The following is a 230,686-nucleotide window of genomic DNA, read 5'->3' as shown; positions in this document are numbered from 1 at the left end:
GGCCGCCAGGGGCGCGCGCCCGGGCGGCCGTCCGCACCCGCGCCCGGTGGAGCGCACCCACCCCGACCCCGTGCCGCCCGCGCCGGACGCCCCGCCGCCGGTCACCGGGTCCACCGCGGGCGGACTGCCCAAGCGCCGCCGCCGGCAGCCCCCGGCCGACCACGGGCGCACGGGCTCGGTGCCCCTGCCCGCCGAGGCCCCCCAGGAGCGCACCGCGGAGGAGACCGCCCGGCGCATGGGCGCCTTCGCCCGCGGCACCCGCAACGGCCGCGCCGCCCGGCACCAAGGAATCGACCGGTACGAAGGCCCCACCCGGCACCCCGACCGGGCCCCCGGAGAAGACGAAGGGAACCCCTACGCGTGAACGACCACATGAACAAAGAGCTGGGCTGGATGCTCGACGAGGTCGTCAAGATGCCGGAAGCGCGCCACGCGATCCTGCTCTCCGCCGACGGCATGCTGCGCGCCCACTCCCAGGGCATCGGCCGGGACGAGGCCGAGCGCCAGGCCGCCGCCCTCTCCGGGCTGCAGTCCATCAGCCGTTCCACCAGCGACTTCTGCACCCACCCGGAGCACCGGGAGAGCGCCTGGCAGCAGACGCTGGTGGAGTTCGCCCACGGCTACGTCTTCCTCATCGCCGCCGGCCCCGGCGCGTACCTCGCCGTCTCCGCGGGCGAGAACGTCGACATGGAGGCCGTCACCTACCGCATGCAGAAGACGGTCGACCGGCTCGGCAAGGAACTCGTCAGCCCGCCGCGGCTGGACAGCTGGCAGGGCAACCGGGCATGACCCCTCCCGCGCCGAGGCACGAGAGGGGGCTGGTGCGCCCGTACGTCGTCACCGACGGGCGCTCCCACCCGACCCGCAACACCTTCGACCTGGTCACCCTGGTCATGGCGCACGAGGACCGGCCGCTCGGCGGCCTCAGCCCGGAGAAGCGCAGGCTCATGGAACTCTGCCTCGGCGGCGCGCTGTCGGTCGCCGAGATCGCCGGCCACCTGATGCTGCCCGTCAGCGTCACCAAGGTGCTGCTCGGCGATCTCGTCGACAGCGGCCACCTGTCCACCAGGGCTCCCATTCCCTCGGCGCAGCTGCCCGAGGCCCAGATCTTGCAGGAGGTGCTCGATGGACTCCGTGCTCGCCTCTGACGGAGACCTCTATCTGCGACGGACCGTGCAGACCGCCGTGAAGATCCTCGTCGTCGGGCACTTCGCGGTGGGCAAGACCACCTTCGTGGGCTCGCTGTCGGAGATCCGGCCGCTGCGCACCGAGGAGACGATGACGCAGGCCGGCGCGCTCGTCGACGACCTGGCCGGCATCGACGGCAAGACCACCACCACGGTCGCCATGGACTTCGGCCGGCTCACCCTCAGCGACAGCCTGGTCCTCTATCTCTTCGGCGCCCCCGGCCAGCAGCGCTTCACCCGGCTCTGGCAGGACATGACCCAGGGGGCGCTGGGCGCGCTCGTCCTCGCCGACACCCGGCGCCTGGAGCAGTCCTTCGACGTCATGGGCCTGCTGGAGGAGCAGGGTCTGCCGTACGCCGTGGCCGTCAACCACTTCGACGGCGCCCCGGCGCACCCGGAGGAGGAGATCCGCGAGGCCCTCGACCTGCTCCCGGAGACCCCGCTGATCACCTGTGACGCCCGGGACCGGATCTCCTCCACGCACGCGCTGATCACCCTCGTGGAATACCTGCAGAACCGCACCGTCCAGGAGCACGTGTGACCCACCGTCCGCCGCCCGGCTGCCCCGCGCACCAGGGGGACCGACCGGGCCCGCCCGTCACCCCGCTGTACGGGCCGGACTTCGCCGCCGACCCGCAGGCCGTCTACCGGCGGCTGCGCACGTACGGCCCCGTCGCCCCGGTGGAGCTGGCGCCCGGGGCGCACGCCAGCCTCGTCACCGACTACCGGGCCGCGCTCGAGGTGCTGCGCAGCCCCGAGCGGTTCGCCAAGGACGCCCGCCGCTGGCGCGCCCTGGCGGACGGGCGCGTGGCGCCGGACAATCCCGTCGTGCCGATGATGGCCTACCGGCCCAACTGCCTCTTCTCCGACGGGGACGCGCACCGCCGCTACCGCGAGGCCGTCAGCGACAGCCTCGGCCGGATCGACCCCAACGCCCTGCGCGGGTACGTCGAGCGCAGCGCCGACAGCCTCATCGACCGGTTCACCGCCGACGGCAAGGCCGACCTGCTCCGCTCGTACGCCAAGATGCTGCCGCTGCTGGTCTTCCAGCAGCTCTTCGGCTGCCCGCCCGAGCTCGGCGACCGGCTGGTGAAAGGTTTCTCCGGCATTTTCGACGGCGTCGACGCCGAGCGGGCCGACGCGCTCATCACCGGCAGCCTCGTCGAGCTCATCGCCCACAAGCGGGAGCAGCCCGGCGCCGACATGACGTCCTGGCTGATGGCGCATCACGCCGAGCTCACCGACGAGGAGATGATCCACCAGCTCGTCGTCCTCATCGGCGCCGGCACCGAGCCCCAGCAGAACCTCATCGCCAACGCGCTGCGGCTGCTGCTGGCCGACGACCGCTTCGCGGGCGACCTCCGCGGCGGCAGCATGCCCGTCGAGGACGCCCTGGACGAGGTCCTCTGGCTCGACCCGCCGATGGCCAACTACGCCGTCCACTATCCCGTCGACGACCTGGACTTCGGGGGAACGCGGCTGCGGGCGGGCGAGCCCGTCGTGGTGAGCTTCGCCGCCGCCAACACCGACCCGGCCCTGCACTCCGAGCACCGCTCGGGCAACCGCGCCCACCTCGCCTGGAGCGCCGGCCCGCACCACTGCCCCGCCAAGGAGTCCGCACGGCTGATCGCGGCCGTCGCCGTCGAACGCCTCCTGGACCGGCTGCCGGACCTGGAACTGGCCGTCCCCGTCGACCGGCTCGTGTGGCGCCCCGGCCCCTTCCACCGGGCCCTCACCGCCCTGCCCGTGCGCTTCCCCCCGGTGCCGGTCCCCGTACCGGCACCCGCACCGCAGCACGTACAGCCCGGCTACACCGCCGAACCGCAGTCCGATCCGTCCGCAGCAGCAGAGACCTCTGGAGACAGCCGATGGAACGCCACAACTGCCCCGTCGCATCCGTCGCCATCGATCCCTCGGGTCGCGACATTCACGGAGAGGCAGCCCGCATCCGCGCCCACGGCCCGGCGACCCCTGTGGAGCTCCCTGGCGGCGTGGTGGCGTGGGCAGTAACGTCCCAGCCCCTGATCAAGCAGCTGCTCACCGACCCGCGCGTCTCCAAGGACCCGCGGCAGCACTGGCCCGCGTGGATCAACGGGGAGGTCTCCCCGGAGTGGCCGCTCTACACCTGGGTGGCCGTGCAGAACATGTTCACCGCCTACGGGCGTGAGCACCGGCGCCTGCGCAGCCTCGTCGCCACCGCCTTCACCGCACGCCGTACGGCCGCACTGCGCCCCCGCATCGAGCGGATGACCGCCGACCTCCTCGACGGTCTCGCCGCCCGTCCGCACGGCGAGATCGTCGACCTGCGCGAGGAGTACGCGTACCCGATCCCCATCCAGGTGATCTGCGAGCTCTTCGGCGTCGACGACGAGGCGACCAGGGAGGGCCTGCGGCACTGCGTCGACTCGATCTTCCACACCTCCGCCGACCCGGCGGAGGTCACGGCCACCTACGCCCGGATCTACGAGCTGCTCGGCTCGATCGTCGCCGCCAAGCGCGTGACCCCCGGGGACGACATGACCAGCGTCCTGATCTCCGCGCGCGACGAGGAGGACGGCAGCCGGCTGAGCGAGCAGGAGCTCGTCGACACCCTGCTGCTGATGATCGGCGCCGGGCACGAGACCACCGTCAACCTCCTCGACAACGCCATCCACGCGCTGCTCACCCACCCGGAACAGCTCGCCCTCGTCCGCGAGGGCAGGGCCGGCTGGGACGACGTGGTCGAGGAGACCCTGCGCTGCCAGGCGCCCGTCGCCAACCTTCCGCTGCGCTACGCCGTGGAGGACATCGAGCTGGAGAACGGTGTGACCCTCCGCAAGGGCGACGCGATCGTCGCCGGTTACGCGGGGGCCGGGCGCGACCCCGATCTGTACGGCGACGACGGCGACCGCTTCGACATCACCCGGCCCGGCAAGGAGCACCTCTCCTTCGGCCACGGCGTCCACTTCTGCCTCGGCGCACCGCTCGCCCGGCTGGAGGCGGCTGTCGCCCTGCCCGCCCTCTTCGAGCGCTTCCCGGACCTGACCCTCGCGGCGGAGCCGGCGGAGCTGGTGCCGGTGGACTCCTTCATCTCGAACGGCCACCGGACGCTGCCGGTTCGGCTGCGCGGGTGAACGAACTCGTGACTGACCTCGGTATTTGACGACCCCTTTACCCGCCGGACCGGAGGCGCGCGGAATGCTCGCTTCCGGTCCCGGCGGGTGGCGGGTGGGCGCACGCCATTTCGAACGCTTACGATCCTCTGCGTGTCCAAACTGACCGACCTGCCGAAACGGATCCTCATCGGCCGGGCGCTGCGCAGCGACAGGCTGGGAGAAACACTCCTGCCGAAACGTATCGCGCTCCCCGTCTTCGCCTCCGACCCCCTCTCCTCCGTGGCGTACGCGCCGGGCGAAGTGCTGCTCGTCCTGTCCGTGGCGGGTGCGTCGGCCTACCACTACAGTCCGTGGATCACCCTCGCCATCGTCGCCCTGATGGTCACGGTCGTCGCCTCCTACCGGCAGACCGTGCACGCCTACCCGGGCGGCGGCGGTGCCTACGAGGTGGCCACTACCAACCTCGGCCAGAAGGCCGGCCTCTCCGTGGCCAGCGCCCTGCTGGTCGACTACGTCCTGACCGTCGCCGTCTCCGTCGCCTCCGGCGTCGAGAACCTCGGCTCGGCCATGCCCTTCGCCGTCCAGCACAAGGTGCTGTTCTCGCTGGCGGTCATCGCGCTGCTGATGGTGATGAACCTGCGCGGCGTGAAGGAGTCCGGAACGCTCTTCGCGATCCCCACCTACGCCTTCGTGGGCGGCGTGATCGTCATGGTGTTCTGGGGCGGCTTCCGCGGCCTGGTCATGGGCGACGTCATGCGCGCCCCGACGGCCGACTACCAGATCAAGGCGGAGCACGCCGGCCTGGCGGGCATCGCCCTGATCTTCCTGCTGCTGCGCGCCTTCTCCTCCGGCTGTGCCGCGCTCACCGGCGTCGAGGCGATCAGCAACGGCGTCCCCGCCTTCCGCAAGCCCAAGAGCAAGAACGCCGCCGCGACGCTGTCCCTGATGGGCGTCCTGGCCACCGTCATGTTCGTCGGCATCATGATCCTGGCCATGACCACCAAGGTCCGCATGGCCGAGAACCCGGCGACCGACCTGCTGGTCAACGGCAAGCCCGTGGGCGACGGCTACACCCAGAACCCCGTGATCGCCCAGGTCGCGGAGGCGGTCTTCGGCAACGGCTCGTTCGCGTTCGTCTTCCTGGCCGCGGCCACCGCCCTGGTGCTGTTCCTGGCCGCCAACACCGCCTACAACGGCTTCCCGGTGCTCGGCTCGATCCTCGCCCAGGACCGCTACCTGCCGCGCCAGCTGCACACCCGCGGCGACCGGCTCGCGTTCTCCAACGGCATCGTGCTGCTCGCCCTGCTGGCCGGCGCGCTCGTCTACGCCTTCGGCGCGGACTCCACCAAGCTGATCCAGCTGTACATCGTGGGCGTCTTCGTGTCGTTCACCTTCAGCCAGGGCGGCATGGTCAAGCACTGGAACCGCCACCTGGCCGCGGAGACCGACCCCGCCGCCCGCCGCCGGATGCACCGTGCCCGGGCGATCAACGCCTTCGGCATGGTCTTCTCCGCGCTCGTCCTCGTCGTCGTGCTGCTCACCAAGTTCACGCACGGCGCCTACGTCGCCGTCATCGGCATGGTCGGCTGGTACGCGATCATGACCGCCATCCGGCGCCACTACGACCGCGTGTCCGAGGAGATCGCCGCCGAGGAGGAGGGCGTCGGCGACGAGACGGTGCGCCCCTCGCGCGTCCACTCCATCGTCCTCGTCTCGAAGATCCACAAGCCCACGCTGCGCGCCCTGTCGTACGCCAAGCTGATGCGCTCGTCCGGCACGCTGGAGGCGCTGAGCGTCAACGTCGACCCGGCCGACACCAAGCTCCTCCAGGAGGAGTGGGAGCGGCGCGGCATCGACGTCCAGCTGAAGATCCTCGACTCGCCCTACCGCGAGGTGACCCGCCCGGTCATCGACTACGTCAAGAGCCTGCGCAAGGAGAGCCCGCGCGACGCGGTCAGCGTCTACATCCCGGAGTACGTGGTCGGCCACTGGTACGAGCATCTGCTGCACAACCAGAGCGCACTGCGCCTGAAGGGCCGGCTGCTGTTCACGCCGGGCGTGATGGTGACGTCGGTACCGTGGCAGCTCGACTCGTCGGAGGCGGCCCGCAAGCGGGCCCGCAAGCGGGCGGAGTGGAGCGCGCCGGGTGCGGTGCGGCGGGGGCCGGTGACGCCGCCGAAGAGGGAGAAGGCGGCGAAGAAGTAGCGACGCTGCCGAATCAGCAGGTGAATTAGCTGACGAGGTGCGGCGGGACGTAGACTGGACGGCTGTTGTCCAGGCGGATCCCGCCGCACCTTTTCTCGTCTTCTGGAGCTGACCACCATGCAGCAAGACCCCAACGCATCGCTGGTCGGCACGGAGTACGAGGTCGAGGTGGGCCCGGTGGCGCACGGCGGCCACTGCGTCGCCCGTACGGAGTCGGGCCGCGTCCTGTTCGTGCGGCACACGCTGCCGGGGGAGCGGGTGGTGGCCCGGGTGACGGAGGGCGAGGAGACGTCGCGCTTCCTGCGGGCGGACGCGGTGGAGATCCTCGAACCGTCCAAGGACCGGGTCGAAGCCCCCTGCCCCTTCTCCGGCCCCGGCAAGTGCGGCGGCTGCGACTGGCAGCACGCCAAGCCGGGCGCGCAGCGCCGCTTCAAGGGCGAGGTCGTCGCCGAGCAGCTGAAGCGGCTGGCGGGCCTGACCCCCGAGGAGGCCGGCTGGGACGGCACGGTCGTGCCGGCGGAGGGCGACAAGCTCCCGGCGGGCCAGGTCCCGGCGTGGCGCACGCGCGTGCAGTACGCGATCGACGCGGAGGGCCACGCGGGCCTGCGCAAGCACCGCTCGCACGAGGTCCAGGTGATCGACCGCTGCCTGATCGCGGCGCCCGAGGTCACGGAGCTGGGTGTGGAGAAGCGGGAGTGGCCGCAGATCGCCTCGGTCGAGGCGATCGCGTCGACCGGCTCGACCGACCGCCAGGTGGTCCTCACCCCGAAGCCGGGCGGCCGCCTGCCGATCGTGGAACTGGACAAGCCGGTCTCGGTCCTGCGCGTGGGCGAGAAGGACCAGCAGATCCACCGCGTCCACGGCCGCCCCTTCGTCCGCGAACGCGCGGCCGACCGCACCTGGCGCGTGTCGGAAGGCGGCTTCTGGCAGGTCCACCCGAAGGCGGCGGACACGCTGGTGCAGGCCGTGATGCAGGGCCTGATGCCGCGCAAGGGCGACATGGCTCTCGACCTGTACTGCGGTGTGGGTTTGTTCGCGGGGGCGCTGGGCGAGCGCGTGGGGGAGAAGGGCGCGGTGCTGGGCATCGAGTCCAGCAAGCGGGCGGTGGAGGACGCGCGGCACAACCTGCGCGACCTGGACCGGGTGCGGATCGAGCACGGCAAGGTGGAGTCGGTGCTGCCGCGGACGGGGATCGACAAGGCGGACGTTGTTGTGCTGGACCCGCCGCGGGCGGGGGCCGGGAAGCAGACGGTGCGGCACCTGGCGTCGCTGGGGGCGCGGCGGATTGCGTATGTGGCGTGCGACCCGGCTGCGTTGGCGCGGGACTTGGGGTACTTCGCGGAGGAGGGGTACCGGCCGGCGGTGCTGCGGGCGTTCGACCTGTTCCCGATGACGCATCATGTGGAGTGTGTGGCGGTTTTGAAGCGGGTGAGGGAGGACGGCTGAGTGCGGGTTCCGGGGCGAGCCGGTGACCCATCGCTGTGTGGCATGTGGACTGCCACACTGGCCTCATGGCTGAGGACACCGGTTCCGCCTCGGGCGATGGCCCACGAGCGGTATCTCCGTCATCTTGACCGAGGGAACGCTGCAGGCCATCCGTGAGTGGGTTGGCAGGCGCGGCGTTTCTGCGTACCTGGAGCGGGCCACGCAACGTCAGGTTGAGCGCGAAGCCCTGGTCGAGTTGATAGCCGCCTTCGACGAGGTACACGGTCCGGCCGCCCCGGAGACGGTGGCGGGCAAGCGGGCCAAGCTCACCGGTTAGGCGCCCGAGGCTGGGGCGGCCGCATCACCGGTGCCCTTGTCCTCGACAGCGGGGTGAACAGTGGGTTGCCGACCAGCTGTTGGTGCTCAAGGAGTGTAGATGGAGGCTGCTCATCGATCGAGGGTGGCCGGGGATCCGCCTCGCCAACGTAGAAATGCTGCTGGTGGACCTGTCTTGCAAGTCGCCAAGAGCGCGGTCGCGTCACTCGGCTTGTCCCCGGTAGGTTAGGCGGCCTCGGGGAGCTCGCTTTTGGATGCGCTGCAGATGCCGACGACTTCCACGGTCACGCCGCGGGCCATGAGCGCCTTCGCGGTCTGGGCGATAGTGATCTGAGAGAAGCCGAAGATCGCCTCAGGGGTGAGCTCTGCCCGGTTCTTGATGAGGATTGCGAGGACGACGCGCTTGGGCGTGAAGTCCTCGGGCAGGGTGCGCCGACCTCCGCTCTCCTTGAAGACCTTCGCGGCGAACTGAGCCCGCACGTCTGCCGATTCATACAGCAGCTCCACAGCGACCCTGGCCTGGCTGAACAGGTGGCTGAGAGGGCCAGAGCTGTCGGCGCGCTTGACCAGGACGAGGGTGTTGTCCTCGGTGAGCAGGTCACAGATCTCGACCTGGTCGGTGCGGCGCAGGGGGTTGGCGACGTTCTTGGTGTCGAGGCAGACCCAGCCAGGGCGGCTGTCGGCGACGGCGTTGTTGTAGCCGTTCTCGGAGGTGCCCTGTTCCCAGGCGGGCGCGTCGAAGTACGGGGTGGGCGGAAACAGCCCGGCTACGACGTTGGCGGTCTCTTCCAGATAGGCGGCCCCGATTTCGTACCACTCGCCGTCCATGAGACAGAACCGGCGGGATCCCAGTGAGATCTCAGTCTCAAGCCAGACCACGGCGCTAGTGACAGCAAGCACCTCGGTCGGGCCCATGTATCGGTCTCGCAGCAGCGTTACCGTTCCCTCGCGCAGGACGTCCAGGCGCTCGCCGGGGCGTGCGAGGCGGGCCCGGGTGAGCGCGTAGTCAAGGTCGAAGGCGTCGGAGTCAAAGGCGCCCGTGCTGTTGATCCTCGTGCGGTACGCGGTTGCCGCGGCGTAAGCATCGTGGTGGTCGGAGGGGACGGATACAGCGATCCGCCCGTCGGCAGGGCGTCCGAGCATCTTGTCCAGAGCCTGATCGAGCGCGCTCAAGGTGGGCTCGTCCTTGACCGGCACGATGTGGTCGACGAATTCCAGCTCGCGGTGCGGCGTGCGCTCGCCGCAGACCCGGGCGATTTCCCGGATGTCGGCGATCAGGTCCTGCGGCTCGATCCCGCGAGCCACTCGCAGGCCGCATCCACCGTGCGCGGTGAAGGCCTTGCCGCGCGTGTAGCGGGAGCGCCTCGACGACACCGAGCGCACCCGCATCGAGCGGGCCGTGGCCAATATGAACGCCATGTACGGAGCTCCGGCCCGGATACGCGACTTGACCCACGACCTGGTCGAGCACTGGGAGGCCCGGCGCGCACGGATGAAGCCGTTCGTCGGGGTGTCCGAGGAGCCGTGCGGGGCAGCCGGCAAGGCGATGATTGTGTGCGCCACTCGCGACATCTGTGTCCGGGTCTACGACGCATTGCGTGAGCTGCGGCCCGAGTGGCACGACGACGACATCGAGAAGGGCGCGATGAAGATCGTGTTCTCCTCGGACTCCCGCAAGGACCCGGACCACCTCAAGGCCCACGCCCTGCGGGACTCCCAGCGCAAGGCCGTCATCAACCGAGCCAAGGATCCCGACGACGAGCTCGAACTGCTCATCGTCAACAACATGCTGTTGACCGGCTTCGACGCCCCGCCGATTCACACCATGTACCTTGACCGCCCCCTTAAGGGCGCCAATCTCATGCAGGCCCTCGCCCGCGTCAACCGCCGATACCGCGGTAAGGAAGACGGCCTGCTCGTCGGGTATGCGCCTCTGACCGAAAACCTCCAGAAGGCCATCGCTGAATACTCGGCGGCCGACCAGCAGGACCGTACGCTCGGCCAGGACATCGAGCGTGCCCTGGACGAACTGCGCAACGGGTACGACATCCTGGCCGCCATGTTGCGTGGTTGGGATTGGAAGGCACTGCTCGCCCAGCCCTCCCAGCGGGCCTTCATCGACGCCGCCCTACGCACCGCCAACCACGTGCGCTCCCCGGGCACCCCCGGCAACAACCCAGAGCAACTCGACAACCCCAACGACACCCTTGCCCGCCGATTCCGCGAGCACGCCCACCGCCTGGAACGCTTCTACGCTCTCGCCGGCTCGTCCGCCGACATTGGCTCACGCTTCCGGGACGAGCCCCAGTACCGGCGCTACATCCAGTTCTTCGTTGAAGTACGGGCGTACATGGCAAAGCTTGACGCCATGGACCGCGAGGCACGGGGCCTGCCCATCGCCCGCGACGTTGAGATCTACCTGGCGCACCTCACCTCCACCGTGGTGGAGACCGACGGCGTGACTGACTTGTTCGCCGAGGCCGGTCTCGATATCGCCGAACTCACCCACCTCAACGATGCCGTGGTAGCTCAGCTACAGAGCGGAAAGACTCCGCACCTGGTTGCGGAAGCCCTGCGTCGCCTCGTCGAGAAGAAGATGCGAGAGGTCACCCGGCACAACATCGTCCGCCAGACGGCCTTCTCCGATCGGCTCCAGGACCTTATGGCCAAGTACATGCGGCAACAGCTGACCAGCGCGGAGATTATTGCGAAGCTGGTCGAAATGGCCAAAGAGATCTCCGAGGAGGCCAAGCGCGGTAAGAAGTTCGACCCCGAGCTCAGCAACGACGAACTCGCCTTCTATGACGCCGTCGCCGACCTCGGCACCGCCCGCGAACTTGTCACCCAGGTCCGCAGCCAGCTCAAGCCGGACTGGATCTCCCGCGAGCCGGTACGAGCCAAGCTCCGCACCACGATCAAGCGGCTCTTGGCCCGCCGCGGCTACCCGCCCAAGCAGGCTCCGAAGGCCATCGAGCTGGTGCTGAAGCAAATGGAGTACTTTGCCAATGAGTGGTCCCAGGAGGGCTCCACGAGCTGACTGGGTGATTCTGCTGGCCGAAGGCGGCACCCGGCAGACCAATGTGCTGTCGGGTGGCGCCTCCTCCAGGGACGGCGCAGGTCGGCTCAAAGAGTGCTGGTGCCGGAGTACTGTCTCTACGGGACCCGGCGGTTCCCTGGTGGTACGTCGCTTCGGTGCACTCCGACGACCACAGATCCGGCCCCGTTGACAAGGACTTCCTGGATCAGCTCGAGCAAGTAGTCGTAGTTGACTCCTCGGGCACCAAGCCAGCCGTCCTTAAGGAGCGTAGTGAATGTGGTGTTGTTGAGGTAGCGCGGTACCGCCTCCTCCAGGATGCGACGGCCGCTCCGCGGGCCAACGGAGTCGGGGTCCCATAGCACGATCTCGAAATGCTCTCTTGTCAAGTACATACCGGGGATCAAGCTTGTCGAACCCATCACGAAGGGGACGGTTCGGCAGAGCTTCACCATGCTGGGGGTGGTGAGCAGCCGTAGTTGGTCGCCACGGTCCTGGAACTCACACGCCTTGTCCACGCTGCGCATTCGCTCAAGCTCGCGTTCGGTGGTGACGTCGTGACGGTATACCCACGAGCGCCCTTCCTGCCGCATGCGTTTGTACTGGACCGTGGTGACACTCTGGGTGAACTCGTTGACGTAGATCATGTCCACCCCCATGACAGTCTCGACGTCGCTCCGGTTGGCGTTGTACACGAAGAGGCGGTGGGAGGATCCGCCGGGCCTGCGAAAGACTCGCCAGCCCACCTGGACAGCATCGAAGCCTTCCATTCCAGGGAATCGGTGGTAGTCGTGCGCGATCTGCTGATCCTCGATTTGCCGGAGATCGGGGAGACCTTCGAGGAAAGGTATGGAGAGGTCCTCTGCCCCGCTTGGTCTGCGGAGCGGCCGCCAGGCTTCAATGTGATCCCGGTCGATTCCAGAGGCGTCCAGCATTGTGCCGACGGCGTCTTTCTCGAAGCTGAGCCGCTCGGCAGCCGGGCCTGTGGGCGCAGCGATGTCGAGTGACGCTTCGAGATCTGCCAGGGCATCCGCAGTTTCGGGGCGCAACTGGCGTATGGATTCAACGAGGCGCTGCCCAGCAACGGGAGGCAGCCGCCCGTCGTCGTGCAGGTACTTGCGGCTCGATTCCATGGGGCGCTCAAGGTCAGTCAGACGCAGTGGTCTGTCTAGAGGCTTGAAGTCTCGGGCTATCACAGTTCGTTCGTACGTTCCGCTACGTCTGCCGGGAAACGCTGCCCCGATACCCATGATGTGCCGCTGCTCATAGTTGGGATCTGCATTGGTGAAGAAGGCCAAGCACCAACTGCGCGGCCTTCTCCACTCGTTGTGAGGATAGGCGAAGCTCCGCTCACCGCGTTCGCTCCATCGAGGTGGAGGCTCCGGGAGCCTCTTGGACATCAGATTGGTGTTGTGCATCAGTGCGACCGCCACCACGGTTGAGCTCCCTACCAGAATCGAACGGAGATCGACATTCTGGATCAGGAGCGTGGGCGCCTGCCAGACGTTCCCGAAACTTCTTCGGTCACGACACGAGGCATGCCCTCGCGGTGATGGCTGAGCGGTCTGCCGGGTCTTTGTTGCGTGATGACGGGGCTGGAATGACGGGCAACCCAGGCGGGTGCAGGGTGTGGCAGCCTGTGAAGTGGTGCGTTCTGCAGGTTGGGCCAACGCTCCGTGTCGGTCTCCGATTCCCAGTCGTATGCGTGTGGACAGTCGCTGACGTTTCGGCCTACGGCGCGTATGGACTCGCCCTCGGCGGGGCTGTGGGTACCAGGTTCCGCAGCGGGGTGAGCGGGAGGTCGCCAATGGGCAGCCAGGAGTACCGGTCTCGTGGCGATTCCGGGGAGTCGGGAGAGGCCTCGAAGAGGTACCAGAAGTGCAGTCGGTCTCGTTGCGGCCGGTTGTCGCGGAGGGCGGGCCGGCGCTGTTCGATCCACAGCGGCATGGCTGTTTCGGTCGGCTCAAGCAGAAGTCCGGTTGCCTCGACGGTGATTCTGAGTGCGGCGGCTTCCAGTGACTTGTCCTGTCGCTTCAGCGCCCCGTCGAGCAGGCGCACCCGGTCGCCGGAGTGTACGACCGAGCCAACGGTGACGGTGAGGCAGCGGCGGCCACAGCGTTCTCCGGTGGCCAAGTGGTCGCAGGCGAGAGGGGCGTAGTGGATGACCTCTGTCAGCCATTCGGGGTGAGCGATTCCGTAGCGGTGGATCTCGCTGATGACATGCGCTCGGCTGACCGTCTTGGTTGGCGGTGCCCCCTGCGAGATATCGAACAGGCAGTGGATCTCCTTGCCTCCGCCAGGCGACTGCGCCACCACGTTCCAGCATCCGTGAGTGAGTACGTCAACCAGCGCCAGGCCGCGTCCGGTTGTTCGGTCGGCCTGAGGCGTCTGCTTGATCGGCATTCCGCCGTAGTCGTCGCTGACGCGTACGTGGAGGAGGTGCGCCTTGTGCATCAGGATCAGCTTGCAGCTGGCGCCCGGTACGTGCTCTACGACGTTGGTCAGCAGCTCGTTGACCACTGTCACCACGTCGTCTGCCTGCGCTGCCAGGTTCCAGTCCTGAAGTTGGGAGTGCACGATTCGGCGCACTTTGGCCAGCTCTGTTGGTCTCAGTACGAGGTCCATCGTCAGCTGCCGGCCTGATCGTTGCGGGCGGATCGCCATGTCCTCTCCAAGTCCTAACAGATGGAAGCCTGGGCAGGGTTGATCAACTTGCTGTCACGTGTCGACTGCGGATCGTGATGCGTCTCGATGGTGGACCAGCGCCGCACGTGTGGGCAACTATTTCCAGCAAGGTGATACATGCCCGGAGGGATTGGCATATGACAGCGCTGATGTGTGGGCGAGTGGGCCATGATGCACGCATGGATCAGAGAAGCCTGCCGACCATGCGTAGCAAGCGCCTTGGCAGCGAACTGCGGCGTCTCCGTACGGAGCGGAACCTCACCGTCTCAGAGGTGGCGAAACGCCTGGGATGTGGCCAACCTAAGGTCTCGCAGATCGAGAACGGCAACCGCGGTATCAGGCTCGGGGATCTGACGGCGCTCCTCGACCTCTATGAAGTGGCGGATGACAGGTACCGTCGACGCTTGGGCAAGCTGGCTGCTGATGTGCGCAAGGTCGACTGGTGGACGTCACAGGGGCCGCTGGTCGATGCGCTGCGGGACTACTTGATGCTGGAGTCCGACTCGGGGCTTGTTCGGGTGTATGAGCCGACCCTCGTGCCGGGGATGCTGCAGACCGAGGCGTATATGCGTCAGTTGTTCGCCTCGCGACTCCCCGAAGATCAAGTGAATGCACTCGTGGAGACGCGACTCAAACGCAAGGAACTCTTGGACGATCACCTGGGCTTCAGGCTGCGTGCGGTGGTGGACGAACCGGCGCTGCATCGCATCGCGGGGCCCCGTGCCATGGTTGCCGAGCAGCTTCGGTATCTCGAGCAAGTGGGTCGCCGGCCGAACGTCACTGTGCAAGTCCTCCCGCTCAAGGCGCGGTTCGTGGTGGATCAGTTCGGGTCCTTCAGCCTCTTCACGTTCCGAGGCGAGTCGTCAATCGATGTTGCATGGCTGGAGTACCTGACTGGTGGTACGTTGCTTGAACAGGCGCGCGACGTGCAGGCGTACGCATGTGCATGGGAGGAGCTGACAGCCGTCGCACTGTCCCCTTCCGACTCGAGGCAGCTCATTCGCGCACTCATCGAGGAAAACGGGTCATGACTGGCAGAGTGCCCGCGTGGCGCAAGAGCAGCTACAGCGGTAGCAACAACAACTGCCTCGAGCACGCCGCCTTCTCTGATGGTCGTCATGCAGTTCGCGACACCAAGGATCCCAGACGTCGAATAACCATCTCCTTCAGTGCGAACGCCTGGCGGGCGTTCATAGACAGTCAAAAGAGATCGGACCGCTAACCCTGTCGGACTCGCGTGTCGGCGCGTTGAGTCTGTCAGTGCGCTGTACCTCCTCTGGGCGTCAAACCTGTTGCGGGGCTGGGATGGAGCAGGTTACGGCCGCCCAGCCCCCGGCTGGCTCCCCACCAACTCCACCCCGTGCAAGTGCTGCGACCTGCCTTCGCAGTTCTGTGTGCGCCCCTTACCGCCGGGTGGCTGCCCTGGGGCGCCCGCCTCTGGCAGGGGGACGCCCGGGCCGGCCTGCGTCTGGCGTTCTGCGGCCAGTACCGACATGAGTTGTGGTACCGAAGCCGAAGCCTGCGGAGTGGTCGTCCGGGCGGTGTTCGGCGCGGCGGTGCAGTGGAGGGCACGAATCCGCACGCCGACCGAACTACAGGAACCGTCAGTGGAGAGCAGTGCCCGGCGCCGTCAGCCGCCCGCCAGGCACCCTGTTCTCTCAACCACGGCTCTCACTAGGTCGCGTTCTGCCGGTACCAGGTCACCGTCTTGGCCAGGTCTCTCGCGCGACGCCCTACGGTCGTGCTCGAGGCGAGCAAGAGGCGGGGGCGGGGTCTCAGTGCCCCACCCGCTCCAGCGCCTGAACCGGGTACCGTTCGCCCGCCACCGCCTCCTCCGGCACGGCCTCGCGTAGCAGGGCGAGGTCGCTCGGGTCCAGGCGCAGGTCGACCGCACCGGCGTTCTCATCCAGGTACCGGCGGCGCTTGGTACCGGGAATGGGCACGATGTCGTCCCCCTGGGCCAGCAGCCATGCCAGTGCCGCCTGGGCCGGGGTGCAGCCGATCCGCGCGGCGACGTTCCCCACGGCCTGGACGAGTGCCAGGTTCCGGGCGATGTTGTCGTCGGCGAACCGCGGCCAGCGGCGCCGGTTGTCGTTCGGGTCCAGGTCATCGCGGGAGGAGAGCACCCCGGTGAGCATGCCGCGTCCCAGGGGGGAGTACGCCACGACCGCGATGCCCAGTTCCCGGCAGGTGTCGAGGAGTTCGCCCTCCACCACGTTCCGGGTGAAGAGCGAGTACTCGACCTGCACCGCGCTGACGGGATGAATGGCGTGCGCCCTGCGGAGCGTGTCGGCGCTGACCTCGCTCAGGCCGACGTGACGCACCAGCCCTTCGTCCACGAGACGGGACAGCGCGCCCATCGTCTCCTCGACGGGAGTGTCCGGGTTCCTGCGGTGCGCGTAGTAGACGTCGATGTGGTCGGTGCCCAGGCGGCGCAGGGAGGCGCGGCAGGCGACCGGGACGTAGACGGCGGAGGTGTCGACGTCGCCCACCCGGCCGGTGGCTGCGTCGTGGCGCAGGCCGAACTTCGTCGCGACCACCACCCGGTCCCGGTCTCCCGTGTGCCGGCGCAGCCAGCGGCCCACCAACTCCTCGTTCAGGCCCTGTCCGTAGGCATCCGCGGTGTCGAGCAGGGTGACGCCCGTCTCCAGGGCGCGGTCCAGGGTGCGCTGGGACTCCTCCTCGTCGGGGACGCCGTAAGCGATCGACATGCCCATGCAGCCCAGGCCTATCGCCGACACCTCGGGCCCGTCGGCCCCGAGCTTGCGGTACTTCATCGAGTGGTCCTCTCAGTGGTCTCGGCGGATGTCTCGGTGGAAGTCTCAGCGGATGGAAGGACGGTGTACGCCTGGGCGACCTTCAGCAGCCACGCCACCTCGTCGGCGTAGCCACCGCCCCTCGTCGCGTCCGGGCCGAGAGGCGCGGGCTCCTCTCCCGGCTGCTGCCGGTGGTCGCGCTTCGCGCGCAGGGCTGCTGCCAGCGACACGGCCTGTGCCTGGGCCTGCAGCGCGTCGCCCGACAGCCCCGCCTCGTCTGCCGACCGCCGGGCGGCGGCGATGATGTCCGAATCCATGTAGGGACGCAGGGCGAGCAGGCCGTCTTGTATCTCGATGACCCTGCGGTAGAGACGGAAGTTGATGTCGCCCGGCAGCAGACGGGCGAGGCGGCCGGCCGGCTGCGGATCGAGCGCGATGCCGGGGACCGCCGTGGACAGCGCATGCCACAGCGGGTGCAGCCGCTGGTACGTGATGAAGTTACGGGCCATGCGCCGCCCGTCGGACACCCGGGGACCCCACGACGGCATGGTGAGCCCCGCCACCAGGAAGAAGATGCCCACGCCGTTGGCGACCGGCGTCAGCAGCTCCCACTCCAGCGGGTCGAGCCCGCACTGCGAAGTGATCAGGGCGAGCAGGCGGTTGAGGCAGTAGACGAGGCACGCGCCCGCGCCGACCGCCGTGGTGTGCAGCCCTCTGCGCAGCCACTGTCGCCCCGCCACCCGCCCGTACCTCAGGCACAGGCGGATGATCTCGATCATCCCGGAGCCGAAGGCGCTGACGTACAGGAGCAGATATGCGGCCACGACCGGGCGGTGCACGTTCTGCACGAGGTAGTGCGCACTGCGCTGCTGGCCCCCGTGCTTCGCCGCGACCCACAGACCGATCATGACGACCGCCACTGCGGCCGCGGCCAGGAGCCGTACGAGCGCGCGTCGTTGGGCCTCCTCGCGCGGGTACACCCAGTAGACGATCGCGGTGAGGAATGCGGCACTGGAGGCCACGCCGCCGAACAGATGGATGCCCAACGCCCCCAGGTCGTCCACTCCCAGGGCGACGTCCACCTTTCGCGCGACGAGCGGCGTGGAGAGCGTGAAGGAGACACCCTTGCAGGAAAAGGCGACGAGCAGCGCCAGCAGCGCCGGGTCGTCCCGCCGGTGCCGTACGTCGCGCAGCTTGTAGAGGAAGGCCAGCGCGCACAGGGCCGCGCACGCCGGGAACACCACGGCCTTCACGTCGGCCATGACACCTCCTGGCATCGCCGCAGTCCGACGACGAGAGGGCGGCGGTGTGCGCGAGCTTCGGCAGGGACCGCGAGGTCAGCCGGGTCAGCCGGGTTTGCCGGGATTGAGGGAGTGATCGATGCGCGCGACGGTCTCGGCGTCGACGGGCGGGACGTCCCAACGGGGCTCCACCGGTGGGCGGGTGACCCGTTCGAGGATGAGGGAGGCGACGGTTTCCGCCTCCTGCTCCTCCGTACTGGAGTAGCTCGTACGCCCGAGTATCTCGCGGACGCGCCGAGGGTCCAGACTCGGCAACAGGTGCCCGAGCCCCGTCGGGTCCGGTCCGGTGGAGTCGCGATGCCCGCACAGCATGTGCGCGAGCTCGTGGGCGATGATGTGATCACGATGCAGCCGGCTGGTGTTCGATTCGACGACGATGATGTCGGCTTCGTCGGTCGCCAGCCACATGCCGCAGGGCGACTTTGCTCCCAGAGGGAGTTCCACGAGCTGGATGGGGCGGCCGCGATCCGCGCTGAGCCGCTCCATGAGCGTGGCGATGCTGCATCCGTCGGGCAGATCCAGACGGGCCAGGACCGCTTCCGAGGCCCTGCGCAGTCGTTTGAGGTCTCCTCTGCAGACCTGCTGTTGCGCCGGGGAGAGGGCGGCCGCGGCTGAAGTCTCCCGTGTGCCCGCCAACGGCGCGCCGAGCCTTTGCAAGAGAGCGTGTTTTCTGTGCACGCGCGAACCCCGCGACATGTCATTCTCCCTGACGCACCATTCCACTAACGCTGTCCGTGCAACTGCGCGGCTGTCGGCGATGGTAACTCGCGCGGCCGACGGCTCATGGGTGGCGGCCGAAACCATTCGGCAGCGGAACGCTGCGAGGCGAGCCTGGACGTCCGAACGTGGGTTGCCGGTTCCCGACTCGCTGGGCGCATTGGCTGTCCGGTGCGCCGCTGGTGTGTCTTCGGGCCAGCAGTCTGCGGCTGCCCTCGTATGAGGGCGGCGTGTCGGAGAGGAGCGCGGTCCCATGGCAACTGCCCTACGCTCCTGCCTGTTCTCCAGCCCCCCGCTCCCCGTACCCCCGCGCCAAATACCCCTGCAACCGCGCATGCCGGAACTGATACACCGCCCCCGCCTGCCGCAGCACCCCCCGCTCGTACGCGTCCTCCAGGAATGCCATCACCGACCACGGCAAACGCCCCGTCAACGGCAGCCAGATGCGGGAGAAGACCACCCACTGGCCCCACGCCGTCAGGCCGAGTGCGTAGCCGAGGCCGCCGCCCAGGGCGCTGGCCGTGCCCAGTTTGAAGGCTCCTGAGAGGTTCCAGTTGTACGGGCCCATGAAGGCCGGCATGTTGTGGATGACCACTCCGGAGCAGGAGCCGACGAGGAGGCCGAAGGCGGGGGCCCAGACGGTCAGTTGGGTGAGGACCGTGCGGCTGTTCTCCTGCAGCAGGCTCACCGGGTTGACAGCGGACCGGATGTCGCGCGGGGTTTCCAGGAGGGCCAGGATGCCGAACGCCGGGCCCGCTCCCAGGGCGAAGACGGTTCCGTAGAAGAGACCGTCGCCGAGGGCGGCGCGCAGGCAGGTCGTGAGGGCGGCGCCCTGGAAGAGGTGGGACAGTCCGTGCAGGGCGCCGAAGCCGGAGCCGAAGGCGAGGCCGAAGAGTACGCCGATCAGCAATCGGTGGACGGTTCTTCGTAGCGGTCTGCCCGCTCTGCCGAACAGTCTCAAGCGCACACTGGTCGGCGCCACCGCCGTGCCCTTGGCCGCCACCATGAACCAGTACGTGACGCCGAACACCAGCCCGGCGAAAGGCCCTGCCATCAGCCCGTCCACGATCTGGCCGACGACGGTGTCGGTGAGGAGGCCGACCAGGCAGTCCGTCAGGCCTATGACGACGCATATCACCACCGCCGTCGCCAGCGTGCGCGTCGAGCGCCGCGCCGCGCAGCCGAGGCGCCACCACTCCAAGTTGGGGGTGTCGAGCCGCGTCAGGTGGTCGGCGAGGTAGCCGAGCCAGTATCTGGCCCGTTCCGGATCGAATTCATGGCGCCGGTCCCCGGGGCGTGGGCGGTAGGCAGTCGTGGTGAAGTTGTCGAGGAGGTGGTCCTCCAGTTCCTCCGGGCTTCCGAAGCGCCCCGTGTCCAGGAGTGCAGCCGGGTCCTGCCCGGGGGTGTCGCTGTACACGGCGCGGGCGAGGGTGACCATGAGGGGAGTGGTCAGCACCGCAGCCAGGTTGGCGCCGGCCCGGTCCTCCGGTCGTTCGCGCAGTTCGGTCAGGACCGGGTCCCAGGCCGTCGCCGTGGGGTCCCCGCCGCGGGCCTTGCGCGTGGTGCGCGGCAGGTAGTCCGCCAGGTCGTCCAACGTCAGATCGGTCAGCTCCACCGCCGCGGCGGCGGTGAGCACGTCCGTCTCCGCCACTGCCGCCGCGTATTCGGACGGACGGCTCGTCAACACCAGGGGGAGCGTTGTCGCGTTGAGCGACTCCAGGGCCGGGCGGCGCAGGCCGTCGGCTATCTCGTCGAAGCCGTCCAGCACCGGGAGCACCCGGCCCGTCTCCACCAGGACGGCCGCCAGGGTCGAGCCGCCCGGCGCCGGTGCCGCGAGGCCCGGGTAGTCCCGCGTCAACTGTGCGGTCAGCCAGGCGCGGAACGTGATGACCGTGGGGTCCCACGAGCCGATGCTGAAGATCACCGGTACGGCGTCGGCGTGGGTGCGGGATTTGAGGCAGTCCAGGACGAAGCGGACGGTCAGTACTGTCTTCCCCGAGCCGGACCGGCCCAGCAGCACCAACCGGCCCGACGGGATCCTCCGGTACACCGCCACGATCTCGTCCAGCCGCCCGCTCAGGTCGAGCGGACTGTGCGCACTTCCCGCCGGCAGGCGGCGGATGTTGGCCCAGTGGTCCGTCAGCTCCTCGGGGACCGCCTGCCAACGCACCGGCAGCGGGTACGGATCGTGGACCTGGCGCTGTTCCTCCTCGCGCTGCCAGCGGGCCGCCACCGCCTGCGCCAGCTGATCGGCGACATCGGCCAGGCTTTCGTCCAATGCCGAACCGGGTGGCGCCGGGGCGGGTTCGACGGGCGGAGCCTCCGGTGGGATCTCCGGCGGAATCGGAGATTCCACCTCCCCTCCCTGCCGCACCACCGCCGCCAGCAACTCCTCGCGTTCCTCGGGCTCCAGCCCGAGCGCGTCCGCCAGCAGTCGCACCGTGGTCACCCTGGGGTCGGCGCGCTCGCCCGTCTCCAGCCCGCGGATCGTGCGCACCCCCACGTTGGCGCGCTCCGCCAAAGCCTCCTGAGTCATCCCCGCCCGGCGCCGGAACCGCCGCAACAGCGTGCTGAACTCACTGGTCACAAGTCCTGACCTTCCCGCCCCCGGACATGCCGATTTCCCCAGGTGAGGGACTCTATCGCGGCCACCGGCCGCATACGGCCGGTCCCTTGGCCTGTCCGTTTTCCGGCCCCGCGGCCAGCGTCGGCGGCATGCGTCAGACCGCCCAGCACACCGAGCCGTCCGGAGTCCCGGGAGCCACGATGCCGACGACCGCAACCATTTCCCAGCCCGCCCTTGCCCCCCTCACCCATCAGGAGCGCGAAGTGCTCTACGCAGTCGGCTGCGGCATGCGGGACGCCGAGATCGCCACCGCACTCTCCATCCCCCAGGACGCCGTGGCCGGACACCTCACGCGGATCCTCGCCGTCCTCGGGCTGCGCGACCGGGCCGCCGCCATCGTCCACGCCTTCGACTGCGGCCTCGTCACACCCGGCCGCGGCCCCCGCCGGCAGACGAAGGTCCCCGCGCCGCGTGCAGCCGTCCACCGGGCGACGGAACGTCGTGCTCCGGAACCGCCGTTGCGGATATCCGTCCTCGGACCGCTCCAGGCATGGCGCGGCGGACAGCCTGTCGACCTCGGACACCTCCGTCAGCAGGCCGTGCTCGCCGCGCTCGTGCTGTGCCCCGACCGGGCGGTCAGCCAGCAGGAACTGCTCGACGGGGTGTGGGGGATGGAGCCTCCCCTGACGAACGTGGTGCCGGTGTACATCTACCGGCTGCGCAAGATCCTGCGCAGCGGGGACGGCCCCGGCTCGGTGATCGAGCACAGCCGGTGCGGCTACCGGCTGCTCCCCGGCGCGGCCAAGGTGGACATGGCGCGCATGGAGGAACTCGTCACCGCCGCCGGAACGGCCGAGCGGGCCGGCGAGCTGACCGAGGCGGTCCGCTTCTGCTCCCAGGCGCTGGGCCTCTTCCGCGGGGAGCTCCTGGCCGGCCTGCCCGGACCGTTGGCCGAGCTGGAACGGCTGCGGCTCACCGAGCGCAGGACCGCCCTCGCTCAACGCAAGTTGAACTGGCAGCTCCGGTTGGGCCGGCACACCGAGGCGATCGAGGAGCTGTGGGCCCTGACCGTGGCGCAGCCCCTGAACGAGCCGGTCGCCGCGATGCTGATGCGCGCGCTCTACCTCGGCGGCCGGCAGGCGGACGCGCTGACCGTGTTCGAGCGCACCCGCCGTCGGCTGGCCGACGACCTGGGCGTGTCCCCGGGCCAGTTGCTCCGCCGGACGCACCAGATGATCCTGCGCGGGTACGACGCCGGTCTCGGCCTCGCCGGAGCCACGCCGTGACCGGGGCGACGCCGCCGAAGCGCGGCGAGGAACTGCTGCTGGCGAGGATCTCCGCAGCGGCCGGCCGCGCGCACCTCGGCAGACGACGTGCCACCTACGCGGCACACGTGGACGGTACATGGAAACGTCGGGGGATCCGTGGCCTGCTGGCCCTCGTCCGCAGCGGCCTGCCCTCCGCGGCGAGGGCGAATCCGGACGCGCGGCTGGATCTGTACGAGCGCGGAATGACGGTCGTCGTCATGGGGCGGATCCGCGTCCTCCGCTACGACACCACCTCTGTGTTCCGGCAGGACGGCACTTTCACGTTCACCGATGCCGAAGGAGAACGGATCACGCTGTCGCACGGCGAAGAGGAGGAATGGGTCCCGGAGATCCAACGGGCCGTCACCGATGCCCAACTGCCCCTGGCGCTCGCCCGCCTCGGCGAGGGTGAGCGGCTCGCCTTCGGGGACATCTGGCTGACCAGGGAAGGGATCGGGTTCGGAGAGACATCCGCGCGCTGGTCGCAGGTGCAGCGGATCGAGATCCGGGACGACGCCGTCGTGATCGGCACTGCGGAGACCGCCGCGTCCGCGACCCCGAATCTCTTCGTCCTCCGGGCCCTCGTCGAGCACCTCCGGACGGAGGGTGGACACCCGTAACCCCGGCACCTGCAGGTTCATCGCGATTTCAAAGCCGTCACTAACGTCGATGACGACTACAGCAGTTGAGTTTCTGCGTGGCCGCAACCGTGACCGTGACCGGACGTGACTGGAGGAGAGGAGAAGCAATGACTCTGGCCAGCAGATGGAAGAAGACGACGGGCGCTGCCGGCGCGGCGGCGGCCATGATGGTTGCCTCCGTTGTCGCCGCACCCGTCGCCCACGCGGATCCGGTGCACCACTACTACCTGGAGGTGGGCGGCACCGGCTCGGCGGCCTCCGCGCCCGACTGCACGAGCACCTATGCCTTCGCCAACAAGCACCTCGACGGCGGCATCCCGGTGCCGGTCTGCTATCCGGCGAGCGCCGGCCCCTGGCTCAACGGCCACAATGTCCCGGATGCGACCGCCCTCAGTTTCGACGCGAGCGTGCGCGAGGGGTACCGCAATCTGCTGACCGCCGCGGAGGACACCCACCGCCGCGACCCCGGCGCCCGCTTCACGATCGTCGGATACTCCCAAGGCGCACAGATAGCCGACCAGGTGCTCCAGAAGATAGCCGTCGGCGACACCGGCATACCGCGCTCGCAGGTGAACGGAATGCTGTACGCCGACCCCATGCAGCCCGGCACCGGCATCTGGGCCCATGTGCCGAACGGCTGGAGCGCCTTGGGATTCACGTCCCCCGGCGCCGGTCCTGCGACGTTCGAGGGCGTTCCGGTGCAGCGGTTCTGCATCCGCACCGACGGCGTGTGCGACGCCACGTCGGTCCAGTCCATCGGCGGCTTCCTGGCCCAGCACCCCAAGTACTGGCAGGACGGCAACGTCATGACGCAGACCATCGGGCACGACGGCGGTGACGGAGTCGTCTGGTACGACTCCTGATCACCCCCCAGAACTCCGCAATTCGGGGGATTGCGGGGGCAACGGTCCGGCCGGTGCAGCCCCGGCCGGACCGTTCGCATGAGGCCCTCTACGCGACCTTCCCCACCAACTCCCGCAGGATCCGCTCCCCGTGCGTCCACAGCACCAGGCCCCCCGCCTCCGCCACGACATGACGGCGAGCGGTCGGGATCGCCTCCGCCAACGCCGCGCCCGATTCCGGCGAGTGGAACATGCTGGTGTCCAGGCCCCCGTGCCACAGGTCCACGGGCCCCGTGATGCCTCCCACGTCGAACGGCCACCGCCCCATCGTGAGCACGGTGTCCCGTGCGTAGCCCGACGGGCCCTGGGCGAAGCCCTCGGCGAGGGCTTCGCGGTACGCGGCCGCAAACGACGGGGTGCCGAAGAGGGCACGGTCCGGCGCCGCACAACTCCCCGTCACCATCGCCCATATCGCTTCCGCATCCGCTCCGGCGGCGAACGCCGCCTCGGCCGCCGACGGGTCCGCCGCCACCGCCTCCACCATGGCGCGGATCTCCGGGGCCAGATATGCCGACATAAGGGTCATGTCGGGCCCGCCCGAGACGACGGCCGTGGCCGTCGCGATGCCGCGCGCCGCGCAGGCCAGCGCGAAGGGCACGCCCTGCGAACAGCCCACCACCCGCAGGCCGTCGAGACCCGGGCCGAGGTCCGCCGCCAGCGCGCAAACGTCGTCCGGCCAGTCCGCCAGCGTGCGGCCGGGTGCCGGGTCCGAGGCGCCCAGGCCCGGGCGGTCCGCGGAGACCAGGCGGACGCCGAGTGCTTGCACCGCCTCGGTACCGAAGCCCAGCCGGCGGCTCGTCGCGCCGCCCGGGCACAGCAGGACCGGGATGCCGTCGGCCGGGCCCCACTCCGCCCAGGCCAGCCGACGGCCGTCCGGCATCCGGGAGGTGCCCAGGCGTTCGGGAGGGGCGACGACGGGGGCGACGACGGTCACGCGAGCGCCACCAGGTCCGCGTAGTCCGCTCCCCAGAGGTCTTCGACGCCGTCCGGCAGGAGAATGATGCGCTCGGGCTGGAGGGCGTCGACGGCGCCCTCGTCGTGGGTGACCAGGATGACGGCGCCCTTGTAGGTGCGCAGGGCGCCGAGGATCTCCTCGCGGCTGGCGGGGTCGAGGTTGTTGGTGGGCTCGTCGAGCAGCAGCACGTTCGCCGAGGAGACCACCAGGGTGGCCAGGGCGAGACGAGTCTTCTCGCCGCCGGAGAGGACGCCCGCGGGCTTGTCCGCGTCGTCGCCGGAGAACAGGAACGAGCCCAGCACCTTGCGGATTTCGGCCAGGTCCATGCCCGGTGCCGCCGAGCGCATGTTCTCCAGGACGGTGCGGTCCGCGTCCAGGGTCTCGTGCTCCTGGGCGTAGTAGCCGCGCTTGAGGCCGTGGCCCTCCACCACCTGGCCGGTGTCGGGTTTGTCCACACCCGCCAGCAGGCGCAACAGGGTCGTCTTCCCCGCGCCGTTGAGGCCGAGGATGACGACGCGGGAACCTTTGTCGATCGCGAGGTCGACGTCGGTGAAGATCTCCAGCGAGCCGTACGACTTCGACAGGCCCTCCGCCGTCAGCGGCGTCCTGCCGCAGGGCGCGGGCTCGGGGAAGCGCAGCTTGGCGACCTTGTCGGCGCGGCGCTCCGGCTCCAGGTCGGCGAGCAGTTTCTCGGCGCGGCGGGCCATGTTCTGCGCGGCGACCGCCTTGGTGCCGGCGCGCAGCTTGTTGGCCTGGAAGCTGAGGGCGGCCGCCTTCTTCTCGGCGTTGGCCCGTTCGCGCTTGCGGCGGCGCTCGTCGGCAGTGCGCTGGGCCTGGTACTGCTTCCAGCTCATGTTGTAGACGTCGATGACCGCCCGGTTCGCGTCCAGATGGAACACCTTGTTGACGACGGTCTCGACGAGGTCGATGTCGTGGGAGATGACGACGAAGCCGCCCTGGTAGGTCTTGAGGAAGTCCCGGAGCCAGAAGACCGAGTCCGCGTCCAGGTGGTTGGTCGGCTCGTCCAGCAGCAGGATGTCGGCGCTGGAGAAGAGGATCCGGGCGAGCTCGACGCGGCGGCGCTGACCGCCGGAGAGGGTGTGCAGCGGCTGTTCCATGATCCGGTCCGGCAGGCCCAGGCTGGCGGCGATGGTGGCCGCCTCGGCCTCGGCCGCGTAGCCGCCCTTGGCCAGGAACTCGCTCTCCAGCCGCTCGTACCGCTTCATCGCCTTCTCGCGCGTCGCGCCCCGGCCGGAGGCGATGCGCTCCTGGCACTCGCGGATCGAGCGGATCACCGTGTCCAGTCCGCGGGCGGACAGCACGCGGTCGAGCGCCAGGACGTCCAGGTCGCCGGTGCGTGGATCCTGCGGCAGGTAGCCGATGTCTCCGGAGTGGGTGATGGTGCCGGCTGCCGGGATGCCCTCGCCCGCGAGGCACTTGGTGAGGGTGGTCTTGCCGGCGCCGTTGCGGCCGACGAGGCCGATGCGGTCGCCCTTGGCGATGCGGAAGGACGCCGACTCGATGAGGACGCGGGCGCCGGCGCGCAGTTCGAGACCGGTGGCAGTGATCATGGAAAGGGGGCTCCAGGGCCGTAGTTCGGGGGTGGTACGGGGCTCGGGGCATGCCGGTTCCCGCCCCGGAGCGGGAACCGGCATGCCCCGTCAGGCCGTTGCCTGGTGCGTCACTTGACGGCGGTGACGATGGGCAGGACGCCGCCGGCGTTGTAGCGGACCGCCTGCACGGTGAAGCCCGCGGCTTCGAGCTGGGCCCGGACCTCGTCCTCGGCGGAGAAGTTCAGGTACGTCACCTGGACGATGTCGCCCATGATGGACAGCTCGCGGCGCAGGTCGGCCTCCGGGATGTCGTACTTCTCCCAGGCGGCCGCGTGCTCGGGCGCCACCCACGGCGGCGGGGGCGGCGGGGTGAGGAAGCTGAGCAGCAGTCGGCCGCCGGGGCGCAGCGCCTGGTGGAAGCTGCGGTACAGGTCCGTCAGCCGCTGCGGGTCCGACTCGTACATGTTCAGGCCGTTGCTGACGATCAGGTCGAACTCGCCGTCCACGCCCAGCTTCCAGGCGTCGCGCACCTCGAACTCGGTGTGTGCGGAGAGCCCGCGCTGCTCCGCGTTCTCCCGGGCGTAGGCGACGGACTCCTCGTCGATGTCGATGCCGACGATCCGGAAGTCCTCGACGCCGCTGTAGTCCTGCTGCAGCAGGTCGTCCATCACACCGCAGGGTATGGACGCCAGGGCCGCGCCCTCGGTGATGCGGCCGGCGATCTCCTCCTTGAAGCGGTGGTAGCGCTCGCGGGCCTGGCACAGCAGGGAGTCGTTGAGCAGCCAGTGCTCGAGCGGGGTGACGGGACCCTCGGGGGCGTTGCGGAAGATGTACGAGGTCCAGTAGCCGTTGAGACCCCGGTTGTGCAGCAGGAAGCGGCCGAGCTCGAACTCCTGCAGCTGGTCCAGGATGTCCAGGGTCTCGTCGAGCGGCAGCACGAGCTGTTCCGCCTGACGGAGCCGGTCCGCGATCTGCGCCGCGAGTTCCTTGGTGGCGACGTCGTCGGAAATGCGGGTGGAGGTGCGGTGGGAAATGGTGGAGGCGGGGGAAGTCGTGGGTTCCATGGGTGCGTCCTCAGTGGTTCCTGGGCTGGGCGGAAAGGCGGTGTACCGGACCGGGGTTCAGACGGTCCAGCCGATCCGGGCGAAGCTCTCGCGGACGGAGGGGTGGGCGAGCATTCCGGCATTGCGCAGCGCGCGCAGGACGTTCTTGACGATCGGCACGTCCGGGGTGATCTCGAAGCCCGCGTAGAGCGCCTCGACGGATTTCTGTGCCTGCTGCCGGTCGTCGATGAAGGAGTCGAGCAGTTCGATGTTGAAGAGCTTCTCCGACTCCACGGAGAGGTAGAGCGTCGTGAACTCGGCGAGGTGCGTGCCGATCGCTTCCCGGTATTCCTCCGGGATTTCCGCCCACAGGTAGGTCATCAGGTCGTAGAAGAAGGCGTAGTGCCGCGACTCGTCGTTCATGTGGTCGTTGATGTAGTACTTGATCGACGGGTGCACGCCGGGGCTGTTGAAGAATTCGACGAGTTCACGCACGAGCGTGGTCTCGAAGCAGCAGTTGGCGAGGATCTCGAAGATGTCGTGGTACTTGGGGTCGAGCTTCTTCTTGATCTCGGCCACGGCGCGCTGCGAGTCCGATATCGGGTGCTCGAGCGTGCGCAGGTCCGGGTAGTGCTGCTGCAGCTGCAGGATCATGTCCTGGGCGATGTAGACGTGGTAGTACTCGTCGATGATGACCGAGTGGGTGTTGAGTTTCGTCTCGGCGGTGAACTCCACCGGAAGGTCCGTGTAGAGGATCTTCGAGCAGGCGGAGACGATCTCCTTGATCTCCAGGTTCACGATGTCGTGCAGGTACTTGTAGAAGGACTGGACGAGGATCTCCTCCTTGCCCGCCCGGCCCAGCGACGCGACTTCCTCTGCCAGTAGCAGCGGCTGCTTGTCCTCGGGGAAGAAGTAGCCCTCCTGCGTGAAGTCGATGGTCTTGCGCGGGCGGGTGCGGACGGAGGAACGGGATTCCCACCTGGCGACGTACTCCGCGGTCAGGCTGGGCAACGTCCGGTCGGCTGCGGGGTTCTCCTGGCCGATGGCGCTCATGACGGGCCTCTCTCCGGGCGCGGGGCATGACGGTGCAGCCCCGCGCCCTCGGTGCGTGTGCGTCCGTGCGGCGGCGGCGACCGGTGTCGCCGCCTCGCTGTCGGAAAAGGGAAGGAGCAGAAGGGGATCGGGGACGGCCGGGCCGTCGGCTCAGCCGGCCTCGGCCACCGCTTCGGCCTCGGCCGTCTCGGCACCGGCCGGTGCCGTCCTGGGCTTGAGGAAGGCCAGGGGTGCGGCGACGGCGATGGCGACGGCCATCACTCCGGCGGTCACGATGGAGTGGCCGGTGAACAGGCTGCTGGCGACGCCCGTGAGCAGGGTGACCAGCAGGGCCCGCCCGCTCATGGTCAGCGAGGAGGCCGCCCCCTGGAGCTCGGGGAAGACGTTCATCGAGCGGCCGAAGACGACCGGGTAGACCGCGGCGAAGCCGATACAGAAGACGGCGATCGGGCCGGTGGTCGCCCAGGCGCCCTCGCCGAAGACGAGGAACAGCACGATGCCGGCGACCGTGACGGCGATGCTCCAGGCCACCGTGCGCTCCGGGCCGCCCAGGAGCGCAACGATCTTCGAGGCCAGGAGGCTGGTCACCGCGAACGAGGCCACGATGATCAGCAGATGGCCGGCGAACTCCACAGTCGACAGGCCGAAGGTGTCGGTGTAGAGGAAGGAGCTGGACGCGATGAAGACCATGTAGGAGGCGAACAGCAGGCTGGGGACGAGCGAGGCGGCGACGAACTCCTTGCTCGCCAGCAGCCTCCGGTAGTCGGCGGCGACCTTCCGCGCGCTGACCTGCTCCAACTCGCCCTTGCTCTCGGGCAGGAGGAACGCCATCAGCAGCAGCGACACCAGCGTGATGCCGAAGACCGTCGCGTAGTTGCCGCGCCAGCCGATCGTACGGTTGATGAGGCCGCCCAGCGCGGGCGCCGCCGTCATGAAGGCGGACATCGCGGCGTTGGTGAGCCCGTACATCTTGAACAGCTGGTTGCCCTTGTAGACGTCGGCGATGATGACGAAGACGAGGACCACGGACGTGCTCGCGCCCACGCCCTGGACGAGCCGGGAGGCGAGGAGGGCGGTGATGTTCGGCGCAACGGCGCAGCCCAGCGCGCCGATCAGCATGACCGTGTTGCCGGCGAGCATCACCGTGCGCCGGCCGAAGCGGTCGGACAACGGCCCGTAGGCCAGGGCGCCCAGGCAGTAGCCGAAGAAGTTGTACGTGATCGTCAGCTGCACCGAGGAGCCGGACGTGCCGAGGCTGTCGGCGATGTCCGGGAAGCTCGGCACGGACATGTCGAGTTCCATGATCGTGCCGATGAGCGAGATGACGAGCAGGGCAGGCAGAAATCTGTGTCTGTTCATGGCCTCATGAGGGACGGACCGGAAGGGGAAGGGTGTGTGAGGGCACGCCGAACCGAGCCCTGCCGAGAGTCGGCAGAGCTCAGTGATGCGCCGGCACCGGTCTTCGGACCAAGGGCCACCAGGTGGCGTGGGCGTTGCGAGGCCTGCGGCTCGCCCTTGCACCACCCACGGCAGATAACGCCGGTCGCACCGTGTCCCCTTCTGGGAGTCGAGGCATTCGTCGCACCAACGTAAGCATGTGGCCGCTTGGTCCCACAAGTCATTTTTGACCTGCGATGTTGTGGCCGGAGTCGCCGAAGTGGCCGATGCGGGACAGGAGTTCCTCGGCGAAGAGCTCCGGCTGCTCCAGATAGGGCATGTGCGAGGCGCCCGGGATCACCACGGCCTCCGCTCCGGGGACCGCCCGTGCGTACGCCTGGCAGGCCCGCGGCGGCACGAAGTCGTGCTCCCCGCACACGAACAGGGTGCCCGGCCCCAGCCGTTCCAGCTGCCCGGTCCGGTCGTACGTGCGCAGGTTGCCCGTCACCCGGAACTCGGTGGGACCCCACATGGCGTCCCGCACGTCCGCCGCGCTGCCGACGGTGGCGTCCAGCAGTTCGTCCGGCCACTCGGTGCGGCACATGTGGCGCTCCGCGAAGTCGATCGAGGCTTCCGCGAACGCGGACGTGCCGTACCGGCCGGTGCGCATCGCGTCGGTGAACGCCTGGGCCGTCTCCGGCGGCAGCCGGAACAGTAGATTCCGCATGTCGTCCTCGTACTTGCGGACGTTCAGCACCGGCGAGACCAGAATCAGCCGGTCGGGGCGGCGCGGGCCGCCGCGCAGGGCGAAGTCGCACGCGATCATCGTGCCGAAGGAGTGCCCCAGCAGATGGAAGCGCTCCAGGCCCAGCGCCGCGACCAGCGTGTCGAGTTCGTCGACGAAGCGCCCCAGGTGCCACAGGCCGGGGTCCGCGGGCCGGGCGGAGCGGCCGCAGCCCAACTGGTCGTACACGACGACCGGATGGCCCGGCAGCAGGTCCGCCAGGGGGCGCAGATAGCCGTGCGGGGTGCCGGGGCCGCCGTGGACGGTCACCACCGGGGTGCCCGGGGCGTCGGCGTTGAGCACCTCGTACCAGATGCTGCCGCCGGGGACGTCGCACAGCGCGCCGGCCGTCTTCTCACTCACCGTGTTCTCCCTGGTTCGTTGCGAGGCGGGCGCCGATCGCCGCCACGTGCGGCATGCCGTTCATGCTCAGGTGGTTGCCGGACACCGGCACGTGCGCCCAGCCGCCGCGCGCCAGCCGCCGCCAGTGCGGGGCCTGGTCCGCCGGGAACTCCGGGATCTCCTCCTCGTGCGAGAAGAACACGATGTCGCCGGCGTACGGGCGCGGGACGTAGGCGTGCATGGCCCGGCTGTGCTGCTGCCAGGCGTGGATGTAGCGGGGCAGGAAGTCGGCGGAGAGCATGTCCTCGAACTCCGTGCCACGCGCCTTCTCCGCGATGTAGCCGATCTTCGCCTCGACGGTGTCCAGGGCCTCCAGCTCCGCCATCGGGAAGTCCAGCCGGGCCAGGCCGTAGCGGAGCAGGTAGTCGATGATGTCCTGGCCGGTCATGTCGGCGGGCAGGTTGCCCCGGGCCGGGCTGTCGATCAGCACCACCTCCGGCCGGTACCCGTCGCGGGCGTCCAGCAGTTGGGCCATCTCGTAGGCGACGATGCCGCCGAAGGAGGACCCGCCCAGCCGGTACGGGGCCGTGAGGCCGAACTCCGCCAGCTGCTCCAGGTAGTGGGCCGCCATGGCCTCGACCGTGGTCAGCTCCGCGGTGCCGTCGAGCATCGGCGAGCGGACCGCGTACACCGCCTGGTCGTCCGGCAGACAGGCCGCCAGCTCCCGGTAGAAGTACACGTCACCGCCGATCGGATGCACCAGGACCAGGGGCGGGCACGACTGCGGGTCGCCCTTCCTGATCACGACCACCGGCGACGCGTCCTCGGGTGCGTACCGGTTGCCGAGGTGCTCGGCCAGCCGGTCCGCGAGGGCCTGCGGCGTGTGCCGCTCCAGTGCCATGAACTCCATCCGGACGCCGGTGCGTTGCCGGATCCGCGCCACGAGCTGAACGGCGGCCAGCGAGTCGCCGCCCTGGGCGAAGAAGTCGTCGTGCGGCCGGACCTGCTCGACGCCCAGGACCGCGCGCCAGGCCTCCGCGACGACGGCGCCCACCTCGTCCTCCTCGACGGACCCCGCCACCGGCTGCGGCGTCCGCAGGGGCTGAACGGCCGTTCCGGAGCGGTCGATCCAGTGCTCCTGCCGGTCGAAGACGTAGCCGGGCAGCCGCACCCGGTCCGCGGCCGTCAGGCCGTGGAACGCCTCGGCATCGACATCGGCGCCCGCGGCCCACGCCGTGCCGAGGGCCGTCAGGACGACAGCGGGCTCCTCGCCGCTCCGGTCGGCCCGGGGCACGGCCGGCACGACGGGGCGTCCGGCGCGGTCCGGGTGCCGGCGGGCGGGCCGGCTCAGGATGCGGCCCGGGCCCAGTTCGAGCAGGACCGCGTCCCGGCCGGCCTCCGAGCAGTACAGCGTGGTCAGTCCGCGGTGGAACTGCACCGTGCTGCGCAGCTGCGCCGTCCAGTACTCCGGCGTGCGGACCTGCTCGGGGTCGGCCCAGTCGCCGGTCAGGTTGGAGACGAACGGGACGGTGGGCGCCCGCAGTTCGATCCGTGCCAGTACCGCGGCGAACTCGTCCAGCACCGGGTCGAGCAGCCGGGAGTGGAACGCGTGCGACACGGCGACCCGCCGGGCGGTCACGCCGTCGGCGGCGAGTTCCGCCGCCAGTGCCTCGATCGCCCCGGGCGGGCCCGAGACCACGCAGGTGCTCGCGTCGTCGACGACGGCCAGGTCGAGGCCGCGCTCCCGCGCCCGCGGCTGTACCTGTCCGGCGGGCAGCGGTACCGCGAGCATCGCCCCGGGGGCGGTGCCTGCGAGCAGCCGGCCGCGCTCCAGGACCAGTGTCAGCGCGTCCTCCAGCGAGAACACGCCGGCCAGGCAGGCTGCCACGTACTCGCCCAGGCTGTGCCCGAGCATCGCGGCCGGCCGGACGCCGAGGTCCATGAACCACCGGGCGAGCGCGTACTCGACGACGAACAACGCGGTCTGCGTATAACGGGTGTTGCCCACCTGATCGGTGCGGCCCAGCAGATCGGCCTCGTCGACGCCCTCCGGAAGGTGCGGCCGGAGGAGCTCCAGACAGCGGTCCACGTGGGCGCGGAAGCCGGGCTCGGCCGCGTGGAGGGCCTGCCCCATGCCCTGGTGCTGGGCGCCCTGTCCGGGGAACAGGAACACGGCCTGACGGCCCGCGCGCCGGGTGACCGGCTCGTGCTCCCCGGCCGTCAGCCGGTCGACGAGCTCCTGCCGGCCGCCGCCGACGACCACCCGGTGGTGCGGGAAGCGGTGCCGGGCCGTGTGCAGGGTGTACGCCACGCGCTCCAGCGGCACTTCAGGGCGCTCGGTCAGATGGCGGGCCAGGGCCTCGGCCTGCGGGCCGAGGGCGTCGGCAGTGTGCGCCGACACCATCAGCAGGTGCTGCTGCCCGTCCCGGACGGACGCGTTGCCGTCCTCCGGCACGGCGGCCTGCGGGGCCTCCTCCAGCACCACGTGGGCGTTGGTGCCGCCGATCCCGAAGGAGCTGACACCCGCGCGCAGTACCGGATGCTCGCTCGTCCACGGCGTGCAGGCCGTGTTGACGTAGAACGGGCCCTTCTCCAGTTCGAGCGCCGGGTTGGGGGCGGTGTGGTGGAGGGTGGGCACCAGCGTGCGGTGCTCCAGGCACAGCACCGCCTTGATCAGACCGGCGATGCCCGACGCGACGTCGAGGTGGCCGATGTTGGTCTTCACCGAGCCCAGGGCGATACGTTCGCCTGTTCCGCTGCCGGTGCCGAACGCCTGGTGCAGTGCCGCCACTTCGATGGGGTCCCCGAGTGCCGTGCCGGTGCCGTGCGCCTCCACGTAGCCGATCGTCGACGGTTCGACGCCGGCCTTCTCGTGGGCGCTGCGGATCACCGCGGCCTGCCGGTCCTGGCTGGGCGCGGTGTAACCGATCTTGTGCCGGCCGTCGTTGTTGACGGCCGTGGCCTTGATGACCGCGCGGACGGGGTCGTTGTCCGCGAGTGCCCGGTCGAGCGGCTTGAGCACCACGATGCCGACGCCCTGCCCCTCGACGGTGCCCTGCGCGGCCTCGTCGAAGGCGCGGCAGGTGCCGTCGGGGGAGAAGACCATGCCCTCCTGGTGGACGTAGCCCTCCGTGCCCAGCTTGCCGATCGACACACCGCCGGCCAGGGCGATGTCGCAGTCGCCTGCGAGCAGGGCCACGCACGCCTGGTGCACTGCGACCAGAGAGGTCGAACAGGCCGTCTGCACGGTCACCGCAGGGCCGGTCAGGTCGAGCTTGTAGGCGGCCTTGGTGGACAGGAAGTTCGCCTGGTTGTTGATCATCACCTGGTACCGGGTGGCCAGATCGGCGTCGCCCAGGCCGGGCAGGACGTGCCCGGCGGCGTAGTCGTTCTGCCCCGCACCCGCGTACAGCCCGATGTCGCCGGTGTAGGAGTACGGGTCGCACAGCGCGTCCTCCAGCGCGTGCCACGCGCACTCCAGGAACACCCGGTGCTGCGGATCCATCTGCTCGGCCTCGCGGCGGGAGTAGCCGAAGAACGCCGCGTCGAAGCCCCGGACGTCCTGCATGCGGCTCTGCGCGCGCACGTAACCGGGCTGGTCGAGCTCCTCCTCGGGCACTCCGGCCGCGAGCAGTTCCTCCCGGCCGTACCGGACGACGGACTCGTGTCCGGCGGTCAGATTCCGCCAGTACTCCTCCAGGGTGTCGGCGTCCGGGAAACGGCCCGCCATGCCGATGACCGCGATGTCCCTGCTGCCGGTCCCGGCCGTCCCGCGCACGGCCGGCTCGCGGCGCGGCCGGGTCTCCTCCTGCTGCTGCCCGCGGATGCGGGCGGCGAGGGAGGCGATGGTCGGGTGGGCGAACATCTCGGTCAGGCTCACCGACTGCCGGATCTCCTCCGGCAGCCGGGCGTGCAGCTTGGTCAGCAGGATGGAGTTGCCGCCCGCCTCGAAGAAGCGGTCGTGCACCCCCACCTCGTCCAGGCCGAGCACCTCCTGCCACAGCCGGGCCAGCATCAGCTCGGTCTCCCCGGCCGGGGCCACGGCCGCGGCGGCCCTCCTGCGGCGCGGCCGCGGCAGCGCCTTGGCGTCGAGCTTGCCGCTGTAGGACAGCGGCAGTCCGGCCAGGTGCACGAGGGCGGCGGGCCGCATGTACTCCGGCAGCAGGCCGGCCAGATGCTCCTGGAGCACCTCCTCGTCGAGGGCCGCGTCGGCCACGTAGTAGCCGATCAGGGCCTGGGCGGCGGCGGACGTGTCCGGGCCGCCGTCGAGCGTGCCGACGATCACCGCGCTCTGCCGCACGTCCGGGTGGGCCGAGAGCGCGCTCTCCACCTCGCCCAGTTCGATGCGGTGGCCGCGCAGCTTGACCTGCGTGTCGACGCGGCCGACGAACTCGATCTCGCCGCCCTCCAGCCAGCGGGCCAGGTCACCGGTGCGGTAGAGACGTCCGTACCCGCCGGACGGGCTCTCCACGAAGCGCGCGGCGGTCAGTTCCGCGTCGCCGAAGTAGCCGCGGGCCAGCGCCGCTCCGCTCAGGTACAGCTCGCCGACCGCCCCCACGGGCAGAGGGCGCAACTGCGCGTCCAGAACGTGCGCCTGCTCGTTCGGCAGCGCACGGCCGATCGTCACCGCAGGGCGATCCGCCGCGTCCGCGGCGTACTCCCGGGACGCCGACCAGATGGTGGTCTCCGTCGGGCCGTAGACGTTCACGACGCGCGGGCAGCGCTCCAACGCCGCGTGCAGCAGGTGTCGTTCGAGCCGCTCGCCGCCGACCAGCAGCCGGGTGCCGGGCAGGCCGCGCAGCGCGTCCAGCTTCATCTCCAGCAGGCTGGGAGTCATCTGCACGAAGTCGTATGCCGCGCAGTCCAGTTCCTCGAAGAAGTGGTCGCCCATGACCATGCTGCCGCCGTCGAGCAGCGTCAGACCGTACTCCAGCCCGAAGATGTCGAAGACGTAGTTGGTCAGGCTGTACGTGTGCAGCGCTCCCGGCTCCGGGAAGTGCCGCGCGCGCAGGGCCGACATGGTCGAGGTGAACGCCCGGTGCTCGACCATCACGCCCTTGGGCTGACCGGTGGTGCCGGAGGTGTAGAGGACGTACGCCAACGCGTCACCGCCGACCGGAAGGCCCAGGTCGTCGCCGCTCTCCGCAGCACACGCCTGAACGGTCTGCGGGTCGTCCACGGCCATCACGGTCAGCCCGGGCCAGCGCGCCTGCACCCGCTCGCGGTGCCGGGCATGGGTGAGCAGCAGCCGGGCGCCGCACCCTTCGACGATGCGCGCGGTGCGCTCGTCCGGGTAGCCGGGGTCGAGCGGCACGTAGGCCGCACCGCACTTCAGTACTGCGAGCAGACCGGTCACCGTGTCCGCACTTCGGTCGAGCAGCAGCAGAACGGGCTCCTCCGGCGCCACCGGCACCTGCTGGCGGACCACGCGGGCAAGCCGGTTGGCGGCGGCGTTGACTTCCGCGTAGGTCAGCGTCCGCCCGTCGTGGACGACGGCCGGGGCACCGGGAGTCCGGGCGGCCTGTGCCTCGAAGGCGCGGTGGATGACGGGCTCGGCAGGCTCGGCCATGCCCGTGTCGTTCCACTGCTCCGTGAGCTCGACATCCGCTGCGCCGGCCGGTACCAGGGCGTCCGGGGCGTCTTCCGGTGCACGGGCGATGTGCTCGAGCACCGACTCCACACCCGCCAGCAGGCGTCGGACCGCCTCGACCTCGAACAGCTCGCCTGCGTAGTCAAGTTTGAACACTACGTCGGTGCCCTGCTCCGTGACCGACACCACCAGCGGGTAGTCCCGCTTCTGGTACCGGGATCGGAACTCCGGTCGCAGCAGCCGCTCGTGCTCGTCGTCCACGACCGCCGGGTAGTTCTCGTAGATGAAGAGGCTGTCGAAGAGCCGCCGGCCGCCCGGCTGCAGCGCAGCCAGGTCGACACCGCTGCGCCGGCCGATCTCGTGGATGTCGTCCTGCAGCCGCTGGACCTCCTCGATCAGGCTGTCCGCTCCCGCACGGTGCCGGGCGATCAGCGGGACGGTGCTCAGGTACAGGCCGACCGAGGTGTCGATCCCGTCCACCGGCAGGTCACGTCCTGCCAGCACCGTGCCGACCACAGTGGAGTCGCAATGACCGTAGACGCTCAGCGTCTTGTGCCAGGCGTACTGCAACACCGCGTTGGAGGTGACGCCGTACTCCTGGGCGACGGACCGCAGCGCCGACAGCAGCTCCGGGTGCAACGGCAGCGACAGTTGCTCCTGGCGGCGTACGTGCTTGTAGGTGCCGAGGTCGACGTGGCGGGCTTCGGCGGCCAGCAGCCCGCCGAGATCACAGTCCGCCCCGGCGTCCGCCGCATAGGCCTGCCAGAAGGCCTCGTGGTCGCCTGCGTGCCGGTGCAGATGACGCTGGATGCCGGCATAGTCCTCCGCCGGCAGAACAGCACGCTCGCCGTCGCGCAGTGCGAGGTAGCAGGCGTGCACGGTCTGCAGCAGCAGCGGGCTGCTCCAGCCGTCGAGGATCGCGTGGTGGGTGTTGAGCACACAAGTGAAGTGCTCCGCATCCCGCTTGACCAGGTACACCCGGAACAGACCGCTCACACCGAGGTCGTACGGGATGCCGCGGTCGCGCTCCAGCAGCTCCTCGAAGGCCGCGGCGGGGTCCCGGTGACCGCTCAGGTCCACGAACTCCCATACCAGCCGGGACTCCCGGTCGACGACCTGCACCATCTCGTACTGCCAGTCGAAACGCAGTCGCAGAGCGCTGTGGGCCTGCTGCGCCTGCTCCCACGCCCGGCGGAGAAGACCGGGGCCGACGGGGGAGTGGTAGTCCCAGACGGCCTGGACGCGGTAGGCGTCGTCGACGTCGCCCTGGGTCAGGGCGTGGTGGATGAAGCCCTGCTGGAGACTGCCGGCGGCGAAGACCCCGTCCAGCTCGCCGGCCGCCTGCAGCCGGTCCAGGTGCTCCTGCGGCAGCAGACCGTCGACGTCACTGCTCGTGAGCCAGGTGCGCGAGCAGTGGGCCGTCATGTCGACCAGCGCCGTCAGCCGGTCCTCGAACGAGCGGGCCAGCTGCTCCGCGTCCTGCTGCGGCAGCCTGCCGAGCAGCGTGAAGCGCAGCTGTCCGCCGGTGACCATGCCGGTCATGCTGACCGTGTAGGGCAGCCGGTTGTCCTCGTGCATCCACACGCCGCTCGGCTCGTCGGCGAGCTGCCAGTCGCCGTCCCCTTCGGCGTCGAGCCTGCCGAGGTAGTTGAAGCACACTCGGGGCAGTTCGCGCTCGTAGCCGACGAGAGGCCCGAAACCGATGCCCTTGTCGGGGACCGCCCGCAGGCCGTCCTTGACGGACTTCAGGCTGTCGGCAGGGTCGTCACACACGTCAAGACGTACAGGATGCAGCGTGGTGAACCAGCCGACGGTGCGGCTGACGTCCGTCTGTGCGTCGAACTCCTCGCGCCCGTGCCCCTCGACCATCAGATGACTGACGGACCGGCCGGTCAGCCCGGTCAGCGCCTGCCCGAAGGCGGCCAGCAGGAACTCGTCGATGCGCGTGCCGAAGGCGCGCTGGCAGCTGTCCAGCAGCAGAGCGGTGCGCTCGGCGTCCAGGGAGATGCCGATTTCGGCGGAGGTGCCGGTGTCCTGTCGCAGGACCGGTGCTTCGTCCAGGTCGGCGAGCAGGTCGTCCCAGTAGGCGTGTTGTTCGGGGTGGTTGTGGGCGTAGGTGGTGACGGCGTGGGTCCATTGGCGGTAGCTGGTGCCCTTGTCGCCGAGCTGCCGGTCTTCGTAGAGGGTGTGGAGGTCTTCGGCGAGGATGCGCCAGCTGACGGTGTCGGTGAGGAGGTGGTGCAGGGCGAAGAAGACCCGGCTGCTGCCGTCCGCGTAACCGTGCAGGTAACCCACGGCGTACACCGGTCCGGCGGCCAGGTCGAAACCGCCCTGCCACTCGGTGAGTACGCGCTCCAGAGCCTCGTTGAACTCGGGAGTGCCTTCGGCCGCGGGCAGGCCGCGCACGTCGAGGACGTTGAGGCCAGGGAAGGGGGCAGCGGGGTCGTAGAACTGCTCCGTACCGCGGTACCGCAGTCGCAGCGCATCGTGGTGCTCGGCGAGCGCACGCAGGGCGGACTCCAGCCGCGGGACCGCCAGTTCGGGCGTACGGACCAGGAAGGCCTGGTTCCAGTGGGCGGGCCGGGGGAAGTCCTGGGCGAAGAACCACGACTGGACGGGCAGCAGGGGCACATCGCCTTCGAGCACGCCCTGCTCGGTCCGCACGGCCGTTGTCACGACCGCTTCGGAGCCGGCGACGACCCGGTCGTAGAACCGCTCGATGGTGCGGTGGGCGAAGACGTCGCGCACGCTCACCTGCAGGCCAAGCACCTTGCGGAGACGACTGACCAGCCGGATGGCCACGATGCTGTCCATGCCGAGGCGCATCAGGTCGGCGGTGATGCCCAGTTGCTCCTGCGGCAGACCCAGCACGTCGGCCCATGCGTCGCGCAGCTGCCGCTCGCGCTCGGTACGCGGTGCGACGTGCTCGGCGGCGACCGCCGTCCCCGGGTCGGGGAGCGCATTGCGGTCCAGCTTGCCGTTGGGGCTCAACGGCAGCTCGGGCAGGTGCACCAGCGCCTCGGGAACCATGTACGCCGGCAGGCTCGCGGACAGCCGCTCCAGCAGGGGAGCGGGATCGAGCTCGGTGTCGGACACGTAGTAACCGACCAGGAGTTGTCCACGGCGGCCGGCCGCCGTGTCGTACTCCTTGATCAGTACGACGCTCTGGGAGATGCGCGGGTCCTGGGAGAGCGCGCTCTCGATCTCACCCAGTTCGACGCGGTATCCGTTGAGTTTGACTTGGAAGTCGTTGCGGCCGATGAATTCGATGTGGCCGTGGGGGTGCCAGCGGCCGAGGTCGCCGGTGCGGTAGAGGCGGCCGAGGGTGGGGTGTTGGATGTAGCGTTCGGTGGTGAGGGTGGGGGCGTTCCAGTAGCCGAGTGCGACGCCGGTGCCGCCGATGTGGATTTCGCCGGTGACGCCGGTGGGGCAGTGTTCGTTCTCGGTGTTGAGGATGTACATGCGTTGGTTGGGCATGGCGGTGCCGTAGGGGATGCTGGTCCAGGCGGGGTCGACGTGCTGGATGTCGTACCAGATGGACCAGATGCTGCCTTCGGTGGCGCCGCCGAGGCTCATGATGGTGGCGTGGGGTGTGGTCTGGCGGATGCGGTCGGGGAGGCTGGTGGGGATCCAGTCGCCGCTGAGGAGGTAGAGGCGCAGGGAGTCGAGGTGTCCGCCTTCGTCGATGAGCAGGCCGGCGAGCTGCGGGACGCTGTTCCAGACGGTGACGCGGTGGTGTTCGACGAGGTGGGCCCAGTGGGCGGGGTTCTTGGTCTCGTCCTGTGCGGGGAAGACGATGGCCGCTCCTGCGGCGAGGGTGCCGAAGAGGTCGTAGACGGACAGGTCGAAGCTCAGCTCGGAGAGTGCGAGTATCCGGTCGTCGGGTGTGATGGTGAAGCGTTCGTTGATGGCGAGGAGGGTGTTGACGGCGCCGCGGTGGCTGATGGTCACGCCCTTGGGGCGGCCGGTGGAGCCGGAGGTGAAGATGACGTAGGCGACGTCATCCGCGTGCACAGCCGGCAGTTCGGCATCTTCAGATGTTTCGTCGAGCAGCTCGTCGATGACGAGCACCCGGCACGCCTCTGCGAGCGCCTGCACATCTGATCGCTCTGACTGCGCACGCGACACCAACAACGTTCGGACACCGGCCTGGTCGAGGATCTCCGCGATCCGGCCCGTCGGCCAGTCGACGTGCAGCGGCAGGTAGCCGAGCCCGGCCTTCATGACGCCAGCGGTGGCCAGTACCTGCCCGTAGCCCTTCTCCGCGAGGACGCCGACGAGCAGCTCGCCCGGCTCCTCGCCCAGTTCGCTGCGCAGCCGCAGGGCGAGGGTCCTGCTCTGCTCGATCAGTTCGCCGTAGGTGTGCGTCCGCCCGGTTGCGCTGTCGATGACGGCGGTTGCATCCTCCCAGCCCTCCGCACGGCATCGCTCCTCGTACAGGCCGAACATCGTCTGCTCGCAGCCGGCCATGTCGGAGGAGTTCGCGGCGGCGACCAGCGCGCGGTCCGGCTCGGGCAGGTAGCGGTCCCTGGGCAGCCCGGCCTCCCAGCCGCCGTCCGCCAGGCGCTCGATGAGCAGGCAGTAGAGCCGGTTGAGGTGTTCGACGGCCGACCGGTCGAAGAGCTGCTCCACATAAAGCCACTTGCTCATGAAGCCGTCCGCGACCTCGATCGCCTGGAGGTCGATCCAGGCCTGTGAGGTCTGTGCGCTCCAGTGGCGCTCCTCGACGAGTTCGCTGTCGTCCAGATATGCGGCTCGTTCGAAGTCACGGGTCTCGTTGCCCACGACACCCGTGAACACGATCGGCGAGACGGCCTTGGTCGTGTCCAGGCCGTGCAGCCTGCTCAGGTCGCGCTGGACCTCCACACCCGAGTAGAGGGCGTGGCTGATGTCCTCCCACAGCACGTCGTGGGTGCGCCGGGCCAGCGAGACGATGTCGGCGCCCCGGTCGGCGTAGTGGAACAGCACGGTCGAGGTGAAGTTGCCGAGGAGCTCCTCGGCGCCCTCCAGGACCGGATAGCGGTTGAACAACGTGAGTGTGAGGGGGAATTCACGGGATCCGGAGAAGTAGGAGATCACGTTGCCGAACAGGCTCAGCAGGACGGAGGACGTGGACACCCCGTGCTGCCGGGCCTGTTCCTTGAAGCGCTCCCAGACGTCCCGCCCGACGTAGAGGGTGTGCTCGTCGAAACGCGGGTGCTCGACGGCGTCCGGCGACTCCTTGAACGGCAGGGTGCACCGCAACGGCATGCCGGTCAGGCGCTCCTGCCAGTAGGAGCGGTCCTCCTCGTACCACTGCGAGTGCTTCAGCAGGCCGATGTAGTCCTGGTAGTCCTTGAAGCTCGCACGTGGCAGCTCCGGGCGCCGGTCCGTGCCCCGGTAGATGTCATCGAGGCGGCGCAGGACGGCGAGCCTGCTCTGCACGTCGAGGATGATCAGGTCCCAGCTGAAGTGCAGCACGCAGCGGTCGCGGAAGCGGCTCACCTCCAGGGTGAACAGCGGGAACCGCTCAGGGTCGTAGAGCTGGTGCGACAGCCGCTCCCGGATGCCGGCCAGGTGGGACGCGTCGTAGTAGTGAGTGCTGAAGTCGTGGACGATCAGTTCGCAGGGCGGGACGTCCGCGGGGTCGAGCACCCGCTGCTGGAGCCGGTCGTAGGAGAAGACGGTGCGCAGCACGTCGCACTCGGCGACGAGCCGGTCGACCGAAGCGGCCAGCCGGTCGGTATCCAGCTCCCGGTACAGGTACTCGTTGTAGACGTGGTTGGCGACGTTGCCGATCTCGTAGTTGCCGAGCCGGCCGACGAGGTAGGCCTTCTGGATCTCGGTCATGTCGAACCAGCCGTCCGGATCCGCGCCCGTTCCCGCGGGCAGGGCCGTCAGGTCGGCCTCGCTGCGGACCGCGCGGAAGTCGCTGGGCGTGTAGCGCACGCCTGTCCGTTCCGTGCAGTGGTCGATGCAGGCGGCCAGCGCGGTTTCGAGCTCCCGGGCCAGTGCACGGGTGGTCCCGGCGGCGAGTCGGCTGTCGACGCGCACCCGGAGGCGGCCCTCGGTCACGTAGGCGAAGACCGTCAGCAGTGTGCCGGAGGCGTTGCGCGGCGGCATGGCCTCGCCGCTGTCCTCCATCACGATCCGCCAGTCGCCGTCCTCTTCGGCGTCGAGCCTGCCGAGGTAGTTGAAGCACACTCGGGGCAGTTCGCGCTCGTAGCCGACGAGCGGGCCGTAGCCGATGCCCTTGTCGGGGACCGCCCGCAGACTCTCCTTGACGGCCCGGATGCTCTCGCCGAGTTCGGCGCCCAAGGGGAGCCGCACCGGGTACAGGGTGGTGAACCACCCCACCGTGCCGGAGACGTCGAGCGCGGGGTCGATGTCCTCGCGGCCGTGGCCCTCGACGAGGACGTGGTGGGTGCGCCCGCCGCCGACGGCCTCCAGGGCGCATCCGAGCGCGGTCAGCAGGAGGTCGTCGATGTGCGTGTGGTACGCGCGGTGCGCCGGCCCCAGCAGGTCCCGGGTGTGCTGCTCGCTCAGGACGAACTGTTCGGCGTGCGCCGCCCCGGTCTCGTCGGCGAACCGGTCGATGAACTGGTCGCCCGGCCGGAAGTCGGTGAGCAGGTTGTTCCAGTAGGCGTGTTGTTCGGGGTGGTGGTGTGCGTAGGCGGTGACGGCATGGGTCCATTGGCGGTAGCTGGTGCCCTTGGCGCCGAGTCGTTGTTCTGCGTAGAGGGTGTGCAGATCCTCGGCGAGGATGCGCCAGCTGACGGTGTCGGTGAGGAGGTGGTGCAGGGCGAAGAACACGCGGCTGCTGCCGTCCGCATAGCCGTGCAGGTAACCCACGGCGTACACCGGCCCGTGCTCGAGGTCGAAGCCGCGCTGCCATCCGGTCAGCGTCCGGTGCAGGGCCTCGGCGAACTCGGGGGTGCCCTCGGCCGCGGGCAGGCCGCGCACGTCGAGGACGTTGAGGCCGGGGAACGAGGCGACCGGGTCGTAGGACTGCGTGGTGTCGCGGTAGCGCAGCCGGAACGCGTCGTGGTGGTCGGTGAGTGCGCGCAGTGCGGACTCCAGCCGGGGCAGCGACAGTTCGGGCGTACGCAGCAGGAAAGCCTGGTTCCAGTGTTCGGGGCGGTCGAAGTCCTGCTCGAAGAACCAGGACTGGATGGGCAGCAGTTCCAGCTCGCCCGTCAGCGTGCCCTGTTCGGTGAGCACGTCGGTCCGCGGTTCGGACGCTGCGGCCCGGCGGCTCTCGATGTAGTCCGCGAACTGCTCGATGGTCGGCAGGGAGAACACGTCCCGGACGCCGACCGCCAGGCCGAGCTGCTGGCGCAGCCGGCTCGCCAGCCGGATGGCCACGATGCTGTCCATGCCCAGCCGGGTCGCGTCGTCGCGGATGCCCAGCTCGTCGGGGCGCAGCCCCAGGTGTTCGGCCCACAGTGCGTGCACCTGCTCCTGCAGGGCGGTGCGCGGGGCGATGCGCTCCCGGCCGGCGTCCGACGGGCCGGGTTCGGGCAGCGCCTTGCGGTCGAGCTTGCCGTTGACGGTCACGGGCACGGCCGTCAGATGCACCAGGGCGTGCGGGATCATGTAGGACGGCAGGGCGGCGTGCAGCGCGCCCGTCAGGGCGGTCTCGTCCAGCGGGTGGTCCGCGACGTAGTAGCCCACGAGGTGCTTGAGCTCGGGCCGCTGCGGATCGGGCTGCCGGACCAGGGCGATGCCCTGCCTGACGCCGGGGAACCGGGCCAGGGCGGCCTCGATCTCGCCCAGTTCGATGCGGTAGCCGCGGATCTTGACCTGGAAGTCGTTGCGGCCGAGGTACTCGATGCCGCCGTCGGGCAGGCGCCGTACGAGGTCGCCGGTGCGGTAGAGGCGCCCCGCGCCGAAAGGGTTGCCGACGAAGCGCTCGGCGGTGAGCTCGGGCCGGTTGAGGTAGCCGCGCGCCAGGCCGGCACCGCCCAGGTACAGCTCGCCGATCGCATGGACGGGCAGCGGCGTCCGCGCCGCGTTGAGCACGTGGGCCTGGGTGTTGTCGATCGGCGTGCCGATGCGGACTGCGTCGGCCGACGGGTCGGTGCAGGGGTGGTGCAGGACGTCGATGGACGCCTCGGTCGGGCCGTACAGGTTGTGCAGACGCGCGCCGGGCAGCAGCGCGTGTGCGGCGCGGACCTGGGCGAGCTTGAGCTCCTCGCCGCTGCAGAAGACGTACCGCAGGCTCGCGAGCCCCTGCGGGGCAGGTCCGGCGGACGCCTCCACCGCCTCCAGGAAGGCGCTGAACATCGACGGCACGAAGTGCACGACACTGATCTGTTCGCGCTCGATCAGCTCCATCAGCGCGTACGGGTCCTTGTGGTCCTCCGGTTCGGCGAACACGATCGTCGCGCCGAACCAGTTGGCCCACAGCAGTTCCCACACCGACACGTCGAAGACGTACGGCGTCTTCTGCAGCACCCTGTCGGCAGGGTCCAGCGGGAAGGCCCGGTTCATCCATTGGATGCGGTTGACCAGGCCGCCGTGCTCGCACAGCACGCCCTTGGGCTGCCCGGTGGTGCCGGAGGTGTAGATGACGTAGGCAAGGTCGGAACCGGTGAGCGGCAGGCCCGGGTTGCCGGCCGGCTGTGCGCCCAGCTCGTCGTCGGCTCCGTCGACGGACAGCACGGGCACCGGCAGTCCGGCATCGCGGCAGTCGGCGGCGTTGCGCTCGTCCGTGAGCAGCAGCGGGCTGCCGGTGTCGGAGAGGATGAACCGGATCCGCTCGTGCGGCGAGCCGGGGTCGACGGGAACGTACGCGCCGCCGGCCTTCATGACGCCCAGGACCGCGACGAGCATGTGCTCGCTGCGGTCCAGCAGCAGACCGACCAGGCTGCCGACACCGACGCCGTGCCGCTGGGCGAGCAGATGTGCCAGCCGGTTGGCGCGCTCGTTCAGTTCGGAGTAACTGAGCTGCCGGTCACGGAAGACGACGGCGGGAGCGTCCGGAGCCCGCTGCGCCTGCTGCTCGAACATCTCGACGGCCGTCTGCACGCTGCCGTGGTCCCACTCGGTGCGGTTCCAGTCGGCGAGCTGCCGCAGCCCCTCGGCGTCCACCAGCGCCAGCCGGTCGGTGACCTCGTCCTCCGGCGACGAGGCGACCGAAGCGAGCAGTGTCAGGTAGGCGTCGAAGAGCGCCTGGACATAGGCGTGTTCGTAGCGGGCCTCGGCATAGGTGACCGTGAAGGAGACCCGGTCGCCGTCCTCCTTGGCGATGACCGAGATGCCGAACTTCTCCGCAAGGTCGTCGTAGGGCAGCACCCGGTGCCCGGCCGCGGTGGCCGTCTTCTCCACCGGGGCGAAGTTGTGCATGGTGAACAGGACCGGCAGCACGTCGGCCAGGTCCGCCGCACCGCCCGGCAGGGCATCGGTCAGCATGTTCAGGTTGAGCTGGTGGTGCTGGTTGAGCTCGACGACCGCCTCGTTCACGCGGCGCGCGTTGTCCAGGAACCGGTCACTGCCGCGGAACTCCGGCAGCAGCGGAAGGGTGTTGATGAACGGGCCGACGGCCGTCTGGAAGGCGGGCGGGCGGTTCGCGACGGTGATGCCGACGGCGAAGTCGGTCTGACCGCCCGCGAAGCTGCTCAGCGTCTGGTACAGGCCGGTGAACAGCAGCGCGTACAGGCTCAGCCCGTGCCGGCCGGACAGCTCCGACAGCGCCCGGTGCTGCTGCGGTGCGAGCTCGTAGCGCAGTATCCCGGCCCGGTTGTCGGCCCCGTGCGCGGGAGTGTGCTGGAGCCGCAGCTTCTCGGCAGCGGCCAGCCGGGCGGCGAGAGCGTCGCGCGCGGCGGCGTACTCCGGCCGTGCCAGGTCGATCCGCTGCTGCTCCGCAAGGTCGAAGTAGTTCAGCGCACGTGCGGCGGCGTCCGCACCGGCCGGTGCGTCGTGCAACTCGGTCAGTCGGCCGGCGAGCAGCTCCATGGAGTACGCGTCGGACAGCATGTGGTGGTGCGTCAGGCCGACCACCACGCCCTGCCCGTCGCCCAGTTCGACGACCTCGGGCCGGATCAGCTGTCCGTCGGCGAGCGGGAAGACGGTGCGGGCCCGGTCGTCGCGCAGTGCGTCCAGCTCGCCGACGGCGATCCGGGTGCGGGCGATCTCCAAGGAACCGGCCGGCAACAGCTCGTACGACAGGTCCTCATGCACCCGCATCCGTAGGATCGGCTCGGCGGCGAGCAGCGCACGCACCGCGTGCTCGGCCGACTCCGCGTCGGCGTCGGGAAGTTCGACGAACAGCGGGATGGTGTAGGTGAACCCGAGCTCGTCGATCCGGCTCTGCAGATACATCCCCTTCTGGATGGACCTGAGCGTCCTGTCGTGGGCGGCGTCCGGCAGCTTGTAGTGCGTGGCCTGCCGGGCGCGGTCCTGGGAGTCGATGCCGGACAGCTCCAGCACGTGCAGCAGCTGTTCCTTGCGCTCCTTCACCCGGTCCTTGAGCTCCTGAGGGAAGCCGGTGTCCTGGGGGAAGGAGAAGCCGAGCCGGTCGTCGCCCTTGTTCCAGATGAGAACGTGAGCCGACCGGAGGTCGTTCAGCAGTTCCAGCTCGGGGTTCACAGCTCTCCCTCTTCGCGCACGGTGTCCGTCAGGGCCGTGCCGACGTGCTCGGCAAGCTTGAGAATCGTGTCGTTCCGGTACAGGTCCCGGAGTTTCAGCTCGAACCCGAGGTCCTGCTGGAGCAGGCGCACCAGCTTCATGGCGGCCAGCGAGTTGCCGCCGACCGAGAAGAAGCTGTCGTTCGTGCTGATGGCCTCGGTCGGCCGACCGAGAACGTCTGCCCATACGGCGGCCAGGGCGCGTTCGGTCTCCGTCGCGGGCGCGACGTGGACGCCGGCGAACTCGACCGGCGGGAGCCGGTCGGCGGCCAGCTTGCCGTTGGCGCTCAACGGCAGCGCGTCCAGGACGCCGTAGCCGCTGGGCAGCATGTACTCCGGCAGGGCTTTGGCGAGTTCTTCGGTGACCGCAGCGGTCAGCGTCGGCGGATCGGCCGGACTGTCGGAGGCCGCACGCGCCTGCTCGTCCACCGCACCGACGGCCATGGTGTAGACGCCGCGGTCGGTGAGCTGCAGACCCAGCGGGCAGGTGCCCAGGCCCTCGGCCCGCAGCCGCTTGCTCAGCCGCTGGAACAGGAAACCGGCCGACACCGTGTCCGCGGCCCCTTCACCACCTTCCAGGGTCAGCAGGCACCGGGCCCGGCGGAGGACCGCCCACACGTCGCTCGCGCGGTCGAAGACCGGAAGATCGCCGGCCGCGTAGCGGCGGCTGCCTTCGTGCTCGGTGTAGTCGGTGGCGTCCGCGTCCCTCAGGAAGCAGGCCAGGCCGAGCCGTGACGGCTCGAAGCCGCCGGTTGCGCCCAGGACGATGCGGCACACCGCGGTGTGCTCGCCGTCCAGGGGACGGTCCTCCAGCTCGACCGCATACGGAATGCGGCGCGCGTCCAGCACATCGGTCAGCAGAGCGAGCATGTGCCCGGCCTCAAGAAGCGCCAGACGCCGCGCCTGTTCCCCGTACAGCGGAGTGATGGCGGGCCAGTGGACGACAAGCTGCAGTTCGTCGCCTCCGGTGCCGGAAAGGGCGGCCACGGCGTCGAGGTCGTGCGGGCGCAGCTCGCCGGTCGGCGCGTGGTACGTGAAGTGTCCGCTGCCCAGGCCCTCGGTGCGGCCCGACAGCTTGACGAACGTGCGCACCGGATAGGTGCTTCCGGCAGACGGGTAGCGGTACTTCGGCAGGGCCCGGTCGGGCAGCGACACGGCGGACAGCTGCTCCAGCACCGCCGTCCAGTCCTCGATGCCGAGGCGGGTCTGACCGGTGGCGGACGAGGCCGCCGTGGCCGTTGCCAGCACCTCGGAGAAGTGCTTGCGCGGCAGGGAGGGATCGACGTCCTCGGGCAGGAAGTGCCGGTAGCTCTTGGCACGGGCGTACGCGGCCGTGTCGGCCGTGGGCGTCAGCGGGATCCCTGGAGCGGTGCCCTCCAGCACGCCGTGCCCGCTCATGAGGAACGTCTGCTTGTCGAGCCCCGGGTCACCGGCTCCGGTCAGCGGCGTGTAGTCGGCGGACGGGACCAAGTATCCGACCAGCCGGTCGTGCTTGTCGCCCCGCTGAATCCTGGCGACCGCACGGTCGACGCCCGGCAGCCGGTTCAGCTTGGCGGCGATCTCGTCCAGTTCGACGCGGTAGCCGTTGAGTTTGACTTGGAAGTCGTTGCGGCCGATGAATTCGATGTGGCCGTGGGGGTGCCAGCGGCCGAGGTCGCCGGTGCGGTAGAGGCGGCCGAGGGTGGGGTGTTGGATGTAGCGCTCGGCGGTGAGGGTGGGGGCGTTCCAGTAGCCGAGTGCGACGCCGGTGCCGCCGATGTGGATTTCGCCGGTGACGCCGGTGGGGCAGTGTTCGTTCTCGGTGTTGAGGATGTACATGCGTTGGTTGGGCATGGCGGTGCCGTAGGGGATGCTGGTCCAGGCGGGGTCGACGTGCTGGATGTCGTACCAGATGGACCAGATGCTGCCTTCGGTGGCGCCGCCGAGGCTCATGATGGTGGCGTGGGGTGTGGTCTGGCGGATGCGGTCGGGGAGGCTGGTGGGGATCCAGTCGCCGCTGAGGAGGAAGAGGCGCAGGGAGGCCAGGTTGCCGCCTTCGTCGATGAGGAGACCGGCGAGCTGCGGGACGCTGTTCCAGACGGTGACGCGGTGGTGTTCGACGAGGTGGGCCCAGTGGGCGGGGTTCTTGGTCTCGTCCTGTGCGGGGAAGACGATGGCCGCTCCTGCGGCGAGGGTGCCGAAGAGGTCGTAGACGGACAGGTCGAAGCTCAGCTCGGAGAGTGCGAGTATCCGGTCGTCGGGTGTGATGGTGAAGCGTTCGTTGACGGCGAGGAGGGTGTTGACGGCGCCGCGGTGGCTGATGGTCACGCCCTTGGGGCGGCCGGTGGAGCCGGAGGTGAAGATGACGTAGGCGACGTCATCCGCGTGCACAGCCGGCAGTTCGGCATCTTCAGATGTTCCGTTGAGCAATTCGTCGATGACGAGAACCCGGCATACATCCGTCAGGGCCTGCACGTCCGCTCGTTCCGCCTGCCCACGCGACACCAACAACGTCCGCGTGCCCGCCGATTCGAGCACCTCACCGATGCGTGCGCCCGGCCACGCCACGTTCATCGGCACATACGCCGCGCCCGCCTTCATCACGGCGAGCGTGGTGAGGACCTGGAAGTATCCCTTCTCCGCCAGGACTGCCACCGTCTCGCGCTCGGCGGGCAGCGTGCCGGGGGCCAGGAGCGCCCCGGCGAGGCGGACCGAGTCGTCGTGCAGGCGTCCGTACGTGAACGAGGCGCCCGTGGCCGCGTCGACGACCGCCGTGCTGTCGCGGCGGCCGGTCTCGGCCAGTCGGCTCTCGTAGAGGCCGAAGAGGGTGTGCTCGCTCACCGGCCGGTCATCCGCGTTGGCCGCTTCGATGAGCGCGAGGTCCTCTGCGGGCACCGGGAGCGAAGGGAACGCCGCGGTCTCCCAGTCCAGTTCGGCCAGCTGCTCGATGAGGCGGCAGTACCCGTCGTGCATGGCGTCGATGACTGCATCGTCGAAGAGCTGCTCGACGTAGTCCCATTCGGCGACGAAGCCCTCGTCGGTCTCGTACGCCTTGTTGTCGAGCCACACCTGGGGCGTCTGCGAGATCGAGTGGTCGACGCCCTGGTAGCTGTCGTCGAGAGGCAGCTCGAACATGCTCGCATTGCCCTTGGCGCCCAGCGTGCTGGTCAGCACGACCGGAGCGACAATCTTGCCGACCGGTATGGAGTGGCGCGTCTTCAGCAGGCGCTGGAAGTCGACGCCGTCGAAGAGGTTGTTGTCGACGTCCTGGAGGAGTTCGCCGTGCACCCGGCGCAGCTTGGCGGCGATGCCCAGCTCGCGTTCCGTCCGGTAGTCGAAGAGCTCCAGGACCGTGAAGTCACCGATGACGCCGTTGATGTCGGGGTGCAGGGGCAGCCGGTTGAAGAGCGTGAGGTTCATGCACAGCTGGTCCTGACCGCTCCACTGGCTGAGCACGCGGCTGAACAGTTCGACGATCAGTGCGGTCGGGCTGATGCCGTACTGGCTGCACCGGTCGGCCAGCCTGTCCCACACCGCCGCCGGGATCACCTTGCTCTTGCGCCGGAAGACGGGGGTGTCGACGGCGGAGGGTCGCTCCTTCAGCGGCAGCTTCAGGTCGAGATTGTAGTCGTCGGCCTTGTTCTCCCAGTACTCCTGGGCCTGGAGCAGCAGGGGGCTCTCGCGGATCCTCTCGTACTGCAGCACGTAGTCGCGGTAGCTGGTGCCGAGGGCGGGCAGGCAGCGCTGCGGGTCGGCGTAGAGCTGTGCCCACTCGTCGAAGAGGATGTCGAAGCTGCCCATGTCGATGATGAGCGCGTCGAAGCTGATGTGCAGGCGGAAGACGCCGTCGAGACGGCTGAGCACGACGTCGAACAGCGGGTACTGCTCGGGGTCGTAGAGCTTGTGGGAGTAGGCGCTCCGGAGGCGCTCCAGCTCCTCCGGGTCCTTCAGGTCGTGGAACGCGATGCGGTAGTGGGGAACCTCGGACAGGAAGCGCTGCTGTCCGTCGGTGAACACGGTGCGCAGGGCGAGGTGTCGTTCGAGCAGCCGGTTGTACGCGGCTTCCAGGCGGGCACGGTCGATGCTGCTGTAGCGGAACTCGCTGTAGACGTGGGTCGAGACGCTGCTGAGCTCGAAGCTGTTGAACCGGCCCAGGTAGTAGGTCTGTTGCACGTTGGTGAGCGGGAACGGCTCGTGCAGCTGCTCGATGTCGGTGCCGTCGAGCACGTAGTCGCGGTAGGCGAAGTCACCGAGGGTGGCCTCGACCAGGGGGGCCAGGTTCCGGATCGTCTTCTCGCGGAAGACGTCGCGGATCCTGATGTCGGACCCCAGCTCGCTGTTGATCTTGTTGACGAGCTTGATGCCCAGGATGCTGTTGCCGCCGAAGTTGAAGAAGTCGTCGGTGACGCCGATGCACCGGCCGCCCTTCGCAGTGCTGCCGAGCACCTGGTCCCAGATCTCGCACAGCTGGGTCTCCAGCTCGCCGGCCGGTGCGACGTAGCCCCGGGTCAGGAACTGCGCGGGGTCGGGCAGGGCGCTCCGGTCGGCCTTGCCGTTGACGTTCAGCGGCATGCTCTCCAGGTGGACGAGCACCGCCGGGACCATGTAATCGGGGACGAGCGAGGCCAGGTGCGTCTGCAGCTCCGTGCTGTCGACGGGCCCGTCGGAGACGTAGTAGCCGACCAGGAAGCGGGATTCGTCGCCCTGGTCCGCGGCCGGCCGGTGGACGACGACGAGGCTCTGCTCAACGGCCGGGTGGGCGTCGAGGGCGCTCTCGATCTCACCGAGCTCGATGCGGTGACCGCGCAGCTTGACCTGGAAGTCGTTGCGGCCGACGAACTCCAGCTCCCCGCCGGGCAGGGCGCGGACCAGGTCGCCGGTGCGGTAGACGCGCTCCTCCGGCACGGCCGGTCCGCTGCCGTCCGCCGCCTGCGGCGGTGTGACGAAGACTCGTGCCGTCAGCTCCGGTTCGCCCAGGTAGCCGCGGGCGAGCCCGCTGCCTCCGATGTACAGCTCGCCGGTGACGCCCGGGGGCAGCGGCTGCATCTGCTCGTCGAGGACGTAGCAGCGGGTGTTGGCAACGGGCTTCCCGATCAGCGGCTCGGGGTGCTCGGGCGACAGGAGGTGGCGGGTCGACCACACCGTGGTCTCCGTCGGCCCGTACACGTTCCAGCAGGTGTCGACGGATGCGGCCAGCACGGGGGCGAGCTGGGGCGAGAGGGCTTCGCCGCCGCACAGGGCCCGGACGGGGAGCCGCTTGCCGTCGAGGCTCTGGGTGATCAGGTGCCAAAGGGAGGGTGTCGCCTGGACGATGGCGACGCCCTGCTCGATGAGACCGATCAGCCTGCCGACGTCGAGCAGGTCGGAGCGGCCCGCCAGGACGACCGTGCCGCCGTGCAGCAGCGGCATGAAGATCTCCAGGGTGGAGATGTCGAAGGCGATGGTGGTCACGGCGAGCATTCGCTCGCCCGGCCGGAAGCCGATGCACCGGCCGATGTCGGTGGCGATGTTGACGTAGCTCCTGTGCTCCACCGCGACGCCCTTGGGCCTGCCGGTCGTGCCCGAGGTGTAGATGACGTAGGCGAGGTCGGTGCCAGCGACGGGCGTGTCGAGGTTGCCGCCCGGCTGTGCGGCCCATGCGGCGCGGACGTCCTCGGAGTCCATGGCGAGCACGGGGAGTTCGCCGGAGATGCCGTCGAGCCGTGCTGCGTGAGCGGTGTCGCTGACAGCCAGGGCGGCCCGGGCGCCGTCCAGGATCGCGGCGGTGCGGCGGTCGGGGGAGTTCAGGTCCAGCGGGACGTAGCCGCAGCCCAGTTTGAGCACGGCCACAGCGGCGACGAGCAGATTCTCGGTGCGGTCCAGGTACAGGGCGATCAGATCGCCGGGCCGGGGCGCGTACCGGTCGTTCAGGAGCCGGGCGAATCGGTTGGCAGCTTCGTTGAACTCGCGGTAGGTGAGGGCGGTTTCTCCGTGGACGACGGCCGTTCCGTCCGGGTGCAGCGCGGCCTGTTCCTCGATGAGGCGGTGAATGGGCAGGTCCCCGCGGAACGGCGCCTCGGTGCGGTGCAGCTCGTCGTGGAGGCGCTGCCGCAGCGGTGCGGGAAGGGCCAGGAGTTCGCCGAGTCCCGTGGCGCCGTCGGCGAATTCCGGCAGTCCCGCGAAGAAATGGTCCAAGTGCTCACGGAGCACGGCAGTGAAGGGGAACCGGCCGGTGGTGACGATGTCCAGGACATTGCTGTCGGGCCGGTAGCGCAGGGTCAGAACAGCGCTGCTGCGGTCGGCCGTGTCGTCAGCCGCATCGAATTCCACCACGACGCGGGGGTCGAGGGTGTCGCTGTACAGCGCGTCGAAATCGTGGAACAGGTTGGTGCGTACGTCGTGGGACGTGTCGTCGATGTCGTCGTCCAGACGGGACGAGTGGAAATACCGGTCGGCCTCGACGTGTTTGCGCGCCTTGCCGTGGCGGGTGATCAGGTCGTAGCCGTAGACGCCTGTCTTACGGGAGTTGAGCAGCATCTGCAGGGTGACGCAGAGCCATTCCAGGTGCTTCGCCGTGAGGGGCGTCGACTGCAGGTCCGGCCGGTACGTGGTGACGTCGGGTGAGTGGTCCGGGTGGCCCGTTCCGGCGACGTCGGTGATGTCGAAACGGTCCTCGCGGGCGTCGGCGGCGCGGGCGCGCCCGGTGAGCGCGGCAGCGGCGGTCTCCCAGCGCAGGAGTTCGGCGAGGTCGTGCGGGCGTTCCTGGCGGGGGTGGAATTCCAGGGAGTCGTGGCCCTCGCGGGTGAGGTGGATCAGGGCGTCGACGCAGACGTCCGCCAGGGTGGCCCGGAGGGCGTCGGCCGGCGGGACGGCGGCCCCGTCGGGCGGGCTGTCCCGGCAGACGGTGCTGCGGACGAGCGCCTCGCTGCCGGGCAGCTGCACGAGACAGCCTGCCGTCGAATGTCCCGCCGCCGCGCGGAGCTCGAGCCCCAGCACGGGTGCGGCGGAGCGGCTCGTGGTTCCCGCCGGGCGGATCTCGTAGTCGATCCGCCGGATGTCCGGTGCGTCTTTTTCGATGACGCGTGCATTGTGCGTGAAGCGCTGTTGCCATATGCCGCTGCGGACCGCCGGGTCGTCGTCCCATGCATAGACGAAGTGGCCGGCATCCACAAGGTAATCGGCGATCTCCTCGCCTAACAGGCCGAGTTCCGCGCCGACCAGCACATGGAGAACCTTCACTTTCGCCCCCTGTTTCCACGATACGGCGGCATGCAGGGGCCTTCACCGGATTGCATCCCCGCATGCACTGGCATCTCCTCGGCGACATGCGCCGGGCACTCTGACGGCCCGGGGGACTCCCGCATATTGCGCCCCGTCCTCCGGGAAGGTTGCATCAACCACGGGTGAGGCAATCACCGGGTCTCGTCGACTGTCAAGGAAAAAGCCTCAGTTGATCGCCGACGACTTCTCTAGCCCCTCTGCATAAGGGTGGCTTGGGGTTTCCAATGCAATTCCTTATGGGGGCTGCGGGTGGAAAGCGGGCCCGTTGCCGGAGGCCCGGGCGGCGGCACGGTGGGACGATGCAGAAAATCCGTGGTCACGGCCCGGGTTCAACTGCAGTCGGCTGTCTTGCCAGACCGCGTCGCGTCGTTGATGGTCTGCTGCGGAACCAGGCCCCTGCATGGCGCCCGGTCCAAGTCCCGCGGCCCGGCGGGGGACTTCTGCATTCGCGGGTTTTCCCGGGGCCGACAACACCATGGGAGGTATGCGTCATGACGACGATTGCAGTCGAGACGGAATTCGACCTGGACCTCGACCTGGAGGTCGTGCCGCAGGAGGGGACCGCCTTCGGTCCGCACACCAGCGTCACCATCACGGGCACCTGCATGTCGTGTCCGGTGACCGTCATGTACTGCCACTGAGCAACCGCTGCCGAGTGATCGGCCGTTTGTCAATGACCAGTTGACCCGTGTGCGGCGGGAGGCGCGGACCACCGCGCTTCCCGCCGCACCGGCGCCGTGGGAACGGGTGCGAATGACTGCCGAGGCCGAATTCGATTGTGCGGGCGTGGCATTGCTGCGTGCGGCCGTGCTGCCCCTGCCGGCCGCGGGAGTGCCCGGCGTCGGGCCCGCCGCGGGGGACGGCGGGGCCGTCGGGGACGAGCGGCACATCAGGAAGCGCATCGAGCAGTTGACGGCCGATGCGGCGTTCATGGCGGCGGTGGGCCTGGCGAGCCCGAGCCTCGCGGGGGAGGCCCGGCGGGCGGCGGACGGGGAACCACTCAAGCCCAGGAGACTGCGCCGGATCCTCGTCTCCCTGGTCAAGTACCGCCTGCGCATGACCTGTCGACCCACCCCCTTCGGATTCTTCGCGGGAGTGGCCCTCGCCGAATCCGAGTCAGAATCCGAGTCCGAATCCGGACCCGTGCAGGAACTCGGCAGCGAGCACCGCAGCATCAGCCGGCCGGACGCGGCATGGCTGAACGCGGTCGTGGACAAGCTGGCCAAGGTGCCAGGCGTCCTGGAGCGCACCCGGCTGGTCGCCAACGACCTGCACACGGTGCGGGACGGCAGGCTGGTCCTCCTCGACTTCTACGACGCCGACGGATCCAGCCAGTTGGCGCATTCCGTGCGGATGACGAGCGTGGTCCGGTGCGCCCTCGAGTGCGCGACTGCGCCCTTGCCCTGGCCCGAGCTCGTGAAGCAGCTCGCAGAACGCTTCCCCCACGCGCCCGATGGCGCTGTCGAGCGCGTGGTCGCCCAGCTCGTGCACGGCCGGTTCCTGCTCAGCGACCTGATGCCGCCGCCCGACGCCGTCGACCCCCTCGGACACGTGCTGGAACGCCTGCACGGCTGCGACCACTTCCTCGCGGGGGAACTGCGGGAGGTCCGTGCCGCACTGTCCGGCCTGGACGCGGCGCGGCCCGCCGACCGCGGCACCGCACTGACGGCCGCGAGCGAGCGGATGCGGGCCCTGCACCCTGCCGAGAACCTCGTCCAGACGGATCTCGCGCTCGACGCCCGTCTCGTGCTGCCCGTCGGCGTGGGCCGGGAGGTCGAGCGCGCGGTCACGGCGCTGTGGCGCACCTCCCAGGCCCGGCCGGGCAGTTCGGCACTGCGCGCCTACCACGGGCGCTTCCTGGAGCGGTACGGGACCGGTCGGCAGGTGCCGCTGCCGGAACTGCTCGACGAGGCCCGCGGACTGGGCCTCCCGGAGGAGTTCCGGCAACAGCCCGGCGGCCCGCCGGAGCCGCACCCCGACGCCGAGCACAGGGACCGCGTGCTGGGCGAGCTGTTCCTCGACGCCACCCGCCGCGCCGCAGCCGTTCCGGGAACCGTGCCCGAAGCCGTGCTCGACGAGGCGGCGCTGCGGTCCCTCGCCCCGCAGGACCCCCGACCGCGACCCGCCTCTCTGGAAGTGGGAGCCGAAGTGGTGGCGGACAGCTGGGACGCACTGTGCGCGGGGGACTTCCGGCTCGTCCTGGGGGCCAACCCGGGCTCACCCCTGGCCGGGGCGACCTTCAGCCGGTTCGCACCGGTCCTCGGCCAGAGCGCCGGACACATCCGCGATCTCGTCCGCACCGGCGCCGAGGCCACGGCGGACACCGTCCGCACGGCATGCGTCGCCTACCGGCCGCGCGTGATGCGCTCGGCGAACGTGGCCACCGTCCCCCAATGGCTCCCGCACCGCATCCCCCTCGGCGTCGGCCCCGCAGCCGCCGGCACGGTGACGGACCTGCGCGCACCCGGCCTGGCCGTGTACGCCGACCTCGACCGGCTGCACCTCGTCGACACGGCCACGGGGGAGAAGGTGCGGCCGGTGTCGTACTCCATGCTCAACCCGATGAGCGGGCATGTTCCTCCCACGGCACGCTTCCTCCTGGAACTCGGCCGGGAAGGACAGGAGTGGTGCCTGCCGTGGACCTGGGGCCCGTATTCCACCGCCCCCGCCCAGCCGCGGGTGACGTACGGCAGGACCGTGCTCTTCCCCGCGCGCTGGCTGCCCGACCGGCAGTTGACCGACGCAGTGGGCAGCAGTGACGCCGCCTGGTCCGAGCAGGTGCGGCGGTGGCGGGAACAGTGGGGCGTGCCGCGCCACGTCCTGCTCACGCGCGTGGACAACCGGATCGCCGTCGACCTCGACGACCCGCTGCACCGGCTGGTCCTGGAGGACGAGTTGAAACGCCCTGCCGGTCTCGTCGTCGTGGAACAGTACGGCGGACACGAAGGACGACAGTGGCTGTGCGGCCCGGACGGCGCGCACGCGAGCGAGTTCGTCTTCCCGGTCGCCGGGCGGCGGGCGCCCGGTGCGTCGGCCCCGTCCGCTGCGTCGCAGCACGTCCCGGCCCCGGTCCCAGAGCGCGCGGCCGGCGTGCACGTCCCCGGCGGGGAGTGGCTGTACGCGAAGATCTACGTGCCTGAGGCGCTGCAACCCCGCGTGCTCTCCCGGCACCTGCCGGAGCTGACGGATCCCGAACGGCTCGCAGCGGTCGGTTCCGACTCCTGGTTCTTCCTGCGCTACGCGGACCCCGACCCCCATCTGCGGCTGCGCTTCCACGGGAAACCGGCCGAGCTGTGGTCGCTGCTGCTGCCCGGACTCCGGGAGTGGGCGGAGCGACTGCGCGGTTCCGGGCTGGCCGGCCGGCTCGTCCTGGACACCTACGACCCCGAGATCGAGCGGTACGGCGGCGCAGCCGCGATCCACCACGCCGAGCAGGTCTTCCACACGGACAGCGCCGTCGTGCTCGGGCAGTTGACCGCGACGTCCGGCGAGCCGGACGCCCTTCCGTCCTCCGTCCTCGCCGCCTTGGGGGTGCTCGCCGTACTCACCCGGCTCGGCACCGAGGACGAGGCCCTGACCTGGCTCCGGAGCGGCTCTGCCGTGGCCCGGCGCGGCGACGTCCCGCGCGACCGGAAGACATACGTGGCCGACCTGCTCGACGACCACGGGCGCCCGCGGCCGCCTGCCGCGCTGGAGACCGTACCGGGGCTCGCCGCGAACTGGTCGCGCCGCTCCGCCGCCCTGGACGCCCTGCACGACGTCCTGGCAGGAACGGAGGACCACGGCAGGAGCCGGCCGACGGCCGCGCTGAGCCTCGCGCACATGCACTGCAACAGACTCCTGGGCCCGGCACGCGATCAGGAGACGCTCGCGCACGCGACCGCTCTCGAAGGGCTCGCCCTGCACCTGAACAGGAAGAGGCACGCCCGATGAGCCAGTTGCTCCCCTCCTGCGAACAGGCCCGGGAGACCGCAGCCGAGGTGGCCGGACTCCTGGCCGACCCCGCCCGGGTCGCAGCCGTGACGGCCGGGGCGTACGAGACCGCACCGGCCGCACTGCTGCTCCCCGGCTGGCGGCCGTCCTCTCTGCTGCTCGGTCACGCCGGCATCGCCATGCTGCACGCCCGCCTGGCCCAGGACGACCCGCGGTCGTCCGCCACAGCACACGCCCACCTGGCCGCTGCCGCAGCAGCGGCCGCGAAAGCCGGACCGGCGGGCGCAGGCGATCTGACGCTGCCCGCCCTGCTGCAGACCGCCGTATCAGGCGGATACACCCGACTCCTGACACGCAGCGCCGAAGTGCACGCCTCCTATGTGGCTGCGGTGACCTCACAACTGACGGACCGGCGCCGGTCGGACGGCCCCGGACTGTCGTACGCCGACTACGACGTGATCGCGGGCCTCGCAGGTCAAGGACGTGTCCTCCTGCTCAACGCAGAGCACGGCGATGGGCGCAGCGCCGACGTGCTCGCGGACGTACTCATCTGGCTGACCGGTCTCGCACGGCCCGTCCGCGTCGCAGGACACGAGGTCCCGGGCTGGTGGTGCGCACCTGACCGGTACGTCGTCGAGCGCGACCGCAAGACCTTCCCGGGCGGTGACTTCAACGTCGGTGTCGCACACGGCATCTGCGGTCCGCTCTCGCTGCTGGCGCTGGCGTACCTGGCGGGGTACCGGGTGCCCGGCATGCAGGACGCCCTGCGCACCATGGCCGACTGGGTGACGGGCAAGGAGCGCAGCGACGCGGAGGGCGCCCGGTGGCCGGGCCGTGTGTCGTTCGAGGACGAGACGGCGCCCGCGTCGGGAGAGCGGGTGCCGCGGTCCGGCACGGGCTGGTGCTACGGGACGGCGGGCATCGCCCGGGCCCTTCACCTCGCAGGCGAAGCGCTCGCGGACCCGGCCGTGCAGGAACGGGCACACAGCGCTGTGCGGGAGGCGTTCCACAGCCCGCCGGAGCCCGGCATGCGCGAGGACCTGACGCTCTGCCACGGCCGGTCGGGTCTGCTGCACGCGGGCGTGCGGACGGCCGCGGCAACCGGTGACGCGACGCTGTGGGAGGACGTGGACGCCATGGCCGCTGCGATCGCCGCCGGGTTCGATCCGCAGGCCGCCTTCGGCTACCGGCAGGTCCTGCCGCCCGGCGCCGGGGCCCGGGCGCTCGACGCCCCCGGCGTGCTGGACGGAGCCGCGGGCATCGCCCTCGCACTGCTCTCGTACGCCGACGCCCGCGCGGGTCGGCCCGCTGCACGGTCCGGCGGGAGCGTGTGGGATGCTGCCTTGCTGACGAGCTGACTGCGCGGCGATCCACCGGACCGTCAACAGCTGTTGCGACAGCGGAAGTGACGCGCCCCCGCGGCGGAGCACGCCCGCACGGCGCGTGTCATTGGGCCGAATGGGGCCGGTTGTCCCTAGAATCGCGGGATGTACATAGTCAGCACGTTCCCCGGAGGGGTGAGCCGGTGAACAGGTCCGAGGCCACCGATGAGCAGTGGGAAGGGCTTGCCGAAGTGGTCCCGCTGCGCGGGCACCACGCCTGGCCGTCCTGGCCAGACCACAGGGCCCTGCCCGAGGAGGAGACGGGGCGGGACCGGCGGCGTCTGGTCGTTCTGCGCGTGCAGTTCTTCGCAGACATACGAGAGGTCGCCGAGCATTTGATGGATGCGGTGCCGGTGGTGCTCGACCTCACCAGTGCCGACACCGAGGTCGCCCGGCGGATCCTCGACTTCGCCAGCGGCGTGGTCTTCGGCCTGGGCTGCGGGATGCACCGGATCGACACCAACGTCTTCCTTCTCGCACCCGAAGGAACCGAGGTGGGGTCCGGGTACCCCGATCGTAGGAAGAGTGATCAGCTGAAACGGTTTGGCTGAACGGTCGCCGCATACGGTCCGGGCATGGACACACACCGTGCCCGACCGGCCGCCGTCTTCGAGCGGCCCACCGTCACCGAACTCCGGCTCTCCGCCTTCAAATCCCACCGCAACGCCGTCTTCCGGCTTGCCCCGTTGACCCTCTTCCGGGGCGCGAGCGGCAGCGGCAAGTCCAGTGCCCTGCAGGCCTACGAGGCCCTCGCCCGGCTCGCCGGCGGCGACACCCTCGAAGAGGCCCTCGTCCCCGTGGCCGGCGGTGCCGGCGCGTGCGTGCCGCAGCACGCCAGGCCGGACGCCCAGGGGAGGCGCGGGTTCCGGATCGGCTGCACGGTCGAGGGGCCCGTGGGACCGGTGAAGCTGGACGTTGCGGTGCAGGCCGAGCCCGAACTGCGCGTGGTGGGCGAACGGTTGACCGGCTCGGGGCGGACACTGCTGTCCACGGCGCTGCGCGACCCGGAACAGCCCCGCGTCGAGGCCGCCTGGCACACGGCCGGGTCCGTGCCCGTCACCCGGGCACCCCTGCCCGACGACCGGCTCGGCACGGCGCTGCTGCCGCTGCGCGTCGCCGGCAAGACCGCGGGGCAGCGCATGGTGCTCGACGCGGCCGAACAGGTCCTGATCGCGCTGCGCTCGGTCTTCGCCTGCGACCCGCGCCCGGAGCTGATGCGCGCCCCCGTCGCCGCGCGCGACGGGCGGCTGCGCAGCGCCTGCGACAACGTTGCCGCGGTCCTGGGCCGTACCCGCAGCGAGTGCGTCACCCGGCACGCTGCGCTGGTGTCGGCGGCGGAGGCGGGGTGCCGCGGGCAGGTCGAGGGGCTGTCGGTGCAGGGGCTGGAGGGCGGCTTCGTGCGGGCCGTCCTGGCCCGCAGCGCGGGGGCGGCCACGCCGTTGGAGCGGCTGGGCGACGGGGAGTTGCGGTACCTGGCGCTGTGCCTGGTCCTGCTGACCGGCCCCGGGGTGCTGGCCGTGGAGCCGGTGACCGAGGTGCTGCCGGCCCGCCAGGTGCTGACGGTGCTGGCGGACGGGCTGGACCGATGCCTGGACCCGCACCAGGCGCGGGAACTGCTGGAACTGGCGGGGCGGATGTGTCACCGGGGGCACATCCGGCTGGTGGGGACGGTGCGCGGGGAGGCGGGTGCGATGGCGGAGGAGGTGGAGGGGGCGTCGATGGTAGACCTGGGGTGTGATGGATGAGCGTGAAGAAAAGGGACGCGACGGACGCGATGGGCGGCGGGGCGAGTGCGGCGACGACGCGAGCGGTGGCGCCGCGGACGTGAGGGCGTTGCAGCAGCGCCTCGCCGCGTTCGCCGCGGCGCGCGACTGGCAGCCGTTCCACACGCCCAAGAACCTCGCCGCGGCGCTGAGCGTCGAGGCGTCCGAACTGGTCGAGATCTTCCAGTGGTTGACGCCGGAGCAGTCGGCCCGGGTGATGGCGGATGCGGGGACGGCGGCGCGGGTCGAGGACGAGGTCGCGGACGTGCTGGCCTACCTGTTGCAGTTCTGCGAGGTGCTGGGGATCGATGCGCTGGCCGCGCTCTCCGCGAAGATCGACCGCAACGAGCGGCGGTTTCCGGTAGGAGGGCGGGGGCCCGGTGCGGGCGGCGATCATGGCGATCGTCACTCTCCGGAGTGATTGAGTTATCCACACCCGATTTGGTATCCACAGATTTCTGAATTCCCCTGGCTTTTCCGGCAGTTAGTCATCACTCTGGGTAGTGAGAGTGCGCAGTCGGAAAATGTGGGGGACGGGGCATGGACGCGGTGCGGCTGATCAAGACCACGCAGGCCGCCCTGGCGCAGGCCAGGACGGTGCGCGAGATCGTGGTCGAGGCATGGCAGACACAGGCGCTGGCCGAGGCGGTCGGCAGCCACCTGACGGTCCACGGGCCCTTCGAGGCCCGGGCCGCGGCCGGCGGCCTCAGCGAGGCGGGCGGCAGGGCCTCCGGCGCGCTGCGGCAGATCACGCTGCGCGCCGGAGTGTTACGGGCGTCGCAGCTCTCCGAAGTGCGAGACCCGTGGCAGGCGTTGAGGGAACTGGGCGATCTCCTCGGCGAGGTGGGCATAGCCCTGGTGGGCGTCGCCTGCGTCTGCGAGGAGGATGCCGTGTACTGGCAGTGCATCGAGGCCATCGATGCCGCGGACGAGACCAGCGACCGGGTGGGCGCCCTGCTGAGACGGCTCGCCCTGCGGGAGCACGGGGGTGCCGCATGAAGCCCGCACGGCCAAGCGGCCGGTCAGCCCTCGGTGCGGTCCCCGGCCGCGGTGTCCGGGCCGGCGCCGCCCGCGTCGTGCGCAGGCTCCGCCCCGGGCGGGAAGCGCTGGGCCGAGGACTGAAGGTCGGCGTCGAGCTGCGACAGGTTGGCGTTCAGCGCTGCCATCAGCTCCTCCATCTGCTGCAGCAGGCCCTTCGGTGCATCCTGCTGCGGGGAAGCGGCCTCGCTCGGCACTGCCTCGTCGGGCACGGCTCCCTGGGTCATGGTGGCCTCCTCGGCCCCGGCCCTCCCGGTGCGGGCGGGCGGTGTTGCGGTCGTCGTCTCCGGCAGCGGACACCGGCGCGGGTGCCGGGCGGTCCGGCTCCGCCCGAGCCAACGATCACCGGGCGCGCCGGATACTGGCGGGCGGTCCGACGGTCGGCGGAGGTGACGGAAATTCACCCGACCGAGGTGGGCGGGGCGGGTCGGGTGCTGATCGGTTGACGCACGTTCGAGCAGGCAGGATGGAGGGATGGACCTGCGCATTTTCACCGAGCCCCAGCAAGGGGCGAGCTACGACACTCTGCTCACCGTCGCCAAGGCCACCGAGGACCTGGGTTTCGACGCCTTCTTCCGCTCCGACCACTACCTCGCCATGGGTTCCGCGGACGGTCTGCCCGGGCCGACCGACGCCTGGATCACCCTGGCCGGGCTCGCCCGGGAGACCCGCCGCATCCGGCTGGGCACGCTGATGACCGCGGGGACGTTCCGGCTGCCCGGGGTCCTCGCGATCCAGGTGGCCCAGGTCGACCAGATGTCGGGCGGCCGGGTCGAGCTGGGCCTGGGGGCGGGCTGGTTCGAGGAGGAGCACACCGCGTACGGCATTCCCTTCCCAAGGGAGAAGTTCGGCCGCCTGGAGGAGCAGCTGGCCATCGTCAGGGGTCTGTGGGAGACGGAGGTGGGCAGCACCTTCAGCTTCGACGGGAAGCACTATCGGCTCGTCGACTCCCCTGCGCTGCCCAAGCCCGCGCAGGGCAGGGTGCCGGTGCTGATCGGTGGTCACGGTGCCTCGCGTACGCCGCGGCTGGCCGCGAAGTACGCCGACGAGTTCAACATCCCCTTCGCATCCCTGGAGGACACGGAGCGGCAGTTCGGCCGGGTCCGGGCGGCGGCCGAGGCTGCCGGGCGCAAGGCCGACGAGCTGGTGTACTCCAACGCCTTGGTGGTCTGTGTCGGCAAGGACGATGCCGAGGTGGCCCGGCGGGCCGCCGCCATCGGCCGCGAGGTGGACGAGCTCAAGGCGAACGGTCTGGCGGGCTCCCCGGCCGAGGTGGTCGAGAAGATCGGCCGCTATGCGGTGGTCGGCTCCTCCCGGATCTACCTCCAACTCCTCGACCTGGACGACCTGGACCACCTGGAGCTGATCTCCTCCCAGGTCATGTCCCAGCTGGGCTGAGACCACGGCACCCCGGGACCGAGGAGAACCGAGGAGAACCGAGGAGAACCGAGGAGAACCAAGGAGAGGAGCACCCGATGCCCGCGCCTTCCGTACCGCTCGCCGACGCCTTGGCGCGCGGACCGCTCGTCCTGGACGGCGGGCTGTCCAACCAGTTGGCGGCGCAGGGCTGTGATCTGTCCGACGAGCTGTGGTCGGCCCGGCTGCTCGCCGACGATCCGCAGCAGATCGAGCAGGCGCACCTGGCGTATGTGCGGGCCGGGGCGCGGGTGCTCATCACGGCCAGCTACCAGGCCACGTTCGAGGGGTTCGCCCGCCGGGGCAAGGGGCGGGAGGAGGCCGCGGCGCTGTTGCGGAGCAGTGTCGCCCTGGCCCGGCGGGCGGCGTCCCGGGCGGAGGACGAGGTGTGGGTGGCCGCGTCCGTCGGGCCGTACGGGGCGATGCTCGCGGACGGCAGCGAGTACCGCGGGCGGTACGGGCTGGGCGTGGCCGAGCTGGAGCGGTTCCACCGGCCGCGGGTCGCGGCGCTGGCCGCGGCCGGGCCGGACGTGCTCGCGCTGGAGACGGTGCCGGACGCCGCCGAGGCCGAGGCGCTGCTGCGGGCGGTGCAGGGGTGCGGGGTGCCGGTGTGGTTGACGTTCAGCGCCTCCGGGGAGCGCACCCGGGCCGGGCAGCCGCTGGCGGAGGCGTTCGCCCTGGCCGCGGGGAACGAGCAGGTGATCGCCGTCGGGGTCAACTGCTGCGATCCGTACGACGTGGGCCCCGCGGTGGAGACGGCGGCGCGCGTCACGGGCAAGCCGGTGGTGGTGTATCCGAACAGCGGGGAGGGGTGGGATGCCGCGGCGCGGGACTGGCAGGGGCGTCCCACCTTCGAGCCCGGGCTCGCCCGCGCGTGGGTGGCCGCCGGGGCGCGGCTCGTGGGCGGCTGCTGCCGTGTGGGGCCGGAGCGGATCGCGGCGCTGGCCGCCGTGATCGGCGGCGGACCGGCCCCCGGCGGGGCACGGCCCGTGTCATAGGGTGGGCAGGGCGTGAGGTGATCTTCGCCGTCCTGTGCACCGTCGGCGCGGCCCGCCGTGCCCGTCGGGGCGTCGCCGTCACACCCGGTGCGCGACGGCGGCGAGGCCGGACAGGCCAGGCAGGAAGGCGAGGCGGCATGAGCACGAACGAGGCGGGAGGCGTCCACACTCCCCGTGTGACGCCCCGTGTCACTCCCCGCGTCCTGTCCGTTCCCGAGTTGTGCCTGGTGGTGCTCGTCGGGGCCACCGGATCCGGTAAGTCCACTTTCGCCGCACGGCACTTCAGGCCCACCGAGGTCGTCTCCTCCGACTTCTGCCGTGCCCTGGTCGGTGACGACGCGGACGACCAGAGTGCGAGCGCCGCCGCCTTCGAGGTGCTGCACTGCATCGTCGACAAGCGGCTGGCCCGCGGTCGCCTCACCGTCGTCGATGCGACCAACGTCCGGCCGGAGAGCCGCAAGGAACTCCTCCGGCTGGCCCGCGAGCACGACGTGCCGCCCGTCGCCGTCGTCCTCGACGTCCCCGAGCACGTGTGCGCCGAGCGCAACGCCGCCCGCCCCGGCCGGGTCGCCCCGCCGCGTCAGGCCCTTCAGCGGCACCGGAGCGAACTGCAGCGCTCCCTGGGCAGGTTGGAGAGCGAGGGCTTCCGCCGTCGTGTGCACGTCCTGCGCGGCGCCGAAGAGGTCGAGGCGGCCGAGATCGTCCGCGAGCGCAACCCGCACGATCTGCGCCGTCTCACCGGTCCGTTCGACATCGTCGGCGACGTGCACGGCTGCCGCTCCGAGCTGGAGAGCCTGCTCACCGCGCTCGGTTACGCCCTCACCCGCGACGCGGCCGGCCGGCCCGTCGGTGCCGTCCACCCGGCAGGGCGCACCGCCGTGTTCGTCGGCGACCTCGTCGACCGCGGCCCGGACAGCCCCGGTGTGCTGCGCCTGGTGATGGGCATGGTCGCCGCCGGTCACGCCCTGTGCGTCGCCGGTAACCACGAGAACAAGCTCGGTCGCCGCCTCGACGGCCGCGGGAACACGGCCGCGAACGGCCTCGCGGAGACCCTCGCCCAGCTGGAGCGGGAGAGCCGGCGGGATCCGGAATTCCCCGGGCGGGTGCGGGAGTTCGTCGATTCGCTGGTCAGCCACTACCTCCTCGACGACGGCCGCCTCGTCGTCTGCCACGCCGGGCTGCCCGAGAAGTACCACGGCCGCACGTCGGGCCGGGTCCGCGCGCACGCCCTGTACGGCAGGACCACGGGCGAGACGGACGAGTACGGCCTGCCCGTGCGCCACCCGTGGGCCGAGGACTACCGCGGCCGCGCCGCCGTCGTCTACGGCCACACCCCGATGCGCACGGCGACGTGGCTGAACAACACCGTCTGCCTCGACACGGGAGCCGTCTTCGGTGGCCGCCTGACCGCGCTGCGCTGGCCCGAGCGCGAGCTGGTGGACGTTCCTGCGGAACAGGTCTGGTACGCGCCGGCGCGCCCGCTGCCCTGAGGCTGTGCCCCGTCAGGGTCGCGGGGAACTGCGCGACCAGCCACCGACGGCCCGCAGTCGACGCACCACCCTGGGGGTCCGGGGCGAAGCCCCGGGGCAGCACGCCATCTGCGGGTGCGTCGTGGCTGGTCGCGCAGTTCCCCGCGACCCTTCGGGGCGCGAAGATCCACCGGACTCGCCCCGGGGCGGCAGCCGCGCGGCACTCCGTGCCGTCCATGCCGAGTATTCACCCCGCTCCGGGGCGAGGATGGAGGCATGGGATTCCACGTCGATTCCGAGGCCGGGCGGCTGCGCCGCGTCATCCTGCACCGCCCGGACCTGGAGCTCAAGCGCCTCACCCCGTCGAACAAGGACGCCCTCCTCTTCGACGACGTGCTGTGGGTGCGCCGTGCCCGCGCCGAGCACGACGGCTTCGCCGACGTGCTGCGCGAGCGCGGCGTCGAGGTGCACCTCTTCCAGGACCTGCTGCAGGAGAGCCTGCAGGCGCCCCGGGCCCGCTCCCTGGTGCTGGACAGAGTCTTCGACGAGAAGGAGTTCGGCCCCCTGGCCACCGGGCATCTGCGGGCCGCCTTCGACGGGATGTCCGAGGCCGAGCTGACGTCGTGGCTCATCGGCGGCATGACCAAGCGGGAGTTCCTGGAGCGGCACGCCGAGCCCGTCTCCATCCGCTTCCACGCCATGGACCTGGACGACTTCCTCCTGAACCCGCTGCCCAACCACCTCTTCACCCGCGACACCTCGGCATGGATATACGACGGCGTGAGCATCAACGCGATGCGCTGGCCCGCCCGTTGGCACGAAACCGTGCACTACGAGGCGGTCTACCGGCACCACCCGCTCTTCGCCATGGGCGACTTCCGCGTCTGGTGCGAGGGGCAGTCGGCCTATCCGTCCACCATCGAGGGCGGCGACGTGCTCGTCATCGGCCGCGGTGCCGTGCTGATCGGCATGAGCGAGCGGACGACTCCGCAGGCGGTGGAGATGCTGGCCCGCGGGCTGTTCGCCGCGGGCTCGGCGAAGACGATCGTGGCGCTGGACATGCCCAAGCGGCGAGCGTTCATGCACCTGGACACCGTGATGACCATGGTGGACGGCGATACGTTCACGCAGTACGCGGGCCTCGGCATGCTCCGCTCGTACACCATCGAGCCCGGCGCCGGGGAGCGGGAGCTGAAGGTCACCGACCACCCGCCGGAGCACATGCACCGCGCCATCGCCGCCGCCCTGGGGCTGGACTCGATCCGCGTCCTGACCGCCCGGCAGGACGTGCACGCGGCCGAGCGCGAGCAGTGGGACGACGGCTGCAACGTGCTGGCCCTGGAGCCGGGCGTCGTGGTCGCCTACGAGCGCAACGCCACCACCAACACCTACCTGCGCAAGCACGGCATCGAGGTCATCACCATCCCGGGCAGCGAGCTGGGCCGGGGCAGGGGAGGGCCGAGGTGCATGAGCTGCCCGGTCGAACGGGACGCGGTATAGGGGCGGCAGGTGAGGGTGTGCATAATGATACGAAAACTTGTATGAGCTTCCATATCCCGTGCAGTTGTCAGACCTAGGAGCCACCCCATGGCGACAGACCTCAAGGGCCGCCACCTCCTCAAGGAAACGGACCTCACCGCCAAGGAGTTCCACAGCCTGATCGAGCTGGCCGCCGAGCTCAAGGCCTCCAAGCGCGCGGGCACTGAGGAGCGTCGGCTCCAGGGCCGGAACATCGCGCTGATCTTCGAGAAGACCTCCACCCGCACCCGCTGCGCCTTCGAGGTCGCCGCCGCCGACCAGGGCGCCTCCACCACCTACCTGGACCCCGCGGGCTCGCAGATCGGCCACAAGGAGTCCGTCAGGGACACCGCACGGGTGCTCGGCCGGATGTTCGACGCCATCGAGTACCGCGGCCACGGCCAGGAGACGGTCGAGGAGCTGGCCGCCCACGCGGGCGTCCCCGTCTTCAACGGCCTCACCGACGAGTGGCACCCCACCCAGATGCTGGCCGACGTGCTCACCATGACCGAGCACACCAGCAAGCCGCTGGAGCGCGTCGCCTACGCCTACCTCGGCGACGCCCGGTACAACATGGGCAACTCCTACCTCGTCACCGGTGCCCTGCTCGGCATGGACGTCCGCATCGTGGCGCCCGAGGAACTGTGGCCGTCCGCCGAGGTGGTGGCCCAGGCGCGCCGGATCGCCGAGACCAGCGGCGCGCGGATCACGCTCACCAAGGACGTCGGGGAGGGCGTGCGCGGCGCCGACTTCATCGCCACCGACGTGTGGGTGTCGATGGGCGAGCCCAAGGAGGTGTGGGACGCCCGGATCGCCCTGCTCGCCCCGTACGCCGTGACCATGGACGTCCTGCACGCGACGGGCAACCCGGCGGTGAAGTTCCTGCACTGCCTGCCGGCCTTCCACGACCTGGGCACCTCGGTGGCCCGCGAGATCCACGAGCGGCACGGGCTGACCGCGCTGGAGGTCACGGACGAGGTCTTCGAGTCCGTCCACTCGGTGGTCTGGGACGAGGCGGAGAATCGCATGCACACCATCAAGGCGCTGATGGTGGCATCGTTGGGGGACTGAGTGCCCCGAAGGGGCGCGGGGAACTGCGCGACCAGCCACCGACAACCCGCAGACGCTGGGCGGCAGTACGTCCCAATTCCTATCGCGCACTCGTGACGACAGTCACGGAGCGGTGATAACTTCGCCGGGCAGGCACTCCGCACCTCCCTTCGGTCGAAGGAGGACGCCCGATGAGTCCGTTCACCGGCTCCGCATCCCGCACCGGCGTCGAGGAGTGGCGGCACCTGCGCCTCGCCCTCGACGCCGGAGTCGCGACCGTCACCCTCACCCGGCCCGGCAGGCTCAATGCCCTCACCTTCGGCGCCTACGCCGACCTGCGCGACCTGCTGCCCGAACTCGCCCGGGACGGAGGCGTGCGCGCCCTCGTCCTCGGCGGCGAGGGAGGCGGCTTCTGTTCCGGCGGGGACGTCGACGAGATCATCGGCGCCACCCTCGCCATGGACACCCGGCAGCTCCTGGACTTCAACCGGATGACCGGCCAGGTCGTCCAGGCCCTGCGCAGCTGCCCGTTCCCCGTGATCGCCGCCGTGCACGGGGTGGCCGCCGGCGCGGGCGCCGTGCTCGCGCTCGCCGCGGACTTCCGCGTCGCCGACCCGACCGCGCGCTTCGTCTTCCTCTTCACCAAGGTCGGCCTCTCCGGGGGCGACATGGGCGCCGCCTACCTGCTGCCCCGCGTCGTCGGCCTCGGCCATGCCACGCGGCTGCTCATGCTCGGCGAACCGGTCCAGGCCGAGGAGGCCGAACGCATCGGGCTGGTGAGTCAGTTGACGGACACAGGGGGTGCCCCCGCCGCCGCCCGTGCCCTCGCCCGCCGTCTCGCCGACGGGCCCGCCCTCGCCCATGCACAGACCAAGGCCCTGCTCACCGCCGAACTCGACATGCCGCTCTCCGCCGCCGTCGAACTCGACGCCACCACACAGGCACTGCTGATGAACGGCGCCGACTACGCCGAGTTCCACGCCGCCTTCACCGAGAAGCGGCCGCCCAAGTGGCAGGGCCGATGAGCGCACCGGCCGCGCAGCGCGTCGCCGTCATCGGCGGCGGGCCCGGCGGCCTCTACGCCGCCGCCCTGCTCAAACAGCGCGCACCCGAACGCGAGATCACCCTCTGGGAACGCAACGCCCCCGACGACACCTTCGGCTTCGGCGTCGTCTTCTCCGACGAGACGCTCGACGGCATGGAGGGCGCCGACCCGGTCGTCTTCGCCGTGCTGCAACGGGAGTTCGTACGCTGGGACGACATCGACGTCGTCCGCCGCGGCACGGTGCTGCGCTCCGGCGGCCACGGCTTCGCCGCCCTCGGCCGGCACCGGCTCCTGGAGATCCTCCACGAGCGCTGCCGCACCCTCGGCGTCGGCCTCCGCTTCCGCACGGAGGCTCCGCCTGCGACGGAACTTGCGCGCTCGTACGACCTCGTGATCGCCGCCGACGGCGTCCACAGCCGGACGCGCGACACCCACCGTGACCACTTACGTCCCACGCTGACCACCCACCGCTGCCGCTACATATGGCTCTCCGTCGAACTCCCGCTGGACGCCTTCCATTTCGAGTTCGCCGAGACCGACTACGGCATCGTGCAGCTGCACGCGTACCCGTACGACGCCGGTTCCAGCACCGTCATCGTCGAGATGCGCGAGGAGGTGTGGAGGCGCGCGGGATTCGACCGGTGCGACGAGGCCGAGACCCTGAAACGGTGCGGCGCCCTTTTCGCGGACCTCCTCGACGGCCGACCGCTGCACTCCAACCGCTCGGCCTGGACGGCCTTCCGCACTGTCGTCAACGAGCGCTGGTGGCACGGCAACACGGTCCTGCTCGGCGACGCCGCCCACACCGCCCACTTCTCCATCGGCTCCGGCACCAAGCTGGCCGTCGAGGACGCCGTGGCCCTGGCCGACCGGCTGGACCGGCAGCCCGACGTCGCCACGGCCCTGGCCGCGTACGAGGCCGAGCGGCGCCCGGTGGTGGAGTCCACGCAGCGCGCCGCCCGCGCGAGCCTGGAGTGGTTCGAAGACCTCCCCGTCCACATCGGGGGCCCGCCGCGGCGGTTCGCGTTCGACCTGCTCACCCGGAGCCGCCGGGTCACCCATGACAACCTGCGCCTGCGCGACCCCGGCTTCGTCGCCTCGGTCGAGCGCGAGGCCGGCGTTCCGGCCGGGACACCGCCGATGTTCACTCCCTTCCGGCTGCGCGGACTGACCCTGCGCAACCGGGTGGTCGTCTCGCCTATGGACATGTACTCCGCCGTCGACGGCACTCCCGGCGACTTCCACCTCGTCCACCTCGGCGCGCGGGCGCTGGGCGGCGCCGGGCTGGTGATGACGGAGATGGTGTGCGTCAGTGCGGAGGGCAGGATCACGCCGGGGTGCGCGGGCCTGTACGCGCCCGCGCACGAGGAGGCCTGGAGCCGCATCACGGACTTCTTCCACGACCGGGCCCCGGGCACCGCCATCGGCGTCCAGCTCGGCCACTCCGGTCGCAAGGGCTCGACCCGGCTGATGTGGGAGGGCATCGACCAGCCGCTGCCCGACGGCAACTGGCCCGTCGTGGCGGCGTCGGCGATCCCGTACCGCGCGGGCGTCAACCAGACGCCGCATGCGCTGACCGCGCCCGAAATGACCGTGATCCGCGAACAGTTCGCGGCAGCGGCCGGGGCCGCGGCACGGGCCGGATTCGACCTGCTGGAACTCCACTGCGCCCACGGCTACCTGCTGTCGGGCTTCCTGTCACCGCTCACCAACCACCGCACGGACGCGTACGGCGGCAGCCTCGACGCCAGACTCCGCTACCCGCTGGAGGTCTTCGACGCGGTGCGGGCCGCGTGGCCCGCGGAACGGCCCATGACGGTACGCATCTCCGCGACCGACTGGGCGGAGGGCGGCACGACGGGCGACGACGCGGTCGCCATCGCCCGGGCGTTCGCGGCCCGCGGGGCCGACGCCGTCGACGTCTCCACGGGGCAGGTGGTCCCCGAGGAGCGTCCGGCGTTCGGGCGCTCGTACCAGACCCCGTTCGCGGACCGGATCCGGCACGAGGCCGGGGTGCCGGTGATCGCGGTGGGGGCGATCTCGTCGTGGGACGACGTCAACTCCCTGATCCTGGCGGGCCGCGCGGACCTGTGCGCGCTCGCGCGTCCGCACCTGTACGACCCGCACTGGACCCTCCACGCGGCGGCGGAGCAGGGGTATGAGGGGCCGGGTGCGGTGTGGCCGGTGCCGTACCGGGCGGGGAGCAGGCGTCCGCCCACGGGGCGGAGGGGGTAGGGGGCTGCGCCCCTCTGCCGTGTCCGGCGGATCTTCGTCACACGGCACCACGGCGCCCCGTCAGGGGCGCGGGGAACTGCGCGACCAGCCACCGACGGCCTGCAGCCGACGTACCACCCCAGGGGTCCGGGGCGAAGCCCCCTGGGGCACCCCCAGCGGTAGCTGGGGGACTCGGCTGCGGGCGCGTCGTGGCTGGTCGCGCAGTTCCCCGCGCCCCTGACGGGGCGCAGCCCCCGAACCGGGGGCTTGGGTCCCCTCACAGCACCGGCGTCACAAATTCCTCCCCCGCATCCCGCAACCGCCCGTGCAGCGCCGCGAAGACCCGTGACGCCCGCCCCCCGGGCCAGTCGGACGGCAACAGCCCCGCCGGCAGCCCGGGGTCGGCGTACGGCAGGCGCCGCCACGAGTCCAGCGCCAGCAGATAGTCCCGGTACGCCGCCTCCGCCGGTACCGGCCGCCTGCGGGACCAGCGCCGCAGCACCGGCTCGTGCGTCTCCAGGAACGTCCGGTGCTGCTTGGCGAGCGCCTCCAGGTCCCACCACCGCGCCACCGACTCCACGGTCGGCTCGAAGCCGAGGTGGCTGCCGCGGAACAGGTCCACGTACCCCGACAGGCCCAGCCGTTCCAGCGTGTGCCGCGTCTCGTCGTGCACATGGGCCGGTGCGATCCACACCCCGGGCGCGGCCGTCCCGAAGCCGAGCCGGGCGAGCCGGGAGCGCAGCAAGTGCCGCTTGTGGCGCTCCTCTTCGGGGACGGAGAAGACCGCCAGCAGCCAGCCCTGGCCCGAACGGGCCGACGGGCGGCCGTAGATGCGCCGGTCGCCGTCCTCCAGGAGCTGCCGGGCGGCGTTGGACAGCCCGTATCCGGCCGCACCGGACGCCGTGCGGCCGGATACGAGCAGCCCGCGCCGCTTGAGGCGGGAGACGGCGGACCGCACCGAGGGTGCGTCCACGCCCACCGAGCCCAGCAGCCGGATCAGTGCCGCGATCGGCACCGGTCCGGCCGGTGTTCCGGTGCTGCCGCGGCCGTAGGCGCCGTAGAAGGTGACGATGAGGGACCGTGGAGTGTGGGGCGGTTGCTGGTCAGTCACGGGGAAACTGTAAAGGGCCGGAGCGGAGCCGGAACCGCTGCAGTTTGCCGGTTGGCGTGCGGGGCAGGGTATCGAGGAACACGATCTCGCGAGGGCACTTGTAGGGAACGATCTCCTTTTTGGTGAACTCCCGTAGTCTCGCGACGGTTTCGGGACCGCGCGGCACTCCGTCCCGTAGCACCACATAAGCCACCACGATCGCACCCCGGTGTGCGTCCGGCCGTCCGACGACGGCCGCCTCCCGCACGTCGGGATGGCGCAGCAGGGCCTCCTCGACCTCGGGGCCGGCGATGTTGTTGCCGGCGGACACGATCATGTCGTCGGCGCGGGCGACGAAGGTGAAGTAGCCGTCCGTGTCGCGGATGTAGGTGTCGCCGGTGATGTTCCATCCGTTGCGCACGTAGTCGCGCTGCCTCGCATAGGCGTCCGCGCCGGCATCCGCGTCGACCAGGTAGCGGCACCCGGTCGGCCCGCGGACGGCCAGCAGTCCCGGCCGCCCGTCGGGGACCGGGCGCCCGTCGGGCCCGAGGACACAGGCCTCGTAACCCGGTACGGGCAGGCCGGTGGCGCCGGGGCGGGCGGCCTCGTCGGCGGCGGAGATGAAGATGTGCAGCATCTCGGTGGCGCCTATGCCGTTGATGAGGCGCAGCCCGGTCGCCCGGTGCCAGTCGTGCCAGAGGGCGGCGGGCAGGTGCTCGCCCGCGGAGACGCATCTGCGCAGCGACGAGACGTCGTAGGGGCGGTCGTGGCCGTGGAGTGCTCCGAGCATGCTGCGATAGGCGGTCGGGGCGGTGAACAGCACGGATATCCGGTGGCGTTGGACGTCGCCGAGCAGCCGCTCCGGTCCGCCCCAGTCGGCCAGCACGGTCGACGCGCCCGCGCGCAGCGGGAAGACGACGAGCCCGCCGAGCCCGAACGTGAACCCCAGGGGCGGGCTGCCGGCGAAGACGTCGTCGGGGCGCGGTCGCAGCACTTGGGCGGAGAAGGTGTCGGCGACGGCGAGCACGTCGCGGTGGAAGTGGGCGCAGGCCTTGGGCCGTCCGGTGGTTCCCGAGGTGAAGGCGATGAGGGCGACGTCGTCCGCGGAGGTCTCCACCGGAGCGTAGGACGGGGGTTTGTGCACGGCGCGCCACAGCAGGTCGTCCGCCGTGCCGCCCCCGTACGGCGTGATGCGCAAGTGTGGTATATGCGCGTTCGTCAGGCCGTCCGTCGACCGGGTGTCGCAGAGGGCGTGCCGGATGTCGGCGATGCCGCAGATCGTGGCGAGTTCGCGGGGCCGCTGTGCGGCGAGGACGGTCACGGCGACGGCCCCGGCCTTCATCACCGCCAGCCAACAGGCCGCCAGCCAGGGCGTGGTGGGCCCGCGGAGGAGGACGCGGTGTCCGGGCAGGACGCCCAGGTCGTCGGTGAGGGTGTGCGCGATCCGGTCGACGTTCTCCTTGAGTTCCCCGTACGTCCACACGCCGCCGGCGCCGTCAAGGACGGCGGGCCGGTCCGCTCCGAGCCGCGCGATCGTGCCGTCCAGCAGCTCCGCGCCGCAGTTGAGGCGCGCGGGGTGGGGGAGGGGCCGGAGCCCGGGCCACCGGTCGGGGGACGGGAGGTGGTCGCGGGCGAAGGTGTCGACGTGGGCGGACGGCATGAACTCCATGGCGGATGCGCCCCCTTGGGGGAGGTCGTCGGGGGTCTTGTGTCGCTACCGATCCGCTGTCAGCGTATCGAGTTGATGACGACAGTCAACAGAGCGCGATATGGGTCGGAGGGTGAGGGGGAACGATCGATGGCGATGCCGTTCGCACTGGACCGGGAGCAACAGGCGTGGTGCGCCGAGCTGCGTGCGCTGGCTGCGGAACGGCTGCGCCCGCTGACGCCGAAGAGCGAGCCGGGACGCGTCAACAGGCCCCTGGTGGCGGCCCTGGGTGAACTCGGCCTGCTGAGCCGGGTGTTCCCTCCGGACGGCACCCCCGTCCGGGCCATGGACCTCTGCCTCCTGCGGGAGTCCCTGGCACGGGAGTGCACGGAGGCGGAGACGGCCCTCGCCCTGCAGGGCCTGGGCGCGTACCCGGTCGCCCGCCACGGCACCGCGCGACAGCGCTCCCGCTGGCTCCCGGAGGTGGCGGCCGGCCGCACGGTCGCGGCCTTCGCACTGAGCGAGCCGGGCGCGGGCTCGGACGCGGCCGCACTGGAACTGCGGGCGGTTCCGGCGGCCGGTGGCGGCTGGCGGCTGACGGGCGAGAAGTGCTGGATCTCCAACGCCCCGGACGCGGACGTGTACACGGTCTTCGCGCGGACGGGGGAGGCGGGCGGGACGCGGAAGGGCCGCCGCTCCGGCATCACGGCCTTCCTCGTCCCCGCCGACCGCCCGGGCCTGCACGGCACACCGCTCGACATGCTCAGCCCGCACCCCATCGGCACCCTCGCCTTCGACGCGGTGCCGGTGGCACCGGACGACGTGATCGGCGAGGTGGGGGAGGGCTACCGGGTGGCCATGGCGACCCTCGACCTCTTCCGCCCGAGCGTCGGCGCGTTCGCGGTCGGCATGGCCCGCGCCGCGCTGGACGCGACGATCGCGCACGCCGCGGAACGCCGGGCCTTCGGCGGCCCGTTGAAGGACCTCCAGTCCGTCTCCCACCGCCTCGCCGAGATGGCGACCCGCACCGAGGCCGCGGCCCTGCTGGTCTACGCGGCGGCAGCGGCCCACGACGCCGGGGAACCCGGCATCGCCCGCCGCTCGGCGATGGCGAAGCTCTTCGCCACCGAGACCGCCCAGTACGTCGTCGACTCCGCCGTCCAGCTCCACGGTGCCCGCGCCCTCCGCCATGGCCACCTCCTGGAACACCTCTATCGCGAGGTACGGGCCCCGCGCATCTACGAGGGCGCGACGGAGGTCCAGCGCACGATCATCGCGAGGGAGCTGTACCGATGACACCGCACCTGCACCGCCTGAACCCGGAAGGCCTGCCGCCGCCCGTCGGCTTCACCCACGCGGTGACCGCTGCAGGCGGCCGGCTGGTCTTCCTCGCAGGACAGACGGCACTGGACGGGGAGGGCCGGCTGGTGCCGGGCGGCCTGCCGGAACAGTTCGAGCAGGCCCTGACGAACCTGCTGGCGGCCCTGCGGGCGGCGGGCGGAGAGCCGCGCGACCTGGCGCGCGTGACGGTCTACGCGACGGACGTCGCGGACTACCGCGCGTGCGCCCGCCAATTGGGCGCCGTCTGGGGCCGCTTGGCGGGCCGCGACTACCCGGCGATGGCGGTCGTCGGGGTGACCCGGCTGTGGGACGAGGCGGCGGTGGTGGAGTTGGACGGGGTGGCGGTGGTGCCTTGGGCCGTGTCCGGCGGATCTTCGTCACGCGGCACCGCAGCGCCCCGTCAGGGGCGCGGGGAACTGCGCGACCAGCCATGACGCGCCCGCAGATGCCGTGCTGCCCAGGGCTTCGCCCCGCACCTTCGGGTGGTGGGTCGACTGCGGGCCGTCGGTGGCTGGTCGCGCAGTTCCCCGCGCCCCTTCGGGCGCTAACCCTCGCCGGGGAGGTGCGTGACGAAGGCGGGCCGGCCCTGCACGGTGCCGGCCGGCCGGAGCTCGTGCGCTGCGGCGCTCACGGCGCGCTCGACGATGGTGTAGGCGAGGCCGACGTCCATGCCGTCGTCCCCCAGCCCGGCCAGAGGGACATGGATCGTCACCACGTCACCGCGACCGGTACGCCCGACGGCGACATCCGTGGTGCGGTGTCCGTCGGTGACGACCCGGAGCAGGTCGACTGGTTCGGCGAGGTACGCGTACCAGGCATCGCTGCGCCGCCCGAGCTCGTCGAGGAGCCAGGCGTGGCCGGTGAGCGGAGGGAACTCGTCGGCGGGGAGCCGAGCGGGGCCGGCCGCGGCGATCTCCCGCAGGAGCGCGTCGCGGCCGGCCTCGGGATCGGACAGGAGGAGCTCGATGCCGCCGGGGACGCCGGGCCATTGCACGGTCACCCGTGCCCGGCCGGAGGCGAGGTCGACGTCACGGACGCAGAGTCCGAGGTCGGTGCTCCCGCACTGCACGGCACCCAGGTCGACGAGCAGCGGCGCCCACCACTCCGCGGCCGGCAGGGTACGGGCCGGCCGGACGGGACGTCGGCTCATCGCAAGGTCCTTTCCCGGCAACTCGGATCAGATGTTGATGGCGTTCTTGACCCAGTCGGGACAACGCCCTTGCACGCCTTCGCAGTAGGCGGTGATGACGCCCTTGGGCAGCATCGGGATTTGGGCGCCGAAGTCTACTCCCGCCCGGACGGCCTGGACCTTGTCGACGCGGCAGGTCCTGAAGATCCACCATCCGCTGCACTTCACGTGCAGCACGTCGGTGAAGTAGTTGTAGGTGTTCGGACGCCCGTTCATCTGCTGCTTCCCGGCGGCGCCCGGACGCGGGTACTGCGTGGTGGCTTGGACGGCCTTCATGGTGAGGTTGTGCTTCTGCTCTATTTTCGTGAACCCGAAGCCCCTGTCCCTGGCAGGGTCGTAGTAGCCCCGCCGCATGTAGACGGTCCAGCCGTCACGGTCCTTCCACTGCCCGACCAGGTCGTCGGGGCCGCTCATCGTGTGACTCTCCGCATCGGCCCCGGCCGTGCGGGGCGCCTTTCCGGCGCCGAGCTGCTTCACCGCGGATTCCGGAACTCCGTGCTGACGGAGATCGGCGAGCCGGAACGAGCCGTTTCTCGGAATTCCGGATCCGTTGTCGAAGACGGAGAACTCCACGTCCCCGGACGAGCCCTGGGCGGAGGGCGCTGCTGTCGCTGCGGACGCCGGCGCCGCCGTGAACAGCCCGGCCGCGAGGCCGAGTGCCGCCGTGGCGACGGCGTACCGTCGTGCATTCACCTTACGCATGGTCCCCCTTGAGGTGACTGCCGTGCACTTCCGTTGCCGGACCCTCGCGACGCGATCCGGCCACCAGCAAGCTAGGGAGACCCCGCGCGGCGCGTCGACCCCGGCCGGGGTGAATCGGACAGGCTCAGTTGGTGTGCACGGCAATCACCATTTGCAACAAGGGTGTTGGGGGTCGCACAGTTCACGCGCCCGGGCTCGCGGAGCGGGGACCGGTTCCGTTTTCAGCAGGCTGGGGGCTGCAATGTGACCGAAAGGTTTCGGACACAGGGTTCAGGTGCTTGCTGCTTCCAGTGCGAGCTCCCACGGGTAGGAGTCCAGCCATTCGCTCCCCGCGCCGGGGGCGTGCGGCATCCACTGCCCTTCGCCGTAGAGCACACGAACTCCGGTGCTGCGCAGCACCTCCACCGCGCGGCGCGTCGCAGGGTGCACATCCAGCGCCGTCGACCAGCAGGGCAGGGCCACCACGGGAAGCCCGAGCCCGACGGTCTCGGTGAGGGCGCCGAGGGCGTACGTGTCCGCGATGCCGGCCGCCCACTTGTTGGCGGTGTTCATCGTCATCGGCGCCACGATGACGGCGTCGGCGGGAGGAATGCGCTTCTCCTCGCCGGAACGGCGCCAAGTGCTGTACACAGGGCGCCCGCTGAGGCTCTCAAGCTCCTGCGCGTCGATGAACTGACCGTCGACAGCGGCAGGGGTGGCGATGACGCACACGTCCCAGTCCTGTTCCTTCGCGGCTCGCACCAGACGCACGGCGTCCCGGGCCGGGCCGGCGGCACAGATGATGATGTACAGCACGCGGGTTCTGCTCATGCGGCCGGTTCTCCGATCGGTGAGGCGGGGCTCAGGTGATGTATGCCTCTACTCTTGCAGTGACGAGCTGTTCGGAGAGGGGCTGGCTATGCCATCCGATGCCGGGAACGAGCCGTACACCGACCCGTTGGCCTTCGGTCAGCGACTGCAACTGCTGCGTACACGCCGAGGAATGACGCGTACGGTCCTGGCCGGGCTGCTCGGCCGGTCGCCCTCGTGGGTGAAGGCCGTCGAGTGCGGGCGGCTCAAGACGCCGAAGCTCGACGTCATCCTGCAGATCGCCGAAGTCCTGCGCGTGCGGGAGCTCTCCGAACTCACGGGGGACCAGAGCACCCGCGTCGACCTCTTCATCGGCCCCGGTCATGCGCGGCTGCCGGCGGTACGGGACGCTGTGAACGCGTTCCCGTGCACGGCAAGAGGAGAGGCGCCGACGACGGCGGAACTGCGGATGCGTCTTGCCGGTGCGTGGCAGGCCCGTCACTCGTCGCCGAACCACCGTGAGGTGGTCGGGGCCCTGCTGCCCGGCCTGATCCGCGATGCCCAGCTCGCCGCGCGACAGGCGGACCGGGCGGTGGAGAGGCGGGCAGCGCAGTCCGTCCTCTCGGAGGTCTACAGCCTGAGCCAGTTCTTCCTGGCCTACCAGCCCGACGCCGCGCTCCTCTGGCGCGTGGCCGAACGGTCGATGCTCGCGGCCCAGGAGTCCGAGGACCCGCACGCCATCGGCGTTGCGGCCTGGCTCGCGGCGCAGGCGCACCGCGACTCCGGCCCCGCACACTTCGATGCCGCCGATGCCGTCACGTCGGAGACGCTGGCATTTCTGGAACCCCTGCTGCCCGACGCACCGGACGACGTTCTCGCGGTCACCGGAGCACTCCGCTTCGAAGCGGGGTACACCGCGGCGCGGCGGGGCGACAGCGGAACGGCCTGGTACCACTGGGACAGCGCCCGCGCCATGGCGGACCGTCTGCCCGTGGACTACTACCACCCGGTCACGTCGTTCTCCCGCGCTGTGATGGGCGCGCACGCCGTCACCGTCGCCGTCGAACTCCACGCAGGCGGCGAGTCCGTACGCCAGGCGGCTGCAGCGGACGCGCTCGCGATTCCGTCCCGCCCCCGCCGGGCACGCCACCGCATCGAGGAGGCGCGCGGGTACCAACTGGACGGACAGCACGAGGCCGCGCTCGCGACACTCGACAAGGCCTACGAGGCGGCGCCGGAGACCATCCGTTACAACGGCTACGCCCGGACGATCGTCCTCGGTGAGTCGGAGTCGAGGAGCCCGCACCGACGGCAGCGGGCGGCCCGGCTGGCGGTGAAGCTGGGGGTGTTGGGGGCTGCGTAGGGGGGGCACAAACTGTGCCTCTGCCGTCGTCTGCGCCGCCCTACCGTCTCCTTCGGATCCGCCCCACCGACGATCTGAAGGAGCAACGTGCGTACCTCCACCACCCGTTGGCTTTCCCAGGCAGCCATGGACCCCCGCACTGCCGTCCGCCTCTGGAAGTCGGGCCGGACGGCCCCGCTCCAGATCGGCTGCCGGTGGGAACTGGTGCGCACGGACTTCACCCTGGGCACGGCCGCTGTCAGTCGGCTCAAGGCCGGCGGGGCTCACATCGGCCCCTACCTGATGGGCGGCGCGGAACGCGTGATCTGGTGGCTGCTGCCGCTCGGTACAGGCAAGCGCCTTGCGGCAGTTACCGGCGTCGCTGTCCACCCCAGGGGCGCCGAAATCTTCGCCCCGCCCCCGGGCCGATATCTCGGCGACCGCGTCTGGGTCCTCCCCGACCAGGCCGGGGAACGGTGGAACACCCTCACCTCCGCCGACGATCTGCGCGCGGCCCTGGATGCCGCCGATCACCGTCGTCACAACCCCAGCAACTGAGCCGCGTTGCCCCCCAGCACCCGCTCCCGCACCTCGCCGCTCGGCGTCACCCGCTCCACCATCGCGCACGCCAGCACCGGATCCCCGTACGGTGCATCCGACCCGAACAGCGTCTGTTCCGGGATCTCACGGATCGCCAGCCGCAGAGCGAAGACGATGTTCGCCGTCGACAGCTCCAGGTACATGTTCGGCGTGTCCCGTACGAGTTCGATCGCCGTCATCCAGTGCTGGCCGCCGACCTGGCTGACGACCAGCGGGACCGACGGGTAGCGGGCCGAGAGGCGGGCCAGCGTGTGGAGGTCGGGCTCCGTCGTGGGGGCGGAGCCGTGGACGACGACCGGGAGGCCGCCGTGGTCGTGGGCCGCCTGCAGCACCGGTTCGACGGCGGCCGCGCCGCCCGGCGGCGGGGTCAGTTCGCCGATGCCGTGCAGGCCCCGGCCGACCACGTCCCGTGCCACCGCCTCGGCGATCCCCTCCGGTGTGCCGTCCAGCCGCACCGAGCCGAAGCCGATGAAGCGGTCCGGGTGCGCGGCCAGTGCCGCGTCCAGCTCCTGCCAGGCGCGGGCGAAGCCGTCGTCCCCGTTCTCGGAGCCTGCGAGTGCGCGGTGCAGCACCGCCATCTCCCGGCGCAGCCCGGCCAGATCGGTCGCCCGCTCCGGGTGCGGGCGGGTGGGGAACAGCACCGCGCGGTCCACACCGGCTTCGTCCAGCAGTGCGATGTGGTCCGCCACCGGGTCGTGGACGTGGCTGTGTGCGTCGATAATCATCGGGTCTCCTGAGCGGTTTGAACGGTCTGAACCGTCGGTGGCCAGGAGACCAACGTCGCACCTTGCCACGGTGGCAAGGTCAAGTCAGGGGGGACAGCACGTGCTCATCGGGGAACTGGCCGAACGCACCGGCACCAGCGAACGGCTGCTGCGCCACTACGAGCGCGGTGGACTGCTCACACCCGACCGCCTCCCCAACGGTTACCGCTGGTACAGCGAGCCCCACGTCGAGACCGTGCGACGGATCCGCGCCCTCCTCGCCGCCGGGCTGCCCGTCCGCACCATCCGTGCCGTGCTGCCCTGCACGGCCTCCGCGGGAGAGGCCGTGCGCCCGTGTCCGGGCGTGCTGGACGCCCTCCACTCCCGGCTGGCCGACCTCGACGCCCGGGCCGCGGAACTCGACGAGGCGCGTGCGGTGCTGCGCGCGACGATCGACGGGACGCAGCGTGCGGCGGCGCCGGTGTCATGACGTCTGCGCGGTGCGCCCGCGCCGTCGAAATTGGCGTCCAGCAGGTCGAGTTCGACGGGGAGTGCGCGCAGTCGGTGCACCACCTGCAGGCCCAGGGATACTGGCCCGGTGACGGAATCTGCGACAACACCCTTCACGGCGGCCTACGACGCCGTCCTCGGCAGCTGGCCCGTCCCCGTCGAGCGCATCGACCTGACGTCGGCCTACGGCACCACGAGGGTCGTCGCGTGCGGCCCCGCCGACGGGCCGCCGCTGGTGCTGCTGCACGGCGGCAACGCCACCTCGGCCGTGTGGTTCGCCAACGCGGCCGAGCTGAGCCGCACTCGGCGTGTCTACGCGGTCGACCGGATCGGCGAGGCCGGCCGCAGCGTGCCGGGGGAGCGCCCGGTCCGCTCCGTCGACGACCTCCTCGACTGGCTGGACGGCGTGCTCGACGGCCTCGGCCCAGGCCTCGGCCCAGGCCTCGGCCCAGGCCTCGGCCTGGACCGGGTCGACCTGTGCGGACACTCCTACGGCGGGTGGATCGCCCTCACCTACGCGCTGCACGCGCGGCAACGGGTCCGCAGGCTCGTCCTGCTGGACCCCACCCAGTGCTTCGCCGGATTCCGCGCCGGGTACCTGCTCCGTGCCCTGCCGCTGCTCGCCCGGCCCACCGCCCGACGGGCCCGGGCCTTCCTGGACTGGGAGACCGGTGGCGCCGACATCGACCCTGCGTGGTGCGAACTCCACGGTCTCGCCGCCGAGTTCCCGCGCCGGAAGATCGTCACCGGCAGGCGCCCGGCCGCCCGGCAGCTCGGTGAGCTGACCGCACCGACGCTGGTGCTGCTCGCGGGGGACAGCCGGGCGCACGACGTCCGGCGCGTCGAGGCGGCGGCGCGGCGCCGTCTGCCGCACGTGGAGACCGTCGTCCTGCCCGGACTCTCGCACCACGGCATTCCGTTCCGCCACGCCGCCGCACTCGACAGGACGGTCGAGGCCTTCCTCGACAAGCACTCTCAGGACTAGATGTCCCGGAAGATCTCGATCTGCGCCCCGATCGAGTTGAGCCGCTCCGCCAGGTCCTCGTAACCCCGGTTGATCACATAGACGTTGCGCAGCACCGACGTCCCCTCCGCCGCCATCATCGCCAGCAGCACCACCACGGCGGGCCGCAGGGCCGGCGGGCACATCATCTCCGCGGAGCGCCAGCGCGTCGGGCCCTCGACCAGGACGCGGTGGGGGTCGAGGAGCTTGACGTGGGCGCCGAGGCGGTTGAGGTCGGTGAGGTAGATGGCGCGGTTGTCGTAGACCCAGTCGTGGATGAGGGTCTGGCCCTGGGCGAAGGCGGCGATGGCCGCGAAGAACGGCACGTTGTCGATGTTGAGGCCGGGGAACGGCATCGGGTGCACCTTGTCCAGCGGGGCGCTGAGCTTGGACGGGCGCACGGTCAGGTCGACGAGCCGGGTGCGGCCGTTGTCCGCCGCGTACTCCGGGCCGCGTTCGTGGTCGAGGCCCATCTCCTCCAGGACGGCGAGCTCGATCTCCATGAACTCGACCGGCACCCGGCGGATCGTCAGCTCCGACTCCGTGATCACGGCGGCGGCGAGCAGGCTCATGGCCTCGACCGGGTCCTCGGAGGGCGCGTAGTCCACGTCGCGGTCGATGTGGGCCACGCCGTGGACGGTGAGGGTGGTGGTGCCGACGCCCTCGACCCGTACGCCCAGCTCCTCCAGGAAGAAACAGAGGTCCTGGACCATGTAGTTGGAGCTGGCGTTGCGGATGACGGTCACGCCGTCGTGCCGGGCGGCGGCGAGCAGCGCGTTCTCGGTGACGGTGTCGCCGCGCTCGGTCAGCACGATGGCGCGGGTCGGCGAGACCGAGCGGTCGACCTGGGCGTGGTACGTGCCGTCGGTGGCCGTGACCTCCAGGCCGAAGTGGCGCAGCGCCGTCATGTGGGGCTGGACCGTACGGGTGCCGAGGTCGCAGCCGCCGGCGTACGGGATCTTGAAGTGGTCCATGCGGTGCAGCAGCGGACCGAGGAACATGATGACGCTGCGGGTGCGGCGCGCCGCCTCGGTGTCCATCGAGGCCAGGTCGAGTTCGGCCGGGGGAACGATCTCGAGGTCGTTGCCGTCGTTGATCCAGCGGTGCCGGACGCCGATGCTGCTCAGCACCTCCAGGATCCGGTAGACCTCCTCGATCCGCGCGACGCGGCGGAGCGTGGTGCGGCCGGCGTTGAGCAGGGTGGCGCACAGCAGCGCAACGCATGCGTTCTTGCTGGTCTTGACGTCGATGGCGCCCGAGAGGCGCCGTCCGCCGACGACCCTCAGATGCATCGGCCCCGCGTAGCCGAGGGAGACGATCTCGCTGTCGAGGGCCTCACCGATGCGGGCGATCATATCAAGACTGATGTTCTGATTTCCCCGCTCAATGCGGTTGACCGCGCTCTGGCTGGTCCCCAGTGCGTCGGCGAGCTGCGTCTGGGTCCAGCCCCGGTGCTGACGTGCGTCACGGATGAGCTTGCCGATGCGGGCGAGGTAGGCGTCTGTCATGAGACAGACGGTATCTCAGATATGAGATTTCTTCGCCCCCTACAGCCTTCCCAGGTTTTTCTATTACTATGCGAACAACTTGGAGGTGTCATGAACGTGACCGCAAAACCCTCGGGCAGCCGTGGCCGCAGCCGTCTCCGGCCGCTGCTCGCCGGGGCTCCCTGGCTCCTCGCCTGTGCCGTCTTCCTGACGGTCTTCCAGACCAGCAGAACGCGCCTGCCCGACCCCATAGCCACCCACTTCGTCGGCTCGGGCCGCGCCGACGGCTTCACCTCCCCGGGGACCTTCCAGCTCCAGGGCCTGGGGCTGCTGCTCGGCCTGGCCGTCCTCTTCGTCGCCCTCGGCTATGTGACGGACACTCCGCGACCGCTGGTGGTGATCGCCTGGGCGACCGTCGGCCTGCTCTCCTTCGTCCTCGTCCAGGTCGTCCTGGGCAACGCCGGGGCGGAGTCGGCCCGTCAGGTCCGGCTGGCCCCCTGGCAGCTCCTGGCGGCCCTGGGTGTGGCCGCCGCCACCGGGGGCGTCGGCCTGCTGGTGACGCGCGGCTGGTACCGCGCCGAACCGGGGGCGGGCGCACGGAAGGGCGCGGGGCACCCTCCCGGCCTTGCCCTCCGCCCGGGTGAGACCGCGTTCTGGACGCACACCCAGGTGTCGCGCGGTTTCGGCATCGCCGGGCTGACAGTGCTCGCGCTGGGCTCGACGCTCATCCCGCTGACGGGCGCGGCCCCCGGCATCGTCCTGCTCGTAGCAGGCCTGACCCTCGCCCTGTTCTCGGGCATGCGGACCACCGTCGACCGGCACGGACTGACCGTCGCCATGCTCTGGCTGCCCTGGCCGCGGCTGCGCATCCCCCTGGAGCACATCGCCGAGGCGACCGCCCAGGACGTCGACGCCCTGCGCGACATGGGCGGTTGGGGCTACCGCGTCAGGAGGGGGCGCAGCGGAATCGTCCTGCGCTCCGGCGAGGCGCTGGTGGTGCGGCGGGCGCACGGCAGCGAGTTCGTGGTGACGACGGACGACGCGGCCAGGGCGGCCGCACTCCTCAACGGGCTCGTGGAGCGCGGTCGCGGCCATGCGGCCCCCACGGATCGCAGGGGCTGACGTGCTGATCCGGCTGGACCACGGATCCACCGTGCCGCTCGGCGACCAGATCGCCGCAGCGATAAGAGGCGCCATCGCCGGCGGCTCCGTCCGCCCCGGCGACCGCCTCCCCGCCGCCCGCACGCTGGCCGACTCCCTGGGCGTCAACATCCATACCGTGCTGCGCGGTTACCAGCGTCTGCGCACGGAGGGCCTCATCGAACTCCGGCGCGGCCGTGGAGCGGTGGTGACGAACGGCGGCGACGAGGCGTCGCGGGGCCGCGCCCGGCTCGTCGAGGGCGTGGGGCATCTGGTCGCGGATGCACGGGCGTTGGGGATGACGGACGACGAGGTGATCGACCTCGTGCGGGCGGGGCTGTCGCGGACGTAGGTGTGTTGCGTGTTGCGTGGTCGGCGGGGCCTCGGACGGGCGCGCCGGGCTGCGGCGCGCCGAGCCGATGACGTCAGAACTCGGATGTGTCCAGCCCGAGTTCGAACGGCTCGGGGACGTGCAGCGGCTTGCCGAAGGAGTGTGGCCCGTCCGCCTGCTGGTAGCCGATTTCTCCTGGCTCGCTGAACAGAGTGCATGTACGGCCCTGACGGTCCACCAAGAGGTAGAAAGATGCGCCGAATTCCGCATAGCGGCGACGCTTGACGATCCGGTCGGTGTCGCCGTTCGAGTCGGATGTCACTTCGACGATGAGGAGGGTCTGATCGGGGAGCAGGGCCCCGGCGCCCTTCGTCAGCTCTTGCGGGACGACCGCGACGTCCGGGACGTACCAATTCGTGGTGCCGGGAAGATCCAGGTCTCCTGACCCCGAGATGCAGCCCAGCTTGCGCACCACGGGTTCGAGCTGCCCACGGATGGAATCACCGACGGATTCGTGATGGATCTACAGCGTCGAACGCCTGCCCTGTGCCGGTTCGCTGCAGCAGCCACTCGTACAGGTGATGATACCCCCATGTCACGCACCTTCGAAGATCTCGTCGCCGAAGCCGAGTCCGTCTCCGTGGAGGGCTGGGACTTCTCCTGGCTGGACGGCCGGGCCACCGAGGAGCGGCCCTCGTGGGGGTACCAGCGGCTGCTGGCCGGGCGGCTGGCGGAGGCGTCCGCGGCGCTGGACGTCCAGACCGGCGGCGGCGAGGTGCTGGCGGGGGCGGGGCCGTTCCCGCCCGTCATGGCGGCCACGGAGTCGTGGCCGCCGAACCTCGCCAAGGCGACCGGGCTGCTGCACCCGCTGGGTGCCGTGGTCGTCGCCGACCCCGACGAGCCGCCGCTGCCGTTCGCCGACGAGGCGTTCGACCTGGTGGTCAGCCGCCATCCGGCGAGCGTGTGGTGGAGCGAGATCGCCCGGGTGCTGCGGCCGGGCGGCACCTATTTCGCCCAGCACGTCGGTCCGGGTTCCGTGTTCGAGCTGGTGGAGTACTTCCTCGGGTCACAGCCCGTGGCGCGCGGCAAGCGGCATCCGGACGCCGAGACGGCCGCGGCCCGGGCGGTCGGCCTGGAGATGGCGAATGTGCGCATGGAGCGGCTGCGGATGGAGTTCTTCGACGTCGGCGCGGTGATCTACTTCCTGCGGAAGGTGATCTGGACCGTGCCCGGTTTCACGGTCGATGCCTACCGCGACCGGCTGCGCGAGCTCCACGAGCGCATCACGGCCGAGGGGCCGTTCGTGGCCCACTCGTGCCGGGTACTCGTCGAGGCGCGGAAGCCGGCCTGAGCCGGCACCTACGTCGCAGACCCAGACCCAAAGCCCCGGCCGGGCGTGGACCGGCCCGTCGGGACATCATCAGGACATGACCATTCACCGGCCATGTACTACTGTTATCTCGACATCGAGATATCTGCCGAGAAGGCGTACCGCTGTCGCGCCAGTAAGGCGTACCTAACTTAGGCACACCTTAGCGGGTCCGCGCGGTGATGGGGCGGCAGGATTGCCGTAGTACGCGAATTCATGCACATGAAGGAGACTGTCGTGTCGGCGAACAGCTTCGACGCTCGCAGCACCCTGCGGGTGGGCGACGAGTCGTACGAGATCTTCCGGCTGGACAAGGTGGAGGGCTCCGCGCGCCTCCCCTACAGCCTCAAGGTCCTCCTGGAGAACCTGCTCCGCACCGAGGACGGCGCCAACATCACCGCCGACCACATCCGCGCGCTCGGCAGCTGGGACTCCCAGGCCCAGCCCAGCCAGGAGATCCAGTTCACGCCGGCCCGCGTGATCATGCAGGACTTCACCGGCGTGCCCTGCGTCGTCGACCTCGCCACCATGCGCGAGGCCGTCAAGGAGCTCGGCGGCGACCCGGCGAAGATCAACCCGCTGGCACCGGCCGAGCTGGTCATCGACCACTCCGTCATCGCCGACAAGTTCGGCACGAAGGACGCCTTCGGCCAGAACGTCGAGCTGGAGTACGGCCGCAACAAGGAGCGCTACCAGTTCCTGCGCTGGGGCCAGACCGCGTTCGACGAGTTCAAGGTCGTCCCGCCGGGCACCGGCATCGTGCACCAGGTGAACATCGAGCACCTGGCCCGTACGGTCATGGTCCGGGGTGGCCAGGCCTACCCCGACACCCTCGTCGGCACCGACTCGCACACCACCATGGTCAACGGCCTCGGCGTCCTCGGCTGGGGCGTCGGCGGCATCGAGGCCGAGGCCGCGATGCTCGGCCAGCCGGTCTCCATGCTCATCCCGCGCGTCGTCGGCTTCAAGCTGACCGGCGAGCTGCCCGCCGGCACCACCGCCACGGACCTCGTCCTCACGATCACCGAGATGCTGCGCAAGCACGGCGTCGTCGGCAAGTTCGTCGAGTTCTACGGCGAGGGCGTCGCCGCCACCTCGCTGGCCAACCGCGCCACCATCGGCAACATGTCGCCGGAGTTCGGCTCCACCGCCGCGATCTTCCCGATCGACGGCGAGACGCTCAAGTACCTGCGCCTGACCGGCCGCAGCGAGCAGCAGGTCGCGCTCGTCGAGGCCTACGCCAAGGAGCAGGGCCTGTGGCTGGACCCGGCCGCCGAGCCGGACTTCTCCGAGAAGCTGGAGCTGGACCTCTCCACGGTCGTCCCCTCCATCGCCGGCCCCAAGCGCCCGCAGGACCGCATCGTCCTCGCCGACGCCAAGGCCCAGTTCGAGCGTGACGTCCTCAACTACGTCTCCACCGCCGACGAGGCGGGCGAGGAGTCCTTCCCGGCCTCCGACGCCCCGGCCGCCGCCAACGGCGTCCCGTCGAACCCGGTCACCGTCACCGCCCCCGACGGCACGACCTACACGATCGACCACGGCGCCGTCACCGTCGCCGCGATCACCTCCTGCACCAACACCTCGAACCCGTACGTCATGGTCGCCGCCGCGCTGGTGGCCAAGAAGGCGGTCGAGAAGGGCCTGACCCGCAAGCCGTGGGTCAAGACCACCCTCGCCCCGGGCTCCAAGGTCGTCACCGACTACTTCGACAAGGCGGGCCTGACCCCCTACCTCGACAAGGTCGGCTTCAACCTCGTCGGCTACGGCTGCACCACCTGCATCGGCAACTCCGGCCCGCTGCCGGAGGAGGTCTCCAAGGCCGTCAACGACCACGACCTGGCCGTGACTTCGGTGCTCTCCGGCAACCGCAACTTCGAGGGCCGGATCAACCCCGACGTCAAGATGAACTACCTGGCCTCCCCGCCGCTGGTCGTCGCGTACGCCCTCGCGGGCTCCATGAAGGTGGACATCACGCGCGACGCCCTGGGCACGGACACCGAGGGCAACCCGGTCTTCCTGAAGGACATCTGGCCCTCCGAGGCCGAGGTCAACGACGTCGTGGCCAACGCCATCGGCGAGGACATGTTCAACAAGTCCTACCAGGACGTCTTCGCGGGCGACGCCCAGTGGCAGGCCCTGCCGATCCCGACCGGCAACACCTTCGAGTGGGACGCCGAGTCCACCTACGTCCGCAAGCCCCCGTACTTCGAGGGCATGCAGATGGAGCCGGCCCCGGTCGTCGACATCACCGGCGCCCGCGTCATGGCCAAGCTGGGCGACTCGGTCACCACCGACCACATCTCCCCGGCCGGTGCGATCAAGGCCGACACCCCGGCCGGCAAGTACCTCACGGAGCACGGCGTCGAGCGCCGCGACTTCAACAGCTACGGCTCCCGCCGCGGCAACCACGAGGTCATGATCCGCGGTACGTTCGCCAACATCCGCCTGCGCAACCAGATCGCGCCGGGCACCGAGGGCGGCTTCACCCGCGACTTCACGAAGGTGGACGGCCCCGTCTCCTTCATCTACGACGCCTCGCAGAACTACCAGGCCGCCGGCATCCCGCTGGTCGTCCTGGCCGGCAAGGAGTACGGCTCCGGCTCGTCCCGCGACTGGGCGGCCAAGGGCACCGCGCTCCTGGGCGTCAAGGCCGTCGTCGCCGAGTCCTACGAGCGCATCCACCGCTCGAACCTGATCGGCATGGGCGTCCTGCCCCTGCAGTTCCCGGAGGGCGCCTCGGCGGACTCCCTCGGCCTGACCGGCGAGGAGACCTTCTCCATCACCGGCGTGACCGAGCTCAACGAGGGCCGCACGCCGCGCACGGTCAAGGTCACGACCGACACGGGCGTGGAGTTCGACGCGGTCGTCCGCATCGACACCCCCGGTGAGGCGGACTACTACCGCAACGGCGGCATCATGCAGTACGTGCTGCGCTCGCTGATCCGCAAGTAGCAGCCAAACGCCGAGGGCCGCACCCCGATTGTCCGGGGTGCGGCCCTTTGCCATGCGCTTACGGCATCCGCCGGTCAGAACAGGTTGGTGTACTCGTCCCAGCCGCCGCCGATGCGGACCCGGTTGTCGAACGGATCGTTCTGGTTGCCGTTGCCCTTGTAGAGCCAGAGGACGCCGTCGTGGTCGCGTGCGAGCAGGTCGCTGCGCCCGTCGAGGTTCACGTCGCCGGACGAGACCAGCATGTCGTAGGCGTCCCAGCCGCCGCCGATGCGGACGCGGCTCTCGAACGGGTCGTTGATGTTGCCGGTGCCCTTGTAGAACCACAGTACGCCGTTGCGGTCCTTGGCGACGATGTCCGTGTGGCCGTCGCCGTTGAGGTCGCCGCGGCCGACGATGTCGGTGTAGACGTCCCAGCCGGGACCGACGCGGACACGATCGGTCAGGGTGCCGTCCGGGCGGGCCTGGTAGATCCAGAGGTCGCCGGTCTTGTCACGGGCGAGGAGCGACGGCGTACCGCTGCCGGTGAGGTCACCGGGGGAGAGTAGACGGTTGTAGATGTCCCAACCGCCGCCGATGCGCCGGACGTTGTCCTTGAGGTGCGCGAGGTAGAGCGAGCCGTCGGCCGTACGGAAGTAGTGGCTGTCGACGAGACCGTTCTGGTCGAGGTCGACCTGGACGGTGGCGGTGGCGCGCCAGCGGGGGGCGACCTGCTTGCGGTCGCCGAACCCGCCGTGCCCGTCGGGCAGGTACTCGAAGAGCGCGCCGGCCCCGTCGGTGGCCAGCAGGGGGAAACGGGGCGACTCCGCCCGCGATTCGTGGGACGGCGCCGGGTCGGCGTTCGCGATTCCGGCGGTGGTACCGACCAGTACGGCGGCTATCGCCGCGGTGGCGAGGCGGGACAGGGCGCGCCTGCGCGTGCGGCCGGGAAGTCGGGCCATGTAGTGCTCCTATGGCAGGGAGGAGGAAGAGGAAAAGGAGCGGCGCCCCGGGAAACGGAGCGCCGCGAAGTACCGGTGAATTGCCGGGCCTTGAGAAGAGGGCGTCTAGAAGAGGCTGTTGTACTGGCCCCAACCGCCGCCGATGCGGACACGGTTCTCGAAGGGGTCGGACTGGTTGCCGTTGCCCTTGTACAGCCAGAGCACGCCGTCGTGGTCGCGGGCGAGCATGTCGCTGCGGCCGTCGGCGTTCATGTCGCCGGTGGACAGCAGCATGTCGTACGTGTTCCACCCACCACCGACGCGGACGCGGCTCTCGAACGGGTCGTTGATGTTGCCCGTGCCCTTGTAGAACCAGAGCACGCCGTTGCGGTCCTTGGCGACGAGGTCGGTCTTGCCGTCGCCGTTGAGGTCGCCGCGGCCGACGATGTCGGTGTAGATGTCCCAGCCGCGGCCGATACGGACGCGGTCACCGAGGGTGCCGTCCTGGCGGGTCTGGTAGAGCCACAGGACACCGGACTTGTCCCGGGCGATGAGGTCGGCGTGACCGCTGCCGGTGAGGTCACCGGGGGAGAGGATGCGGTCGTAGATGTTCCAGCCGCCGCCGATCCGCCCGGTCTTCGGCTCCTCGTTCTCGTTCTCGGGAACGCTGGTGAAGACCAGCGAGCCGTCGGTGGCGCGGAGGTAGAGGCCGTCCATCAGACCGTGCTGGTTGAGGTCGACCTGCACCGATGCGGTGGCGTCCCGCGAGTCGCTGTCCTTGACGATCTCCCGGTCGCCGAAGCCGCCCTGGAGGTTCGGCTCGTACGTGTAGACCTCGCCGGACGCCTTGGTGGCGAACAGCGGGAAGAAGGGCGCGGCAGCGGTCGGGTGGACCGCGTCGCGCGGAACCGCCGGGGCGGCCTTCAGGGGTGCCGGGACGGGCGGCGCCGGGGTGGCGACGGCGGTTCCGGCAGTGGCACCGACCAGTGCGGCAGCGATTGCTGCGGTGGCGAGACGCGAGAGTGCGCGTCCGCGCTTGCGGCCGGAGAGTTGGGCCACGTGGTGCTCCTATAGCAGGTAAGGCAGGTAAGAAAGACGTGACGCCCCTGAACGGGGCGTCACAAGATCTCCTGGATCCTTCCACAGGATCTTCAAAAATCAACCAGCTCTGCTTCTCGGTTCAGAAAAGGCTGGTGTACTGGTCCCAACCACCCCCGATGCGGGTGCGGTTCTCGAAGGGGTCGCTCTGGTTGCCGTTGCCCCTGTAGAGCCACAGGACGCCGTTGCGGTCGCGGGCGAGCATGTCGCTGTGGCCGTCCTGGTCGACGTCACCAGTGGCGACAAGTGCGTCGTAGGCGTCCCAGCCGCCACCGATGCGGACGCGGCTTTCGAAGGGGTCGTTGATGTTGCCGGTGCCCTTGTAGAACCAGAGGACTCCGTCGCGGTCCTTGGCGACGACGTCGGTCTTGCCGTCGCCGTTGAGGTCGCCGCGGCCGACGATGTCGGTGTAGATGTCCCACCCGCGGCCGACGCGGACGCGGTCGCCGAGCGTGCCGTCGGGACGGGCCTTGTAGAGCCACAACACGCCGGACTTGTCGCGGGCGAGGAGGTCGGACTGGCCGCTGCCGGTGAGGTTGTCGGGGGAGAAGATCCGGTCGTAGATGTCCCAGCCGCCGCCGATGGTCAGGGACTTGCCGCTGGTGTTGAAGTGCAGCGTGCCGTCCTGCCAGCGGGTGTAGAGGCCGTCGGGGAGACCGTCCTGGTTGTGATCGGCGCGGGTGGCCGCGGTCATGTACTGGAAGTCCTCGGCGATGCGCTCACGGTCGGAGAAGCCGCCGTGCCCGTCGGAGCCGTAGAGGTAGACATTGCCGGAGCGGTCGGCTGCGGTGAGCGGGAACTGAGGCGCGCCGGGGGTCGGGGCGGTGGCGGCGACAGCGGTTCCGGCGGTGGTGCCGATGAGTGCGGCGGCTATCGCCGCGGTGGCGAGGCGCGCGAGCGCGCGCCCGTGCTTGCGGCCAGGGAGTTGAGCCACGTGGTTCTCCTGTGGATCGGGGCAAGGTGCGACATTCCGTGCGGGATGCCGCGATACGCCTTGATCATTCCACGGGGCACTGACAACGGCAGGGGTCGCACCGCGTGCCGGTGCGACCCCTGCCATTGTGTGGAAGGCTTAGTACATCAGGCGGTATTGGTCCCAACCGCCGCCGATGCGGGTGCGGTTGTCGAAGGGGTCGTTCTGGTTGCCGTTGCCCCTGTAGAGCCACATGACACCGTTGCGGTCGCGGGCGAGCAGGTCACTGCGGCCGTCCTGGTCGACGTCGCCCGTGGCCAGCAGCATGTTGTACTGGTCCCAGCCGCCGCCGATGCGGACGCGGCTGGCGAAGGGGTCGTTGATGTTGCCGGTGCCCTTGTAGAACCACAGGACGCCGTCGCGGTCCTTGGCGACGATGTCGGCCTTGCCGTCGCCGTTGAGGTCGCCCAAGCCGGCGATGTCGGTGTACTGGTCCCAGCCGCGGCCGATGCGGACGCGGTCGCCCAGGGTGTTGTCCGCGTGGGTCTGGTAGAGCCACAGGACACCGGACTTGTCCCGGGCCAGAAGGTCCGGCTTGCCGGAACCGGTGAGGTCACCGGGGGACAGGAGGCGGTCGTAGATGTTCCAGCCGGGGCCGATCTCCTGCTTGGGCTCGACGCCGTCCTTGTAGAAGAGCAACTCGCCGTCGAAGCCGCGGAGGTACTGCCCGTCGGGGTGGCCGTCCTGGTCCTTGTCGACCTGAACGGCGGCGGAGACACCTTCCCAGTTGGTGCCGGACCAGTCACGGTCCTTGAAGTTGCCGCTGCCGTTGGGAACGTAGTCCCAACGCCAGCCGATGTCGTCGACCGCGCGCAGCGGGAAGGACGGGGCGCTGGCGCTGGCGGAGTAGGCCGTCGCCTGCGGCGCGGCCTGCGGAATGCTGGCCTCCGCGGCCTTCGGGGCCGGGTCGGTGGCGGGGGCGGCGGCAGCGGTACCGGCGGTGGTGCCGATCAGTGCGGCGGCTATCGCCGCGGTGACGAAGCGGGACAAGGTGCGAGCGCCCTTACGGCCGGAGATGTTGGCCACGAAGTTCCCCCCAAAGAAACGAAAGTGACGCAGTGACCCTTCTGGGGTGGCTGCGATGTGTTCTGATCATTCCATAGGATCCCCGCATTTCCACCCGTTTTTCGGACAGTTGGTCTTCACCAACGCGCAGGGCCGCACCCCCGTGTCGGGGGCGCGGCCCTGCGCGTTGGTGGTCAGGCTCAGAACATCAGGCGGTACTGGTCCCAGCCGCCGCCGATGCGGGTGCGGTTCTCGAACGGGTCGCGCTGGTTGCCGTTGCCCTTGTAGAGCCACAGGACGCCGTCGCGGTCGCGGGCGAGCAGGTCGCTCTGGCCGTCGCGGTCGACGTCGCCGGTGGCGATCAGCGTGTTGTAGGTGTTCCAGCCCTGGCCGACCTTGACGCGGTTGTCGAAGGGGTCCTTGGTGCTGCTGTTGCCCTTGTAGAACCAGAGGACGCCCTGGCGGTCCTTGGCGACAATGTCGGGCTTGCCGTCACCGTTGAGGTCGCCCAAGCCGGCGATGTCGGTGAACTGGTCCCAGCCGCCGCCGACGCGGACACGGTCGGTCAGGGTGTTGTCCGAGCGGACCTTGTAGCGCCACAGCACACCGGACTTGTCCCGCGCCAGAACGTCCGCCCCGTCGGCGCCGCCGAGGTCGCCGGGGGAGAAGATGCGGTCGTAGGTGTTCCAGCCGGGGCCGATCTCCTGCTTGGCCTTGTTGCCGGCCGGGAAGAAGAGCAGCTTGCCGTCGTAGCCGCGGAGGTAATCGCCGTCAGGACGGCCGTCCTGGTCCTTGTCGACCGGGACGGCGGCGGAAACGCCGTCCCAGTCCCAGCCGTACCACTCCCGGTCCTTGAAGTTGCCGCGGCCGTTGGGCTCGTACTCCCAGACCCAGCCGATGTCATCGACCGCGCGCAGCGGGAAGGACGGGGCGCTGGCGCTGGGCGAAAAGGCGGTTGCCCGCGGAGCCGCCTGCGGAGCACCGGATTCCGCGACCTTCGCGGCGGTCGGATCGGTGGCAGGGGCAGCGGAAGCGGTCCCGGCTGCGGTGCCGATCAGTGTCGCGGCGATCGCTGCGGTGACGGCACGCGACAGGATGCGTCCGCGCTTGCGGCCAGGAAGGTGAGTCACGTAAGACTCCATCGAATCGAAGGCGGAGGTGTGATGCCCCTTGCCGAAGCGAAGGTTCATCACGCAATCATCAGGATCTTTTCACATTCCCTTTACCTGTCAAATGGGATCTCTTGGTGCGGGGGAGCGGTCAGGGGCGGCTTGCGGGTGTTGCGGCGGTTGGCCTCGCAAACCCTCCTGCGGGGGGATGAGCGTCTTCGTCCGGTCCTTCAGGTCGATTCGCCGACGGGGGGATCCGGTATCTCGCTCAGAAGCCTGGGGTTCCGGGCAGTCCATATGGGCAGGCGACATCGGGGACCGCAGCCTGGTCGTGGACCAGGTGCAAGTCACTGAGCGCGTTGTGCCCGAACGTGTGGCTGGAGTGCTGGCCTTGCCTGCAATCGCAGCGGTCTGTGTGCGAACTTGGCGCTTCGTCTTTGACGGTAAGCCGGTGCTGCTTTCCGCTTCGTGCCTCTCCGCGGAGCTCGTGACCGGGTGGGTCGTCACTCGACGGCTAGCGTGCCCATGCTCGACATCCTTCCGGGATCGGCTACGTGAGGATGGAACTGGGCGTGGTGCCCAAGAATCGACGTTGCCCCGCCGGGTACAACCCGGCGGGGCAACGTCGATCGGCGATCAGTTGTTTACTTCACGGTCCGGCTATTCCTCCAGGAGGTACTCGATCGTCGAGAGCATGAACTCCCCGTAACCGAACGCCTGGTTAACCTCTTCGAAGCGAGGCCAGAGGCTGGCCGGGACAGGGCTGTCGTAGGCCGAGTAGGCGCGCAAGAGGAATCGGAAGGCGAGGGATGGACTTACTTCCCTCGCGCACCGCTCCACTGCCGCTACCACCGACTTGGCCGGCAAGGGCTCCAATGGGAGCTCCGACCGCGGCGTCAGACTCTCGGCCAGTGCGATGACCGCTGACTGCACGGAATCGTTCACCGATTCCATTGCGAGCGCCTCGTGCGCCGAGTCCCCGAGGAAGGGGTGCAGCTCATGGTTGATCTCCGTTAGCCATACCCGGCCCCGTGCAGGTTCGTTCTCCTCCACCGGGAAGTCCGGATAATAGCGCGCTGCAGCTCTCCACAGTGCATGGACCTCCTCGTCCGAGAGCGGCGACGCGAGCAGCATCAGCACATCGCGGCGCAGAAGTCGCAGCTCCTCCAAGCCGTCCTCGTCAACCCCTACGAGGTCGGCCCAGCCGCGCACAACCTCCCGAGGGTTGGCGCCGCTGTGCACCCAGTCCATGTGGAACCGGCCGCCCAGCGCCGTCAGCCCGAAGTCGAAGTCCACTGACCATCCCCTATTTCTCGAGCGGGTACGCAGTGAAGACATAGTATCCGCCTGGGACCTTCTTGCCTGCCGGGTCATACTTGGCCTTCACGATGATTACTTGGACACGGCTACCGGTCGCTCCCGAACTTCCGTCCTTCTTGAGGAAGGTTCCCAGCGAATCGGAGCCGAAGGACTTGACCGGAAGTTCTACCTGCTCCCCATCGCGCCACTTGGCGATCCGCTTGCCGATAAAATCCTTGTTCTCTGCAAGAACATGGTCAACTGCCTTCTGAGCCGTCTCTGCATTCACCCACTTCGAGTTGATGCCCTTCTTTTCGGCGAGCTTCCGCATCAGATCCGCGTCCGCATTCACGTGTTCTTTGAGAGTGTGGGCCATGTCGGGGAAGCGGCGTTCTGCAGCTTCCAGGTCACCGCAGTTGTGGACCAGGGCGTCCGCCGTGCCCACCCCGACGTAGTAGCTGTGGAACCCTCCCACCGTGAGGTCGTGCGTCCGCTGCTGTTTGTGGTAGGTGACGACATCGGTAACGGCAAGGCTCGCGCCCGACGGGGTGCGCAGCTTGTTGCCGACGTGCACGTCCCCCGCGTCCACCCAATCCTTCCGGTCAGTCAGCCAGAAGGGGTGGTTGGCGGTTGCCGTGATGGTGGCAAGGCCCTGAGAGGTCGCGATGGTGAGCCGGGCGAAGTCCTTGTCGGTCTCCGTGGTGAAGAAGTTCACTACCGGTCGCGAGTCGGTGACCCCGCTCTCCGGGTCGGTGGCGACGACCCGGTCTCCGATCCGGATGTCCTCGATGGGCCGACGGGTTCCGTCGGCCAGCAGGACCGGGGTCCCGGGCGGGAAGCTGTGCTTCCTGGGGCAGTCGAGCTGCTTCCAGAGCTTCGCGAGAATGTCCTCGCTCTTTTCGAGCAGCTTGTTCGCGCTGGCCTTCTCCTTGAGGAACTTGCCGACTCCGGCAAGCCGCTCGACAGCCTTGGCGATCTTCGGGAACTCCTCGATGGCCTTAAGAGCCTTGCCCCAGGGCAGATTGTTCACCAGCGCCCAGAAGCAGGCTTCGGCGTTGCCCTTCGTAACGCACTGCACGATGTCATCGATGGAGAAGTACGCCTTGAGGATCTCGCCGCCGGCTTCCATCAGGAAGTCCAAGAGCTTCTTGCTCTTGATCTGCCGAGCCTTTTCGATTTCCTCAGGGGAGAGACCGGCTGCTGCCAGATCTTCCTTATCCTCGTCGGTCAGTTCAGGAGCGTCACCATCGTCCTTGGCAGCCTCCGCTTGGGCGTCGTCGTCGCGCTTGCGCTGCTCCTTCTCGGCCTCCTGCGCGTCCTTGTCGGCCTTTTGGGCGTACTCGAGGGCGTTGTCAGCGGCCTCCTTCGCCGACTTGGCGTGGCTTTCGGCGGAGTCGGCCAGCTTGCCGGCGGCTTCCGCGTCCTCATGGGCCTTCGTCGCTGCACCCTGCGCGACGGTCGCCTCGTGCTCGGCCAGGTCGGCAGCGCTGCTGGCCGCAGCGGCGTGCTGGTCGGCCTCGGCCGCGGCACCGCGGGCCTGGGCTGCTTCGGCCTCGGCGTCGTTGGCGGCCTGGCGGGCCGCAGCCGCGTCCGCGCAGGCCTGGTTGGCGGCCTGGCGGGCGAGCCTGGCGTCCTCCTGGGCCTGGGCGTCGGCCTGGTTGGCGCGTGCCGCGGCCGCGCGGGCCTTGGCGCCGTCCACTGCTGCCTGCGCGGCGGACTTCATCGCTGCGGCAGCCGAACGAGCAGCACTCGCCGAGGACTTCGCGGCATCGGCAGCGGCCTGGAAGGCCGGGGCGACCTGGGCGTTGGCGCGCTTGGCGGCAGCGTCGGCGTCATCCGCGGCCTTGACGGCCTCGGCGGCCTTGGTCTCGGCAGCCGCGACCTGCTCGTCACCCATCTGCTCTGCGGACTTGGCCACTTCGGCGGCGAAGTCGGCGTCGACGTCCGAGCCGGAGAACGGAGCGGTCAGCGCGATCGCGGTGTTGGCCGGGTCGGCGATGCCGGCTGCGGTCGTGCGGGCAGCACCGGCCGCCTGGACGGCGATGCGGGCCTGAAGGTTGGCCATGGCGGCCTCGCGCATCGCGCCGTCGGCCTCGTCCTTGGTGCGGTTGGCCGCCTGCAGGGCGTTGTTGGCCTCGATCGCGGCCTGACCGGCGAGGCGGGCAGCCTCGTGGGCAGCGATACCCGCGCGGGCCTCCTGTGCCGTGGCCTCCGCGGCCTTGGCGTTGGCGCGCAGTGCAGCAGCATGCGTGGCCTGGGCCTCGGCCTCGGCACGGTTCGCCGCAGCGTTTGCAGCGGCGGCAGCGGCCTCGGCCTTGTTCGCCGCCTCATTGGCACGGGCAGCGTGCGCGGTGGCCTCGGCCGCCGCAGCACGAGCGCGAGCAGCCGCCCCCGCAGCCTCGGTGGCCGCGGAACGAGCCCGCACTGCCGCACCACTTGCGGTGTCGGCGGCACCCTGGGCTTCATCGGACGCAGTGGAAGCGTTGTTGGCGTCCTCGCGGGCAGACGCCGCGGCAGCCTTGGCCTCCGTCGAATGAACGGTGCCGCGGGCCGCTGCCTCCATCGACTCGGTGGCCTTTGCCCGGGCCTCCTGAGCATCCTTGTGCTGCCTGGCCTCGAACGCCTTGTTACGGGCCTCGCTGGCCTTGGACTCCTCGCCGCGGGCGTTGTCGTCCGCCTTGGCCGCCGCGCCCTCCATCTCCTCGGCATGCGCCCGTGACGAAGCCGCCGTGGCCGCAGCCTCCTGCGCCTCCGCACGCGCAGCCGACGCCGTGCGGGCCTCGGCCTCTGCCTGCGCCCGCGCCGCCGCCGCGTTGTCGCGCTCGCGCTCGGCGCGCGCCCGCGCCTCGGCGGCCAGGTCGCGCTCCTGCTCGGCGATCTTGCGCTGCTCGGCGGCGATCTGCGCCTGGCGCTCGGCTTCGAGACGCGCCTCGCGCGTCTTCTTGGCGTGCTCCCACGCCTCCGCCTCGGCCTTCTCGGCCTCGATACGCGCCTTGCGGGTCCGCTCGGCCGCATCGGCGGCGATCTGGGCCTGCTTGTCGGCGGCCTCGGCCAGCTTGGCCGCAGCCTTCGCATGCTCCTCGGCGTTCGCACGCCACTGCTTGGCCTGCTGCTCGTGCAGCTCGGCCTCGTTCTTGGCGTTCAGGCCTTTCGCGTCCGCCTCGGTGGCGTCCACCGCGTGCTGCGCCGTCTCGCTCGCCTTAGCCGCCGCGTCCGCAGCCGCCGCGATGCCCTGCGCGACCTCGGACCACTGGGTGCCGTAGGTCAGGCCCGTCTCCACGAGTACATCGGCCTGGACCTTGGCCTGGGCGGCTGCGACCTGGGCCGACTTGGCGTAATCGGCGGCGTATCCGACCTGGCGGGCGACCTCGGCCTTGACGTTGTCGTAGGAGGACAACTGCTTGCCGGCGCGGTCGGCCGACAGCATCCGGTCGGCCTCACGCGATGCCGAAGCCGCCGAAGTCATCGCGTTGGAGGCAGCCTTGAGCGCCTTCACGGCATCGCCGTGCGCGGCGATCAGCTTCGTGCGGGCCTCAGCGGCACGAGCGGCCTTCTGGGCCAGGTCGCGCAGCTTGTCCGCCGCCTCCTGGGCCTCCTTCTGCGCCTTCTCGTACGCGGCCCGGTCGTCGGCGTCCTTCTGCGCGGCGGCCTGGTAGCCCTTCTCCAGGAACTCCGCAATCTTGGCGTCGTCGTTGGTGGCCAGTGCCGCCTGCGCGGCCTTCTTCACCTCGGGTCCGCCCGACGCCGCCAGCAACTCCACGCGCTTGCGGAGTTCCGCCGCGCGGTCCTTGGCGTTCTGCTCGTCCTTCTTGTCCAGCTGCCGCGCGATGTCGGCACCGAAGGCGAGGAAGTCGGCACGGTCCTTGGCGGAGCCCTTCAGGACACGGTCGACCTCGGCGTTGAACTTCGCGCCGCCCGTGCCGCGCATCGCCTCGATCTTCTGGCGATTGTCGGCGTCGGCGCCGTCCTTCTTGTCCTTGGCGCGCTTGCGGGCCTCGGCCTCACCGTGCGCCAGGAACTCCTTGATCGCGTTCGGGTCGCTGCTCTCCAGCGCCTTCTTCGCGGCCTCCTGGACCTCCGGCTCCTCATCGAACTCCGCGAAGTCCTGAACCAGTTGCCGGTCACGTTCCGCACTGAGCTTGTCCAGATCGGACGGCGGCGCGGCAGCGGTCGTGGCCGCAGACTTCGGCAACGCAGCAGCCAGCTTGTCCAGGGCGGCCATGCCCTGGGCGAACGTGGCCGCCTGAGCCGACTTCGTGGCGGTTGCGGCAGCGGCCTCCCCCGTCAGACCCATCACCAGCGCTGCAACGACCGCCGTGGAAACGGCCTTTCTCGCTACGCGGCCGGTATCGCCGCGTAGTCTTCCGGCTCTCGGCCGGAATCCACCCATCACGGGAAGAAACCCCCTGCTGAAAAGGAAAGAGAAACAGAAAAATGCCCCTGCCCTATACGCGAGCAGGGGCAGATCAGAAGCGATGAACTGCGTGACAGGGCCTGGTCGTCAGCCCTTTACGCGGTTCTCGCCGTCCTGGGCCCTGGTGAACATGTCCTTCCAGAACGCGGCCGCATCGCCCGCGCCCGACTGTTCCCGTGCCCAGGCGTCCTGGTTGGCCGCGGCCGGATCGCCGATGTTCTTCCAGATGCCGTCCGCGGACTCCTTGGCGGCCTTGGCGGCCTTGGCGGCGTTGGCGACGTTCTGCCAGTTCTCCGCCTGCGCCCTGGCGGCGGCCTGTTCGGCCAGCCAGGCCAGCTGCGCGGCAGCGGCGTGATCGGCCACCGCCTTCCACGCCCGTTCGGCCTCCGCCCTGGCCTTCGCGGCATCCGCCGAGCCCTGCAACGCCTTCTCGGCCGCGGCGGCTTCGTCGATCAGACGGTTCAGGGTGGAGTGCCGCACGGCCTCGGCGTCGGCGATCCGGGTGCGGTACTCCTCCAGGTCGAGAGCCCCGCCGGTCACCCAGCCGTAGCCGTAGAACTCCACCACGTCCGCATCGCCGGCACCCGCCCGCAGCGCCCACTGCGCCGCTGTCCGTACCTGCTCGCCCGGGTCGTGCTCCGCAAGCGAACTCACGAACTCCCGGTCCTTGGCGGCGACTTCCAGCTTGTGCTGCGTGTCGGCCTCCCGGGCAGCCCGGTCGCGCTGCTGAGCCTCGGCATAGCCGGACTTCACGAACGCGGCCTGCTCGGCGACGCTGCCCTTCAGCGCCCGCTCGGCAGCGGCCCGCACCTGGGGGGAGAACTCCGGGGTGTGGGTGCGCACGACCCGTTCGATGTAGGCCTTGTTACGGGCCCGCGTGTCCCGCGCCCGCTGCTTCGCATAGTCGAAGCCGCCACCGGGGGCCAGCCACTCCGTGATCGCCTCGTCGCCCCGGGAGTTGCGCAGTGCATTCCACGCCGACGTGCGTACCTCGGCGGCCGGGTGGTACAGCGCGTAGTAGTGCACCCGGTTGCGTGCGTCCTCGGCCGCCGCGGAACGCAGGGAAGCGAGCTGATCGGCCGGCTGCGCGGCGGGTACGGCGGCCGTCACCGTCGGGACGTCCGCCCAAGCCGGGGCCACACCCGCGACAGCGATTCCGCCGGCCAGCATGCCGGCCGCCAGCGCCTGTGCGACCCACCACTGACGACTCACTCTGGACCTCTCAAGTACATGGAATTTCCGGCACCGTTCCTCGTGCAGGTCACTTGGCCGGCTTGACCGGCAGGATCCGCCACAGCTGGGCGTCGGTCTGGTTGCAGTTCCACTGCTGGGCCGTGGCGCGGTTCTCCGTCGAGGCGTTGGTGATGTCCAGGCAGCGGTCCTCGGTGTGCGTGGGACGCAGCTGGTAGACCTTCTTGACGGGGTCGACGAGGACGGTCTGCCAGCGCGTGTTCTTGCCGCCGAAGCACGTCCACTGCTGAACGGCGGCGCCGGCTTCGGTGCCGCTGTTCTCCACCTCGAGGCACTTGCCGCTGGAGACGGAGCGCAGTTCGTAGGTGGAGCCGGGGGCGGGCACCATGCGCCACTGCTGGGCGGGGACGGAGCCGTAGCAGTCCCACTGCTGTGCCCGCTGGCCGTTGTCGGTGCTGCCGTTGTTGATCTCCAGGCACTTGCCGCTGCGGACGACCTGCAGCTGGACGATCGTTTCCGGCATCTTCGTGCGGGTGTCGGCCTCTTCGGCGGCCGCGGCCGCCTCTTCGGCCGCCCGTGCGGCGTCTTCCGCCGTCGACTGTGTGTTGGCTTCCCTGGCTGCCCGTGCGGCGTCCTCCGCGGCCCGCCTGGCCGCATCTGCGGGGCTGTCCGCGTATGCAGTGGTCGTGACGCCGGTCAGCGCGGCGATGCTGACGCCGATGGCCAGCGCGGCTCGGACGATCCGTGCCATGGTGTGGTCCGTTTCTCTTCGAAGTCTGTCGGTGGTGGTGGTGCTCAGGCCTTGGCCGGCTGTATCCGCCAGCGCTGGGCCTCGGTTCCGTTGCAGTACCACTGCTGTGCCTTGGCGCCGTCGTCCTTGCTTCCCCCGCTGATGTCCAGGCAGCGGTTCGGCGCGTGGCTCGGGTGCAGCTCGTACAGGTCCTGGGCGACATCGACCAGGACCAGCTTCCAGCGCTGCTGGGGAGCGTCCACGCACCACCACTGCTGGGCGTTCGCACCGGCCTTGGTGTCGCGGTCCTCGATCTCGAGGCACTTGCCGCTGTGCTTGGCCCGCAGCGTGAAGGTCGCCGAACCGGTGGGGGTCAGCTCGAAGAGCTGGTTGTCGAGGCCGTCGTCACACGTCGACTGCACCGCGTTGCCGCCGTTGCGCAGGCTGCCGTTGGCGATGGTGAGGCACTTGCCGCTGTGCTGCGCCTGCAGCTGGACGTAGGACGGAGCGGCGTCGGCGGCGTGCGCGGGGATCGCGACGCCGGTCAGTGCGGCGACACTGGCACCGACGGCGAGCGCGGCTCGGGTGATCCGAGACATGGGGGTGGTTCCGTTCTTCTCAGGAATGAACTCTGCGCGGAGCGGGTGGGGTCAGCGCGCGAGCGGAGCGGAGATCTTCCAGGTGGCGTCCTGGGCGAAGGCGTCGGCGGCGTCGAAGCGGTTCTTGCCGCTCTTGTCGGCCGCGTAGAGGTCGCCCCAGAACTGCCGCAGCCAACGGCCGGGCAGGCTCGCCGACTCGAAGGAGACGCCGGAGCCGAACGCGTTCTTGCGCGCGCACCAGGTGGCGTTCTTGCGGAAGGCGTCGCTGTCGTCGTCCGGGAGCATCTTCACCCGGAGGTCCTTCTGCGCCAGGTAGTAGCCGCGCTTGCGGGCCGACTCGAAGGAGTAGCACTGGCCGGCGGAGGAGCCCTTGGCGAGGGCGGGCACGATGACCCAGGTGGCGTCCTCGCGGTCCGTCTGCTTGCCCTTGGCGTCGACGGGGGCGAGGAAGGCCTCACCTGCGTCCGCATCGGACTGGCGGATGTACCAGCCGTTCATGTTGCTCGCCTGGAGCGACTGGCGCTTCAGCCGGTACTGGGTCTCCTCCTTGAGGAAGTTGGTGACGGCTTCCGCGTCGTCACCCTTCGTCGCCTTCAGTCCCGCGGCGACGTAGGCAGGGTTGACGGCCGGGTCCGCCGCAGCCGTGCGCTGCTGGGCGAGCAGCTTGTTGGCCAGCACGATCTTCTCGCGACGCTTCTTGTCGTCGAGCTTGTAGGCCTCTTCGGCCCCGGTGTGGATGAACTTCTTCCAGTCCGCCGGGTCGGAGCTCAGCACCGCGCGCTGCGCCGCGGCGTAGAGCTCGGGGCTCGGGCCTTCGTACCGGCCTTCCTGGGACAGGGGCATGCCGCGCAGCAGCTCGCGGATGAAGTTGTCGTCGCTCAGGCTGAGCTGGGCCTCGGAGGGCGTGGTGCCGAACAGCGCCGCGGCGTTCTTGCGGGCGGCCAGCTCCTTGCGGCGCTCGGCCTCCTCGCGGTTCTTCTGCTCCAGGTCCTTGAGCTCGTTGGCCACGTCGCGCTGGTGGGCCTCGCGTGCACCGTTGGTGATGAACTCGCGCCAGGCAGCGGCGTCGCCGGCCAGGGCCTTGGCAGCTGCGTCCTTGACCTCCGGCCCGGCGGCCTCGTGCTTCATGACGGCGCGGACGAAATTGTCGTCGCTGAGCCCGAGCAGGTCGGGGCTCGCGGGTATGCCCACGGCTATCAGGGCCTGGGACTTGGCGAGCCGGGCCGCGCGGTCGGCGTCGGACCGGTCCTTCTCCCGCTGCTTGTCGACCTCGTAGGCCTCGTGGATGCCGGTGGTGATGAACCGCACCTGGTCGTCGGCCGAGCCGCTGATCATGGCGGCCTCGGCGGCCAGGCGCACCGACTCCAGGTTCTCGCCTGCGTCCTTGGCCTTCTGCCAGAGCGCGTGGACGAAGTCACGGTCGCTGAGGAGGAGCACGTCGGGGCTCGGGTCGAGGTGGACCACGGCCGCCGCGTCGACCCGCTGCTTCTCGTCCGTCGAGACACCGGCGGCCGACGCCACCGCGTCCGAGGCCGTGGCGACGACGGCGACCGGTGCGACCACGCCGGCGACCGCGGCCAGCGCGGTGGTCGTCACGATCCCGCGCTTGATGACCCTCCGCATGCGTGCGGAGGTGATGTGGCTCTTGTGCATTCTGTTCTCGGTAACCCCTCTTGCGTCCCGCATGCCCGATACATGACAGGTGCCGTGGAGGCGCAGTTTCAGGGGTATGCCCGGCAGGAGTCAAACCGTCACCATGTACTGGTCAAGGCCCGGTTGGGTGGGATACGATCTTGGTCAACTCGTCCCGGACGTACGGGGTGGGGAGTGGTGTCGGCTTTGCGGGCAGTGTGTGCATGTCGGTGCTGCTTCGGTGCCGCTCCGGTACTGCTGACGAGGGGTCATCAGCGATCCCCCCGTCCCGCCAGCAGCTCCACCTCCGCCAATGTCCCCGTACCCCCCACCACCCGCAGTCGGTACCGCCCGTACGCCCCCGCCCGCGTCACCTGGAACACCCGGGTCTGCCGGTTCCAGGCAAAGGACTCCCCGTCCCGCCTGTCGACCTCCGCCCACGTCTCCCCGTCGTCCGCCGAGCCCTCCAGCACCCAGCTCCGCGGGGCCCGGCCCCGGTCCGTGCCCGACGTCAGCGTGTAGGACGTCACCGGCCCCGCACCGTCCAGCACCTCCAGATCAGCGGTCGCAAAAGTCGCCTCCGTCCGAGACGAGTTGTCCGTCAGCGGCGAGCTCCCCGGTACCGTCACATCCACCGCCGGCGACGGCACCCGGCCCTCGTCCCGTGTGATCGACGTCGGGCCCGCGTCCGCCCCCGCCCCCCACTTCGACGGCTTCAGGCCCATCGTGAACTCCAGCGTGCCGCCCGCCGCCACCACCGCATGCGGCAACGCCGTTGAATTCCACGGCTTTCCGTTCACCTTCACGCCTTGCACGTACACATTCCGTGCGCTGTTGCCCGGTGCGTGGATGACGAAGTCCTTCCCGTTCTCCAGGTGCACCGTCGCCTTCCTGAACAGCGGTGAGCCGATCGCGTACTCGCCCTCGCCCATCACCAGCGGATAGAAGCCCAGCGCGCTGAACACGTACCACGCCGACATCTCGCCGTTGTCCTCGTCGCCCGGGTATCCCTGGCCGATCTCGCTGCCCAGGTACAGACGTGACAAGACCTCCCGCACCTTCGCCTGCGTCTTCCACGGCTGGCCCGCCGCGTCGTACAGGTACGCAATGTGGTGCGACGGCTGGTTGCTGTGGCCGTACATGCCCATGCGGACGTCCCGCGCCTCCGTCATCTCGTGGATGACGCCCCCGTACGAGCCCGCGAATTCCGGGGCTCCCGTCTCCGGAGTGGCGAAGAACTCGTCCAATTTCTCGGCCAGTCCGGATCTCCCCCCGTACAGCGCCGCCAGGCCCCTCGTGTCCTGGACCGCCGTGAAGGCGAAGTTCCAGCCGTTCGTCTCCGTGTAGTCGTAGCCCCACACCCGCGGGTCGTACTCCTCCGGGGGCAGGCGCCATTCGCCCTGCTCGTCCTTGCCCTGGAAGAAGCCGATGCGGTGGTCGAAGAGGTGGACGTAGCCCAGCGCGCGGTTGAGGAAATACTCCGACTCCTCGCGATAGCGCTGCTGGTGCGTCTTCTTGTACAGCGCCTCACCCATCTTCGCCAGGCCGAAGTCGTTCAGGTAGCCCTCCACCGACCACGAAACGCCCTCCGGCGTCTTCGTGTTCGTGTAGCCCAGGAACGGGGACGTGTCCATTCCCTTGCGGCCCACCCCCGGGTTGTCCGGCGCCACCGTCGCGTTCTTCAACGCGGCCTCGTACGCCGCCTCCCCGTCCAGCGCCACGCCCTTCACGTACGCGTCCGCAAACGCGACGTCCGAGCTCGTGCCCGTCATCAGGTCCGCGTAGCCGGGGGAGGACCAGCGGGAGATCCAACCGCCGTCCTTGTACTGCTGGATGAAGCCGTTGGCCATCTTCGCCGCCTGTCTCGGCGCGAAGAGCGCATACGCCGGCCACGCCGTGCGATACGTGTCCCAGAAGCCGTTGTTGACGTACACCTCGCCGTCCACGATTTTCGCGCCCGTACGAGTGGGAGTGTTCTCGCCTGTCGGCGGGGAGAACGGGCTCGCGTAGCGCGCTACCGGCCGCGCCGCCGTGCCCGTGTTCTCGTAGCCCGAGTTGGGGTAGAGGTACAGGCGGTACAGGTTCGAATAGAGCGTCGTCAGCTGGTCCTCGGTCGCGCCCTCCACCTCGATCCGGCCCAGCAGCGCGTCCCACGCCGCCCGCGCGCGGTCCCGCACGCCCTCGAACGTCGCGCCCTCCGGGATCTCCTGGGCGAGGTTGGCCTTCGCCTGGTCGATGCCGATCAGGGACGTTGCGATGCGCAAGGTGACCGTACGGGCCCGGAAGCGCATGTAGCCCGCGACGCCTCTCGTGTCACCGCCCCCGCTCGCCGTCACCGGTGCGTCGAAGACCCCGTACACGAACATCCGCCCCGCACCCGTCGACAGGCCGCTCTTGACGTCCGTCCACGCGCTGAACGCCGAGTGCTCCGGGTCGAGCGTCAGGCCGCCCTCCCGCCGGACGTTGTCGAGGATGACGGACGCGTCCGCCCCCGGGAACGTGAAGCGCATCATCGCCGCGTGGTCGCTCGGGGCGATCTCCGCCCGCAGGCCGTTGTCGAACGTGACGCCGTAGTAGTGCGGGCGCGCGGTCTCGTGCTCGTGGCGGAAGGGGAGGGCGCGTGCCTTGCGCGCCGGATCCGGGACGCCGCCCGCCGTCGACGGCATCACCTGGAACGTCTGCCGGTCGCCCATCCACGGGCTCGGCTCGTGGCTCGCGCTGAACGCCTGGATCGTGGGGAGGTTGTCGTCGTTGTTCGCGGCCGCGTACTGGTACAGCCAGTCCGTCGAACCGGCGTTGGTCACCGGGGTCCAGAAGGTGAAGCCGTGCGGGACCGCGGTGGCGGGGAAGGTGTTGCCGCGGGAGAAGTTGGAGCTGGAGTTGGTGCCGCGGGTGGTGACCGCCCGGTCCGCGGGGTGGGCCGGAGGGTGCTCCTCCGGGGCCGGTGCGATCGAGACGTCGTCGATCCAGCCGCGGAACTTCGCCGGGCCGACGGGGGAGTCGTACGCCACCAGGATGCGGGCGACGGTCTTGCCGGCGGCGACCTGGCCGATCCGGGACTCCTTGTTGTTCCACTGGTTCACGTACAGCGTCTTCGACTCCGCCTGGCCCTGCGGGGTCAGCGGCGCGCCGTGCTGGTCGACGGCGCCCAGCCGGCTGAGGTAGGTGCCGTCCGTGAAGGCCAGGTCGAGCGCGACGTGGGTGGCCGGGTAGCGCGGGTCGCGCTCGGGCATGGCGGGGAAGACCTTGTACGCGAGCACGGTCTGCGGGGTGACCTCGGTGTGCACGGCGAAGACCTTGTTGTACGAGTACGCGTGGCCGGTGGCCAGGTGGGTGCCGCCGTAGCGCAGGGCGTGGGTGCCGGTGAAGCCCGCGTGGGCCTTGGCGGTGGGTGAGCCGGTGGGGCCGCGGTCGATGTAGCTGCGCATCTCGGGGGGCGGGGGCGGGCCGGCGTCGGCGGTGGCGATCTGGACCTCGGCGAGCTGGGTGATGGCGTCGCCGTTGTTGCGGGTTATCTCCAGGCGGTACTGGCGGTACGGGTGGTCCGGCTCGAAGGCGAACTCCCGGGTCTGCTGACGGCGTTCGAAGGTCTCGTCCTCGCGTGTGTCCAGGGCGGTCCAGGACTTTCCGTCGTCGGAGCCGAGGAAGGTCCAGTCCCGCGGGTCGCGGGCGGGGGCGTCGTTGGCGGAGGTCAGAGCGTAGCGGACGGCCGCTACGGGCTCGGACAGCTGGAACTCCAGCCAGGCCGTGCGCGCGAAGACCAGCCATTTGGTGGCGCTCTCGCCGTCGATCAGGTTCTCCTTGACCTCGCCGGCCTCGGTGTTCTCGCCGCTCGCGCGGACGGCGGTGACCTTGCCGGTCGCATTGCCGGGGATGCCGCTGGTGTCGCTGCCGTCGACGCCGGAGGCGAGCTTGTGGCCGCCGGGCCCCGTCTCGACCGTATTGAGCCAGTCGGGCTGCGGCTCGCCGGGCTCGAAGGAGGAGGCGAAGCGCTCCTGCCCGGCTCCGGCGGTGCGCCCGGCGGATGCCGCCATGGCGTTGCTCCCGGTCATCTGAGGGGTAGTCATCAGCAGAGCCGCCACGACGAGGACCGCGAGGGCGGTCCACCGCCGGTGCCCGGGACGGAGTCCGAGTCTGTGTCGCATCCCTCGCCTCTCCACGCAGCAGACAACGTTGTCACCCCGTATTGCGCAGTGATAAGTAGGGCGTGAGACGTCAGTGGTGTCAAGAGTCCCGAGGGCGGTGTCGTCAGGGCGGCCGGGGGTGCTGACGAGGTCTCAACTCGGGAAAGACTGACGGCCGAAGCTGTCCACGATCTTGCCCAGTTGATCGGAGTGGACTATACCTGTCCGCGCACCATCAGCACGTCCGGCACGTCATCATCATCACGTACTGAGCATGTACCCAGCACGCCACGCACCAACGCTTCAACTGACCCGCGGTGTCGGGCCCTTCGTACGGCGAGTCCTCGACGGCGAATCGGCAAGGGGAGACCGGTGCACCGCCTGAGTCCTGTGGGAGAGCGAGGACTTGCGCATGGGAACCACCCCGGAATTCAGCCGGCGTGATCTGATCAAACGGGCGGCCGCGGCCGGACTGTTCGCGGTTCCGGCGATGAGCGCGCTGAGCGCCTGCGCCAGCAGTGGCGGCGGCAGCGGTGAGAACCAGGTGGACAAGGGGAAGAAGAGCGCCAAGAATCCTCTGGCCGTCAATGAGACCGCGCCGCTCGACGTCGTCATCTTCAACGGTGGCTTCGGCGACCAGTACGCCAAGGACGCCGAGGCGGCGTACCTGTCCGCCTTTCCCAAGGCCCGGGTCAAGCACGCCGCCACGCAGGACATCCAGACCGAGCTGCAGCCCCGGTTCAACGGCGGCACCCCGCCGGACCTCATCGACAACTCCGGTGCCAAGCAGATGGACATGGGCACGCTCGTCGGAAAGCAGCAGCTGACCGATCTCAACGCCCTGCTGGACGCGCCGTCCTTCGACGACCCCGCCAAGAAGGTGCGCGACACCCTGCGCCCCGGCGTCGTGGAGATGGGGCAGTTCGAGGGGAGCGAGACCTGGATCCTCTACTACGCCTACACGGTGTACGGCGTCTGGTACTCGAAGACCAATCTGCAGAAGCTCGACGCCCAATACCCCGAGACCTGGGACGACATGCTCAAGGTCTGCGAGGCGGCGAAGAAGAAGGGCATCGCCGGCTGGACGTACGCCGGAAAGTACCCGTACTACCTGCCCTTCAGCCTCTACCCCTTCATCGCCAAGATCGGCGGTGTCGAGGTGCTGAACCGCATCGACAACCTGGAGCCGAACGCCTGGAAGGACCCGGCCGTCAAGGCCGCCTTCGACGCGTACTACGAGCTCTACAAGAAGGGCTACATCCTCCAGGGCACGCCCGGCCTCACCCATATCGAGTCCCAGACCGCGTGGAACGAGGGCAAGGCGCTGTTCATCCCCAATGGTTCGTGGGTGGAGAACGAGTCGAAGAAGACCACGCCCAAGGACTTCCGGATGGCCGTCGGGGCGCCGTCCAGCCTCGACAAGAACGACAAGATGGCGTTCGGCACCCTGTGGGCCGCGGGCGGCGAGCCGTTCATCGTGCCGAAGAACGCCAAGAACCCGCAGGGCGGAATGGAGTTGCTGCGGGTGATGCTCGGCAAGAAGTCCTCGCAGAACTTCGTCCAGAAGGTGTCCTCCCTCACCTCCTTCAACGGCGGCACCGAGGGGCTCGCGCTCCCGCCGGGGCTCGCCTCCTCCCAGGAGGCCCTGGCCAAGGCCGGGAAGAACGTCGTCAACCCCCGTATCCAGGACTGGTACGTGGCCCTGCAGAAGGAGAAGATCGGGGTGGGGGCGCTCGGCGAGATGATGGCGGGCCGGCTGACCCCGGACGAGGCGATCACGAAGATCCAGCGTTTCGCCGACGAGACGGCCAAGGACGACTCCGTCAAGAAGTACAAGCACAAGTAGGCGCTTGAGCACACACGCACGGATCGGGGTCGGAGGGCATGCAACACGGCAAGTACCGCTTCATCGTGGGGTTTCTGGCCCTGCCCCTGGCGATCTACGGGATCTTCGTGATCTCGCCCTTCGTCCAGGCCATCTACTACTCCTTCACGGACTGGACGGGCCTGAGCCCCGACTTCGCGGTGACGGGTTTCAAGAACTATCAACGGCTGTGGAACGACGAGGTGTTCTGGAAGGCCGTGGGACACAATGTCCTGCTGCTTCTGGTGCTGCCGGTGGTGACGCTCGGCCTCGGGCTGTTCTTCGCGTTCATGCTCAACGTCGGCGGCCGCCGCAGGAAGAACGCGGCGGTGGCCGGGGTGCGCGGCTCCGGTCTCTACAAGGTCGTGTACTTCTTTCCCCAGGTCCTCTCGATCGCCATCGTCGCCCTGCTCTTCCAGTTCGGCTACAACCCCAACAGCGGTGCCCTCAACTCCCTGCTCCGGGCGGTCGGTCTGGGGTCCGTCCACCCGGAGTGGCTGGGCGATCCGCGGCTCGCGCTGTGGTGCGTGATGGCGGTGATGGTCTGGAGCAACGTCGGCTTCTACGTCGTGCTGTTCTCGGCCGGCATGAGCTCCATTCCGAAGGATTTCTACGAGGCCGCACTGCTGGACGGCGCCAACCGCCTCCAGACCTTCTTCCGCATCACGCTGCCGCTGCTGTGGGACACGGTGCAGACCGGCTGGGTCTACATGGGCATCATGGCGCTCGACGGATTCGCGGTCGTGCAGATCATGACCGTGGGACCGGGCGGGCCGGACTACTCCACGGAAGTGCTGTCCTTCTACCTCTACACGAAGGCGTTCCGGGACGGGCAGGCCGGATACGCCACCACGCTCGGGGTGGCGCTGCTCATCGTCACCCTCCTCTTCGCGGGCATCGTGATGAAGCTCGGCCGGCGCGAACGACTGGAGTACTGATGCCCGTACGCGATTCCCGACGGACCGAGCAGCGGCGGACCGAGCAGCAACGGACCGAGCAGCGACGGGCGGGCGGCGAGGGGCGGGTGCTCAACGTCTTCTCGCACGGGGTCCTCGTGCTGTGGGGACTGATGGTGGCGCTGCCGCTGCTGTGGGCGGTGATGAGCGCCTTCAAGACCGACAAGGAAATCTTCACCTCGCCCTGGGCGCTGCCGGGCCGGCTGCACTTCGACGCCTGGGGGCGGGCGTGGTCCCAGGCGCACATGAGCCAGTACTTCCTCAATTCGCTGATCGTCGTGGCGGGTTCGCTGTTCGGAACGATGCTGCTGGGGTCGATGGCGGCCTATGTGCTGGCCCGTTTCGAGTTCCCCGGGAACCGCCTGGTCTATTTCCTCTTCGTGGGCGGGATGAGCTTTCCTATCATCCTGGCGCTGGTGCCGCTGTTCTTCGTGATGAAGAACATGCAGCTGCTGAACACCTATCCCGGGCTGATCCTGGTCTACATCGCCTACTCGCTGCCGTTCACGATCTTCTTCCTCAGCGGCTTCTTCCGGACGCTGCCGTCGTCGGTGGCGGAGGCGGCGCTGATCGACGGGGCGTCGCACACCCGGACCTTCTTCCAGGTGATGCTGCCGATGGCCAAGCCGGGGCTGATCAGCGTCGGCATCTTCAACTTCCTGGGCCAGTGGAACCAGTACCTGCTGCCCACGGTGCTCAACGTCGGCGACGAGAACCGCAAGCTGCTGCCGCAGGGCCTGGTGGCCCTCGCCGTGAACCAGGGCTACCGGGGCGACTGGTCGGGGCTGTTCGCGGGGCTGGTGATGGCGATGCTGCCGGTGCTCGCCGCGTACATCGTCTTCCAGCGGCAGGTGCAGGCGGGGCTGACGGCGGGTGCGCTGAAGTAGGCGGTGCCGGGGAACCACCCCCGACTGCATAAATTCGCCATGTCTCTACCCCTGTGGGTGACTGTGCGCTCCGCGTTCCTGCAGGCAGACTCCTTGTCCCATAGAGGGAGGGGCCCACAGGGGGAGGGGGAACGCCATGGGACGGAAACCGCCACCGACCATCCGGCAGAAGCGGCTGGGCGCCGAGCTGCGTCGGCTGCGCGAGGCGGCCGGCATGTCGGGGGAGCACGCCGCGGCGGCGCTGGAGTGCGGGCAGGCGAAGATCAGCCGGATCGAGACGGGTGCGAACGGCATCCGGCCGTTCGAGCTCCGCGGCCTGCTGAAGGCCTACGGGGTCACGGACCAGGAGCTGATCGAGTCGCTCGTGGAGATGGCGAAGGAGGGACGCCGCCAGGGCTGGTGGAACCAGTACGCGAAGGCCTTCCCCGGCATCGTGGACCTGGCGCACCTGGAGTCCACCGCCGTGTGCATCCGCACCTGGCAGACCGTGCTCGTCCCCGGCCTGCTCCAGGCGCCGGGCTATATGCGCGCACTGTTCCGGCGCGGCCGGCGCGCGTACACCGAGGCCGAGGTCGAGCAGTGCGTGCAGGCCCGGACGGCCCGGCAGCAGGTCTTCGAGAAGGCCGATCCGCCGGAGTACCGGGCCGTGCTCTACGAGGCGGTGCTGCACGCGTGCGTGGGCGGGGAGACGGTGATGCGCCGGCAGCTGGAGCACATCGCGGAGCTGGCGGAGAGCGGGCGGGTCTCGGTGCGGGTCGTGCCGTTCGGCAGCGGGGCGCACGGCGGGCTGGACGGTTCGTTCGTGCTCTACGGCACGGCGTGCCCGGGGATGGACGTCGTCCTCATGGACGGGCTGGCCGGGCCCACCCACCTCGATCAGGAGGAGGAGGTCCGGCGGTACCGGGGCGTCTTCGACGGCCTGACGTCCCTCGCGCTGGATCCTGCGCGGTCGCTGGAGATGATCAGGAAGCACACGGTGCGGCCGTAGGCCCCGCACCCCTTCGGGGCGCGGTTTCGGGGCGTGCCGCCCCCGTACGATGAGGGGTCGGTTGTTTCCGGACCTTGACGTGAGGCAACCCGGACGGCTGAGCTTAGAGTTCAGATGTTGTAGAAACGGCTTGGGAGTGGATGGGCGTGGAGACTCCGGGTTCGCAGTCGTCGCTGCACCGGGCCAACCTGGAGCGCGTCGTGCGCGCGGTGCGCATGGCGGGGTCGCTGACCCAGGCCGAGATCGCCCGCACCACGGGCCTGTCCGCCGCCACGGTCTCCAACATCGTCCGGGAACTGAAGGACGGCGGCACGGTCGAGGTGACGCCCACCTCCTCCGGCGGGCGGCGGGCCCGCAGCGTCTCGCTCTCCGGTGACTCCGGGATCGTCGTGGGCGTCGACTTCGGCCACACCCACCTGCGCGTCGCCGTCGGCAACCTCGCCCACCGGGTGCTGGCCGAGGAGGCCGAGCCGCTGGACGTGGACGCCTCTGCCGAGCAGGGCCTGCAGCGGGCCGAGCAGCTGGTCGGGCGGCTGATCACGGCCGCCGGGATCAGCCCGGGCAAGATCGTCGGGGTGGGGCTGGGCGTGCCGGGGCCGATCGACGTGGAGTCCGGGGTGCTGGGCTCGACCGCGATCCTGCCGGGCTGGGTCGGCACCAACCCCCGGGAGGACCTCGCGGCCCGGCTCGGCGTCCCCGTCCACGTCGACAACGATGCCAACCTCGGCGCCCTCGGCGAGCTGGTCTGGGGCGCCGGCCGCGGGGCCACGGACCTGGCCTACATCAAGGTCGCCAGCGGCGTGGGCGCCGGACTGGTGATCAACGGGCGGATCTACCGGGGCCCGGGCGGCACCGCCGGGGAGATCGGGCACATCACGCTGGACGAGTCCGGGCCGGTGTGCCGCTGCGGCAACCGCGGCTGCCTGGAGACGTTCGCCGCCGCCCGGCACGTGCTGCCGCTGCTCCATTCGGCGCACGGCACCGACCTGACCGTGGCGCGCATGGTCGAGCTCGCGCGCGCGGGCGACCCCGGCTGCCGGCGCGTGATCGGGGACGTCGGGCGGCACATCGGCAGCGCCGTGGCGAGCCTGTGCAATCTGCTCAACCCGAGCCGCGTGGTGCTCGGCGGGGAGCTCGCGGAGGCCGGCGAGCTGGTGCTCGGGCCCATCCGCGAGTCGGTCTCGCGGTACGCGATCCCCAGCGCGGCACGGCAGTTGGAGGTCGTGCCGGGGGCGCTGGGCGGCCGCTCCGAGGTGCTGGGCGCGCTGGCGCTGGTGCTGAGCGAGATGGGCGACTCGAGCCTGCTGGAGGAGACCCGTCCGGCGGACGCCCCTGCGCTTGCCTGACGGGCGCCGCGGTGGTCCGATGGCTCTGACCATCCTGCGGTTTCACCCCTGGCTTCGCCCTTGGTTCCGAGTGCTTTGAGTTCACAGAGGTAACGAATGGCATCGTTGCCATGTCGTTAAGACGCTACTTCTTGACGCTTTCTGGGCTGCGCAGAAGACTTCCAGCCACCTCGGCCGCGATGACGCGGCCTCGTCAGGGAGGTATCTGCACGTGAACACGCATCTGCGCCGTGCCGTTGTGGCCGTGGTGGCGCTCTCCATGGCGGCAGGCCTCGCGGCCTGCGGCAAGGCCAAGGAAGCGGGCGGCGGCTCCACGAAGGGGAAGAAGGGCGCGCTGACGATCGGGCTGTTGCTGCCGGAGAATCAGACCGCCCGTTACGAGCGGTTCGACAAGCCGTTGATCGAGAAGAAGATCAAGGAGCTGGCGGGTTCGGACACCAAGGTCCTTTACGAGAACGCGAAGCAGGACGCGTCGGTTCAGCAGCAGCAGGTCGACACGATGATCACGAAGAAGGTCGATGCGCTGATCCTGGATGCGGTGGATGCGAAGTCGATAGCGAGTTCGGTGAAGAAGGCCGTCGGCAAGGGCATTCCGGTCGTCGCCTACGACCGTCTCGCCGAGGGCCCGGTGAAGGCGTACACCTCGGTCGACAACGAGCGCGTCGGCAAGATCCAGGGCGAGTCGCTGCTCAAGGCGCTGGGAGACAACGCCTCCAAGGGCCAGATCGTGATGATGAACGGCTCCGTCACCGACCCGAACGCGAAGATGTACAAGGACGGTGCGCATTCCGTGCTGGACGGGAAGGTGAAGATCGGGAAGGAGTACGACACCAAGGAGTGGAAGCCGGAGAACGCCAACGAGAACATGAAGGGCGCGATCTCCTCGCTCGGCAAGGACAACATCGTCGGCGTCTATTCGGCCAACGACGGTATGGCGGGCGGCATCATCACCGCGCTCAAGAGTGCAGGCTTCGACAAACTCCCTCCGGTCACCGGCCAGGACGCCGAACTCTCGGCAGTGCAGCGGATTCTGACGGGCGAGCAGTACATGAGCGTCTACAAGCCCTACAAGCCCGAGGCCGACGCAGCCGCCGGACTGGCCGTCGCGCTCGCCCGCGGCGAGAAGCTCGACGACATCGCCACATCGACGGTCGACAGCGGCTCCGAGAAGAAGATCCCCGCCATCATCGTCACGCCCTTCGCCCTGACCAAGGATGCGATCGGGCAGTACGTGGGCAAGGAGGGCTTCTTCACCCTGAGCGAGATCTGCACGCCCAGGTACAAGGCGGACTGCGACAAAGCCGGTCTGAAGTAGAGCGCGCGGCAAAGGGAGTTGATGCGTCATGTCTGCTGCACCCGTGCTGGCGTTGCGTGGGATTTCCAAGCGGTTCGGTGCCGTCCAGGCGCTCACCGAGGTCGATCTGGAGGTCCGTGCCGGTGAGGTGGTCGCCCTGGTGGGTGACAACGGTGCCGGAAAGTCCACCCTCGTCAAGACGATTGCCGGAGTGGGACCGGCCGATGACGGGGTGATCGAGTGGGAGGGCCGGCCCGTCACCGTCGACCGGCCCCACACCGCCCAGGAGCTGGGTATCGCGACCGTCTACCAGGATCTTGCGCTGTGCGACAACCTCGACGTCGTCGGCAACCTCTTCCTCGGCCGGGAGACGGTGCGCGTGGGGGTGCTGGACGAGGTGGAGATGGAGCGCCGCGCCCGCGAGCTGCTGTCCACGCTCTCGATCCGGATCCCGAGTGTGCGGATCCCGGTCGCCTCGCTGTCGGGCGGGCAGCGGCAGACGGTTGCCATCGCCCGTTCCCTGCTGGGCGAGCCCAAGGTCGTCATCCTCGACGAGCCCACCGCCGCCCTCGGCGTCGAGCAGACCGCGCAGGTCCTGGACCTGGTGGAGCGGCTGCGCGAACGCGGTCTGGCGGTGATCCTCATCAGTCACAACATGGCCGACGTCAAGGCCGTCGCCGACCGCGTCGCCGTCCTCCGCCTCGGCCGCAACAACGGCACGTTCGAGGTGCGCAGCACCAGCCAGGAGGAGATCGTGGCCGCCATCACCGGCGCCACCGACAACGCCGTCACCCGCCGCCGGGCGCGTGCCGCGGAGGGGGAGGGGGAGCAATGACCACGGACCTCACACCGGCCGAGGACAACGGCCGTCCGCAGGAGGCCCCGCCCGCCGCCGTCGCCACGGCCGTCGATCCGCGGCTGCTGGTCCGCCAGGAGGGATTCGCGGGCTACTGGAGCGAGTTCGGGCGCAAGCTGCGCAGCGGTGAACTGGGTTCGCTGCCCGTGGTGGTCGGGCTGATCGTCATCGGCCTGGTCTTCCAGCTGAAGGACTCCGCCTTCCTGGGCGCCGAGAACCTCTCCAACCTCTTCGTCACCGCTGCCGGCACCGGACTGATCGCGGTCGGCATCGTCTTCGTCCTCGTCCTGGGCGAGATCGACCTCTCCGTCGGCTCGGTCAGCGGACTCGCAGCAGCCGTCTTCGCGGTCCTCAACGTCCACCACGGCATGCCGGAATGGCTCGCCCTGGTCGTCTCTGTCCTCTCCGGCGCGGTCATCGGTGCCCTGCACGGCTTCTTCTTCGCGCGGATCGGTGTTCCGGCGTTCGTCGTCACCCTGGCCGGACTGCTCGGCTGGAACGGCCTGATGCTCCAGGTGCTCGGCTCCGACGGCACCATCAACCTCGACGACTCCGGGTTGGTCGCCCAGCTGACCAACCACTACTTCACCGACATCTCCGCGGCCTACGGCCTGGCGACGGTCGGGGTCGCGGCGTTCTTCTGGTTCTCGTACCGGGACAGCAGGCGGCGGGAGGCAGCCGGGGTACCCAGTCGGCCGCTGAGCGAGATCGTGCTGCGCACGGCCGTGCTCGCGGTGCCGGCGTTCGTGGTGGCGTGGCTGTTCAACCAGTACAAGGGCCTGCCGCTGGCCGTGGTGATCTTCCTCGGGGTGGTCGTCGCCTCCGACTTCGTGCTGCGGCGCACCCGTTACGGGCGCACCGTCTACGCACTCGGCGGCAGTGTGGAGGCGGCCCGGCGCGCGGGCATCAACGTGGCGGCGGTGCGGATCTCGGTGTTCGCGCTGTCCGGCACGATGGCGGCCCTCGGCGGGATGTTCCTGGCCTCGCAGATCAACGCCGCCAACCAGTCCTCCGGCGCGGGCAGCCTGCTGATGAACGCCATCGCCGCCGCCGTCATCGGCGGCACCAGCCTCTTCGGCGGCCGCGGCCGGACGTGGTCGGCGCTGCTCGGCGTGCTGGTGATCCAGTCCATCGCCTCGGGCATGGCGCTGCTGGGCATCGCCTCGGCGGTGCAGTACATGATCACGGGCGCGGTGCTGCTGGCCGCCGTCGTCATCGACTCGGTGTCGCGGAAGACGCAGAAGACGGCGGGGCGGGTGTAGGACCGCGCCGCGCCCCGTAACACGATGGGCCCGGACCCCCAACGGTCCGGGCCCACCGCTGTGTTCGCTCAGCTCACATCGAGCGCGGTGTCGTCAATGACGAAGCTGGTCTGCGCGGAGGCGTCCTCCGTGCCGGTGAACTTGACCGTCACCACCTGTCCTGCGAAGGAGGACAGGTCGACGGACTTCTGGACGTAGCCGGGTTTGGCGTCCAGGTTGGACCAGGTGCCCACGGTGGTGGAGTTCGCCTGGAGGGTGAGCTTGTCGTACGCGGTGGTCGTGCTGGTCTCGTCGGTGTCGATGTGCAGCCAGAAGCTCAGCGTCGCACGGCAGTCCGCCGGCACGGTCACGGTCTGCGCGAGTGTGTCGGTGTGGGCGGAGCCGTAACCGTCCAGCCACGCCTTCCAGTTGCCCGAGTGCGCAGGCTGCGAGGCGCTGTTGTCGATCACGCCGGAGGCGGCGGTCCAGGGGCTCGCGGTGCCGGTCTCGAAGCCGGGGTTGCCGAGCAGCTGGGCCGGGGTGCAGGTGCCGCCGCCCGCGGGCTTGACGGTCCAGGTGAACGAGGCGCTGCCGCTCGCCTTGGTGGCGTCCTGGGCGGTCACGGTGACGTTGAACGTGCCGGCGGTGGTCGGGGTGCCGCTGATCAGGCCGGTCGATGCGTTGATCGACAGGCCGGCCGGCAGCCCGGCGGCGCTGTAGGTCAGCGTCTGGGTGGTGTCGGAGTCGGTGGCCTTGACCTGGAGGGAGACCGGCGAGCCGGCCGTGGAGGTCTGGTCGCCCGGACCGGTCACCGAGATTGTGTTGCCGCCGGTGGAGCCGGAGGTGAAGGCAGCGGTGCCGTTGGGCGTGCCGAGGCCGGTGGGTCCGTCGTAGCCCGGGCCCGCGGTGCACAGGTACGCCGGGGTGCAGCTGCCGTTGGCGCCGCTGGTCACGTCGTTGAGCGCCGACGGGTTGGCGTACGGGTACGAGGCCGGGTAGCTGTTCGCGGCGGGGGTGCCGGCGAGGGCGTACACGGAGGCGATGATCGGCGACGAGGCGCTGGTGCCGCCGTACACGTTCCAGCCGCTGGCCTGGTAACTGTCGTAGACGGCGAGGCCGGTGGCCGGGTCGGCGACGGCCGAGACGTCGGCGACGGTGCGCTTGCTGCAGCCGGTGTCCTTCTGCCAGGTCGGCTTGGGGTCGTACACGGAGCAGCCGGAGCCCGCGCCTTGTCCGCCGGAGCTGGAGCCCCAGGCCGACTCGGTCCAGCCGCGGCTGTTGCTCGCGCGGCTGAGCGAGGTGCCGCCGACGGCGGTCACGTACTGGGACGCCGCCGGGTACTCCACGCCGTAGCCGCTGTCGCCGGAGCTGACGGTGATGGCGACGCCGGGGTGGTTGAAGTAGGAGGAGTCGGAGGCCGGGTCGGTGCTGTCCTCGGGGCCGCCGTAGCTGTTGGAGACGTATTTGGCGCCCATGGCGACCGCTCGGTTCACGGCGGTGCCCAGGTCGGCCATGGTGGCGCTGTTGGCCTCGACGAGCAGGATGTGGCACTGCGGGCAGACGGCGCTGACCATGTCGACGTCGAGGGATATCTCGCCGGCCCAGCCGGAGTCGGCCGTCGGATAGCTGGTGCCGCCGTTCTGGTCGGCCTTCCGGAAGCAGCCGTTGGCGGTGGTGCAGGCGGGCAGGCCGTACTGGGAGCGGTAAGTGGCCAGGTCCTGCTCGGCGTTGGGGTCGTCGTACGCGTCGACGATGGCCACGGTGGCGCCGGCCCCGGCGTTCGCCGGAAGCGCGTACGCGGTCCTCAGGTCGGACGGGCCGTAGCCGGAGGGGGTGATGTCCGGGGAGATGCCCAGGTGCTGCTTGACGTCCGTGCGGGCCAGGGCCTTGCAGGCCATCCGGCCGGGGGTGGTGCTCTGCGAGCACAGGTGCTCGGCGTGGGCGCCGCCCGGGGCGGCGGACGCGTTCGCCGCGGGGGCGGCGGCGAGGAGGCCGCCGGTGACCAGGGCTGCGAGGGACAGCAGGGCGGTCGTGGCGCGGCCGGTGGGCCGCCGGGATCCGGGGGATCCGGGTCTGGATCTCATCGATGGCACGGAACAGCCCTCCATGGGGGGTGTCGCCTGCGGAGAGGGCAGGCGGGCCGATGAATGGCGAGGGCATGACAATCACGCCCTCGGAAAAGTGCCACCCCGGTGAGTGGTGGCACTGCCCAGAAAGTAGCGATGCCCTATCCGGCCGACAACCGCCTTACGGCAAAGGCTTGTTATGGGAGCAGTCCCGGCAGGTCCCCCGTGATCGCCGGCGGCTAGCGTGGTCGTCATGGAGCCGGAGCAGGAAACCGTCGCCGGCCTCGTGGCGCTCGGGCTGTCGCGCTACGAGGCGCGCGTCTACCAGGCCCTGGTCAGACGCGAGGCGTTCACGGCCGCCCAGGTGGCCCGCGAGGCCGGGGTGCCCCGCCAGCGGATCTACGACGTCCTGGACGCGCTCGCCCGCAGCGGACTGGCCACGGCCCACGGCGGACGGGTCGCCACCTGGTCCGCCGTCGCCCCCGAGCTGGCGCTCACCCGGCTGATGGCCCGCCGCAGGGAGACGCTCGAAGAGCTGGAGCGGGTCTCGGCCGGACTCGCGGCGGCCCTGCTGCCGCTGTGGACCGACGGCCGCACGCACACCGACCCGCTGGACTACATCGAGGTGCTCCGCGACCCCGGCTCCATCGCCGACCGCTTCGCCGACATCCAGACCCAGGCCACCGGCGAACTCCTCACCTTCTGCCGGCCCCCCTTCGTCGCCCCCACCCGCAACACCGCCGGCATCAAGGCGGCCCGCCGCATCAGCCGCGAGGGCGGCACGGTCCGCGCCGTCTACACCAGGGAGGCGCTCGACGACCCGGAGCTGAGGGAGAGCGTCCTGCGCTTCGGCCAGGCGGGGGAGGAGGCCCGCTTCGCCGCGGAGCTGCCGCTGAAGCTCGTCGTCGCCGACGCCTCGCTCGTCCTGTGCGACATGCCCGATCCGGTGGCCGGCACCGGATCCACCACCGCCCTCTACATCGAGCACCCGGCCCTGGCATCCTGTCTCCGCCTCGCTTTTCAGACGGTTTGGGACCGTGCTGAGCCGAACGCGTGACATAGGTCGCATTACCCGTTCACCGTGATCGCGGACGGAAGATTAGACTCGACGGGATCATTAGTCAGCGTCGACCGACACTCAAGGAGGCACGGGTGGCCCTGCTGACCCGCATCGGGGGACCGCGCGACCTGGACCGGCTCGGCCCGGAGCAGCTCGGCCGGCTGGCCGCGGAGATCCGGTCCTTCCTCGTCGACGCGGTCGCGAAGACCGGCGGCCACCTGGGACCCAACCTCGGCGTGGTGGAGCTCACCATCGCCCTGCACCGGGTGTTCGACTCCCCGAAGGACAAGATCCTCTTCGACACCGGCCACCAGGCCTACGTCCACAAGCTGCTCACCGGCCGCCAGGACTTCTCCCGGCTGCGTGCCAAGGACGGCCTGTCCGGCTACCCCTCCCGCGCCGAGTCCGAGCACGACGTCATCGAGAACAGCCATGCCTCGACCGTCCTGGGCTGGGCCGACGGCCTCGCCAAGGCCAACGAGGTGCGGGGCCGCAAGGACCACGTCGTCGCCGTCATCGGTGACGGCGCGCTGACCGGCGGCATGGCCTGGGAGGCGCTGAACAACATCGCCGCCGCCAAGGACCGCCCGCTCGTCATCGTCGTCAACGACAACGAGCGCTCCTACGCGCCCACCATCGGCGGCCTGGCCAACCACCTCGCCACCCTGCGCACCACCGACGGCTACGAGCGCTTCCTGGCCCGCGGCAAGGACCTGCTGGAGCGCACCCCCGTCCTCGGCAAGCCCCTCTACGAGACGCTGCACGGCGCCAAGAAGGGCCTCAAGGACTTCATCGCCCCGCAGGGCATGTTCGAGGACCTCGGCCTGAAGTACGTCGGCCCCATCGACGGCCACGACATGGAGGCCCTGGAGTCCGCCCTGCAGCGCGCCAAGCGCTTCAACGGACCCGTCCTCGTCCACTGCCTCACCGAGAAGGGCCGCGGCTACAAGCCCGCCGAGCAGCACGAGGGCGACCGCTTCCACGGCATCGGCGTCATCCACCCCGACACCGGCCTCCCCGTCTCCTCCGGCGGCACCAGCTGGACCTCGGTCTTCGGCGAGGAGATGGTCAAGCTCGGCCGCGAGCGCGACGACATCGTGGCGATCACCGCCGCCATGATGCAGCCCGTCGGCCTGCAGCCCTTCGCCAAGGCCTTCCCCGACCGCGTCTACGACGTGGGCATCGCCGAGCAGCACGCGGCCGTCTCCGCCGCGGGCCTGGCCACGGGCGGCCTGCACCCGGTCTTCGCGGTCTACGCGACCTTCCTCAACCGTGCCTTCGACCAGGTCCTGATGGACGTCGCCCTGCACAAGTGCGGAGTGACGTTCGTCCTGGACCGGGCCGGCGTCACCGGTGACGACGGCGCCTCCCACAACGGCATGTGGGACATGTCGATCCTCCAGGTCGTCCCCGGCCTGCGGATCGCGGCCCCGCGCGACGCCGACCAGGTGCGCGCCCAGCTGCGCGAGGCCGTCGAGGTCAAGGACGCCCCCACCGTCGTGCGCTACTCCAAGGGCACCGTCGGCCCGGCCGTCGAGGCCGTCGGCCGCATCGGCGGCATGGACGTGCTCCGCCGCCCCGCCGAGGACGCCGCCCGGCCGGACGTGCTCCTCGTCTCCGTCGGCGCGCTCGCCCCGATGTGCCTGGAGATCGCCGACCTGCTCGACAAGCAGGGCATCTCCTCGACCGTCGTCGACCCCCGCTGGGTCAAGCCGGTCGACGAGGCCCTGCCCGGGCTCGCCGCGGAGCACCGCGTCGTCGTCACCGTCGAGGACAACGGCCGTGTCGGCGGCGTCGGTTCGGCGATCGCCCAGGCCCTGCGCGACGCGGGCGTCGACCTCCCGCTGCGCGACTTCGGCATCCCCGCCCGCTTCCTCGACCACGCCTCCCGCAAGGAGATCATGGCCGAGATCGGCCTCACGGCGCCGGACATCGCCCGGCAGGTGACGGGCCTGGTGGCCAAGCTGGACGGACGTCTGGACGAGGCCACGGCCTCCGACGCGGCGGAGCCGGCCCGGGACTGAGGGTCGTCCTCGAACGCCGGACGGGCCGGCATCAGCCCGTCCGGCGTTTCTCATACCCCTCCATCGGGTGAAACCCGCGCGGGGGTGGCTGTGGTCACCCCCGAACGGGTCGCATCATCGCGGAGACTCGCGCGGTGGAGGTGAGGGCATGGCCCGTGGTACGAGCAGCATGTTCCGGACCAAGACGGTCGAGCAGTCCATTCAGGACACCGAGGAACCGGAGCACGCACTCAAGAAGTCCCTCTCCGCCCTGGACCTCACGGTGTTCGGCGTCGGTGTTGTCATCGGCACCGGCATCTTCGTGCTCACCGGCAAGGTCGCCAAGCAGAACGCCGGGCCCGCCGTGGCCCTGGCGTTCGTGCTCGCCGGCATCGTGTGCGGGCTCGCGGCCCTGTGCTACGCCGAGTTCGCCTCCACCGTCCCGGTCGCCGGGTCCGCGTACACCTTCTCGTACGCCACCCTCGGCGAACTGCCCGCCTGGATCATCGGCTGGGACCTGATCCTGGAGCTGGCGCTGGGCTGCGCCGTGGTCGCCGTCGGCTGGTCCGGCTACGTCCGCTCGCTGCTGGACAACGCCGGCTGGCACCTGCCCGCCGAGCTCAGCGGCCCGCACGGCGGCACGTTCGGCTTCGACATCCTCGCCTGCGCCCTGGTGCTGCTGCTGACGGTCATCCTGGTCGCCGGGATGAAGCTCTCCTCGCGGGTGACCGCAGTGGTCGTCGCGGTGAAGGTCACCGTCGTCCTCATCGTCATCGTCGTGGGCGCCTTCCTGATCAACGGCGACAACTACAGCCCGTTCATCCCGCCCGCCGAGAGCACCTCCGGCGGCAGCGGCCTCGCCGCACCGCTCTCGCAGCTGATGTTCGGCTTCACCCCCTCGAACTTCGGCGTCATGGGCATCTTCTCGGCCGCCGCCGTCGTCTTCTTCGCCTTCATCGGCTTCGACATCGTCGCCACCGCCGCCGAGGAGACCCGCAACCCCCAGCACGACGTCCCCCGCGGCATCCTCGGCTCGCTCGCCATCTGCACCGCGCTCTACGTGGGCGTCTCCGTCGTCGTCACCGGCATGGAGAAGTACAGCCGGCTCTCCACGGAGGCGCCGCTCGCCGACGCGTTCAAGAGCCAGGGGCACCCCTTCTGGGCCGGGCTGATCAGCTTCGGCGCCGCGGTCGGCCTGACCACCGTCTGCATGATCCTGCTGCTCGGCCAGAGCCGGGTGTTCTTCGCCATGAGCCGCGACGGGCTGCTGCCGCGGTTCTTCTCGACCGTCCACCCCCGCTTCGGCACCCCCTACCGCTCGACGGTCCTGCTGGGCGTGGTGGTCGCGGTGGTGGCGGGCTTCACCTCGATCGACGTCCTGGCCGAACTGGTCAACATCGGCACGCTGTTCGCCTTCGTCGTCGTCGCGCTCGGCGTGATCATCCTGCGCCGTACGCGGCCCGACCTGCCGCGCGCCTTCCGCACCCCGTTCGTCCCGGCCGTGCCGGTGCTGTCGGTGACGGCGTCGGTGTGGCTGATGCTCAACCTGCCCGCGGAGACGTGGCTGCGGTTCGCGGCGTGGATGGTGCTGGGCGTGGCGGTGTACTTCGCGTACGGGCGCCGGCACAGCCGGGTGGGCGGAGCCCGGTAGGGGCCCCTCAGCCCCGTACCGTGCGCGGCCCCACGACCTCTGCACCCAGTGCCCGCACCCGGTCACGCAGCTCCCGGTCGGCGGTGACCACGATGCACCGCCGGCCGGGGGCGCGGCCGCCGACCAGCTCCACGATGCGGTCGTCGCCGCTGCCGGTGGCCGCCTCGACCACGACCCCCGGCACCGGGACGACCCCCCGGGCCGCCCCCTCCACGACGAGCACGATCTCCAGCGCCCCGGTCGGCGGCTGCACGGCCCCGGCCGGCAGCCCGTCCGCCGCGAGGCGGTCGCGCAATCGTTCGGCCGCACCGGCGCGGTCGCGCCACCAGCCGTCGGGCACGGACCCGACGACGTTCGCCGCATCCACGACAAGAAGTGCTGCGTGATCGTTCACGCCGGACAGCGTCGCACGCCCGACGGCCCGTCGGGCATGCAATGTTAGGGTCGGGCCGTCGGCAGAGCCGGCGAACTTCCCCACGAGAGAGGCTGGCAGCGAGTCATGGCAGTGCGGACGGCCGCCCCCACCACCGGCTGGTTGCTGCGGGGCAAGGACGGCCGGCTGACGGCCTACGCCCCGGCCCAGGACGGCCTCACGCGCTGGACCGAGACCCGCCCCGGCGGCCCCGGCTGGACCGGCCCCCAGCACCTGGCGATGCCCGGCCTGGAGCCGTACCTGTCCATAGCGCAGAGCCCCGAGGGGTACGTGTACCTGACCGGTCTGCGCCGCCGGGAGCACGAGGACGGCCGGGCCGAGACGGACGTCGTCTACGCCACCCAGTTCCAGACGGGCCGCGCCGTCACCAACTGGCGCACGATCGGCACCCCCTACGGCCGTGACTGGGAGCGCGCCGACCGGCTCGGCGCCCCGACCGCGTTCGTCGACAGCGAGGGCCTCTTCATCGCCCTGCGCAACGCGGGCAACGGGCTCAGCGCGCGCAAGCAGAACGCCAAGGGCATCTGGGGCCCGTGGCTGGACCTGGAGGGCAACCGGCTGCTCGACGCGGTGTCCGCCGCGGTGACCGCCGACGGCCGGGCGGAACTGCTCGCCTCCGCGAGCGAGGTCGTCCTGCGCTGGCGCCAGGAGGAGCCCGGCGGCGAGTTCGTCCGGACCCGCACCCCCGCCAAGCCGGTGCCCGGCTCGGAGGCGTCCGTGTCCCTCGGCGACGACCGCATCGCGCACTTCTGGCGGGATGCGACGGACTCCGTCCTGTTCGCCCAGTATCCCGAGGCCCCCGCCCCGGCCCCCCTCGCCTCTCCGGACCCGGGCGGCTCGGGCCCGGTCGCCGCGCTGCGTGCGACGGTCGACGGGCGGTCCTGCACGGTTCTCGCTCAGCGTGGTGCTTCGGGGCGGGCGGCCGTGGCCGTGGTGCCGGACGACCAGGGCGACCCGGCCCTGGTCTCGTGGGTGGAGGCGGGCACCGAGCCGTGTGCCGGTGCGCCGGCGCTTGCGCTCGACGGGGACGACCGTGTCGTGCTCGCCTTTGTCGCGGAGGACGGCGGGCTGCGGGTTGCCCGCCAGCGGGCCGTTGGCGCGGAGCTCGAGTTCGGGGAGTGGGAGCGGGCCTAGCGGTCCGTTGTCGTTCGGCTGCGGGTCGGTTGTGGCTGGTCGCGCAGTTCCCCGCGCCCCTTCGGGGCGCTTCCAACGCCAAAGGGCCGCGCAGTCGCGCGGCCCTTTGTGTGTGTGTTGCTTGTTACGCCGGCACGCTCGCCACGCCCTGCGTCAGGAAGCGCTTGCCGTTCACCCGCTCCGAGACGCCCTCGCGGTCCAGGTACGGCGTGATGCCGCCCAGGTGGAAGGGCCAGCCGGCACCGGTGATCAGGCACAGGTCGATGTCCTGGGCCTCGGCGACGACGCCCTCGTCCAGCATCAGGCCGATCTCCTGCGCGACCGCGTCGAGGACGCGGTCGCGGACCTGCTCCTCCGTCAGGGCCGTGTCGCCCTGCACCAGGAGGGCCTCGACCTCAGGGTCAAGCTCCGGCTTACCGGAGTCGTAGACGTAGAAGCCGCGCTTGCCGGCCTTGACGACCGCCGCCAGGTTCGGGGAGACCTTGAAGCGGTCGGGGAAGGCGGCGGCCAGCGTCTCGGAGACGTGCAGGCCGATCGCCGGGCCGACCAGCTCCAGCAGGACCAGCGGGGACATCGGGAGGCCGAGCGGCTCGACGGCCTTCTCGGCCGTCGCGACCGGGGTGCCCTCGTCGATGACGTTCTGGATCTCGCCCATGAAGCGGGTCAGGATGCGGTTGACGACGAACGCGGGAGCGTCCTTCACCAGCACGGCCGTCTTCTTCAGGGACTTGGCGACCGCGAAGGCGGTGGCCAGCGCCGCGTCGTCGGTCTGCTCGCCGCGCACGATCTCCAGCAGCGGCAGGATCGCGACCGGGTTGAAGAAGTGGAAGCCGACGACCCGCTCGGGGTGCTCGAGCTTCGACGCCATCTCGGACACCGACAGCGAGGAGGTGTTGGTGGCGAGGATGGCGTGCGCCGGCACGACCGCCTCGACCTCGGCGAACACCTGCTGCTTGACGCCCATCTCCTCGAAGACGGCCTCGATGACGAAGTCCGCGTCGCCGAAGGCGGCGGCCTTGTCGAGGGAGCCGGACACCAGGCCCTTGAGGCGGTTGGCCTTGTCCTGGTTGATGCGGCCCTTGCCGAGCAGCTTGTCGATCTCGCCGTGGACGTAGCCCACGCCCTTGTCGACGCGCGCCTGGTCGATGTCGGTCAGTACGACCGGCACCTCGAGGCGGCGGGCGAAGAGCAGCGCCAGCTGCGAGGCCATCAGGCCGGCGCCGACGACGCCCACCTTGGTGACCGGGCGGGCCAGCGACTTGTCCGGGGCGCCGGCGGGGCGCTTGCCGCGCTTCTGCACCAGGTTGAACGCGTAGATGCCGCTGCGCAGTTCGCCGCCCATGATCAGGTCGGCGAGGGCCTGGTCCTCGGCGTCGAAGCCCTGGCGCAGGTCGCCGTTCTTGGCCTGGGCGATGATGTCCAGCGCGCGGTACGCGGCCGGAGCGGCACCGTGCACCTTGCCGTCGGCGATGAAGCGGCCGCGCTCGACGGCCCGGTCCCAGGCCTCGCCGCGGTCGACCTCGGGACGGGAGACCTCGGTCTCGCCCTTCAGGACGGAGGCGGTCCAGATCAGCGACTGCTCCAGGAAGTCCGCACCGTCGAAGATCGCGTCGGCGATCCCGAGGTCGAAGACCTGCTTGCCCTTGAGCTGCTTGTTCTGGTTGAGCGAGTTCTCGATGATCACCGAGACCGCGCGGTCCGCGCCGATGATGTTCGGCAGCAGGGTGCAGCCGCCCCAGCCCGGGACGAGGCCGAGGAAGACCTCGGGCAGCGAGAAGGCCGGGATCGCCCGGGACACCGTGCGGTAGCTGCAGTGCAGGCCGACCTCGACGCCGCCACCCATGGCCGCGCCGTTGTAGTACGCGAAGGTCGGGACCGCGAGGGCCGCCAGGCGCTTGAAGACGTCGTGGCCGCCCTTGCCGATGGCCAGCGCGTCCTCGTGGCGCTTGAGCAGCTCCACGCCCTTGAGGTCGGCGCCGACGGCGAAGATGAACGGCTTGCCGGTGACACCGACGCCGACGATGCCGCCCTCGGCGGCCTCCTTCTCGACCTGGTCGATCGCCGTGTTGAGGTTGGCGAGCGACTGCGGGCCGAAGGTGGTCGGCTTGGTGTGGTCCAGACCGTTGTCCAGCGTGATCAGGGCGAACTTCCCTGCGCCCTGCGGGAGGTCGAGGTGGCGCACGTGCGCCTGCGTGACGACCTCGTCGGGGAAGAGCTCGGCCGCGCCCTTCAACAGTTCGGCGGTGGTGCTCACTTGTTGCCTCCGTCGAAGTGGGGGTTCTCCCAGATGACCGTGCCGCCCATGCCGAAGCCGACGCACATGGTGGTGATGCCGTACCGGACGTGCGGCTGCTCCTCGAACTGCCGGGCCAGCTGCGTCATCAGACGGACACCGGAGGAGGCCAGCGGGTGGCCGAACGCGATGGCGCCGCCGTACTGGTTGACGCGCGGGTCGTCGTCGGCGATGCCGTAGTGGTCCAGGAGCGAGAGCACCTGCACCGCGAAGGCCTCGTTGATCTCGAACAGGCCGATGTCGTCGATCGACAGGCCCGCCTTGGCGAGTGCCTTCTCGGTCGCGGGGACCGGGCCGATGCCCATGACCTCCGGCTCGACGCCGGCGAACGCGTAGGAGACCAGGCGCATCTTGACCGGCAGGCCCAGCTCGCGCGCCACGTCCTCGGAGGCGATCAGCGAGGCGGTGGCACCGTCGTTGAGACCGGCCGCGTTGCCCGCGGTGACCCGGCCGTGCGGACGGAACGGGGTCTTCAGCGTGGCCAGACCGTCCAGCGTGGTGCCCGGGCGCATCGGCTCGTCGGCGGTGGCCAGGCCCCAGCCGGTCTCGCCGCCGTCGGGGCTGGTGCGGCGCACGGAGATCGGCACCAGGTCGGCCTGGATCTTGCCGTCGGCGTAGGCCTTGGCAGCCTTCTCCTGGCTGCGGACCGCGTACTCGTCGGTGCGCTGCTTGGTGATGTGCGGCAGGCGGTCGTGCAGGTTCTCCGCCGTCATGCCCATGAACAGGGCGGACTGGTCGACCAGCTTCTCGGAGACGAAGCGCGGGTTGGGGTCCACGCCCTCGCCCATCGGGTGGCGGCCCATGTGCTCGACGCCGCCCGCGACGGCGAGGTCGTAGGCACCGAAGGCGATGCCGCCGGCGACGCTGGTGACGGCCGTCATCGCACCGGCACACATGCGGTCGATGGAGAAGCCGGGCACCGACTGCGGGAGGCCCGCGAGGATGCCGGCGGTGCGGCCCAGGGTCAGGCCCTGGTCGCCGATCTGGGTCGTGGCGGCCAGGGCCACCTCGTCGATCCGGGCCGGGTCCAGGTCCGGGTTGCGGCGCAGCAGCTCCCGGATGCACTTGACGACCAGGTCGTCGGCGCGGGTCTCGTGGTAGATGCCCTTCGGGCCCGCCTTGCCGAACGGGGTGCGGACGCCGTCGACGAAGACGACGTCCCTAGCGGTACGAGGCACGTTGGCTCTCCTCCAGATGCGGGGTCGCTGCGCTCGGGCATGCCGGAACGGGGGTACGCCACAGCGCGGAAGCTCACCGTCATGCTACTTGCGGGTAACCATGCTGCCCAGCCCTCTGGCGGGGAGCGTCACAGATCACACGCGGGGCGCGGTTCCCGCTGGTCCGGGTACGCCGACGGGCCCGGTCCGCCGCCTGGGGCGGGGCCGGGCCCGTCGGGAAGGGGGATCAGGCCGTGGGCGTGCGGAGCGCCGTGACCAGTACCGGAGTCACCTGCTCCACCTGCCAGGGGCGGGCGCCGTGGGCCGCGAGGACCTCGGCGACCGCCTCCGGGGTGGGGTCCCTGGGCGGCTCCCAGCACAGCCGGCGCACGGTGTCCGGCGTGATCAGGTTCTCCTGCGGCATCGTGAGCCGCTCGGCCAGCCCGGAGACCGCGGACCGCGCCGCCGCCAGCCGGGCAGCGGCGACCGGGTCCTTGTCCGCCCAGGCGCGCGGCGGGGGCGGGCCCGTGAGCGGCTGGCCGGGCTGCGGGAGCTCCGCCTCCGGGATGGCCCGGGCCCGGTCGACGGCCGACTGCCACTGCTCCAGCTGCTTGCGGCTCATCCGGTGCCCGAAGCCGGGCAGGGCGGCCAGGGCGTGGGCGTTCGGCGGCATGTTCAGGGCGGCCTCGACGATCGCGCCGTCGCCGAGCACCTTGCCCGGCGAGACGTCGCGCCGCTGTGCCACGTGGTCGCGCACGTTCCACAGCTCGCGCACCACGGCCATCTGGCGGCGCCGGCGCACCTTGTGCATGCCGGAGGTGCGGCGCCAGGGGTCCTTGCGGGGCGGGGGCGGCGGGGCGGCGGCGATGGCGGCGAACTCCTGCCGGGCCCACTCCAGCTTGCCCTGCCGGTCCAGCTCGGTCTCCAGGGCGTCGCGCAGGTCGACGAGGAGCTCCACGTCCAGCGCGGCGTAGCGCAGCCAGGGCTCGGGCAGCGGGCGGGTGGACCAGTCGACGGCGGAGTGGCCCTTCTCCAGGGCGTATCCCAGGACGTTCTCGACCATGGCGCCGAGTCCCACCCGTGCGAAGCCCGCGAGCCGGCCCGCGAGCTCGGTGTCGAAGAGCCGCGTGGGCACCATCCCTATCTCGCGCAGGCAGGGCAGGTCCTGGGTGGCGGCGTGCAGCACCCACTCGGCGTCCGCGACCGCTTCGCCCAGGGCGGACAGGTCGGGGCAGCCGACCGGGTCGATCAGCGCCGAGCCGGCGCCCTCGCGGCGCAGCTGGACGAGGTAGGCGCGCTGGCCGTAGCGGTAGCCGGAGGCCCGCTCGGCGTCGACGGCGACGGGGCCGGTGCCCGCGGCGAAGGCGGCGACGACATCGGCCAGGGCGTCGGGGTCGGCGACGACCGGGGGGATGCCCTCGCGCGGCTCCAGCAGGGGGATCGGCGCCGGTTCGACGTCGTCCGGGGGGCCGCCCCCGGGGGTTCGCAGTGTCGCTTCTGCTGCGGTGTCTTGGGCGTCGGTCACCGGTCAAGGGTATCCGTGGATGGCAAGCGCCCGTCGCCGGAACGTTCCGGCGACGGGCGCGATGCGGTCGGGAGGGGTCAGTGGATGATGCCGGTGCGCAGTGCCACGGCGACCATTCCGGCCCGGTCCCCGGTGCCCAGTTTGCGGGCGATCCGGGCCAGGTGGCTCTTCACGGTGAGTGCGGACAGCCCCATCGAGACGCCGATGGCCTTGTTCGACTGGCCCTCCGCCACCAGCCGCAGGACCTCGACCTCGCGGCCGGACAGTTCGCGGTAGCCGCCCGGGTGCCCGGGGGCCCCGGGCGGGCGGCGTTGCATCCGGGCCGCGGCGGAGCCGATGGGGGCGGCTCCGGGGCGGCCGGGGACGCCGAGGTTGGTACGGGTTCCGGTGACGACGTAGCCCTTGACGCCGCCCGCGAGGGCGTTGCGGACGGCACCGATGTCGTCGGCGGCGGACAGGGCCAGGCCGTTGGGCCAGCCGGCGGCGCGGGTTTCGGAGAGGAGAGTCAGCCCGGAACCGTCCGGGAGGTGCACGTCGGCGACGCAGATGTCGCGCGGGTTGCCGATGCGCGGGCGGGCCTCCGCGATGGACGAGGCCTCGATCACGTCGCGCACTCCCAGGGCCCACAGATGGCGGGTGACCGTGGAGCGGACCCGGGGGTCGGCGACGACGACCATGGCCGTCGGTTTGTTCGGGCGGTAGGCGAGGCTCGCGGGTTGCTCGAGGAGAACGGACACCAGGCCTCCAAAAGGGAGTGGCGGGGACGGGTGCCGACTTCGGGGGATAAGCCGGGCGATCCGTGCAGGAAGGGTCACAAGGTCCTTCGGCACTCAAACGGCCCGGCTTTAGGGAATGATCACGAATTGGTGAGTAACAATTCGGGCAATTGGGATGATTGCCCTATCAGGGGTGCCCGATCAGCGGTACCGGAACACGATTCCTTGACGAACGTGAGCAACGCGAGGGAACACCGGGCGGCCCGACGCCCCCTCAGACGACTCGGCGGACCGGTGACTCCGTGACTCCGTGGCTCAGCGGCTGTTCGGGCCCCGGCGCTGAGGCAGCGTCACCACACCCGCCTCCGGGGCGCCGCCCGGCGGCAGCCCCGCGATCTGGCAGAGCAGGTCGCACCACGCCGACAGGTGCGCCGCCGTGTCCGGCACGCCCTGCCCCGACGCCGGTGCGGCCGGGCCCGGCCGCACCGGCGACCACGACGCCCGGATCTCGATCCGCGTCGACGGCTCGCGCGCCTGCAGCCCCCCGAAGTAGTGCGAGCTCGCCCGCGTCACCGTCCCGCTGATCGCCGCGTACGGCACCCGGCGCGCCTCCAGCGCGCCCGTCAGCCAGGACCAGCACACCTCGGGCAGCAGCGGGTCCTCCGCCATCTCCTCCTCGAGGTCGGCGTGGATCAGCGTCACCAGGCGGAACGTCCCGCCCCACGCCTCGTGGCCCGCCGGGTCGTGCAGCAGGATCAGCCGGCCGTCCGCCAGCTCCTCGTCGTCCACGACGACCGCCGCCTCCAGCGCGTACGAGAAGGGGGCGAGCCGCTGCGGGGGCGGAGTGGCGTCCAGTTCGATCTCCGGCCGCAGCCGGACCCCTTGGAGCCCCGCGACCGCCTGCCGGAAGACGGACGGGATGCCCTCCCCATCCGCGTCGTCCGGACCGTCCGAGAGGTGTCCCTGCGCCGCAGCCATGCCCGGAAGACTAGGCGGAAGGACGCGCGGTTCCGCGTAGGGACACCCACATGGGCGGGTCACTCGTTCGGCCCGTGCGAAGATTTGGGACATGAGTGAGCGCAGCCAGCAGCAGACGGGCCGCACCGCGGCACACGATTCGGCCTTCCTGAAGGCGTGCCGGCGCGGACCCGTCCCGCACACGCCGGTCTGGTTCATGCGGCAGGCGGGGCGTTCACTGCCCGAGTACCGCAAGGTCCGCGAGGGCGTCCCGATGCTCGAGTCCTGCATGCGGCCCGAGCTCGTCACCGAGATCACCCTGCAGCCCGTCCGCCGCCACGGCGTGGACGCCGCCATCTTCTTCAGCGACATCGTCGTGCCGCTCAAGGCCGTCGGCGTCGACCTCGACATCAAGCCGGGCGTCGGCCCGGTCGTCGCCGAGCCGGTGCGCACCCGCGCCGACCTCGACCGGCTGCGCGTGCTCGACCCGTCGGACGTCCCGTACGTGACCGAGGCCATCGGCATGCTCACCGCCGAGCTGGGCAGCACCCCGCTGATCGGCTTCGCCGGCGCCCCCTTCACGCTCGCCAGCTACCTCATCGAGGGCGGGCCCTCGCGCAGCTACGAGCGCACCAAGGCCATGATCTACGGCGACCCGGAGCTGTGGCGCGACCTGGTGGACCGGCTCGCGGACATCACCGCCGCGTTCCTGCGCGTCCAGATCGAGGCGGGCGTGAGCGCCGTCCAGCTCTTCGACTCCTGGGCCGGCGCCCTCGCCCCCGCCGACTACCGCCGGTACGTGATGCCCGCCTCCGCCAAGGTCTTCGACGCCGTCGCCGGTTACGACGTTCCGCGCATCCACTTCGGCGTCGGCACCGGCGAGCTGCTCGGCCTCATGGGCGAGGCCGGCGCGGACGTCGTCGGCGTCGACTGGCGCGTTCCGATGGACGAGGCCGCCCGCCGCGTCGGCCCGGGCAAGGCGCTGCAGGGCAACCTCGACCCGGCCGTCCTCTTCGCCCCGACCGAGGCGGTCGAGGCGAAGACCCGCGAGGTCCTCGACGCGGCGCGTGGCCTGGAGGGCCACATCTTCAACCTCGGGCACGGCGTGATGCCGAACACCGACCCCGATGCGCTGACCCGGCTGGTGGCTTACGTGCACGAGCAGACCTCGCGCTGATCTTCAGCTGCGGGCCGTGTGTGGCTGGTCGCGCAGTTCCCCGCGCCCCTGCGGGGCACGGGGTTCCAGGAACACCGTCTCCGCCTCGCCCCGCAGACGTACGTCGAAGCGGTACCCCGCCGGATCCGGCTTCGCCAGCAGTGTGGTGCGTCGCTCCGGTGGGACGGTCCGCAGCAGCGGGTCGTCCTCCGGCAGCGTGAAGTAGACGCGCGTGAACAGGTGATGGGTCAGGCCCCGGGCGAAGACGCACACCGCCAGGCAGGGCGCCCCGCCCGGCGGCAGCGTCCGCAGGGCGTAGTGGCCGTCGCCGCCGGTGGGCACGCGGGCGAAGCCGGTGAACCGGGCGCCGTCGCGGCGCAGGCTGCCGGGGGCGCCCGTGCGCGAACCGTCCGGGGCGGCCTGCCAGAACTCCAGCAGGGCGTCCGGCACGGCCTCCCCCGCGCCGTCCAGCACGTACCCGTGCACGGTGACGGCCTCCGGGTGCCCGGCGGGCGCCAGGTCGCCGCCGCCGGGGAACGGCAGGCCGATGTGGAAGTACGGGCCGATCGTCTGCGAGGGCGTCGCGGGCATCAGCGGCTCCCCTCGGCCCAGGTGGTGTGCGCTCCGTCCAGCACGACGTCCCAGCGGTAACCGAGCGCGTGCATCGGCTCGTCGAGCGCCGGGTCGTGCGCGGCGACCAGGGACCGGCGGGCGGCCGGGTCGGCGACCGCGTGCAGCACCGGGTCGTACGCCAGCAGCGGATCGCCCGGGAAGTACATCTGGGTCACCAGGCGCTCGGTGAACGCCGTGCCGAAAATCGAGAAGTGCAGGTGCGCCGGGCGCCAGGTGTTCGCGCAATCCTCCAGGGGATAGGCCCCGGGGCGGATCGTGGTGAAGCGGTACCGGCCGTCGTCGTCGGTCAGACAGCGGCCCGTACCGGTGAAGTTGGGGTCGAGGGGCGCCGCGTGCCGGTCGCCCTGATGGACGTAGCGGCCCGCGGCGTTGGCCTGCCACAGCTCCAGCAGCTGGCCGCGGACCGGGCGGCCCCGGCCGTCCAGGACCCGCCCGGTGACGACGATGCGCTCGCCGATCGGCTCGCCCGGGTGCTGCCGGGTCAGATCGGCGTCGAACGGGCCCACGTCGGCCGTGCCGAAGACCGGCCCGGCCGCCTCGACGGCGTCCGGGTCCGGGACGAACGGTATCGGCGGCCGCTGCGGGCGGCGGCTCTCCAGCCCGCTGTAGCGCGGGGATGTCTGCCCCGTCAGAGGTTGAGGTGCTGTCATGACTGTGCCCTACCCCGGCCGGACCGGTCATCCGCCGCCGGTTTCCGGTCAGTTCGGGTCAGCGTTCGAGGACCAGGGCCTGGCCCTGCCCCACCCCGATGCACAGCGCCGCCAGGCCCGTGCCCGAGCCCGCGGCCGCCAGCTGGTGGGCGACGGCACCGGTCAGCCGGGCGCCGGAGCAGCCCAGCGGGTGGCCGACGGCGATGGCGCCGCCGCGCGGGTTGACGATGCCCGGGTCGAGGTCGGGCCACTCGGCGAAGCAGCCCAGCGCCTGGGCGGCGAAGGCCTCGTTGAGCTCGAAGTGGGTCACCTCCGCGAAGCACCGGCGCGCCTTGGCGAGCGCCCGCCGCACCGCGTCCACCGGCCCGAGCCCGTACAGGTCCGGCTCGATGCCGGTGACCGCCGTGGACCGCACCCGGGCGAGCGGCTCGCGGCCCGTCTCGCGCAGCCCGTCCTCGTCGCACAGCAGCAGCGCCGCCGCACCGTCGCTCAGCGGCGAGGAGTTGCCCGCCGTGACCGTGCCGCCGTCCTTGCGGAACGCGGGCTTGAGCGCGGCGAGGGCCTCCGGCGAGGTGGCGTCGCGGATGGACTCGTCCCGCGCGAACGACACCCCCGGCACGGGCACCACCTCGGCCGCGTACGCGCCCTCCCGCCACGCCCGCGCGGCCTTCTCGTGGCTGGCCAGCGCGAACGCGTCCTGTTCGGCCCGGCCGATGCCGTGCTTCTCGGCGATCAGCTCGGCGCCCTCGCCCAGCGAGACCGTCCACCGCGGCGGCATGGCGGGATTGGTCATCCGCCAGCCGAGCGTGGTCGAGTACATCTCCTGGTGCCCCGCCGGGAAGGCCCGTTCGGGCTTGGGCAGCACCCAGGGGGCGCGGCTCATCGACTCCACGCCGCCCGCGATCACCACCGACGCGTCGCCGAGCGCGATCGCGCGGTACGCCTGCACGACCGCCTCCATCCCGGACGCGCACAGCCGGTTGACGGTCGCGCCGGGCACCGAGACGGGCAGCCCGGCGAGCAGCACGGCCATGCGGGCCACGTTCCGGTTCTCCTCGCCCGCGCCGTTGGCGTTGCCCAGGACGACGTCGTCGATGCGCCCCGGGTCCAGTGCCGGCGACCGGCCGACCAGGGAGCGGACGACGTGCGCGGCGAGGTCGTCGGGGCGGACGCCCGCGAGCGCGCCGCCGTACTTGCCGACGGGCGTGCGGACGGCGTCGACGATGTACACATCCCGGATGCGGTCGGTCATGGGGTCTCCGTAAACCATCGGTGATCGCTGCGCGCGAGTCTCGGCGGGGCGCCGGTACCTGTCAATGGGGTTGCCGACTGCGGCCGTACGGCGGTTTGAGACAGTGGACCCATGAGCGCAGCGCACACCTCCTCGCGGCATGTGGTCGTCGTCGGCGGCGGAATCTCGGGGCTGGCAGCGGCCCTCCGGCTGCTGGAGGGCGGGGCGCGGGTGACGCTCCTGGAGGCCTCGGACCGGGTCGGCGGCAAGCTGCACGCGGGCGAGATCGCGGGCATGCCCGTCGACCTGGGCGCCGAGTCGGTGCTGGCGCGGCGGCCGGAGGCCGTCGGGCTGGCCCGCGCCGTCGGCCTCGCCGACCGGCTGCAGCCGCCCGCCGCCACCGCCATGCTGTGGACCCGCGGCGGACTGCGGCCGCTGCCCCAGGGCCATGTGATGGGCGTTCCCGGGGACCCGGCCGCGCTCGCCGCCTCCGGAGTCTTCTCCGCGGAGGGCCTCGCCAGGATCGCCCGGGACGCGGAACTGCCGCCCTCCGAGGTCGGCGAGGACGTCGCCATCGGCACCCACGTCGCCGAGCGCATGGGCCGCGAGGTCGTGGACCGGCTCGTCGAGCCCCTGCTGGGCGGTGTCTACGCCGGCGACGCCTACCGGATCTCGATGCGCGCCGCCGTGCCCCAGCTCTTCGAGGCCGTCCGCACGCACCGCACGCTGACCGAGGCCGTACAGGCCCTGCAGGCGCGCGCCGCGAGCGCACCGCAGCAGGCCGGGCCGGTCTTCCAGGGCATCGAGGGCGGCATCGGGCAACTGCCGCTCGCCGCCGCCGACGCCGTGCGCGCCGCCGGAGGCGAGATCCGCACCGGCACGCCCGTCCGCTCGCTCGCCCGCGGCGCGGACGGCTGGAGCGTGACGACCGACGCGGGCGTGCTCGCCGCCGACGCCGTGGTGCTCGCCGCGCCCGCGCCCGCCGCGGCGGCCCTGCTGGCGGACGCGTCCCCCGCGGCCGCCGCCGAGCTCGCCGCCGTCGAGTACGCCTCCATGGCGCTGGTCACCATGGCCTTCCGCCGCTCCGACGTCGAGGGGCTGCTGCAGGGCAGCGGCTTCCTCGTCCCGCCCGTCGACGGACGGACGATCAAGGCGTCCACCTTCTCCAGCAACAAGTGGCGCTGGAACGCCGAGGCCGCCCCGGACCTCTTCGTGCTGCGTACCTCGATCGGGCGGTTTGGCGACGAGGACGACCTGAGGCGCGAGGACGCCGATCTGGTATCGCTGTCGCTCAAGGACCTCGGTGAGGCCGTGGGCCTCGCGGCGGCACCGGTCGACAGCCGGGTCACCCGCTGGGACCGCGGACTGCCGCAGTACCCCGTCGGCCACCTCGGCCGCGTCGCCCGCATCCGCGACCACGTCTCCCGGCTGACCGGCCTGCAGGTGTGCGGCGCGGCCTACGACGGAGTGGGCATCCCGGCCTGCATTTCCAGCGGACAGCGGGCCGCCGGCGAGGTACTCGCCACCCTGGCGGCACGCGCCGACAGCGGCGAGTGAGAATAGGGACATGACTGACGCCCCTGTGAAGACCCCGAACGCCGGCAAGAAGGCCAAGGACCTCAACGAGGTCATCCGCTACACCCTGTGGTCGGTGTTCAAGCTGCGCGACGTACTCCCGCAGGACCGGGCCGGCTGGGCCGACGAGGTCGAGGAGCTCTTCGCCCAGCTCGCCGAGAAGGACGTCACGGTGCGCGGCACCTACGACCTCTCCGGGCTGCGGGCCGACGCCGACGTCATGATCTGGTGGCACTCCGAGACCTCGGACGCCCTCCAGGACGCGTACAACCTCTTCCGCCGGACGAACCTGGGCCGCGCCCTGGAGCCGGTCTGGTCGAACATGGCCCTGCACCGCCCCGCCGAGTTCAACAAGTCGCACATCCCGGCGTTCCTCGCCGACGAGACCCCGCGCGACTACGTCAGCGTCTACCCCTTCGTCCGCTCCTACGACTGGTACCTGCTGCCCGACGAGGACCGCCGCCGCATGCTCGCCGACCACGGCAAGATGGCCCGCGGCTACCCGGACGTGCGGGCCAACACGGTCGCGTCCTTCTCGCTGGGCGACTACGAGTGGATCCTGGCCTTCGAGGCGAACGACCTGTACCGGATCGTCGACCTGATGCGTCACCTGCGCGCGTCCGAGGCGCGCATGCACGTGCGCGAGGAGGTCCCGTTCTACACGGGCCGCCGCAAGGCCGTCGCGGACCTGATCGCAGGCCTGGCGTAAGGCCGTCGGCACCACGCGGAGGGGCCCGGGAGCGCACTGCTCCCGGGCCCCTCCGCCGTCCGGCCCCGCTCAGGTCGCGCGGGGCTCCGCGCGCGGAGCGCAGTACGTGCGGCGGGCGGGGAGGCGTCCCGTCAGCAGGTACGTGTCCAGGTACCGGTTGACGCACGCGTTGGGGCCGCCGCCGATGCCGTGCGTGCCCGCACCGCGCTCGGTGACCAGGGCCGACCCCGGCAGCTTCTTCTGGAGCTCCAGCGCTCCCCGGTACGGCGTGGCCGCGTCCCGTTCGGCGGCCAGCAGCAGGGTGGGCGGCAGGGCCGAGCGGCGCCCGACGCCGACATCGAGGACTCTCTGCCGGGGGCCCTGCCAGAAGGCGCACGGCAGGTTCATCCAGGCGTTGCTCCACGTCTCGAACGGTGCGTGCTTGGCGAGCCGGGTGTTGTCCTTGTCCCACACCTCCCACGACTTGGGCCAGGGCGAGTCGTTGCACTCGACGGCCGTGTAGACCGCGTTCTCGTTCTCCGAGCTCGCCGCGGTGTTCGCGTCGGGCGGCGAGGCGATGGCCAGCAGCGGCCCCTCGTCACCGTGCACGTACGCGGAGAGCGCCTGCGCGTCGCGCGCCCAATGGCTGTCGCTGTAGCCGGACTTGAGGAGCGCGCCCTGCAGCTGGCCGGGGCCGACCACGCCGCCGGCCGGGTGGTGCTCCAGCTGCCTGCTCGCCTTCTCGTACGCGGCCAGCACCTGCTCCGGGCGGCGGCCCAGGTGATAGACGGCGTCGTGCTTGGCCACCCAGCGGCGCCAGTCGCCGAAGCGCCGGTCGAAGGCGGCGGACTGGTCGAGGTTGTTGCCGTACCAGATCTTGCCCGGCTCGGGGTTGACCACGCTGTCGAAGACCATGCGGCGCACGTGCCCGGGGAAGAGCGTGGCGTACAGGGCGCCGAAGTAGGTGCCGTAGGAGGCGCCCACGTAGTTGAGCTTCTTCTCGCCGAGTGCGGCCCGCAGGACGTCGAGGTCGCGGGCGTTGTTGATGCTGGTGAAGTACCGCAGGGACGCCCCGTTGCGGCGTGCGCAGCCCGCCGCGTAGGAGCGGGCCTGGGCGATCTGCTTCTTCTTGAACGCGGCCGAGGGGTGCTCCGGGGCGGCGCTGGGGCCGCCGTCGAAGCCCGCCGCGTCGACGCAGGAGATGGGGGCGGAGCGGCCGACGCCGCGCGGCGCGTAGCCGACGATGTCGTAGGCCTCGGCGACGTTCCGCCAGGCGGGGAGGCCGGCGATGAGCGGGTAGAACATGCCGTTCCCGCCGGGCCCGCCCGGGTTGAAGACCAAGGCCCCCTGCCGCTCGTCGCCCGTGGCGCGGTGGCGGCTGACGGTGAGTCTGATCTGCCGGCCGTCGGGGCGGGCGTAGTCCAGGGGCACCAGGACGGTGCCGCACTCGACGCTGGCGGGCAGTCCTTCGACCGCCGCGCAGCTGTCGAAGTCGATGCCCCGGTCCGCTGCGCGCCGGGCCGCGAGGGTCTCGCCGCGGGCCTCGGCGGCGCTGCTGCCCGGGGGCGCGGTGCCGGTCGCGCCGGCCGGGGCGACCGGCAGGCCGGTGAACCCCGTGAGGATCAGTGAGCCGATCGTGCCGTACAGGGCTGCTGCTTTCACGGGGCCATCCCTCCGATGATTGTGCGATAAAGGGGATAATTGGGATGGCGGTTGACGAAGTAAAGCACCGTCCTGCGATGTCGGGCCAATGCGCCCGAAGGGACCTGATGGGGCCTCCTGTCAGCCGCAGCGGCGGCCCTCGTCGATGCAGTGCACGACCGTCGTCATCAGTGCCCGCGGCATGACGTCGGCGAAGTCCGCATGGTCGGTGACGGGTTTGCGCAGCTGCTCGGGGAAGCTGTCGACGGCGAAGGCCGGGCCGCGTGGCACGGTGTAGGTGAGCTCCATCCGCAGCTGCGGCACGGCAACGGTGCGCGCTGTGCAGCGTCCTGACGCGGCGTCGGGGAAGCGGAGATGGGAGCGGTGGTCCGTGCTGTCCCGGTGCCGCCCGTCCCAGCAGCTGGGGAAGTCCAGCAGCCGGACGACGCGGCTGCCGCGCGGGCACAGCGGGTACCGGTCGGTGAAGTGCCGTCCGGCGACGCCGGTGCAGCCCCAGCGGGCCCGGGCGTTGGCGGTCCCGGCGGTGAACGCCTTGGCGTCGCCGGTGATCGCGCGGAGTCCTTCGGGCATGGCGGTGACCGGGGCGGCGGGGTTGCCGCGGAAGGTCAGGGCGACGCTGTCGGGGGTGAGGATGCGCCCGGAGTTCCGTACGTCGCGGAGCACGGGCCAGAAGTACGCGGACTTGTCGCCCCGGGCGCAGGTGGTGCCCGCGGCCTGCAGGGAGGCGTCCGTCGAGAAGGCGTCGGTGGAGAGGTTGCCGACGTAGTCGTGGACGTGGTGGGCGCCGTTGGCGACGCCGGGCGTGACGATGAAGTTGTCGGGGTTGCGGTGGCCGTTCCCGTTGCGGCCGCAGCGGGCGGTGAAGGTGCCGGTGGACGCCCCGGGGCCGGGGTCCGGGTCGGGCGCGTCGCGGGGGGCCCGGCGGATGTCGGCGAAGTCGGCGGGGGAGGGGCCCGCGTGGGCGTGGCCGGGTGAGCCGGGTTCGCTGGGGGCGCTGTCAGTGCCGGACGGCACACTGGACGGTGCCTGGTGGGCGGAGGCGTTGCCGGTGACGGCGGCGAAGGTGGCGGCCGAGCCGAGCAGGGCCAGTAAGGCGATCAGGATCAGGTGCGTGCCGCCGAGGCGGCGGCGGTGGCGGGTCGGCATGGGCTCATTTCTCCGAGGGGGAGTCCGAAAGGGAGGGGGAATCCGGTGCAGGAGCCGGTGGCCGGGGCAGCTGGGAGGCGAGGGCGTCGAAGTCGACGAGGCCCGTGTCCTCCAGCACTTTCATGTGGTCGAGGACTGTCGCGTTGGCGTCGTCGGCCAGCTCGCGCACGGCCGAGTTGCGGGTGGCCGCCCGCACCTGCCCGACGAGGGCGAAGACCCTGCCGTGGGCGAGCCGCAGGATGTTGGCGAACTCCCGGTCGTACGCGTCGCCCTGCGCGGCGTCGAGCCGGGTGAGCCAGCCGCGCTGCTCGGCGGTCGGCTGGCTGGGCAGCGGAAGCCCCAGTCGGCCGGCCACGTCGCGCACGTGCTTGTCGAGCGCGGTGTGGCCCTCCACCAGGTGCTCGCCCGCGCGCCGCACGGCCTCCGTCGTGCCGCGCGCCACGGCCTGCTGCCCGGCCGGCATCTCCCACAGGCCGGCCTGCCGGACCCGGGTGACGAAGTCGCGGTCCGCGGCGGACAGCGGCCCGTAGCGGGTGGGGACGGAGCCCGACGCGAGATCGACGGTGACCGTCCCGGTGCGGGGGTGGTAGGTCCAGAGGGGGAAGAGCAGCGCGGCCAGGGTCGCCGCCAGCGCGGCGACGAGCAGGCCGGTGCCGGTGCGGGATCGCATGGCGCCTCCTGGGGGCACCCCCAGCGGTAGCCGGGGGAGCGGCGGCACCGCACGGTAGACGTCCGGAGGTGATCCCCGAGGAGGTTCGCCGGGTGCGGGCGGCCGGGCGGGGCCGGCAATGCGGCGCTGAGCTGGGATGCGACCGGTTGCAGATGTTCGACGCACGGATGTGTGCTGCGTCACTGCGCGGGCAAGGCCGCCCGCGCGGGGAAGGGCCGTTGGTACGGTGCTCGGTTCGCCGCACCGGCCGGGCACTGGTGAGGCCCCGCGAACGGGGGGAGTCGCGGGGCCTCACCCTGTCCAACGGGCGGCCGATTGGGTTGGTTCCCGCGCTTCTGCGGCAATATGGCGGATGGGGGTGATGGGCGTGCACGAGCCGAAGAGCAGCGCGAACGGAAGGCGCTACGACCCCGAGAGGCTCTTCCTGCCACCCGACGACGACCTCGCCCCCAACCGCCCGGGCGAGACGCTGCGCGCACGCCTCGACGGCTCCCGCACCGGGCGCGCCGGGCTGCTGCTCGCCCGGCTCCTCGGCCGCCGTCCCGTCGAGGACGCCTGGCGCCGCTCGCTCGCGGCCGAACAACTCGTCGGGGCCCGGCTGGACGGGCTGACCGCGGGCGGCTGGGAGGTGGTGCACTCCATCGCCCTGCCGGGCGACGCGGTCATATCCCACCTGCTCATCGGCCCCGGCGGCGTCTTCTGCATCACCGCCGAGCAGACCCGCAGGGCCCGGGCCCTGGTGGACGACACCATGGTCCGGGTCCCCCGGGAGCGCCCGCGGCCCTGCGTCCGCCGGGCCCGGCAGTGCGCCGCGCGGTCCGCGTACGTGCTCTCGTACGGCTGCCGCTTCACGGTGCGGGTGGAGCCGGTCCTGGCCCTGGCCGGGGCAACGGGCGTGGACGGGGCGGACGCGGTGGAGGACGTCCGGGTGCTGCGGGAGCCTGAGGTCGCGGGGCTCGGTGCGCTGGGCGGCGTACTGCACCCGGAGCAGGTCGACCGGATCCACACGGTGGCCCGCGACCGCCGTGTCTGGACGGCCGCCTGATGTGACGTCGGACGGGTGAAGTCCGGGGGGTGTTCCCGACCGGCACGGCGCAGGCAGGCACGGTGCCGGAGATCGCCGTGCCTAGCATGAGCCGCCGTCAGCCTGTTGTTGACGTCTGCCGCAGACCGTGTGGGGAGACCCCGGAATGCCAGCTGCCCCTCCCGCCGTGCCGCGGCCGCGCTCCCTGGTGCCTGCCGTGTGCGGAGGGCTGCTGGGCGCGGGCGCACTGGCCGTTGTCGCCGCCTGGGTGCCGGGCGCGGCCGGGAAGGCGCCCGCCCGGCCGGGCGGCGGGCCGGACCGCACCGCCGTCGAGGTCTCGCCGGGCGGCTGCGGAACGGGCTGGTCCCGCCCGCACGCCGGGATGCAGGACTTCGCCCTGCGCAACACCTCCGCCACGGCGGCCGACGTGCGGCTGCAGGACGCCCGCACCGGAGCGGTGTTCGGCGAGGCGGAGGGGCTCGGGCCGGGCACGGTCCGGGAGCTGCGGGCCCGGCTGGGCCCCGGCGCGTACACGTTCGTCTGCCTGCACGAGGACGCGGACGCCGTCACCGGCCCCACCGTGCGGATCGGCGGCGCCGCCGCGGCCGGTGGCCCCGCCGCCGTGCCCGTCACGCGGCACGACCTGATCCCGCCCGCCCTGGACTACCAGCGATGGGTGGCCCGGCGTCTGGACGGCCTGGTGGCGCGGACCGACGCCCTGAGCGCGGCCGTCGCCGCCGGGGACCGGGACGCCGCCCGCGCGGCCTGGCTCTCCGCCCACCTCGGCTACGCGCGGCTGGGCGCCGCCTACGGCGCGTTCGGCGCCGCGGGCGAGGCCGTCGACCGGACGACGGCCGGCCTGCCCGGCGGCGTGCACGACCGGCGCTTCACCGGCTTCCACCGCGTCGAGTACGGGCTGTGGCACGGCGAGAGCGGCCCCGGCCTGCGCCGGGCCGCGCAGCGGCTGGCCGCGGACGTCCGCACCCTGCGCGCGCAGGGGGACCGGGCCCGCATGGATCCGGCGGACCTGCCGCGCCGCGCGCACGAGATCCTGGAGGACGCCTTCCGGCAGGAGCTCACCGGCCGCGCCGACTACGGCAGCGGCACCGGCCTCGCCACCGTCCGAGCCGGTGTGGACGGCACCCGCGCCGTACTCGCCCGGCTGCGGCCGCTGTTGAGCAGCCGGTACGCGGACCTGCCGCTGCTGGACCGGCGGCTCGACGGTTTCGGGCGCACGCTGGAGGCTCACCGCCGGGGCGGCACCTGGACACCGCCCCGGCGGCTCGCGCGCGCCGACCGCGAGCGCATCGACGCCGGACTCGGCGACCTGCTGGAGCACTTGGCGGACGTGGCGGCGCTGTGCGAGCCGCGGAGGACTGCATGAGCGGCGAGCCGACCGCAGCAACTCGCCCGGTGCGTCGGCGTGGCGTGCTGCGCGGGGCCATGGCAGGCTTCGGCGGCGTGCTGGCGGGCAGCCCGGCCCTCGCGGACGTCGGCGGGCCGGACGCCGCTAACAGGCCTGTGGCCGGGGCCGGTTCCGGCAAGAACGGGTGTGCAGTCGGCGCCGAGGCCCCCGGCGCGAGCGGGCCTGTGCCCGGTGTCGTCCGCAGCAGTGACGGGCTCGCGGAGGGCGCCCACGGCGCCGAGACCTGTGCCGACCTCGCCGGGGGGCGGCCCGCAGACGGCACCGGGCCCCGTACCGGCGCCGCCCCCCGCAGGGGAACCCCCTTCCACGCCCCGCGCCAGCAGACCCTGCTCACCCCGCCCGCCCGGGCCACCGCCTTCACCGCCTTCGACGTCACCGCCCCCGACCGGGCCGGGCTCGTCGAGCTGTTGCGCACCCTCACCGCCCGGGCCCGCCTCCTCACCCGCGGCGGCGCCCCGCCCCCGGCCGGCATCACCGCGCCGCCCACCGACTCCGGGGTGCTCGGCCCGCGCATCCCCGCCGACGGCGCCGTGCGGATCACGCTCGGGGTCGGGGCCTCGCTCTTCGACGGGCGGTACGGGCTCGCGGACCGGGCGCCCCGGAGGCTCAGGGCCATGCCGGTCTTCCCGGACGACGACCCCGACCCGGCCTGGTGCCACGGGGACGTGAGCCTCCAGCTGTGCGCCGACAGCCCGGACACCGTCCTGCACGCACTGCGGGACATCACCCGCCACACGCGCGGCGGCCTGCAGATCCGCTGGCGGCTGGACGGCTTCACCGCCCCGCCCCGGCCCTCGGGCGCCCCGCGCAACCTCTTCGGCTTCAAGGACGGCACCGCCAACCCCGACGTCCGCGACGCCCGCCTCATGGACCGGCTCGTGTGGGTGCCGCCCGGCCGCGGCGAACCCGCGTGGACGGCCGGCGGAAGCTATCAAGTGGTGCGGCTGATCCGGATGTTCACCGAGTTCTGGGACCGCGTCACCCTCCGCGAACAGGAGCGGATGCTCGGCCGCAGCCGGGACACCGGCGCACCGCTGGACGGCGACCGGGAGACCGACGCCCCGGACTACGACCGCGACCCCACGGGCGAGGTGATCCCCCTGGACAGCCACATCCGGCTGGCCGGCCCGCGCACCCCGGAGGCCGACGGGCAGCGCCTGTTGCGCCGCTCCTACAGCTACGACCGGGGCGTGGACGCGGGCGGCAGCCTCGACATGGGGCTGCTCTTCTGCTGCTACCAGCAGGACCCCGTACGGCAGTTCACGGCCGTACAGCAACGGCTGGCGGGCGAACCGCTGACCGACTACGTGAAGCCCTTCGGCGGCGGCTGGTTCTTCGTGCTCCCCGGTGTACGGGACGGTGCGGACTGGTACGGGCGCGCGCTGCTGGACGCGAGCGGAGAGCGAGGCGGAAAGTGAGACGGAACATGGCCGGCAGACCTGTCGCCAGACGTGCAGCAGCACTTGCCGGGGTCGCCGCGGCCCTGGGCGTGACCGCAGGGGCCGCGGCACCGGCACCCCCGGTGCCCGTGACCACGGCGACACCGGTCAGGCACCTGGTGGTCGTCTACGACGAGAACATCTCCTTCGACCACTACTTCGCGACCTACCCCCACGCCGCCAACACCGACGGCACGTCCTTCACCGCCACCCGCGGGACCCCCGCCCGCGTCGACAACCTGCGCACCGCCGGGCTGCTGCGCCGCAACCCCAACCAGTACCCGCCCCGGCGGCTGGGCCCCGACCGGGCCATGACCTGCGACCAGAACCACAGTTACAGCCCCGAGCAGTACGCCGCGAACGGCGGCCGGGCCGACCGGTACGTCCAGTACACCGAGACCAGCACCTGCTCCGGACCGCTCTACGGCGAGCCCGGACTGGTGATGGACTACTACGACGGCAACACCGTCACGGCTCTGTGGAACTACGCCCAGCACTACAGCATGAGCGACCGTTTCTTCGGCACCGTCTACGGCCCGTCGACGCCCGGCGCCGTCAATCTCGTCTCCGGCCAGACGCACGGCGTGATCTCCACCGACCCGGCGTCCGGCACCGAGTACCCGCGGCAGACACACACCCCGGACCGGTCCGCCGTGACCGTGCCCGACGCCAAGGGCGTGGGCACGCTGACCGAGGACCCCGACCCCGCCTACGACGACTGCTCGGGCAACGACCACACCGCCCGCAGCGCCCTGGCCGCGCTCACCGGGCGCAACGTCGGCGACCTGCTCAACGCCAAGGGCGTGACCTGGGGCTGGTTCCAGGGCGGCTTCCGGCCGAGCACCGCGTGGGACGGCAAGTCCGGGCACTACGCGCGCTGTTCGGGCACGGCGCACGCCAATGTGGGCGGCGCCCGGGTGATCGACTACTCGCCGCACCACGCACCGTTCCAGTACTACCGCTCCACCGCCAACCCGCACCACCTGCCCCCGGCGTCCGTCGCCGAGATCGGCCACGGCGGGCGGGCCAACCACGCCTACGACCTGGCCGACTTCGACGCGGCCCTGCGGGCGGGCCGGCTGCCCGCGGTGAGCTTCCTCAAGGCCCCCGCCTACCAGGACGGGCACGCGGGCTACTCCGACCCCCTCGACGAACAGCACTTCCTGGTGGAGTGGATCAACAAGATCCAGAGCGGGCCGCAGTGGCGGGACACGGCGGTGGTCGTCGCCTACGACGACTCCGACGGCTGGTACGACCACGTGTACGCGAAACCGCTGAACGGCTCGCGGATCCGCAGCAAGGCGGCGGGAGGCAGGCCGACGGACGCGTCCGCGTGCCAGAACGGGCCGACGCCGGTGGGGAGGTTCGCGGGCCGCTGCGGGCCGGGGCCGCGGCTGCCGCTGCTGGTGATCTCCCCGTACAGCAAGCCTGGCACGGTGGACCACACGCCGACGGAACAGACCTCGATCCTGCGCTTCATCGAGGACAACTGGCACACGGGCCGGATCGGGGGCGGGGCGTTCGACGAGCGGGCCGGTTCGCTGGCGCACCTCTTCGACTTCGCGCACCCGAACGGGGAGCGGGTGCTGCTGGAGCGGGACGGCTCGGTGAAGTCGGTGCAGCGGGGAGCGGCCGCGCCGCCGCTCGGGGCGCCGCCGGGGTCCGCCGAGCGGTGGGCACCGGAGCCGGCACCGCGTCCGCACGGGCTGCGGTCGGCCGTCGCGGCCGGCGCGGTGGCCGTGGGGGCGGTGAGCGGGGCGGTGGCGCTGGCGGTCCGACGCCGGGGCGCCCCAAAGGGGCGCGGGGAACTGCGCGACTAGCCACGACGCGCCTGCAGCCGAGGTCCCCGGGGTTTCGCCCCGGACCCCTGGGGTGGTGCGTCGGCTGCGGGCCGGTGGGGGCTTGTCGCGCAGTTCCCCGCGCCCCTTACGGGGCTAAGGCAACAGCTCGCGCAGCAGGCCCGCATCCGCCGCAGTGAGACCGCCCGCGAAGCGGGCGAGCACGACCTCGCGGTCCGCCCTGGCGTCCAGGATCCGGTGCATGCCCCGCGCAGCGAGCCCCGCCTCGTCCGTCACCGGCGCATACGCGTAGGCCCGCCCGCGCGGCGTCCGCGTGAGGACGTCCTTGGCGTGCAGCCGGGACAGGATCGTGACCACGGTGCTGTACGTCAGCTCGCCCGGCAGCGTGTCCTGCACCTCGCGCGGGGTCAGCGGGGCGCCCGCCCGCTGCAGTGCGGCGAGGACCTCGCCCTCCAGCGCTCCGTTGGCGCGGCGGCGGCCGCGGCGCACCGCGGCGACAGGGGTGGCCGCTTGCATCGTCGGGGGGTTCCTTCTGCCGGTCTTCCACCTCTACAGGGCTGTAGAGGGACCTCAGCAGTGTAAAGGACGGATATGAAAGACTCTGCCCGTCATCGAGCAGTAGATGTACAGACGGATGTTCGGACGAGGTCGGGGTCAACCGGTGGTCGAGCGGCGAGAGAGGGCACGCAGCCGGCGTGCCCACAAGGACTTCAGCCCTGCCCGCGGCGGCCGCACCGGCAGCCGCCGCAAGGCGAGGGCCGGCAGCCGGTTCGCATGGCTCGCCAGGTTCGCGCCCCTCGTGGAGCGCCTGCGCCGGATGCGTCCCGCCTACCCCCGGCCCGGCCGGACCGGGTTCCGCCGCTGGGTGCCGTCCTGGCGCCAGGTGCTCGGCCTCTTCGGCGCCGGCTTCGGCACGCTCGTCGCCGCCGTCGGCGTCCTCTACGTGCTGACCGACATCCCCACCGACCTCAACGCCTCCGCCACCCAGCAGGACAACGTCTACTACTGGGCCGACGGCACCGAGATGGCCCGCACCGGCGAGGTGAACCGGCAGGACACCTCGCTGGACAAGGTCCCCGAGAAGGTGCGCTGGGCGGCCGTCGCCGCCGAGAACGAGACCTTCTACACCGACAGCGGCATCTCGCCCCGCGGCATCACCCGCGCCATCACGAAGATGGTCACCGGCGGCGACACCCAGGGCGGCTCCACGATCACCCAGCAGTACGTGAAGAACGCCTATCTCAACCAGCAGCAGACCCTCACCCGCAAGTTCACCGAGATGTTCATCGCGATCAAGCTCGACAACAAGATGAGCAAGTCGGACATCCTGGAGGGCTACCTCAACACCAGCTGGTACGGGCGCGGTTCCTACGGCATTCAGCGCGCCGCCCACGCCTACTACAACAAGGACGTCTCGCAGCTCGACCCGAGCGAGGGAGCGTTCCTGGCCTCGCTGCTCAAGGGCGCGGGCATGTACGACCCGGCGGTCGGACCGAAGAACCACGAGCGGGCCGTCGAGCGCTGGAAGTGGATCCTCGACCGGATGGTCGTCATCGGGAAGCTCACGCCCGAGGAGCGGGCGAAGTACACGACCTTCCCCGAGCCCAAGGCCCCGCCCAAGCCGGCCGGGCTGACCGGGCAGGTCGGCTATCTCGTCGACACGGCGCACGCGTATGTGAGCGCCCATACCGACGTCTCCGACGCCGACTTCGACCTCGGCGGCTTCCAGATCCACACCACCTTCGAGAAGCCGAAGGTCGACGCGCTGAACAAGGCCATCGTCGCCGTCCGCGAGCAGCGGCTCGACCCGGGGAAGCGGGACGCCGACAAGAACGTGCGGATCGGTGCCGCCTCCGTCACCACCGACGGGCGCATCGCCGCCCTCTACGGCGGCCCCGACTACCTCAAGCAGGGCTTCAACGACGCCAATTCGGGCGTCGTCCCGGCCGGGGGCACCTTCACGCCCTTCGTCTACGCCGCCGGTCTCCGCGACGGCATCCAGCGCGAACGCAACGGGGCCCGCACGCCCGTGAGCCCCGGCACCCTCTACAACGGGGACAACAAGGCGGCCGTCCGCACGCCCGAGGGGCCGTACTGGGACCGGGCCGGAAAGAAGGCCAAGACGGTCAACGAGGGCGGCAAGTCCTGGGGGAACATACCCCTCAAGGAGGCCGTCGTGCAGAACGTCAACTCCCCAATCGTGCAACTGGGCATGGACGTGGGCCTGGACCGGGTGAGCCGGACGGCCGTGCAGGCCGGGCTGCTGGAGGAGAGCCTCGGCCCGCAGGTGCCCGGCTTCTCCCTCGGCACCACCCGGCCCAGCGCCATCCGCCTGGCGGGCGCGTACGCCACCTTCGCCGCCCAGGGTCTGCACAGCGAGCCGTACTCCGTCGACCGGCTCAGCCGCAACGGCGACGCCGTCAAGGTGGAGAAGCCCACCGCCGACCGCGTGCTGCCCGCGAGCGTCGCCGGGGCCGTCGACGACGCCCTGCACGACGTGGTCAAGCGCGGCACCGGGGGCACCGCCAAGGCGGCCGGACCCGATGCCGCGGGCAAGACCGGCACCGGGCCGGACGACAAGTCCGCCTGGTTCGCGGGCTACCGGGGCAAGCTGGCCACCGCGATCTCGCTCTCGCGCATCGACCCCAAGAGCCAGGAACTGCTCCCGCTCACCGGCATCGGCGGCACCGCCGCGTCCGTGACCGGCAGCACGTTCCCCATCGACATCTGGACGGCGTACATGACGGCCGTCAAGTGACCGTAGTCCACCGTTACTTGAGGAACGTCTTCCAGTCCGGCGACTGCGCCGGGTCCAGCGTGCGCAGCTTCGCCAGCACCTTGGGGTCCTGGACGTCCAGCCAGTCGGCCACCTGGCGGAAGGACACGCAGCGCACCCCGTCCCGGCGGCACACGCTCTGCATGACGTCCTCCATGGCCTTCATGTAGATGCCGCCGTTCCACGTCTCGAAGTGGTTGCCCATGAACAGCGGTGCGCGGCTGCCGTTGTAGACGCGCTCGAAGCCGTTGAGATAGCCGTCGCGGGTCGTCTTCTCCCACTCGGCGTACTTCGCGGGGTCACCCTTGGTGCTGTCGCCGGACTGGTTGTAGAGGAAGTTGAAGTCCATGGAGAGGACTTGGCGGTCGCTCTTCGGGTAGGGGAGCAGCTGCAGCGGGAAGTTCCAGACGCCGTCGGTCTTCGACGGCCATATCTGGAAGTCGCCCGGGGAACTGGCGTCGTAGCGCCAGCCCATCGACTTCTCCACGGGTATCAGCGCCTTCTGCCCCTCCAGGCACGGGGCGCGGCCGCCCACCAGCTCCTTCTTGTAGTCGAAGGGCAGGGGGGCGACGTCCTTGAAGCCGGTGTTCGTCTTCCAGTTCTGGACGAAGGAATACGACTGGTCGATCTCCTTGCGCCATTCGTCGGACGTCCAGTCGCGGCCGCCGCCCGTGCCGCAGAAGTGGCCGTTGAAGTGTGTGCCGATCTCGTTGCCGTCGAGCCAGGCGCCGCGCAGCTGTTCCAGGGTGTCCTTGATGTGCGCGTCGGAGGTGAAGTCGATGTCCGCCGCGCCCTGTTTGTGCCGGGGCGCCTGGTAAAGGCTCCGCTTGGCGTCGGGCAGCAGGTAGATGCCGCTCAGGAAGTACGTCATCTGCGCGTTGTACTTCTTACCGGCCTCGCGGAAGTGGGAGAAGAGCTTGTCGTCGTTCTCCAGGGCGCCGTCCCAGGAGAAGACGACGAACTGCGGGGGCTTTTCGCCTGGTTTGAGCTTCTCGGCCTTGGGCACGTGGGGCTGCGGGCCGGTGAAGGACGTCGAACCGTCCCCGAGCACCTTGACCTTGCCGTCCCACGGCTCGTCCTGGCCGTCGGCGCCGCCCTCCGGGCGGGCCTTGGCCTGCGCGGTGGAGGCGGCATTGCCCGTACGGCCCGAACCGTCGGAGCCGCCCGTCAGCAGGCCGACCGCGAGGGCGGTGACCAGGGCGGCGGCGCCCACGGCCGACGCCGCGCAGAGGGTCGTCTTCTTCGAATATTTAGGCGGCTTCGCCCTTTTCGCCCGCTTCCCCCTTGGCAACGTCGAACTCCCTGACGCCAGTACGGATGTTCCGCCGCCAGTATCACAGGCCTATGTGACAGTTCGGTCGCGAAGGTCCGGGTGGTCCGCGACCACCGTGCACGAGCCGGGAGCGATCTCGGTGAAGCCGGCGTCCCGCACCACGGGCAGCCCGCTCGACGTGAGCCGCACCCAGCGGGCCGCGTCCGCCGTCCGCACGGACAGCGCGAAGCCGTCCTCCTGCCAGGCCTTGCGGGCCGCCCCGTCCAGCGCCCACCACGCCAGCTGGGCACCGTGCCCGGCCTGGGCCATGGCCTTGCCCGCCGACATGTCCAGCTCCGGATTCAGCCACAGCACCGGCCGCGCGGGGTCCGGCGCCGCCGGGGGCTCCGGATCGTCCAGGTCCGTGCCCGACACCTGGAGCTTGACCAGCTCCTTCGGCCAGCCGTCCAGAGGCACGGGCGGGAAGACCCGCACCTCGGCCCCGGCCCCGTGCACCGTGATGCCCGGCAGCCCCGACGCCTTGCGCCACTCCGCGCCGCGCGCCCTGCGCACCACCTTGCGGATGCGGGCGTCCTGCCAGTCCCGCACGGCCTGCGCCCACGCGCCGTCCTCGCCGGTCGCGCGCTCGTCCGACAGCAGCATCAGCACCGCCCGCGCCGCCGTCTCCAGCGCGTCCGTGCGGGCCGGGGGAGCCGTCTTCTCGATCCGGACCACCAGCGGCAGCACGAACTGCGGTGCGCCGTCGCGCGGATCAGTCGTGGCGGGGATCTCGTCGGGGGTGTCAGGGCTGGTCACACCCTCACGCTACCGTGAGGCCATGAGGCTGATGGGGGTCGGTCGCCGCTACGGAGTCGGCGGACCGTGGGTGCTGCGCGGCGTCGATCTCGACGTGCCGGCGGGAACGCTGCTGCGGATCGAAGGAGCCAACGGCAGCGGCAAGTCCACGCTGCTGCGGCTGCTCGCGGGCATCGACGCCCCGAGCACCGGCCGCATCGTGGACCGCCCCCGCACCGCCTATGTCCCCGAACGCTTCCCGTCCGCGCTGCCGTTCACCGCGCTCGGCTGGCTCACGCACATGGGCCGCGTGCAGGGCCTGGGCCGCGCGGCCGCGGCCACTGCGGGCCGCGACTGGCTGGAACGATTCGGCGCGGGCGGCCACGCCCGCACCCGCCTCGCCGAACTCTCCAAGGGCATCAGCCAGAAGGTGGCCGTCGCCCAGGGCCTGCTGGGTGCCCCCGGCCTGCTCGTCCTGGACGAGGCATGGACGGGCCTCGACCGGGCCTCGCGCACCGTCCTCGACGACGCGGTACGGGACCGGGTGGCGGCCGGGGCGTCAGTGGTGTTCGTCGACCACGACCCGCGCCGCCTGGCCGGTTCCGCTCACGCGGGGTACCGGGTGGAGGCGGGGCGGCTGGTCGGGGCTCCCGTACCCGGCGGGGTCCCCGCGGGTCCCCGTATCTGCATCGAGGCCCAAGCCCCGCCCGGCGGCGAGCCGTTGCCCGCCGGACTTCCCGGTACTCCGTGCCGGGAACCGGCTCCCGGCGGGGTCCGGCTGACCGTCGCCGCCACACACTCCGACGCACTGCTCCGGGCGCTCCTCACCGCCCAACCCCCTTGGCACGTCCGGGCCGTGGCGGCCCTGGACCCCGGCATCCACGAAGAGGAGCCCCGCCCGTGATCCCGTTGCTCGGCTATCAGGCGGCCCTGCTGCTGCGCTCGCACCGCTGGCTGCCGCCGTTGCTGTTCTACGGCGCCGTCATGGCCGTCGGGCTGCAGAGCGGCCAGCCCGTCCTCGACTCCTTCGGCTGGGCCGCCGCCGTGCTCGTGCCCGTCGCCGCCTGGTTCGTCCGGGTCTGCGTGACCAACGAGCCCGACGCGGCGCGCAATTGTGCTGTCGCGGCGGTCGGCCCCTGGCGGGTGCACCTCGCCGGGGTGCTCACCGCCCTGCTCGCCTCGACCGTGCTCGCCGTCGTCGGCACGGTCGTCGTCGCCGCGATCAGCGACCCCCGCAGCGCCGACCACCGCGTGGACATCCCCCTCCTGTCCGCCTCGGTGGCCGGACTGACGAGCGCGCTGGCGTGCGCGCTGCTCGGCACGGGCGTGGGCGCGCTCTGCAACCGGCCGCTGCTGCGCAGCACGGCGTGGGCGGTGCCCTCGACCGTCCTCGCCGCACTGGTCGTGACGGTCGCCACGGGGTCACCCGCCAACGCCGCCGTGACCGGGCTGGTCACCGGCTCCCGGGACGGGACCGTCACCGTGCCGCTGCTGCCGCTCTGCATCGCCGCCGTGCTCGTGGCGGGGGCCACCGCGGTGGCGTGCGCGGTCAGTGCGCGACGATAGGGACATGAACGAGCACCGCCCCCTCGCCGACTGCGTGCAGTGCGGCAAGCCGACCGAGTACCCCGCGGAGCAGCCGGGCATCACCCTCTGCCCGGTCTGTGAATGGCAGGAGGCCCAGCGCCTGGCCTGTTCGGGCTGACCGGCCGGCCCTCAACTCCCGTCGCGGATCAGCTCCGAGACCCGTACCAGCTCGTACCCCCGCGCCCGCAACTGCGGCACGATCTGCCGGACGGCCTCCTCCGTCGCCGGGGCCGCGCTGCGCGTGCAGTGCATCACGACGACCGAGCCGGGCCGGACCTTGTCGAGCACCTCGGCGGCCACCGGCCCCGCCTGCTCGGCGAACGCGTCGCCGCTCACGACGTCCCACTGCACGGCCGTCACCCTCGTCGGCCCGAGCTCGCGCAGCACCGCATCGGTGTGACAGCCGCCCGGGAAACGGAAGTACGGCACCGTGCGCGCGACTCCGGCACGCCGGAAGGCGTCGAAGGCACGCTCCACATCGGCACGGGCGGTGCCCGGCGCGACGGCCGGCAGGCCGAAGCAGGGTGCGGAGAACGCGTGATGGGTGTACGAGTGGTTGCCGACCTCGAACAGCGGGTCGTCGCCGAGGGATTTGGCCTCGGCGGGGTACTGGTCGGCCCACATGCCCGTCATGAAGATGGTGGCGGGCACCTTCAGCCGGCGCAGCGTCGCGATGAGGGCGGGATTGTCGAAACGCTCACCGCGCGCGGCACGCGCGCGTTGATCGACCGTCATATCGGCATCGAAGGTGAGGGCGACACGTTTGGGACCGTCGCGCTTGCCGTGCGTGAAGACGGGGACGGGGCCGATGGAAGGGGTAGGGGAAGGGCTCGGTGGGGGAGGTGTGTGGCTTTCGCCGCCGCAGCCGGCGAGCACACAACTCAACAGCACAGCAAGCACGGTGACCCGAAGCACCCGCGCACGGTACCGCGCGCCCCGTAAGGGGCGCGGGGAACTGCGCGATCAGCCACCACCGACCCGCAGCCGAAGAACCGCCCCCTACACCCCGTACCGCTCCACGAGCGGCTTCGCATCGCGCGCCAGCGCGGTCAGCCGGGAAATGGCCCGGAAGTACTTCTTCCGGTACCCGCCCAGCAGCATCTCCTCGCTGAACAGCTCGTCGAACGGCCTCCCGGAGGCCAGCACCGGCACCTCGCGGTCGTAGAGCCGGTCCGCCAGGACCACCAGCCGCAGCGCCGTCGACTGGTCGGGCACCGGCTCGACGCCGGTCAGGCACACCGCGCGGATGGAGTCGCACATGGCGCCGTAGCGGCTCGGGTGGACCTTGGAGAGGTGGGCGAGCAGGGAGGGGAAGTCGTCGAGCGAGGCGCCCTCGGCCGCGTGCGCGACGCGCTTGACGGTCTCGTCGTCGTACGGCGCCGGGGCCTGCGGCAGACCGCGGTGACGGTAGTCCTCGCCGTCGATGCGCAGCGGGCGGAAGTGGGCGGAGAGGCCCTGGATCTCGCGCAGGAAGTCGGCCGCGGCGAACCGGCCCTCGCCGAGCTTGCCGGGCAGCGTGTTGGAGGTCGCGGCCAGGGCCACCCCCGCCTCGACCAGCTTGCGCAGCAGGCTGGAGACGAGCACGGTGTCGCCCGGGTCGTCGAGCTCGAACTCGTCGATGCACAGCAGCTTGTGGCCGCTGAGCGTCTGAACGGTCTGCTGGAAGCCCAGCGCGCCGACGAGGTTGGTCAGCTCCACGAAGGTGCCGAAGGCCTTCTGCGCCGGCTCGGCCGGGGCGGCGTGCCAGAGCGAGGCCAGCAGGTGGGTCTTGCCGACGCCGTAGCCGCCGTCGAGGTAGACGCCGCGCGGACCGGAGGCCGCGGCGGGCTTCGCCTCGCGCCGGAACCAGCGCTTGCGGGCGCCGCCCTCGCCCGCACCGCCGCCGAGCCCGGCCGCGAAGCCGCCGAGGACGGTGACGGCCTCGGCCTGGCTGACCTGGTTCGGGTCGGGGATGTAGGTGTCGAACCGCACGGAGTCGAAGCGCGGCGGCGGCACCATCTCGGCGACCAGACGGTCGGCCGGTACGTGCGGGGCGCGCGAGGTCAGCGCCACCGGGGCGGTGGCGGACTCGCCTATAGGACCGTTGACGGACCCGGAGGCATCGGCAGGTGATGCGGTGGAGGATGACACAGCTGTCCAGCGTAGCTGCTGTGGGAGCCGGGACGGCCACGTGATCAGCGACCCATGTCACACTGCGGCCTATGCGACGCCTGTTCCCCTCCCCGCTCAGCCCCGCCGACCTCGACGAGCGCGAATGGGGGCTGGACGAGCTCGCCGACTTCTACGCCTACCCCGACGCCCCGCCCGCGCAGGGCAGGGCCTGGCTGCGGGCCAACATGGTCTCGTCCCTGGACGGCGCCGCCCACCACGAGGGGCGCTCCCAGCCGCTCTCCTCGGACGCCGACATGCGGATCTTCGGCACCCTGCGCGGGCTCGCGGACGCCGTCGTGGTCGGCGCCGAGACCGTACGGCAGGAGGGCTACCGGCCGGCGCGGGCCCGGGAGGCGTTCGCGGCGCGGCGCGCGGCGCTCGGACAGGGCCCGGCGCCGGTGATCGCGGTGGTGAGTGCGGGGCTCGGCCTGGACTTCTCGCTCCCCCTGTTCACCTCTCCGCTGGTGCCGACCATCGTCCTCACGGGCGCGGAGGCGCCGGCCGACCGGGTGGCCGCGGCCCGGGCGGCGGGTGCCGAGGTGGTCGTGGCGGGCGAGGGGCGGGGCGTGGACCCCGCGCTGGTGCCGGGGGCGCTGGCGGAGCGGGGGCTGACCCGGCTGCTCACCGAGGGCGGCCCGCGGCTGCTCGGGCAGTTCGCCGCGGCGGGGGTGCTGGACGAGATGTGCCTGTCCCTGGCCCCGATGATGGCCGCGGGCAGCGCGCCGCGGATCGCGGCCGGGCCGCATCTGGAGGTGCCGGAGCGGTTCGCTCTCGGTTCGGTCCTGGAGGAGGACGGCTTCCTCTTCACCCGCTACACCCGGCACCAAAGGATCTGAAGGATCTGACAATCGGCGGAATTTATCGTTCCGCTTCGCATCCGCTGGGCAGAATGGGGATCAGACGCGAGTCAGACGCTCCCCCGAGGGCACGGGATCAAAACAGGCGGGCTCGGGGGGAGCACGCGCAGGATGGTTTCTGTTGGGCCCGGTGGCCCACGGAGAAGAAGGGCGCCCACCGTGTTCACGAGCGTATTGATGATCGAGCAGCCGCTGTCCGCCACAGACGTCGAGTTCGTCACCACGCTGCACGAGGACGACATGTCCTTCGTGGTCCTCATGCGGCCCAGAGGCAACGAGGACCGGCTGTTGCGTGCCATCGACGACGTCGCCCTCGGTGAGCTGGAGCAGGCCGTCCACGAGGCCGACGAGCCCGAGGGCGAGGACGCGCTACGGCCCGCCGCGGTCGCGCTGGAGCACTCGCTGCGCGCCCTGCGGGCGGCGGGCTGCGAGGCGGTGGGCCAGATCATCGACAACCACCCGCTCGACCTGCTGCGCTCCGTCGTCGAACAGACCCACGCCGACGAGGTGATCGTGCTGACCGCTCCGCACCTGGTCGAGGAGTTCTTCCACCGCGACTGGGCGTCGCGGGCGCGGCACAAGGTGGGGGTGCCGGTGCTCAAGCTCTACGCTCACGCAGAGGAAGAGAGCGCCCCGTAAGGGGCGCGGGGAACTGCGCGACCAGCCACCACCGCCGACCCGCAGTCGACGCACCGCCTCAGGGCCCGGGAACTTCGGCCGCAGGCGCGTCGTGGCTGCTCGCACAGTTCCCCGCGCCCCTTACGGGGCGCTCAGCCGGCCGTCCGTCATCGTCAGCACCCGATCGGCCCGGCCCAGCAGCCCGCGGTCGTGGGTGACCAGCACCGTCGCCGTGCGATGCCGCCGCGTCACCTCGGCCAGCAGGGCCGTCACCTGCTCGCCCCGCTCGTGGTCCAGCGCCGACGTCGGCTCGTCCACCAGCAGCACGGACGGCCCGGTGCACAGCGCACGGGCGATGTTCACGCGCTGCCGCTCGCCCCCGGACAGCTGGTGCGGGCGGCGGCGCCGCTCGGCCGCGTCCAGACCGACCGACTCCAACAGCTCCTCGGCCTGCGCGCGGGCGGCCCGGACGTTGCCGCCGCGCAGGTGCTCGACCGCCAGCAGCTGTTCCACGGCCGTCAGCGACGGCAGCAGGTTCGCCTGCTGGAAGACGATGCCGACCTGCTCCCGCCGCAGCCGCGTCCGCTCCCGCTCACCCAGGCCCGCCGTGTCCCGGCCGGCCACGACGACCCGGCCCGCGTCGGGGCGCAGCAGAGTGGCGGCCACCGCCAGCAGGCTGGACTTCCCCGAGCCGGACGGGCCCACGACGGCCACGAGTTCGCCCGGCGCCACGGCCAGCGAGACCGCGTCGAGCGCGGTGAGCGTGCGGTCGCCGTCGGGATAGGTGAGGGTGACCGACTCCAGGGCGAGGGCCGTGGCGGTCGTGGTGGCGGTCGTGGCGGTCATCGGGCTGCTCCCAGGGCGGTCAGCGGGTCGACGGAGGTGATGCGGCGTACGGCGAGCACGGAACCGGCCAGGCCCAGCAGCACCATCGCCGCCACCGGGACGGCCACCGTGGCCGCGCCCAGCTCGAAGGGCACGGCGGCGGAGGCCAGCCATCCGCCCACGACCCCGGCCGCGCCGCCCAGCGCCGTTCCCGCGACCAGCACGGCCAGCGCCTGGGCGAGGGCGTCGCGCACGAGGTAGCCGCTGCTCGCCCCGACCGCCTTCAGCACGGCGATGTCCGGGCGGCGCTGCACGGTCCACACCGTGAAGAAGGCCCCCACCACCAGCGCGCTCACCACGAACAGGAAGCCCTGCACCAGCTGCAGCGTGCCGTGCTCGGCGGCGTACCCGTCGATCCCGTCCAGGGCGTCGGCGAGCGGCACGGCCTCGGTGGTCCGGGCCGCCGTCCCCGCCGGCTTGCCGCCGCCGGTGACGGCGAGCGCGGTCGGCTGCTGCTGGTGGGAGACCCGCTGCCAGGCGGGGAGCGTGGTCCAGACGCCGGGCGCGTGACCGTGGCTGCGGTCGGCCGTCAGCCCCGAGACGGTCAGCTGCTCGGTGCCGAGGGCGACGGTGTCGCCGATGCGCAGGCTGCTGTCGCGGGCCAGGCGCTCGCTCACGGCCACCGAGCCGTCGCCGGGCGCCGACCCGCGGACGAGAGCGGGGCGCAGCCGCTCGGAGGTGCCGAAGACGCTCACGGACGAGGCCTTGCCGTGCGCCGTCAGCCGGGTCATCGCCACGCCCAGCGGCTCGGCCGACGTCACTCCGGGCGCGGCGCGCCAGGCGGCGGTCTGCGGGCCGTCCACGGTGCTGTTGGTGAACGACACCTCCGGCGCGGCCCCGGCGGGGGCGCCGAAGACGATCCGGTCCGCCGGCAGCCCCGCGACCGCGGACGTGGCCTCGCGGGCCAGGCCGCCGGTCAGCCCGTAGAGGAAGACCACGAGCGTGGTGATGAGTGCGACGACCGTGCCCATCAGGGCGAACCGCCCCCGGGCGAAACGGATGTCGCGGAGTGCGACGAACACGAAGAGGACCTTTCCAGGCTTCGGATGGGGTGGTCTCCACCGTCGCGTGTGCGCGCTCCCGGCGGTATCGGGAAGGGGAGTGGTCCGGAAATCAACCGAAGGGTTGACGGTCCCGGGGGAAAGCGCCCGGGCAGGAGGCCCGTACGCTCGACGGGGTGAGCAGAACCAGCCCCCCGCCCGCGCCCGCGGCCCCCGACGTGCCCTCGCTGCGGGTGGTCCGGCTCGCCGTGCACATCGCGTTCTACGCGCTGCTCGCCGTGGCCCTGGGGCCCGCCCTGCTCGGGGAGGAAACCGCGCTCGTGCTGCTGCCGGGCGCGGTGCTGGCCGCGGTGTACGCGGCCGGGGTCGTCCGGCACCGGGACCGTCCCGTGCCGTGGCTGATCGCCGTCACCGCCCTGTGGCTGGTGCTGCTGGCGATGGACCCGCGCTCCAGCTACGTCGCCTTCCCGCTCTTCTTCCTCTACCTGCACGTCCTGCCGGTGCGCCGGTCGCACCCCGCGATCGCCGCCGCGACCGCCGCCGTCGTGGCCGCACAGGCCGCGGCGCCCGGCGGCCTCACCGCGGCCAAGGTGATCGGCCCGGTGGCCGGCGCCGCGGTCGCGATCATGACCGGGTACGGCTACGCCGCGCTGTACCGCGAGAGCCAGAAGCGGCAGCGCCTGATCGACGACCTGGTGCGCACGCGCGACGAACTCGCCGCTGCCCAGCGCGAGGCGGGCCGCCTCGCCGAGCGGCAGCGGCTCGCCCGCGAGATCCACGACACCCTCGCCCAGGGCCTGTCCAGCATCGTCCTGCTCGCCCGCGCCGCCGAGACCGCGCCCGGCGCGGCGGCCCGCGCCCGGGTCCGCGAGATCGGCCGCACCGCCGCGGACAACCTCGCCGAGGCCCGCCGCTTCGTCCAGGCCCTCACCCCGCCCGCCCTGGAGGACGCCCCGCTGCCCGAGGCCCTGCGCCGCACCACCGCGCGCACCGTGCCGGGCGCCGTCTTCCGCGTGGACGGCGAGCCCTGCCCGCTGCCCGTCGAGACCGAGGTGGCCCTGCTGCGCCTGACCCAGGAGGCCCTCGCCAACGTCGCCCGCCACGCCCGCGCCGAGCACGCCGCGGTGACCCTGGCCTACCTGGACGGCCAGGTGGCCCTGGACGTGTACGACGACGGCGTGGGCTTCGTCCCCGGCGAGATCCCCTCCGACGGCCGCCGCACGTTCGGCCTGCACGGCATGCACGAGCGCATCGCGGAACTGGGCGGCACCCTGACGGTGGAGTCCGCCCCGGGCGAGGGGACGGCGGTGGCGGCGGTGGTGCCGGTGGGTTCCGCTGCCGGGGCGCAGGTCGCCGCGCCGGGGAGGGCGGCCGCATGAGCGTCGTCACCCCCGTCCGGGTCCTGCTCGTCGACGACCACCCCGTCGTCCGCCGCGGCCTGCGCGCCATGGTCGACGAGCTGCCCGACGTCGAGGCCGTCGGCGAGGCGGCCGACGGCGCCGAGGCGCTGCGGCTGCTCGACGCGCTCGGCGCGGGCGCCCGCCCGGACGTCGTCCTCATGGACCTCCAGATGGGCGCGGGCATGCACGGCGTCGAGGCCACCCGGCACATCACCGCCCTGCCCTCCCCGCCCGCCGTGCTGATCCTCACCACCTACAGCACCGACGCCGACATCCTCGCCGCCGTCGAGGCGGGCGCCACCGGGTACCTGCTCAAGGACGCGCCCCCCGAGGACGTCGCCGCCGCCGTGCACGCCACGGCCCGCGGCGAGACCGTCCTCGCCCCGCCGGTCGCGGCCCGGCTGCTCGGCCGCGTCCGGGCGGGCGGCCGGCCCACCCTCTCGCCGCGGGAGACCGAGATCCTGGGACTCCTGGCCGAGGGCCTGGCCAACCGGCAGATCTCCCGCCGCCTGTTCATCAGCGAGGCGACGGTCAAGACCCACCTCGTGCACATTTACGGGAAGCTCGGCGTGGACAGCCGCACGGCGGCGGTGACGGCGGGCCTGGCGGCCGGGTTGATCCGCCCCGTCTGACGGGTGCGAGAATCGTGGCGAACGCCCACGAGCACAGGGAGCACCGCACATGGCACCGGCCGTCCCCACGACGATGGACCGACCGCACTTCATCGGCATCGGCGGCGCCGGCATGTCGGGCATCGCCAAGATCCTCGCCCAGCGCGGTGCGGCCGTCGCGGGCAGCGACGCCAAGGAGTCGGCGACGGCCGAGGCGCTGCGCGCCCTGGGCGCCACGGTGCACATCGGGCACGCCGCGGAGCACCTCGCCGAGGACGCCACCTGCGTGGTCGTCTCCAGCGCGATCCGCGCCGACAACCCCGAGCTGGCCGCGGCCGCCGAGCGCGGCATCCCCGTCGTGCACCGCTCGGACGCGCTGGCCCGCCTGATGGACGGCCTGCGCCCGATCGCCGTCGCCGGCACCCACGGCAAGACGACCACCACGTCCATGCTGGCCGTCTCCCTCGGCGCGCTGGGCCTGGCGCCCTCGTACGCCATCGGCGGCGACCTGGCCGGCCCCGGCACCAACGCCGCGCACGGCAGCGGCGAGATCTTCGTGGCCGAGGCGGACGAAAGCGACCGCAGCTTCCACAAGTACGCGCCCGAGGTCGCGATCATCCTCAACGTGGAGCTGGACCACCACGCCAACTACGCGTCGATGGAGGAGATCTACGAGTCCTTCGCGACCTTCGTCGGCCGCATCCGCCCCGGCGGCACGCTCGTCGTCGCCGCCGACCAGGACGGCGCCCGCGAGCTGACCCGGCGCATCGACCGCCAGGACATCGAGGTCGTCACCTACGGCGAGGCCGAGGACGCCGACGTCCGCGTCCTCAAGGTCATCCCGCGCGGCCTGACCAGCGAGGTCACCGTCGACCTCAAGGGCCGCACGCTCACCTTCGGCGTCTCCGTCCCCGGCCGCCACTACGCGCACAACGCGGTCGCCGCCCTCGCGGCCGGTGCCGCCCTCGGCATCCCGGCGGACGAACTCGCCCCGGCCCTCGGCACGTTCACCGGCGTCGGCCGTCGCCTGCAGCTCAAGGGCGAGGCGAACGGCGTCCAGGTGATCGACTCCTACGCCCACCACCCCACCGAGATGACCGCCGACCTGGAGGCCATCCGCGGCGCCGCCGCCGGCTCCCGCGTCCTCGTCGTCTTCCAGCCGCACCTCTTCAGCCGCACCCAGGAGCTCGGCACCGAGATGGGCCAGGCCCTCGCCCTCGCCGACTCCTCCGTGGTCCTGGACATCTACCCGGCCCGCGAGGACCCGGTCCCCGGCATCACCAGCGCCCTGATCATCGACGCCGCCCGCGCCGCGGGCGCCGACGTCCGCCCCGAGTCCGACATGACGGCGATCCCCGAGGTGATCGCGGGAATGGCCCGCCCCGGCGATCTCGTTCTCACGATGGGCGCGGGCGACGTCACGGACCTCGGCCCGAAGATCCTGGCCCGCCTGGAGAGCTGAGCCGAGAGAGGACACGGCCGATGACGTACGAGGTCGAGAAGCCGGACGAGCAGTGGCGCGCGGAGCTGACCCCGGCGGAGTACCAGGTGCTCCGCCAGGCGGGCACCGAGCCCGCGTTCCGCGGCGAGTACACCGACACGAAGACGGAAGGCGTCTACGCCTGCCGCGCGTGCGGCGCCGAACTCTTCCGCTCCACCGAGAAGTTCGAGAGCCACTGCGGCTGGCCGAGCTTCTACGACCCGAGGGACTCGTCGGCCGTCGAACTCGTCGAGGACCGCTCCCACGGCATGCTCCGCACGGAGGTGCGCTGCGCGCGCTGCGGCTCGCACCTGGGCCACGTCTTCGAGGGCGAGGGCTACCCGACGCCGACGGACCAGCGGTACTGCATCAACTCGATCTCGCTGCGGCTGGTGCCGGCGGAGGGGTGAGCGGGCGGGTCAACAAATGGAGCTTTCGTTCACCCGTTGAGCTGCCGGTATAAGGATTCGCTTTTTCGCTCGGCGGCGTACGCTGAGATGCGGAGCATGAACTGGGAGATCAGGCTCCATCCAGCGGTGGAGCTGTGGCTGCTGAAGCTGACGGAAGAGGACCCGGGCAGTGCGGATCTGGTCGAAGCGGCGATCGACGCCTTGGCGGGCAGAGGCCCGATGCTCGGGCGGCCGCTCGTGGACCGCATCCATGGCAGTCGCATCCACAACCTCAAGGAACTGCGTCCGGCGAGCGGGGGCCGCACGGAAGTGCGTCTTTTGTTCGTGTTCGATCCCGAGCGTGAGGCGATTCTTCTCGTGGCGGGGGACAAGGCCGGTCGTTGGAGCCAGTGGTACGTCGATGCGATCCCGCTTGCCGAGGCCCGCTACGACGAGTACCTGGCCGACGTGCGACGCACAGGAGAGGACGGTGATGCCCGATGAGTGGCTACAGCAGCTGGGTTGAGGCGAAGCGCCGAGTTCGCGAGGCGCATCCCGAAACCTCCGATGCGGAATGGGAGACCCGCAAGCAGGCGGCGCGCACGGCGACTGAGGCGTACGTGCTCGGACATCACCTGCGCGAGATCCGTGAGGAGCAGGGCCTCACTCAGGCACAGGTCGCGGTCTCGGTCGGCATCTCCCAGGCCCGGGTGTCCCAGATCGAGCGGGGCGAGATCCACAACTTCGAGACGATGCGCAGGTATGCCGCGGCGCTCGGCGCTCGCATCACGGTGTCGATCGAGTACGGGGACCGGACCATCGGGGCTGCTTAGCGGGGTGCCTCAGCCCCGCCTGATCCCGCCAAGCCCCTTGCGCAGGTCGTCCACGTTCATGACCGGGTGCACCTCGACCTCGGCCTCCAGCTCCAGGAAGAGCGTCTCCACGAGGCCGGGGAGCTGTGACGGGTCCTGCAGGTCGAAGACGAAGAGGCACGAGCGGCCTCCGTCCATCGTGGTGAAGTAGGCCGCTTCGGGGTGGAGCTTGTCCAGCATCGTCTGGATGTGCTCGGGCATGGTGCCGTTTCTGATCGCCTCGTTCGCGGTGTGCGTGTCCAGGCGGGCCCTGAGGAGCGTACGCATGATCCTCACTCCTTCGTGGCGTGATCGCGTCACTTTCAGGGTCCGTCCCCTCGTACCGGGGTGCAAACCCGGTCAGCGCAGCACCGCCGCCGTCTCCGGCGGCAGCCGCAGCGTGCCGTCCGGGGCGGGCGGGCTCATGGGCCGCCAGGAGGCGATGACCTCGCGCGCTGCCACGTTCAGTTCCGCCGGCCGGTCGCCCAGGTTGGCCACGACGTCGTACGGGCCGCGCCGGAAGTGGACGAGCGGGCGGGGCGGGCCGGTCACCGAGAGGGCGTCGTACGTCCAGTGCGGATCGGTCAGTTCGGGCGTGGTGCGCCGCAGCGCGATCAACTGGCGGTACCAAGCGAGCAGTTCCGCATGCGGAGTGCGCTCCCGCTCGTTCCAGTCCAGGCAGGAACGGTCACGTGTGGCCGGGTCCTGGGGATCCGGGATCTCGTCCTCCGGCCAGCCGTGCGCCGCGAACTCCCGCCGCCGGCCCTTGCGGACGGCCTCCGCCAGGGCCGGGTCCGTGTGGTCGGTGAAGTACTGCCACGGCGTACGGGCACCCCACTCCTCGCCCATGAACAGCATCGGCGTGAACGGCGCGCACAGCACGAGTGCGGCGGCGCAGGCCAGCAGGCCGGGGGAGAGGCGGGCGGAGAGCCGGTCGCCGAGAGCCCGGTTGCCGATCTGGTCGTGGGTCTGGGAGTAGGCGAGCAGCCGGTGCGCGGGAGTGGTGCGGGTGTCCAGCGGGCGGCCGTGCCGGCGGCCGCGGAAGGAGGAGTACGAACCGTCGTGGAAGAAGCCCCCGCGCAGCGTCTTGGCGAGGGCGTGCGCCGGGTCGGCGGCGAAGTCGGCGTAGTAGCCCCGGGATTCGCCGGTGAGGGCGGTGTGCAGGGCGTGGTGGAAGTCGTCGTTCCACTGGGCGTGGATGCCGTGGCCGCCGGCCTCGCGCGGTGTGATGGTGACCGGGTCGTCGAGGTCGGACTCGGCGACGAGGAAGAGGGGCCGGCCGAGGCGCCGGGCCAGCCCGTCCACGGCGGCCGAGAGCTCGGCCAGGAAGTGCCGGGGCCGGGTGTCGGCGAGCGCGTGCACGGCGTCCAGGCGCAGCCCGTCGAGCCGGTAGTCGCGCAGCCAGGCCAGGGCGCTGCCCACGAAGTACGCCCGGACCTCGTCCGAGCCGGGTGCGTCGAGGTTGACGGCAGCGCCCCACGGCGTGTGGTGGGTGTCGGTGAAGTACGGCCCGAAGACGGGCAGATGGTTGCCGGAGGGGCCGAGGTGGTTGTGCACGACGTCGAGCACGACGCCCAGCCCGTGCGCATGCGCGGCGTCCACGAACCGCACGAGCCCGTCCGGCCCGCCGTAGGGCTCGTGGACGGCCCACGGTGCCACGCCGTCGTACCCCCACCCGTGCGTGCCCGGGAAGGGGCACACCGGCATCAGCTCCACATGCGTGATCCCCAACTCGGCCAGGTGCCCGAGCCGTTCGGTGGCGGCGTCGAAGGTGCCCTCGCCGGTGAACGTCCCGACATGCAGCTCGTACAGCACGGCCCCCGCCAACGGCCGCCCGGGCCAGGCCCCTTGCCGCCAGGCGAACCGGGAGGGGCTGACGACGGCGCTGAGCCCGTCCGGCCCGTCGGGCTGGCGCCGCGAGCGCGGGTCGGGGAGCAGGGGACCGCCGTCCAGGGCGAACCCGTACCGGCTTCCGACGGAGGCGGGGGCGGAGCAGCACCACCAGCCGACGCGGACGGGATCGGGCTCCATGGCGTACGCGGCACCGTCCACGTGAAGGGTCACGCGCCGCCGCGCCCTGGGCGCCCACACCTCGAACAGCACGACCGGCTCCCTTCGACGGCGGTGCCGCTCATCGTGCCACTGCCAGCGTAAATACGTGACGTAAATGCGTGGCCGGGTCCGTCACGGTCGCAGTAGAGTGACCGCACTCTGACGTGGGCCCGCCTCGCCGACGCCGGCCCGTTCTTCTACTGCTGGGCCACGGACCCGGACCAGGTCGGGCGGCTCGGGGACGTCGCGCCGGTCACTTGCCCTTGACCTGCTTGCAGTACGCGTTGGTCAGCTGACGTCCCCGGTCGCGGATGGTGTGCCCGTAGACGTCCTGGTTCAGGGAGTTCCGCCTCATGGGCATGTCGCACACCACGGTCCGCTCGGAACTCCTGAGCCGGAACGGGTGTGTCGTGTCCCCGTCGGCGTTGCCCAGATGATTGCCGAGCAGGTCGACGCCTGAGGTCCAGTTCTCGCCGCCCACAGCCCTGTTGGGCACGTTGCAGTTCTCGCCGATGGTGTCGTGGTAGGGGCTGTGCTCGTCGACCTGGTGGTGCAGCGCGAGCTTGGAGGTGCAGGTGTAGGTCGGCAGATCCTTCGCCTGAGCGGCCGGCGCGACAGAGACGACCGTGGCCAGCGTGCCGGCCGCCAGGGCGACGGCGGCCAAGGAGTGCAGAGGCTTCACGTGGGCCTTTCCGGAGCCGGGGATCGGGAGGCGCCACGGGGGCGCGGCCCCATCTGTATCTGTCCGGCGGGGCGGGGGAGCGGGGCATGCTCCGACGTTCACCCGGATTGCGCACACCGTCGCCGGGTCCGGACACGCCCCGGCGCGTGAAAACTGCGGTGCCGCCGCACCGCAGGTCCCCGTACCGTTTCGCGGATGAGGGAACGCACGATCGATGTCCCGGGCGGCACACATATCCGGCCGCACGAACACCGGTCGCCCGCTGTGCGGGTGGGTGCGCGTCGCAGTGCGGAGCCGTCGGGCGTGCCGGAACACCCGGCAACGGCATGTGCTCGGCCATTGCCGGGTGTTCGCACGCATGCGGGCGATCTCGGTGGGAGTGCCTGACGTGAACAGCTGGGGCTGGGGGCAGGCGAGTGTGGGGCAGCCCGCCATACAAGTGGCATATGCGATGACCGGGCCGGTGGCCGGCAGTCGAATCGGGCGGCGTGTAAAGGCCGCTCCACGACCCCTGGCGCAAAGCCGACCTTTTGGGGAAACGATGCTGCGCGCAAGGCTGTTGGGCGTCGAAAGAAAACGGAATGCAGAAGGGGGCGCCATGGAATTCATCGGGTACTTTCCCCAATGGTCCATCTACGAGCGCAAGGTGTTCCTCAAAACCATCGACGACAACGGCACGGCGGAGCGGCTGACCATCCTCAACTACGCCTTCGAGAACATCACCTCGGGTGATGTGCCGGCGTCCCCGAAGTATCCCGAGGGGTACTCGGGGTACCGCTGCTTCGAGGAGGTCAGGGCCCTCGACAAGGACAAGCCGAACCACGCGGACGCCGGGATCAACGCCGAGGACGCCGGCGCGGACTACCTCACCCCGTTCATCGCGGGTTCGGGCAAGGAACCCATCGGCTCCAACGACCCCGGCTGGGGTGCACAGGCCCTCATGGGCAACTTCAACCAGCTCAAGAAGCTCAAGCAGAAGCACCAGCAGCTGAAGGTCCTCGTCTCGCTCGGCGGCTGGACGTACAGCCGCAACTTCTCGCTCGCCGCGGCCACCGAGCAGGGGCGCAAGGACCTGGTCTCCTCGTGCATCGACCTCTTCATCAAGGGGAACATCCCCACGGAGATCTGGGTGCAGAACTGGCAGAACCCGCAGGAGATCACCAAGAAGCAGGAATTCGGCGGCACCGGCGTGGCCAAGGGGATTTTCGACGGCGTCGACATCGACTGGGAATGGCCCGGCTGCGACAAGGGACTTCCCGGGAACAAGTTCGACCCGGTGCACGACAAGGCGAATTTCGTCGCGCTCCTGAAGGAGTTCCGCAAGCAGCTGGACGACCCCGAGCTGGTCCGCAACTACCCGCCGCGCGGCGGGAAGTACCTGCTGACCGCCTTCCTCCCCGCCGACCCGGGAATCATGGCGGCCGGCTGGGACGCATCAGAGGTCATGAAGTGCCTCGACTTCGGCAACATCCAGGGATACGACTTCCACGGAGCGTGGGAGAACACCACCGACCAGCAGTCCGCCCTCCTCCCGCCGGCCACCGGGCTCACCGTGGAGGCCGCGGTCGACGCCTGGATCAAGGCGGCGGGGGAGAACGTCCGGTCGAAGCTCACCTTCGGGATCCCGTACTACGGCCGCGGCTGGAGCGGCGTGGGAACGCAGAACCCCGACGGCCTGCACAACACGGCAACCGGCCCCGCGCCCGGCAAGTACGAGCCGGGCGTCAACGACTACCGCGAGATCGCGAAGCTCGGCGACAGCTACAAGGTGTACTACAGCCCGGACAAGGCCAACTGCAGCTACGCCTGGCGGTACAGCGAGACGGACCACGTCTTCTGGACCTTCGACGACCCGACCCTCGTCTACCGCAAGGCGGCCCATGCCAAGGCGCTCAAGCTGGGCGGCGTCATGGCCTACTCGCTCGACGGCGACGACCCGACGACGGGCGCGCTCTCGCAGCAGATCCGCGCCGGACTCGACGGCACGAAGCCGCCGTTCAACGGGGTGAACGGGGGCTGATCTCCCGGTTCTGTGTGTTGGCCCCTGCCGCTTCGTGGCGGGGGCCGATCGCTGCTTTCGACGGTCACGCGACGTGCGCGTACGCCGGCCGCCCTGCGTGGAGTTCGGCGCAGGTTCCGGTGCGAGCGGCGTACAGGGCTGCGGCCACTCTGTGGGCCTGGTACGTGGTGCAGTGCGTGTGCAACTCGTGCTGCGTCAGCCACTTGTACGAGACCAGCTCGGGCACGTGACCGCTGTTCGGGTGCGCCAGGCGGACGGCCGTGTCGTCCGCGATCGTCAGCGTCTGATAGACGAAGTCGATCGCGGCCGGCGCGCACGTGCGGTGGTCGCGCGGCGTGAAGTCGGTCAGTACGAGCCGGACGGGCGACAGGGCCAGCCCCGTCGCCCGCTTGCCCTCGCGCACCATCGCCTCCCACGCCGGTTCGTCCTCCCACGCGGTTCCGCCCGGCAGTTGGAAGTTTCGTCCGGCGTTCGGGGCGCCCTTGCAGTACGGCGAGACGAGCAGCACCTTGCCGTCGCCGTTGAGGATGAGGGCCAGCGCACGGATGCGTGGTGAGGGCATGGGGGCGCCTTTCGGGTTGTGGGGGTGTTCGGGCGCACTACCGAACGTGGTGGTTCGGCGGCTCAACCAGCGTGCGGGCTGCAAGAGTTGGTCTGCAAGTTGCGGCGACACTCTCGCCGAAAGTGGCATATTCGACGTGCAGGGCACGGGGTTTGGTGCGGTGGGCACGGGGTATCGCCCAGCGGATACGCGCGCGTGCCCAGGGGACAGCCGCGCCACCGAGCCCGGCACAGGAGGGTTCACGGATGGCAGTGAAGACGGGGCCGACGCTTCGCAGGGTGCAGCTCGGCAAGGAGCTCCGGCGGCTCAGGGACCGCGCCGGGATGACGCCCGCCCAGGCGGTCGAGGGCCTGGGCTTCAGTGAGACGAAGCTGTGGCGGGTCGAGCGCGGGCTGACGAGCCTGGACAAGGTCCAGGACCTTCGCAATCTGTGCGAGCGGTACGGGCTGGAGGACGAGGAGGATGTTGAGTTCCTCGTCCAGATCCAGCGGGAATCGCTGAGTCGGGACTGGTGGAGCCCGTATCGGAACATCATGCCCTCGGGCATGGCGATGTTCGTCGGGCTGGAACGGGACGCGCGGCGTGTGCGGGGCTGGCAGCCGGAGGTCGTGTACGGGCTGTTGCAGTCGGAGAACTACGCGCGCGCCATGTTCGAGACCGCGAAGCCGGTTGAAGAAACGACGACCGAGTTCGTGGAGCAAAGCCTCGCGCTCCGCATGGAGCGGAGGCACCTGATCACCAGGACCCACAATCCTGTGGAACTGAGGGTCATCATGAGCGAAGCTGCCCTACGACTGGTCATCGGCAGCGATGAGGTGATGCGTGAGCAATACGCCTTGATCGCTGAGCTGGCCAAGCTCGACAACGTGACGGTGCAGATCATGCCCCTGGCTACCCCTGCCTATCGCGCTTCCGGCAATTTCGTCCTGATGGACTTCGATCCTCCGATGCCGACGGTCGTGGAAATCGACGAAGCCAAGTCGGTGACCCTCGTCGACAAGCAGGCGGAGATCTGGAAGCACACGCGCAGGTTCGACGCCATGTGCGCGGGCGCGCTGGGGCCAGGGGAGACGCCTAAGTTCTTGGAAAGGCTAGCGAAAGAGCAGGCACGGTAATGAACGAAGCGTTCTGGTTCAAGTCGTCCTTTAGTGGCCAAAACGGAACCAACTGCGTTGAGGCTGCCTGGATCAAGTCCTCCCACAGTCACGAGAACGGGGATGCGTGCGTCGAGATCTGCCACCCCAAATCCTCACAACACGCCGAAAAACTTGAGGATCCGCGTCCCCACATCCGCATACGCGACTCCAAAAACCCCACCCTTCACCCCCTCACCATCCCCGCCCCCTCCTGGGCGGCGTTCGTCGCCGGACTCCGCACCACCGCCTAACCGGCTTCACTCCCGCACCAGCAACGCCACCGGCGCCGCCCCCAACAGCTCCGCCAGGGGCACCGGCGGGCCCGCGGGGTGGGCGTGCCCGCTGAGCGCATCGCGCCAGGCCCCGCCCCCGGGGAGGGGGAGCACCGTACCCCGCCAGCCACCGCCCCCGGCCAGCCGGCGAGGCAACCGTGTTGCGACCGCGACGACGTGGCCCGCGCGGCCGAACGCGATGCAGTGGTCGGCCGCAGGCCCGACGGCCGCGAACGGTTCGTACGACGATGCGGCACCGAACCACTCCGGATGTGCGCGCCGCAGGCGCAACGCCGCTCGCGTGAGCCACAGTTTCTCCCCGGGCAGCCCTTCCACCGCGGGGCGGCCGCCGTCCTCCGGCGGTTTCCGGTTGTCCGGGTCGACGAGTGCTCGGTACACGGTCTCCGTCCCCATGTACAGGTCCGGCACCCCCGGCATGGTCAGGTGCAGCAGTGCCGCCCCCAGCGTGTGGGCCCGGATCGACGGCTCGGCCTCGTCGGCGAGACGCACGAGTTCCTCGTGCAGCACCCCGCCCGGTCCGGCGGCAACAAACGCCTCGACCGCCGCCTCGTAGGCGGCATCCGGCTCCGTCCACGTCGTGAGAAGGGCGGCCTCCCGCACTGCCTTCCGCATCGCCGGCGCCAGCCGCCCCGCGTCCGCCGCCCCCAACCCGAAGGCGCTCTGCCAGGCCACCCATGCCACGTGCGGGTCGGGCGCGGGGCACCGGGCCCACAGCCGGTGCATCAGTGCGGCCCACGGGGCCGGGTACTCGCTCAGCGCGGCGATCCGTGCCCGTACGTCCCCGCTCCGCTTGGTGTCGTGCGTGGACAGCACGGTTCCCGTCAACGGCCAGTCCCGCTGCAGCCGTCCGCAGAAGGCGTGGAATTCGGTCGGGCAGACCGCAGGGCGGTCCGGTGTGCCGCCGACCTCGTTGGCGGAGAGCAAGGGGGCGTAGCGGTAGAAGGCGGTGTCCTCCACCGACTTGGCCCGTAGGGCGGTGGCCGTCTGGGCGAAGCGGGCGCAGAAGTCCCGGTGGTCCGGTCCGTCGCCCAGGCGCCCCAGGGCCGCGTCCCGTACCACTTCGACCACTGCTGCCTCCTCCGGCACGGTGAAGGCCGAACGGGCGCCCTGTGCGGCCTCGTCCAGCATGGCCCAGTCGACCGGTGCGACGGGCGTCGCGCCGCCCGGTGCCGCGTAGGGCCGGTACACCGGGAGCCGTACCAGGATCTCCCGCAGGGCCGCCCGCAGGGCCCAGGGGGCGTGGTCGCGGAGGACGTGGGAGGAGTCGCAGACGCGGATGCCCACCCGGACGAGCCGTTCGACCTCGGCTGCCAGCTCGTGGGTGACGATGCGGTACGCGGCGCGGCGCACGGTGGCGGGCCAGTCGCCGCCCTGGTCGGCGGGGCGGCCGGTGAAGGTGCGGTAGGCGGCGGCGAGTTCGGTGGCGCCTTCGGGGTCGGTGAAGAGGCCGTCCAGGTGGCGGAGGGTGTCGTAGCCGGTGGTGCCGGCGACGGGCCAGTCGGCGGGGAGGCGCTCGTCCCCGCTGAGGATCTTTTCGACGACGATCCACCTTCTCCGTGCACCATGGTGCAACCGCCGCAGGTAGCCGGACGGGTCGGCGAGGCCGTCGGGGTGGTCGACGCGGAGGCCGTCGAGGACGCCGTCGCGCAGGAGGTGGAGCAGTTTGCTGTGGGTGGCGGCGAAGACGTCCGGGTCCTCGACCCGTAGCGCTATGAGCGCCGAGACGGTGAAGAACCGGCGGTAGTTGAGCTCGGTGCGGGCGAGTCGCCACCACGCGGGGCGGTACCACTGGGCGTCGAGCAGCTCGGGCAGCGGCAGCTGCTCGGTGCCCGGGCGCAGCGGGAACGTGTGGTCGCGGTAGTGCAGGACGCCGTCCTCGGTGCGGAAGTGGGCGAGCTCGTCGCCGAGCCGTCCCGCGAGGACGGGCAGCAGGATCTTGCCGCCGTGTTCGGCCCAGTCGACGTCGAACCAGCGCGCGCAGGGCGAGGCCGGGCCGTCCCGCAGGACCTCCCACAGCGGGCCGTTGAGGTGCTCGGGCACCGGGACGGCCATGTGGTTGGGCACGACGTCGGCGATCAGGCCGAGCCCGTGGGCGTGTGCCGTGCGGGCGAGGGCCCGCAGCCCGTCCTCACCGCCGAGTTCGGCCCGGACGGCCGAGTGGTCGGTGACGTCGTAGCCGTGGGTGGAACCGGGCGCGGCCTCCAGGACGGGGGAGAGGTGGAGGTGGGACACCCCGAGGGAGGCCAGGCGCGGAACGCTGCGCTCGGCTGCGGCAAAGGGGAAGCGCGGTTGGAGCTGGAGCCGGTACGTGGCCGTCGGCGGGCCGCCGGATGCGTTGCGCTGCATGGAACGTACGTACCCGCTGCGCGGGAGCGCTAGCTTTGCCGCTGCGGGTTGTCTGTGGCTGGTCGCGCAGTTCCCCGCGCCCCTTACGGGGCGGGCCTCTGCAGGATCACCAGGCTCCTGTCCGTCAGTGTCAGACGTTCGCCCGCCGCCACCTTCGGGCCGTCCGTCGAGACGCCCTCCGGGCGGGCGGTGTCGACGACGACCTGCCACTCCCTGCCGTGGTTGACGGGGACGAGGAAGTCCAGCGGCTCCTCGTGGGCGTTGAACATCAGCAGGAAGGAGTCGTCGACGACGGGCTCGCCGCGCGGTCCGGGTTCGGAGATGGCGCTGCCGTTGAGGAAGACGGTCAGGGACTTGGCGTGGGCGGCCTGCCAGTCGCTGTCCCGCATTTCATCGCCATCCGGTGTGAACCAGGAGATGTCGGACAGTTCATCGTGCGTACCCTGCACCGGGCGGCCGTGGAAGAAGCGGCGGCGCCGGAAGACCGGGTGGTCGCGGCGCAGCCACACCAGGGAGCGGGTGAAGCGGAGCAGCCTGCGTGCGCGGGCCGAGGACTCCTCGGCGGCGTGCGGCCAGTGCAGCCAGGAGAGTGGGTTGTCCTGGCAGTAGGCGTTGTTGTTGCCGTGCTGGGTGCGGGCGAACTCGTCGCCGTGGCTGAGCATGGGCACGCCCTGGGAGACCATGAGCGTGGCGATGAAGTTGCGCATCTGCCGTTCGCGCAGGGCCAGTACCGCGGGGTCGTCCGTCTCGCCCTCGGCGCCGCAGTTCCAGGAGCGGTTGTGGCTCTCGCCGTCGCGGTTGTCCTCGCCGTTGGCCGCGTTGCGCTTGTGGTGGTACGAGACGAGGTCGTTCAAAGTGAAACCGTCGTGGCAGGTGACGAAGTTGATGGAGGCCAGCGGCCGCCGCCCGTCGCCCTGGTAGAGGTCGGAGGAGCCGGTCAGCCGGGAGCCGAACTCGGCCAGGGTCGCCTGCTCGCCCCGCCACAGGTCGCGCACGGTGTCCCGGAACTTGCCGTTCCACTCGGTCCACAGCGGCGGGAAGTTGCCGACCTGGTAGCCGCCCTCGCCGACGTCCCACGGCTCGGCGATCAGCTTCACCTGGCTGACGACCGGATCCTGCTGCACCAGGTCGAAGAACGACGACAGCCGGTCCACCTCGTGGAACTGCCGGGCCAGCGTGGCCGCGAGGTCGAAGCGGAAGCCGTCCACGCGCATCTCGGTCACCCAGTAGCGCAGCGAGTCCATGATGAGCTGCAGCACGTGCGGGCTGCGCATCAGCAGGGAATTGCCGGTGCCGGTGGTGTCCATGTAGTAGCGCGGGTCGTCCGCGAGGCGGTAGTACGAGGCGTTGTCCAGGCCCCGGAAGGAGAGCGTGGGCCCCAGATCGCTGCCCTCGGCCGTGTGGTTGTAGACGACGTCGAGGATGACCTCGATGTCCGCGGCGTGCAGCGCCCGCACCGCCTGCTTGAACTCCAGCACCTGCTGGCCCCGGTCGCCCCAGGAGGCATAGGCGTTGTGCGGGGCGAAGAAGCCGATGGTGTTGTAGCCCCAGTAGTTGGCCAGCCCCGCGTCCACCAGCCGGTGGTCGTTGACGAACTGATGGACCGGCATCAGCTCGATCGCCGTCACGCCCAGTTCTGTGAGATGCCCGATGAGTGCGGGGTGGGCGAGCCCTGCGTACGTGCCGCGGATCTCCTCCGGCAGTGCGGGGTGAAGCATCGTCAGACCCTTGACGTGGGCCTCGTAGATGACCGTGCGGTGGTAGTCGGTGCGCGGCGGGCGGTCGTTGCCCCAGTCGAAATACGGATTGACCACTACGGACGTCATCATGTGGGGTGCGGAATCAAGGTCATTGCGCTTGTCCGGGCGTCCGAAGGGATAGCCGTAGACCGCCTCGCCCCAGTCCACCGCGCCGCTGATCGCCTTCGCGTACGGGTCGAGCAGCAGCTTCGCGGAGTTGCAGCGCTGCCCGCGCCCCGGCTCGTACGGGCCGTGCACCCGGAAGCCGTACCGCTGACCGGGCATCACGCCGGGCAGATACGCATGCCACACGAAGGCGTCGCTCTCCCGCAGTTCCACCGCAGTCTCGGAGCCGTCCTCGTGCAACAGGCACAACTCGACCCGCTCGGCGGCCTCGGAGAACACCGCGAAGTTCGTCCCGGCGCCGTCGTACGTGGCGCCGAGGGGGTACGCCTGTCCAGGCCACACCTGCATGGAGGGAGTCTTCCACCTCGCAGCGTCTCTTCCCGGTCATTCACACCGGCGCTCACGGAGCACCGGCGGTGCATCCGGTGCGGACGAGCGTCCGCAGGGGGCAACCGGCGGGACGGCGAAGCTCGTCCAAGCGGGTGACAGCAGCGGCCCGGAGGACGACCGCACGAGGGGCGCACGGTGGCCGCAGGACGACCCGAGGACGATCTGGCTATGAATCAGCTCACGTGCTCCGCCCGGGCCGAGGACAACACGGCGGCCGATGGACCCAGTTGGCCGAAGCCCGGTGGAGCGCGTGTGCGCCGCGTCCCGCCCGCACAGTAATCTGCCTTGATCGTTGGACGGGGGCGGAAGGCGGGTGCACAGGTGAGCTCGGGCGGACTGGAGCTGCCCCCCGGAGACGGCTGTCCCGAGGGAGACGGTTCGACCGGCACACCACCCGGTGTGGTGTCCCTGACGCGTCCCAGGGAGATCGGCGCGGAACTGGACTGGGACAGCGGAGCCTGGGGCGAGGTGCGCACGCGCGCCCGCCGGGCCGGGCGGGCCTACATCTGGCTGAACCTGGTGGAACAGCGGCTGCGCGCCGTCGTCGCCGCCGTGCTGCGGCCGGTCTACGAGCCGGTGCACGGCGAGGACGAGTGGGTCGTCGCCGCCGCGGGCCCCGCCGGGCAGGAGTGGGTGCAGCGCGCCGCGGCCGTACGGGAGGTCAGCCGGCGCAAGGGCTATCTGCTCGACCCGGCCGACGACAACGTCCTCAGCTTCCTCACCCTGCCCCAGCTGCGTGAACTGCTCGTCCAGCACTGGCCCTGCTTCGAGCCCTACCTGGACGACCGGCGCGAGCTCGAACTGGCACTGGACGAGCTGGAGGTCGCCCGCAACGTCGTCTCCCGCAACCGCGCGCTCTCCCAGACCGTCCTCGCCCAGGCCGAACGGGCCTCGGCCCGCCTGCTCGACATCCTCGGCGGCAGCGGGACGGGCCCCACCTCCGCCGACCGGCTGCCCATAGACGCCGTCGAGGACCTCGTCGGCGACCGCTACGCCGACGTCGTCGGCGTGCACCCGGACCGCGTGCGCCTGCAGCGGCAGCTGCCCGTCGAGGACCTCTTCGGCAACGCCCGCCGCCTGGACGCCGTCGGCATAGGCCTCAACCTGCTCGTCCAGAACTACTCCGGGCGCCGCCTGGTCCGCCTCGCCGAGTCCGGCTGCCGGGCCCGGCTGCTCTTCCTCAACCCGGCCAGCAGCGCGGTGCGCCGCCGGGAACGGGAACTGGGCATCAAGAAGGGCGAGATGAGCAGGTCCGTCGAGATGAACATCATGCACATGCGCCGGGTCCGCGACCGGCTGCGCGACCCCGGGGCCTTCGAGATCCGCGTCTTCGACGAGACGCCGCGCTTCACGGCGTATCTGGTCAATGGGGACGGACCGGACGGACTCGCCGTCGTGCAGTCGTACCTGCGCAAGGCGCGCGGCATGGAGTCGCCGGTGCTGGTGCTGCGCGGGAGCGGCCGGTCCGTGGTGCGTGAGGGGCGCGGCGCCGACGACACCGGCGGGCTCTTCGAGACCTACCGCGAGGAGTTCGAGGGCGTGTGGTCGGACTCCCGGCCGGTGTCCTGAGCGGATTTCCTCAGCGGTGCCCTGAGCGGTGCCCTGAGCGGTGTCCTGAGCGGTGTCCTGAGCGGTGTCCTGAGCGGCCCTTTCCGGCCGGGAGGGCCGGTTGTCAGTGGTGCGTGGCAGGCTGGGTGACCAGACGGGGGAAGCACCACCTGAGGGGGGATCGCCATGGGCTGGCACGGTGAGCTGCTGGTCGGCTTCGACCTGGAGACCACGGGCACGGATCCGGCGCAGGCCAGGATCGTCACGGCGGCTGTCGTGGAGACCAAGGGCGGGGTGCTCCTGGGGAGCCGGCACTGGCTGGCTGATCCGGGGGTGCCCATTCCGGCCGAGGCGGCGGCGATACACGGCATCTCGAGCGAGGAGGCGGCGGCCCGCGGCCGCCCCGCCCGTGAGGTGGCCGAGGAGATAGCGGCCGCGCTGGCCGGGCACTGGTCGATGGGCGTGCCGGTCGTCGCCTACAACGCCCGCTTCGACCTGAGCCTCCTGGAGGCGGAGCTGCGCCGGCACGGGCTGCCGTCGCTGGGCGAGCGGCTGGGCGAGGGGGCCGAAGTGGGCCCGGTCGTCGATCCGTTCACCATCGACCGCGCGGTCGACCGCTACCGCAAGGGCAGGCGGACGCTGGGCGCGACGTGCGAGGAGTACGGCGTCGAGCTGGCCGGGGCGCACGAGGCGGGCGCGGACGCCCTCGCCGCGGTGCGGGTTGCGCGGGCGGTGGCCGCGCGGTATCCGGAGGTGGGGGAGGCGGACATCCGGCAGCTGCACGCGGACCAGCGGCGCTGGTACGCGGAGTGGGCGGCGGGCTATCAGGCGTGGCTGCGCCGACGGGGGGATGAGGGGGCGGTGGTCGAGGGGGAGTGGCCGATGAGGTGAGTTCGGCTGCGGGTTGGGTGGGGTTGCTCGCGCAGTTCCCCGCGCCCCCGTCAGGGGCGCGGGGAACTGCGCGACCAGCCACGGACGGCCTGCAGTTGTCGAACTGCCTAGAACGGGTACCAGCGCACTGCCGGGTCCCCGTCGCGCAGCGAGGCGACGCGGCGCTCGAACTCCGCGAGGGCAGCCGGATTGGCGGGGGCGTGCTGGGCCACCCAGGCGCAGCTCGCCGTCTCGCGGGCGCCGCGCAGGACGGCGCAGCCCGCCCATTCGCGGACGTCCCAGCCGTACGCGTGCACGAACGCCTCGTAGGCCGCCGGGTCCAGCCCGTACCGGTCGCGGCTGAGCGCCATGACGACCAGGTCGTGCTCCCGGAAGTCCGTGGCGAAGGTCTCCAGGTCCAGCAGGACGGGACCGTCGGGGCCGATGTGCACGTTGCGGGGGAGCGCGTCGCCGTGGATCGGCCCGGGGGACAGGTGCGGGGTGAGGGCGGCGGCCGCGGAGGCGAAGCCGTCGCGCCGCTCGCGGAGGTAGTCGGCGTCGCGCGGGTCGATCGCGTCCCCGGCCAGCCGCAGCCAGCGTTCGACGCCGCCGAGCAGGTCGCGGTGCGGGAGCCCGAAGTCGGGTTCGGGGAGGGAGTGCACCTTGCGGAGGAGGGGGGCGAGGTCGGCGGGCCCGGCGGGGCGGGCGGCGTCGGGGAGACGGTGCCAGAGGGTCACCGGGTGGCCGTCGGCCATGAGGACGTCGGGCTCGGCGGCACGGACGGCCGGGACGTCGTGCTCCTGGAGCCAGGCGGCGATGCGGAGTTCGCGCTCGGCGCGGGGGAGGAGCGAGGCGTCGCGGCCGACCTTGGCGACGAGGCCGTCGGTGGCGAAGACGGCGTTCTCGCCGAGGGAGAGAAGCGTGGTGGCGGAGGCGGGGAGGGGTGCCCCGGAGGCGGCGAGCAGGGCGCGCGCCCGGTGTTCGGTGAATGCCACGTCCGTACCTTCGCCTTCGCTCTCCGTCGGCCTGCCGGCCCGAACCCTGCCAGTGTCCCCCGGGGCCGATGGCCGGATCGCATCGGGTACCGGAAAATCAGTGGACGCGAGACGGTGCGTCTCGCCTAGTCTGCGGTCATGCGCAAACACCGAACCCACCTTGCCATGTTCAGCATTGCGGCCCACGGCCATGTGAACCCGAACCTGGACGTCATCCGCGAACTCGTCGCCCGCGGCCACCGGGTGACGTACGCCATACCCGAGTCCTTCGCGGAGATCGTCGCCGCGACCGGCGCCGAGCCGGTGATCTACCGCTCGACGCTCCCGGACGCGGGCGACCCGGATGCCTGGGGATCCGGGCAGCTCGACTACATGGAGCTGTTCTTCGACGACGCGGTCCAGGTGCTTCCGCAGCTCGCGGAGGCGTACGAGGGCGACGCGCCGGACCTGGTGCTGGCCGACAGCACCTCCTACCCGGCACGGGTCCTCGCCCACGGCTGGGGCGTTCCCATCGTCCAGCTGGCGCCGCACATGGTGGCCTGGCAGGGCATCGAAGACGGCCCCGCTGCCCAGCAGTTCGAGGAGATCAAGCGGAGCGAGCGCGGCCGCGCCTACTACGACCGCTTCGCCGAGTGGCTCGCCGGCAACGGCGTCACCATCGACCACGACCGTTTCGTCGGTCACCCCGACCGCTGTCTCGCCCTGATCCCGCGGGCGATGCAGCCGCACGCCGACCTGGTCGACGAGAGCGTCTACACCTTCACGGGCCCGTGCCAGGGTGACCGCAGCGAACAGGGCGACTGGGAGCGCCCGGCGGACGCCGAGAAGGTGCTGCTGGTGTCGCTGGGGTCCACGTTCAACAAGCGGCCGGAGTTCTACCGCGAGTGCATCAAGGCCTTCGGCGACCTGGCCGGGTGGCACGTGGTGCTGCAGATCGGCAAGCAGGTGGAGGTTGCCCAACTGGGCGACATCCCGCAGAACTTCGAGGTCCACCACTGGATACCGCAGCTGGCCGTCCTGCGTCAGGCCGACGTCTTCGTGACCCACGCCGGCATGGGCGGCTCCCAGGAGGGTCTCGCGTGCGGGGTCCCGATGGTGGCGGTACCGCAGGCGGTCGACCAGTTCGGCAACGCGGCGATCCTGGAGGAGCTGGGAGTGGCACGGCACGTGCCGAACGAGTCGGCCACCGCCGAGGTGCTGCGGGAGGCGGTGCTGTCCCTTGCGGGCGACCCGGGGGTCGCGGCGCGTTGCGCCGAGCTGGAGGCGGAGCTCGCGGCGGAGGGGGGTACGCAGCGGGCGGCCGACCTGATCGAGGCGGAACTTCGGCTCAGGGGGTGACCCCTGGTACGGTCCGCTGTCGGCGGCCGTCGTACCTCACCCCCACGGGGTGCGGCGGTCGCTCGCGCTGTGCGCGTAACGGCGCCCCGTGTCGCCTGCGGGCCGGTGGGGGCTGGTCGCGCAGTTCCCCGCGCCCCTTGCGGGGCGCTGGGTGCGGGGGCGGGGGGTGAGGGTGACGGCGTTCGGGGGGAAGCGGTCGAGGCCGAGGAGTAATCCTGCGTTGACGACTTTGACCCTCAGCCCGTCGACGTCCGCGAGGCTGGTCAGGTTGACTGTGTTGTCCGGCGCTCTCGCTATGAGTGTGAGGCAGCGGAGGCCGGGGAACGTGGTCTTCACGGGCGTGAGATCGAAATGTTCGAGCGGCGCGTTGAGGACAAGATGACTCACGTGAGGCAGGGGCGGGCTGTCTGCGAGAAGCCGCACGTACTGGTTGTGGATCTGCAGACGGACCAATGCGGGCATCTCGGCGAGTTCGCCACGAGAAGCTTCGGGGACATCCGATGCCGGGAAGCTGAGGAGTTCGAGCCGTGCGGCGGATGAAATACCGCTGAGCGTGGTCGTTGTGAACGATTTCTGCCAGAGGTGGAGTTCGCGAAGACCGGGTAACCGAAGCAGCGAAGCCATGGAGCGGTAGGTCAACGGTGCGTCGATATTGGCGCGTTCAAGAGTCGGCAGCGCGTCGAGCATCTCCAGTTCCATGGGCTGAGTCAGGGTAAGGGCAAGATCGGTCAGTGGCAGCCCGCGGAGCGGGGAAAGGGTCAGGACGTGAGGCAGGCCTGACAGGCCGATCCTGCGGAGCTCGCCGAACATGCCCACGAAATCAAGGTCGAGCAGTGCTGTGTTGTTGCAGATGTCGAGCCCCCGCAGCTCATGCTGGTTCAGTACCGACAGCAGTTCTTCCTCCGAGAAATTGCCGCTGAAATAGAAGTCGGACTGCTGTGGAAGGGAGGGGATTGTCTCCAACTCGGCCCGGTTTCTGACGGCGATCCGGGTGCCGGGTGAGAGGTGGCGAATGATGTCCTGCGTGTAGTCGTGGGTGTCGAAGGCCCGCCACTCCAGGGCCAGCACGCTTTGAACGTCGGGATCGTCGCATGTCCGAAACCGCTTGAGGAACGTCATCGCGGCATCGCCGCCGAGCTCGGTGGCGATGCTGATGACGGGTACGAGTTCGTCCTTGAGCAGGCCTTCCGGCCCCGGCAGCAGGTCGAGGATCACCGGGCCCACCGAGGCCAGACGAGTGGCTTCGTCGTACGTCCGCGGCGGGAGCATGGCCGCCGTCCGCTCCTCAACCGTGGCCCGCACCTCCGGATCCAGTTCCGTCGCCTGCTCCAGGCAGGCCATGGCCACCAGATGCAGCCGCGTGCGGTGCTTGGACGTACGGTCACCCCGCGCCACGAGTCGGCGCAACAGCGTCCCCCGCTCCGCGGGCCGGGCGTGTGCGACCGCCATGCGCAGCACGTCCTCCCACTGCTCGTCGTGGGCGTTGCGCACCAGCAGACCGAGATCACGGGACTCGACGGCCGCCTTGGCTCCCAAGTAGTCCTGGAATGTGCGATGGATGAAGTCGATGGTGTCCGCCGAAGGCCGCCGCAGCAGGCCGCTGCGGGAGACCAGATGGCCGAGGACCTGCTGTGCATCCCCCTGCGCTGCCACCGTCGGCATGGCCGGCAGCGCGTCCTCGATGACAGAGAGAGCAGTCTCCTCCTCCATCTCCGCCTGCCCGTTGCGGATGAGCCAATAGGCAAGGCGTTGAAGAAGCTGAACGGCCTGATGGCGGTCGAGGGCGATACCCTCCGGAGCTTTGACCTCACGCTCGTCGTCCCGGCGGATCAGCAGCATCGACAGTGCTGCCTCATACAACTCCATCCGCCCCCGCGGCAGATGGCCCCGCCGGTCACGATGGAGAGCGCATACGAGAGCGCACATCAGCGGTGTCGTCGCCAACTGGCTCAGGTCGCGCTGCCCGCGCACCACGTCCTTGAGGCTCTCCTCCAGTTCCATCGAGGCCCCCGCCGCCCGGTGCCAACGCTGGACGAACACCAGGACGTCGCGTCTGCTCATGGGCCTGACGGTGCATTCCGTGAACTCCTGGCCGGAAAGCCACCGTTCCGGAACAGCGGAAGGTCTCGTCGTGACGAGGAACCGTGCTTGCGGGTACGCGGCAATGAGCTCCCACAGCCACGCTCTGGTGTGCTCGCGCTGCTGTTTCGGTACTTCGTCGAGCCCGTCGACGAGCAGCAGGCCGCGTCCGGCCGAAAGCAGTCGATCCTCCCAGCCCTTCGGCTGCATACTCGCGAGCGCGCATCCCGTGGCCGCCAGGAAATACTGCGGAATCGGCAGTGCACCACCGTGGCGGACCAGGGTGCGCAGAGGGAGGACGAACGGGACGAGGTCCGGCCCCGAGGTGACCGCCAGCCATTGCAGCAACGTCGTCTTGCCGCTCCCCGCCTGCCCGCGGATGAGTACGCGCCGACGCCCGGCAAGTGCCTGCTCCGCACGTTCCACGGTCGTGGCGGGAGCGGGGAGGCCCCGTTCGGCTTCGCTTGCCAGCTCAAGGCTCAAGTAAGCCGTGTCCAGCGGCCAGCACGCCGACTCCGGCCGGCTGAGATCCAGTCCGACGATGGTCAGGCCGCTGTGGCGCTCGACGATGTAGTCCCGGTAGCGCTGTTCAAAAGCGACGTCTTCGGTCGACAGACGCGGACCGGCACCCCGCGCCCGCAGCGCCAGCAGCTCCCCGGCATCCACGCCCAGCGCCCTGGCCAAGGCGATCACCGTCGCCTCGCTCGGCATCTTCCGCCCGTTCAGCGCCTGGCTGACCGTCGTGTGTCCCAGCCCGGCCCGGCGCTGCAACGCCTCCACCGTGAACCGTCTCTCCATTTGGGACAGCCTTAGCCGAGCCGCCAGTTCCTTCAGCGCGTCCGGATCCGAAGCCCGCATCTGTTCATCTTCGTACGCCCGAACGTCGGCGAACGCGAAACCGGCGAACTTGCTCCCATGACTCACACACAGCTGGCCGTCACCCTCACCGCCCTCGCCGTCGTCCTCATCCTCGCCGCCGCCATCGGCGCCGTCGCCGCCCTCCTCGCCCGCATGGACGGCGCCAGCCGCCCCGCCGCCGCGACCCGTGCCGGCGCCGCCTTCGGTGCCGCGCTCACGGTCGTCACTGCCGTGCTGGCCCTGGCCCAGAGTCTGCTGCGGTCATGACCGCCGTCGCCGCGCGGCTCGGCAGCGGGCTCGAATAGACGACGCTCGTCGTCACGGAGCCCAACGTGGCGATGCGGCCCGCCGTCCGCTCCAGGTCGCGCATCGAGCGGGCGACGACCTTGAGGACGAAGCAGTCCTCGCCCGTGACGTGGTGGGCCTCCACGATCTCGGGAGTGGTGTCCAGCAGGTCGTGGAACGGCTTGTAGTTGCCGGTGGGATAGCGGAGGCGGATGAAGGCCAGGATGCCGAGGCCCAGGGCCTCGGGCCGCACGACGGCGGAGTAGCCGGAGATGACGCCGCTCTCCTCCAGCCGCCGGACGCGTTCCGTGACGGCGCTCGGGGACATGGAGACGGCGCGGGCCAGCTCGGCATAGCTGGCGCGCCCGTTGCGCTGGAGGGCTTCGAGGATGCGTATGTCGGTGGTGTCAAGGGAATCGTCGGCCATCGCCGATTGATACCACGGATTTCACGGCGGAAAGCGGGCAGGGGCGTTGATCGCGGGTTCAGCCGAACAGGCCGGGGCCATAGCGTTCGGGCATGACCACACCGCAGCACGCAGTTGCCTTCTTCGCCGCCCGCCTCGCCTTCCAGATGGACGTCTCCGACGTCCGTGCCGCCCTGGCCTCCGACGACCCGGGTTTTGTGCTCGTCGACTCCCGCGGTGCGGAAGCCTGGGCGCAGGGGCACGTGCAGGGTGCGGTGCACCTTCCCACGGCCGAGATCCCGTACCGCGCCGCCCAGTTGCCGGATCCCGCGGTGCCGGTCGTCACCTACTGCTGGGGGCCCGGCTGCAACGGTGCGACCCGTGCGGCGCTCGCCTTCGCCCAGCTCGGCTACCAGGTCAAGGAGATGATCGGCGGGATCGAGTACTGGATCCGTGAGGGCTTCCCCGTCGAGGGCGCGGCCGGCGTCGTGCAGCAGCCGGCCGACCCGCTGACGGCACCGATCGGCTCCATCACCTGCGCCTGCTGAGCCGCGCCCCGTAAGGGGCGCGGGAACTGCGCGACCAGCCACGAACGGCCTGCAGGGGTCAGGCGGCCTGAGCGCGCACCGCCAATTGCGGCGGCGTGGCCGCCCTCGCCTTCGCCCGCGAGCCGTACTCGTCCACGTACTCCTGCTCCGACAGCTTCAGCAGCGCGTACATGATCTCGTCCGTCGCCGCCCGCAGCACCTCGCGCGACTCCTCCATCCCCGCGTAGCGGGAGAAGTCCAGCGGCTCCCCGAAGCGGATGGTGATCGGGACCAGGCGCGGCAGGCGGCGGCCGATCGGCTGGGCCTCGAAGGTGCCGATCATGGCGCACGGTATGACCGGTGCGCCCGACCGAATGGCCATCTCGGCCACGCCCACCTTGCCCTTGTAGAGGCGGCCGTCGGGCGATCGAGTCCCTTCGGGGTAGATGCCGAGGAGCTCTCCGCCGTCCAGCACTTTGAGGCCCGTCTCGACCGCGGCGCGGCCCGCGCCGTTGCCCGAGCGGTCCACGGGGATCTGGCCGACGCCGCGGAAGAAGGCTGCCGTGAGGCGGCCCTTGAGGCCGCGGCCGGTGAAGTACTCGCTCTTGCACAGGAACGTGACCCGGCGCTTCACCATCACCGGCATCAGGAAGCTGTCGCAGAACGACAGGTGGTTTCCCGCGATGATCGCCGAGCCGGTGTCCGGCACGTGCTCCAGGCCCTCGACCCGCGGACGGAAGAACCAGCGCAGGAACGGGACGAGCACCACGGCCCTGAAGAGGAAGTAGAACAACTCAGTGAGCCTCTCTGACCAATCTGATCACTGACCAATGCGACCCCCCGCGCCGCGTGACGCTAATGGGCTCGGGGGAGCAGTGGCGAGAGGGCCTATTGAGCCAATTCGAGGGCGGGTGATCCTGCCATCGCCGTCGCCTCGTCGAACCGTCGCAGCAGCAAATCCACCACCTCCGGTGCCGGACCCAGTACGTCCGCCACCACGTCCGCCCCGGCCGCCGCCGCGCCCGTCGCGATGCGGTCCGGCAGGCGGCCCGGTGCGAGGACGTACGGGGCCACCACGACGTGTTCGGCACCCGCCGCCCGCAGTGCGCGCACCGCGTCCTCCGTGCGCGGTGCACAGGCGGAGGCGAACGCGGGCCGCACGGCGCACCAGCCGGTGTGCCGCCACTCCCGCGCGATTGCTGCGATCACCGCGATCGCCTCCGGGTCCGAGGAGCCCGCCGAGGCCAGGACGACCCCGGTCGAGCGCCGGTCGCCGGGGCGTACCCCGGCCTCGTGCAGCCGCCGTTCCAGCGCGGTCGTCAACAGGGGCGACGGGCCCAGGACATCGGCCTGGACCAGGGAGAGCCCCGGCAGGCGGGACGCCGCCCGGCGCAGGGCCGCCGGCACGTCCGCCTTGGCGTGGAAGGCCCGCGTCAGCAGCAGCGGCTGCGCCACGGCCTCCCGCACGCCCTCCGCGGCCAGCCGTTCCAGGACCTGCCCCACGCCCGGTGCGTTGAAGTCCAGGAAGGCCACCTCCACGCGCAGTCCCGGCCGTTGCTCCGCCACCCGTGCCCGCAGCTGCGCCACCGTCGCCGCGTGGCGCGGGTCGCGGCTGCCGTGGGCGACCAGGACGAGGGGTGCTCTCACCGGCCCGCCGCCAGGCCCCGGGTGCGCAGCACGCGCCGTTCCAGCGGGCTGAAGACGGCCAGGTCGATGGCGATCCCGACGAACAGGATGAGGATGATGCCGAGCAGCACCCCCGGCATGTCCGAATCCGTTCGTGCGTTCTCCAGGTACTGGCCCAGGCCCAGGCCCAAGTCGGGGGAGGAGGCGATGAGTTCCGCCGCCATGAGTGATCGCCACGAGAACGCCCAGCCCTGCTTCAGGCCGGCCAGGTAGCCCGGCAGGGCCGCCGGGAGCAGGACGTACCGTGCGCCCAGCACTCCGGTCGCCCCCAGGGTGCGGCCCGCCCGCAGGTAGAGCGGGGGCACCTGGTCGATGCCCGACACCAGGCCGTTGGCGATGGACGGCACCGCGCCCAGCAGGATCACGGCGTACATCGCCGCGTCCGTGATCCCCAGCCAGATGACGGCCGCCGGCACCCAGGCGACCGAGGGGAGGGACTGGAGGCCCGAGAGGACCGGGCCCAGTGCGGCGCGGACGAACGGGACCCGGGCGACCAGCAGGCCGAGCGGGGTGCCGATGGCGAGTGCGGCGAGGAAGCCGAGCAGGCCGCGCGAGACGCTGGTCCAGATGATGTCGAACAGGGTGCCGTTCAGCCAGAGTTGGCGCAGGCTGTGCCAGACGGCCGAGGGATCGGGCAGCTTGTAGTCGTCGGTGACGTGCGCCAGGACCAGCAGTTTCCAGACGGCCAGGACGACGATCACCGCCGTGACGGGCGGCAGCACCTTCCGCCACAGGATCTCCCGCCACGGCGTGCGCCGCACGGGAACGGTCTCCAGCGCGTCGAGTCCGGCCTCCAGGACGGCCAGTTCGGAAGTGGTCGTACGCGTCGTGTCAGTTCCGGCCATGACGGCGGATCTCCCCCCGCAGCTCTTCGGTGATCTCGACGGACAGGTCCGCCACCGCCGGGTCCTCGATGCGGCGCGGCTGCGGCAGGCCGACCGTCCACTCGCGGGCCACCCGGCCCGGTCGTGAGGACAGCAGCACGACGCGCTCGCCCAGCCGCACGGCCTCCCGCACGTTGTGCGTGACGAACAGCACCGACAGCTGCGTCTCGGCCCAGATGCGGGCCAGTTCGTGGTGCAGCACGTCGCGGGTGATGGCGTCGAGGGCGGCGAACGGTTCGTCCATCAGCAGCACGCGGCTGTCCTGCGCGAGCGCCCGGGCGAGGGCGACACGCTGCCGCATGCCGCCCGACAGCTCGTGCACCCGCTTGTCGTACGCCCCGCCGAGGCGGACGAGGTCGAGCAGCCGCTCGGCCTCCGTGCGGCGTTCGGGCCGGGGCACGCCGCGCAGCCGGAGCGCCAGCTCGATGTTGCGGCCCGCGGTCAGCCACGGGAAGAGCGCGTGGTCCTGGAACATCAGGGCCGGGCGGCCGCCGGGCACCTCGATGCTGCCGGACGTCGGGCTGTCCAGGCCCGCGACCAGGTTCAGCAGGGTGGACTTGCCGCAGCCGGACGCGCCCAGCAGGCAGACGAATTCGCCCCGGCGGACGTCGAGGGTGATGTCGTCGAGGACGGGCACGGCGGGGCTGCCGGGGCCCGGCCGTCCGAAGCTCTTGTGGACATGGTCGAGCCGGACGGCCACGGCCGCGCCGGTGGTGAGTGTTGCCGGGGCCATCCGGCCACCTCCAGGGGAGCAGGGCCTATTGCTTGCCGAGGTCGGCGGCGCCGACCGGCCGTTTGCCCTCGCCGGCGAGGACTTTGTTCAACAGCCTCAGGTCGTAGATGCCGGTCAGGTCCGGCCTGTCCAGCAGTCCGGCCGCGACGGCGTGGGACGCCTCGGCGTCCAGGGTCGTGGCCAGCGGGTCGTCGGTGGTCGTGAGGGACGTCCACGCCGGGTCGAGGATCGTGGCGGGCAGTCCGCTGCCGGAGAGCTTCTTCAGCGCGGCGTTCGCGCTCTCCTTCGCCTTCTGCGGGTTGGCCGCGATCCACGCGTTGGTCTTCACCGAGCCGCGCAGCACGGCCTCGACGACGTCCGGGTGCGTGGCGAGGAACTTCTGCGACACCACCACGTTGGTGATGACGAACTTCCGGTCCGGCCACAGCGTGCTCTCGTCGAGCAGCACCTTGCCGCCCTCCGCGACCAGCTTGGAGGCCGTCGGTTCGGGCACCCAGGCGCCGTCCACCGAGCCGGACTTGAAGGCGTCCGGTGTCACCTTGTTGTCCAGGCGGACGACGGAGACGTCGCCCTTGCCGCTCTGCGGGTCGACCTTCCAGCCCTTCTCCGCGATCCAGTTGAGGAACGCCACGTCCTGCGTGTTGCCCTTCTGCGGCGTGGCGATCCGTTTCCCCTTGACGTCGTCCAGGGTGGTGATCTTCTTGGGGTCGACGACGAGCTTGACGCCGCCGGACGCGGAGCCGGAGACGATGCGCAGGCTGCGGCCCTTGGACTTCACGTAGCCGTTGATCGCGGGGGCGGGGCCGATCCAGCCGATGTCGATGGATCCGGCGTTGAGGGCCTCGATCTCGGACGGGCCGGCGTTGAAGGTCGTCGACTTCAGCCGGGTGCCGCCCAGTTCCTTCTGGATCAGGCCCTCCTGGTCGCCGACCAGGGCCGTGGCGTGGGTGATGTTGGGGAAGTAGCCGATGCGCACGGTGTTCGCGGACAGTTTCCTGCCGGACGATGCCGTGGCCGTGGCGTCGGCCTGTTTCTGCGAGCCGTAACCGCAGGCGCCGAGGGCCAGGGTGAGCAGGGGCAGGGCGGCGAGGGCCGCGAGGGCGCGGCGGGCGGCTGCGGGCACGGGGTCGTTCCTCTCGGTGGGGCGGGGCTGGGGTGCGTCCGGCTGATTTCCGCGCCCCGTAGGGGCGCGGGGAACTGCGCGACCAGCCCGCGACGGCCCGCAGTTGACGCGCCACCCCAGGGGTCCGGGGCGGAGCCCCTGGGGGTACCCCCAGGGGTGGCTGGGGGAGAACCTCGGCTGCGGGTGCGTCGTGGCCGATCGCGCAGTTCCCCGCGCCCCTTACGGGGCACGAAGGCGTCCCCCCAAAGACGTTCCCGCCATGCCCGCCGTGAGCGTCGTCCCGTCGGCCGGGTCGATCAGCAGGAACGAGCCCGTGCGGCGGGAGTCGGCGTAGGCGTCGAGCGCGAGAGGCTCCGCGGTGCGCAGTACGACCCGGCCGATGTCGTTGGCGGCCAGCCCGCCGGGGTCGGCGTGCTGGGAGAGGTCGTCCAGGGCGAGGCGCGAGGGGACAGCCTTGACGATGGCCTTCACGGTGCGGGTGGTGTGCTTGAGGAGCACCCGGTCGCCGGGGCGCAGGGGCCGGTCGGCGACGTGGCAGACGGTCGCCTCGACGTCCTGCGTCGGCGTCGGGGCGGCAGCAGTGGGGGCGATGAGGTCGCCGCGCGAGACGTCGAGGTCGTCGGCGAGCCGCACCGTCACCGACTGCGGCGCCCAGGCCACGTCGACAGGCTGCCCGAGCGCGTCGATCGCGGCGACCGTGCTCGTCCGCCCGGACGGCAGCACGGTCACCGGCTCGCCGACGCGCAGCACGCCGGAGGCGATCTGGCCCGCGTAGCCGCGGTAGTCGGGGTGCTCGGTCGTCTGGGGGCGGATGACGTACTGGACGGGGAACCGGGCCGGTTCGCCGCTGGGGTCGGCGACGACGGGCACGGTCTCCAGGTGCTCCAGCACGGTCGGGCCGCCGTACCAGTCCATGTGGGCGGACGGCTCCACGACGTTGTCGCCGGCGAGCGCGGAGACGGGGATGGCGGTCACGTCGGGCACGCCGAGGGAGGAGGCGTAGCGGCCGAACTCCTCGGCGATCGCGGCGAAGACGGGCTCCGCGTAGTCGACGAGGTCCATCTTGTTGACCGCCAGCACCACGTGCGGCACGCGCAGCAGGGCGGCGACGGCGGCGTGCCGCCGGGTCTGCTCGACGACGCCGTTGCGGGCGTCGACGAGCACCACGGCCAGTTCGGCGGTCGAGGCGCCGGTGACCATGTTGCGGGTGTACTGCACGTGGCCGGGCGTGTCGGCCAGCACGAACCGCCTGCGGGGGGTGGCGAAGTAGCGGTAGGCGACGTCGATGGTGATGCCCTGCTCGCGCTCCGCGCGCAGCCCGTCGGTGAGCAGGGCGAGGTCGGGCGCGGCGGCGCCGCGGCTGCGGGAGGCGTGCTCGACGGCCTCCAACTGGTCGGCCAGCACCGCCTTGGAGTCGTGCAGCAGCCGCCCGACGAGGGTGGACTTGCCGTCGTCGACGGATCCGGCGGTGGCGAACCGCAGCAGCGAGGTCGTGCCGGCCTCGATGGTCGTACTGGACATGGCTAGAAGTACCCCTCGCGCTTGCGGTCCTCCATTGCGGCCTCCGACAGCTTGTCGTCGGCCCGGGTGGCACCCCGTTCGGTGAGCCGGGACGCGGCGATCTCCGCGATGACGGCCTCGATGGTCACGGCGTCGGAATCCACCGCGCCGGTGCAGGACATGTCGCCGACCGTCCGGTAGCGGACGAGGCGTCTCTCCAGCTCCTCGCCGTCCTTCGGGCCGCCCCAGCCGCCCGGGGCCAGCCACATGCCGCTGCGGCGGAAGACGTCGCGCTCGTGCGCGTAGTAGATCGACGGCAGGTCGATCCCCTCGCGGGCGATGTACTGCCACACGTCCAGCTCGGTCCAGTTGGACAGAGGGAAGACGCGGACGTGCTCGCCGGGCGAGTGGCGGCCGTTGTACAGCTGCCACAGCTCGGGGCGCTGGCGGCGCGGGTCCCAGCCTCCGAACTCGTCGCGCAGGCTGAACACCCGCTCCTTGGCGCGCGCCTTCTCCTCGTCCCGCCGCCCGCCGCCGAACACCGCGTCGAAGCGGTGCGCTGCGATGGCGTCCAGCAGCGGCACGGTCTGCAGCGGGTTGCGGGTGCCGTCCGGCCGCTCGCGCAGCCGGCCGGCGTCGATGAACTCCTGCACCGAGGCCACGTGCAGCCGCAGGCCGTGCTCGGCGACCGTGCGGTCGCGGTAGGCGAGCACCTCGGGGAAGTTGTGCCCGGTGTCCACGTGCAGCAGGGCGAACGGCAGGGGAGCGGGGGCGAACGCCTTGAGCGCCAGGTGCAGCATGACGATCGAGTCCTTGCCGCCGGAGAACAGGATCACCGGCCGCTCGAACTCGCCCGCCACCTCGCGGAAGATGTGCACCGCCTCGGACTCCAGGGCGTCCAGGTGCGTGAGCGCGTACGGGCTGTCCGTCGGGCTGTCCGTCATATCAGGCCCCTTTCCTTCAGCAGCACGTGCAGGGCCGCTGCCGACTCCTCCACGCTCTGCTCGTGCGTCTCGATCCGCAGGTCCGGGTCGGCCGGCGCCTCGTACGGGTCGTCCACGCCCGTCAGCCCGGACAGCTCGCCCGCGGCCTGCCGCGCGTACAGGCCCTTCACGTCGCGCACGGAGCACACCTCCACCGGGGTCGCCACGTGCACCTCCAGATAGCCGGTGCCGTGCGCCTGGTGGCGCTTGCGCACCGCCTCGCGGGAGTCCGCGTACGGTGCGATGACGGGCACCAGGACGGTCACGCCGTGCGAGGCGAGCAACTGAGCGACGAAGCCGATCCGTTGCACGTTCGTGTGACGGTCCTGTCGCGAGAAACCGAGCCCGGCGGAGAGGAACTCGCGGATCTCGTCGCCGTCCAGTACCTCCACCCGGTGCCCTTCGGCGTGCAGCAGGTCGGCCAGTGCGCGGGCGATCGTCGTCTTGCCCGCGCTCGGCAGGCCGGTCAGCCACACCGTGGCTCCTGCTGTCGCCTCTGTGGTCTCTGTCGCTTCTGTCGCTTCTGTCATTCGTGCAGTCCGCATTCCGTCTTGGCGCGGCCGGCCCAGCGTCCGGCGCGCACGTCCTCGCCCTCGCGCACGCGGCGGGTGCAGGGCGCGCATCCCACTGATGCGTAGCCGTCCTGGAGAAGGGGGTTGGTGAGCACGCCGTGTTCGGCGACGTAGGTGTCGACGTCGTCCTGCGTCCACCGGGCGATCGGCGAGACCTTCACCTTGCCCCGCCGGGCGTCCCAGCCGACGACCGGAGTGTGTGCCCGGGTCGGGGACTCGTCGCGGCGCAGGCCCGTCGCCCAGGCGTCGTACGCACGCAGGCCCTCCTCCAGCGGCTTCACCTTGCGCAGCGCGCAGCACAGGTCGGGGTCGCGGTCGTGCAGGCGCGGCCCGTGCTCGGCGTCCTGTTCGGCGACGCTCCGGCGCGGGGCGAGCGTGATGAGACGGACGTCCATGACGGCGGCGACCGCGTCCCGGGTGCCGACGGTCTCGGGGAAGTGGTAGCCGGTGTCCAGGAAGACGACGTCGACGCCGGGCCGGGCGCGGGACGCGAGGTGGGCGACGACCGCGTCCTCCATGGAGGAGGTGACGCAGAAGCGCTCGCCGAAGGTGTCGGCCGCCCAGGAGAGGATCTCCAGCGCGGACGCGTCCTCGAGTTCGCGGCCGGCCTGCAGGGCCAGCTGTTCAAGTCCGGGCATCGGGCGTCCCCTTGGTGAGTCCGCGGGCGAGGAGCCCGAGGAACTTCAGCTGGAAGGCACGGTTGCAGGCAGCGCACTCCCAGGCCCCGTGGCCCGCCTCGTGCGGGCGCAGGTCCTCGTCGCCGCAGTAGGGGCAGAAGAATGGGGCTGCACGCTCACTCACGACAAGTCCTCCTCGCTCGCCCGGGCCGTCCAGGCGGCGAACCGCTCGCCGTCCGTGCGCTGTTCGAGGTAGCGGCGCAGCACGCGCTCCACGTAGTCCGGCAGTTCCTCGGACGTGACCTTCAGGCCCCGCACCTTGCGGCCGAACCCGGCCTCCAGGCCGAGCGCTCCGCCCAGGTGCACCTGGTAGCCCTCGACCTGGCGGCCCTCGTCGTCCAGGACCAGCTGTCCCTTGAGACCGATGTCCGCCACCTGGATGCGTGCGCAGGCGTTCGGGCAGCCGTTGATGTTGATCGTGAGGGGTTCGTCGAACTCGGGCAGCCGGTGCTCCAGTTCGTCGATCAGCGCCGAGCCGCGGGCCTTGGTCTCCACGATCGCCAGCTTGCAGAACTCGATGCCCGTGCAGGCCATCGTGCCGCGCCGGAACGGGGAGGGGGAGACGCGCAGGTCGAGCGCCTCCAGCCCGGCCACGAGCGAGTCGACCCGGTCCGCCGGGACGTCGAGGACGATCATCTTCTGCTCGGCGGTGGTCCGCACCCGGCCCGAGCCGTGCTCCTCCGCCAGCGCCGCGATCTTGGTGAGGGTGGGGCCGTCGATGCGGCCGACGCGCGGCGCGAAGCCCACGTAGTGCAGGCCGTCCTTCTGCCGGTGCACGCCGACGTGGTCGCGCCAGCGGGCAACGGGCTGCTCCGGCGGCGGTCCGTCGGCCAACGGGCGCAGCAGGTACTCCTGTTCCAGCACCCGGCGGAACTTCTCCGCGCCCCAGTCGGCGACGAGGAACTTCAGGCGGGCGCGGTTGCGCAGCCGCCGGTAGCCGTAGTCGCGGAAGATCGAGACGACGCCCTCGTAGACGTCCGGGACGTCCTCCAGCGGCACCCAGGCGCCCAGGCGCACCCCGATCCGGGGGTTGGTCGACAGCCCGCCGCCCACCCACACGTCGAAGCCCGGCCCGAGGTCGGGGTGGCGGACGCCGACGAAGGCGATGTCGTTGATCTCGTGGGCGACGTCCAGCAGCGGGGAGCCCGAGACGGCGGACTTGAACTTCCGCGGCAGGTTGGAGAAGGCGGGGTTGCCGACGATTCTGCGCTGGATCTCGTCGACGGCCCAGGTGCCGTCGACGATCTCGTCCTCGGCGATGCCGGCGACCGGCGAGCCCAGGATCACGCGCGGGGTGTCACCGCAGGCCTCGGTGGTGGACAGGCCCACGGCCTCCAGACGGCGCCAGATCTCGGGGACGTCCTCGATCCGGATCCAGTGGTACTGGATGTTCTGCCGGTCGGTGATGTCGGCGGTGCCGCGGGCGAACTCCTCGGAGATCTCGCCGATCACGCGCAGCTGGCGGGTCGTCAGGCGGCCGCCGTCGATGCGCACCCGCAGCATGAAGTAGCGGTCGTCGAGTTCCTCGGGAGCCAGGACGGCGGTCTTGCCGCCGTCGATGCCGGGCTTGCGCTGGGTGTAGAGCCCCCACCAGCGCATCCGGCCGCGGAGGTCGTTGGGGTCGATCGCGTCGAAGCCGGCCTTGGAGTAGATCGTCTCAATGCGTGTCCGCACATTGAGACCGTCGTCGTCCTTCTTGAACTGTTCGTTGCCGTTGAGCGGGGTGAAGTGGCCTGCGGCCCACTGACCCTCGCCCCGGTGACGGCCGGTTTTGCGCCGCGGTGGGACGGCGGGGGTTTCCGAGGTGGCAGCCATGACGGTGTTGTCCTTTGGTGACCGAACTCAAGGGGCTGCGCAGCCGGCCGTGGCGCCCGCGTCCGTGCAGGTGGAGGCGGTGTGCGGCGGCGATGCGCGGCAGGGGGACGCCCGTCCGCGGCGGTGGGGACGGCGACAGGCGGAGCGGCGGAACGATGAAGCCGGTGAAGCGCGAAGCGGCGAACGGGGGCCGGGCGAAGGTGCGCTGAAGCGGGTCAGCCCGCCGGACAGATGGCGCTGGACATGCGGCAGAGGTCGACGTGACGCCGACTCACCAAGACGATTCCAGCTCCGGACATGACGGAAGCGTGGCACGGCGGTCTCCGGCGAGTCCACCATTGCCCGTAATGCGAGACGCACTGTCTCTTATGGCGAGACAGTGCGTCGTGTTCGGTGGTCGTTCAGGCGGTCGTTGCGCCGTGCGCGCCCGGCCACGGGCCCGGAGGCGGAACGTCCGGCTCCTCCTCGGTCTTCACGTCGAACACCCGGAAGCCGCGCCGCTCGTAGTTCGCCATCGCGTACGGGCCGTCCTTGCTGCAGGTGTGCACCCACACCCGCTTCGTCTGCTCGCGCCCGGGCCAGCGCTCGGCGAGGTCCCAGGCCCGGGCGGTGCCGAAGGAGAGCAGGTAACCGCCGATGCGGCGGCCCTGGAAGGGGCCGATCAGTCCGAAGTAGGTGATTTCGACCGTCCCTTCGGGCTGCGGGTCCAGCTCGATGTACCCGGCCGGCGTCCCGCGGTCGTAGGCCACCCAGGTCTCCACACCCGGCCGCTCCAGGTACGCCCGCCACTGCCCGTACGTCCAGGGCAGCCGGTCCGTCCATGTGATGTCCCCGCCCACGGCCGTGTACAGGTACCGGCTGAGCTCGGGCGAGGGGACCTCGGCCCGTTCGATCCGAATGCCGGACATCGCGTCCGGCTCGTGGGCCGGGACGAGGTCGTCGGGGGACGTCTGCTCCAGGGACCAGGTGGTCACGGTCTGCGTGCCATTGCTCATGGCGTCAGCCAATCATGGGGCCTGCGCCCCGTAAGGGGCGCGGGACGTGACATTGTGCGGCTCCGCCGCGTGGGCGCCACCAGCCCCCACCGGCCCGCAGGCGAAGCCCCCGAGAACCTCGACTGCGGGCGCGTCGTGGCTGATCGCGCTCACGCGGCGGAGCCGCACATGTCAACAGCCCCGCGCCCCCTACGGGGCGCGAAGTCACGCCGAAGTACGTGCAGTCACGACCACCGGCGCCGACGACGCCGGCAGCAGGTCCGCCGGCCGCGTCGGCGTCAGCAGGCTCACCTCCAGCCCGTCCGCGAAGCGGTACGGGCGGTGCCCCAGCACCCCCGCCAGTGTGCGGCGCACCCGCGACATCTCCGCCCGCACCGTCACCGTGCGCGAGGCGTCGCCGAACAGGTCGGCCGCCAGTTCCGCGGCCGTCCGGCCCGCCGGATGCAGCGCCAGGACGTACAGCAGCTCGGCATGGCGCGGGCTGAGATCCTGCGACCAGTCGCCCGCCTCGCCCGAGACCGTGACCGTCCGGCTGTGCGGGTCGCGCAGATCCAGCACCACCCGGCCCGGCGCGGCCGGACCGTCCGCCGCCTCCAGCCGCACCAGCCAGCCGTCCGGCAGCGGCTCCACGAAACAGGGCCCGAACGACGGCAGCCACACCGGCCCCGGCTGCACCGCCTTGGGCAGCACCACCCGGCCGACCGGGCCCATGCCCGTCACCGCCGCCGTCCAGCCGTCCCGGTCCACGGCCAGCGCCCGCCCGCGGATCCGGGCCAGCATCGGCGCCGCCACCGTGCGCAGCCGGTCCACGGACTCCCAGTGCCGCGCCCGCAGCTCGGCCTCGGCGACCTTGCCCACCGCCGTCACCAGCGCCAGTGTCGCCGGATTGAACGCGGGCGCCGGGCCGCTGACGTTCAGCACCCCCAGCGTCCGCCCGCTGCGCGGATCGTGCAGCGGGGCCGCCGCACACGTCCAGGCGTGGTGCGAGCGCACGAAGTGCTCGGCGGAGTGCACCTGTACCGGCCGGTCCTCCACCAGCGCCGTGCCGATGCCGTTCGTCCCGACCGTCTCCTCGGTCCAGCAGGCACCCACCTCGAACCCCAGTCGGTCGGCACTCCGCCGCAGCGCCGGCCCGCCCTCCCGCCACAGCACCCGGCCCCCGGGGTCCGTCACGACCGTCAGCTGCCGCTCCCCGTTGCTCGCCGAGGCCAGCCCCTCGCGCAGCAGCGGCAGCAGGGCGACGAGCCCCGACGCGTGCCGGCGGTGCTCGACCTCGTCCGCCGGCAGCACGGCCACGGGCCGGACCGCCTCCGGATCGAGGCCGTGGCCGCGCACCCGCTGCCACGACCGGCCGATCAGCGGCCGCGGGCGCAGCGGCGGCCCGGAGCCGGCGAGCGCCGCCTCCCGGATCGCCGGAAGCAGCGCAGCATCGATTGGTCTGGGATTCACGCTGCAATGGTGCCGCCGCCGTGCCCCGCCCGCAGGAGCATCCGCGAGATTGCAACGCTGTGCAACCGTTGCCAACGCCCCCGCCCCGGGCGGAAGGTGACTGACGAGCGGTCGGAGGGTGGTGCCGAGTCGGCGCAGCATCACCCTCCGCCGGGCTCCCCGGAGCCGCCGTCCGGGCCTCCCGCCTGCCGGGCGCCGGGTTAATGCACACGTCCGCGGCCTATACGGTTAGGACGTGCAGGCAGCAAACGAACCACCGGCGCGGCAGCCCGGACGGCTCCACAGGGCACGGGCCCTCTACCGGAACGTCTCCAAACGCAAGATGGCGTGGCTGCTCCTGAAGGACACGGTCAACTCGTGCATGGAGTACCGCGTCACCGGACTCGCCGCCGAAGCCGCCTTCTTCACCCTGCTGTCGCTGCCGCCCCTGCTGCTCGGCCTCATCGGTCTGCTCGGCTACTTCGACTCGTGGTCCGGCACGCACACCATCGAGAGCATCCGGGACAACATCCTCTCCGCCTCGGCGACCGTCCTGTCCGACAAGGGCGTCAAGGAGATCGCCCGCCCGCTGCTCGACGACATCATCAAGGGCGCCCGCCCGGACGTCATCTCGGTCGGCTTCGCCATCGCCCTGTGGTCCGGCTCCCGGGCGGTCAACGTCTTCGTCGAGACCATCACCATCATGTACGGCCTGGAGGGCAAGCGCGGCATCGTCCACACCCGGCTGCTGGCCTTCGGCCTCTACGTCGTCGCCCTCCTCATCGGGGCGATCGCCCTGCCGCTGATGGTGATCGGGCCGGAGACCGTGACGGACATCGTCCCGTGGAGCACGGACGCGGTCCAGTTCCTCTACTGGCCGGTCGTCATCGTGCTGTCCGTCGTCTTCCTGACGACGCTCTACCACGTCTCCGTACCGGTCCGTTCGCCCTGGCAGGAGGACATCCCGGGCGCGCTCGTCGCCCTGACGATGTGGGTGATCGGCAGCCTTCTGCTGCGCATCTACCTCACCCACACCGTGGAGGGCCCCACCATCTACGGCTCCCTCGCCGCGCCCGTCGCCGTGCTGCTGTGGATCGGCGTCTCGGCCTTCGCGGTGCTCGTCGGGGCGGCCGTCAACGCCGCCATCGACCGGGTGTGGCCGTCGGTCGCCACGGCCGCGGGGCGTGCGGAGGTCGACCGGCAGCGGGAGGCCTTCGCGGCACGGACGGCGGCCGAACGGGCCGCGCTCGCGCTGGCGATGGACGACGAGGACCTCTACGAGGAGTCGCCGGAGGAGGGGGCCGCCGGGCGGGACCGGGAGCCGCCGTCGGAATTCCCGGAGCGGTGGGCGCAGTTCCTGCCTCCCGAGGACGTGCGGTCGCGGCTGCACAAGGGGGAGCCGCACCATCCCAAGCACGCGAAGCGGCGGGATTAGAGCCGGTTCGCGGGTGCGGGTCCGCGCCCGGAAAAATCATTGGCGGGGCGTCCTCGCCCCCGCCTACGCTCGTCGAGCACACGTACCCCAGGAAGGAGGTCGGGACTGATGACTGTCATGGCCCGTACTCGGAAGTCCGTCCATTCCACCTCCCTCCTCAAGGGGCACCGTCTTGTCCGAGCACACCGCTCAACACCCCCTCGTCCGCTACGGCTGGGACGAGGGCTTTGCCGCTGATTTCGCCGCGCACGCCGCCGAGGGCCTGACGCCCGGGCGGATCGTCCGCGTCGACCGCGGCCGCTGCGATCTCGTCGTCGCCGACGCCGACGGCGTCCGGCACGTCCTGGCCGACACCGCGCTCGTCACCACCGGCGACCCGGTGGCCATCATGTGCACCGGCGACTGGGCCGCCGTCGACCTCGACTCCGGCTACGTACGGGCGCTGCTGCCGCGGCGCACCGCGTTCGTCCGCTCGACCTCCTCCTCGCGCTCCGAGGGCCAGATCCTCGCGGCCAACGCCGACTGCGCGATCGTCGCCGTCCCGCTCTCTGGCGACCTCGACCTGGGCCGCATCGAGAGGTTCCTGGCCCTGGCCTGGGAGAGCGGGTCCGAGCCGCTGGTCGTCCTCACCAAGGCCGACCTCGTCACGGCCGAGGTCCTCGGCCATCTCGTCGCCGACACCGAGGCGGCCGCGCCGGGCGTGCAGGTGCTGGCGGTCAGTGCGGAGACGGGCGAGGGCCTGGACGTCCTCGCCGCCGTCCTCGGCGGCCGCACGTCCGTCCTGCTCGGCCAGTCCGGCGCCGGGAAGTCCACGCTGGCCAATGCGGTCGTCGGCGCGGAGGTGCAGGACGTGCAGGCCACCCGCGACCGGGACGGCAAGGGCCGGCACACGACCACCACCCGCAATCTGCTGCCGCTGCCGCTGCCCGCGGGCGGTGTCCTGATCGACACCCCGGGGCTGCGCGGCGTCGGGCTGTGGGACGCGGGGGCGGGCGTGGCCCAGGCATTCTCGGAGATCGAGGCCCTGGCCGGGCAGTGCCGCTTCCACGACTGCGCGCACGCGGCCGAGCCGGGGTGCGCGGTCCTGGCGGCGGTGGAGACGGGCGACCTCCACCAGCGCCGCCTGGACAGCTACCGCAAGCTGGTGCGGGAGAACGAGTGGATCGCCTCCCGCACGGATGCGAGGCTCCGGGCGGAGATCCGGCGCGACTGGAAGGCGAAGCAGGCGGCCGGGCGCCTGGCCATGGAGTACAAGAGGGGGCGTTCACGCCCCTAGGGGGCGCGGGGAACTGCGCGATCGGCCACGACGCTCCCGCAGATGACATTCCCGGGGCTGCGCCCCGGACCTCGGGCAGTGCGTCGGCTGCAGGCCGTCGGTGGCTGATCGCGCAGTTCCCCGCGCCCCTGACGGGGCGCAGGTCCGTCGGACACCTCGGGGGCTTGGGGGCTTGCCCCCCAAGAAACGGTGAAGGGGCGGGACCGGGGCGCCCCACCACCACGTCCGATTTCCGCCAGTCCCGCCCGGAGGGGTGCCGCACACTGGAGCACATGAAGGACGACGACCGCTACCAGGCGGTCCGCAGCAAAGACGCCCGCTTCGACGGTGCATTCTTCACCGCCGTCAGGACCACCGGCATCTACTGCCGCCCCAGCTGCCCCGCCGTGACCCCGAAGCGCGAGAACGTGTGCTTCTATCCCTCGGCCGCGGCCGCCCAGGGCGCCGGGTTCCGGGCCTGCCGCCGCTGCCGGCCCGACGCCGTCCCGGGCTCCGCCGAGTGGAACGTCCGGGCCGACATGGTCGGCCGCGCCGTGCGCCTCATCGGCGACGGCGTCGTCGACCGCGAGGGTGTCTCCGGCCTCGCCCACCGTCTCGGTTACAGCTCCCGCCAGGTGCACCGCCAGCTCACCCAGGAGCTGGGCGCCGGGCCCGTCGCCCTCGCGCGGGCCCAGCGCGCGCACACCGCCCGCACGCTCCTGCAGACCACGGACCTGCCGGTCACGGAGATCGCCTTCGCGGCCGGGTTCGCGAGCGTACGGCAGTTCAACGACACGATCCGCGAGGTCTACGCCGCCACCCCCAGCGCCCTGCGCGCCCGGCCGGGCCGCCATGCCACATCCAGGGAACCCGCGGCCGGGATCCCGCTGCGGCTCGCGCACCGCGGCCCGTACGCCGCGGACGAGATCTTCGGCTTCCTGCAGCGCCGCGTCATCCCCGGCATCGAGGAGACGGCCGGTGTCCCCGGTGCCCGCACCTACCGCCGCACCTTGCGGCTCCCGTACGGCACCGGCATCGCGGAGGTCCACGAGCCGCGCCACGGAGGTGACGGCGCCTGGCTCGACTGCCGGCTGCACCTGACCGACCCGCGCGACCTGTCGACGGCGGTCCAGCGCGTCCGCCGGCTGTTCGACCTCGACGCGGACCCCTGGGCCGTCGCCGAACGCCTCGGCGCCGACCCCCACTTGAGGGCGCTCGTCGCGGCCCGCCCCGGGTTGCGCTCGCCCGGAGCGGCGGACGCCGAGGAACTCGCGGTACGGGCCGTGCTCGGCCAGCAGGTGAGCGTGGCCGCGGCCGCCGGCCTCGGCGGCACGCTCGTCGCCGCGTACGGCAAGCCGCTCGCCGCACCCGACGGCGGACTCACCCACGTCTTCCCCGACCCCGGCACCCTGGCCGGCGCCGCCCTGGACGAGCTCGGCATGCCCGACTCGCGCCGGCGCGCCCTGCGCGCGGTCGCCGAGGCGCTCGCCGAGGGCACCGTCCGGCTCGACCCCGGCGCGGACCGGGGCGACGCCCAGCAGAAGCTGCTCGCCCTGCCCGGCATCGGCCCGTGGACGGCCGGTTACATCCGGATGCGGGCGCTCGGCGACCCGGACGTCTTCCTGCAGGGCGACGCCGGGGTGCGCCACGGCCTCGCCGCCATCGGCGCCGCACCGGCGGACGCCGCGGCCTGGGGACCCTGGCGCTCGTACGCCGTGCACCACCTCTGGAACGCGCCCGCCCCGACGGCCGGTTGACGCACAGACCACGAAGGACAATCCGATCATGCTCTACACCGAAATCGACAGCCCGCTCGGGCAACTGCTCATCACCGGCCGCCCCTCCGCCACCGCACCCGGCGGCATGGCCCTGGTCTCCCTCTCCGTCCCCGGCCAGAAGAACGCCCCGGCCGTGCAGCCCGACTGGCGGCGCGAGCCCGCGGCCTTCGTGGAGGCGGAGCGGCAGCTGGCGGCCTACTTCGCGGGGGAGGCCAAGGACTTCGAGCTCGAATTCGACACCGGTGGGACCGAGTTCCGCCGGAAGGTCTGGGACGAGCTGGACGCCATCCCGTTCGGCGAGACCACCACGTACGGCGAGATCGCCCGGCGGATCGGTGCCTCGCGCGCAGCGGTTCGGGCGGTCGGGGGCGCCGTCGGCGCCAACCCCTTGATGATCCTGATTCCGTGCCATCGGGTGATCGGCGCGGACGGTTCGCTGACCGGATACGCCGGGGGGCTGGAGCGCAAGGAGCTGCTGCTGAAGCTGGAGGGTTCCCTGCCCTGATACGCCTCATGCGCCGCTCCACCCCCTGGGGTGGTGTTGGCCGTGCACTCTTCCCGTATGCCACGCAGTGTGGACAATAAGGGCATGGACCAGCGTGGGGACGATCTCGCCGGACAAGAGGACGCCTGGTGGCGAGAGTTGTACGGCAGAAGCGCGTCCGATACGGGCCCCGTCACCGGGGGAGACAGCCTCGACGAGCGGTTCACCTCCGCCGCGGCGGTGGTGAGAGCGGAACCGCCCCGGCAGCGGGCGCCCGAGCCGCCGGTCGTCCCCACGGCTGCATCCTCGACGTCCCCCCCGTCCTCACCGCCCAAGCTCTCGCGCAGAGTGCCCCGGCAGTCGACGGGCTGGGGGGTGCTCCGCGACTCGCTCCCGGTGCCGTATCCGCCGCCCCCGCCGCCGCCCCTGCTCACCGGCCGGGTGGAACTGCCGCCGCCCCGGGGGTCGGAGCGGCTGGTCCGTACCCGGCGCCCCGGTCCGGAGGAACAGAGCGCCCGCCCGCCGTCCTCGCCGCCGGCACCGGAACCGGAAGCAGAAGCCGATGGTAAAGCGGCAGGCACAGCGGGCGGGACATCCGAAGAGGCCGACAAGCCGGGCAAGGCCGACAGCAATGGCGGGGCGGTGGCCAAGGCCCCCAGGAACCACGGCAGTCGCACCCCCAAGGCCGTCAAACCCGTGCGGACCGGGGGCAAAGCCGTCCGGCCGGCCAGGTCGGCCAAGCCCGCCGCCAGGGCCCCCGAAGCCGGCGAACTGGTCGATCCCGTCGGGCCGATCGCCCCGCCCTCGGTGGACAAACCCACCGAGCCCGTCGACCCGGCCGAACTGCTCGGCCCCGCCGAGCCCGTCGAACTCCTCGAACCGCCTGCACCTCCCGACCCCGTCGCCTCCGCGGAGCCGCTCGCCCCGCCCCCGTCGGCCGAGACGTCCGCGCCCGTGGTCACCCCCGAACCGTTCGACACGCCGGAGGTCTCCCCGGTACCGGGAATGCCCCTGGTCCCGGCCACCCCCGCCACACCGCCCGCCACCCCCTCCACCCCCTCCTCCGAAGTCGCGGTCATCACCGCCTCCACCGTCGCCCCGGCCGTCTCCGAAGCCACCGCCGGGCACGGCCTCGTCGAGGTGTCGGAGGTGCCCCCGCCGCCGGTCCGCCGCCGGGGCCCCCGCTCGTACACGGCCGACTTCATCGGCCAGGGCCCGCCCACCTACGAGGCGGAGCCCACCTCCTGGCCCGGCGCCGACCCCGGCAGCCTGGACGACCTCGTGCCCGACACCGTGCTGGACGGCGCCCGGTACGGCGCGATGACGCTGCGCGCCGTGTCCCTGCGCGGCGACTCGGCGCGCTACCGCGGGGAGCCGCGCCGCGACGCCCTGCTCTCCGCGCGCTTCGGCACGGGGGACGACGCACTGCTGCTCGTCGCCATGGCCAGCGGGGCCCGGGCCGCCGAGGGCGCCCACCGTGCGGCGCGCGACATCTGCACCTGGATCGCCGGTTCGGTCGGCCGCAGTCACGCCCGGCTGTCCGAGGACCTGCACAACGGCCGGCGCAGCGAGCTGAAGTCGGGGCTGCACCGGCTGACCGACCGCTCCTACGGCCGACTGCGCGCCCGCGCCGCCGATCTCGGCCTGCCCGCCGCCGAGTACAGCGCCTCGCTGCGCTGTCTGCTGCTGCCCGGCGACCCCCGGTGCCGGACGCGGGTCTTCTTCGGGGTCGGCACCGGCGGCCTGTTCCGGCTCCGCTCGGGTGCCTGGCAGGACCTGGACCCGGACCCGTCCCCGCCGGAGCCCCTGGCCGCCGAGCCCGCGGTCGCGTACGGCCCCGGCGACCGGATCACCATCGACCTCGGCATCGCCACTCCCGGTACCGCACCCGTCATCGACCCGGCCGAGGTGCCGGGCGAGCCGTTCCGTTTCCGGGCCTCGATTTCCCGGCCGGGTGACGCCTTGCTGGTGTGCACCACGGGCTTGTCCGAACCCCTGCGCGGCGAACCGGAACTGGGCATCCGGCTCGCGGAACGCTGGGCCTGCGAGGAGCCGCCCGGACTGGCGGCGTATCTCGCGGACTCCCAACTCCGGGTCAAGGGCTACGCGGACGACCGCACCGCGTGCACGGTGTGGGAGGCGTAGGAAGTTTCGTTTCCGAACGCCATGTTGGTGCAGTCAACAGGCGTCGTCCCGCCGAACCCGGGGCATGCATTGGCGTGAGCGTGTTCGACGCCGGGCGCCGGGAGGGGGCGGGTCCGAAAAGCATGGAACGGCGGACTGCACAGTGGGCGGGCGCGGAGAGCGGCGACGGTCCGGGAGGCACGGGGGAAAACGACCGGTGGGATGCGGAGCCCTCCTGGGAAAGACGGCTCCGGCACCGGGATGTGGCGGCCGTCGCGGAAGTGCGCGCGGCCCTGCGGCAGATGCTCGCCGCCTGGGGGGAGCCGGGGCGGGCGGGCATCGCGGAATTATTGGCCAGTGAATTGGTGACGAACGCCCTGGTGCACACCGACGGCCCCGCGGTCGTCACCGCCCGGCTCACCGGCGGCGGCCCGTCCCCGGCCACCAAGGGCCGGCTGAGAGTGGAGGTGCGGGACCTCGTACCGCGCCATCCGACGCTGCGCGTACGCATCCCGGACTGCGACCCCACGGCCGAGGCGACGTCCGGGCGCGGCCTGCTGCTCGTCCACTCCCTGGCGGACGCCTGGGGGGTACAGGCCCACGGGGTGGGCAAGGCGGTGTGGTTCGAACTGGACGCACAAGAGCCCTGAGCCGACTTGGGCTCAGGGCACTTTGTCGCGCCCCGTCAGGGGCGCGGGGAACTGCGCGATCGACCATGGACGACCGGTAGTGGCAGAACGACCGCAACTCGGCAGAGCACTCAGCCGAGTCGACGCTCCCCGTGCCCCAGCCGGGCATCGCGTTCGATCCGGGCGAGCTTGGCCTCCAGCGAGTCGAGCCGGGGGATGGCCTGGGTGTCGTCCTCGGCGGTGAGGTCGATCGGCCCCGGACGCCCCGCCGGCTGCAGCGGGCGGGAGCGCACGGGGAACTCCCCCGGGTCGGCTATGGAGGGCTCCGAGCCGCCGAGCTGCGCCGGTTGGGCGGGGGGCGGCACGGACGCCGCGGCGACCTCCACCTGACGTCCGCCGCGCACGCGGCCCCACACCCGGTTCTGCCGGTTGTAGGCCTTGAGCCGGGCCCGCTCCAGCTTGCCCGCCTCGCGGCGGCGCATCCGGTGCTGTGCCTGCTGCCGCTTGTCCTCGCGGACCTCCTCGACGGCCTCGTCCAGCGACCGCACGCCCTCCAGGAGCATCAACGACCAGGCGCCGAAGGTCTCGCGCGGCGCCCGCAGCCATCGCACTATCCGGATCTGCGGCAACGGGCGTGGCACCAGGCCCTGTTCGCGCAGCGCCGCCCGGCGGGTCTGCTTGAGCGCGCGGTCGAAGAGCACCGCGGCCGACAGCGACATGCCGGCGAAGAACTGCGGTGCCCCGGCATGGTCCAACCCCCGTGGCGCGTGCACCCAGTTGAACCAGGCCGCCGCACCCGCGAAGGTCCACACCAGCATCCGGGAGCCGAGCGCCGCGTCGCCGTGGCTGGCCTCGCGCACCGCGAGGACCGAGCAGAACATGGCCGCGCCGTCCAGACCGAAGGGCACCAGATACTCCCAGCCGTCCGTCAGCCCCAGGTTCTGCTGCCCGAAGCCGACCAGGCCGTGGAAGGAGAGGGCCGCGGCGACCGCGGCGCAGCAGAAGAGGAGGACGTACGAGACGCTGCCGTAGATGGCCTCCTTGCGGCGTCTGCGTTCCTCGCTGCGCTCCCAGGAGTCCGAGCCTGCGGCGGCCTCCTCGGGGCGGGCGTGCCGGCCGCGCGCGTACACCGTCACCGCCACCACTGCCCCGAGGAACGCCACGGCACTGGGGAGCGCCCAATTCAGCGGTATGTCGGTCACTCTCATCTTGCGTCCCTTGCATCGCAGTACGGCGTTTCGCGCGCCATCCTGACGGAATCGCGCCGGGCGCCATAGGGGATCGCAGCAACTCGCCGCCAATGGAGGCCAAAGACATACGGATAGGTGTGAAAATTTTCGAACGCCGGTCAGAGGCAAGGGATTTGGGTTCTAATTAATCCACTCGAACGGGTGGCGTAGTCGATTCGGCATGCTGACAGTCGGTCGATGCGGTCCATGTCACTCGTGAGAGGGCAGGTGCAGCAGTGTCCGGGGGTGCGGAGTGCACGAGGAAGGCGAAGGAAACAGCAGCTCGTGCCGATCGTTAATAGGTTAGGTTTACCTTATCCGGATGGATCCGGGTTTGAACTGCCGGATCCGCCGCCTATGGTTCCGTTTGGACACCAGGAGGACCGGATGGAGCAGGGCAGACCCCACGCCGCCGTGCCCGCACAGGCGGACGCCCGCGGCGAGCACGTCCACGAGGCGTACGAGCGCCCGGCGCGCCGGGTCCCCCAGCGGTACTCCGTGCGCGGCCAGGTGCTGGACGCGCTGCGCAAGGCGCTGGTGAGCGGCGAGCTCACACCCGGCGAGGTCTACTCCGGGCCGGTGCTCGGCGAGCGGTTCGGGGTGTCGGCGACACCGGTGCGCGAGGCGATGCAGCAGCTGGTCCTCGAGGGCGCCGTCGAGGTCGTCCCCAACCGCGGCTTCCGGGTCGCCAGCCGCACGGCCCGCGACCTGGCCGAGCTCGCCGAGGTGCGCGCGCTCCTGGAGGTCCCCGCCGTGCTGCGGCTGGCCGGCGCGGCCCCCGCGGGCTGCTGGGCCGGGCTGCGCCCGCTGGCGGAGCGGGCGGCCGCGGTCGCGGTGTGCGGCGACCGGGCCGCTTACGCGGAGGCCGACCGCGCCTTTCACGCTGCGCTGCTGGCTCTGACGGGGAACCGTCAGCTGGTCCTCGTCGCCGAGGGCTTGCAGCGGCGCACCCCTGCCACGGACCTTACGCGGGACGCGGCCGAGCATCTGGTGCTGTTGGACGCATTGGCGTCCGGGGATCTGGCGCGTGCCGAGGATGTGCTCAGGCGGCACGTTCACGGTTAGCTGCGGGCCGGTGGGGGTTGCTCGCGCAGTTCCCCGCGCCCCTTACGGGGCGCGATCACGTATGGCAGTGCCCCCAGTCGACGCACTGCGCTGCCTGCGGGGCGCTCAGTCGCCCCCCAGCCGTCGCGCCAGCCACGTCGGCACCCCGCCCAGCAGGCGCACCAGGCGACTCGCCTCCCTGCGGAGCCGGGCGGCCTCGTTCTCGTCCTCCGTCACGGCCGCCAGTGATACCAAAGCGGGCGCAATGCCCACCAAATACCCCAATTCCTCCCGAATGCGGAGTGATTCGGTGAAGCCGTAACGCGCCTCGCTGAGCCGTCCGTCCTGCTCCGCCATGGCCGCCACATGGCGCCACGTGAACGACAGGAGCAGCCGCTGCCCCCGCGCCGTGGCCCCCGCGTGCGCCCGCTCGAACGCCGCCGTCGCATCGCCCGGGTTCTCCGACAGGTGCTGGGCGATCAGTCCCCGGCGGAAGTCCAGCAACGGCCGCGTGGGCGACTGCGGCCCGAGCAGCGCGGCCGCCCGCCCGAGCGCGGAGCGCGCCTCGTCGGCCCGGTCCCGTACGCTCAAAAGAGTGGAGGCGTACGCGAGATGGCCCCGTTCGCACGCGGCCGCACCGCGCTCCTCGTCGTCGCCGGCGAGCGCCTCGGCCGACCGCAGCGCATCCTCCGCGGCCCCCCAGCCCCGGCCCGTGTACATGCACTGCTCGATCAGCACCGCCGTGCGCCGCTGCGCCGCCTCCGGCCCCTCCGCGGCGTGCGGGGCCAGCAGTGCGGCGGCGTCCTCCCAGCAGGCGCGCGACCGCAGCCGCCACACGGCCCGGCCGAGCGGATCGTCCTGTCCGCAGGGGGAGTCGGGGGGATCGTCCCCGCCGCGAGGTCCCCTCGGCTCCGGCAGTCCGGAATTCCGCATGGCGGTGTCCGCCACAGTCCCCTCCCCAAGTCTTCGAGCGCGCCGTCGAGCTGGAAGCCTGCGCGCATCTCAGCACGAACGAGCAGGTGCAGCCAAGAGGTAAGTGTGAACCAATTCACAATCTTCCGGCGGCGCATCGCAGGGAAAAAATCGCTGGCGACGGCACGCGCCGCGATGCGAGCATGCCCTCGCCACTGCTGCCGAGGAGACGCGGAGACCACGGGCATGCGCCAGACCTTCGAAAACACCCACCGCCCCGACCGGACACCTGTTTTCGAGGACTTCTGCACGCATGCGCGCCCCCAGCACACCCAGCACACCCAGCACGCTCAACATCGGGATCCTGGCCCACGTCGACGCCGGTAAGACCAGCCTCACGGAGCGCCTGCTCTTCGACACCGGGGCGATCGACCGCCTCGGCAGCGTCGACGAGGGCAGCACCCGCACGGACACCGGCGAGCTGGAGCGCCGCCGGGGCATCACCATCCGCACGGCCGTCGCGCCGTTCACCGTGGGCGGCCTGAGGGTCAACCTCATCGACACCCCGGGCCACAGCGACTTCATCGCCGAGGTCGAGCGCGCGCTCGGCGTACTGGACGCGGCGGTGCTCGTCGTCTCCGCGGTGGAGGGCGTCCAGGCGCAGACGCGCGTGCTGATGAAGAGCCTGCGCCGACTGGGCCTGCCGGTCCTGCTCTTCGTCAACAAGACGGACCGCGCGGGCGCGGACGTCGGGCGCACGCTGCAGGACATCCGCGCGCGGCTGACGCGCGGCGCCGCCGCCGTGCCGATGACGGGCTCGCTCGCGGACCCGGAGTTCCGCGAGCGCGTGGCGGAGATCCTGGCGGAGCAGGACGACGCGCTCCTGGCCGATCTCGTCGAGGGCCGCACGCCGGACGCCGGCGCACTGCGCGCGCGGATCACCGAGGGCACGGCACGGGGCGAGGTGCATCCCGTCTACTGCGGATCGGCCCTGTCGGGCACGGGAGTTGCGGGCCTGATCGAGGGGATGGCGACGTGGCTGCCGCACGCCTCCGCCGCCGCGAACGGTACGGGTGCGCCCAGCGGTACGGTCTTCGCGGTGGAGCGCGCGGCCGGAACGGGCGAGAAGACGGCGTACCTCCGCCTGTTCGCGGGGGAACTGCGCAGCAGGGACCGCATCACGCTGAGCAGCGGCGCAGGGGAGCACTCGGGCCGCGTCACGTCCCTCGACGTCGTCGGCGGAGGAAGCGTCCTCACCGCGGGGGAGATCGCGCGGATCCGCGGCCTGCCCCGGGTCCGCGTGGGCGACCGCCTGGGCCCGGCCCGTTCCGCAGAGGGGGAGGGGTACTTCGCGCCGCCGGCGCTGGAGACGGTGGTGCGTCCCGTGCACCCGCAGGAGGCGGCGCGCCTGCACGCCGCGCTCGCGGCCCTGGCCGACCAGGACCCGCTGATCGCCGCCCGCGCGCTGCCGGAGGGGGAGGGCGGCGGGACGAGCGTCCTGCTGTACGGGGAGATCCAGAAGGAGATCCTCGCGTCGACGCTGGGCGAGGAGTTCGGCGTGACCGCCGTCTTCGAGCCGAGCCGCACGGTCCACCGCGAGCGCCTGCTCGGCACGGGCTCGGCCCACGAGGCGATCGACCGCCACGGCGGGCACGTCTTCTGGGCCACGGTGGGCCTGCGCGTGGAGCCGGGAGCCTTCGGGGCCGGGGTGACGTTCCGTCGCGAGACCGAACTGGGCGCACTCCCGCACGCCTTGGACCGCGCCATCGAGGAGACGGTCCACCGCACCCTGGAACAGGGCCTGTACGGCTGGGCGGTGACGGACTGCACGGTCACCCTGACCCACTCCGGCTACGCGAGCCCGGTCAGCACGGCGGCGGACTTCCGCAACCTGACCCCGCTGGTCCTGATGCGCGCCCTGGCGGAGGCGGGTACGCGCGTGTACGAGCCGTGCCACGCGTACGAACTGGAGCTCCCGGCGGATGCGCTGGGCGCGGTGACGGCGATGCTGAGCGAGACGGGAGCCGGCATCGCGGAGACGGTGCCGGAGGACGGCGGGTCGGCATGGCTGCTGAAGGGCACCATTGCGGCCCGCCGTATCCCTCTGGTGGAGCGGCGCCTGTCACCGCTGACGCGCGGGGAGGCCGTCTGGTGGTCGACCCCGACGACGGACCGACCGTACGAGGGCCGCCCGCCGAGGCGTCCCCGGACGGACGGCAATCCCCTGAACAGGGCGGAATACCTGAGGCACTTGGCGCCCCGATAGGGGCGCGGGGAACTGCGCGACCAGCCACAGCGAACCCGCACCCGCAGAACTACCCCTCGACCCCCCGCCCGTCCGCCAGGACGAACCGCACGCGCCGCAGCGCATCCAACTCGACCAGAGGATTGCCGTCCACGACAAGAACATCGGCCCGGTACCCCGGGGCAAGCCGCCCCACCTCGCCCCCGATCCCCAGAGCCAGCGCAGCGTCACCGGTCGCCATGTCGACGATCTTCGCCAGCGGGATGCCCAGGTACTGGTAGAACTCCAGGCTGTTGACGAACTTGTCGAACACCGCGCGCGTCACGCCCGCGTCCGTGCCAGCGATCATCGGGACGCCGAGCTCCGCCATCCAGCGCATGGACGCGAAGAGTTCCTCGGCGCGCTCGTGTCCGACGCGCTCGGCGAACCCGCGCCAGTTCGGGCTGGTGGCCGTGCAGACGTGGATCCCGGCGGCCTTGATGGCGTCCACGAGGTCCTCGCGGAGGTCGAATCCGCCGTCCTCGGCCATCCACGTGCAGTGCTCGATGGTGGACACGCCCGCGGCCACGGCCGCCTCGATGCCCGCGGTGCCGTGGGCGTGGACGGCGACGGGCAGCCCGGCCCGGTTGGCCTCCTCGACGACGAGCCGGAGCTCGTCCGCGGTGAACTGGCTCTGCCAGACCGCCGGTCCGCCGCGGGTGTGCCCGCCGCCGGTGGCCATCACCTTGATGACGTCGGCCCCGGCGTCGATGTTGCGCCGGACCAGGGCGCGGAGGGCGTCCGGTCCGTCGACCTCGCCGCCGAAGAACCAGCAGTGCCCGCCCGGCGCGGTGACCGGCGTCGCCGCGGAGAGGATGCGCGGACCGGGCAGGGCGCCCTCGGCGACGGCGTCGCGCAGGCGCAGGGCCAGGCCGTTCCGGTCGCCCAGGTCGCGCACCGTGGTCACGCCGCTGCCGAGCAGCCGGCGGGCCCGCTCGGCCATGCCGGCCAGGAGGGACTCGTCGTCGCTGTTCTGCAGGGCGGTCACGGGGTCGTCGCTGCCGTCGAACGCCAGGTGGACGTGGCAGTCGATGAGGCCGGGCAGCACGGTGGCGTCCCCGAAGTCCCGCCGGGCGGTGCCGTCGGGAGCCAGGGCCTCGACCGCCGCGCGCGGGCCGGCGGCCGTGACCGTGCCGTCCTGCACCAGCATGGCGCCGTCCTCGACGTGCTCCCCGCCGGGGCCGGTGAGCACCCGGGCCGCTGTGATCAGTGCGTCTGTGCGCAGTGCGTCTGTGCGCAGTGCGTCTATGAGCTGTGCGTCTGTGAGCTGTGCGTCGCTCATGGTGTGTTCGGAACTCCTATGCCGTCGTCACCAAGGCCTCGGCCACGGCAACCAGTTGCCGCGCGTCGGCGTCGATGCTGTCTTCACCCGGAAGCGCCACCGCCAGCGCCTCGGTCGTCACGGGCGTGCCTGCGGCCTGGGCGCACAGGGCCGCGCGCAGGTGCTCCGCCACCGCCTGGGGCGTGGCACCGTCCTGGACGCCCAGTTGCGCCAGGTACGGGCTCACCCGGACCAGGCCGTCGCGGCACTCGATGACCCGCCGGTAGTACCTGCGGTGCACTCCGCGCATGTGTATCGCCTCGCGCCACCTGCCGCCGGGCGAGCGGCCGAGGGCGTCCTGCGGGAATGCGTCGTGCAGCAGGTCCCACAGCGGGCGGAGGCGCTGGTACGTGCGGCGGTGCTGCCGCCAGATCCGGAAACCGGCCAGCCGCATGGCCAGACCGGGGTAGCTCAGTCCCACGACGAAGGCCGGCACCGCGAGCGCGAACAGCAGCGCCACGCTGTGCGACAGCCCGGCCGGGGCGGTGCCGCTGCCGAACCAGCCCGTGAGGTCCATCACCACGCGCAGCGCGTTGGCCGCCGCCATGCCGGCCAGCGAACCGGCGGTGATCCACAGCCCGGTGGCGGACGGTTTCTGCGACATCCGCGCGTAGCGGGCGGTCCACCGGGCCGTGGTCGCCAGGGAGTAGACCAGGTACAGCTGTGCGGCGACGAAGAAGACGGCGACCTGCGGTGTGTGCAGGTCGGCCTGCCCGTAGGGGCGGCCGCGGACGTCGGCCGGGGCGGTCACGGTGGCCACGGTGATGACGATCGCCGTCAACACCAGGGGCACCGCTTCGAGACGGGCACGGCGGCTCGCCCGGTGCCGGTCCGCGGCGGAGTGCAGGAAGAACGTCAGCAGCGAGTACACCGCCGCCAGGAGCAGCACGTTGGACAACAGGCTGGCCGCACCGGTGCCGAGCGCGGCGTCGAGAGCGCGCTTCTCGGGCGGGAACCCGGTCGAGAACGAACCGGCCGTGCACACGAGACAGGCGGTGACCGCGCGGAGCGCACGGTCGTACGGGGCCTGGGTGAGCTGGTAGACCTTCCAGAGCACGGCCAGGACGAACAGGGCGGCCGTCAGGCACATCACGACGGTCACAGCCACCCCCTGCGGTCGCCGAGGGCGGTCTGGACGCGGTTGACCGAGGGGTCGGCGACCGGGCGGGGCGCCACCCGGTCCAGGACCGACGCCCACTCCAGGATGATCGTGGCGACGAGCTCCGCCTGGCGCTCGTGCTCCTCGTCGTACGAGGTGCGCCGCAGGCCGCGGGTGACGGTGTCCGGTGCGAGTCCGGGCATGGTCGCCTGCAGGAAGTCGGCGCCGGTGTCGACGCCTTCGTGGTCGGCCATGATGTGACCCACTTCGTGCAGGATGATGTGGTCCTGGTGGGTCTTGCTGGTTTCCTGCTGGTACAGGATGTAGTCGGCCGTCGGCGTCGCTATCCAGCAGCCGAACGGCCCCGGCATGGGCAGCGGATGGGGGACGAGCCGGATGGGGCGCCCGCGGCGCTCACCGAGTTTCCGGCACAGCTCTTCCACGCGGAGCGGCGGCTTGATGTCCAAGGCCCGCAGTTCGCGCTTGCAGCGGCGTCGGAGCTCCCGCTCCGTCAAGTGGATCAAGTAGATCTCTCCTGCATTTCCTGTGCAAATGCGGCATGAATCCCCCTTTCCTGCCCCCTCGTCTACAACGGTGCATACCGGAACGCCGGCGTCGGTGTCGTCAACCGTTCATGCCGTCTCCGCGCTCTGCTTGCTCCAACTTGTAGACGACGTCCAGGAGATCCATGACCTGCTTGCGCCGCTCCGGGGAGAGCTCGCCGGCCCGCATCGCCATGAGCTTCACGTCACCGCTGCCCATGGCCTCCTTCATCCGGGCCTGCTGGGCCTCCAACGCCTTGAGCTTCCCGTCGACTTCGCCGGCCGCTTCGTCGTCGAAGAAGTAGGCGACGGGAATGCCGAAGAAGTCGGCCAGGGCCTGGAGGTGGCTGATGGTGGGGTTGGTCTTCTTCCCCTTGCGCAGCTGCCAGATGTAGCTCTGCGAGATCGTGGTGAGCCCCCGCTTGCAGATGCCCTCGGCCACTTGCTCGTTGCTGTACTCGTGGCCGCTCGGCGGCCTGATGCTCTCGAACAGCCGGTTGATCTTCTCCGCAAGACTGCAGGGTCGTGTCTGCTCGCTCAAGCCTCCCCCTCTCCCGTGATCGGACGCGGTCACCCTACCCGAGTGAAATTTTTCGCCCCGGCCGGATTCATCGCAGTGGAGAGGCGGGGAGGGGATGGTGGCGAGCACTTCCACTGACGTGAGAAGCTTCAGCCGCGACGGCGTTCACGTGAGTGAAAACGGGGGCGTCGGCTGCCTGATGCTGGGCTCACGGGGGTAGTCCAGCGCCGGCTCGCCGACGTGCCGTCGCAACGCCGGGTCCGGCGCCGGGGGGTGACCCTCCGGCGCCGGGTCGGGTCGACGACGGGGGCGGCAGCCGGCGGGGGAGGGGAACGCCGGTCGGCGCTCGCCGTTGGCGCGGGCGCAGCGTGTACGTTGAGGGTGTGACCGAGCAAAGCATCTACCGGCACCTGCGCGAGTACCGCGACACGTTCGACAAGCCTGCTCCCCTCGCGTGGCCCGAAATCAGCCACGGTCAGCTGCTGATGATGATGAGCCCCGCGTTGCACCACCAACGTGTCGCGCACCGCGTGCGCGTACAGCTCGACGCGCAGCTGTCGGGAACCGGCCTGGTCGCGATGACGGAAACCGACGTCGAGGACGTCGCACTCGGCATCCTGCGCATCCCCGATATCGTCGTCATCGACGAGGACATGGCCGACGCCGAAGCCGAGGCGATCGACCCGCGCCGGTCCCACCTCGTCGTCGAGATCGTCTCCCGCTCCAACCCGGAGAACGACTACGAGGGAAAACTGCGCGACTACCCGGCGATGGGCATTCCGCACTACCTGATCATCGATCCCCGCGACGGAACCGCCCTCCACTACTGGGGTCTCGCGGTGCAGAACGGCGTACCTGCCTACGACAACCGGCAGCGTTACACCTTCGGTGAGACCGTCACCGTCGGCGACTGGAAGATCGAGACTGCCGATCTGCCGCTCTACACGCAGAGCACCACCCGGTGACCGTCACGGTACGCCTCGCTGCCGTGCCGCCTCGGCGATAGCTGCCGCACCCTCAACTCATCCGCAGCGCCAGGAAAAAGTCCAGCTTGTCCTCCAGGCGCGACAGGTCCCGCCCCGTCAACTGCTCGATCCGGCCCACCCGGTAGCGCAGCGTGTTCACGTGCAGGTGCAGCCGCGTCGCACAGCGCGTCCAGGAGCCGTCGCAGTCCAGGAACGCCTCCAGGGTCGGGATCAGCTCCGCGCGGTGGCGGTGGTCGTAGTCCTTCAGCGGGTCCAGCAGACGGGCCGTGAAGGCGCGGCGGACGTCGTCCGGGACGAACGGGAGCAGCAGGACGTGCGAGGCCAGTTCCTGGTGGCCCGCGGCGCAGACCGGGCCCGGGCGGGCCGCGGCCACGCGCCGGGCGTGACGGGCCTCCTCCAGGGCGCCGCGCAGGCCCTCCGCGGAGTGGACGGGGGCGCTGACGCCGAAGGTCAGGCGGCCGTCGTCGGCGAGGCCGGCGGCCAGGGGGGTGCGGACGGCCGCGAGCAGGGCGTCCGCGTGCAGACCCGTGGCCGTCGCTTCGTCCGTACCGGTGACGACGGCGGGGAGCGGCACCAGGGCCACCGCCTCGTCGCCCGTGTGGGCGACCGCGATGCGGTCCGACGGCTCGGGGCCGGTCGCGTCCGGGTCGACCAGGACCTCCTCCAGGAGCGCCTGCGCGACCGGGCCGGCCTCGATGTCGCCGTCCGCCCACTCGACGCGGGCGACCACGATCTGCCAGTGCGGTGCCGTGCCCAGGCCGGGCAGCAGCACGGGCGCGGCCACCCGCAGGCGGGCCGCGATCTCGGCGGGCGCGGCGCCCGTCTGGACCAGCTCCAGGACCTCCTGGGCGAGCCGGCGCCGCACGGTGCGCGCGGCGTCGCGCCGGTCGCGCTCGACGGCGATCAGCTGGGTGACGCCCTGCAGCAGGTCGAGCCGCTCGGCGGGCCAGTCCGCGGCGTCGGCCTCGACGGCCAGCAGCCAGTCAGACAGGACCGTCTCGCGGACGTCCCGGCCGGCCGTCATGCGGCCGCCGCTGCGGATGGGGAAGACCGAGTACGTGTGACCGCCGGCCGTCACCCGGTGCGGCTCGCGGCGGCCGGTGCGGGCCGCGGCCAGGTGCTCGCCCGCCAGCACCGCGCCGACCGGCGCGGCCAGGGCGGCGCCCGCGATGCGGCGGCCGGTGGGGGAGAGTACCCAGGCCGGCAGGTCCAGGTCCGACTTGAGCAGGTCCAGGACGACCTCGGGGCCGCCGCCCGCCGGGCCGGAGGTCATCAGCCGCCGGTGCCGGTCCACGACGGCGGCCAGGTCGCCCGCGCGCTCGCTGGAGACCTGCCGCACCACGTGCTCGGTGATGGAGGCGAAGGAGACCGTCTCGTCGACGGAGAACAGTGGCAGCCGGTGCCGGGCGCAGGCCTCGATCAGGTCGTCCGGCGTCGAGGCGATCTCGGCCTCGCCCGCCGCCAGCCCGGCCACCCCGGCCGCCGTCAGGATGCGGACGAACCGCTCCGAGTCGGCCGGCTCCCGCCGCCACGCCAGTCCCGTGAGCACCAGCTCGCCGCCGGAGAGGTAGCGGCTGGGGTCGCGCAGGTCGGTGGTCATCACCCCGCGGACCGTACGGTCCAGCTCGTCCTCACCGCCGAGCAGCCGAAGGCCCAGCGCATCGGTCTCCAGCAGTGCGCGCAGCCGCATCCTCGTCGCCGCCGTTCTTCTTGTAGCCGGTCGTGTAACCGGTGGAATGCTGTGAGGTTTCCGAACCCCGTCTTTCGTTCGAATCTACAAGACCATGGGCCTGGCCAGCCAACCGCTTCATGGTTTCGGTGACTGCACGGGCCCGTTCCGCCCTCGCTGTACTGGCTCCACCCGCACCCCACCGCCGCAGCGAGAAGAGAACCGCCATGGACTTCCTGCGCCCCACCGGCTGGGAGGAGGCGCTCGCGCTCAAGGCCGAGCACCCCACGGCCGTGCCCATAGCGGGCGGCACGGATGTGATGGTCGAGATCAACTTCGACCACCGCCGCCCGCAGCAGCTGCTCGACCTCACCCGCATCGACGAGCTCCGCGCGTGGGAGACCGGCGAGGACAGCGTACGGCTCGGCGCGGCCGTCCCGTACGCCCGGATCATCGCGCAGCTGCGGACCGAGCTCCCCGGCCTCGCCCTCGCCGCCCGCACCGTCGGCTCCCCGCAGATCCGCAACCGCGGCACCGTCGGCGGCAACCTCGGCGCCGCCTCCCCGGCCGGCGACGCGCACCCCGCCCTCCTGGCGGCCGGCGCCGTGATCGAGGCGGAGTCGGTGCGCGGTACGCGCATGATTCCCGTCGATTCCTTCTACACGGGCGTCAAGCGCAACGCCCTCGCCCCGGACGAGCTGATCCGGGCCGTGCACGTCGAACGGGCCGACGGGCCGCAGCAGTTCTCCAAGGTCGGCACCCGCAACGCGATGGTCATCGCGGTCTGCGCCTTCGGCCTCGCCCTGCACCCGCGCACCCGCACCGTGCGCACCGGGATCGGCTCGGCGGCCCCCACGCCCGTACGGGCCGAGGCGGCCGAGGAGTTCCTCGCCGCGGCTCTGGAGGAGGGCCGGTGCTGGGAGACCGGACGGCCCGTACCCCCTTCCGCCGCGCGCCAGTTCGCCGAGCTGGCCTCCGGCGCCTGCAGCCCGATCGACGACGTCCGCGGCAGCGCCGCCTACCGGCGCCGGGCCGTCGGCGTCATGGCCCGCCGCACGCTCGACTGGGCCTGGCAGGAGTACCGCAGCAACGGGGAGGAAGTGCAGCAGTGCGCGTGAAGTTCACGGTCAACGGACGGCCGCAGCGGGCCGACGACGTGTGGGAGGGCGAGAGCCTCCTGTACGTCCTGCGCGAACGCCTGGGTCTGCCGGGCTCCAAGAACGCCTGCGAGCAGGGCGAATGCGGCTCCTGCACGGTCCGGCTCGACGGCGTGCCCGTGTGTGCCTGCCTGGTGGCCGCCGGACAGGCGGAGGGCCGCGAGGTCGTCACCGTCGAAGGGCTGGCGGCGGGCACACCGGGCGAACTCGCGCCCGTGCAGCAGGCGTTCATCGACGCCGGGGCCGTCCAGTGCGGATTCTGCACCCCCGGCCTCCTCGTCGCCGCCGACGACCTGCTCGCCCACACCCCGCAGCCCTCCGACGCGGACATCCGCGAGGCGCTCTCCGGCAACCTGTGCCGATGTACCGGCTACGAGAAGATCCTCGACGCGGTGCGCCTGGCGGCGGCCCGCGCTCAGGCCGGACAGGAGGTCTGAGCCGTGCGCGACCTCACCCAGGGCATCCGCGCCAGGGGCGGCATCGGCGAGTCCACGCTCCGCCCCGACGGCACCCTCAAGGTCAGCGGCGAGTTCGCCTACGCCTCCGACCTGTGGCACGAGGACATGCTGTGGGGCTTCACCCTCCGCAGCCCCCACGCCCACGCCCGGATCCTGTCCGTCGACGTCTCCGAGGCGCTGCGCACCGCCGGCGTGCACGCCGTCATGACCCATGACGACCTCCCGGCCGAGACCCGCTACGGGCTGGAGATCAAGGACACGCCCGTCCTCGCCGACGGCATCGTGCGCTGCCACGGCGAGCCCGTGGCCCTCGTCGCCGCCGACCACCCCGAGACCGCCCGCCGCGCGGCGGCGAAGATCAAGGTGGAGTACGGGCAACTCCCCGTCGTCACCGACGAGAAGACCGCCACCGCCCCCGGCGCTCCGCTCCTGCATCCCGCCCGCGACGACGTCCACTCCCGCCACGTCCCGCACCCCAACATCGTCCACCGCCAGCCGGTCCTCCGCGGCGACGTCGCCGCGGCACGGAAGCGGGCCGATGTCGTCGTGCACGGCGAGTACGAGATGGGCATGCAGGACCAGGCTTTCCTGGGCCCGGAGTCGGGTCTGGCCGTGCCCGCCGAGGACGGCGGCGTCGACCTCTACGTCTCCACCCAGTGGCTGCACGCCGACCTGCGCCAGGTCGCCCCCGTCCTCGGCCTGCCCGAGGACAAGGTGCGCATGACCCTCTCCGGCGTCGGCGGCGCCTTCGGCGGCCGCGAGGACCTGTCCATGCAGGCCCACGCCTGCCTGCTGGCGCTGCGCACCGGCAAACCCGTCAAGATCGTCTACAACCGCTTCGAGTCCTTCTTCGGGCACGTCCACCGCCACCCCGCCAAGCTCGCCTACGAGCACGGGGCCACCCGCGACGGAAAGTTGCTCTACGTCCGGTGCCGCATCGTCCTCGACGGCGGCGCCTACGCCTCCTCCTCCCCGGCCGTCGTCGGCAACGCGGCCTCGCTCGCGATCGGCCCGTACGTCGTCGACAACGTCGACGTCGAGGCCCTCGCCCTCTACACCAACAACCCGCCCTGCGGGGCCATGCGCGGCTTCGGCGCCGTGCAGGCCTGCTTCGCCTACGAGGCCCAGATGGACCGCGTCGCTGCCGAACTCGGCATGGATCCGGTCGCGTTCCGGCAGCGCAACGCCATGGCGCAGGGCGCCGTGATGCCGACGGGCCAGGTCGTCGACTCCCCGGCGCCCGTCGCCGAACTCCTGCGCCGCGTCAAGGCGATGCCGCTGCCGCCCGAGCGGCAGTGGGAGACGGCGGGCGGCGCCCCGGACCTGCGCGCCCTGCCCGGCGGCCTGTCGAACACCACGCACGGCGAGGGCGTCGTGCGGGGTGTCGGCTACGCGGTCGGCATCAAGAACGTCGGCTTCTCCGAGGGCTTCGACGACTACTCCACCGCGCGCGTCCGCCTGGAGGTCGTGGGCGGCGAGCCCGTCGCCACCGTGCACACCGCGATGGCCGAGGTCGGCCAGGGCGGCGTCACCGTGCACGCCCAGATCGCCCGCACCGAGCTCGGCGTGGCCCGCGTCACCATCAACCCGGCCGACACCAGGGTCGGTTCGGCCGGCTCCACCTCCGCCTCCCGGCAGACGTACGTCACCGGCGGCGCGGTCAAGCACGCCTGCGAGGCCGTGCGCGAGGACGTGCTGGAGCTGGGACGGGCCCGCTTCGGCTCGTACCACCCGGCGTGGGCGACGGCCGAACTCCTGCTGGAGGACGGCAAGGTCGTCACCGACGGCGGCGAGGTCCTCGCCGATCTCGCCGACGTCCTCGACGACACGTGCGTGGAACGCGAGCTGGAGTGGCGCCACCGGCCCACCGAACCGTTCGACCTGCGCACGGGCCAGGGCAAGGGGCACGTCCAGTACTCGTTCGCCGCGCACCGGGCCGTCGTCGAGGTCGACACCGAGCTCGGGCTGGTGAAGGTCGTGGAACTGGCCTGCGCCCAGGACGTCGGCAAGGCGCTCAACCCGCTGTCCGTCACCGGCCAGATCCAGGGCGGCTCCACCCAGGGCCTGGGGCTCGCCGTCATGGAGGAGATCGTGGTCGACCCGGCGACCGCGAAGGTGCGGAATCCCTCCTTCACCGACTATCTGATCCCCACCATCCTCGACACCCCCGCCATTCCCGTCGACATCCTCGAACTCGCCGACGACCATGCCCCTTACGGGCTGCGGGGGGTTGGGGAGGCGCCCACGTTGTCCTCGACGCCGGCCGTTGTGGCGGCCATTCGGCAAGCCACGTCGCTGGCGCTGTGCCGGGTGCCGGTGAGGCCCGAGCATCTTACGGGGACCTGAGGTTGTTCGTCGGCTGCGGGTAGGTCTTGGTTGATCGCGCAGTTCCCCGCGCCCCTTTCAGGGGCGCGGCTACCCCCCTTGGAGCGGGCTCCATGACCCAAGCGCCCGCACGGCCGGAGGCTCCGGTCGTGCAACTTCCCTGGCACGACCGGTACTTCCATATCTCCCACCGTGGCTCCACCCTCGCGCGCGAAGTGCGCGGCGGCATCACCACCTTCATGGCGATGAGCTACATCCTCCTCCTCAACCCCCTCATCCTCTCCGGCCCCGACGTCCGTCACCACACGCTCGGCCACGCCCCGTTGATCACCGCGACCGCCTTCGCCGCGGCGGTCTCCACGCTGCTCATGGGGTTCGTCGGCAAGGTGCCGCTCGCCCTGGCCGCCGGACTCGGCGTCTCCGGTGTGCTGTCGAGCCAGGTCGTGCCCCACATGACCTGGCCGCAGGCGATGGGCATGTGCGTGGTCTACGGCTCCGTGATCGTCCTGCTCGTCCTCACCGGCCTGCGCGAGCGCGTCATGGACGCGATCCCGACGGCCCTCAAGCACGCCATCACCATGGGCATCGGCATGTTCATCGCCCTCATCGGCCTGGTGAAGGGCGGCTTCGTGCACGAGGCCAAGGGCGGCGGCGGGCCCGTCACGCTCGGGCCGGCCGGGGAACTCGCCGGCTGGCCCGTCCTGGTCTTCTGCATCACGCTGCTGCTCGTCTTCATGCTCCAGGCCCGCAACGTCCCCGGCGCGATCCTCATCGGCATCGTCGCCGGCACCGTGCTCGCCGTCGTCGTCGACGCGACCGGCGTGTCCGGGCCGGGTGCCTGGCAGAACGGGCCTCCCCGGCTGCAGGGCGGCGCGGTGTCCATGCCGGACTTCTCCCTCTTCGGGCACGTGGAGTTCGGGGGCTGGGGCTCGGTCGGCGCCCTCACCGTCGGCATGGTCGTCTTCACGCTCGTCCTCGCGGGGTTCTTCGACGCGATGGCCACGATCATCGGCGTCGGGTCGGAGGCGCAACTGGCCGACGCGCAGGGCCGGATGCCGGGTCTGAGCAGGGCGCTGCTGGTCGACGGCGCGGGCGGGGCGATCGGCGGACTGGCCGGCGCGTCGGGCCAGACCGTCTATGTGGAGTCGGCGACGGGCGTGGGGGAGGGCGCACGCACCGGACTGTCCTCGGTGGTGACCGGACTCCTCTTCGCCGCCTGCCTGTTCTTCACCCCGCTGACGCGCATCGTGCCCGGTGAGGTCGCCGCCGCGGCGCTGGTGGTCATCGGCGCGATGATGATGGGCAGTGCCCGGCACATCGACTGGACGGACCGGGCCGTCGTGATCCCGGTCTTCCTGACCGTCGTGCTCATGCCCTTCACCTACTCCATCACCGTCGGCGTCGGCGCGGGCGTCATAGCCTTCACCGTGATCAAGGCCGCGGAGGGCAGGTGGCGCGAACCCGGCGCCTTCATGTGGGCGCTCAGTGCGGTCTTCACGGGCTACTTTGCCCTGCATCCGATCGAATTGTGGCTGGGAGCCACGTGAGGGGGGCACGGTGCTGGATCTGGCGGACGAGCTGGACCGCTGGTGCACGGAGGGCCGCGACTTCGCGGTGGCGACGGTGACGGCGGTACAGGGCAGCGCACCCCGGCAGCCCGGTGCGGCGCTCGCCGTCGACGCGGACGGCACGGCCGTCGGCTCGGTGTCGGGCGGGTGCGTCGAGGCAGCGGTGTACGAGCTGTGCCGGGAGGCGCTGGAGAGCGGGGAGCCGCTGACGGAACGGTTCGGCTACTCCGACGAGGACGCGTTCGCGGTCGGCCTGACGTGCGGGGGCGTGATCGACGTCCTGGTGACCCCGGTGCGGCGCGACGCGCCCTGGCGCGCGGTGTACGCCGCGGCGCTGGCGGCGGCCGCCCGGAAGGAGCGCGCGGCGCTCGTCCGGGCGCCGCACGGCGGCGCGTTGCTCGTGCGGGCCGACGGAGCCGTGGAGGGCACGCTGGGCGGCGGACCGGAGCGCGACCGCGCGGCCGCGGCGGAGGCCGCCGCCCTCCTGGACGCGGGCGGCCGCACCGCGCTGCTGGACCTCGGCTGCGACGCGCCCGTCACCGTCCTGGTGGAGCCGAGCGGGCCGCCGCCGCGCATGCTCGTCTTCGGCGCGATCGACTTCGCGGCGGCACTGGTCAGGGCCGGGAAGTTCCTCGGCTACCACGTGACGGTCTGCGACGCCCGCCCGGTCTTCGCCACCGCCCGCCGCTTCCCGGAGGCGGACGAGGTGGTCGTGGACTGGCCCCACCGCTACCTCGACGGGCAGGCCGCGTACGGGCGCCTGGACGCCCGTACGGTCCTGTGCGTCCTCACCCACGACGCGAAGTTCGACGTGCCGCTGCTGGAACGGGCGTTGCGGCTGCCCGTCGCCTACGTCGGGGCGATGGGCTCGCGCCGCACGCACCGGGACCGGCTGTCCCGGCTGCGCGAGGCGGGCGTGGACGAGGCCGGGCTGTCCCGGCTGCACTCCCCGATCGGCCTGGACCTCGGGGCCCGTACGCCCGAGGAGACCGCCCTGTCCATCGCCGCGGAGATCGTCGCGGTGCGCAGGGGCGGATCGGGGATGCCGCTCACCGGGACGCGGGCGCCGATCCACCACGACGGCCCGCCGGCCGCCGCGTCAGCCGCGGGAGGGGAGCAGCGGAAGGTAGCCGCGTGACTGCCCGTCGGCGGTGGGGTGGTAGGACTCCTCGACGGGGAACGTGAGGCTGTGCAGCCAGGGGTGGGGGTCGGCGGAGCAGATCTCGTGCCCGCGGAAGGTGGGGTTGGCGTCCACGAAGGCGAACCGGTGACGGGCGGCGGCCTGGACGGTCGCGGCGTTGAGCTCGTCCTCGGCCCGGTCGATCGCCGTCCGCTTGCGCTCGCTGAGGCCGATGCGGCAGCTGCCGTTGAGCTTGTAGAGGCGCGGGTAGCCGAGCACGACGACGTGGGCGGCGGGGGCCCGGCGGCCGATCTCGTCGTAGAGCTTGCCGAGCTTGTCGGGCAGGACGTCCGCGATGAACGCGCGGGACTCGTTCACACGCTCGATGCACGAGTCGTCGTCGGGGCTGACGGCGCAGTTCTGCATCACCTTGGCGAACCCGGCGTCGTTGGCCCCGGCCGTGAGGGTGACGAGCCCGGTCTGCCGGGAGAGCGGCCCGAGTTGCCCGTTCCGCACGTCCTCGGTGGTGGCACCGGAGCAGGCGGTGAAGGAGAAGGACTTGGGGGAGTGGGCCTTGGCCCAGAGGGCCGGGTAGGCCCGGGCGCTGCGCTTGCACTCCCCGCTGCCGAAGTCGTAGGAGCCGGCGCCGAGACCGGAGGAGTAGGAGTCGCCGAGGGCCACGTAGCCGGAGCCGTGCAGGGTGTCGGGCTCGGCGGCGGCGGTGGTCGCGGTGCCGGTGAGGAGGAGCGCGATGACGGCGCCGAGGAGAGCGGCGCGGGGCACGCGGCGGGGGGTGGGGTCCTGGGTGGTCATGTCCCGCCAACGAGGTGGGTGTTGGGCCGGACACGGGGGTGTGCTCCGCCGGTGGGGACTGCGCCCCGTAAGGGGCGCGGGGAACTGCGCGACAAGCCACCGACCGCCCGCAGCCGAAGCACCACCTCAGGGGTCCGGGGCGAAGCCCTGGGGGCACCTCCTGGGGGCACCCCCAGCGGTAGCTGGGGGAGGTAGCTGGGGGAACCTCGACTGCGGGTGCGTCGTGGCTGATCGCGCAGTTCTCCGCGCCCCTTACGGGGCGCTTCGCGTCTCGTCCCCGATCCAGGCCAGGTAGCCGGGGCTTCCGGCGGAGATCGGCACTGCGATGATCTCGGGGGTGTCATAGTCGTGCAGCGCACCGATGCGCTCGGCGACCCGCTCCACGAGCGCTCCTCGCGTCTTGAAGTCGACGCGCCACTCCTGCGCCTGCTCGACCTTCCCCTCCCACCGGTAGACGGAGGCGACCGGGTAGACCTGGGCACAGGCGGCCAGCCGGTCGCCGATCACCTCGGCGGCCAGGAAGCGGGCCTTGCTCTCGGCGTCGGCGGTCGTGGTCACCACGGCGTAGTCGGGGAGCGCTGGTGTCATGCGGGTGAGCGTAGCCCGCATCGCATCCGTCACCCGCGCCACAGGTACTCGGCGTACGTGCCGAACCGGCCGCCGCCCTGGGTGAAGTAGCCCCCGAACACCAGGTGCGCGGGATAGGTGTTGCTGCCGCCGAGCCACAGTGTGTAGACCTGCGTGGGGTTGAACGGGCGCACCAGCGTGAGGGTCCAGGTGGTCGCGTCCCACGTGCCGTTGACGTGCTCGTCGCTATTGATCACGTCGTACCGGAAGTCGGCCGTGACCTGGCCCTGGGTGACGCTCAGGATGTGCAACGTGCCGGTGGAACCATTGGCGTTGAGGCGGTAGAGGCCGGTGATGTCGACGTCGTCCCGGACCTGTGCGCTTGCCGGGCGGGTGTGGCCGGCCGGTGATACGCCGACGGCCGTGGCCGGTACTGCCGCGGCCAGCACGGCCAGCAGGGCGACGACCGTTCGTCCAGATCTTCTGGGTCTTCGCATCTGTCGCATGGAGATGCCGTCCCTTCGGTCCGGTGCACCTGAGCATGCCCATGCCCGTTACCGGTGTCCAGGGCGACGGCCGGACATTGCGCGGGTTGACGCCCTGCATACCTATGGCATGCTGGGCAGCGAAAGGTGCCGTGCAGGCCCGCGCTTCTGCGCGGCTTTTCTGTGCACTCCGCGGCGTACGCGCCGTGCGGCACCGACGCTGTCCGTACGAGCGAGGAGGTGATCGGGATGACCAGTCGGAGTCCCGAGGGAAGTCCTCGCTGCAGCGTACCTTCGTGCTGATCACTGTCTGATCACTGTCCGACTGATCGCATTTCGCTGTTCAGCGCTGTCGCGCGCATTTCCCCTCTCTGAGAATTCCTGAACGGCCGCCCCCGGCCTCGTCCCCGGGCACTTCGTCCTGCCCGCGCCGGGACCTTCGGCCTGTCATCCATCCGCTCACTGTCCGTGCCACGGTCGTCGGCCGGCCGCGCCGCCGGGCCATGCCTCGCCATGCCCCGCGGTGCCGCGCCGCCATGCCGTCGTGCCCGGAGAGAGGTTCCGCCATGACCAACACCGTCCTCACCCCCCAGAAGCTCGCACCGCCGGGCCGCGGCCGCCGTGACCGCAGGACCGCCGAACTGGAGGCGCGCACCCGCGCCGTCGGCGAGCGCCTCGTGCGCTTCAGCTCCATGCCCGCGCCGCAGGTGCTGCGCGACACCGACGCCACCACGCACGGCCTCCGGCAGGACGAGGCCGCCGAACGCCTGGAGCGCTTCGGCGCCAACGCCGTCGCCCAGGAGCGCACCCCGCGCTTCCTCGCCCAGCTGGCCAAGGCCTTCTGGAACCCGTTCATCCTCGTCCTCGTCGCCCTCGACGCCGTCATGCTCTGGCAGTGGCTGCAGGTCGCCGACGAGGAGCCCTTCGACCCGGGCATCGCCATCCTCGCGACGATGGTTCTGGTCAGCGGGCTGCTGCGGTTCTGGCAGGAGTTCCGCTCGGGCCGCTCCGCGGCCGCCCTGCGGGCGCTGGTCACCACGACCACCGCCGTGCAGCGCCGCGCCGGCCGTACCACCGAGCCGCTGACCGTCGAGGTCCCGATGGAGCAGGTCGTCCCCGGCGACATCGTGCGCCTCGCGGCCGGCGACCTCGTCCCGGCCGACCTGCGGCTGCTCACGGCCAAGGACCTCATGGTCGGCCAGGCCGCACTGTCCGGCGAGTCCCTCCCGGTCGCCAAGGCCGACACCAGGACCCGCGACTACGGCCAGCACGCCACCACCGACCCGGTCGAGGCCGACAACCTGTGCCTCATGGGCACGTCGGTCACCTCCGGCACCGCCACCGGCGTCGTCGTCGCCACCGGCGCGGACACCTACTTCGGTTCGATGGCCGGCTCGCTCGTCGGCGAGCGCCCGCAGACCAGCTTCGACACCGGGGTGAAGAAGGTCAGCTTCCTGCTGATCCGCTTCATGCTCGTCATGGTCCCCGTCGTCCTCGCGATCAACGGGTTCACCAAGGGCGACTGGGCCGAGGCCTTCACCTTCGCGGTCGCCGTCGCGGTCGGGCTCACGCCCGAGATGCTGCCGATGGTGGTCACCACCAACCTCGCGCGCGGCGCCGTCGCCATGGCCCGGCGCAAGGTCGTCGTCAAGCGCCTCAACGCCATCCAGAACCTCGGCGCCATGGACGTGCTGTGCACGGACAAGACCGGCACGCTCACCGAGGACCGCATCGTCCTGGACCGCTACCTGGACGTCCACGGCCAGGAGGACATGGAGGTCCTGGAGTACGCCTACCTCAACAGCCACTTCCAGACCGGGCTGCGCAACCTGATGGACCAGGCGGTCATCGACCGGGTGCTCGAGGCCGAGGAGGTTGTCGTCGACGCGCGCTTCACGATGGTCGACGAGATCCCCTTCGACTTCGCCCGCCGGCGGATGTCCGTGGTGCTCAGCCGCAACGACCTCGCCGGGCCCGCCGCCGAGCACGTGATCATCACCAAGGGCGCCGTCGAGGAAGTCCTCGCGCTGTGCACCCACATGACCGACGACGGCAGGAGGACCGAGCTCACCGACGAGCTGCGCCGCACGGTCACCCGCACCGCCGAGGACCACAACCGGCAGGGCCTGCGCGTGCTGGCCGTCGCCACCCGCACGCTGCCCGCCGAGAGCGAGACCTACACGGTCGCGGACGAGGCCGGGCTGACGCTCATCGGCTTCCTCGCCTTCCTCGACCCGCCGAAGCAGGACGCCGCCGAGGCGCTGCGCGCGCTGGCCGACAACGGCATCGCCGTCAAGGTCGTCACCGGCGACAACGAGCTCGTCGCCGCCCGCGTCTGCGCGGACGTCGGCATCGACGTCGGCGAGGTCGTCACCGGCTCCGTCATCGACACCCTCGACGAGGCCGGACTGCGCCGGCTGGTCCGCGGCACCACGGTGTTCGCCAAGACCAACCCGGTGCAGAAGGCCCGCATCGTGCGCGCCCTGCAGGCCGAGGGCCACACGGTCGGCTTCCTCGGCGACGGCATCAACGACGCGGCGGCGCTGCGCGAGTCCGACGTCGGCATCTCCGTCGACACGGCCGTCGACATCGCCAAGGAGTCCGCGGACATCATCCTGCTGGAGAAGGACCTCACGGTCCTGGAGCAGGGCGTGCTGCAGGGGCGCCAGACCTTCGGCAACACCATCAAGTACATCAAGATGACGGCCTCCTCGAACTTCGGGAACGTCTTCTCGGTGCTGGTGGCCTCCGCCTTCATCCCCTTCCAGCCGATGCTGGCCGTGCAGCTGCTCGTGCAGAACCTCGCGTACGACATCTCGCAGCTGGCCACCCCCTGGGACCGGATGGACAAGGAGTACCTGCGCAAGCCCCGCACGTGGGACGCCAAGGGCATCGGCCGCTTCATGCTCGTCATGGGACCGACCAGCTCCGTCTTCGACATCAGCACCTTCCTGCTGATGTGGCACGTCTTCGGGGCCAACAGCGAGGCGCACCAGTCGCTCTTCCAGTCAGGCTGGTTCGTCGAGGGCCTGCTGACCCAGACCCTGGTCGTGCACATGCTGCGCACCCGCAAGGTCCCGTTCCTGCAGTCGCGCGCCACCGCGCCCGTGCTGCTGATGACCGCGCTGGTCATGGCCGTCGGCGTCGTGCTGCCGTTCTCGCCGATCGCCTCGGCGCTCGGCATGCAGGCCCTGCCGATGAGCTACTTCCCGTGGCTGGTCGGCACCCTGGTGGCGTACTGCCTGCTGACACAGGGTGTTAAGACCTGGTACATCCGCCGGTTCAACAGCTGGCTGTGACGAGCCGATAGAGATCAGGGCGAGAACGAGGAAAGACGAGGGTGGATCGTGGTCGTGATCAATGAGTGGCACATGGCGGCCAACATCGGGGCCGGGCTGGGCTTCGGCGCGGTCATCGGGCTGGAGCGCCAGTGGCGGGCCCGGATGGCGGGCCTGCGGACCAATGCGCTCGTCGCGGCCGGATCCGCCCTGTTCGTCCTGCTCTCGCAGTACGGCTTCGTGGCGGCGACGAGCAGCACGGGATACGACGGCTCGCGCGTCGCCGCACAGATCGTCTCCGGCATCGGTTTCCTGGGCGCGGGCGTCATCATGCGCGACGGGCTGAGCGTGCGCGGCCTGAACACGGCCGCCACGCTGTGGTGTTCGGCCGCGGTCGGCGCCCTGGCCGGGACCGGGCTGTACGTGGTCGCCGGGCTGGGCACGCTGGGCGTGGTCGGCGCCAACACCCTGCTGCGGCCGCTGGCGCGCGGCCTGGACCGCGGGACGCGCGGCGGCGCCGGGGCCGAGGTGGCCACCGACTACCACTTCGAGGTGGTCTGCACCGAGCCCGAGGAGGCGCACGTGCGCACCCTCGTCGTCCAGGCCGTCGCCCGGCCCGGCTTCCTGCTGCGCTCGGTGCGCAGTCAGGACGCGGAGACGGCGGGCAAGGTGATCGTCTCGGCCGAGCTCACCACCGAACGCCGCGACGACAGCCTCCTGGAGGAGGCCGTCAGCCGGCTGTCCCTGGAGCCCGCGGTCTCGGCCGTGAGCTGGACGGTGCTGCACGCGCCGGATGACGGCTCGGACGACTCCGATGACGACTACCCGGCAGGTCGGGCCCGGCGGCGGGTGCGGAATCTTTTCACCGGGCGGTGGTCTTAGGGCGATCTGGGCCCCGTCAGGGGCGCGGGGAACTGCGCGACCAGCCGCTGACGGCCTGCAGCCGACGCACTACCTGGAGGT

General features: G+C 71.2%; 180 protein-coding genes and 3 pseudogenes (1 of these 183 running past the window's edge). 94 read left to right on the top strand and 89 right to left on the bottom strand.

Annotated features, from left to right (window positions below; translation table 11 throughout):
* The 9 genes from ACMATS_RS10380 to ACMATS_RS10340 all read left to right on the top strand — a co-directional run.
* On the top strand, positions 1-364 hold the final stretch of the coding sequence (locus tag ACMATS_RS10380; RefSeq protein ID WP_414167770.1) for an ATP-binding protein. Its footprint begins 1,043 nt before the window's first position; only the last 364 of its 1,407 coding nucleotides appear in the window; its start codon lies off the left edge, out of view; its stop codon occupies positions 362-364.
* An 8-nt stretch (positions 365-372) separates the two neighbouring features.
* Positions 373-789, top strand: coding sequence for a roadblock/LC7 domain-containing protein (locus ACMATS_RS10375; RefSeq protein WP_390778459.1), 417 nt, complete (start codon positions 373-375; stop codon positions 787-789).
* Entirely contained in the window at positions 786-1,148 is a 363-nt protein-coding gene (locus ACMATS_RS10370) for a DUF742 domain-containing protein (protein ID WP_171086990.1), read from the top strand. The genes ACMATS_RS10375 and ACMATS_RS10370 overlap by 4 nt, the downstream gene beginning before the upstream one ends.
* Positions 1,126-1,728, top strand: coding sequence for a GTP-binding protein (locus tag ACMATS_RS10365; protein WP_390778351.1), 603 nt, complete (start codon positions 1,126-1,128; stop codon positions 1,726-1,728). The genes ACMATS_RS10370 and ACMATS_RS10365 overlap by 23 nt, the downstream gene beginning before the upstream one ends.
* On the top strand, positions 1,725-3,197 hold the full coding sequence (locus ACMATS_RS10360; RefSeq protein ID WP_414167769.1) for a cytochrome P450: 1,473 nt from the start codon (positions 1,725-1,727) through the stop codon (positions 3,195-3,197). Before ACMATS_RS10365 ends, ACMATS_RS10360 begins: the two co-directional genes overlap by 4 nt.
* Complete coding sequence (locus ACMATS_RS10355; RefSeq protein WP_414167768.1) at positions 3,179-4,300, top strand: cytochrome P450 family protein; 1,122 nt, start codon at positions 3,179-3,181, stop codon at positions 4,298-4,300. The genes ACMATS_RS10360 and ACMATS_RS10355 overlap by 19 nt, the downstream gene beginning before the upstream one ends.
* A gap of 132 nt (positions 4,301-4,432) precedes the next feature.
* Entirely contained in the window at positions 4,433-6,487 is a 2,055-nt protein-coding gene (locus tag ACMATS_RS10350; RefSeq protein ID WP_414167767.1) for an APC family permease, read from the top strand.
* A gap of 117 nt (positions 6,488-6,604) precedes the next feature.
* A complete protein-coding gene (locus ACMATS_RS10345) occupies positions 6,605-7,933 on the top strand; it encodes a class I SAM-dependent RNA methyltransferase (protein ID WP_414167766.1) in 1,329 nt (442 codons plus the stop codon).
* 124 nt (positions 7,934-8,057) lie between these two features.
* Complete coding sequence (locus ACMATS_RS10340; protein WP_414167765.1) at positions 8,058-8,249, top strand: hypothetical protein; 192 nt, start codon at positions 8,058-8,060, stop codon at positions 8,247-8,249.
* Positions 8,250-8,473: 224 nt separating this feature from the next.
* Here ACMATS_RS10340 and ACMATS_RS10335 read toward each other — a convergent pair whose 3' ends face one another.
* The gene (locus tag ACMATS_RS10335; protein WP_414167764.1) at positions 8,474-9,667 is read right to left on the bottom strand and encodes a TIGR04141 family sporadically distributed protein; all 1,194 of its coding nucleotides are present in this window, start codon (positions 9,665-9,667) and stop codon (positions 8,474-8,476) included.
* Here ACMATS_RS10335 and ACMATS_RS10330 point away from each other — a divergent pair.
* The gene (locus ACMATS_RS10330; protein WP_414170691.1) at positions 9,657-11,285 is read left to right on the top strand and encodes a type I restriction enzyme endonuclease domain-containing protein; all 1,629 of its coding nucleotides are present in this window, start codon (positions 9,657-9,659) and stop codon (positions 11,283-11,285) included. The genes ACMATS_RS10335 and ACMATS_RS10330 overlap by 11 nt on opposite strands.
* 116 nt (positions 11,286-11,401) lie before the next feature.
* Here the strand turns inward: ACMATS_RS10330 and ACMATS_RS10325 are convergent, their stop codons facing one another.
* Positions 11,402-12,718 (bottom strand): hypothetical protein, encoded by a 1,317-nt coding sequence (locus ACMATS_RS10325; RefSeq protein WP_414167763.1) that lies wholly within the window; start codon positions 12,716-12,718, stop codon positions 11,402-11,404.
* Between the two features lie 295 nt (positions 12,719-13,013).
* Complete coding sequence (locus ACMATS_RS10320) at positions 13,014-13,946, bottom strand: ATP-binding protein (RefSeq protein WP_414167762.1); 933 nt, start codon at positions 13,944-13,946, stop codon at positions 13,014-13,016.
* A 200-nt stretch (positions 13,947-14,146) separates the two neighbouring features.
* Between ACMATS_RS10320 and ACMATS_RS10315 the strand changes: the two genes are divergently transcribed.
* Complete coding sequence (locus ACMATS_RS10315) at positions 14,147-14,998, top strand: helix-turn-helix domain-containing protein (RefSeq protein ID WP_414167761.1); 852 nt, start codon at positions 14,147-14,149, stop codon at positions 14,996-14,998.
* Positions 14,908-15,189 carry a DUF397 domain-containing protein gene (locus ACMATS_RS10310; RefSeq protein ID WP_414167760.1) on the top strand — a complete coding sequence of 94 codons (282 nt, stop codon included), beginning with the start codon at positions 14,908-14,910 and terminating at the stop codon, positions 15,187-15,189. Before ACMATS_RS10315 ends, ACMATS_RS10310 begins: the two co-directional genes overlap by 91 nt.
* A gap of 553 nt (positions 15,190-15,742) precedes the next feature.
* Here ACMATS_RS10310 and ACMATS_RS10305 read toward each other — a convergent pair.
* The 4 genes from ACMATS_RS10305 to ACMATS_RS10290 all read right to left on the bottom strand — a co-directional run bounded on the left by ACMATS_RS10305 (position 15,743) and on the right by ACMATS_RS10290 (position 21,328).
* Entirely contained in the window at positions 15,743-16,744 is a 1,002-nt protein-coding gene (locus tag ACMATS_RS10305; RefSeq protein WP_414167759.1) for an aldo/keto reductase, read from the bottom strand.
* The gene (locus ACMATS_RS10300) at positions 16,741-17,985 is read right to left on the bottom strand and encodes an MAB_1171c family putative transporter (RefSeq protein WP_414167758.1); all 1,245 of its coding nucleotides are present in this window, start codon (positions 17,983-17,985) and stop codon (positions 16,741-16,743) included. Before ACMATS_RS10300 ends, ACMATS_RS10305 begins: the two co-directional genes overlap by 4 nt.
* 84 nt (positions 17,986-18,069) lie before the next feature.
* Entirely contained in the window at positions 18,070-18,660 is a 591-nt protein-coding gene (locus ACMATS_RS10295) for a toxin (protein WP_414167757.1), read from the bottom strand.
* 346 nt (positions 18,661-19,006) lie between these two features.
* Positions 19,007-21,328, bottom strand: coding sequence for an NACHT domain-containing protein (locus tag ACMATS_RS10290; protein WP_414167756.1), 2,322 nt, complete (start codon positions 21,326-21,328; stop codon positions 19,007-19,009).
* A 179-nt stretch (positions 21,329-21,507) separates the two neighbouring features.
* On the opposite strand from ACMATS_RS10290, the gene ACMATS_RS10285 reads away from it, so the two are divergent.
* From ACMATS_RS10285 to ACMATS_RS10275, 3 genes are all read left to right on the top strand, one after another.
* Positions 21,508-22,593 carry a BTAD domain-containing putative transcriptional regulator gene (locus tag ACMATS_RS10285; RefSeq protein ID WP_414170690.1) on the top strand — a complete coding sequence of 362 codons (1,086 nt, stop codon included), beginning with the start codon at positions 21,508-21,510 and terminating at the stop codon, positions 22,591-22,593.
* Positions 22,590-23,234 carry a DUF6585 family protein gene (locus tag ACMATS_RS10280; RefSeq protein WP_414167755.1) on the top strand — a complete coding sequence of 215 codons (645 nt, stop codon included), beginning with the start codon at positions 22,590-22,592 and terminating at the stop codon, positions 23,232-23,234. The genes ACMATS_RS10285 and ACMATS_RS10280 overlap by 4 nt, the downstream gene beginning before the upstream one ends.
* A 128-nt stretch (positions 23,235-23,362) precedes the next feature.
* A complete protein-coding gene (locus ACMATS_RS10275; RefSeq protein ID WP_414167754.1) occupies positions 23,363-24,118 on the top strand; it encodes a PE-PPE domain-containing protein in 756 nt (251 codons plus the stop codon).
* Between the two features lie 88 nt (positions 24,119-24,206).
* On the opposite strand, the gene ACMATS_RS10270 is transcribed toward ACMATS_RS10275, so the two are convergent.
* From ACMATS_RS10270 to ACMATS_RS10235, 8 genes are all read right to left on the bottom strand, one after another.
* Positions 24,207-25,091 (bottom strand): alpha/beta fold hydrolase, encoded by an 885-nt coding sequence (locus ACMATS_RS10270; RefSeq protein ID WP_414167753.1) that lies wholly within the window; start codon positions 25,089-25,091, stop codon positions 24,207-24,209.
* Complete coding sequence (locus ACMATS_RS10265; protein WP_414167752.1) at positions 25,088-26,683, bottom strand: ABC-F family ATP-binding cassette domain-containing protein; 1,596 nt, start codon at positions 26,681-26,683, stop codon at positions 25,088-25,090. Before ACMATS_RS10265 ends, ACMATS_RS10270 begins: the two co-directional genes overlap by 4 nt.
* A gap of 110 nt (positions 26,684-26,793) precedes the next feature.
* Positions 26,794-27,729 (bottom strand): class I SAM-dependent methyltransferase, encoded by a 936-nt coding sequence (locus ACMATS_RS10260; RefSeq protein WP_414167751.1) that lies wholly within the window; start codon positions 27,727-27,729, stop codon positions 26,794-26,796.
* Between the two features lie 57 nt (positions 27,730-27,786).
* Positions 27,787-28,761, bottom strand: a complete 975-nt coding sequence (locus tag ACMATS_RS10255) for a diiron oxygenase (RefSeq protein ID WP_414167750.1) — start codon at positions 28,759-28,761, stop codon at positions 27,787-27,789.
* Between the two features lie 150 nt (positions 28,762-28,911).
* Complete coding sequence (locus ACMATS_RS10250; protein WP_390778331.1) at positions 28,912-30,120, bottom strand: MFS transporter; 1,209 nt, start codon at positions 30,118-30,120, stop codon at positions 28,912-28,914.
* Between the two features lie 259 nt (positions 30,121-30,379).
* Positions 30,380-31,285 carry a proline iminopeptidase-family hydrolase gene (locus ACMATS_RS10245; RefSeq protein WP_414167749.1) on the bottom strand — a complete coding sequence of 302 codons (906 nt, stop codon included), beginning with the start codon at positions 31,283-31,285 and terminating at the stop codon, positions 30,380-30,382.
* Entirely contained in the window at positions 31,278-47,423 is a 16,146-nt protein-coding gene (locus tag ACMATS_RS10240) for an amino acid adenylation domain-containing protein (RefSeq protein ID WP_414167748.1), read from the bottom strand. Before ACMATS_RS10240 ends, ACMATS_RS10245 begins: the two co-directional genes overlap by 8 nt.
* Complete coding sequence (locus tag ACMATS_RS10235) at positions 47,420-54,658, bottom strand: amino acid adenylation domain-containing protein (protein ID WP_414167747.1); 7,239 nt, start codon at positions 54,656-54,658, stop codon at positions 47,420-47,422. The genes ACMATS_RS10240 and ACMATS_RS10235 overlap by 4 nt, the downstream gene beginning before the upstream one ends.
* Before the next feature lie 533 nt (positions 54,659-55,191).
* On the opposite strand from ACMATS_RS10235, the gene ACMATS_RS10230 reads away from it, so the two are divergent.
* The 7 genes from ACMATS_RS10230 (at position 55,192) to ACMATS_RS10200 (ending at position 62,777) form a co-directional block, all read left to right on the top strand.
* A complete protein-coding gene (locus ACMATS_RS10230; RefSeq protein ID WP_171087223.1) occupies positions 55,192-55,341 on the top strand; it encodes a hypothetical protein in 150 nt (49 codons plus the stop codon).
* Between the two features lie 145 nt (positions 55,342-55,486).
* Positions 55,487-58,633 carry a lantibiotic dehydratase gene (locus tag ACMATS_RS10225; RefSeq protein WP_414167746.1) on the top strand — a complete coding sequence of 1,049 codons (3,147 nt, stop codon included), beginning with the start codon at positions 55,487-55,489 and terminating at the stop codon, positions 58,631-58,633.
* Positions 58,630-59,991: a lanthionine synthetase C family protein gene (locus ACMATS_RS10220; RefSeq protein WP_414167745.1), complete on the top strand. Its 1,362-nt coding sequence runs from the start codon at positions 58,630-58,632 to the stop codon at positions 59,989-59,991. The genes ACMATS_RS10225 and ACMATS_RS10220 overlap by 4 nt, the downstream gene beginning before the upstream one ends.
* Before the next feature lie 167 nt (positions 59,992-60,158).
* Positions 60,159-60,566, top strand: coding sequence for a cell division protein SepF (locus ACMATS_RS10215; RefSeq protein WP_336412701.1), 408 nt, complete (start codon positions 60,159-60,161; stop codon positions 60,564-60,566).
* A 24-nt stretch (positions 60,567-60,590) separates the two neighbouring features.
* Positions 60,591-61,760 (top strand): AAA family ATPase, encoded by a 1,170-nt coding sequence (locus ACMATS_RS10210; RefSeq protein WP_391150981.1) that lies wholly within the window; start codon positions 60,591-60,593, stop codon positions 61,758-61,760.
* Positions 61,753-62,199 (top strand): nucleotide pyrophosphohydrolase, encoded by a 447-nt coding sequence (locus ACMATS_RS10205; protein ID WP_414167744.1) that lies wholly within the window; start codon positions 61,753-61,755, stop codon positions 62,197-62,199. The genes ACMATS_RS10210 and ACMATS_RS10205 overlap by 8 nt, the downstream gene beginning before the upstream one ends.
* Positions 62,200-62,318: 119 nt before the next feature.
* On the top strand, positions 62,319-62,777 hold the full coding sequence (locus tag ACMATS_RS10200; RefSeq protein WP_414167743.1) for a DUF6099 family protein: 459 nt from the start codon (positions 62,319-62,321) through the stop codon (positions 62,775-62,777).
* 23 nt (positions 62,778-62,800) lie between these two features.
* On the opposite strand, the gene ACMATS_RS10195 is transcribed toward ACMATS_RS10200, so the two are convergent.
* A complete protein-coding gene (locus ACMATS_RS10195; RefSeq protein ID WP_336412697.1) occupies positions 62,801-63,043 on the bottom strand; it encodes a hypothetical protein in 243 nt (80 codons plus the stop codon).
* A 247-nt stretch (positions 63,044-63,290) separates the two neighbouring features.
* Here ACMATS_RS10195 and ACMATS_RS10190 point away from each other — a divergent pair, with 247 nt between their 5' ends.
* From ACMATS_RS10190 to ACMATS_RS10160, 7 genes and pseudogenes are all read left to right on the top strand, one after another.
* Complete coding sequence (locus tag ACMATS_RS10190; protein ID WP_414167742.1) at positions 63,291-64,214, top strand: LLM class F420-dependent oxidoreductase; 924 nt, start codon at positions 63,291-63,293, stop codon at positions 64,212-64,214.
* 77 nt (positions 64,215-64,291) lie between these two features.
* Positions 64,292-65,230: a homocysteine S-methyltransferase gene (mmuM, locus tag ACMATS_RS10185; protein WP_391150989.1), complete on the top strand. Its 939-nt coding sequence runs from the start codon at positions 64,292-64,294 to the stop codon at positions 65,228-65,230.
* 137 nt (positions 65,231-65,367) lie between these two features.
* Positions 65,368-66,714: pseudogene (locus tag ACMATS_RS10180) on the top strand (AAA family ATPase); the annotation flags it as partial.
* Between the two features lie 261 nt (positions 66,715-66,975).
* The gene (locus tag ACMATS_RS10175) at positions 66,976-68,199 is read left to right on the top strand and encodes an arginine deiminase (protein ID WP_390778319.1); all 1,224 of its coding nucleotides are present in this window, start codon (positions 66,976-66,978) and stop codon (positions 68,197-68,199) included.
* 87 nt (positions 68,200-68,286) lie between these two features.
* Positions 68,287-69,288: an ornithine carbamoyltransferase gene (gene argF / locus ACMATS_RS10170; protein ID WP_414167741.1), complete on the top strand. Its 1,002-nt coding sequence runs from the start codon at positions 68,287-68,289 to the stop codon at positions 69,286-69,288.
* A gap of 170 nt (positions 69,289-69,458) precedes the next feature.
* Positions 69,459-70,292 carry an enoyl-CoA hydratase family protein gene (locus tag ACMATS_RS10165; protein ID WP_414167740.1) on the top strand — a complete coding sequence of 278 codons (834 nt, stop codon included), beginning with the start codon at positions 69,459-69,461 and terminating at the stop codon, positions 70,290-70,292.
* On the top strand, positions 70,289-72,547 hold the full coding sequence (locus ACMATS_RS10160) for a bifunctional salicylyl-CoA 5-hydroxylase/oxidoreductase (RefSeq protein ID WP_414167739.1): 2,259 nt from the start codon (positions 70,289-70,291) through the stop codon (positions 72,545-72,547). The genes ACMATS_RS10165 and ACMATS_RS10160 overlap by 4 nt, the downstream gene beginning before the upstream one ends.
* 256 nt (positions 72,548-72,803) lie before the next feature.
* On the opposite strand, the gene ACMATS_RS10155 is transcribed toward ACMATS_RS10160, so the two are convergent.
* Entirely contained in the window at positions 72,804-73,637 is an 834-nt protein-coding gene (locus ACMATS_RS10155; protein WP_390778315.1) for a PaaX family transcriptional regulator C-terminal domain-containing protein, read from the bottom strand.
* Complete coding sequence (locus ACMATS_RS10150; protein ID WP_414167738.1) at positions 73,630-75,285, bottom strand: AMP-binding protein; 1,656 nt, start codon at positions 75,283-75,285, stop codon at positions 73,630-73,632. The genes ACMATS_RS10155 and ACMATS_RS10150 overlap by 8 nt, the downstream gene beginning before the upstream one ends.
* Before the next feature lie 135 nt (positions 75,286-75,420).
* On the opposite strand from ACMATS_RS10150, the gene ACMATS_RS10145 reads away from it, so the two are divergent.
* Positions 75,421-76,560: an acyl-CoA dehydrogenase family protein gene (locus ACMATS_RS10145; protein ID WP_414170689.1), complete on the top strand. Its 1,140-nt coding sequence runs from the start codon at positions 75,421-75,423 to the stop codon at positions 76,558-76,560.
* Positions 76,557-76,958: pseudogene (locus tag ACMATS_RS10140) on the top strand (RidA family protein); the annotation flags it as partial. The gene ACMATS_RS10145 and the pseudogene ACMATS_RS10140, both read left to right, overlap by 4 nt.
* 191 nt (positions 76,959-77,149) lie before the next feature.
* Here the strand turns inward: ACMATS_RS10140 and ACMATS_RS10135 are convergent.
* The 3 genes from ACMATS_RS10135 to ACMATS_RS10125 form a co-directional block, all read right to left on the bottom strand.
* The gene (locus ACMATS_RS10135; RefSeq protein WP_414167737.1) at positions 77,150-77,755 is read right to left on the bottom strand and encodes a hypothetical protein; all 606 of its coding nucleotides are present in this window, start codon (positions 77,753-77,755) and stop codon (positions 77,150-77,152) included.
* A gap of 27 nt (positions 77,756-77,782) precedes the next feature.
* Entirely contained in the window at positions 77,783-78,487 is a 705-nt protein-coding gene (locus tag ACMATS_RS10130; protein ID WP_414167736.1) for a hypothetical protein, read from the bottom strand.
* A 279-nt stretch (positions 78,488-78,766) separates the two neighbouring features.
* Positions 78,767-79,306: a flavoprotein gene (locus ACMATS_RS10125; RefSeq protein ID WP_414167735.1), complete on the bottom strand. Its 540-nt coding sequence runs from the start codon at positions 79,304-79,306 to the stop codon at positions 78,767-78,769.
* An 88-nt stretch (positions 79,307-79,394) separates the two neighbouring features.
* Here ACMATS_RS10125 and ACMATS_RS10120 point away from each other — a divergent pair, with 88 nt between their 5' ends.
* Positions 79,395-80,648 (top strand): helix-turn-helix domain-containing protein, encoded by a 1,254-nt coding sequence (locus ACMATS_RS10120; protein ID WP_414167734.1) that lies wholly within the window; start codon positions 79,395-79,397, stop codon positions 80,646-80,648.
* 87 nt (positions 80,649-80,735) lie between these two features.
* Positions 80,736-81,185, top strand: a complete 450-nt coding sequence (locus tag ACMATS_RS10115) for a hypothetical protein (protein ID WP_414167733.1) — start codon at positions 80,736-80,738, stop codon at positions 81,183-81,185.
* Here ACMATS_RS10115 and ACMATS_RS10110 read toward each other — a convergent pair.
* The gene (locus ACMATS_RS10110) at positions 81,167-81,952 is read right to left on the bottom strand and encodes an amidohydrolase family protein (protein WP_414167732.1); all 786 of its coding nucleotides are present in this window, start codon (positions 81,950-81,952) and stop codon (positions 81,167-81,169) included. The genes ACMATS_RS10115 and ACMATS_RS10110 overlap by 19 nt on opposite strands.
* Positions 81,953-82,052: 100 nt before the next feature.
* Between ACMATS_RS10110 and ACMATS_RS10105 the strand changes: the two genes are divergently transcribed.
* Both ACMATS_RS10105 and ACMATS_RS10100 read left to right on the top strand, forming a co-directional pair.
* Positions 82,053-82,421, top strand: coding sequence for a MerR family transcriptional regulator (locus ACMATS_RS10105; RefSeq protein ID WP_414167731.1), 369 nt, complete (start codon positions 82,053-82,055; stop codon positions 82,419-82,421).
* 108 nt (positions 82,422-82,529) lie between these two features.
* Entirely contained in the window at positions 82,530-83,426 is an 897-nt protein-coding gene (locus ACMATS_RS10100) for an alpha/beta fold hydrolase (RefSeq protein WP_414167730.1), read from the top strand.
* Here the strand turns inward: ACMATS_RS10100 and ACMATS_RS10095 are convergent.
* The gene (locus ACMATS_RS10095) at positions 83,423-84,952 is read right to left on the bottom strand and encodes a helix-turn-helix domain-containing protein (RefSeq protein ID WP_336416879.1); all 1,530 of its coding nucleotides are present in this window, start codon (positions 84,950-84,952) and stop codon (positions 83,423-83,425) included. The two genes, ACMATS_RS10100 and ACMATS_RS10095, sit on opposite strands and share 4 nt — an antisense overlap.
* A 90-nt stretch (positions 84,953-85,042) precedes the next feature.
* Here ACMATS_RS10095 and ACMATS_RS10090 point away from each other — a divergent pair, with 90 nt between their 5' ends.
* Together ACMATS_RS10090 and ACMATS_RS10085 are read left to right on the top strand one after the other, a co-directional pair.
* Positions 85,043-86,053: a hypothetical protein gene (locus tag ACMATS_RS10090; RefSeq protein ID WP_414167729.1), complete on the top strand. Its 1,011-nt coding sequence runs from the start codon at positions 85,043-85,045 to the stop codon at positions 86,051-86,053.
* Position 86,054: 1 nt separating this feature from the next.
* Entirely contained in the window at positions 86,055-86,423 is a 369-nt protein-coding gene (locus ACMATS_RS10085) for a GntR family transcriptional regulator (RefSeq protein WP_390778304.1), read from the top strand.
* Positions 86,424-86,496: 73 nt separating this feature from the next.
* Here ACMATS_RS10085 and ACMATS_RS10080 read toward each other — a convergent pair.
* Positions 86,497-86,919, bottom strand: a pseudogene (locus tag ACMATS_RS10080) (Uma2 family endonuclease); the annotation flags it as partial.
* Between the two features lie 75 nt (positions 86,920-86,994).
* Here ACMATS_RS10080 and ACMATS_RS10075 point away from each other — a divergent pair.
* Positions 86,995-87,753, top strand: a complete 759-nt coding sequence (locus tag ACMATS_RS10075; RefSeq protein WP_414167728.1) for a class I SAM-dependent methyltransferase — start codon at positions 86,995-86,997, stop codon at positions 87,751-87,753.
* Positions 87,754-88,008: 255 nt separating this feature from the next.
* Positions 88,009-90,723 (top strand): aconitate hydratase AcnA, encoded by a 2,715-nt coding sequence (gene acnA / locus ACMATS_RS10070; protein WP_414167727.1) that lies wholly within the window; start codon positions 88,009-88,011, stop codon positions 90,721-90,723.
* A 74-nt stretch (positions 90,724-90,797) separates the two neighbouring features.
* On the opposite strand, the gene ACMATS_RS10065 is transcribed toward acnA, so the two are convergent.
* From ACMATS_RS10065 to ACMATS_RS10010, 12 genes are all read right to left on the bottom strand, one after another.
* A complete protein-coding gene (locus ACMATS_RS10065; protein ID WP_414167726.1) occupies positions 90,798-91,661 on the bottom strand; it encodes an FG-GAP repeat domain-containing protein in 864 nt (287 codons plus the stop codon).
* A gap of 105 nt (positions 91,662-91,766) precedes the next feature.
* On the bottom strand, positions 91,767-92,699 hold the full coding sequence (locus ACMATS_RS10060) for an FG-GAP repeat domain-containing protein (RefSeq protein ID WP_414167725.1): 933 nt from the start codon (positions 92,697-92,699) through the stop codon (positions 91,767-91,769).
* 121 nt (positions 92,700-92,820) lie between these two features.
* On the bottom strand, positions 92,821-93,672 hold the full coding sequence (locus ACMATS_RS10055) for an FG-GAP repeat domain-containing protein (RefSeq protein WP_414167724.1): 852 nt from the start codon (positions 93,670-93,672) through the stop codon (positions 92,821-92,823).
* 138 nt (positions 93,673-93,810) lie between these two features.
* Positions 93,811-94,737: an FG-GAP-like repeat-containing protein gene (locus tag ACMATS_RS10050; RefSeq protein WP_390778298.1), complete on the bottom strand. Its 927-nt coding sequence runs from the start codon at positions 94,735-94,737 to the stop codon at positions 93,811-93,813.
* 179 nt (positions 94,738-94,916) lie between these two features.
* Entirely contained in the window at positions 94,917-95,846 is a 930-nt protein-coding gene (locus ACMATS_RS10045) for an FG-GAP repeat domain-containing protein (protein WP_414167723.1), read from the bottom strand.
* Between the two features lie 639 nt (positions 95,847-96,485).
* Complete coding sequence (locus ACMATS_RS10040; protein WP_414167722.1) at positions 96,486-97,121, bottom strand: hypothetical protein; 636 nt, start codon at positions 97,119-97,121, stop codon at positions 96,486-96,488.
* 10 nt (positions 97,122-97,131) lie between these two features.
* Positions 97,132-101,346: a polymorphic toxin-type HINT domain-containing protein gene (locus ACMATS_RS10035; RefSeq protein WP_414167721.1), complete on the bottom strand. Its 4,215-nt coding sequence runs from the start codon at positions 101,344-101,346 to the stop codon at positions 97,132-97,134.
* A 279-nt stretch (positions 101,347-101,625) separates the two neighbouring features.
* Positions 101,626-102,750 (bottom strand): hypothetical protein, encoded by a 1,125-nt coding sequence (locus ACMATS_RS10030; RefSeq protein ID WP_414167720.1) that lies wholly within the window; start codon positions 102,748-102,750, stop codon positions 101,626-101,628.
* A gap of 49 nt (positions 102,751-102,799) precedes the next feature.
* The gene (locus ACMATS_RS10025; RefSeq protein ID WP_336416894.1) at positions 102,800-103,480 is read right to left on the bottom strand and encodes an RICIN domain-containing protein; all 681 of its coding nucleotides are present in this window, start codon (positions 103,478-103,480) and stop codon (positions 102,800-102,802) included.
* A gap of 44 nt (positions 103,481-103,524) precedes the next feature.
* Positions 103,525-104,058 carry an RICIN domain-containing protein gene (locus ACMATS_RS10020; protein WP_414167719.1) on the bottom strand — a complete coding sequence of 178 codons (534 nt, stop codon included), beginning with the start codon at positions 104,056-104,058 and terminating at the stop codon, positions 103,525-103,527.
* A 51-nt stretch (positions 104,059-104,109) separates the two neighbouring features.
* Positions 104,110-105,711 carry an AbfB domain-containing protein gene (locus tag ACMATS_RS10015; RefSeq protein ID WP_414167718.1) on the bottom strand — a complete coding sequence of 534 codons (1,602 nt, stop codon included), beginning with the start codon at positions 105,709-105,711 and terminating at the stop codon, positions 104,110-104,112.
* 251 nt (positions 105,712-105,962) lie between these two features.
* Positions 105,963-109,835 (bottom strand): GH92 family glycosyl hydrolase, encoded by a 3,873-nt coding sequence (locus tag ACMATS_RS10010; RefSeq protein ID WP_414167717.1) that lies wholly within the window; start codon positions 109,833-109,835, stop codon positions 105,963-105,965.
* 391 nt (positions 109,836-110,226) lie between these two features.
* Between ACMATS_RS10010 and ngcE the strand changes: the two genes are divergently transcribed.
* The 8 genes from ngcE to ACMATS_RS09970 all read left to right on the top strand — a co-directional run bounded on the left by ngcE (position 110,227) and on the right by ACMATS_RS09970 (position 119,267).
* Positions 110,227-111,660 (top strand): N-acetylglucosamine/diacetylchitobiose ABC transporter substrate-binding protein, encoded by a 1,434-nt coding sequence (ngcE, locus tag ACMATS_RS10005; RefSeq protein ID WP_390778289.1) that lies wholly within the window; start codon positions 110,227-110,229, stop codon positions 111,658-111,660.
* Between the two features lie 38 nt (positions 111,661-111,698).
* The gene (locus ACMATS_RS10000) at positions 111,699-112,616 is read left to right on the top strand and encodes a carbohydrate ABC transporter permease (protein ID WP_391151029.1); all 918 of its coding nucleotides are present in this window, start codon (positions 111,699-111,701) and stop codon (positions 112,614-112,616) included.
* Entirely contained in the window at positions 112,616-113,521 is a 906-nt protein-coding gene (locus ACMATS_RS09995; RefSeq protein WP_391151031.1) for a carbohydrate ABC transporter permease, read from the top strand. The genes ACMATS_RS10000 and ACMATS_RS09995 overlap by 1 nt, the downstream gene beginning before the upstream one ends.
* Positions 113,522-113,657: 136 nt before the next feature.
* Positions 113,658-114,509, top strand: a complete 852-nt coding sequence (locus ACMATS_RS09990) for a helix-turn-helix domain-containing protein (RefSeq protein ID WP_391151034.1) — start codon at positions 113,658-113,660, stop codon at positions 114,507-114,509.
* A gap of 146 nt (positions 114,510-114,655) precedes the next feature.
* Positions 114,656-115,855, top strand: coding sequence for an ROK family transcriptional regulator (locus ACMATS_RS09985; RefSeq protein WP_336416902.1), 1,200 nt, complete (start codon positions 114,656-114,658; stop codon positions 115,853-115,855).
* Positions 115,856-116,066: 211 nt separating this feature from the next.
* Positions 116,067-117,170 carry a substrate-binding domain-containing protein gene (locus tag ACMATS_RS09980; RefSeq protein WP_414167716.1) on the top strand — a complete coding sequence of 368 codons (1,104 nt, stop codon included), beginning with the start codon at positions 116,067-116,069 and terminating at the stop codon, positions 117,168-117,170.
* Between the two features lie 28 nt (positions 117,171-117,198).
* Positions 117,199-117,984 carry an ATP-binding cassette domain-containing protein gene (locus ACMATS_RS09975; protein ID WP_390778284.1) on the top strand — a complete coding sequence of 262 codons (786 nt, stop codon included), beginning with the start codon at positions 117,199-117,201 and terminating at the stop codon, positions 117,982-117,984.
* Entirely contained in the window at positions 117,981-119,267 is a 1,287-nt protein-coding gene (locus ACMATS_RS09970) for a sugar ABC transporter permease (RefSeq protein WP_391151038.1), read from the top strand. The genes ACMATS_RS09975 and ACMATS_RS09970 overlap by 4 nt, the downstream gene beginning before the upstream one ends.
* 68 nt (positions 119,268-119,335) lie before the next feature.
* On the opposite strand, the gene ACMATS_RS09965 is transcribed toward ACMATS_RS09970, so the two are convergent.
* Positions 119,336-121,330 (bottom strand): putative Ig domain-containing protein, encoded by a 1,995-nt coding sequence (locus ACMATS_RS09965; protein ID WP_414167715.1) that lies wholly within the window; start codon positions 121,328-121,330, stop codon positions 119,336-119,338.
* A 235-nt stretch (positions 121,331-121,565) separates the two neighbouring features.
* Between ACMATS_RS09965 and ACMATS_RS09960 the strand changes: the two genes are divergently transcribed.
* The 3 genes from ACMATS_RS09960 to ACMATS_RS09950 all read left to right on the top strand — a co-directional run bounded on the left by ACMATS_RS09960 (position 121,566) and on the right by ACMATS_RS09950 (position 126,026).
* Positions 121,566-122,369 (top strand): TrmB family transcriptional regulator, encoded by an 804-nt coding sequence (locus ACMATS_RS09960; protein ID WP_414167714.1) that lies wholly within the window; start codon positions 121,566-121,568, stop codon positions 122,367-122,369.
* Positions 122,370-122,464: 95 nt separating this feature from the next.
* The gene (gene dxs, locus ACMATS_RS09955) at positions 122,465-124,396 is read left to right on the top strand and encodes a 1-deoxy-D-xylulose-5-phosphate synthase (protein ID WP_390778280.1); all 1,932 of its coding nucleotides are present in this window, start codon (positions 122,465-122,467) and stop codon (positions 124,394-124,396) included.
* Between the two features lie 148 nt (positions 124,397-124,544).
* Entirely contained in the window at positions 124,545-126,026 is a 1,482-nt protein-coding gene (locus ACMATS_RS09950; protein WP_390778279.1) for an amino acid permease, read from the top strand.
* Positions 126,027-126,033: 7 nt separating this feature from the next.
* Here the strand turns inward: ACMATS_RS09950 and ACMATS_RS09945 are convergent, their stop codons facing one another.
* A complete protein-coding gene (locus ACMATS_RS09945; RefSeq protein ID WP_414167713.1) occupies positions 126,034-126,420 on the bottom strand; it encodes an NTP pyrophosphohydrolase in 387 nt (128 codons plus the stop codon).
* A gap of 105 nt (positions 126,421-126,525) precedes the next feature.
* On the opposite strand from ACMATS_RS09945, the gene ACMATS_RS09940 reads away from it, so the two are divergent.
* Positions 126,526-127,593 (top strand): hypothetical protein, encoded by a 1,068-nt coding sequence (locus ACMATS_RS09940; protein WP_414167712.1) that lies wholly within the window; start codon positions 126,526-126,528, stop codon positions 127,591-127,593.
* Positions 127,594-127,717: 124 nt separating this feature from the next.
* On the opposite strand, the gene ACMATS_RS09935 is transcribed toward ACMATS_RS09940, so the two are convergent.
* The 5 genes from ACMATS_RS09935 to ACMATS_RS09915 all read right to left on the bottom strand — a co-directional run bounded on the left by ACMATS_RS09935 (position 127,718) and on the right by ACMATS_RS09915 (position 134,262).
* On the bottom strand, positions 127,718-129,847 hold the full coding sequence (locus ACMATS_RS09935) for a 3-hydroxyacyl-CoA dehydrogenase NAD-binding domain-containing protein (RefSeq protein ID WP_414167711.1): 2,130 nt from the start codon (positions 129,845-129,847) through the stop codon (positions 127,718-127,720).
* On the bottom strand, positions 129,844-131,064 hold the full coding sequence (locus ACMATS_RS09930) for a thiolase family protein (RefSeq protein ID WP_390778275.1): 1,221 nt from the start codon (positions 131,062-131,064) through the stop codon (positions 129,844-129,846). The genes ACMATS_RS09935 and ACMATS_RS09930 overlap by 4 nt, the downstream gene beginning before the upstream one ends.
* A gap of 226 nt (positions 131,065-131,290) precedes the next feature.
* Positions 131,291-132,568 carry an HRDC domain-containing protein gene (locus tag ACMATS_RS09925; protein WP_390778274.1) on the bottom strand — a complete coding sequence of 426 codons (1,278 nt, stop codon included), beginning with the start codon at positions 132,566-132,568 and terminating at the stop codon, positions 131,291-131,293.
* Positions 132,569-132,645: 77 nt separating this feature from the next.
* Entirely contained in the window at positions 132,646-133,305 is a 660-nt protein-coding gene (locus ACMATS_RS09920; RefSeq protein ID WP_086571339.1) for a response regulator transcription factor, read from the bottom strand.
* Between the two features lie 294 nt (positions 133,306-133,599).
* Positions 133,600-134,262, bottom strand: coding sequence for a DUF3000 domain-containing protein (locus tag ACMATS_RS09915; protein ID WP_390778273.1), 663 nt, complete (start codon positions 134,260-134,262; stop codon positions 133,600-133,602).
* A 91-nt stretch (positions 134,263-134,353) separates the two neighbouring features.
* Here ACMATS_RS09915 and hemE point away from each other — a divergent pair, with 91 nt between their 5' ends.
* The gene (hemE, locus tag ACMATS_RS09910; protein WP_414167710.1) at positions 134,354-135,418 is read left to right on the top strand and encodes a uroporphyrinogen decarboxylase; all 1,065 of its coding nucleotides are present in this window, start codon (positions 134,354-134,356) and stop codon (positions 135,416-135,418) included.
* A 3-nt stretch (positions 135,419-135,421) separates the two neighbouring features.
* Here the strand turns inward: hemE and pcaG are convergent, their stop codons facing one another.
* Genes pcaG through ACMATS_RS09895 form a run of 3 tightly spaced genes read right to left on the bottom strand, consistent with a single transcriptional unit; the run spans position 135,422 to position 137,932 of the window.
* Entirely contained in the window at positions 135,422-135,988 is a 567-nt protein-coding gene (gene pcaG / locus ACMATS_RS09905; RefSeq protein WP_414167709.1) for a protocatechuate 3,4-dioxygenase subunit alpha, read from the bottom strand.
* Positions 135,988-136,680 carry a protocatechuate 3,4-dioxygenase subunit beta gene (gene pcaH / locus ACMATS_RS09900; RefSeq protein WP_414167708.1) on the bottom strand — a complete coding sequence of 231 codons (693 nt, stop codon included), beginning with the start codon at positions 136,678-136,680 and terminating at the stop codon, positions 135,988-135,990. The genes pcaG and pcaH overlap by 1 nt, the downstream gene beginning before the upstream one ends.
* Positions 136,681-136,738: 58 nt before the next feature.
* Positions 136,739-137,932 (bottom strand): thiolase family protein, encoded by a 1,194-nt coding sequence (locus tag ACMATS_RS09895; RefSeq protein WP_414167707.1) that lies wholly within the window; start codon positions 137,930-137,932, stop codon positions 136,739-136,741.
* 111 nt (positions 137,933-138,043) lie between these two features.
* Between ACMATS_RS09895 and hemG the strand changes: the two genes are divergently transcribed.
* Entirely contained in the window at positions 138,044-139,468 is a 1,425-nt protein-coding gene (gene hemG, locus ACMATS_RS09890; protein ID WP_414167706.1) for a protoporphyrinogen oxidase, read from the top strand.
* 10 nt (positions 139,469-139,478) lie between these two features.
* The gene (hemQ, locus tag ACMATS_RS09885; RefSeq protein ID WP_336416791.1) at positions 139,479-140,195 is read left to right on the top strand and encodes a hydrogen peroxide-dependent heme synthase; all 717 of its coding nucleotides are present in this window, start codon (positions 139,479-139,481) and stop codon (positions 140,193-140,195) included.
* A gap of 69 nt (positions 140,196-140,264) precedes the next feature.
* Here hemQ and ACMATS_RS09880 read toward each other — a convergent pair whose 3' ends face one another.
* From ACMATS_RS09880 to ACMATS_RS09870, 3 genes are all read right to left on the bottom strand, one after another.
* Entirely contained in the window at positions 140,265-141,836 is a 1,572-nt protein-coding gene (locus ACMATS_RS09880) for an alpha/beta hydrolase (RefSeq protein WP_414167705.1), read from the bottom strand.
* A 120-nt stretch (positions 141,837-141,956) separates the two neighbouring features.
* Positions 141,957-142,982: a DUF1996 domain-containing protein gene (locus ACMATS_RS09875; protein ID WP_414167704.1), complete on the bottom strand. Its 1,026-nt coding sequence runs from the start codon at positions 142,980-142,982 to the stop codon at positions 141,957-141,959.
* A gap of 4 nt (positions 142,983-142,986) precedes the next feature.
* Positions 142,987-143,652, bottom strand: coding sequence for a DUF4142 domain-containing protein (locus tag ACMATS_RS09870; protein WP_414167703.1), 666 nt, complete (start codon positions 143,650-143,652; stop codon positions 142,987-142,989).
* Between the two features lie 367 nt (positions 143,653-144,019).
* Between ACMATS_RS09870 and ACMATS_RS09865 the strand changes: the two genes are divergently transcribed.
* The 4 genes from ACMATS_RS09865 to ACMATS_RS09850 all read left to right on the top strand — a co-directional run bounded on the left by ACMATS_RS09865 (position 144,020) and on the right by ACMATS_RS09850 (position 149,361).
* Positions 144,020-144,697: a nuclease-related domain-containing protein gene (locus ACMATS_RS09865; protein WP_414167702.1), complete on the top strand. Its 678-nt coding sequence runs from the start codon at positions 144,020-144,022 to the stop codon at positions 144,695-144,697.
* A 145-nt stretch (positions 144,698-144,842) separates the two neighbouring features.
* Positions 144,843-146,060, top strand: a complete 1,218-nt coding sequence (locus ACMATS_RS09860) for an imelysin family protein (RefSeq protein ID WP_414167701.1) — start codon at positions 144,843-144,845, stop codon at positions 146,058-146,060.
* Positions 146,057-147,520 (top strand): Dyp-type peroxidase, encoded by a 1,464-nt coding sequence (locus ACMATS_RS09855; protein WP_414167700.1) that lies wholly within the window; start codon positions 146,057-146,059, stop codon positions 147,518-147,520. Before ACMATS_RS09860 ends, ACMATS_RS09855 begins: the two co-directional genes overlap by 4 nt.
* Positions 147,521-147,528: 8 nt before the next feature.
* Positions 147,529-149,361 (top strand): phospholipase C, encoded by a 1,833-nt coding sequence (locus ACMATS_RS09850; RefSeq protein ID WP_414167699.1) that lies wholly within the window; start codon positions 147,529-147,531, stop codon positions 149,359-149,361.
* Between the two features lie 114 nt (positions 149,362-149,475).
* On the opposite strand, the gene ACMATS_RS09845 is transcribed toward ACMATS_RS09850, so the two are convergent.
* Positions 149,476-149,856 (bottom strand): BlaI/MecI/CopY family transcriptional regulator, encoded by a 381-nt coding sequence (locus ACMATS_RS09845; protein WP_391151063.1) that lies wholly within the window; start codon positions 149,854-149,856, stop codon positions 149,476-149,478.
* Between the two features lie 301 nt (positions 149,857-150,157).
* On the opposite strand from ACMATS_RS09845, the gene ACMATS_RS09840 reads away from it, so the two are divergent.
* A complete protein-coding gene (locus ACMATS_RS09840) occupies positions 150,158-152,098 on the top strand; it encodes a transglycosylase domain-containing protein (protein ID WP_414170688.1) in 1,941 nt (646 codons plus the stop codon).
* A gap of 13 nt (positions 152,099-152,111) precedes the next feature.
* On the opposite strand, the gene ACMATS_RS09835 is transcribed toward ACMATS_RS09840, so the two are convergent.
* Both ACMATS_RS09835 and ACMATS_RS09830 read right to left on the bottom strand, forming a co-directional pair.
* On the bottom strand, positions 152,112-153,407 hold the full coding sequence (locus ACMATS_RS09835) for a hypothetical protein (protein ID WP_390778258.1): 1,296 nt from the start codon (positions 153,405-153,407) through the stop codon (positions 152,112-152,114).
* Positions 153,408-153,458: 51 nt separating this feature from the next.
* On the bottom strand, positions 153,459-154,184 hold the full coding sequence (locus tag ACMATS_RS09830) for an aminoacyl-tRNA hydrolase (RefSeq protein WP_414167698.1): 726 nt from the start codon (positions 154,182-154,184) through the stop codon (positions 153,459-153,461).
* Positions 154,185-154,206: 22 nt separating this feature from the next.
* Here ACMATS_RS09830 and ACMATS_RS09825 point away from each other — a divergent pair, with 22 nt between their 5' ends.
* Genes ACMATS_RS09825 through ACMATS_RS09815 form a run of 3 tightly spaced genes read left to right on the top strand, consistent with a single transcriptional unit; the run spans position 154,207 to position 155,868 of the window.
* Entirely contained in the window at positions 154,207-155,067 is an 861-nt protein-coding gene (locus ACMATS_RS09825) for an ABC transporter ATP-binding protein (protein WP_414167697.1), read from the top strand.
* Positions 155,064-155,729: an ABC transporter gene (locus tag ACMATS_RS09820; RefSeq protein WP_414167696.1), complete on the top strand. Its 666-nt coding sequence runs from the start codon at positions 155,064-155,066 to the stop codon at positions 155,727-155,729. Before ACMATS_RS09825 ends, ACMATS_RS09820 begins: the two co-directional genes overlap by 4 nt.
* Positions 155,730-155,733: 4 nt before the next feature.
* Entirely contained in the window at positions 155,734-155,868 is a 135-nt protein-coding gene (locus ACMATS_RS09815) for a hypothetical protein (RefSeq protein ID WP_414170874.1), read from the top strand.
* A gap of 11 nt (positions 155,869-155,879) precedes the next feature.
* Here ACMATS_RS09815 and ACMATS_RS09810 read toward each other — a convergent pair whose 3' ends face one another.
* Complete coding sequence (locus ACMATS_RS09810; protein ID WP_414167695.1) at positions 155,880-156,665, bottom strand: polysaccharide deacetylase family protein; 786 nt, start codon at positions 156,663-156,665, stop codon at positions 155,880-155,882.
* Between the two features lie 84 nt (positions 156,666-156,749).
* Positions 156,750-157,880 carry a cell division protein ZapE gene (zapE, locus tag ACMATS_RS09805; protein WP_414167694.1) on the bottom strand — a complete coding sequence of 377 codons (1,131 nt, stop codon included), beginning with the start codon at positions 157,878-157,880 and terminating at the stop codon, positions 156,750-156,752.
* A gap of 71 nt (positions 157,881-157,951) precedes the next feature.
* On the opposite strand from zapE, the gene ACMATS_RS09800 reads away from it, so the two are divergent.
* Entirely contained in the window at positions 157,952-158,737 is a 786-nt protein-coding gene (locus tag ACMATS_RS09800; RefSeq protein WP_414167693.1) for a pyrimidine reductase family protein, read from the top strand.
* Positions 158,738-158,917: 180 nt separating this feature from the next.
* Positions 158,918-159,397, top strand: a complete 480-nt coding sequence (locus ACMATS_RS09795; protein WP_390778250.1) for an indole-3-glycerol phosphate synthase — start codon at positions 158,918-158,920, stop codon at positions 159,395-159,397.
* 120 nt (positions 159,398-159,517) lie between these two features.
* On the opposite strand, the gene ACMATS_RS09790 is transcribed toward ACMATS_RS09795, so the two are convergent.
* Positions 159,518-160,222 (bottom strand): ABC transporter ATP-binding protein, encoded by a 705-nt coding sequence (locus ACMATS_RS09790; protein ID WP_390778249.1) that lies wholly within the window; start codon positions 160,220-160,222, stop codon positions 159,518-159,520.
* Complete coding sequence (locus ACMATS_RS09785; protein WP_414167692.1) at positions 160,219-161,283, bottom strand: ABC transporter permease; 1,065 nt, start codon at positions 161,281-161,283, stop codon at positions 160,219-160,221. The genes ACMATS_RS09790 and ACMATS_RS09785 overlap by 4 nt, the downstream gene beginning before the upstream one ends.
* A gap of 155 nt (positions 161,284-161,438) precedes the next feature.
* Here ACMATS_RS09785 and ACMATS_RS09780 point away from each other — a divergent pair, with 155 nt between their 5' ends.
* The 6 genes from ACMATS_RS09780 (at position 161,439) to ACMATS_RS09755 (ending at position 165,975) form a co-directional block, all read left to right on the top strand.
* Positions 161,439-162,641, top strand: coding sequence for a sensor histidine kinase (locus ACMATS_RS09780; protein ID WP_391151076.1), 1,203 nt, complete (start codon positions 161,439-161,441; stop codon positions 162,639-162,641).
* A complete protein-coding gene (locus ACMATS_RS09775; protein ID WP_390778246.1) occupies positions 162,638-163,294 on the top strand; it encodes a response regulator in 657 nt (218 codons plus the stop codon). Before ACMATS_RS09780 ends, ACMATS_RS09775 begins: the two co-directional genes overlap by 4 nt.
* A gap of 49 nt (positions 163,295-163,343) precedes the next feature.
* Positions 163,344-164,735, top strand: a complete 1,392-nt coding sequence (gene murC / locus ACMATS_RS09770; protein ID WP_414167691.1) for a UDP-N-acetylmuramate--L-alanine ligase — start codon at positions 163,344-163,346, stop codon at positions 164,733-164,735.
* 20 nt (positions 164,736-164,755) lie between these two features.
* Positions 164,756-165,163: a peptide-methionine (R)-S-oxide reductase MsrB gene (gene msrB / locus ACMATS_RS09765; RefSeq protein WP_390778244.1), complete on the top strand. Its 408-nt coding sequence runs from the start codon at positions 164,756-164,758 to the stop codon at positions 165,161-165,163.
* Positions 165,164-165,259: 96 nt separating this feature from the next.
* Positions 165,260-165,646 (top strand): type II toxin-antitoxin system RelE/ParE family toxin, encoded by a 387-nt coding sequence (locus ACMATS_RS09760; protein WP_414167690.1) that lies wholly within the window; start codon positions 165,260-165,262, stop codon positions 165,644-165,646.
* Positions 165,643-165,975: a helix-turn-helix domain-containing protein gene (locus tag ACMATS_RS09755; protein WP_414167689.1), complete on the top strand. Its 333-nt coding sequence runs from the start codon at positions 165,643-165,645 to the stop codon at positions 165,973-165,975. Before ACMATS_RS09760 ends, ACMATS_RS09755 begins: the two co-directional genes overlap by 4 nt.
* Positions 165,976-165,984: 9 nt before the next feature.
* Here ACMATS_RS09755 and ACMATS_RS09750 read toward each other — a convergent pair whose 3' ends face one another.
* The 3 genes from ACMATS_RS09750 to ACMATS_RS09740 form a co-directional block, all read right to left on the bottom strand.
* Positions 165,985-166,281, bottom strand: a complete 297-nt coding sequence (locus tag ACMATS_RS09750) for a hypothetical protein (RefSeq protein WP_390778242.1) — start codon at positions 166,279-166,281, stop codon at positions 165,985-165,987.
* A gap of 72 nt (positions 166,282-166,353) precedes the next feature.
* Entirely contained in the window at positions 166,354-168,096 is a 1,743-nt protein-coding gene (treZ, locus tag ACMATS_RS09745; RefSeq protein ID WP_414167688.1) for a malto-oligosyltrehalose trehalohydrolase, read from the bottom strand.
* A gap of 202 nt (positions 168,097-168,298) precedes the next feature.
* Positions 168,299-168,727, bottom strand: coding sequence for a hypothetical protein (locus ACMATS_RS09740; protein ID WP_390778240.1), 429 nt, complete (start codon positions 168,725-168,727; stop codon positions 168,299-168,301).
* 598 nt (positions 168,728-169,325) lie between these two features.
* On the opposite strand from ACMATS_RS09740, the gene ACMATS_RS09735 reads away from it, so the two are divergent.
* Entirely contained in the window at positions 169,326-170,747 is a 1,422-nt protein-coding gene (locus ACMATS_RS09735; protein ID WP_390778239.1) for a glycoside hydrolase family 18 protein, read from the top strand.
* 64 nt (positions 170,748-170,811) lie between these two features.
* On the opposite strand, the gene ACMATS_RS09730 is transcribed toward ACMATS_RS09735, so the two are convergent.
* Complete coding sequence (locus ACMATS_RS09730) at positions 170,812-171,309, bottom strand: NUDIX domain-containing protein (protein WP_414167687.1); 498 nt, start codon at positions 171,307-171,309, stop codon at positions 170,812-170,814.
* 245 nt (positions 171,310-171,554) lie between these two features.
* Here ACMATS_RS09730 and ACMATS_RS09725 point away from each other — a divergent pair, with 245 nt between their 5' ends.
* Together ACMATS_RS09725 and ACMATS_RS09720 are read left to right on the top strand one after the other, a co-directional pair.
* Positions 171,555-172,424, top strand: a complete 870-nt coding sequence (locus tag ACMATS_RS09725; protein WP_414167686.1) for a helix-turn-helix domain-containing protein — start codon at positions 171,555-171,557, stop codon at positions 172,422-172,424.
* Positions 172,424-172,696: a DUF397 domain-containing protein gene (locus ACMATS_RS09720; protein ID WP_414167685.1), complete on the top strand. Its 273-nt coding sequence runs from the start codon at positions 172,424-172,426 to the stop codon at positions 172,694-172,696. The genes ACMATS_RS09725 and ACMATS_RS09720 overlap by 1 nt, the downstream gene beginning before the upstream one ends.
* A 6-nt stretch (positions 172,697-172,702) precedes the next feature.
* Here the strand turns inward: ACMATS_RS09720 and treY are convergent, their stop codons facing one another.
* Both treY and glgX read right to left on the bottom strand, forming a co-directional pair.
* Entirely contained in the window at positions 172,703-175,084 is a 2,382-nt protein-coding gene (gene treY / locus ACMATS_RS09715; RefSeq protein WP_414167684.1) for a malto-oligosyltrehalose synthase, read from the bottom strand.
* A gap of 83 nt (positions 175,085-175,167) precedes the next feature.
* A complete protein-coding gene (gene glgX / locus ACMATS_RS09710) occupies positions 175,168-177,297 on the bottom strand; it encodes a glycogen debranching protein GlgX (RefSeq protein ID WP_414167683.1) in 2,130 nt (709 codons plus the stop codon).
* A gap of 363 nt (positions 177,298-177,660) precedes the next feature.
* Here glgX and ACMATS_RS09705 point away from each other — a divergent pair, with 363 nt between their 5' ends.
* Entirely contained in the window at positions 177,661-178,908 is a 1,248-nt protein-coding gene (locus tag ACMATS_RS09705) for an SAV2148 family HEPN domain-containing protein (protein WP_414167682.1), read from the top strand.
* A 165-nt stretch (positions 178,909-179,073) separates the two neighbouring features.
* Entirely contained in the window at positions 179,074-179,778 is a 705-nt protein-coding gene (locus ACMATS_RS09700; RefSeq protein WP_390778232.1) for a 3'-5' exonuclease, read from the top strand.
* Between the two features lie 107 nt (positions 179,779-179,885).
* On the opposite strand, the gene ACMATS_RS09695 is transcribed toward ACMATS_RS09700, so the two are convergent.
* Positions 179,886-180,752 (bottom strand): phosphotransferase enzyme family protein, encoded by an 867-nt coding sequence (locus ACMATS_RS09695; RefSeq protein WP_414167681.1) that lies wholly within the window; start codon positions 180,750-180,752, stop codon positions 179,886-179,888.
* A gap of 138 nt (positions 180,753-180,890) precedes the next feature.
* On the opposite strand from ACMATS_RS09695, the gene ACMATS_RS09690 reads away from it, so the two are divergent.
* Positions 180,891-182,090, top strand: coding sequence for a macrolide family glycosyltransferase (locus ACMATS_RS09690; RefSeq protein WP_414167680.1), 1,200 nt, complete (start codon positions 180,891-180,893; stop codon positions 182,088-182,090).
* 36 nt (positions 182,091-182,126) lie between these two features.
* Here the strand turns inward: ACMATS_RS09690 and ACMATS_RS09685 are convergent, their stop codons facing one another.
* Positions 182,127-185,093: an NACHT domain-containing protein gene (locus ACMATS_RS09685; RefSeq protein WP_414167679.1), complete on the bottom strand. Its 2,967-nt coding sequence runs from the start codon at positions 185,091-185,093 to the stop codon at positions 182,127-182,129.
* Here ACMATS_RS09685 and ACMATS_RS09680 point away from each other — a divergent pair.
* Positions 185,085-185,294, top strand: a complete 210-nt coding sequence (locus ACMATS_RS09680; protein WP_390778228.1) for a hypothetical protein — start codon at positions 185,085-185,087, stop codon at positions 185,292-185,294. The two genes, ACMATS_RS09685 and ACMATS_RS09680, sit on opposite strands and share 9 nt — an antisense overlap.
* Here the strand turns inward: ACMATS_RS09680 and ACMATS_RS09675 are convergent.
* Positions 185,251-185,739 carry an Lrp/AsnC family transcriptional regulator gene (locus tag ACMATS_RS09675; RefSeq protein ID WP_390778227.1) on the bottom strand — a complete coding sequence of 163 codons (489 nt, stop codon included), beginning with the start codon at positions 185,737-185,739 and terminating at the stop codon, positions 185,251-185,253. The genes ACMATS_RS09680 and ACMATS_RS09675 overlap by 44 nt on opposite strands.
* A gap of 92 nt (positions 185,740-185,831) precedes the next feature.
* Here ACMATS_RS09675 and ACMATS_RS09670 point away from each other — a divergent pair, with 92 nt between their 5' ends.
* The gene (locus ACMATS_RS09670) at positions 185,832-186,266 is read left to right on the top strand and encodes a rhodanese-like domain-containing protein (RefSeq protein ID WP_414167678.1); all 435 of its coding nucleotides are present in this window, start codon (positions 185,832-185,834) and stop codon (positions 186,264-186,266) included.
* 58 nt (positions 186,267-186,324) lie between these two features.
* Here the strand turns inward: ACMATS_RS09670 and ACMATS_RS09665 are convergent, their stop codons facing one another.
* The 14 genes from ACMATS_RS09665 to ACMATS_RS09600 form a co-directional block, all read right to left on the bottom strand.
* Complete coding sequence (locus tag ACMATS_RS09665) at positions 186,325-187,038, bottom strand: lysophospholipid acyltransferase family protein (protein ID WP_390778225.1); 714 nt, start codon at positions 187,036-187,038, stop codon at positions 186,325-186,327.
* A 95-nt stretch (positions 187,039-187,133) separates the two neighbouring features.
* A complete protein-coding gene (locus tag ACMATS_RS09660; RefSeq protein WP_414167677.1) occupies positions 187,134-187,892 on the bottom strand; it encodes a sirohydrochlorin chelatase in 759 nt (252 codons plus the stop codon).
* On the bottom strand, positions 187,889-188,776 hold the full coding sequence (locus tag ACMATS_RS09655) for an ABC transporter permease (RefSeq protein ID WP_414167676.1): 888 nt from the start codon (positions 188,774-188,776) through the stop codon (positions 187,889-187,891). Before ACMATS_RS09655 ends, ACMATS_RS09660 begins: the two co-directional genes overlap by 4 nt.
* A complete protein-coding gene (locus ACMATS_RS09650) occupies positions 188,763-189,548 on the bottom strand; it encodes an ABC transporter ATP-binding protein (RefSeq protein WP_414167675.1) in 786 nt (261 codons plus the stop codon). Before ACMATS_RS09650 ends, ACMATS_RS09655 begins: the two co-directional genes overlap by 14 nt.
* 25 nt (positions 189,549-189,573) lie before the next feature.
* Complete coding sequence (locus ACMATS_RS09645; RefSeq protein ID WP_414167674.1) at positions 189,574-190,671, bottom strand: aliphatic sulfonate ABC transporter substrate-binding protein; 1,098 nt, start codon at positions 190,669-190,671, stop codon at positions 189,574-189,576.
* 219 nt (positions 190,672-190,890) lie between these two features.
* Positions 190,891-192,192 (bottom strand): sulfate adenylyltransferase subunit 1, encoded by a 1,302-nt coding sequence (locus tag ACMATS_RS09640; RefSeq protein ID WP_414167673.1) that lies wholly within the window; start codon positions 192,190-192,192, stop codon positions 190,891-190,893.
* A 2-nt stretch (positions 192,193-192,194) separates the two neighbouring features.
* On the bottom strand, positions 192,195-193,115 hold the full coding sequence (cysD, locus tag ACMATS_RS09635) for a sulfate adenylyltransferase subunit CysD (protein ID WP_414167672.1): 921 nt from the start codon (positions 193,113-193,115) through the stop codon (positions 192,195-192,197).
* Complete coding sequence (gene cysC, locus ACMATS_RS09630) at positions 193,112-193,699, bottom strand: adenylyl-sulfate kinase (protein WP_390778218.1); 588 nt, start codon at positions 193,697-193,699, stop codon at positions 193,112-193,114. The genes cysD and cysC overlap by 4 nt, the downstream gene beginning before the upstream one ends.
* Positions 193,681-194,364 carry a phosphoadenylyl-sulfate reductase gene (locus ACMATS_RS09625; RefSeq protein WP_414167671.1) on the bottom strand — a complete coding sequence of 228 codons (684 nt, stop codon included), beginning with the start codon at positions 194,362-194,364 and terminating at the stop codon, positions 193,681-193,683. The genes cysC and ACMATS_RS09625 overlap by 19 nt, the downstream gene beginning before the upstream one ends.
* The gene (locus ACMATS_RS09620) at positions 194,351-194,527 is read right to left on the bottom strand and encodes a hypothetical protein (protein WP_414167670.1); all 177 of its coding nucleotides are present in this window, start codon (positions 194,525-194,527) and stop codon (positions 194,351-194,353) included. Before ACMATS_RS09620 ends, ACMATS_RS09625 begins: the two co-directional genes overlap by 14 nt.
* Positions 194,524-196,218 carry a nitrite/sulfite reductase gene (locus ACMATS_RS09615; RefSeq protein WP_391151091.1) on the bottom strand — a complete coding sequence of 565 codons (1,695 nt, stop codon included), beginning with the start codon at positions 196,216-196,218 and terminating at the stop codon, positions 194,524-194,526. The genes ACMATS_RS09620 and ACMATS_RS09615 overlap by 4 nt, the downstream gene beginning before the upstream one ends.
* Before the next feature lie 215 nt (positions 196,219-196,433).
* Positions 196,434-196,517, bottom strand: a complete 84-nt coding sequence (locus ACMATS_RS09610; protein WP_358349564.1) for a putative leader peptide — start codon at positions 196,515-196,517, stop codon at positions 196,434-196,436.
* A 102-nt stretch (positions 196,518-196,619) separates the two neighbouring features.
* Positions 196,620-197,213 (bottom strand): GNAT family N-acetyltransferase, encoded by a 594-nt coding sequence (locus ACMATS_RS09605; RefSeq protein WP_414167669.1) that lies wholly within the window; start codon positions 197,211-197,213, stop codon positions 196,620-196,622.
* Positions 197,214-197,417: 204 nt separating this feature from the next.
* Positions 197,418-198,662 (bottom strand): GAF domain-containing protein, encoded by a 1,245-nt coding sequence (locus tag ACMATS_RS09600; protein ID WP_414167668.1) that lies wholly within the window; start codon positions 198,660-198,662, stop codon positions 197,418-197,420.
* Between the two features lie 235 nt (positions 198,663-198,897).
* Between ACMATS_RS09600 and ACMATS_RS09595 the strand changes: the two genes are divergently transcribed.
* The 6 genes from ACMATS_RS09595 (at position 198,898) to ACMATS_RS09570 (ending at position 206,367) form a co-directional block, all read left to right on the top strand.
* Positions 198,898-200,076, top strand: a complete 1,179-nt coding sequence (locus ACMATS_RS09595; RefSeq protein ID WP_414167667.1) for a YihY/virulence factor BrkB family protein — start codon at positions 198,898-198,900, stop codon at positions 200,074-200,076.
* Positions 200,077-200,248: 172 nt separating this feature from the next.
* Positions 200,249-201,352: a ribosome small subunit-dependent GTPase A gene (gene rsgA, locus ACMATS_RS09590; protein WP_414167666.1), complete on the top strand. Its 1,104-nt coding sequence runs from the start codon at positions 200,249-200,251 to the stop codon at positions 201,350-201,352.
* A gap of 272 nt (positions 201,353-201,624) precedes the next feature.
* On the top strand, positions 201,625-203,088 hold the full coding sequence (locus tag ACMATS_RS09585) for a DNA-3-methyladenine glycosylase 2 family protein (protein WP_414167665.1): 1,464 nt from the start codon (positions 201,625-201,627) through the stop codon (positions 203,086-203,088).
* A 28-nt stretch (positions 203,089-203,116) separates the two neighbouring features.
* Positions 203,117-203,614, top strand: coding sequence for a methylated-DNA--[protein]-cysteine S-methyltransferase (locus ACMATS_RS09580; RefSeq protein WP_414167664.1), 498 nt, complete (start codon positions 203,117-203,119; stop codon positions 203,612-203,614).
* An 84-nt stretch (positions 203,615-203,698) separates the two neighbouring features.
* Complete coding sequence (locus tag ACMATS_RS09575; protein WP_414167663.1) at positions 203,699-205,738, top strand: protein phosphatase 2C domain-containing protein; 2,040 nt, start codon at positions 203,699-203,701, stop codon at positions 205,736-205,738.
* 122 nt (positions 205,739-205,860) lie between these two features.
* The gene (locus ACMATS_RS09570) at positions 205,861-206,367 is read left to right on the top strand and encodes an ATP-binding protein (RefSeq protein WP_390778206.1); all 507 of its coding nucleotides are present in this window, start codon (positions 205,861-205,863) and stop codon (positions 206,365-206,367) included.
* Between the two features lie 110 nt (positions 206,368-206,477).
* Here ACMATS_RS09570 and ACMATS_RS09565 read toward each other — a convergent pair whose 3' ends face one another.
* The gene (locus ACMATS_RS09565; protein WP_390778205.1) at positions 206,478-207,554 is read right to left on the bottom strand and encodes a DUF2637 domain-containing protein; all 1,077 of its coding nucleotides are present in this window, start codon (positions 207,552-207,554) and stop codon (positions 206,478-206,480) included.
* 378 nt (positions 207,555-207,932) lie between these two features.
* Between ACMATS_RS09565 and ACMATS_RS09560 the strand changes: the two genes are divergently transcribed.
* The gene (locus ACMATS_RS09560; RefSeq protein ID WP_414167662.1) at positions 207,933-208,640 is read left to right on the top strand and encodes a GntR family transcriptional regulator; all 708 of its coding nucleotides are present in this window, start codon (positions 207,933-207,935) and stop codon (positions 208,638-208,640) included.
* A gap of 105 nt (positions 208,641-208,745) precedes the next feature.
* Here the strand turns inward: ACMATS_RS09560 and ACMATS_RS09555 are convergent, their stop codons facing one another.
* A complete protein-coding gene (locus tag ACMATS_RS09555) occupies positions 208,746-209,567 on the bottom strand; it encodes a hypothetical protein (protein ID WP_414167661.1) in 822 nt (273 codons plus the stop codon).
* 277 nt (positions 209,568-209,844) lie between these two features.
* Between ACMATS_RS09555 and ACMATS_RS09550 the strand changes: the two genes are divergently transcribed.
* Positions 209,845-211,797: a GTP-binding protein gene (locus ACMATS_RS09550; RefSeq protein WP_414167660.1), complete on the top strand. Its 1,953-nt coding sequence runs from the start codon at positions 209,845-209,847 to the stop codon at positions 211,795-211,797.
* A 49-nt stretch (positions 211,798-211,846) separates the two neighbouring features.
* Here ACMATS_RS09550 and ACMATS_RS09545 read toward each other — a convergent pair whose 3' ends face one another.
* From ACMATS_RS09545 to ACMATS_RS09530, 4 genes are all read right to left on the bottom strand, one after another.
* On the bottom strand, positions 211,847-213,097 hold the full coding sequence (locus ACMATS_RS09545; protein ID WP_414167659.1) for an amidohydrolase family protein: 1,251 nt from the start codon (positions 213,095-213,097) through the stop codon (positions 211,847-211,849).
* A 16-nt stretch (positions 213,098-213,113) separates the two neighbouring features.
* Positions 213,114-214,238 (bottom strand): MAB_1171c family putative transporter, encoded by a 1,125-nt coding sequence (locus tag ACMATS_RS09540; protein WP_414167658.1) that lies wholly within the window; start codon positions 214,236-214,238, stop codon positions 213,114-213,116.
* Positions 214,235-214,759 carry a hypothetical protein gene (locus tag ACMATS_RS09535; RefSeq protein ID WP_336414931.1) on the bottom strand — a complete coding sequence of 175 codons (525 nt, stop codon included), beginning with the start codon at positions 214,757-214,759 and terminating at the stop codon, positions 214,235-214,237. The genes ACMATS_RS09540 and ACMATS_RS09535 overlap by 4 nt, the downstream gene beginning before the upstream one ends.
* A gap of 100 nt (positions 214,760-214,859) precedes the next feature.
* Positions 214,860-215,318: a helix-turn-helix domain-containing protein gene (locus tag ACMATS_RS09530; RefSeq protein ID WP_390778199.1), complete on the bottom strand. Its 459-nt coding sequence runs from the start codon at positions 215,316-215,318 to the stop codon at positions 214,860-214,862.
* A 362-nt stretch (positions 215,319-215,680) separates the two neighbouring features.
* On the opposite strand from ACMATS_RS09530, the gene ACMATS_RS09525 reads away from it, so the two are divergent.
* On the top strand, positions 215,681-216,262 hold the full coding sequence (locus ACMATS_RS09525) for a Uma2 family endonuclease (RefSeq protein ID WP_414167657.1): 582 nt from the start codon (positions 215,681-215,683) through the stop codon (positions 216,260-216,262).
* A 52-nt stretch (positions 216,263-216,314) separates the two neighbouring features.
* Here ACMATS_RS09525 and ACMATS_RS09520 read toward each other — a convergent pair whose 3' ends face one another.
* Positions 216,315-217,973, bottom strand: coding sequence for a PucR family transcriptional regulator (locus ACMATS_RS09520; protein ID WP_390778197.1), 1,659 nt, complete (start codon positions 217,971-217,973; stop codon positions 216,315-216,317).
* A 206-nt stretch (positions 217,974-218,179) separates the two neighbouring features.
* Here ACMATS_RS09520 and ACMATS_RS09515 point away from each other — a divergent pair, with 206 nt between their 5' ends.
* The 5 genes from ACMATS_RS09515 (at position 218,180) to ACMATS_RS09495 (ending at position 224,598) form a co-directional block, all read left to right on the top strand.
* Positions 218,180-219,070 (top strand): FAD binding domain-containing protein, encoded by an 891-nt coding sequence (locus tag ACMATS_RS09515; protein WP_414167656.1) that lies wholly within the window; start codon positions 218,180-218,182, stop codon positions 219,068-219,070.
* Positions 219,061-219,546 (top strand): (2Fe-2S)-binding protein, encoded by a 486-nt coding sequence (locus ACMATS_RS09510; RefSeq protein WP_414167655.1) that lies wholly within the window; start codon positions 219,061-219,063, stop codon positions 219,544-219,546. Before ACMATS_RS09515 ends, ACMATS_RS09510 begins: the two co-directional genes overlap by 10 nt.
* A gap of 3 nt (positions 219,547-219,549) precedes the next feature.
* A complete protein-coding gene (gene pucD, locus ACMATS_RS09505) occupies positions 219,550-221,913 on the top strand; it encodes a xanthine dehydrogenase subunit D (protein WP_414167654.1) in 2,364 nt (787 codons plus the stop codon).
* 92 nt (positions 221,914-222,005) lie between these two features.
* Positions 222,006-223,439, top strand: coding sequence for an NCS2 family permease (locus tag ACMATS_RS09500; protein ID WP_390778193.1), 1,434 nt, complete (start codon positions 222,006-222,008; stop codon positions 223,437-223,439).
* A gap of 10 nt (positions 223,440-223,449) precedes the next feature.
* Positions 223,450-224,598 (top strand): XdhC family protein, encoded by a 1,149-nt coding sequence (locus tag ACMATS_RS09495; protein ID WP_414167653.1) that lies wholly within the window; start codon positions 223,450-223,452, stop codon positions 224,596-224,598.
* On the opposite strand, the gene ACMATS_RS09490 is transcribed toward ACMATS_RS09495, so the two are convergent.
* The 3 genes from ACMATS_RS09490 to ACMATS_RS09480 form a co-directional block, all read right to left on the bottom strand.
* Complete coding sequence (locus ACMATS_RS09490) at positions 224,560-225,393, bottom strand: SGNH/GDSL hydrolase family protein (protein WP_414167652.1); 834 nt, start codon at positions 225,391-225,393, stop codon at positions 224,560-224,562. The two genes, ACMATS_RS09495 and ACMATS_RS09490, sit on opposite strands and share 39 nt — an antisense overlap.
* A 252-nt stretch (positions 225,394-225,645) precedes the next feature.
* Positions 225,646-225,981 (bottom strand): divalent-cation tolerance protein CutA, encoded by a 336-nt coding sequence (gene cutA, locus ACMATS_RS09485; RefSeq protein ID WP_414167651.1) that lies wholly within the window; start codon positions 225,979-225,981, stop codon positions 225,646-225,648.
* Positions 225,982-226,010: 29 nt separating this feature from the next.
* A complete protein-coding gene (locus tag ACMATS_RS09480) occupies positions 226,011-226,457 on the bottom strand; it encodes a hypothetical protein (RefSeq protein WP_390778189.1) in 447 nt (148 codons plus the stop codon).
* A gap of 554 nt (positions 226,458-227,011) precedes the next feature.
* Here ACMATS_RS09480 and mgtA point away from each other — a divergent pair.
* Together mgtA and ACMATS_RS09470 are read left to right on the top strand one after the other, a co-directional pair.
* Positions 227,012-229,744 carry a magnesium-translocating P-type ATPase gene (mgtA, locus tag ACMATS_RS09475; protein ID WP_414167650.1) on the top strand — a complete coding sequence of 911 codons (2,733 nt, stop codon included), beginning with the start codon at positions 227,012-227,014 and terminating at the stop codon, positions 229,742-229,744.
* 48 nt (positions 229,745-229,792) lie between these two features.
* Entirely contained in the window at positions 229,793-230,605 is an 813-nt protein-coding gene (locus ACMATS_RS09470; protein WP_414167649.1) for an MgtC/SapB family protein, read from the top strand.
* Positions 230,606-230,686: the final 81 nt, after the last annotated feature.

Origin of the sequence: Streptoverticillium reticulum (assembly GCF_047456005.1) — a bacterium.
Lineage (GTDB): Bacteria > Actinomycetota > Actinomycetes > Streptomycetales > Streptomycetaceae > Streptomyces > Streptomyces reticulum.
The sequence above is the reverse complement of the archived record's forward strand: the minus strand, read 5'-3'. Positions and strand labels throughout refer to the sequence as shown.

What these genes read in the sequence shown, in the direction of transcription:
- hemE (WP_414167710.1), top strand. Translation starts at nt 134,354, where the DNA reads ATGAGTGAGCGCAGCCAGCAGCAGACGGGCCGCACCGCGGCACACGAT.
- ACMATS_RS10120 (WP_414167734.1), top strand. Translation starts at nt 79,395, where the DNA reads ATGCCATCCGATGCCGGGAACGAGCCGTACACCGACCCGTTGGCCTTC.
- ACMATS_RS09490 (WP_414167652.1), bottom strand. Translation starts at nt 225,393, where the DNA reads ATGACCACCCAGGACCCCACCCCCCGCCGCGTGCCCCGCGCCGCTCTC.
- ACMATS_RS09875 (WP_414167704.1), bottom strand. Translation starts at nt 142,982, where the DNA reads ATGCCGACCCGCCACCGCCGCCGCCTCGGCGGCACGCACCTGATCCTG.
- ACMATS_RS10035 (WP_414167721.1), bottom strand. Translation starts at nt 101,346, where the DNA reads ATGGCCGCCCTGGACAAGCTGGCTGCTGCGTTGCCGAAGTCTGCGGCC.
- ACMATS_RS10335 (WP_414167764.1), bottom strand. Translation starts at nt 9,667, where the DNA reads ATGGCGTTCATATTGGCCACGGCCCGCTCGATGCGGGTGCGCTCGGTG.
- pcaH (WP_414167708.1), bottom strand. Translation starts at nt 136,680, where the DNA reads ATGACAGCACCTCAACCTCTGACGGGGCAGACATCCCCGCGCTACAGC.
- ACMATS_RS09500 (WP_390778193.1), top strand. Translation starts at nt 222,006, where the DNA reads ATGACCCAAGCGCCCGCACGGCCGGAGGCTCCGGTCGTGCAACTTCCC.
- ACMATS_RS09735 (WP_390778239.1), top strand. Translation starts at nt 169,326, where the DNA reads ATGGAATTCATCGGGTACTTTCCCCAATGGTCCATCTACGAGCGCAAG.
- ACMATS_RS09840 (WP_414170688.1), top strand. Translation starts at nt 150,158, where the DNA reads ATGCGTCCCGCCTACCCCCGGCCCGGCCGGACCGGGTTCCGCCGCTGG.
- pcaG (WP_414167709.1), bottom strand. Translation starts at nt 135,988, where the DNA reads ATGCCCGCGACGCCCTCGCAGACGATCGGCCCGTACTTCCACATCGGC.
- ACMATS_RS10220 (WP_414167745.1), top strand. Translation starts at nt 58,630, where the DNA reads ATGAGCCAGTTGCTCCCCTCCTGCGAACAGGCCCGGGAGACCGCAGCC.
- ACMATS_RS10010 (WP_414167717.1), bottom strand. Translation starts at nt 109,835, where the DNA reads ATGCGACACAGACTCGGACTCCGTCCCGGGCACCGGCGGTGGACCGCC.
- ACMATS_RS09760 (WP_414167690.1), top strand. Translation starts at nt 165,260, where the DNA reads ATGAACTGGGAGATCAGGCTCCATCCAGCGGTGGAGCTGTGGCTGCTG.
- ACMATS_RS09730 (WP_414167687.1), bottom strand. Translation starts at nt 171,309, where the DNA reads ATGCCCTCACCACGCATCCGTGCGCTGGCCCTCATCCTCAACGGCGAC.
- cysD (WP_414167672.1), bottom strand. Translation starts at nt 193,115, where the DNA reads ATGACGGACAGCCCGACGGACAGCCCGTACGCGCTCACGCACCTGGAC.
- ACMATS_RS10255 (WP_414167750.1), bottom strand. Translation starts at nt 28,761, where the DNA reads ATGAGCGCCATCGGCCAGGAGAACCCCGCAGCCGACCGGACGTTGCCC.
- ACMATS_RS09995 (WP_391151031.1), top strand. Translation starts at nt 112,616, where the DNA reads ATGCCCGTACGCGATTCCCGACGGACCGAGCAGCGGCGGACCGAGCAG.
- ACMATS_RS09895 (WP_414167707.1), bottom strand. Translation starts at nt 137,932, where the DNA reads ATGACCGACCGCATCCGGGATGTGTACATCGTCGACGCCGTCCGCACG.
- ACMATS_RS10330 (WP_414170691.1), top strand. Translation starts at nt 9,657, where the DNA reads ATGAACGCCATGTACGGAGCTCCGGCCCGGATACGCGACTTGACCCAC.
- ACMATS_RS09675 (WP_390778227.1), bottom strand. Translation starts at nt 185,739, where the DNA reads ATGGCCGACGATTCCCTTGACACCACCGACATACGCATCCTCGAAGCC.
- ACMATS_RS10260 (WP_414167751.1), bottom strand. Translation starts at nt 27,729, where the DNA reads ATGGAACCCACGACTTCCCCCGCCTCCACCATTTCCCACCGCACCTCC.
- hemQ (WP_336416791.1), top strand. Translation starts at nt 139,479, where the DNA reads ATGACTGACGCCCCTGTGAAGACCCCGAACGCCGGCAAGAAGGCCAAG.
- cysC (WP_390778218.1), bottom strand. Translation starts at nt 193,699, where the DNA reads ATGCGGACTGCACGAATGACAGAAGCGACAGAAGCGACAGAGACCACA.
- ACMATS_RS09550 (WP_414167660.1), top strand. Translation starts at nt 209,845, where the DNA reads ATGCGCGCCCCCAGCACACCCAGCACACCCAGCACGCTCAACATCGGG.
- mgtA (WP_414167650.1), top strand. Translation starts at nt 227,012, where the DNA reads ATGACCAACACCGTCCTCACCCCCCAGAAGCTCGCACCGCCGGGCCGC.
- treY (WP_414167684.1), bottom strand. Translation starts at nt 175,084, where the DNA reads ATGCAGCGCAACGCATCCGGCGGCCCGCCGACGGCCACGTACCGGCTC.
- cutA (WP_414167651.1), bottom strand. Translation starts at nt 225,981, where the DNA reads ATGACACCAGCGCTCCCCGACTACGCCGTGGTGACCACGACCGCCGAC.
- ACMATS_RS09520 (WP_390778197.1), bottom strand. Translation starts at nt 217,973, where the DNA reads ATGCGGCTGCGCGCACTGCTGGAGACCGATGCGCTGGGCCTTCGGCTG.
- ACMATS_RS09545 (WP_414167659.1), bottom strand. Translation starts at nt 213,097, where the DNA reads ATGAGCGACGCACAGCTCACAGACGCACAGCTCATAGACGCACTGCGC.
- ACMATS_RS09990 (WP_391151034.1), top strand. Translation starts at nt 113,658, where the DNA reads ATGGGACGGAAACCGCCACCGACCATCCGGCAGAAGCGGCTGGGCGCC.
- ACMATS_RS10015 (WP_414167718.1), bottom strand. Translation starts at nt 105,711, where the DNA reads ATGCACAAGAGCCACATCACCTCCGCACGCATGCGGAGGGTCATCAAG.
- ACMATS_RS10065 (WP_414167726.1), bottom strand. Translation starts at nt 91,661, where the DNA reads ATGGCCCGACTTCCCGGCCGCACGCGCAGGCGCGCCCTGTCCCGCCTC.
- ACMATS_RS09605 (WP_414167669.1), bottom strand. Translation starts at nt 197,213, where the DNA reads ATGAGCAATGGCACGCAGACCGTGACCACCTGGTCCCTGGAGCAGACG.
- ACMATS_RS09655 (WP_414167676.1), bottom strand. Translation starts at nt 188,776, where the DNA reads ATGGCCGGAACTGACACGACGCGTACGACCACTTCCGAACTGGCCGTC.
- ACMATS_RS10300 (WP_414167758.1), bottom strand. Translation starts at nt 17,985, where the DNA reads ATGGCCGACGTGAAGGCCGTGGTGTTCCCGGCGTGCGCGGCCCTGTGC.
- ACMATS_RS10275 (WP_414167754.1), top strand. Translation starts at nt 23,363, where the DNA reads ATGACTCTGGCCAGCAGATGGAAGAAGACGACGGGCGCTGCCGGCGCG.
- msrB (WP_390778244.1), top strand. Translation starts at nt 164,756, where the DNA reads ATGACGTACGAGGTCGAGAAGCCGGACGAGCAGTGGCGCGCGGAGCTG.
- ACMATS_RS10210 (WP_391150981.1), top strand. Translation starts at nt 60,591, where the DNA reads ATGGACACACACCGTGCCCGACCGGCCGCCGTCTTCGAGCGGCCCACC.
- ACMATS_RS09860 (WP_414167701.1), top strand. Translation starts at nt 144,843, where the DNA reads ATGCCAGCTGCCCCTCCCGCCGTGCCGCGGCCGCGCTCCCTGGTGCCT.
- ACMATS_RS10195 (WP_336412697.1), bottom strand. Translation starts at nt 63,043, where the DNA reads ATGACCCAGGGAGCCGTGCCCGACGAGGCAGTGCCGAGCGAGGCCGCT.
- ACMATS_RS10150 (WP_414167738.1), bottom strand. Translation starts at nt 75,285, where the DNA reads ATGGAGTTCATGCCGTCCGCCCACGTCGACACCTTCGCCCGCGACCAC.
- ACMATS_RS09940 (WP_414167712.1), top strand. Translation starts at nt 126,526, where the DNA reads ATGGCAGTGCGGACGGCCGCCCCCACCACCGGCTGGTTGCTGCGGGGC.
- ACMATS_RS10375 (WP_390778459.1), top strand. Translation starts at nt 373, where the DNA reads ATGAACAAAGAGCTGGGCTGGATGCTCGACGAGGTCGTCAAGATGCCG.
- ACMATS_RS09850 (WP_414167699.1), top strand. Translation starts at nt 147,529, where the DNA reads ATGGCCGGCAGACCTGTCGCCAGACGTGCAGCAGCACTTGCCGGGGTC.
- ACMATS_RS10320 (WP_414167762.1), bottom strand. Translation starts at nt 13,946, where the DNA reads ATGGCGATCCGCCCGCAACGATCAGGCCGGCAGCTGACGATGGACCTC.
- ACMATS_RS10090 (WP_414167729.1), top strand. Translation starts at nt 85,043, where the DNA reads ATGAACGTGACCGCAAAACCCTCGGGCAGCCGTGGCCGCAGCCGTCTC.
- ACMATS_RS09870 (WP_414167703.1), bottom strand. Translation starts at nt 143,652, where the DNA reads ATGCGATCCCGCACCGGCACCGGCCTGCTCGTCGCCGCGCTGGCGGCG.
- ACMATS_RS09580 (WP_414167664.1), top strand. Translation starts at nt 203,117, where the DNA reads ATGCTCTACACCGAAATCGACAGCCCGCTCGGGCAACTGCTCATCACC.
- ACMATS_RS10135 (WP_414167737.1), bottom strand. Translation starts at nt 77,755, where the DNA reads ATGAGCCGACGTCCCGTCCGGCCGGCCCGTACCCTGCCGGCCGCGGAG.
- ACMATS_RS10190 (WP_414167742.1), top strand. Translation starts at nt 63,291, where the DNA reads ATGGACCTGCGCATTTTCACCGAGCCCCAGCAAGGGGCGAGCTACGAC.
- ACMATS_RS09960 (WP_414167714.1), top strand. Translation starts at nt 121,566, where the DNA reads ATGGAGCCGGAGCAGGAAACCGTCGCCGGCCTCGTGGCGCTCGGGCTG.
- ACMATS_RS10125 (WP_414167735.1), bottom strand. Translation starts at nt 79,306, where the DNA reads ATGAGCAGAACCCGCGTGCTGTACATCATCATCTGTGCCGCCGGCCCG.
- ACMATS_RS09565 (WP_390778205.1), bottom strand. Translation starts at nt 207,554, where the DNA reads ATGAGAGTGACCGACATACCGCTGAATTGGGCGCTCCCCAGTGCCGTG.
- ACMATS_RS09690 (WP_414167680.1), top strand. Translation starts at nt 180,891, where the DNA reads ATGCGCAAACACCGAACCCACCTTGCCATGTTCAGCATTGCGGCCCAC.
- ACMATS_RS09570 (WP_390778206.1), top strand. Translation starts at nt 205,861, where the DNA reads ATGGAACGGCGGACTGCACAGTGGGCGGGCGCGGAGAGCGGCGACGGT.
- ACMATS_RS09970 (WP_391151038.1), top strand. Translation starts at nt 117,981, where the DNA reads ATGACCACGGACCTCACACCGGCCGAGGACAACGGCCGTCCGCAGGAG.
- ACMATS_RS10145 (WP_414170689.1), top strand. Translation starts at nt 75,421, where the DNA reads ATGCCGTTCGCACTGGACCGGGAGCAACAGGCGTGGTGCGCCGAGCTG.
- ACMATS_RS09855 (WP_414167700.1), top strand. Translation starts at nt 146,057, where the DNA reads ATGAGCGGCGAGCCGACCGCAGCAACTCGCCCGGTGCGTCGGCGTGGC.
- ACMATS_RS09650 (WP_414167675.1), bottom strand. Translation starts at nt 189,548, where the DNA reads ATGGCCCCGGCAACACTCACCACCGGCGCGGCCGTGGCCGTCCGGCTC.
- ACMATS_RS09615 (WP_391151091.1), bottom strand. Translation starts at nt 196,218, where the DNA reads ATGGCTGCCACCTCGGAAACCCCCGCCGTCCCACCGCGGCGCAAAACC.
- ACMATS_RS10020 (WP_414167719.1), bottom strand. Translation starts at nt 104,058, where the DNA reads ATGTCTCGGATCACCCGAGCCGCGCTCGCCGTCGGTGCCAGTGTCGCC.
- mmuM (WP_391150989.1), top strand. Translation starts at nt 64,292, where the DNA reads ATGCCCGCGCCTTCCGTACCGCTCGCCGACGCCTTGGCGCGCGGACCG.
- ACMATS_RS10345 (WP_414167766.1), top strand. Translation starts at nt 6,605, where the DNA reads ATGCAGCAAGACCCCAACGCATCGCTGGTCGGCACGGAGTACGAGGTC.
- ACMATS_RS10205 (WP_414167744.1), top strand. Translation starts at nt 61,753, where the DNA reads ATGGATGAGCGTGAAGAAAAGGGACGCGACGGACGCGATGGGCGGCGG.
- ACMATS_RS09975 (WP_390778284.1), top strand. Translation starts at nt 117,199, where the DNA reads ATGTCTGCTGCACCCGTGCTGGCGTTGCGTGGGATTTCCAAGCGGTTC.
- ACMATS_RS09800 (WP_414167693.1), top strand. Translation starts at nt 157,952, where the DNA reads ATGCGACGCCTGTTCCCCTCCCCGCTCAGCCCCGCCGACCTCGACGAG.
- ACMATS_RS09680 (WP_390778228.1), top strand. Translation starts at nt 185,085, where the DNA reads ATGACTCACACACAGCTGGCCGTCACCCTCACCGCCCTCGCCGTCGTC.
- ACMATS_RS09480 (WP_390778189.1), bottom strand. Translation starts at nt 226,457, where the DNA reads ATGCGAAGACCCAGAAGATCTGGACGAACGGTCGTCGCCCTGCTGGCC.
- ACMATS_RS09720 (WP_414167685.1), top strand. Translation starts at nt 172,424, where the DNA reads ATGAACGAAGCGTTCTGGTTCAAGTCGTCCTTTAGTGGCCAAAACGGA.
- ACMATS_RS09725 (WP_414167686.1), top strand. Translation starts at nt 171,555, where the DNA reads ATGGCAGTGAAGACGGGGCCGACGCTTCGCAGGGTGCAGCTCGGCAAG.
- ACMATS_RS09670 (WP_414167678.1), top strand. Translation starts at nt 185,832, where the DNA reads ATGACCACACCGCAGCACGCAGTTGCCTTCTTCGCCGCCCGCCTCGCC.
- ACMATS_RS10310 (WP_414167760.1), top strand. Translation starts at nt 14,908, where the DNA reads ATGTGCATGGGAGGAGCTGACAGCCGTCGCACTGTCCCCTTCCGACTC.
- ACMATS_RS10175 (WP_390778319.1), top strand. Translation starts at nt 66,976, where the DNA reads ATGGGATTCCACGTCGATTCCGAGGCCGGGCGGCTGCGCCGCGTCATC.
- ACMATS_RS09560 (WP_414167662.1), top strand. Translation starts at nt 207,933, where the DNA reads ATGGTTCCGTTTGGACACCAGGAGGACCGGATGGAGCAGGGCAGACCC.
- ACMATS_RS10285 (WP_414170690.1), top strand. Translation starts at nt 21,508, where the DNA reads ATGCCGACGACCGCAACCATTTCCCAGCCCGCCCTTGCCCCCCTCACC.
- ACMATS_RS09965 (WP_414167715.1), bottom strand. Translation starts at nt 121,330, where the DNA reads ATGAGATCCAGACCCGGATCCCCCGGATCCCGGCGGCCCACCGGCCGC.
- ACMATS_RS09790 (WP_390778249.1), bottom strand. Translation starts at nt 160,222, where the DNA reads ATGACCGCCACGACCGCCACCACGACCGCCACGGCCCTCGCCCTGGAG.
- ACMATS_RS09515 (WP_414167656.1), top strand. Translation starts at nt 218,180, where the DNA reads ATGGACTTCCTGCGCCCCACCGGCTGGGAGGAGGCGCTCGCGCTCAAG.
- ACMATS_RS10230 (WP_171087223.1), top strand. Translation starts at nt 55,192, where the DNA reads ATGACGACGATTGCAGTCGAGACGGAATTCGACCTGGACCTCGACCTG.
- argF (WP_414167741.1), top strand. Translation starts at nt 68,287, where the DNA reads ATGGCGACAGACCTCAAGGGCCGCCACCTCCTCAAGGAAACGGACCTC.
- ACMATS_RS10095 (WP_336416879.1), bottom strand. Translation starts at nt 84,952, where the DNA reads ATGACAGACGCCTACCTCGCCCGCATCGGCAAGCTCATCCGTGACGCA.
- ACMATS_RS09750 (WP_390778242.1), bottom strand. Translation starts at nt 166,281, where the DNA reads ATGCGTACGCTCCTCAGGGCCCGCCTGGACACGCACACCGCGAACGAG.
- ACMATS_RS10025 (WP_336416894.1), bottom strand. Translation starts at nt 103,480, where the DNA reads ATGGCACGGATCGTCCGAGCCGCGCTGGCCATCGGCGTCAGCATCGCC.
- ACMATS_RS09915 (WP_390778273.1), bottom strand. Translation starts at nt 134,262, where the DNA reads ATGGCTGCGGCGCAGGGACACCTCTCGGACGGTCCGGACGACGCGGAT.
- ACMATS_RS10000 (WP_391151029.1), top strand. Translation starts at nt 111,699, where the DNA reads ATGCAACACGGCAAGTACCGCTTCATCGTGGGGTTTCTGGCCCTGCCC.
- ACMATS_RS10250 (WP_390778331.1), bottom strand. Translation starts at nt 30,120, where the DNA reads ATGAACAGACACAGATTTCTGCCTGCCCTGCTCGTCATCTCGCTCATC.
- ACMATS_RS10365 (WP_390778351.1), top strand. Translation starts at nt 1,126, where the DNA reads ATGGACTCCGTGCTCGCCTCTGACGGAGACCTCTATCTGCGACGGACC.
- glgX (WP_414167683.1), bottom strand. Translation starts at nt 177,297, where the DNA reads ATGCAGGTGTGGCCTGGACAGGCGTACCCCCTCGGCGCCACGTACGAC.
- ACMATS_RS09755 (WP_414167689.1), top strand. Translation starts at nt 165,643, where the DNA reads ATGAGTGGCTACAGCAGCTGGGTTGAGGCGAAGCGCCGAGTTCGCGAG.
- ACMATS_RS09845 (WP_391151063.1), bottom strand. Translation starts at nt 149,856, where the DNA reads ATGCAAGCGGCCACCCCTGTCGCCGCGGTGCGCCGCGGCCGCCGCCGC.
- ACMATS_RS10305 (WP_414167759.1), bottom strand. Translation starts at nt 16,744, where the DNA reads ATGAAGTACCGCAAGCTCGGGGCCGACGGGCCCGAGGTGTCGGCGATA.
- ACMATS_RS10160 (WP_414167739.1), top strand. Translation starts at nt 70,289, where the DNA reads ATGAGCGCACCGGCCGCGCAGCGCGTCGCCGTCATCGGCGGCGGGCCC.
- ACMATS_RS10075 (WP_414167728.1), top strand. Translation starts at nt 86,995, where the DNA reads ATGTCACGCACCTTCGAAGATCTCGTCGCCGAAGCCGAGTCCGTCTCC.
- ACMATS_RS09700 (WP_390778232.1), top strand. Translation starts at nt 179,074, where the DNA reads ATGGGCTGGCACGGTGAGCTGCTGGTCGGCTTCGACCTGGAGACCACG.
- ACMATS_RS09575 (WP_414167663.1), top strand. Translation starts at nt 203,699, where the DNA reads ATGGACCAGCGTGGGGACGATCTCGCCGGACAAGAGGACGCCTGGTGG.
- ACMATS_RS10370 (WP_171086990.1), top strand. Translation starts at nt 786, where the DNA reads ATGACCCCTCCCGCGCCGAGGCACGAGAGGGGGCTGGTGCGCCCGTAC.
- ACMATS_RS09825 (WP_414167697.1), top strand. Translation starts at nt 154,207, where the DNA reads ATGAGGCTGATGGGGGTCGGTCGCCGCTACGGAGTCGGCGGACCGTGG.
- ACMATS_RS09610 (WP_358349564.1), bottom strand. Translation starts at nt 196,517, where the DNA reads ATGTCCGGAGCTGGAATCGTCTTGGTGAGTCGGCGTCACGTCGACCTC.
- ACMATS_RS09640 (WP_414167673.1), bottom strand. Translation starts at nt 192,192, where the DNA reads ATGTCCAGTACGACCATCGAGGCCGGCACGACCTCGCTGCTGCGGTTC.
- ACMATS_RS10265 (WP_414167752.1), bottom strand. Translation starts at nt 26,683, where the DNA reads ATGATCACTGCCACCGGTCTCGAACTGCGCGCCGGCGCCCGCGTCCTC.
- ACMATS_RS10165 (WP_414167740.1), top strand. Translation starts at nt 69,459, where the DNA reads ATGAGTCCGTTCACCGGCTCCGCATCCCGCACCGGCGTCGAGGAGTGG.
- ACMATS_RS09815 (WP_414170874.1), top strand. Translation starts at nt 155,734, where the DNA reads ATGAACGAGCACCGCCCCCTCGCCGACTGCGTGCAGTGCGGCAAGCCG.
- ACMATS_RS09585 (WP_414167665.1), top strand. Translation starts at nt 201,625, where the DNA reads ATGAAGGACGACGACCGCTACCAGGCGGTCCGCAGCAAAGACGCCCGC.
- murC (WP_414167691.1), top strand. Translation starts at nt 163,344, where the DNA reads ATGGCACCGGCCGTCCCCACGACGATGGACCGACCGCACTTCATCGGC.
- ACMATS_RS10200 (WP_414167743.1), top strand. Translation starts at nt 62,319, where the DNA reads ATGGACGCGGTGCGGCTGATCAAGACCACGCAGGCCGCCCTGGCGCAG.
- ngcE (WP_390778289.1), top strand. Translation starts at nt 110,227, where the DNA reads ATGGGAACCACCCCGGAATTCAGCCGGCGTGATCTGATCAAACGGGCG.
- ACMATS_RS09625 (WP_414167671.1), bottom strand. Translation starts at nt 194,364, where the DNA reads ATGCCCGGACTTGAACAGCTGGCCCTGCAGGCCGGCCGCGAACTCGAG.
- hemG (WP_414167706.1), top strand. Translation starts at nt 138,044, where the DNA reads ATGAGCGCAGCGCACACCTCCTCGCGGCATGTGGTCGTCGTCGGCGGC.
- ACMATS_RS10315 (WP_414167761.1), top strand. Translation starts at nt 14,147, where the DNA reads ATGGATCAGAGAAGCCTGCCGACCATGCGTAGCAAGCGCCTTGGCAGC.
- ACMATS_RS10110 (WP_414167732.1), bottom strand. Translation starts at nt 81,952, where the DNA reads ATGATTATCGACGCACACAGCCACGTCCACGACCCGGTGGCGGACCAC.
- ACMATS_RS09950 (WP_390778279.1), top strand. Translation starts at nt 124,545, where the DNA reads ATGGCCCGTGGTACGAGCAGCATGTTCCGGACCAAGACGGTCGAGCAG.
- ACMATS_RS09775 (WP_390778246.1), top strand. Translation starts at nt 162,638, where the DNA reads ATGAGCGTCGTCACCCCCGTCCGGGTCCTGCTCGTCGACGACCACCCC.